Source organism: Bradyrhizobium sp. USDA 4474, from assembly GCF_054057515.1.
On sequence record NZ_JBSRZJ010000002.1, the window covers coordinates 4,703,489 to 4,934,174 of the forward strand.

Annotated in this window: 146 protein-coding genes, 44 pseudogenes and 3 riboswitches (1 of these 193 only partly in view); of the genes and pseudogenes, 110 read left to right on the top strand and 80 right to left on the bottom strand. The window is 58.4% G+C overall.

The window, feature by feature from the left end:
• Nucleotides 1-207 carry the 5' portion of a Nif11-like leader peptide family natural product precursor gene (locus ACVW16_RS24035; protein ID WP_456701562.1) on the bottom strand. Its footprint begins 168 nt before the window's first position, so only the first 207 of its 375 coding nucleotides appear in the window; its start codon is at nt 205-207; the stop codon falls past the left edge of the window.
• Nucleotides 208-868: 661 nt separating this feature from the next.
• On the opposite strand from ACVW16_RS24035, the gene ACVW16_RS24040 reads away from it, so the two are divergent.
• Nucleotides 869-2,083: an EAL domain-containing protein gene (locus tag ACVW16_RS24040; RefSeq protein WP_456705163.1), complete on the top strand. Its 1,215-nt coding sequence runs from the start codon at nt 869-871 to the stop codon at nt 2,081-2,083.
• Nucleotides 2,084-3,757: 1,674 nt separating this feature from the next.
• Entirely contained in the window at nt 3,758-4,633 is an 876-nt protein-coding gene (locus tag ACVW16_RS24045) for a TauD/TfdA dioxygenase family protein (RefSeq protein WP_456701563.1), read from the top strand.
• Between the two features lie 882 nt (nt 4,634-5,515).
• Here the strand turns inward: ACVW16_RS24045 and ACVW16_RS24050 are convergent.
• The gene (locus ACVW16_RS24050) at nt 5,516-5,797 is read right to left on the bottom strand and encodes a helix-turn-helix domain-containing protein (RefSeq protein ID WP_456701564.1); all 282 of its coding nucleotides are present in this window, start codon (nt 5,795-5,797) and stop codon (nt 5,516-5,518) included.
• 645 nt (nt 5,798-6,442) lie between these two features.
• Here ACVW16_RS24050 and ACVW16_RS24055 point away from each other — a divergent pair.
• The 3 genes and pseudogenes from ACVW16_RS24055 (at nt 6,443) to ACVW16_RS24065 (ending at nt 7,619) form a co-directional block, all read left to right on the top strand.
• Complete coding sequence (locus tag ACVW16_RS24055; RefSeq protein ID WP_456701565.1) at nt 6,443-6,676, top strand: DNA -binding domain-containing protein; 234 nt, start codon at nt 6,443-6,445, stop codon at nt 6,674-6,676.
• 164 nt (nt 6,677-6,840) lie between these two features.
• Nucleotides 6,841-6,924, top strand: a pseudogene (locus tag ACVW16_RS24060) (transcriptional regulator domain-containing protein); the annotation flags it as partial.
• 158 nt (nt 6,925-7,082) lie between these two features.
• On the top strand, nt 7,083-7,619 hold the full coding sequence (locus ACVW16_RS24065; protein ID WP_456739946.1) for a DUF2285 domain-containing protein: 537 nt from the start codon (nt 7,083-7,085) through the stop codon (nt 7,617-7,619).
• 265 nt (nt 7,620-7,884) lie between these two features.
• Here the strand turns inward: ACVW16_RS24065 and ACVW16_RS24070 are convergent, their stop codons facing one another.
• Nucleotides 7,885-8,793 carry a LysR family transcriptional regulator gene (locus ACVW16_RS24070; RefSeq protein ID WP_456701567.1) on the bottom strand — a complete coding sequence of 303 codons (909 nt, stop codon included), beginning with the start codon at nt 8,791-8,793 and terminating at the stop codon, nt 7,885-7,887.
• A 161-nt stretch (nt 8,794-8,954) separates the two neighbouring features.
• Nucleotides 8,955-9,236, bottom strand: coding sequence for a helix-turn-helix domain-containing protein (locus tag ACVW16_RS24075; RefSeq protein ID WP_456701568.1), 282 nt, complete (start codon nt 9,234-9,236; stop codon nt 8,955-8,957).
• Between ACVW16_RS24075 and ACVW16_RS24080 the strand changes: the two genes are divergently transcribed.
• Nucleotides 9,235-9,501, top strand: a complete 267-nt coding sequence (locus ACVW16_RS24080; protein ID WP_456701569.1) for a hypothetical protein — start codon at nt 9,235-9,237, stop codon at nt 9,499-9,501. The genes ACVW16_RS24075 and ACVW16_RS24080 overlap by 2 nt on opposite strands.
• Before the next feature lie 2,537 nt (nt 9,502-12,038).
• Nucleotides 12,039-12,323, top strand: a complete 285-nt coding sequence (locus ACVW16_RS24085) for a hypothetical protein (RefSeq protein WP_456701570.1) — start codon at nt 12,039-12,041, stop codon at nt 12,321-12,323.
• Nucleotides 12,324-13,796: 1,473 nt separating this feature from the next.
• Here the strand turns inward: ACVW16_RS24085 and ACVW16_RS24090 are convergent.
• A complete protein-coding gene (locus ACVW16_RS24090) occupies nt 13,797-14,666 on the bottom strand; it encodes an outer membrane protein (protein WP_456701571.1) in 870 nt (289 codons plus the stop codon).
• A 236-nt stretch (nt 14,667-14,902) separates the two neighbouring features.
• Between ACVW16_RS24090 and ACVW16_RS24095 the strand changes: the two are divergent.
• The 4 pseudogenes from ACVW16_RS24095 to ACVW16_RS24110 form a co-directional block, all read left to right on the top strand.
• Nucleotides 14,903-15,201: pseudogene (locus ACVW16_RS24095) on the top strand (transposase); the annotation flags it as partial.
• A 224-nt stretch (nt 15,202-15,425) separates the two neighbouring features.
• Nucleotides 15,426-15,730, top strand: a pseudogene (locus ACVW16_RS24100) (transposase); the annotation flags it as partial.
• Between the two features lie 94 nt (nt 15,731-15,824).
• Nucleotides 15,825-16,916: pseudogene (locus tag ACVW16_RS24105) on the top strand (IS3 family transposase); the annotation flags it as partial.
• A gap of 238 nt (nt 16,917-17,154) precedes the next feature.
• Nucleotides 17,155-17,560: pseudogene (locus ACVW16_RS24110) on the top strand (transposase); the annotation flags it as partial.
• A gap of 654 nt (nt 17,561-18,214) precedes the next feature.
• Here the strand turns inward: ACVW16_RS24110 and ACVW16_RS24115 are convergent.
• A pseudogene (locus ACVW16_RS24115) lies at nt 18,215-18,385 on the bottom strand (IS630 family transposase); the annotation flags it as partial.
• Here ACVW16_RS24115 and ACVW16_RS24120 point away from each other — a divergent pair.
• Complete coding sequence (locus ACVW16_RS24120; protein ID WP_456705165.1) at nt 18,320-18,982, top strand: transposase; 663 nt, start codon at nt 18,320-18,322, stop codon at nt 18,980-18,982. The pseudogene ACVW16_RS24115 and the gene ACVW16_RS24120 overlap by 66 nt on opposite strands.
• Nucleotides 18,983-19,082: 100 nt before the next feature.
• Here ACVW16_RS24120 and ACVW16_RS24125 read toward each other — a convergent pair whose 3' ends face one another.
• The 3 genes and pseudogenes from ACVW16_RS24125 to ACVW16_RS24135 all read right to left on the bottom strand — a co-directional run bounded on the left by ACVW16_RS24125 (nt 19,083) and on the right by ACVW16_RS24135 (nt 21,410).
• Nucleotides 19,083-19,451 carry a tetratricopeptide repeat protein gene (locus ACVW16_RS24125; RefSeq protein ID WP_456701572.1) on the bottom strand — a complete coding sequence of 123 codons (369 nt, stop codon included), beginning with the start codon at nt 19,449-19,451 and terminating at the stop codon, nt 19,083-19,085.
• Nucleotides 19,452-19,939: 488 nt separating this feature from the next.
• A pseudogene (locus ACVW16_RS24130) lies at nt 19,940-20,720 on the bottom strand (type II and III secretion system protein family protein); the annotation flags it as partial.
• A 501-nt stretch (nt 20,721-21,221) separates the two neighbouring features.
• A complete protein-coding gene (locus ACVW16_RS24135) occupies nt 21,222-21,410 on the bottom strand; it encodes a hypothetical protein (protein ID WP_456701573.1) in 189 nt (62 codons plus the stop codon).
• 617 nt (nt 21,411-22,027) lie between these two features.
• Nucleotides 22,028-22,223, top strand: a riboswitch (cobalamin riboswitch).
• On the opposite strand from ACVW16_RS24135, the gene ACVW16_RS24140 reads away from it, so the two are divergent.
• A complete protein-coding gene (locus tag ACVW16_RS24140) occupies nt 22,202-22,534 on the top strand; it encodes a hypothetical protein (RefSeq protein WP_456701574.1) in 333 nt (110 codons plus the stop codon). It overlaps the preceding riboswitch by 22 nt.
• Nucleotides 22,535-23,372: 838 nt before the next feature.
• Here the strand turns inward: ACVW16_RS24140 and ACVW16_RS24145 are convergent.
• Both ACVW16_RS24145 and ACVW16_RS24150 read right to left on the bottom strand, forming a co-directional pair.
• On the bottom strand, nt 23,373-23,657 hold the full coding sequence (locus tag ACVW16_RS24145) for a DUF3892 domain-containing protein (protein ID WP_456701575.1): 285 nt from the start codon (nt 23,655-23,657) through the stop codon (nt 23,373-23,375).
• A 1,128-nt stretch (nt 23,658-24,785) separates the two neighbouring features.
• Nucleotides 24,786-25,217: a hypothetical protein gene (locus ACVW16_RS24150; protein ID WP_456701576.1), complete on the bottom strand. Its 432-nt coding sequence runs from the start codon at nt 25,215-25,217 to the stop codon at nt 24,786-24,788.
• 748 nt (nt 25,218-25,965) lie between these two features.
• On the opposite strand from ACVW16_RS24150, the gene ACVW16_RS24155 reads away from it, so the two are divergent.
• Together ACVW16_RS24155 and ACVW16_RS24160 are read left to right on the top strand one after the other, a co-directional pair.
• On the top strand, nt 25,966-26,433 hold the full coding sequence (locus ACVW16_RS24155) for a hypothetical protein (protein WP_456763502.1): 468 nt from the start codon (nt 25,966-25,968) through the stop codon (nt 26,431-26,433).
• A 230-nt stretch (nt 26,434-26,663) separates the two neighbouring features.
• A pseudogene (locus ACVW16_RS24160) lies at nt 26,664-27,620 on the top strand (IS481 family transposase).
• A 180-nt stretch (nt 27,621-27,800) separates the two neighbouring features.
• On the opposite strand, the gene ACVW16_RS24165 reads toward ACVW16_RS24160, so the two are convergent.
• The 3 genes and pseudogenes from ACVW16_RS24165 to ACVW16_RS24175 all read right to left on the bottom strand — a co-directional run.
• A complete protein-coding gene (locus ACVW16_RS24165; protein WP_456701578.1) occupies nt 27,801-28,388 on the bottom strand; it encodes a GNAT family N-acetyltransferase in 588 nt (195 codons plus the stop codon).
• Between the two features lie 613 nt (nt 28,389-29,001).
• Entirely contained in the window at nt 29,002-29,451 is a 450-nt protein-coding gene (locus ACVW16_RS24170; RefSeq protein ID WP_456701579.1) for a hypothetical protein, read from the bottom strand.
• Nucleotides 29,452-30,754: 1,303 nt separating this feature from the next.
• Nucleotides 30,755-31,846: pseudogene (locus tag ACVW16_RS24175) on the bottom strand (IS3 family transposase); the annotation flags it as partial.
• Between the two features lie 674 nt (nt 31,847-32,520).
• On the opposite strand from ACVW16_RS24175, the gene ACVW16_RS24180 reads away from it, so the two are divergent.
• Both ACVW16_RS24180 and ACVW16_RS24185 read left to right on the top strand, forming a co-directional pair.
• Nucleotides 32,521-35,208, top strand: a complete 2,688-nt coding sequence (locus ACVW16_RS24180) for a Ulp1 family isopeptidase (RefSeq protein WP_456763503.1) — start codon at nt 32,521-32,523, stop codon at nt 35,206-35,208.
• Nucleotides 35,209-35,681: 473 nt separating this feature from the next.
• On the top strand, nt 35,682-36,701 hold the full coding sequence (locus tag ACVW16_RS24185; RefSeq protein ID WP_456701581.1) for a DDE-type integrase/transposase/recombinase: 1,020 nt from the start codon (nt 35,682-35,684) through the stop codon (nt 36,699-36,701).
• Here the strand turns inward: ACVW16_RS24185 and ACVW16_RS24190 are convergent.
• The 3 genes and pseudogenes from ACVW16_RS24190 to ACVW16_RS24200 form a co-directional block, all read right to left on the bottom strand.
• Nucleotides 36,699-37,256, bottom strand: a pseudogene (locus ACVW16_RS24190) (Mom family adenine methylcarbamoylation protein); the annotation flags it as partial. The gene ACVW16_RS24185 and the pseudogene ACVW16_RS24190 sit on opposite strands and share 3 nt — an antisense overlap.
• Nucleotides 37,201-37,707, bottom strand: coding sequence for a hypothetical protein (locus ACVW16_RS24195; protein ID WP_456701582.1), 507 nt, complete (start codon nt 37,705-37,707; stop codon nt 37,201-37,203). The gene ACVW16_RS24195 and the pseudogene ACVW16_RS24190, both read right to left, overlap by 56 nt.
• A gap of 453 nt (nt 37,708-38,160) precedes the next feature.
• Complete coding sequence (locus ACVW16_RS24200; protein WP_456701583.1) at nt 38,161-40,887, bottom strand: Ulp1 family isopeptidase; 2,727 nt, start codon at nt 40,885-40,887, stop codon at nt 38,161-38,163.
• Between the two features lie 322 nt (nt 40,888-41,209).
• Here ACVW16_RS24200 and ACVW16_RS24205 point away from each other — a divergent pair, with 322 nt between their 5' ends.
• The 3 genes from ACVW16_RS24205 (at nt 41,210) to ACVW16_RS24215 (ending at nt 43,974) form a co-directional block, all read left to right on the top strand.
• Nucleotides 41,210-41,350 carry a hypothetical protein gene (locus ACVW16_RS24205; protein WP_456701584.1) on the top strand — a complete coding sequence of 47 codons (141 nt, stop codon included), beginning with the start codon at nt 41,210-41,212 and terminating at the stop codon, nt 41,348-41,350.
• A gap of 53 nt (nt 41,351-41,403) precedes the next feature.
• Nucleotides 41,404-42,918 (top strand): ISNCY family transposase, encoded by a 1,515-nt coding sequence (locus ACVW16_RS24210; protein ID WP_456701585.1) that lies wholly within the window; start codon nt 41,404-41,406, stop codon nt 42,916-42,918.
• Nucleotides 42,919-43,047: 129 nt separating this feature from the next.
• A complete protein-coding gene (locus tag ACVW16_RS24215) occupies nt 43,048-43,974 on the top strand; it encodes a hypothetical protein (protein ID WP_456802437.1) in 927 nt (308 codons plus the stop codon).
• Nucleotides 43,975-44,137: 163 nt separating this feature from the next.
• Here ACVW16_RS24215 and ACVW16_RS24220 read toward each other — a convergent pair whose 3' ends face one another.
• The 4 genes from ACVW16_RS24220 to ACVW16_RS24235 form a co-directional block, all read right to left on the bottom strand.
• The gene (locus ACVW16_RS24220) at nt 44,138-44,359 is read right to left on the bottom strand and encodes a hypothetical protein (protein ID WP_456701587.1); all 222 of its coding nucleotides are present in this window, start codon (nt 44,357-44,359) and stop codon (nt 44,138-44,140) included.
• Nucleotides 44,360-44,362: 3 nt separating this feature from the next.
• Nucleotides 44,363-44,512 (bottom strand): hypothetical protein, encoded by a 150-nt coding sequence (locus ACVW16_RS24225; protein WP_456701588.1) that lies wholly within the window; start codon nt 44,510-44,512, stop codon nt 44,363-44,365.
• Between the two features lie 281 nt (nt 44,513-44,793).
• Complete coding sequence (locus ACVW16_RS24230) at nt 44,794-45,093, bottom strand: hypothetical protein (RefSeq protein ID WP_456701589.1); 300 nt, start codon at nt 45,091-45,093, stop codon at nt 44,794-44,796.
• Nucleotides 45,090-45,809 (bottom strand): hypothetical protein, encoded by a 720-nt coding sequence (locus tag ACVW16_RS24235; RefSeq protein ID WP_456701590.1) that lies wholly within the window; start codon nt 45,807-45,809, stop codon nt 45,090-45,092. The genes ACVW16_RS24230 and ACVW16_RS24235 overlap by 4 nt, the downstream gene beginning before the upstream one ends.
• Nucleotides 45,810-45,964: 155 nt before the next feature.
• Between ACVW16_RS24235 and ACVW16_RS24240 the strand changes: the two are divergent.
• Together ACVW16_RS24240 and ACVW16_RS24245 are read left to right on the top strand one after the other, a co-directional pair.
• Nucleotides 45,965-46,682: pseudogene (locus ACVW16_RS24240) on the top strand (IS3 family transposase); the annotation flags it as partial.
• 296 nt (nt 46,683-46,978) lie between these two features.
• Nucleotides 46,979-47,365 (top strand): hypothetical protein, encoded by a 387-nt coding sequence (locus tag ACVW16_RS24245; protein ID WP_456701591.1) that lies wholly within the window; start codon nt 46,979-46,981, stop codon nt 47,363-47,365.
• A 488-nt stretch (nt 47,366-47,853) separates the two neighbouring features.
• Here ACVW16_RS24245 and ACVW16_RS24250 read toward each other — a convergent pair whose 3' ends face one another.
• The 5 genes from ACVW16_RS24250 to ACVW16_RS24270 all read right to left on the bottom strand — a co-directional run bounded on the left by ACVW16_RS24250 (nt 47,854) and on the right by ACVW16_RS24270 (nt 50,929).
• Nucleotides 47,854-48,093, bottom strand: a complete 240-nt coding sequence (locus ACVW16_RS24250) for a hypothetical protein (RefSeq protein WP_456701592.1) — start codon at nt 48,091-48,093, stop codon at nt 47,854-47,856.
• 11 nt (nt 48,094-48,104) lie between these two features.
• Nucleotides 48,105-48,449 (bottom strand): restriction endonuclease, encoded by a 345-nt coding sequence (locus ACVW16_RS24255; protein ID WP_456701593.1) that lies wholly within the window; start codon nt 48,447-48,449, stop codon nt 48,105-48,107.
• A 189-nt stretch (nt 48,450-48,638) separates the two neighbouring features.
• Nucleotides 48,639-49,238: a hypothetical protein gene (locus tag ACVW16_RS24260; RefSeq protein ID WP_456701594.1), complete on the bottom strand. Its 600-nt coding sequence runs from the start codon at nt 49,236-49,238 to the stop codon at nt 48,639-48,641.
• Nucleotides 49,213-49,923: a hypothetical protein gene (locus tag ACVW16_RS24265; RefSeq protein WP_456701595.1), complete on the bottom strand. Its 711-nt coding sequence runs from the start codon at nt 49,921-49,923 to the stop codon at nt 49,213-49,215. Before ACVW16_RS24265 ends, ACVW16_RS24260 begins: the two co-directional genes overlap by 26 nt.
• On the bottom strand, nt 49,883-50,929 hold the full coding sequence (locus ACVW16_RS24270; protein ID WP_456701596.1) for a nucleoid-associated protein: 1,047 nt from the start codon (nt 50,927-50,929) through the stop codon (nt 49,883-49,885). The genes ACVW16_RS24265 and ACVW16_RS24270 overlap by 41 nt, the downstream gene beginning before the upstream one ends.
• 334 nt (nt 50,930-51,263) lie before the next feature.
• On the opposite strand from ACVW16_RS24270, the gene ACVW16_RS24275 reads away from it, so the two are divergent.
• The 5 genes and pseudogenes from ACVW16_RS24275 to tnpC (ACVW16_RS24295) form a co-directional block, all read left to right on the top strand.
• Nucleotides 51,264-52,811 (top strand): Fic family protein, encoded by a 1,548-nt coding sequence (locus ACVW16_RS24275; protein ID WP_456705166.1) that lies wholly within the window; start codon nt 51,264-51,266, stop codon nt 52,809-52,811.
• 154 nt (nt 52,812-52,965) lie between these two features.
• The gene (locus ACVW16_RS24280; protein ID WP_456701597.1) at nt 52,966-54,165 is read left to right on the top strand and encodes a metallo-hydrolase/oxidoreductase; all 1,200 of its coding nucleotides are present in this window, start codon (nt 52,966-52,968) and stop codon (nt 54,163-54,165) included.
• Between the two features lie 31 nt (nt 54,166-54,196).
• Nucleotides 54,197-55,327: a PLP-dependent transferase gene (locus ACVW16_RS24285; RefSeq protein ID WP_456701598.1), complete on the top strand. Its 1,131-nt coding sequence runs from the start codon at nt 54,197-54,199 to the stop codon at nt 55,325-55,327.
• A 489-nt stretch (nt 55,328-55,816) separates the two neighbouring features.
• Nucleotides 55,817-56,695, top strand: a complete 879-nt coding sequence (locus tag ACVW16_RS24290) for a S1/P1 nuclease (protein ID WP_456701599.1) — start codon at nt 55,817-55,819, stop codon at nt 56,693-56,695.
• 95 nt (nt 56,696-56,790) lie between these two features.
• Nucleotides 56,791-57,417, top strand: a pseudogene (gene tnpC, locus ACVW16_RS24295) (IS66 family transposase); the annotation flags it as partial.
• Here tnpC (ACVW16_RS24295) and ACVW16_RS24300 read toward each other — a convergent pair.
• On the bottom strand, nt 57,414-57,614 hold the full coding sequence (locus ACVW16_RS24300) for a pyocin activator PrtN family protein (RefSeq protein ID WP_456701600.1): 201 nt from the start codon (nt 57,612-57,614) through the stop codon (nt 57,414-57,416). The pseudogene tnpC (ACVW16_RS24295) and the gene ACVW16_RS24300 overlap by 4 nt on opposite strands.
• A 910-nt stretch (nt 57,615-58,524) precedes the next feature.
• Between ACVW16_RS24300 and ACVW16_RS24305 the strand changes: the two genes are divergently transcribed.
• Nucleotides 58,525-64,983, top strand: coding sequence for an amino acid adenylation domain-containing protein (locus tag ACVW16_RS24305; protein WP_456802438.1), 6,459 nt, complete (start codon nt 58,525-58,527; stop codon nt 64,981-64,983).
• 3 nt (nt 64,984-64,986) lie between these two features.
• Nucleotides 64,987-66,411: an MATE family efflux transporter gene (locus tag ACVW16_RS24310; RefSeq protein WP_456701603.1), complete on the top strand. Its 1,425-nt coding sequence runs from the start codon at nt 64,987-64,989 to the stop codon at nt 66,409-66,411.
• Nucleotides 66,412-66,890: 479 nt separating this feature from the next.
• Here ACVW16_RS24310 and ACVW16_RS24315 read toward each other — a convergent pair whose 3' ends face one another.
• Both ACVW16_RS24315 and ACVW16_RS24320 read right to left on the bottom strand, forming a co-directional pair.
• Nucleotides 66,891-68,120 (bottom strand): diaminopropionate ammonia-lyase, encoded by a 1,230-nt coding sequence (locus ACVW16_RS24315; protein WP_456701604.1) that lies wholly within the window; start codon nt 68,118-68,120, stop codon nt 66,891-66,893.
• A 173-nt stretch (nt 68,121-68,293) separates the two neighbouring features.
• Entirely contained in the window at nt 68,294-69,973 is a 1,680-nt protein-coding gene (locus tag ACVW16_RS24320; protein ID WP_456701605.1) for an MFS transporter, read from the bottom strand.
• Between the two features lie 712 nt (nt 69,974-70,685).
• Between ACVW16_RS24320 and ACVW16_RS24325 the strand changes: the two genes are divergently transcribed.
• From ACVW16_RS24325 to ACVW16_RS24345, 5 genes and pseudogenes are all read left to right on the top strand, one after another.
• The gene (locus tag ACVW16_RS24325) at nt 70,686-70,973 is read left to right on the top strand and encodes a transposase (RefSeq protein WP_456705167.1); all 288 of its coding nucleotides are present in this window, start codon (nt 70,686-70,688) and stop codon (nt 70,971-70,973) included.
• Nucleotides 70,919-71,134: an IS66 family insertion sequence element accessory protein TnpB gene (tnpB, locus tag ACVW16_RS24330; RefSeq protein WP_456705168.1), complete on the top strand. Its 216-nt coding sequence runs from the start codon at nt 70,919-70,921 to the stop codon at nt 71,132-71,134. The genes ACVW16_RS24325 and tnpB (ACVW16_RS24330) overlap by 55 nt, the downstream gene beginning before the upstream one ends.
• A gap of 67 nt (nt 71,135-71,201) precedes the next feature.
• Nucleotides 71,202-72,506, top strand: a pseudogene (gene tnpC / locus ACVW16_RS24335) (IS66 family transposase); the annotation flags it as partial.
• Between the two features lie 65 nt (nt 72,507-72,571).
• A complete protein-coding gene (locus ACVW16_RS24340) occupies nt 72,572-72,721 on the top strand; it encodes a hypothetical protein (protein WP_456701606.1) in 150 nt (49 codons plus the stop codon).
• Nucleotides 72,722-72,813: 92 nt separating this feature from the next.
• Nucleotides 72,814-73,074 (top strand): annotated as a pseudogene (locus tag ACVW16_RS24345) (IS110 family transposase); the annotation flags it as partial.
• Here ACVW16_RS24345 and ACVW16_RS24350 read toward each other — a convergent pair.
• Nucleotides 73,063-73,340 (bottom strand): annotated as a pseudogene (locus ACVW16_RS24350) (ISNCY family transposase); the annotation flags it as partial. The pseudogenes ACVW16_RS24345 and ACVW16_RS24350 overlap by 12 nt on opposite strands.
• Before the next feature lie 83 nt (nt 73,341-73,423).
• On the opposite strand from ACVW16_RS24350, the gene ACVW16_RS24355 reads away from it, so the two are divergent.
• From ACVW16_RS24355 to ACVW16_RS24380, 6 genes and pseudogenes are all read left to right on the top strand, one after another.
• Nucleotides 73,424-74,077 (top strand): Mu transposase domain-containing protein, encoded by a 654-nt coding sequence (locus ACVW16_RS24355; protein ID WP_456802439.1) that lies wholly within the window; start codon nt 73,424-73,426, stop codon nt 74,075-74,077.
• A 173-nt stretch (nt 74,078-74,250) separates the two neighbouring features.
• Nucleotides 74,251-75,437, top strand: a pseudogene (locus ACVW16_RS24360) (IS110 family RNA-guided transposase).
• Nucleotides 75,438-75,659: 222 nt separating this feature from the next.
• Nucleotides 75,660-76,403: an IS21-like element helper ATPase IstB gene (gene istB, locus ACVW16_RS24365; RefSeq protein WP_456705169.1), complete on the top strand. Its 744-nt coding sequence runs from the start codon at nt 75,660-75,662 to the stop codon at nt 76,401-76,403.
• 113 nt (nt 76,404-76,516) lie between these two features.
• The gene (locus ACVW16_RS24370) at nt 76,517-77,473 is read left to right on the top strand and encodes an IS481 family transposase (RefSeq protein ID WP_456701608.1); all 957 of its coding nucleotides are present in this window, start codon (nt 76,517-76,519) and stop codon (nt 77,471-77,473) included.
• 541 nt (nt 77,474-78,014) lie between these two features.
• A complete protein-coding gene (locus tag ACVW16_RS24375) occupies nt 78,015-78,554 on the top strand; it encodes a GNAT family N-acetyltransferase (protein ID WP_456701609.1) in 540 nt (179 codons plus the stop codon).
• 232 nt (nt 78,555-78,786) lie between these two features.
• Nucleotides 78,787-80,172, top strand: a complete 1,386-nt coding sequence (locus tag ACVW16_RS24380) for an MATE family efflux transporter (RefSeq protein WP_456701610.1) — start codon at nt 78,787-78,789, stop codon at nt 80,170-80,172.
• A 91-nt stretch (nt 80,173-80,263) separates the two neighbouring features.
• Here ACVW16_RS24380 and ACVW16_RS24385 read toward each other — a convergent pair whose 3' ends face one another.
• The 3 genes and pseudogenes from ACVW16_RS24385 to ACVW16_RS24395 form a co-directional block, all read right to left on the bottom strand.
• A complete protein-coding gene (locus tag ACVW16_RS24385) occupies nt 80,264-80,554 on the bottom strand; it encodes a hypothetical protein (RefSeq protein WP_456701611.1) in 291 nt (96 codons plus the stop codon).
• Nucleotides 80,554-80,754 (bottom strand): annotated as a pseudogene (locus tag ACVW16_RS24390) (transposase domain-containing protein); the annotation flags it as partial. The gene ACVW16_RS24385 and the pseudogene ACVW16_RS24390, both read right to left, overlap by 1 nt.
• Nucleotides 80,755-80,843: 89 nt before the next feature.
• A pseudogene (locus ACVW16_RS24395) lies at nt 80,844-81,026 on the bottom strand (IS66 family transposase); the annotation flags it as partial.
• A gap of 771 nt (nt 81,027-81,797) precedes the next feature.
• Here ACVW16_RS24395 and ACVW16_RS24400 point away from each other — a divergent pair.
• The 8 genes from ACVW16_RS24400 to ACVW16_RS24435 all read left to right on the top strand — a co-directional run bounded on the left by ACVW16_RS24400 (nt 81,798) and on the right by ACVW16_RS24435 (nt 91,979).
• Nucleotides 81,798-83,399, top strand: a complete 1,602-nt coding sequence (locus ACVW16_RS24400) for an ABC transporter substrate-binding protein (protein ID WP_456701612.1) — start codon at nt 81,798-81,800, stop codon at nt 83,397-83,399.
• Between the two features lie 7 nt (nt 83,400-83,406).
• Nucleotides 83,407-84,348, top strand: a complete 942-nt coding sequence (locus ACVW16_RS24405; protein WP_456701613.1) for an ABC transporter permease — start codon at nt 83,407-83,409, stop codon at nt 84,346-84,348.
• 1 nt (nt 84,349) lies between these two features.
• The gene (locus ACVW16_RS24410) at nt 84,350-85,231 is read left to right on the top strand and encodes an ABC transporter permease (RefSeq protein WP_456701614.1); all 882 of its coding nucleotides are present in this window, start codon (nt 84,350-84,352) and stop codon (nt 85,229-85,231) included.
• Nucleotide 85,232: 1 nt separating this feature from the next.
• Nucleotides 85,233-86,240, top strand: coding sequence for an ABC transporter ATP-binding protein (locus tag ACVW16_RS24415; protein ID WP_456701615.1), 1,008 nt, complete (start codon nt 85,233-85,235; stop codon nt 86,238-86,240).
• Complete coding sequence (locus ACVW16_RS24420; RefSeq protein ID WP_456701616.1) at nt 86,237-87,280, top strand: ABC transporter ATP-binding protein; 1,044 nt, start codon at nt 86,237-86,239, stop codon at nt 87,278-87,280. The genes ACVW16_RS24415 and ACVW16_RS24420 overlap by 4 nt, the downstream gene beginning before the upstream one ends.
• A gap of 350 nt (nt 87,281-87,630) precedes the next feature.
• Nucleotides 87,631-88,878: a serine hydrolase domain-containing protein gene (locus ACVW16_RS24425; RefSeq protein ID WP_456701617.1), complete on the top strand. Its 1,248-nt coding sequence runs from the start codon at nt 87,631-87,633 to the stop codon at nt 88,876-88,878.
• A 245-nt stretch (nt 88,879-89,123) separates the two neighbouring features.
• Nucleotides 89,124-90,494: a CapA family protein gene (locus tag ACVW16_RS24430; RefSeq protein WP_456701618.1), complete on the top strand. Its 1,371-nt coding sequence runs from the start codon at nt 89,124-89,126 to the stop codon at nt 90,492-90,494.
• Between the two features lie 303 nt (nt 90,495-90,797).
• Entirely contained in the window at nt 90,798-91,979 is a 1,182-nt protein-coding gene (locus ACVW16_RS24435; RefSeq protein WP_456701619.1) for a M20 metallopeptidase family protein, read from the top strand.
• 10 nt (nt 91,980-91,989) lie between these two features.
• Here the strand turns inward: ACVW16_RS24435 and ACVW16_RS24440 are convergent.
• A pseudogene (locus ACVW16_RS24440) lies at nt 91,990-93,066 on the bottom strand (IS630 family transposase).
• A gap of 917 nt (nt 93,067-93,983) precedes the next feature.
• Nucleotides 93,984-95,273 (bottom strand): diaminobutyrate--2-oxoglutarate transaminase, encoded by a 1,290-nt coding sequence (gene ectB, locus ACVW16_RS24445; protein WP_456701620.1) that lies wholly within the window; start codon nt 95,271-95,273, stop codon nt 93,984-93,986.
• 798 nt (nt 95,274-96,071) lie between these two features.
• Here ectB and ACVW16_RS24450 point away from each other — a divergent pair.
• Nucleotides 96,072-96,200, top strand: coding sequence for a hypothetical protein (locus ACVW16_RS24450; RefSeq protein ID WP_456701621.1), 129 nt, complete (start codon nt 96,072-96,074; stop codon nt 96,198-96,200).
• A 390-nt stretch (nt 96,201-96,590) separates the two neighbouring features.
• Complete coding sequence (locus tag ACVW16_RS24455) at nt 96,591-97,625, top strand: ATP-grasp domain-containing protein (RefSeq protein ID WP_456701622.1); 1,035 nt, start codon at nt 96,591-96,593, stop codon at nt 97,623-97,625.
• 307 nt (nt 97,626-97,932) lie between these two features.
• Here the strand turns inward: ACVW16_RS24455 and ACVW16_RS24460 are convergent.
• Nucleotides 97,933-98,120, bottom strand: a pseudogene (locus ACVW16_RS24460) (helix-turn-helix domain-containing protein); the annotation flags it as partial.
• A 7-nt stretch (nt 98,121-98,127) separates the two neighbouring features.
• Between ACVW16_RS24460 and ACVW16_RS24465 the strand changes: the two are divergent.
• The 3 genes and pseudogenes from ACVW16_RS24465 to ACVW16_RS24475 all read left to right on the top strand — a co-directional run.
• Nucleotides 98,128-98,234: pseudogene (locus ACVW16_RS24465) on the top strand (IS30 family transposase); the annotation flags it as partial.
• Nucleotides 98,235-99,673: 1,439 nt separating this feature from the next.
• The gene (locus ACVW16_RS24470) at nt 99,674-101,188 is read left to right on the top strand and encodes an NAD-dependent succinate-semialdehyde dehydrogenase (RefSeq protein ID WP_456701623.1); all 1,515 of its coding nucleotides are present in this window, start codon (nt 99,674-99,676) and stop codon (nt 101,186-101,188) included.
• Nucleotides 101,189-101,197: 9 nt separating this feature from the next.
• Complete coding sequence (locus ACVW16_RS24475; RefSeq protein ID WP_456701624.1) at nt 101,198-102,586, top strand: aminotransferase; 1,389 nt, start codon at nt 101,198-101,200, stop codon at nt 102,584-102,586.
• A gap of 266 nt (nt 102,587-102,852) precedes the next feature.
• Here ACVW16_RS24475 and ACVW16_RS24480 read toward each other — a convergent pair whose 3' ends face one another.
• The 3 genes from ACVW16_RS24480 to ACVW16_RS24490 form a co-directional block, all read right to left on the bottom strand.
• The gene (locus tag ACVW16_RS24480; protein ID WP_456701625.1) at nt 102,853-104,532 is read right to left on the bottom strand and encodes an MFS transporter; all 1,680 of its coding nucleotides are present in this window, start codon (nt 104,530-104,532) and stop codon (nt 102,853-102,855) included.
• A gap of 797 nt (nt 104,533-105,329) precedes the next feature.
• On the bottom strand, nt 105,330-105,806 hold the full coding sequence (locus tag ACVW16_RS24485; RefSeq protein ID WP_283046457.1) for an Lrp/AsnC family transcriptional regulator: 477 nt from the start codon (nt 105,804-105,806) through the stop codon (nt 105,330-105,332).
• 720 nt (nt 105,807-106,526) lie between these two features.
• Nucleotides 106,527-107,774 carry a D-amino acid dehydrogenase gene (locus tag ACVW16_RS24490; protein WP_456701626.1) on the bottom strand — a complete coding sequence of 416 codons (1,248 nt, stop codon included), beginning with the start codon at nt 107,772-107,774 and terminating at the stop codon, nt 106,527-106,529.
• Nucleotides 107,775-107,837: 63 nt separating this feature from the next.
• A riboswitch (glycine riboswitch) is annotated at nt 107,838-107,925 on the bottom strand.
• Between the two features lie 3 nt (nt 107,926-107,928).
• A riboswitch (glycine riboswitch) is annotated at nt 107,929-108,028 on the bottom strand.
• 753 nt (nt 108,029-108,781) lie between these two features.
• Here ACVW16_RS24490 and ACVW16_RS24495 point away from each other — a divergent pair.
• The 3 genes from ACVW16_RS24495 (at nt 108,782) to ACVW16_RS24505 (ending at nt 112,591) form a co-directional block, all read left to right on the top strand.
• Entirely contained in the window at nt 108,782-109,720 is a 939-nt protein-coding gene (locus ACVW16_RS24495) for a D-aminoacyl-tRNA deacylase (RefSeq protein WP_456701627.1), read from the top strand.
• 85 nt (nt 109,721-109,805) lie between these two features.
• Nucleotides 109,806-111,029, top strand: a complete 1,224-nt coding sequence (locus ACVW16_RS24500) for a M24 family metallopeptidase (protein WP_456701628.1) — start codon at nt 109,806-109,808, stop codon at nt 111,027-111,029.
• 392 nt (nt 111,030-111,421) lie between these two features.
• Nucleotides 111,422-112,591, top strand: a complete 1,170-nt coding sequence (locus ACVW16_RS24505) for a M20 aminoacylase family protein (protein WP_456701629.1) — start codon at nt 111,422-111,424, stop codon at nt 112,589-112,591.
• A gap of 254 nt (nt 112,592-112,845) precedes the next feature.
• Here the strand turns inward: ACVW16_RS24505 and ACVW16_RS24510 are convergent, their stop codons facing one another.
• Together ACVW16_RS24510 and ACVW16_RS24515 are read right to left on the bottom strand one after the other, a co-directional pair.
• Complete coding sequence (locus tag ACVW16_RS24510) at nt 112,846-114,057, bottom strand: glycine C-acetyltransferase (RefSeq protein WP_456701630.1); 1,212 nt, start codon at nt 114,055-114,057, stop codon at nt 112,846-112,848.
• A gap of 13 nt (nt 114,058-114,070) precedes the next feature.
• Nucleotides 114,071-115,028 (bottom strand): annotated as a pseudogene (locus ACVW16_RS24515) (aminotransferase class IV).
• 1,095 nt (nt 115,029-116,123) lie between these two features.
• Between ACVW16_RS24515 and ACVW16_RS24520 the strand changes: the two are divergent.
• From ACVW16_RS24520 to ACVW16_RS24535, 4 genes are all read left to right on the top strand, one after another.
• Complete coding sequence (locus ACVW16_RS24520; protein WP_456701632.1) at nt 116,124-117,320, top strand: acyl-CoA dehydrogenase family protein; 1,197 nt, start codon at nt 116,124-116,126, stop codon at nt 117,318-117,320.
• Nucleotides 117,321-117,365: 45 nt separating this feature from the next.
• Nucleotides 117,366-118,511 carry an acyl-CoA dehydrogenase family protein gene (locus ACVW16_RS24525; protein WP_456802623.1) on the top strand — a complete coding sequence of 382 codons (1,146 nt, stop codon included), beginning with the start codon at nt 117,366-117,368 and terminating at the stop codon, nt 118,509-118,511.
• Nucleotides 118,512-118,770: 259 nt separating this feature from the next.
• Nucleotides 118,771-120,918, top strand: coding sequence for an acetate--CoA ligase family protein (locus ACVW16_RS24530; protein ID WP_456701634.1), 2,148 nt, complete (start codon nt 118,771-118,773; stop codon nt 120,916-120,918).
• Nucleotides 120,876-121,661 carry a carnitinyl-CoA dehydratase gene (locus ACVW16_RS24535; RefSeq protein ID WP_456701635.1) on the top strand — a complete coding sequence of 262 codons (786 nt, stop codon included), beginning with the start codon at nt 120,876-120,878 and terminating at the stop codon, nt 121,659-121,661. The genes ACVW16_RS24530 and ACVW16_RS24535 overlap by 43 nt, the downstream gene beginning before the upstream one ends.
• Nucleotides 121,662-122,026: 365 nt before the next feature.
• Here ACVW16_RS24535 and ACVW16_RS24540 read toward each other — a convergent pair.
• A pseudogene (locus tag ACVW16_RS24540) lies at nt 122,027-122,981 on the bottom strand (IS481 family transposase).
• A gap of 127 nt (nt 122,982-123,108) precedes the next feature.
• Here ACVW16_RS24540 and ACVW16_RS24545 point away from each other — a divergent pair.
• Nucleotides 123,109-124,303 (top strand): annotated as a pseudogene (locus ACVW16_RS24545) (IS3 family transposase).
• A 229-nt stretch (nt 124,304-124,532) separates the two neighbouring features.
• On the opposite strand, the gene ACVW16_RS24550 reads toward ACVW16_RS24545, so the two are convergent.
• Together ACVW16_RS24550 and ACVW16_RS24555 are read right to left on the bottom strand one after the other, a co-directional pair.
• Nucleotides 124,533-125,414 carry a 3-keto-5-aminohexanoate cleavage protein gene (locus tag ACVW16_RS24550; RefSeq protein WP_456701636.1) on the bottom strand — a complete coding sequence of 294 codons (882 nt, stop codon included), beginning with the start codon at nt 125,412-125,414 and terminating at the stop codon, nt 124,533-124,535.
• 1,044 nt (nt 125,415-126,458) lie between these two features.
• Nucleotides 126,459-128,963 (bottom strand): CoA transferase, encoded by a 2,505-nt coding sequence (locus ACVW16_RS24555; protein WP_456763508.1) that lies wholly within the window; start codon nt 128,961-128,963, stop codon nt 126,459-126,461.
• A 1,638-nt stretch (nt 128,964-130,601) separates the two neighbouring features.
• Here ACVW16_RS24555 and ACVW16_RS24560 point away from each other — a divergent pair.
• The 3 genes and pseudogenes from ACVW16_RS24560 to ACVW16_RS24570 form a co-directional block, all read left to right on the top strand.
• Nucleotides 130,602-131,585 carry a 3-hydroxyacyl-CoA dehydrogenase NAD-binding domain-containing protein gene (locus ACVW16_RS24560; RefSeq protein ID WP_456701638.1) on the top strand — a complete coding sequence of 328 codons (984 nt, stop codon included), beginning with the start codon at nt 130,602-130,604 and terminating at the stop codon, nt 131,583-131,585.
• Nucleotides 131,572-132,027, top strand: coding sequence for a thioesterase family protein (locus ACVW16_RS24565; protein WP_456701639.1), 456 nt, complete (start codon nt 131,572-131,574; stop codon nt 132,025-132,027). The genes ACVW16_RS24560 and ACVW16_RS24565 overlap by 14 nt, the downstream gene beginning before the upstream one ends.
• Nucleotides 132,028-132,205: 178 nt before the next feature.
• Nucleotides 132,206-132,863: pseudogene (locus tag ACVW16_RS24570) on the top strand (transposase); the annotation flags it as partial.
• Nucleotides 132,864-132,877: 14 nt separating this feature from the next.
• On the opposite strand, the pseudogene ACVW16_RS24575 reads toward ACVW16_RS24570, so the two are convergent.
• The 9 genes and pseudogenes from ACVW16_RS24575 to ACVW16_RS24615 all read right to left on the bottom strand — a co-directional run.
• A pseudogene (locus tag ACVW16_RS24575) lies at nt 132,878-133,108 on the bottom strand (integrase core domain-containing protein); the annotation flags it as partial.
• A 268-nt stretch (nt 133,109-133,376) separates the two neighbouring features.
• A complete protein-coding gene (gene istB / locus ACVW16_RS24580; RefSeq protein WP_456705170.1) occupies nt 133,377-134,120 on the bottom strand; it encodes an IS21-like element helper ATPase IstB in 744 nt (247 codons plus the stop codon).
• Nucleotides 134,121-134,342: 222 nt separating this feature from the next.
• A complete protein-coding gene (locus tag ACVW16_RS24585) occupies nt 134,343-135,530 on the bottom strand; it encodes an IS110 family RNA-guided transposase (protein ID WP_456705171.1) in 1,188 nt (395 codons plus the stop codon).
• A 173-nt stretch (nt 135,531-135,703) separates the two neighbouring features.
• Nucleotides 135,704-136,711, bottom strand: a complete 1,008-nt coding sequence (istA, locus tag ACVW16_RS24590; protein WP_456701640.1) for an IS21 family transposase — start codon at nt 136,709-136,711, stop codon at nt 135,704-135,706.
• Nucleotides 136,656-137,105, bottom strand: a complete 450-nt coding sequence (locus ACVW16_RS24595; RefSeq protein WP_456701641.1) for a sigma factor-like helix-turn-helix DNA-binding protein — start codon at nt 137,103-137,105, stop codon at nt 136,656-136,658. Before ACVW16_RS24595 ends, istA begins: the two co-directional genes overlap by 56 nt.
• Nucleotides 137,106-137,289: 184 nt before the next feature.
• Nucleotides 137,290-137,547, bottom strand: coding sequence for a hypothetical protein (locus ACVW16_RS24600; RefSeq protein ID WP_456701642.1), 258 nt, complete (start codon nt 137,545-137,547; stop codon nt 137,290-137,292).
• 22 nt (nt 137,548-137,569) lie between these two features.
• Nucleotides 137,570-137,884 (bottom strand): IS3 family transposase, encoded by a 315-nt coding sequence (locus ACVW16_RS24605; protein WP_456701643.1) that lies wholly within the window; start codon nt 137,882-137,884, stop codon nt 137,570-137,572.
• 46 nt (nt 137,885-137,930) lie between these two features.
• Entirely contained in the window at nt 137,931-138,248 is a 318-nt protein-coding gene (locus ACVW16_RS24610) for a transposase (RefSeq protein ID WP_456770590.1), read from the bottom strand.
• 107 nt (nt 138,249-138,355) lie between these two features.
• Nucleotides 138,356-139,669: pseudogene (locus ACVW16_RS24615) on the bottom strand (transposase).
• A 155-nt stretch (nt 139,670-139,824) separates the two neighbouring features.
• On the opposite strand from ACVW16_RS24615, the gene ACVW16_RS24620 reads away from it, so the two are divergent.
• On the top strand, nt 139,825-140,781 hold the full coding sequence (locus ACVW16_RS24620; protein ID WP_456701645.1) for an IS481 family transposase: 957 nt from the start codon (nt 139,825-139,827) through the stop codon (nt 140,779-140,781).
• Between the two features lie 1,073 nt (nt 140,782-141,854).
• Here the strand turns inward: ACVW16_RS24620 and ACVW16_RS24625 are convergent.
• On the bottom strand, nt 141,855-142,253 hold the full coding sequence (locus ACVW16_RS24625; RefSeq protein ID WP_456705363.1) for a hypothetical protein: 399 nt from the start codon (nt 142,251-142,253) through the stop codon (nt 141,855-141,857).
• 681 nt (nt 142,254-142,934) lie between these two features.
• A complete protein-coding gene (locus ACVW16_RS24630; RefSeq protein WP_456701585.1) occupies nt 142,935-144,449 on the bottom strand; it encodes an ISNCY family transposase in 1,515 nt (504 codons plus the stop codon).
• Between the two features lie 523 nt (nt 144,450-144,972).
• Between ACVW16_RS24630 and ACVW16_RS24635 the strand changes: the two genes are divergently transcribed.
• From ACVW16_RS24635 to ACVW16_RS24695, 13 genes and pseudogenes are all read left to right on the top strand, one after another.
• Nucleotides 144,973-145,437, top strand: a complete 465-nt coding sequence (locus tag ACVW16_RS24635; RefSeq protein WP_456701646.1) for a hypothetical protein — start codon at nt 144,973-144,975, stop codon at nt 145,435-145,437.
• Complete coding sequence (locus ACVW16_RS24640; protein WP_456701647.1) at nt 145,430-146,929, top strand: 3-hydroxyacyl-CoA dehydrogenase NAD-binding domain-containing protein; 1,500 nt, start codon at nt 145,430-145,432, stop codon at nt 146,927-146,929. The genes ACVW16_RS24635 and ACVW16_RS24640 overlap by 8 nt, the downstream gene beginning before the upstream one ends.
• 79 nt (nt 146,930-147,008) lie before the next feature.
• Nucleotides 147,009-148,277 carry a Coenzyme F420 hydrogenase/dehydrogenase, beta subunit C-terminal domain gene (locus tag ACVW16_RS24645; RefSeq protein ID WP_456701648.1) on the top strand — a complete coding sequence of 423 codons (1,269 nt, stop codon included), beginning with the start codon at nt 147,009-147,011 and terminating at the stop codon, nt 148,275-148,277.
• 1,096 nt (nt 148,278-149,373) lie between these two features.
• The gene (locus ACVW16_RS24650) at nt 149,374-150,999 is read left to right on the top strand and encodes an ABC transporter substrate-binding protein (RefSeq protein WP_456701649.1); all 1,626 of its coding nucleotides are present in this window, start codon (nt 149,374-149,376) and stop codon (nt 150,997-150,999) included.
• A 67-nt stretch (nt 151,000-151,066) separates the two neighbouring features.
• Nucleotides 151,067-152,023, top strand: a complete 957-nt coding sequence (locus ACVW16_RS24655; RefSeq protein ID WP_456701650.1) for an ABC transporter permease — start codon at nt 151,067-151,069, stop codon at nt 152,021-152,023.
• Between the two features lie 110 nt (nt 152,024-152,133).
• Nucleotides 152,134-152,886 carry an ABC transporter permease gene (locus ACVW16_RS24660; protein ID WP_456701651.1) on the top strand — a complete coding sequence of 251 codons (753 nt, stop codon included), beginning with the start codon at nt 152,134-152,136 and terminating at the stop codon, nt 152,884-152,886.
• A gap of 1 nt (nt 152,887) precedes the next feature.
• Entirely contained in the window at nt 152,888-154,708 is a 1,821-nt protein-coding gene (locus tag ACVW16_RS24665; protein ID WP_456701652.1) for an ABC transporter ATP-binding protein, read from the top strand.
• 829 nt (nt 154,709-155,537) lie between these two features.
• Complete coding sequence (locus tag ACVW16_RS24670; protein ID WP_456701653.1) at nt 155,538-156,494, top strand: IS481 family transposase; 957 nt, start codon at nt 155,538-155,540, stop codon at nt 156,492-156,494.
• A 6-nt stretch (nt 156,495-156,500) separates the two neighbouring features.
• Nucleotides 156,501-156,671, top strand: a pseudogene (locus ACVW16_RS24675) (IS630 family transposase); the annotation flags it as partial.
• A 694-nt stretch (nt 156,672-157,365) separates the two neighbouring features.
• Nucleotides 157,366-157,560 (top strand): hypothetical protein, encoded by a 195-nt coding sequence (locus ACVW16_RS24680; protein ID WP_456802624.1) that lies wholly within the window; start codon nt 157,366-157,368, stop codon nt 157,558-157,560.
• Complete coding sequence (locus tag ACVW16_RS24685) at nt 157,511-158,050, top strand: SDR family NAD(P)-dependent oxidoreductase (RefSeq protein ID WP_456802440.1); 540 nt, start codon at nt 157,511-157,513, stop codon at nt 158,048-158,050. The genes ACVW16_RS24680 and ACVW16_RS24685 overlap by 50 nt, the downstream gene beginning before the upstream one ends.
• Before the next feature lie 1,905 nt (nt 158,051-159,955).
• Nucleotides 159,956-160,747, top strand: a complete 792-nt coding sequence (locus ACVW16_RS24690) for an SDR family NAD(P)-dependent oxidoreductase (RefSeq protein ID WP_456701655.1) — start codon at nt 159,956-159,958, stop codon at nt 160,745-160,747.
• A 912-nt stretch (nt 160,748-161,659) separates the two neighbouring features.
• Nucleotides 161,660-162,520, top strand: a complete 861-nt coding sequence (locus tag ACVW16_RS24695; RefSeq protein WP_456701656.1) for a Crp/Fnr family transcriptional regulator — start codon at nt 161,660-161,662, stop codon at nt 162,518-162,520.
• Between the two features lie 557 nt (nt 162,521-163,077).
• On the opposite strand, the gene ACVW16_RS24700 is transcribed toward ACVW16_RS24695, so the two are convergent.
• The 3 genes and pseudogenes from ACVW16_RS24700 to ACVW16_RS24710 all read right to left on the bottom strand — a co-directional run.
• Nucleotides 163,078-163,245 carry a hypothetical protein gene (locus ACVW16_RS24700; RefSeq protein WP_456701657.1) on the bottom strand — a complete coding sequence of 56 codons (168 nt, stop codon included), beginning with the start codon at nt 163,243-163,245 and terminating at the stop codon, nt 163,078-163,080.
• Between the two features lie 67 nt (nt 163,246-163,312).
• Nucleotides 163,313-163,451: pseudogene (locus ACVW16_RS24705) on the bottom strand (transposase domain-containing protein); the annotation flags it as partial.
• 75 nt (nt 163,452-163,526) lie between these two features.
• Nucleotides 163,527-163,748 (bottom strand): annotated as a pseudogene (locus ACVW16_RS24710) (transposase domain-containing protein); the annotation flags it as partial.
• A gap of 56 nt (nt 163,749-163,804) precedes the next feature.
• On the opposite strand from ACVW16_RS24710, the gene tnpA (ACVW16_RS24715) reads away from it, so the two are divergent.
• The 7 genes and pseudogenes from tnpA (ACVW16_RS24715) to ACVW16_RS24745 all read left to right on the top strand — a co-directional run bounded on the left by tnpA (ACVW16_RS24715) (nt 163,805) and on the right by ACVW16_RS24745 (nt 172,132).
• On the top strand, nt 163,805-164,215 hold the full coding sequence (gene tnpA, locus ACVW16_RS24715) for an IS66-like element accessory protein TnpA (RefSeq protein ID WP_456701658.1): 411 nt from the start codon (nt 163,805-163,807) through the stop codon (nt 164,213-164,215).
• Nucleotides 164,212-164,559: an IS66 family insertion sequence element accessory protein TnpB gene (gene tnpB, locus ACVW16_RS24720; RefSeq protein ID WP_456701659.1), complete on the top strand. Its 348-nt coding sequence runs from the start codon at nt 164,212-164,214 to the stop codon at nt 164,557-164,559. Before tnpA (ACVW16_RS24715) ends, tnpB (ACVW16_RS24720) begins: the two co-directional genes overlap by 4 nt.
• A gap of 73 nt (nt 164,560-164,632) precedes the next feature.
• Nucleotides 164,633-166,204: an IS66 family transposase gene (tnpC, locus tag ACVW16_RS24725; protein WP_456701660.1), complete on the top strand. Its 1,572-nt coding sequence runs from the start codon at nt 164,633-164,635 to the stop codon at nt 166,202-166,204.
• A gap of 316 nt (nt 166,205-166,520) precedes the next feature.
• Nucleotides 166,521-167,709 (top strand): annotated as a pseudogene (locus ACVW16_RS24730) (IS110 family RNA-guided transposase).
• A gap of 229 nt (nt 167,710-167,938) precedes the next feature.
• Nucleotides 167,939-168,681: pseudogene (gene istB, locus ACVW16_RS24735) on the top strand (IS21-like element helper ATPase IstB).
• 1,222 nt (nt 168,682-169,903) lie between these two features.
• Nucleotides 169,904-171,442: a porin gene (locus ACVW16_RS24740; protein ID WP_456701661.1), complete on the top strand. Its 1,539-nt coding sequence runs from the start codon at nt 169,904-169,906 to the stop codon at nt 171,440-171,442.
• A gap of 354 nt (nt 171,443-171,796) precedes the next feature.
• The gene (locus ACVW16_RS24745) at nt 171,797-172,132 is read left to right on the top strand and encodes a helix-turn-helix domain-containing protein (protein WP_456701662.1); all 336 of its coding nucleotides are present in this window, start codon (nt 171,797-171,799) and stop codon (nt 172,130-172,132) included.
• Nucleotides 172,133-172,281: 149 nt separating this feature from the next.
• Here the strand turns inward: ACVW16_RS24745 and ACVW16_RS24750 are convergent, their stop codons facing one another.
• Nucleotides 172,282-172,524 carry a hypothetical protein gene (locus ACVW16_RS24750; protein ID WP_456701663.1) on the bottom strand — a complete coding sequence of 81 codons (243 nt, stop codon included), beginning with the start codon at nt 172,522-172,524 and terminating at the stop codon, nt 172,282-172,284.
• A gap of 25 nt (nt 172,525-172,549) precedes the next feature.
• Nucleotides 172,550-172,786, bottom strand: a pseudogene (locus tag ACVW16_RS24755) (transposase domain-containing protein); the annotation flags it as partial.
• A 251-nt stretch (nt 172,787-173,037) separates the two neighbouring features.
• Between ACVW16_RS24755 and ACVW16_RS24760 the strand changes: the two are divergent.
• Nucleotides 173,038-174,219, top strand: a complete 1,182-nt coding sequence (locus tag ACVW16_RS24760; protein WP_456802625.1) for an IS110 family RNA-guided transposase — start codon at nt 173,038-173,040, stop codon at nt 174,217-174,219.
• 4 nt (nt 174,220-174,223) lie between these two features.
• Here the strand turns inward: ACVW16_RS24760 and tnpC (ACVW16_RS24765) are convergent.
• From tnpC (ACVW16_RS24765) to tnpA (ACVW16_RS24775), 3 genes and pseudogenes are all read right to left on the bottom strand, one after another.
• Nucleotides 174,224-175,642, bottom strand: a pseudogene (gene tnpC / locus ACVW16_RS24765) (IS66 family transposase); the annotation flags it as partial.
• A gap of 42 nt (nt 175,643-175,684) precedes the next feature.
• Nucleotides 175,685-176,005, bottom strand: coding sequence for an IS66 family insertion sequence element accessory protein TnpB (gene tnpB, locus ACVW16_RS24770; RefSeq protein ID WP_456701664.1), 321 nt, complete (start codon nt 176,003-176,005; stop codon nt 175,685-175,687).
• 23 nt (nt 176,006-176,028) lie between these two features.
• Complete coding sequence (gene tnpA / locus ACVW16_RS24775; RefSeq protein ID WP_456701665.1) at nt 176,029-176,436, bottom strand: IS66-like element accessory protein TnpA; 408 nt, start codon at nt 176,434-176,436, stop codon at nt 176,029-176,031.
• Nucleotides 176,437-176,498: 62 nt separating this feature from the next.
• Between tnpA (ACVW16_RS24775) and ACVW16_RS24780 the strand changes: the two are divergent.
• The 5 genes and pseudogenes from ACVW16_RS24780 to ACVW16_RS24800 form a co-directional block, all read left to right on the top strand.
• Nucleotides 176,499-176,983 (top strand): annotated as a pseudogene (locus tag ACVW16_RS24780) (IS630 family transposase); the annotation flags it as partial.
• Nucleotides 176,984-177,730: 747 nt separating this feature from the next.
• A complete protein-coding gene (locus ACVW16_RS24785) occupies nt 177,731-177,874 on the top strand; it encodes a hypothetical protein (protein WP_456701666.1) in 144 nt (47 codons plus the stop codon).
• Nucleotides 177,875-177,909: 35 nt separating this feature from the next.
• Nucleotides 177,910-179,562 (top strand): class I adenylate-forming enzyme family protein, encoded by a 1,653-nt coding sequence (locus ACVW16_RS24790; RefSeq protein WP_456701667.1) that lies wholly within the window; start codon nt 177,910-177,912, stop codon nt 179,560-179,562.
• Between the two features lie 174 nt (nt 179,563-179,736).
• Nucleotides 179,737-180,717, top strand: a pseudogene (locus tag ACVW16_RS24795) (IS110 family transposase); the annotation flags it as partial.
• Nucleotides 180,662-180,922 (top strand): annotated as a pseudogene (locus ACVW16_RS24800) (IS3 family transposase); the annotation flags it as partial. The pseudogenes ACVW16_RS24795 and ACVW16_RS24800, both read left to right, overlap by 56 nt.
• Before the next feature lie 68 nt (nt 180,923-180,990).
• On the opposite strand, the pseudogene ACVW16_RS24805 reads toward ACVW16_RS24800, so the two are convergent.
• The 5 genes and pseudogenes from ACVW16_RS24805 to ACVW16_RS24825 form a co-directional block, all read right to left on the bottom strand.
• A pseudogene (locus tag ACVW16_RS24805) lies at nt 180,991-181,203 on the bottom strand (transposase); the annotation flags it as partial.
• Nucleotides 181,204-181,785: 582 nt separating this feature from the next.
• Nucleotides 181,786-183,327, bottom strand: coding sequence for a lyase family protein (locus tag ACVW16_RS24810; protein WP_456701668.1), 1,542 nt, complete (start codon nt 183,325-183,327; stop codon nt 181,786-181,788).
• Entirely contained in the window at nt 183,260-184,495 is a 1,236-nt protein-coding gene (locus ACVW16_RS24815; protein WP_456701669.1) for an ATP-grasp domain-containing protein, read from the bottom strand. The genes ACVW16_RS24810 and ACVW16_RS24815 overlap by 68 nt, the downstream gene beginning before the upstream one ends.
• Entirely contained in the window at nt 184,483-185,520 is a 1,038-nt protein-coding gene (locus ACVW16_RS24820; RefSeq protein WP_456701670.1) for a pyridoxal-phosphate dependent enzyme, read from the bottom strand. The genes ACVW16_RS24815 and ACVW16_RS24820 overlap by 13 nt, the downstream gene beginning before the upstream one ends.
• Before the next feature lie 9 nt (nt 185,521-185,529).
• Entirely contained in the window at nt 185,530-186,561 is a 1,032-nt protein-coding gene (locus ACVW16_RS24825; RefSeq protein ID WP_456701671.1) for a GHMP family kinase ATP-binding protein, read from the bottom strand.
• Nucleotides 186,562-187,598: 1,037 nt separating this feature from the next.
• On the opposite strand from ACVW16_RS24825, the gene ACVW16_RS24830 reads away from it, so the two are divergent.
• The 3 genes from ACVW16_RS24830 (at nt 187,599) to ACVW16_RS24840 (ending at nt 191,721) form a co-directional block, all read left to right on the top strand.
• Complete coding sequence (locus tag ACVW16_RS24830; protein WP_456701672.1) at nt 187,599-188,795, top strand: KamA family radical SAM protein; 1,197 nt, start codon at nt 187,599-187,601, stop codon at nt 188,793-188,795.
• 283 nt (nt 188,796-189,078) lie between these two features.
• A complete protein-coding gene (locus ACVW16_RS24835) occupies nt 189,079-190,359 on the top strand; it encodes an aminotransferase class III-fold pyridoxal phosphate-dependent enzyme (RefSeq protein ID WP_456701673.1) in 1,281 nt (426 codons plus the stop codon).
• Nucleotides 190,360-190,965: 606 nt separating this feature from the next.
• Nucleotides 190,966-191,721 (top strand): hypothetical protein, encoded by a 756-nt coding sequence (locus ACVW16_RS24840; protein WP_456701674.1) that lies wholly within the window; start codon nt 190,966-190,968, stop codon nt 191,719-191,721.
• 490 nt (nt 191,722-192,211) lie between these two features.
• Here ACVW16_RS24840 and ACVW16_RS24845 read toward each other — a convergent pair.
• Nucleotides 192,212-193,725: pseudogene (locus tag ACVW16_RS24845) on the bottom strand (ISNCY family transposase).
• Between the two features lie 785 nt (nt 193,726-194,510).
• Nucleotides 194,511-195,310 (bottom strand): annotated as a pseudogene (locus ACVW16_RS24850) (isocitrate lyase/phosphoenolpyruvate mutase family protein); the annotation flags it as partial.
• Between the two features lie 555 nt (nt 195,311-195,865).
• On the opposite strand from ACVW16_RS24850, the gene ACVW16_RS24855 reads away from it, so the two are divergent.
• Nucleotides 195,866-196,102 (top strand): helix-turn-helix domain-containing protein, encoded by a 237-nt coding sequence (locus tag ACVW16_RS24855; protein WP_456763512.1) that lies wholly within the window; start codon nt 195,866-195,868, stop codon nt 196,100-196,102.
• Between the two features lie 734 nt (nt 196,103-196,836).
• On the top strand, nt 196,837-197,043 hold the full coding sequence (locus tag ACVW16_RS24860) for a cold-shock protein (RefSeq protein WP_456701676.1): 207 nt from the start codon (nt 196,837-196,839) through the stop codon (nt 197,041-197,043).
• A gap of 1,142 nt (nt 197,044-198,185) precedes the next feature.
• Here the strand turns inward: ACVW16_RS24860 and rpoN are convergent.
• The 7 genes and pseudogenes from rpoN to ACVW16_RS24895 form a co-directional block, all read right to left on the bottom strand.
• A pseudogene (rpoN, locus tag ACVW16_RS24865) lies at nt 198,186-199,638 on the bottom strand (RNA polymerase factor sigma-54).
• A gap of 397 nt (nt 199,639-200,035) precedes the next feature.
• Nucleotides 200,036-200,218 (bottom strand): aldehyde dehydrogenase family protein, encoded by a 183-nt coding sequence (locus ACVW16_RS24870; RefSeq protein ID WP_456705173.1) that lies wholly within the window; start codon nt 200,216-200,218, stop codon nt 200,036-200,038.
• 23 nt (nt 200,219-200,241) lie between these two features.
• Nucleotides 200,242-200,937: pseudogene (locus ACVW16_RS24875) on the bottom strand (aldehyde dehydrogenase family protein).
• Complete coding sequence (locus ACVW16_RS24880) at nt 200,825-201,373, bottom strand: aldehyde dehydrogenase family protein (protein WP_456701678.1); 549 nt, start codon at nt 201,371-201,373, stop codon at nt 200,825-200,827. Before ACVW16_RS24880 ends, ACVW16_RS24875 begins: the two are co-directional and overlap by 113 nt.
• Nucleotides 201,374-201,704: 331 nt before the next feature.
• Nucleotides 201,705-202,847: a phosphonopyruvate decarboxylase gene (gene aepY / locus ACVW16_RS24885; RefSeq protein WP_456701679.1), complete on the bottom strand. Its 1,143-nt coding sequence runs from the start codon at nt 202,845-202,847 to the stop codon at nt 201,705-201,707.
• Nucleotides 202,848-202,912: 65 nt separating this feature from the next.
• Complete coding sequence (locus tag ACVW16_RS24890; protein WP_456701680.1) at nt 202,913-203,128, bottom strand: hypothetical protein; 216 nt, start codon at nt 203,126-203,128, stop codon at nt 202,913-202,915.
• Between the two features lie 35 nt (nt 203,129-203,163).
• The gene (locus ACVW16_RS24895; protein WP_456701681.1) at nt 203,164-203,532 is read right to left on the bottom strand and encodes a methyltransferase; all 369 of its coding nucleotides are present in this window, start codon (nt 203,530-203,532) and stop codon (nt 203,164-203,166) included.
• Nucleotides 203,533-204,906: 1,374 nt separating this feature from the next.
• Between ACVW16_RS24895 and ACVW16_RS24900 the strand changes: the two genes are divergently transcribed.
• Nucleotides 204,907-207,291: a CoA transferase gene (locus ACVW16_RS24900; protein WP_456701682.1), complete on the top strand. Its 2,385-nt coding sequence runs from the start codon at nt 204,907-204,909 to the stop codon at nt 207,289-207,291.
• Nucleotides 207,292-207,633: 342 nt separating this feature from the next.
• On the top strand, nt 207,634-209,100 hold the full coding sequence (locus ACVW16_RS24905) for an alkaline phosphatase family protein (RefSeq protein ID WP_456705174.1): 1,467 nt from the start codon (nt 207,634-207,636) through the stop codon (nt 209,098-209,100).
• A 959-nt stretch (nt 209,101-210,059) separates the two neighbouring features.
• On the opposite strand, the gene ACVW16_RS24910 is transcribed toward ACVW16_RS24905, so the two are convergent.
• Nucleotides 210,060-211,016 carry an IS481 family transposase gene (locus ACVW16_RS24910; RefSeq protein WP_456701683.1) on the bottom strand — a complete coding sequence of 319 codons (957 nt, stop codon included), beginning with the start codon at nt 211,014-211,016 and terminating at the stop codon, nt 210,060-210,062.
• A 215-nt stretch (nt 211,017-211,231) separates the two neighbouring features.
• Here ACVW16_RS24910 and ACVW16_RS24915 point away from each other — a divergent pair, with 215 nt between their 5' ends.
• The 6 genes from ACVW16_RS24915 (at nt 211,232) to ACVW16_RS24940 (ending at nt 218,494) form a co-directional block, all read left to right on the top strand.
• Nucleotides 211,232-212,647, top strand: a complete 1,416-nt coding sequence (locus ACVW16_RS24915) for a Wadjet anti-phage system protein JetA family protein (RefSeq protein ID WP_456701684.1) — start codon at nt 211,232-211,234, stop codon at nt 212,645-212,647.
• Nucleotides 212,637-213,278: a DUF4194 domain-containing protein gene (locus ACVW16_RS24920; RefSeq protein WP_456701685.1), complete on the top strand. Its 642-nt coding sequence runs from the start codon at nt 212,637-212,639 to the stop codon at nt 213,276-213,278. The genes ACVW16_RS24915 and ACVW16_RS24920 overlap by 11 nt, the downstream gene beginning before the upstream one ends.
• Nucleotides 213,275-215,140, top strand: a complete 1,866-nt coding sequence (locus tag ACVW16_RS24925; RefSeq protein WP_456802441.1) for an ATP-binding protein — start codon at nt 213,275-213,277, stop codon at nt 215,138-215,140. Before ACVW16_RS24920 ends, ACVW16_RS24925 begins: the two co-directional genes overlap by 4 nt.
• The gene (locus ACVW16_RS24930; protein ID WP_456701687.1) at nt 215,079-216,776 is read left to right on the top strand and encodes an SbcC/MukB-like Walker B domain-containing protein; all 1,698 of its coding nucleotides are present in this window, start codon (nt 215,079-215,081) and stop codon (nt 216,774-216,776) included. Before ACVW16_RS24925 ends, ACVW16_RS24930 begins: the two co-directional genes overlap by 62 nt.
• A complete protein-coding gene (locus ACVW16_RS24935; protein WP_456701688.1) occupies nt 216,773-217,969 on the top strand; it encodes a Wadjet anti-phage system protein JetD domain-containing protein in 1,197 nt (398 codons plus the stop codon). The genes ACVW16_RS24930 and ACVW16_RS24935 overlap by 4 nt, the downstream gene beginning before the upstream one ends.
• Before the next feature lie 306 nt (nt 217,970-218,275).
• A complete protein-coding gene (locus ACVW16_RS24940) occupies nt 218,276-218,494 on the top strand; it encodes a hypothetical protein (RefSeq protein WP_456701689.1) in 219 nt (72 codons plus the stop codon).
• Between the two features lie 148 nt (nt 218,495-218,642).
• Here ACVW16_RS24940 and ACVW16_RS24945 read toward each other — a convergent pair whose 3' ends face one another.
• Nucleotides 218,643-220,670, bottom strand: a complete 2,028-nt coding sequence (locus tag ACVW16_RS24945) for an alpha,alpha-trehalose-phosphate synthase (UDP-forming) (protein WP_456701690.1) — start codon at nt 220,668-220,670, stop codon at nt 218,643-218,645.
• 11 nt (nt 220,671-220,681) lie between these two features.
• On the opposite strand from ACVW16_RS24945, the gene ACVW16_RS24950 reads away from it, so the two are divergent.
• The 6 genes and pseudogenes from ACVW16_RS24950 (at nt 220,682) to ACVW16_RS24975 (ending at nt 227,963) form a co-directional block, all read left to right on the top strand.
• Nucleotides 220,682-220,969: a hypothetical protein gene (locus ACVW16_RS24950; protein ID WP_456701691.1), complete on the top strand. Its 288-nt coding sequence runs from the start codon at nt 220,682-220,684 to the stop codon at nt 220,967-220,969.
• Nucleotides 220,970-222,872: 1,903 nt separating this feature from the next.
• Entirely contained in the window at nt 222,873-223,922 is a 1,050-nt protein-coding gene (locus tag ACVW16_RS24955) for an aromatic ring-hydroxylating dioxygenase subunit alpha (RefSeq protein ID WP_456701692.1), read from the top strand.
• 76 nt (nt 223,923-223,998) lie between these two features.
• Nucleotides 223,999-224,151 (top strand): annotated as a pseudogene (locus tag ACVW16_RS24960) (GntR family transcriptional regulator); the annotation flags it as partial.
• 7 nt (nt 224,152-224,158) lie between these two features.
• Nucleotides 224,159-225,138 (top strand): annotated as a pseudogene (locus tag ACVW16_RS24965) (PDR/VanB family oxidoreductase).
• 267 nt (nt 225,139-225,405) lie between these two features.
• Nucleotides 225,406-226,704 (top strand): glycoside hydrolase family 28 protein, encoded by a 1,299-nt coding sequence (locus tag ACVW16_RS24970; protein WP_456701693.1) that lies wholly within the window; start codon nt 225,406-225,408, stop codon nt 226,702-226,704.
• Between the two features lie 254 nt (nt 226,705-226,958).
• Nucleotides 226,959-227,963, top strand: coding sequence for a pectinesterase family protein (locus ACVW16_RS24975; RefSeq protein WP_456701694.1), 1,005 nt, complete (start codon nt 226,959-226,961; stop codon nt 227,961-227,963).
• A gap of 703 nt (nt 227,964-228,666) precedes the next feature.
• On the opposite strand, the gene ACVW16_RS24980 is transcribed toward ACVW16_RS24975, so the two are convergent.
• Complete coding sequence (locus ACVW16_RS24980) at nt 228,667-229,290, bottom strand: J domain-containing protein (protein ID WP_456701695.1); 624 nt, start codon at nt 229,288-229,290, stop codon at nt 228,667-228,669.
• Nucleotides 229,291-230,686: the final 1,396 nt, after the last annotated feature.

Genomic DNA, 230,686 nt, shown 5'->3' on the forward strand with positions numbered 1-230,686 from the left:
GCCGACTAGCGCGCCGCGGTGCATCGATTCGAGTCGGCGTGGCGATCGGATGCAGCTTCTAACCTCGTCAAGCGTGAAATCGTAGCCGCGGCTCCTTCCGGCCGCTACAATCGGTGCAAGACCTGTAGCACTCTGTTTAAGGCTTTCAAGCAGACTACCTTCCTTGGCGAGATTGTTGACAAACCGTTCTACCTCAACCTGCGACATCGTCGAGCCTCCGCCAAATGTTGTCACTATGTGTCACCTGCAAGTAATCGGTGACGATGCTGCAACAGAGCAATCGGCGTGCCAAACTGAAATTGCTTCTTTTGGCCTTTTCTGACCGTGCGTATCGTCAACAAGCCGACATTCGTCTTGAACCTAACGAAGGCTCAGCAGAGCGGAATGATATGTCGTTGTCGGTGGTTAGCCCGGACCAGCACAGAGCGACAGACCAGCGCGGCATTCAGCGGAAACCACAGCGCGTCGGGGATGACCCTCGCACACCATTGAGCAATCTGGCCTCTGGTATGCTCGCTAGCTGGTGCACTTGGCTCTGGAGCGAGTGAATAAGCCGGGTATTTGCGTCGGGCTGATCGCCAATCTAGTTCGGTTCTCAAGCAACGATGGATTACGCAGCAAACCTCACTATCGCCAGTCGAATTCCGACTTGCGATGCTTGGCAATGAGTTCCCACATTTGTGGTTGCTATTCCGAATTTTCTAGCGGAAGGCGGCAAGGGTAAAAGTTACCGAACGCATTCCAGACAATTTTACGAATAATGGGCGCTTTAAGCTTACCTGAACTATTCAACCATTGTGCTGAAGCTCTCCATATTTTAGCCAGCCGTACCGCTGACACACCGCGGTCAAACGGGGAGTGGTTTGCGATGGACAATGTGAGCGGTGAGATTGCCGGACCGGGGATGAAGACTTTCGGACGGCGCAAAATGACGCCGCGCGTATGCGTGGTGGATAGCAAGCCCCATCTGCGCGCTTTCATGAGCGAGGTGCTCGAGGATCTCGGCTTCATCACCAGCGAATGCAGCAGTGCGGGCGAGTTGCAATCTATACTCGCTATCGATCTGCCCGACCTGGTCCTGCTTGGCATTGCCGCCGATCGCGTCGAGCCAGGCCAATTTCTGGAGGTCCTCGTACGCGAGGCCTTCGAGGGCAAGGTTCTCGCTGTCGGCGTGCGAGAGTCGATTATCTTGAAGGCGGTGCAGCAGGTCGGCGATGAATATGGGCTTGGGATGCTGCCGCCGCTTACGACGCCCTTTGCGGCCGACACACTCCGCGAGCGCGTGGCAATGCTGCTGCCCGAGGAGCCGGCCCCGAGCCCGGCGGTGCATGTCGGCGAGGCGCTGCATGGGGGCTGGCTCGAGCTCTGGTACCAGTCGAAAATTGACGCGCGCTCGCTGGTTCGCCGCGGTGCCGAGGCGAAGGTGCGCATGCGACACCCAACCTGGGGCGTGGTCCGGCCAGCCTTTTTCATTCCGGAGAGTCACGATCCATATTTCAGCGGCTTGTCCGAGTTCGTGATCGAGCGCGCCCTGCAGGACTGGCATTACCTTTTGGAACGGCAGAGCGCGGTCGATCTATCGATCAACCTGCCGGCGCCGTATCTGAAAAAGCCCCATGCCGTCAGCGATCTCTGCCGCCGCATGCCGATGCATCCGGCCTTTGCTGGGCTTACGATTGAGATCGCCAGCGATGAGGCGATCCACAACCTCGATTTTTTGGCCGAGATCGCTCGCGAAATGAGCTTCCACAATATCGGCCTGTCGATCGACAATCTCGGCGCCAATTGGCCGGAGCTGATGGGGCTGGACAGAATTCCCTTCATCAAGCTGAAAGCCGACCGGCAATTCGTCGCCGGCTGCGGCAATGACCGGCTAAAACGCACGGTGTGCCGTCACATCGTTGAGCTCGCACAGGACTACGGCGCGCGCGCCGTAGCTGAAGGAATCGAGAGCGGGGCTGACCTGGCGGCCGTGAGCGAGCTCGGGTTCGACCTCGTCCAGGGCTATCTGTTCGGCAAACCGATGCCACTGAAGAAGTTTGCTAGAAGCGCTTTGAGACCGACCGCGATGAAGCAGGAGTGAGGCGCGAAAGCTTACACATAGCGCCGCGCGAAGAACACGCAAACGATCAACAGCGCCGCCGCGGCGACTATGCTCCAGGCAACTGGCCCGTGCTGTCCGCCGACTGCATAACACACGCAGGTTGCCTGATGCTCGCACGCATTTGCGACAAAGGCATGTAAGCATCAGATCTAGTCTATCGCCCGCAATTGAGGAGGTTCCACGTATTTTCATACGAGTATTGAGGATACGTCACGTCGTGTAGCTCTCGCGTACTGAGATCATGCGTCCATACGAAACTGGGCGGTCCGCCGATGAAAAACCTCTGTTGGCGCAACGGCCTTGAATCTGGGCCGGTGATGACCTACGGCGGTATCGAGCTAGTCTGAATCGGTTTTGGGAATTCAACCAGCGCGTTTCTGATTCAGCATGCCGGCTGGATAGGAGGCCGGCATTGATGGGCAAGGCATGTTATTTGGATATTCGGAAGCGTGTTGTAGCGGCAGTTGAGGACTGGATGCCCCGAAATTGGGCTGCCGCAGCGCTTTGAACTGGCCATCAGCACGCGATGAGCTGGATGAACCGGGTCGACGAGACCGGCAACGTTGAGTCAATCGGGATCGTGGCCACAAGCCAAAGGCGATCTCGGGCAAGTATACGGAAATTGGCGGTAGGCAGTCGATTAAAGGAAAAGCCTTTTCCCCATCGTACGCCTCGCGCCGGCTTTCCCTTTAATCCGCTGCGGCAGTTAGACCCACAGGGAAAGAAAGCTTCGTTTAGGATCTGAACTCCGAAGTGTCGTCGGTGTCGTGCACTCATGGCAGGGCAAAATAACCATCCGGAATTTGCGGCTTGCAGTCTGAAAGCGCAGAGACGCATGGTTGTCTGGCCGGCGCTCTGTGCCACGAAGCCAAACAGCATGCAGTCCGTAAGGAGCATTACGTCTCCTGGCAGACCAAACGCAGGCCATCGCCGCAAGAGCCTGAATTGGTGCCGAGTGCAAGCTTTCGAAAATTGGGGGATTAAGTCCGTTGTTTAAGCCGCCTCACAAGTTGCAGTCTTCTTGCTTTACGCTTGTGCCGCTAGTGGGCGCGGAAGCGAGTGATCAGCTGATGAAACAGCTCGCGCATTGAACAACTCCAAGTCGCAAAAAAAATGATTGGCATTCATTTAAGTAGTTGAGTATCTATCATACATCTTCAGGTAGACATGGATAGGCGGTGGTTTGGTCCGCTTCGCGAGTGCATGCCGCGAACCAGTTCCCATCTTCGTCTGCACATGTGCGGTGTGGTTGAATGAGGACGGCGCGGTCGTTGTTCGAGGATTTTCCAAGCATCAGTTCTGAGGCGAGGCGAACGTTGCGCGAGCTCAAAAAGAAAGCTGGTTTCGTTTCATGGACTGGACATGGATTGCGTCTATGATCTCCACTGTTCGATCAGGCTGCAAATCGATGTGGTGGCCTCATGTGGAGCGATCTTTGAGAGAGGCACTCGCCTTGTCGACACGCAGAGGGAGTTGGATTCTAAAAAACTGGTGGTGTGTATCAGAATGCGGCCGCTTGATTGAGCAGTAGTGAGCGCGCTGAGACAAATCGGAGATGCGTGTCATGAAGACTGTCTTGCCGGTTTGTCGCCTGGCACGACCACCACGGAGCGTGTTTAGACATCCAGAGAGAGGCACGTCATGAGTGGAACTATGGCTGTTGATAACATCATTCTGCAAGCAAACATCGTCAAACACTCGGACCGGCTTGGTGCCGAAATCAAGAACGTCAAGCTGTCAGACGATTTGCCTGACGATGTCATCGTAGCGTTCCGCCAGCTGCTATTAGAGCATAAAGTCATTTTCTTCCGTGATCAGGGACATCTCGACGATGCCCAACAACAGCGTTTCGTGCTGCGGCTCGGCTCGCTGACACCGGATTTGACAATGGAAGACACAATGGGCGGTTTAGCGATTCGGCAGGAGCTGCCTGATCGGGCCTGGAATCATCTCAATCAGATGAACGATGAGCGCACCCGCACAGCCATCTCGGTGCTGCGGCTCGCAGCAGGTTCGCCTTTTGGCGGCGACATTGCTTGGTCGAACAGGGCGGCCGCTTATCTTGATCTTCCCGATTCCCTGCGGATGCTTGCAGATAATCTCTGGGCTGTGAGCTTCGGCGTATCTGATCTCTCTGCGCCAGAGAAGAACACCGAACCCAATAAGCGGCCTTGGTGCGGCGTATCGACCGGAACGATATACGAAACTACACATCCAATTGTTCGTGTTCATCCCGAGACCAGCGATCGCATGCTCTCGCTCGGTCGTTCCGTAAAGAACTTCGTCGGCCTGCAGCGCTATCCCAGCCAAAGACTGTTTGAACGGCTGCAATCCTATCTCATCGCGCCCCGGAATACCCTGTGCTGGAACTGGAAATCAGGCGACGTCGTAATCTGGGACAATCGGGCGACTGAGCCGTATCCCGTGAGCAAATCAAGTCCCCCTCACTGGATGATGGACCAGTTTGCGATCGACGCCCGCGTACCGCACGTGAAGAGGCCGAAATCAAGGGCGGCAAAGGCAGCCTGACACTGTCCACATCTTCCGGATCACGTCAGACGGCTGGAAACCCAGGTACAGTTGCGGCCCTGCACTGTCGCGGAGCCGCCCGTCCTATGCGAGCAACGGCTAACCGGCGCAGCTGCCACCTGGTAGGCTTCTTCCAGGCGCAACAGCATCCACCTTCAGGCATGCTCTCTGCTCCCCGGTCAAACCGATGACGCTGCATTTTTTGATGATCCGCATCCGTTGGCTCTCGCTACGCGGGTCACTCGGTTTCATCGTCTCGGGATAGTAAGGACCGACGTCGCTCACACCCAATTCACGTCTCAAACTGGCGAGGCGTCAGATCGCCGTGATTCACATCGCGCCCGCGCCCCCGACAGAAACTATCCCGCTGGCGATCGTGCCGGCCGTGTCCATGGACAGGCCGCAATCGAGCCTTCCAGGAGCCCTAAATTGCGCCCCCGCAAGAGCATCGCTACTCCCCGATCTTCGGCCGGCCGAGAGCTCCCATCCTCTAGCCGTCGACAGCTCTGGAGGACCGATCTGCTCCCATGCTCTTGCGCACTACGTTAGGAGGTCCCTCGATGCCGTTGCGGAAGTCTTTCGGTTGGGCCATTGGGATCCCCGACCTTATAGACGACAAACCGACCAAAGCTCTAAACGGACTCCCCGAGAACTTCGGTTTCTACCGACGGCGGCGGTAGGATACGCGAGCGGCGCAAACCCTTCTTTCGAAGATGCTCCGCCTTATAACAGGCCGCTCCGACGGAGCACTAAGCGAAACCTTGTTGGGAGTACATCGGCTGGAGCAGGAGATTGGAAGGGTCGGCCGCAGATCGATGAAGCACGTGGGGGGCACCGGCTCGATTCCGCACAAGCGTTAGCAGAAAACTGGCTCGCTCAATATTACATCTTGTTTCGGCCAAGCCGTCCTGGCTTGCGCCCTCTCGACATTGGCTTGGGGGGCGTTGCACCTTTAGCCGGCTGCGTGAATAATTCGGACAAGTGAATACCCAAAGTCGAGGCGATGCGTTCCAAGAGATCAATAGTCGGGTTCTCTTTCTTCTGCTCAATGCGCCCCATGTATGAGCGGTCGATTCCGGCATCATAGGCCAATTGGTCTTGCGGAATGCCGCGTTCTACGCGGATCCGGCGCACATTCCAGGCCACAAGCGCACGAGCGTTCATGCGCAGAGGCAGCCATTCCGACGATTATGAAACCACTGGTTATAGCCCGACTATTACGATAAGCTCGTAGCCAGCTGTGGTTGTCCTCTCTAATTGCTTCGAGAAATCAGGCAATGGTGAGGTGCTGACCCAGTGCCGTCTTCTCGTTGACCACGGCAAGCGATTCTGGCGAGGGCAATAACTTGCGACCAACAACAGATAACGGACCGCGGTCAGCGTTGTTTTCGGCGCACCGCAACTAGATAGGACGAATATTCAAGCCAGAGCTCAAATGGAAACGAATATTCTCCAGTTGGCTGGTTCTGGTGGTTGCCTTTCACGAGTGCCGTCGGCCTGGTCCCCACGAACCATCATGCTCTTCCGCCAGGAACAGCAAGGACACCTCGTTGCGGCGCGCATGTGCGATCGCTTCCGGTCTGACCTGCGATGAAAAAGAGAAGGCGCAGCACGGAGCGGACGGGCCAATGTGAGCCGATATGCGATTGCCGCCTTTGGCGCGAAAAGGAGATTAGCGTGCGACCATTGGGTAGGTATCAAAGCGACCAAGAATTCGTTATCGTTGCTCTGATTTCGGCCGATTTTTCAGCTGGGTAGGAGTTTTAAGCAGTGCCAGCAGGGCCGAAGATCGCAGAATTGGCGCCCAGCGTGGACGAGCTCACGCCCTATGACAGGGAGCACGCTGTTGCCTACATGCGACTTCTTGATGCCGACGCTGCGAAGGCAGATTGGCGTGAAATTGCGCGCATCGTGCTTGGGCTTGACCCGACCGTTGAACCGGATCGAGCCCGACGCACATTCGAAAGTCATCTGACGCGGGCCAAGTGGCTAGCGGGCAAGGGCTATCGTGATCTGTTACATCGGGGTTGGCCAAAACAATGATCGGCGCGAATGCCGAAGGTCATCGCAATCATCGCAATCGCAAAAGTTGATTGTTCCATCGATTAGTTGCATCGAAGACGCGCACACGGCAAGCAAGCAGCCGGAAACCGCCACAATCATCGGGTGCATTTCCCCGCATCTGAAGATTGTGCGGGAAAGGTGTGATGGCGAATACTGATTGGAAATCTGAGGAAGCGTACAGCGGCTTGAAGACGGCAGATGCTGCCGACCTGGCTTGGGAGTGGCTACGCCGGGATCAAGACTACCAAGAGGATTATAAGCGGTTATCTCGCCGCGAACATTCAAGCGCGGCCGGCGGGCGAGTTCCGACGCAAGTGGGGGCTCTCGTTTTCCGGCTGATCCGCAAAAGACTTTCGACAAGCAAGCAATCTTTTGGGCACCTGAGGTGCTGCCGACCGTACTGGCTGTGCGGGCGGCCAACCGCATTGCGCCCGAAAGTTATCCGCTCGATTTCGACAATCTGCCGGGCGGCGCGCTTCGCCGTGCGCCGGATGGATGGCATGCGATCGTGCCGCTCGGAGGCACGCAGCATCGCCTTTGGCTCGGGAAGCTTCCGGCGAGCGGAAATGCTCTGCTCGTTGATCTGCCGCTCGATGCCGGTTTCGAGCTTCGCCTAGGGGCTGCCCGTCAATTTTGGCTTGCCCTTGAGCGTCGAGCGCTCGGAGATTCGCCACTTGCCTTACCTGCTTTGAAGCGGCGTCGGGTGATCCTGGCGTTGCGCGCAGTGGATGGATGGCAGGAAGGAAATAGCTATCGCCAAATCGCGCAAGGGCTGTTTGGAAGTCATCGTATTGCCGAGCGCGCCTGGAAAACAGACGATTTGCGCAGCCGAACCATTCGACTTGTTAAGCTGGGGCAGCGCCTCATGCGCCTGCGCTGGCGAGCATTGCTCGACAAGCGCAGGGGCAGTGATGACAAGTAGTGGGTTGCGGCACGATCAATGGCTAACTTCCGTGCTGCCAGCCAACTCTTCTGCTGCCGGGTCCGATGGTGGATAGGATAAAGTCTTTGCGCTCCGATACCTCGCTATGCCGTCTTGATTGCTGCAACAGAGGGGGCGCTATCTCCGTAGGCTTTAGCTACTGGCGGCCGCGAATTCGGCAAATCCTTCAACAGTCGCGCAACTCGATTATGCCGCGCTCGACATGAACATGGGTCTCCTCCTGCCGCGGAGGGACCGCTAGACCTCAGGCAGCCTGCGCAGGTGCTACCTTCTTGCAAAGACGAGCCAGCCATCGGCAAAAAGAACGTGCGATCTCGGGGTGCGCGCTGCGATCTACGGCATAGGCGCGATATCGCATGCCGCTTGGAGTGCGGGTGCCAGGGATGATTTGCAAAGCGCCCCCTTTGACCAGATCTCCGACGATGATTTCCGGCGCGACAAGAAGGCATTTTCCCGTCATGACAGCAGCCAGAGCAAGATAGTTGTGATCATACCGGGCGCCTACTCGTATATCGCTCGAAGACAGATTCATGGCTCTCAGCCATGTCGGCAGGATGTCGGGGCGGGATGTGATGTTCAGTATCGGGGTCGTGCGAACAACCGAGAGCTCTCTGCCTCCGACCAGATTTGGTGGGCCGACGCACACGAGCTCCTCTTTGTAAATCTCCCAACTGTCGGCGGGTTCGATGAGCGAAAGATCCCGTGTAATCAAAATATCGAAATCATCCGAAGATGTCGGGTGCGCCAGCGAGCTGATGATGTCCACGATAACGCCACCCGCTTCAGAAGAGAAAGCCTGCAGATTTGGAATAAGGAGAGAGAAAGCAAAGGTCGATAATGACGTGCGGACCACGATCCGATTCGTTCCTGCGCCTGCACGGCGTCGCATTCTCTTCGCCGTGAAACTGACGGTTTCGAGCGGTTCAGACACTGCGTTCGCGAATAGCCTTCCGAACTCGGTCAGATCGCTGCGCCGTCCACGCCGCTCGATGAGGTCAGCCCCCAGATAATCCCGCAGTACAGCCAAATAACGGCTGACCGAACTTTGCGTTGTTCCCAAAGTGGTGGCCGCGCGCGTGACGCTGCCTTCGCGGGCAACGGTCACAAACGCGCGGATGGCATTTAAAGGAACTTCATCGTCTTGAGCCGCCATTGTCTGCTCCGGCGCCAGAATCAAAGTCCATCACAATATTCGATGCCCATAGCCGGATCGCTGCATATCAGTGTCCGCCACGCATAAAATCCTCGTGTGAGCGCAACACCTGCGCCGGGAGCGCACGACATCAGTGTCGCAGATCGTGTTTGTCGGGGGACTTAAATCTTTTTGCCGCGTTTGGGCTTCGGCTTGCGGCCTTTAGGTAAGGTTGCAGGTGGCGGGGCGCCCTTGGATGGCCGAAGAAACAGTTCGGAGACAGGTACGCCGAGCGTCTCGGCAAGGCGATCAAGAAGATCGACTGTCGGGTTCGCTTCTTGGCGTTCAAGTCCGCTCATGTAGGAGCGATCAACTCCTGCATCGTAAGCCAGTTGCTCCTGCGGAATACCGCGCTGGACGCGGATCCGGCGCAGATTGTAAGCCACAAGCGCACGAGCTCTCATGCGCGAAGGCAGCCATTTCGACGGTCATCAAACCACTGGCTATAACCTACATAAAAAGATCAGCGGACTGGAAGGCCTGGGTGCCACCCGTATCGTTTTCCCGAACGCTACTGGCGCGGCCTGCAAAAAGGGTATGTCGATTCAATTCACGGCGGCACAGGCCTTTTGGGCGCCGACCGAATCTCACTCGAGCTGGCGGCTCGGCAACGGTTCGATTCCGCTGCCCAACTCGCACGAACGGCCTCGAGGCAAACAAAGAAGCTGACTGAGCGAGGCGATGCTCCTCCATTCATCGAAATGGAGCTGCAGCTCCGATGAAATGAGCTGGCGCAGACGATCGCGAACGCAGCGATAGCCGTCCAGCCGTCTTTGTAGTGGTCTTAATCCCTGGATCAGCGCAGACTGCGTGTGCAGGGACCCTAATCGCGTTCACTCTCTGGACTCCGCGAATTTCGTCTAGCGGTACAACATCTTTGTGGACGTTCCGCACTCTACGTTCAGCCTGATACGGAATTTTAGGCTCTCCCGATCGCTGAAGAGGCACGACGGCGAACTCTCTTGGCTGAGGCTCAAGTCGCGCCGGTCAGGTTATCAAGTACAAGGACCAGTTCAAATCAAACGCGGTACGGCAAATCGTAACCTATTTTGGCAGCAGCCATTGGCTGCAGAAGAGTGGAGTCCAGAGAGCAAAGTCTCGCAGCGTCGACTTGGAACGCGCACGCGATTCTGCGAGGGCAAGCGGCAAGCGCCGCGAATTGGATCCGCCAATGTTTAGTCAAACAGATGGCCACGCGTATCGCTACCCACCCATGAGCCCGAGCGAATTGGGATTCAGCGCGCGCGCGAGACTTGCTGAGAGGCTTCGGCTTGGGCGTTGTCTTGACCATTCGAGCACCGGGGGCCGGCTTACCTTTAGGTCACTCAGCTGGGAGACTTCGATGTTGCCGAGCGGTGCCAACAGCGACGAGGGTGTCAGGAAAGAGTTGTTGCAGAACACGGAGAGCAGCGCAGGCGAGACTGGCGCCATGGAAAGAATCCGATGCTGCTCCTGGTATCCGGTATGATACGAAACTAGCGGGTGGTTCGGCGATTGGGCAGTGAAACCCTGAAAGCGCTATTCCTGGCCGATGTCGCAAGCCTGTTTGTCGCCGGGCACGTTTGCTCCCGTGAGGGGCAAGCCCTTGCGGTGCTACCAAGTGGTATTGCCGAGCGGTGCCGCCGGGCACCTACCTGTCCTCGTGGGCAAACCTTCAAAGACGCTGTCCCAACCTGCGCCAGCGACGTCAATAGTTAACGGCGACGTGACTCGGCGCTCAATCCCTGGAAAAGCGCTGTCCCTGCCACGCCGCCGCTAACCCTGGCGCCAGCCTTGCCCCATTCGGCATCAACGCTGGCACTTAGCCACCTAGGGTGCCGCCAGGTTGTAGGCTTAGTACGACTGCCAATCACCTACCTCAATGGGTTGGTTGGTCTGCTACTTTCTACGCTGGTCCGCTACCTCCGCGGAGAAATTGCAGATGCCCAGATACCAAACCGCCCCGCTGCATGAAAAAAGGCTTACACGCTGCCATTCATGAGAGCCCAAGAATGTTGGCGGAGTAAGACGGGAGGCATGGAAGCGATCGCTTGAAAGACCACACGCGCCGCAAAATCTAACGTCGCCAATCTCCCTTGGCACAAGCAGGCCGGGTGTCCGTGCTGAAAAAGCATGACAGTACGGCTACCAGGGTCGTTTCTCCGACACCGGAAAGCAGCGCGGGCGCGACTCGGCGCCGGTCGGTTTGGGACTAGATCGGCGCTGTCCCTGCCGCGCCTGCGCTGCAGATTGAGGTTAGCAGGAGCGTGACTCGGCGCTGTCCCCTTCTGGTTATGGCGCTGTCTCTACCACGCCTCGCGAACCCCAACGGCTCTGTATCCACCCTAGCTTTCCAAAAGCTGACAGAACCTGTGCGGCAATTCACAAACAAACAGCAACTGTTGTGACGCACGCGGACCATGCTCACTGCCGGCCGCTGACCGCCCCATCAGCCCGTGCAGCCAAAAATGAAACCGATCGCTCCCGAGCCTCGCGCAAAGTATTTCTCTACGGTATAGGCTCGGGCCGAGCACAGACTTCAACGAACCCAGTCATCGCGACCAGAAAATTGGTCTTTGAGCATGCGTGTGCGCACAGCATGATATGCTTTGGTAGTCTGTTCAGTTGAAGGACTGTCCTCAGAGAGGGGGTGGTGCGCGCCAATTCGTATTCGCTTGGCCTCAATACTCGCGAAGGCCGCATCGGGCTGCGCAACGTAGTGCCGACCGTTACCGACCAGTGTTGTGGGCCGGCAGCTTTGCCGTATAGCCCGGCTATATCGCGTGTCTAATCGGTTAAGTGGTTGGCCGGCAAGTTTTTCAAATGACGAAACACATTCGTTAGCCGCATCACCACAGCGGCAGGAAGTCGCAGTCGATCACCGTCTCCGAATAACCAGTCGCCAGGGGCGGGTTCATCAGCCGCGAATAGAGCTCAGGATCAATGGCCATCGATGAGTTGAGGCGATATCACATGGCGCTTAGCCCGCGCCGCCTGAGCTTAGGCCGTTTTCCGAGGTGCAGCCAACGCCATCGGCTCCGATCGGTTCGATGCGCCAGCATCGGGTCTGCCAACTAATGCGTGCCGCCGCGGTTACTATCGCATAGAGCGCTGTCAATTGTCACTACCAGATCTGAGTGTTTGGGGAAGCAACACTTGTATCGTAAGGTTACGGAAAGGTCGGATGCACATATGCGTCTTTCCATCAAGCTTCGAGACGCAATGCCATGGCAAACCTGAACCTCAGCTCCCAATCTTTCGCCGATGCATGCGCGCGACAGCGGACCGCCACCGACCAAAAACTCACTAAATTTGAAGCACTGATCCCGAGACGTTCAGGTTTCCAGACGAGACGTGTCATGAAGCCAATAGCGCGGGTCGCAGCAGCAACAAGGCGGGCTCGGGCACTCTCCGATTTCGACCGGTGCTGCGCAATCTGGTGGCTCTATCGCCTCCATTTCGGCATCAACCGCAACGTGATTTTGGGACTTGCCGCCGTCACGGTCGCCTAGGAGAGATCCCGCTGCGGCATAAGCGACTCGTTCACATCGTTCAACATTGCCGTTTGCATCAATCACGCGAGAATGATGATTGTCAAAGGATGATGTTGTGGCACTGTTGGTTGTCTAAACGCGGTTCTTTTTGATAGTGCGAGCAGGATAAGGCATACTACAGGAAAACACGAGAGTGTGCTTTGCCGGGGCTGGATACGCGACGGAAGACGCGGACGACTTCTACAGAACTGTATGCAAGAATGAGTCCGATAAATTTTATGGTGGCAAAGCCAGATACGCTGAGGGGGCCGCCTCGTAGGCGACTGTCGAAGAATCGAAGCATTCGGCGACGCACGTCTTGGTGAAATAGACTCCAAAAAGCGGATCGGTTGGCTAGCTCGGCTTGAGCGTTCCATCGCAAGGGACGCGGAAGATCAAGGTGGCGCACAAGGCGAAGATAGCGCTGGAGGCTCTGCGGGAGCATGCGACGGTGGGGCCGATCCTGGGGTGCTGTCCAGAAATTCGCACTTTGATCAGACGACGGCTCCGGTTTCAGAGAGTTGTGGGTTATAGAGCGGTCGCATGTTCATGTAGCATTTGGTCGGCCACGCCGTTCCGGCAATGTGCCGCAGCCGGGCCGCCGCCAAGTTGGGGCAGGATTGACTGTCGGAGAAGATGCCGACAATACGGGTTCGACGCCGAATCGATGCGCTTGAGCGGATTTTTCGTTTGAGTCTTCCACCTATGGATGTCCGGCAACGTAAAGTAGGCGAGCGTCTCGTAGGTGCCGGCGGCCTGCTGCTCGCGCCGCTGATGTTCGATTCAGCTCTTGCATCAACGGCGGCGACAAAACTGTCTTGAGCTTCGGCAGATCCGCCAACCATCACGGGTGCCTTGGCCGGCGTTTTCCGTGGCCGTTGCCGGCGGCATGCTGATCTTCGGTGGCGAGCTCAACGATTTCGCTAGGTGCCTCATGTATGTTGTGCTCGTCGCCGGCATTCTCGCGCCACATCTATTCCGATACCGAGAGCCGCTCAGCTTCCAACGCTGATACGGCGAGCGAGAGCTTGCGCACCCCGGTCCGCGAAGTCGAGCAGTACCTCGCGAGCGTCCTGTCAACCCGGCCCATGGAGACGCGCGATGTATTTCGACCGTGGCGACGGCCGAGCTCAATCAGGTCGACCAAGCTCACCGATGATGCGCAGGTTGTTGCTAATGGAGGGGCGCTGTCCTCTTGAGGCTCAGCGCGCGTCTGCTCCACGAAAAATATGATGATTGGCCGGGTCCGTCCGCGCCACCAGCTTCGTGGGTGTGAATCCCCGAGAAGGCGGTCCTGCCCGGCCCATCAATGCCTCTCATCATCCATCTCCTGCAGATATCCAAGCGGTTTCGGCCGCATTGGACGGGGAGCGCATGGAGACGAGCTCGCTGCATCGAGCGTGAGTTGCCGTAGGAGAGGCAGAGCGTCGCCAGATCAAAGCTCCTGCCGAGTCAGAAGTGGTAGTTCACGCCAACCCGGATCGTATGAATCTGCTGCTTGAAGGAGATAGGCGTCCTGACCCCAACAGCGATGGCACCAGGCGCACCATCTCCCGTCTGCACACGGCCTGCTGCCGAGACCGGAAGCGCCACGTCTTGCCTGCCGAAATCGAAGTAGTCATACTCAACTTTCGCTGACCAGCCGGGCAGGAAGGCATACTCGATGCCCGCACCCAATGTGCCGCCAAAGATGTTCTTGCTCGCTCGTCCATCGACGGCACCGTTAGCAGCAAAGCCCGTCCCCAAATTCGACGTAACGGCGAAGGACTGGTTGATGCCAATGCTGGAATCGGCCCAAGCCGCCCCGCCCTTGATGTAGACCAAGCCGCGGTCGCCCACCGTGACGCCAATCCGTCCGGTGATATCCGCAATCCATTTGGCCTCGTGCGTGCAGTTCAAGAGGACAAAGCAGCCAGTGCGCCCCTTGATACCACTCCATAAAAAATCGCCTTCCAGGCCGTACACGATCACGCCAGACTGCAAGTTGTAACCGGCTTGTACACCGCCGAGGAAGCCGTTCATCTGTACCTGCGGCATTGGCACATTCAAATCGACAGTGCCTCCGATGAGCTGGTTTACAGACTGGTTGACGGGAGCGCCAATGAATGTATTGCCCACACCGAGGTCGGTCTGGCTGTTCCCCCAACCCGAGCCTAGACTGCCTCCGATGTAACCTCCAGTCCAGCTGAAGAGAGGAGCAACGGGAGTTGGCGCTTTGATAACAGCTGCCGCAGGCAAGTCAGCAGCCAAGCTTCCGCTCCCAAAAGCAATCGCCCCGAATGCAATGATGCCCGCGAGCGACAATTGCTTGTTGCACTTCATCCTAGAGTCCTCCTGCTGGACACAGAAAAATATTGCGTAGTTTGGTCCCAAGTTGTGGTTATCTCGATATTTCGAGCTGGCAGGCAGATCACCTCTCAAATCCGGTAGGGGGCGCCAAAGCTTCGGTCGTGTCTCTGATGGTGGTGTAGCTCGGTAGAGCAAAGCTTTGCCGAAGTTACCGGCACTTCTCCGGTAGGATCAGGGCGCGACACGCCCACGCAACCGAGGAACCACCGATGACCGATGCCATGACGAACCTGCGCACGCTCGTGGAGAAAACCCCTGATGCCGATCTGTTGCGCGAGACGATCGGCTTTGCGGCCAAGCGCCTGATGGGGCTTGAAAGCCAAAACTAGTCTCGGCTATGGCGAGAAGACCCTCGAGCGACTGGCCCAGCGCAATGGCTACCGCGACGGGATCTGGGGGGCCGCGCTGGCGCAGTCGAACTACGCATCTCAAGCTGCGAAAGGGCTCCTACTTCCCTGGCTTCTCGGAGCCGTGCCCGATGCAAGTTAAGAGCTGCCGGCGCGTGGTCTCCGCCTTCGTCGCCTCCGCGTTCGCCCAGGACGATTGAGGCCGCTCTCGACTGTTGAACCTCACGGGGCCGTAGCAGCATTTACGAGTCGTCCAGAAACGATGGTCCCGGTCAACAACTGGCCCAAACTTCGGCGTCGTCGCATGATCTGAGGCCGGCAAACTGGACCATTTCTGGCTAGAGTTGGCGCTGCATAAATCCCTCGACTGGCAGGAGCGACGACGATGAAGGCCTCGAAGTTTTCGGACGCCCAGAAGGCGTTCATTCTCAAGCAGGGCAGCGACGGGGGCGCGGTGGCGGAGATTTGCCGCAAGGCCGGGATCAGCCAGGCAACCTACTTCAATTGGAAGAAGAAGTATGACGGGCTGCTGCCGACCGAGATGCGCCGGCTGAAGCAGCTCGAGGACGAGAACGCCAAGCTGAAGAAGCTGGTCGTCGATCCGTCGCTCGACAAGGAGATGCTGCAGGACGTGATCCGCCGAAAGCCATGAAGCCTGGTCGGAAGCGCAAGCTGGTCGATGAGGTTTGTGGTGAAGTGGACCCCCGGATTGTGGACCCCCGGATTGTGGACCGGCGGCTTAGGTGGTGCGGATGCCGTTCCGCTTTGATAAACGGAGCGGACCATGAAGAAGATGAGACGGAAAATCGATGCGGCGCTGAAGGCAAAGATCGCCTTGGAGGCGCTACGAGAACAATCAACGGTGACGGATCTGGCGGCGCTACCAGGTGCATGTGAACCAGATTTATGCGTGGAAGAAGCAGCTTCAGGATCAAGCGGTTCGGGCGTTCGACGCGGGCGCCGGTCGGGATGGCGAGGCGACCCACGAACTGGAGGTCGAGAAGCTCCACGCCAAGATCGGACAATTGATGGTCGAGCGAGATTTCTTAGCCAGGAGGTCCGGAAGATGAGCGCGCCGGATCGCCGAGGATTGCTTCAGCGCGATCATGAGAGTCTATCGATCCGCCGGCAATGCCAACTGCTGAGCGTTGCGCGATCGAGCGTATATCGGCCGCCGCGGCCGGCCAATGACAACGACCTTGAGCTGATGCGACGGATCGACCAGCTGTTCATGGCCTGGCCGTTCCTGGGCTCGCGGCGGATGACGGCGATGCTCAATGGCGAAGGCTGTCGCATCAATCGCAAGCACGTGCAGCGGTTGATGCGCAAGATGGGCATCGCGGCGCTGGGACCAAAGCCCAGAACCACAAAGCCGGTGCCGGGACACAAAATCTTCCCGTATCTCTTGCGCCTTATGGTGATCGACCGGCCAAATCAAGTGTGGGCGGCCGATATCACCTATGTGCCGATCGGCCAGGGCTTTCTATATCTGGTGGCGATCATCGATTGGGCGAGCCATGCGGTGCTGGCTTGGCGCCTGTCGAACACGATGGACACATCGTTCTGTGTGTCTGCGCTCGAAGAGGCCTTGGCGCGCTTCGGCCGGCCTGAGATATTCAATACCGACCAGGGCAGCCAGTTCACCAGCGCCCCCTTCATCGGCACGCTGGCCGCAACCGGCGTCAGGATCTCGATGGACGGTCGCGGCCGCTGGATGGACAACGTGTTCATCGAGCGGCTGTGGCGCTCGCTCAAATAGGAGGACATCTATCTCAAGGGTTATTCGGATGGCCACGAGGCCAAAGCCGGAATCGCCCGATGGATCGAGTTTTACAATTTCCAGCGCCCCCATCAGGCGCTGGAAAACCGCGCGCCGATGGCGGGCAGGTGTCACCGGCGCATTCGGCGAAGAGGCTGTGGATATGACCTTCTCGCAAGCGAGAAGCTTGGACAACGCTGCGCGTTGCCCACATCCCCACAGCCACGACAGCAGCAAGCAACAGTGGCGTAAAGTATCGGGAAGAACGAACGGTAGCAAGCTGCACTTAAGAAACCAGACCCGGTGGTCCTCAACATAGGGTCCACTTCAGTATCCCGCCTCCGAGAAGGCCGAGATCATCCATTTGGTCGAGCAATCGCACCTTCCGGCCAAGCGCACACTGCACAAGCTCGGGATCCCGCGCGCCACATTCTATCGCTGGTATGATCGCTACGGGGTGGGAGGCGTTGAAGCGCTGGCGGCATCAGTCTCGACCAGACCGTGTCTGGAACCGCATCCCGGACGATGTGCAGGAGCTGCTCAACCAGGCGGACCGACTTGTCGGCGGCAGGGATGCTATGGTGGTTATCGATGACACCTCACTGCCGAAGAAGGGTGAGCGATCGGTTGGTGTTGCGGCTCAATCCGCGTCGGCTCTCGATAAAACCGCAAATTGCCAAACGCTGGTGTCTTTACGTTTGCGCGCGGCGAAGTGCCAGTGATGGTCGCGTCTTTTTCTGCCTGACAGCTGGACAAGCGACACGTATCAAGAGCGCGCGTGGATCTCACAACCAAATCAAGCGTAGACGCCAGAGTTCAGGCCGAGTGAGCGTCGTTGCGCAGGATCCCCATCATTACTGGTAGGTGCCCGACCGTTGGGATGTCGCATACTGGGCTACAGTGTTTACGCAGACGAGCCGACGGTCAGAGCTGCGCTAGGCGACACGAAGCTGCTACATTGAGATAGCATACTCATTGACCGGAACAGGAGCACCGTCCTTCAACGGAGGCGGCTCATGACCTACACAATCACATGTCATCGAACGGAGTACGGCCGAAAGTATTTCTCCGTTCAAAGGCCGAGCGCGAGAGAAGCTCTGTCCAAGGCAGAGTTTCTTGAGATGTCCGACATCCAAATTGATTACATTGATACGCCTACGGACGGACGGGTTGACATGCGAACGCTTCGGACGTTGGCCGAAAAAGAGCGCGCCTAAAGCTCATCTCGATGGCTGAGGCGTCCAAGGATATCGTCACACAAGGATATCGTCACATCGGGCAGACGAACCTAGCGCGGTCGGGACCTGCAGCGACGTACGTAAGATCCAGCTCGGCCTCCAACGCCAGTTGCTCTTGAGTAACGTGCTTTTACGCACGAGCCGGCCGTCGTTTCTGCCGTTCGCCCGATCGCCTCAGGGCGCGATGATACCGCGCGTGGTTAGAGCAGCCACGTAGGTTGTTGTTTTCCAATGGCCGCGCGGAACGGCGGCTTGCAGACGTTCGCCGCGTTGGCAGCGGCCATGTGTTCGCGCCATGTTGGTCGATGCCCAGGTCTCATCGATGAAGACGAGGCGGTCACGATCGAGCTTGCGCGCCTGGTGGGCATCGATCCGGTGGGACTTGCGATCTCCGCCCTTCTTGCGCAGGCTGTCGAGATGGAAGCCGAGGCGTTTAGCGCCGGGATGAAGCACTTGAAGCTTCCCGACGGCCGCGACCGCCTCGTGCGGGACGGCCATGGTCCCGTGCGGACGATCCAGACGGGGATCGGCGCCGTCGAAGTCGCCCGGGTAAACATTCGGGATCGCGCGGTGGCCCGCGATGGCGAGCGGATTCGCTTCACCTCGGCGATCTTGCCGTTGTGGGCACGGCGCACGAAGAGCTTGGATGCACTTTTGCCGGTGCTGTACCTGCGAGGCATCTCGACGGGCGACTTCCAGGAGGCGCTGGCGACGCTCTTGGGCAAGGATGCGCCGAATTATTTCTCCGGCGGTCGTTTCCAGACTGACGACGGGGTGGCAGAACGACTACAGCATTGGCAGAAGCGCGATTTGTCGGCGCGCCGGTACGTATACGTGTGGGCGGACGGCGTCTTCCTGCAGGCTCGCATGGAAGACCACAGCACATGCATGCTGGTGCTGATCGGCGAGACGGCGGAAGGCAAGAAGGAACTCATCGGCTTCTAGGTCGGCGTGCACGAGAGCGCGCAGAGCGGGCACGAACTGCTCGTCGAGGCGAGAAGCTGATGGAAAGTAGATTGCGCTGAATCGCTCGTTAAGGCGCGCGTCAGGATTGGTTGTTCGGCGGCCGTTCGATGAACCTGCGGCTGCCGTCGAGCAGTTCGAGGTTATTGGCGATGACCGGGTTGCCGGGGTCGAGCGAATAGGCCTTTTCGAACTTTCGTCGTGCGCCGGCGAGATTGCCGCGCAGCATGTATGAATAGCCCCGATTGTTCAGGATCCGAACGGTCTCGCCGCCAAGCCGGATCGCCTGCGCATAAGCCTGATCGGCCAGATCGGCGGTCGGTTCCTGCACAGGGTCCCCGCCCGGCGGCTCTATGAGAACCACGACTGCGGCGTCCCTCAGTGTCTGTTTACACCCGCCAAGGACTATTCCCAACCAGCAACAAGTTAGAACTAAGATGATGCGCCGCATAAGCGTTGTCCCCCGGCTCAGCGGCCTTATGGAAATATCGTCGCTAAATTACTCAACCCAACGCCCCATCGTCCTTTACCTGCCAGCTGGTGTTCCGCCGACCGGCATCGACACGCCGGTTGACGAACCTGCCCCCAATCCCTCGATGTTAAGGTTCTGCGTCGGCGTTGTCCGCACACCCATTTGCCTGGTCGCATCGCTAATGTCGGGAAGCTGATCCACCGGCTGTTGCGTTTTGCCATAGCGTGTGACCGCGGCACCAACGCACGAGCGTCGTAAGCGATCCTGCGGTCGCCGACGTATCGCGGCCAGGGATGGATCGTGTGCATGACGGCATTGACCTGCTTGGCATCGCCCGCGGTCATCGTGATGGTGTTCGAACGCTGGAAGTAGCGATCCACCTCGTCATGACCGGCGAGGCCATAACATCCGCCGAGCAGGAGCGGCGCGAGCAGAGCCAGATACCTGATGGTCATCTCTCGCTTGCTTTAGTTGAGGGTTTTCACGACCGGCTGGTCGGCAACAGTAGCGGCCGGCGCCGGAAGGGGCGCCCTGACCTCGGGAGCGATGATGTGCCCGTACGGACCCTTCACTTCACCACCGGAATTGACGTAATCGTTGTAGCGCTTGCGGACTTCCATCTGACCAATTGAGGAAGAAATCGACGTCGTTTGCCGGAAGTCGGGAGTCGAGCGGCGATGCCTATTGCTGGCCGGGTGCCGCCGGCGCAACCAGGCGCGGCGTGACGATGATGACCAGATCGGTTTCCTCCTGCTGGTACGATTTGCTGCTGAACAAGGTCCCGATCACGGGCACCGAGCCGATCCAGGGAAGTTGCGAAACGTCCTGGCGATTGCGAGTCTGCAGCAGGCCGGCGATGGCGAAACTCTGGCCGTCGCGCCGTTCGACCGTCGTGCGTGCATCGCGGCGGGTAGGGGTGGAACGGTCGTCCCCTGGATCGTCACTGCATTGGCGAAATCAAGTTCACTGACCGACGGCTCGATCCGAAGGTTGATCACGCTGCGCGAGAGCACGGTGGCGACGAAGCACAACTCGACACCGAACTTCTTGAAGTCGATTGTGAGGGCTGGAAAGCCGTTCGTCGTTTGGGTCGGGATCGGGACGGGAAACTCGCCGCCGGCAAGGAAGCGGGCGGCATCGCCGGAAAGCGTGGTCAAGTTCGGTTTCGCCAAGCTGCGAGCCAATCTTTTGGTTCCCAAATGCAGAGATCAGCACGTCCACCGAGCCGCCGCCGGCGGTCCTAATAAGGCGACCTCACGTTGCGCAACATCGCTGGCGCGCTGGGGGTCGAGTGTTTCCACGCGCGAGGTTTTCTGCGACAAGGGCGAATGCCTGACGCGCGTCGGCAAATCCCTTGTTGCGAGCGACATGCTGCATCTAACGAGATCGGGTTCGGAATTCCCGGTTTCGTCGATCGTCTCAAAGCTGGGTGTCGAATAGGATGACGCTGCGGTCCAATTGACGGGGTCGGCGCAAATCAGCTGTCAATCGGGCTATGCCGACCGCGTCGAGCTTCTCGCGGATCATTTGATTAGATGCGCCGGCATTGCGGCAGTCTGCCCTGACAGGGCGGGCACATTGCCGCGGACGACCGCTTCGGGCTGTTCCCGAATTGCCGTTTGCTGGCCCGCCCGGCAACCGGGCGAAGGTCGCGGCGCTGCGGGTGTGCTCGGTCGTCCCTCGGACTGCCGCCATACTGAGAGCCGGGTTCAGGAAGAACTGCCTATTGCTGAGCGCCGCCTCACAGCGTCAGATGTTGGCTGTTCGCTTGAACCACTTCCTTGGTAGGCCAATGTAGTAGCCGCGCCTGCGAAGCTCTAGCCCGGATCTATTGAGCGTATCGCAAATGGATTTCACAGGCGTGCCGGCATCAACAAGCTTGCGCAGCAGTTCGTCTTCTCGTTTGGTCCAGCGAGGAGAGCCGAGAGTCAATTTCAATCCAACCTCTTAGCCCACACTTCGTCACACTCTAATCTGTTCACATGAATTTCGCCATCCTAAAATTTCGCATTCCAGAACACGACCTAAAATCGTAGAAAAAGCTTGGGCCTCCGGCGCCTTGTCTGTCCCAGTTATCGCGTCGGCCTCAAGAAAGGAATGGCAGGCGAGGCGCTCCTTCGAAAGCTATACGTTGGCATAGACGAAGCTCCCGGATCCTCTGCCAACGAGATTTCGGAGCCACTAGGATTCAGCCAGACTTGTAGGACAACCTGTGAGATGGCCGTGCGGCCGAGGAGTTAACCCCGCTAGACCGGATACTTGACCCGCGATGAGCGGCCCCAGCCGCAACTATGTCGGCAGCTACATCAGGACGTCGAAGTGGGGAGCTATCGGCTATCGCCGCGATGGGCTAACGCTAGAATTAGTCCGCCGCGCGGCCACCACGCGCCCAGCCGAGAAGAACTCCGCCATTCTCAAGGGGGGACAAATTCGCAAGCAAGTTTGCACATTGCCCGCATCACGTGCGAAGAAAGCAAGACGTCCGTTCCCCGGCCCAACAGCGTTGGATGTGGGGAGCAATCAAACGCTCCCAGCATAGCAGCACACGTGCTCTGTTTTGGCCTTGCAGTTCCATTCCCGCATCTCGTAGGATGGAAGCTAAGAGGGAACCCGGTGCGCCGGCGACGGCTATTCCGAGGCTGCCCCCGCAACTGTAAGCGGCGAGCGGTTGTCATCGTGGCGCGGTGACGCGCACTGTCCGTGACGACATCGTCGACGTCGCCAAGACCATGGTGAAGCTGGAGGAGAACTTCGTCGACCTCGCCTTCGGCCTCGGCAAGATCGAGGGCATGCGAGCTGAGCAGATCCACGCCTACGTCCGCTATGTCGCCGACTGGCGACTGACCCAGCTGCGGATTGCCCCGGTCTTCGGCTTCTTCGAGGCCAAGGAGGGCGGATTCACCCAGCTCAAGGCGCATCCATTGCCGTGGCTTGTCGAGATTCTCAATGGTGTCGAGCACGCCTATTTCTTCGAGCAGCGCGCCACGGAGTACTCCAAGGCGGCAAGCCGCGGCAGCTGGGACGGCGAAAACGGGGTGTGGGCGGCTTTCGGCCGTATCTAGCCCATCTTTATTGATGAAGGGCCTGTGGGTGGCTGGCGAGGCGAGTGTGGTTTGACCCGCTGATGGGACGTGAGATTCGGTTGCTGAGACCAATTCTGCGCTGACATCATCGAGGCAACCACACCGGCCATGGGCGACGATACGATTCTGCCCTTCCTGTTTCCAGCGGTCGGGCGCAAGACGATCACAGCCGCCTTTGATGGTGGGCGGCTGTTTTCAGCGGCTATGATGTGGAGGGCTCCACGACCCGAACCCGCTCGAATGCGACAGGCGACTAAAGGACTCCTCGTTCTGTGGATTCATAGCACCCGAAGGATCATTGAAATCCCTTGGCTGCCTTCAAAAGCGCCCCGAGCTTATCCGGCGGCGTCCCGACCATCGACCGCGCCTCCGGCCGGTCGAACATAAGGCGATCAGGCCAGCCTAGCTGTCCTCTCACCGATGACTTTTCTAGTGAGCGCCTCGTGGCCAACCGAATAACCCTTGAGATAGATGTCCTCAGTAATTGTCAACACGAAGCTATTGCCCGAGCAGTCGTGTGCTTGACGCTCGCAGCCATCATAGGCTCGTCTGTATTGTTCTCGACGGCAAGCGGCTCACACGGGCCGCTTTTCGTTTTATGGATGGCCGCGCAGTCTCGTCAGCTTTTGGTCAGCCAGCGCGGATACGGAGCCCCGGAGTTAGCGGGACGTGGCAGGGACAGCGCGATGGCACCAGAACGGTCAGCGCCGAGTCACGTGCCGCTAGCTTCTATGGTAGTGCGGGCGGGGCAGGGACAGCGTCCTGTCATGCCCCAAGCCAACAGGCGCCGAGTCTCGCCCGCACTGCCTGCGATCCCTCACGGACACTCAGGGAGCGAGAGGAGATTGTCCGGTTGAATTCCATCCACTGTTGTCTTGATGTACTTGTGTCGGCCGTCGGTCGCGACGATGACCTCGACAGTGATGCCTGATTCTTCGACGTAGAACTCCCACTCGCGGCTTTCGATATCTCCAATAGTCTTCGCGACGGATAGCCTCCATCGCGTTCCGTCTGAATTCAGCCCGCCGACAAATTTGATTCTCTCATGTGCGTTTCGCCTGTCAGACGTGTTTATGCAACGAATGCGCACGCGTTTTGCCATGCGGGGTCTCCCGTCTCTGCAGGCTGTCGGACCAGCTTAGAGATTGCCTGACGACGTGGGGCCGACCGGTTCTGGTAGTTGTGCCAGGGCTTTTCCTGATGAATGTATCGTACCGTCGGCTTCTTCCGCTGCTGTGAGGCTGGCTGTGTCGAAGTTGGCGGTGCGTTGCAGGGACAGCGCTCTGCCTCCAACGGCTCGGGCGCCGAGTCACGTTGCCGCTAACTTCGACTGCGGATGATCCAAGCAGGCGGTGATCACCAGGGGCGAGGACCCTCGGGAGCGTAAGTCAACGCACCCGCTGCCACTGGCTGATTTTGTCCGGTATGCCCAGGTTTGATGGGTCTCCGGCCGAAGGCCAAGAGCATGTCTCGTTCGCCAAGTCTTCGGCCGCGGAGGCTGGCGAAGCATACCGCCCCAATGTCTCATCACCGAGCGTGACCGTAAAATCCTCCCCAGTGGGAACGATCTGAGCCACCCCAGCGTGAGTTTTGTAGAACCATTTCACCATCTGCGACCCTTCCATGAACGTGCTGTGGTTTCACGTCCGAATGTACCTCGACGGCGCTGAGCATGCTCGCACCACCTTACATTCTCGTCCCCACCAATTCTGATAGGCGCCCCGGTTACTTGTCCGCGCTATTATCTGGTGGCGCCAGGGAGAACGTGACCCTCTCAGGAGCAAGGTGGCCGGCCTTGCCGTTCCAAGGGGGAGGGCTGGCCACCGATGTTAGGGGTGCGTGGCAGGGACACCACGGGGCCAACGGATGCACTCATTCGAGCAGCACATCACCCCACTGCGGTCGCAAGCGCTTGCGGTGCTTGCAGCCAGTCAGGCCCGTGCGGCCGATCAGTCTCTGAGCCAAGCAGATCGCCAAGTCGCGACGTTTAATGCCAGGGAGGCTGAGGCAATGGTAGACATACTCGATTGCGTGAAGCCCAATCTCGGGCCGAAGGAGGCACGGAAGATCGCTGCACGCATACGCGATCTTCTAGGGGGCGCGCGTGAGCACCAACCGGTTCGGGTGGGACCCCTGTGAGACTTTCGCCAGCGTCGCGCCCGCGCTGCTTGCCGGTGCTGGCGCAACATGCGGGCGTCCGAGCCGCCGGCGCGAGTAGGAAAGTGACCAGCTATCCTCTGTAGCCAATTAGATGAGCGACCTCCACTAAAAGGTGGCCGACCATCATGCAGGCGCTTTCGGCCTTATAGACGTCGGCAGTTGTGGCGCGCTCAGGGTATCGAAACCAATACTCTTTGTGATAGCGGCTGAGGTGTTCCGCGTCCTTTGCAGCGCCGGGGCAAAGGCGCTCACGAAGTCCATCGGCTTTTGCTAACAAATCCGCTAGGTCGTGGGACCGCTGCAGCGCAGGTTGATGCTGCCCCTGAAATTGCAGCAATGCTTTTAAGCCATTCTCGATGCTGAAGCCGATGAGAAGGTAGAAGGGAATTCCTATTCGGGAAATATCTTCGCCGGGTGCAGAGGAATGAATGCGTTTGGCACCATCTAGCAATGCAACCGCATATGCCAGCTTGTCGATATGAAACTCCGCGTCTTCTGTCATGAGCGCCCCTGCAGCAAAGTTCCAAGCATGATCAGGCAGTGCTCGCTGAACCTTTTCGCCGCACGAGGCGATTATGATCCCCGTCTCAGCCCAATCGTTCTATTGCTCGTCCCGTCGCCTTTCGTCGTCAGATAGTTTGAGACTGGTCAGGCTTTTTTGTGAAGGGAAGCTCTGGCTCATCAGGGAATGGGTCTTCCTCCAATCTTGCGCAGTGTAGTCGATCAGCTCCGCGGCCCCTTTGGCGCGGGCGAATGCTCGTGGATGGCTGCGGCTATGATGTGGGCTCCGAGCATCCTACCGATCTTGATGGCCGGAGTGCCTGTATGAGCAGATTCTGTCCAGAGCGTAGTGCCGCTAGTTCCATGAGGCCGTAAGCCGCGGTAGTGGAGGCGCCTTGCTCATATTGGTGCCGGCGGTGGTGACCGCCACGATCTACACGGCCTTGCTACAGCAAGGGGTAGAAAAGCTGCAGTGCGACGCGTTAAGAATTCGCGGCGAAATGAGTTCCGCGCTGTTGGCCCGCCGGCTCTAATGGATGTAGCGCGGTCCGCTTAGGTCATTGACCTAACAGATCTTAAGAATGCGCGAGTACACATCGACTTCTTGAGCCGCCTTGATCGACGCTACACTTGGCTCGGCGTCGCGGGCCTCGAACTCGCGGCGAAAGACGGCATGCTCGAAGGAGTAAGTGTCGCACAGCGACCTTGGTTCAGACGGGGCCTTGTCTCGCCGGCGGCTATCGATGTGCATGCCGCTCAACTACTGGCCACCCAGTTGCCTGCATCTCGTGAGCCCTATCGGTATCGACCTGGCAGCGCCGTTGCGCCACGCCGGCTCCGTTGCCGGGGTCATCGGTGCCCACCTTGACTGGAAATGGGTCGCAGAAGGCATGGACTCGTTACAAGTAACCGGCATTGACGTGCTGCTGCTTTCGGGGGATCGAACCGTCATGTTTGGTCCGCCCGATCTTATCAACAAGCCGCTCAACATCGGCTCCGCGCTTGCGGCTAGTCGCGTCACGACTGCGTCTCTGCGCGAACGTTGGCCTGACGGCAGGGACTACTTCACCGTGATCGTTCCGACGGTCGGCTTCGCGAACCTTCCAAGCTTCGGTTGGTCTCTTCTGGTTCGGCAGAGTGCCGACGAGTCGCTTGCGTCCACCCGTAATCTAATCCATTCTGGAGCAGTTTCGGTGCTTGTGCCATTGCCACACTAGCACTGCTCTTTTGTGCGGCGCAGTGGCTGAGGACGCCCCTTCGCCGGCTCTCGAATACAGCGGAGGCCCTCTTGCACGATCCATCCGCGCACCCGCCATATTCGGAGACACGCTTCATTGAAGCGGCGAGGCTCAGTGACGCGCTAGCTCGCATCCAGTCGAAGCTGATGGGCATGTTTAGTCCCACACTTTGATGGTGCATCCTTGTCGCACGATTCGAAGGAAGCGCTATGGGACATATTTTACACGGCTGCGCCACCACGACGGAGGCAGTCCGTCGAGCCATACAAAATAGTCAAGAGAGCCTGAGAGGTCTCCCCAAGCGCTACGGGATCAACCAGAAGACTGTCGTGAATGGAAGCAGCGCGAGACTGTCACCAATCGTTCGACTAGGCCCAAGGAAGCCAAGTCGACTGTCCTTTCCATCGAGGAGGAGGCGATCATCGTTGCTTTCCGGCAGCATACGCTGTTGCCACTCGACGATTGCCTTTATGCGCTGCAGCCGACCATCCCGCATCTGACGCGGTCTTCCCTGCATCGCTGGCTCCAGCGTCACGGCATCAGCCGATTGCCGGAAGTCGGCGGTAGCAAGCCCTCGAAGAAGAAGTTCAAGGCTTATCCGATCGGCTACTTCCACATCGACATCGCCGAGCTTCAGACCGCCGAAGAGCAAGCTCTACCTCAACGTCGCAATCGATCGCACCAGTAAGTTCGCGTTCGTGCAACTGGCTAGGAACACGGGAAGGACTTCGGCCGCGGCCTTCTTCGAAGCTCTTATTGCGGCCGTCCCCTACAAGATCCACACGGTTCTCACCGACAATGGGATCCAGTTCACCTTCCCACCGCGGGATGCGGACGGCCCGACAGCAAGATACGCGACGCATATGTTCGACATGCGCTGCCGGGAGAGCGGGATCGAACATCGGCTGACTAAGATCAAGTATCCCTGGACCAATGGTCAGGTCGAACGCATGAACCGCATGATCAAGGGCGCGACCGTCCAACGCTATTACTACGGTCGACACGATCAGCTCGAAGCTCACCTTGCCAACTTCATCAACGCCTACAACTATGCTCGGCGGCTGAAGACCCTGAAGGGCCTCACACCCGACGAATACATTTGCAAATGCTGGACTTCCCAGCCCGAACGATTCAAACTCAACCGCTCCAGCAAATGCCGTGACTAAACACCTAGTGCAGCTCACTGGGCTGTGCGCCTTAGAGGCAGCAGCCGCACGCGCCACGTTGTTGGGAAGTACTCAAAGCGGGCATCGGCCTTTATTGGTGGCGCACTCTGGCCAGACCAGTTCGCCATCTCCGCAGCGAAGCCCCGGCATCTGGAGCATGCGAAGCGTCTCCGATCTTGGTCAATAAGCCGTTCGCAACATTGGCGTGAGTGGGGGCGAAGAACCGTGCTGTATCTCTCCAATAACCTTGAAGCCGTGACGTTGGTAAAAGGGAATGTTTTCCGGGTTCGAACTTTCGAGGTAGGCAGCGATGCCCTGCTCATCACATCGTTGAAGAGCGTATTTCATCAGCAATGTGCCAAGCCCTTGTCCGGCCCAGTTCGGATCGACGGCAATGAGAGGCAGATACCAATGTGGCTCCGGCGGATGATGTTCGGCCATTCCCTGCCGGAGGTGTGCCATATCTTCGGTGACCTCCGGGCGCAGGGACAGCGCCATGATTGCGTCCAGCGCATCTTCATCTTGCTGCACGTCGGAAGGCAGCCACAGGGCCGCGGCGCAACTCTCTCCGATGACGTATGCTGTGCCATGCTCGAATGCTCGTCCGCCACAGGCGTTAACGAATTGAGGCATTCTCCTAAGATATTGCCCTGGGTCAGGCCAACTCCAACGCATCAACGGATCGGCGGCAAAGCCGAGCACAATTGTCCAGACGGTGCTTGCCCGAATGCTTGCGTTCGCAGAGGTGACTTCCATCTCCGTTGTCATGATGTCGTTCTTGGGGGGCAGAGTTGTAAGGGGGACACGGGGCCGATACCTCGGAACGGGAGCGGAATGAAATGCAGCATGGAGGTTTCGTCGGGCGCATTTGGTTTCTGTTCGGGCTCTCCTCCTGCCTCAGAAGGCCGCCTTCGACGGTCGCTTCGGACGAACGCGCCTCGGTGGCTGACCCTTGGATCTGGATCTTCGTGGCGAGCACCAGTGCTTCCGGGCCTGGGAGCGTCATCTGGATCCTGCCCTTCCTAAAGGGAGCGTCAACTTTCTTGGCCTCGACAACGTTCGGCAGGCCGCTCGAAAGAAACCAGGACGCTTTGAGATTGCAAGTACGAAGAAGTCACGGCACGCAACCGATACGAACATCGTGCGATGGCTGCGATTGAACCGGGCTCCCGGCACGGCCAAGCAGGTTAGCAAACGTCGCGCGTCGACGTCGAGATTGGCAACGATTTTTATGAGGCATCACCTTGTCTCCCATTGAGCTGTTCTGCGTAAGGTCTCCTGTTCAAAACACGTGCCAACTGCCAACTGGTGGCAGGCAAATCTCCAGTTGTGGAGAGTGAAGAGCGGCAGGCGGCATTGTTGACCCTTCCTTTTCGCACGGTCACGAGGAGGTCGATTTGGCGAGAGCCGTGTTGCTGACGTTGTCGGGTTGACCAGCCAACGCATTGCGCAAATTGCTTCGGTGTCTGCGCGCGAACGTCGACTCATCACCAGGTTCCGTCATAGCTCTCCACTCTGGCGGCTGCGGATTGTTGGCGGGATTGGTATTGTGCTTGATCATCCGCGCAATCAGTCCGCAGCCGACCAGTGACTGCAGGGCTGTCTCCAATGCATCGGCAGTTGCCTCGGCAAAAACCTCGCAATCGTCAACGTAGGCTGCGAAGTTCTTCAAATACTCCTCTTGCTTCGTCGGAATCTCGATCATCGCCTTTGTCCATTCGTAGAGCGGATACCGCTCGATGCCGTATCTTTCGGCGGTGGCCAAGTATGCGGTAAAGGTATCGAACAGACATTTTGGGGCGGCGCGATGGGATATGAGAGTATCGAACAATGGCCCCAACTTCGGCTCTTGGAGTCTTAGTCGTATCGCCTCCGCCACAGCCGAATCGCTCATACCAAATCTAAGCTGGTATTCCCACTGAGACGTCACGGTTTTCCTCCAGTCGCACCCGACGTGTCTTCACCAGCTACTCCAGGCAGTCCTTCCGGGGCGGTCGTTCGGCGAGTTTTGGGGCGTCAACAAGCATTCACCGCTGGGCAGACCGGGATCTTGCAAGAACGAACAAATTCTGCGCTGCAAGTATTCGGCTGTAGACCAGTTCCGCCTCCAGTTGGGTTATGCATCGGCGAAGACGACGGCAACCTCTGCGACGTTTCCAGTCCCGACACCGTCAGGTTGAGCTTGCCGCGCGCACATGAGGGAACTGCAATCGAACAAGGCGTCTCGAAAGCAAGCTGCGGCATCAATTCGGTGATAGAATTCCAAAAGCGGATTGTTACGTCAACGTTTGAACCTCCTGCCAGAGCGGACCTCGAAAGGCCTGCTTGTGGGGCCATTCGGCAACTCCACAAAACTTCCGCATTTCTGGTCCGCGAAAGGTTCTTCCTTCCAGACCATTTAACATCCTCCGTACAGTTCGGCCTGCCGCTGCATAGTCAGTGAGAACTCATCTCCCTTGGCGATCACAATCAACTCTTCCAAATTTCACTCCCGAAGGTCGTGCTGCCGACCAACAAAACGCAAGCCTGATGTGCCCAAGGCATCGCATTCAGCGATCTTATTGCCGTGGCCACTTATGGCCAGGCACGTCCTCTTTGCGGCCAGTTAGTCAGCGATGCAGCTGCGATTAGGCGAGGCCGTGTCACTAAATTACAATTGAAAGCAACCTTGCGCTCCTCCAAGAAATGGTAGGGAGTGTGCGCTCCACTTTCGGATATCGTCCGCTGCCTACGCTCAGAGCAAGAGCGGGCGCGAGCCAGAGTGAAGGGCTTTGACCTTGACGGGGTTGCAGCCAAGCTTGACCCGGGGCTGAAGTTGCTCCTGAGCAGCGCCCCGGGGATGGATGTTGTGCTCTATGGAGCTGCAGTACGCGCCTGGGATACTGAGCGACTCAGGATCAAGGCAGCCAAAAAGATGGTAGTGGAAGTGGACCTATGCTGAGGACCACCGGGTCTGGTTTCTTAAGTGCAGCTTGCTACCGTTCGTTCTTCCCGATACTTTACGCCACTGTTGCTTGCTGCTGTCGTGGCTGTGGGGATGTGGGCAACGCGCAGCGTTGTCCAAGCTTCTCGCTTGCGAGAAGGTCATATCCACAGCCTCTTCGCCGAATGCGCCGGTGACACCTGCCCGCCATCGGCGCGCGGTTTTCCAGCGCCTGATGGGGGCGCTGGAAATTGTAAAACTCGATCCATCGGGCGATTCCGGCTTTGGCCTCGTGGCCATCCGAATAACCCTTGAGATAGATGTCCTCCTATTTGAGCGAGCGCCACAGCCGCTCGATGAACACGTTGTCCATCCAGCGGCCGCGACCGTCCATCGAGATCCTGACGCCGGTTGCGGCCAGCGTGCCGATGAAGGGGGCGCTGGTGAACTGGCTGCCCTGGTCGGTATTGAATATCTCAGGCCGGCCGAAGCGCGCCAAGGCCTCTTCGAGCGCAGACACACAGAACGATGTGTCCATCGTGTTCGACAGGCGCCAAGCCAGCACCGCATGGCTCGCCCAATCGATGATCGCCACCAGATATAGAAAGCCCTGGCCGATCGGCACATAGGTGATATCGGCCGCCCACACTTGATTTGGCCGGTCGATCACCATAAGGCGCAAGAGATACGGGAAGATTTTGTGTCCCGGCACCGGCTTTGTGGTTCTGGGCTTTGGTCCCAGCGCCGCGATGCCCATCTTGCGCATCAACCGCTGCACGTGCTTGCGATTGATGCGACAGCCTTCGCCATTGAGCATCGCCGTCATCCGCCGCGAGCCCAGGAACGGCCAGGCCATGAACAGCTGGTCGATCCGTCGCATCAGCTCAAGGTCGTTGTCATTGGCCGGCCGCGGCGGCCGATATACGCTCGATCGCGCAACGCTCAGCAGTTGGCATTGCCGGCGGATCGATAGACTCTCATGATCGCGCTGAAGCAATCCTCGGCGATCCGGCGCGCTCATCTTCCGGACCTCCTGGCTAAGAAATCTCGCTCGACCATCAATTGTCCGATCTTGGCGTGGAGCTTCTCGACCTCCAGTTCGTGGGTCGCCTCGCCATCCCGACCGGCGCCCGCGTCGAACGTCCGAACCGCTTGATCCTGAAGCTGCTTCTTCCACGCATAAATCTGGTTCACATGCACCTGGTAGCGCCGCCAGATCCGTCACCGTTGATTGTTCTCGTAGCGCCTCCAAGGCGATCTTTGCCTTCAGCGCCGCATCGATTTTCCGTCTCATCTTCTTCATGGTCCGCTCCGTTTATCAAAGCGGAACGGCATCCGCACCACCTAAGCCGCCGGTCCACAATCCGGGGGTCCACTTCAAGCCGAGGCGGCGCGGGATCGCGGGACCGCGCACCTTGCGCATATCTCGCGCTTTCCCTTTCGGCCTTTGATTGCGCTGCGAACCAGCTAGAGATCGGCCAAAAAAGGCGAGGAAAATTGGCGCGGAAATGGACGCACAAAGCCGCCGTCGAGCTGTGGCTCATCGGGCGAATGCTGCCTTAATGAGCGCAATTTGCGCCAGCAGTCGCCAAGGCTTGTTTCCAAACCCCATAAGAATACTGAGTGTCTTTTGTCCGTGTTGTGTAGCACCAGTGTTCGTTCCTCCAGCGGAAGACGCGCGTACGATATAAACATGGCGTAGCATTGCTGCGATGGCGGATTCTGCCGGGCGCATCGAACAAGATGGAGCAACGGACCGTTACGAACTCTGCCTCGTCAGCTTCTCGAAAGGCTGCCCGCGTACTGGTCTGTTGAAGTGATCTCGGACGTGAGGTTAGCTCGGCCCCGCACAATTTTGACCCATCCAATGTAACAGCTTGGTCGCAGGTGCAGCACGCCGTCTCGGGTGAGCCGCAGGCGGGGGAGGGCCTGCAAGAGGTCTTTGAGCAGCATTTGCGTGGGGCGGGCGAGGCCAACGTGGGAATTCGCGCCCGCGGGAGCCTATCGCCTTTCGATTATCCCTTTCTGTCTGACGTAGAGCGCAACCTCATCCACGCGGTGTTCCAGGATCCCGTTGCGAGCGGGAGGTTGGGACCGATCACCGCTGCATGTTACACCCAGGCTCTTGGTAGATTGGGGAATGATCTGGGGCAGCAGGGCAAGACGATTAACGAGCTCAATCACTCGTCGTTGGCCGCTCACGCTGAACAGTCATTCCCGAGTGACGCGAAAATGCGTCAGGCGTTGAAGGATCTTCATGAGCATCGCAGCGGCACGAATCATCTGGTCAAGGCGGCGATGCAGGAGGCCATCAGGAACCGGGGAGTGAAACCGGGCACCGCGAAAAATCACGCTACGGCTCTTCGCCAATTGGCAATAAGTCTTGCGTCTAGGGGTGAAACGCTTGCTGGACTCGATCACGAGACCTTGCTTGATCGAGCTAAAGCGGCATTCCCGGGTGACATGAGATTCCATCCCGCGTTGGTTTCGCTTTCTAAGTATTTTGCTGCCGGCGATTCAGCTGGCCGAAGCGGCGCCGGAGAGGACGCTTCCGGGACGGACGGCTCTCGGCAGGCCGCCTCCTCACCAATGCTGGCTCTCGTTCCAGAGGAGCTCCGGCGGCTGTTGGATGATCGACCCGACGAGTCGTCGATCATGGCTCCCCCGTCGCCCAGGTCAGGTGGGGTTCCGGCCGAAGTCTGGGACCTGTTCGATGATGCGGTCGAGGAGCCGCCGACGAATCCAGTGGAGCTTCAGCGGCTGGAACAGGGCTTCCGCGAAGAGCTTCACGGACGGCGAGACGATCAAGGCGTCCGCTCAGGTCTGGCTTTCGATGCAGAGCAGTTTCCTCCGGCGAAACTTCGGCGAGTGCTCAATCACCTGGATGATCAATCCATGCCTTCGCAAGCCTCGGTAGATCCAACGGAGCTTCTGCGACTGCAAGAGCAGCTTCACAACGAAATTCAGCGGCAGCCGGATGAACAACCCAGCCGGTCATTCTCCGTCGATCAAGAGTTCAATCTAGAGCAGTTCTCTCCAGGGGCGCTTCGGCGACTGCTGGACGCTGAGCTCGAGCAGCCGCAAGTCCCCGTCAATCCAACGCACCTCAATGCAGGCGCTGGCGTGCTGATGCAGGTTCCCCTCCACGAATTGGAGAGGCTGCCTACAATGCAGCACAGCGGGCACGAACAACCTGCTGCACTGAGCAGGAGCAGCGTCCTGTCGAGCGACGACAACCGACCGACCAACTTCGTGATCAACACTGACCGTTACACGGTGCTGTTCGTACCCCCCGGCATGACGAGGCAGAGCACCCCACTCCATCCGCCTAGCGCCGCCATTGGTTTCGGATCTCGATCGGAAAGCGCTCCGCAGCCCAACGCTCCGTCGGGCAATCAAGCCTCGCCAGCACTGCCTTCCCGCAGGATGGAGCAAGCCGCGCCGGCGTCCGATAGGGCTGAGGCGGTATCCAGAGCGCTCGGCGAGACTTTTGATGTGTCTTTGTCTGTCCCCGAGGATTTCTCCCACGGCACCCAGCCCGCGCCGGGTATGATGCGCTTCAGGCTGGGCCACTGGGGTCTGTTGCCGGATGTAGCACAGCGGGTAAAGACCTACGACATTCGCGGTGAACGCTACACGGCTGTATTGGGACCGGGAGGGCCCAATGATGTTCAGCTCATTCACCTGCGTTCTCCCGCTATCGGCGATACATTTGATGTTTCGTTCGCGGTCCCCAAGGATTTTTCTCATCGCACCCAGCCGGCCCCCGACATGATGCTGTCGACGCTGGGCAAGTGGGACTTCTTACCTGTCGCGGAACATCCAATGATGAACTACGAGATTGGCGGCGAACGCTACACGGCCGTTTTGGGACCGAAAGGACCCGACGACGTTCAACTCATCCATCATTCTCGAATTGCTGATAAGTCTGCGCCAGCGGCTCCGTCCGACGTCTACGACGTCCTTGATTTGCCGACCACACCGGAGGAGCTGACTGATTACGCGAACTATCTGTCGGCGTTCCCGCGCATACTCTCCGGTCCCGAGCTCGGGGCATCGGGTCCGGCGGCCTCATCCCACGACCGTAGCGGGCGGGCTCTCGGCGCCACGGAATGGCTGGGCGACGAGCATATCCAGAGGGACTACGAGCTCCTGACGCAGGAGTTGCAAATGAATTATCCAAATCTTGCAGCCCGAACGCGGTTCGTCGATCCTCTCATAGCCTTTCAGTTGAGTTGGGGCGCCGAGAGCGACGCGCTCAGCGCATTGCAGCGCATCGTCGATGATCCGAATGGCAATGATGGAGCCGACTTCCTATTCCTGCCAGTGAACGATGGCAGTGTGACCGATCCTAACGGCACCCATTGGTCGCTGCTACTCGTAGATCGCCGCACGCGAGGAGAGCCGGTCGCCTATCATTACGATTCCGTTCAGGGACACAATGACGAGCCTGCAGAGCGGCTCGCAGAACGGCTGGGCCTGACTCTGCAGCGAGCCGGCATGGCCCCGCAGCAGAACAGCTATGATTGCGGTGTGTTCGTGGTGGACGGCACACGGGAGCTGGTTCGACGATTGGCGCAAGGAGAGCGGCCACAAGGCGAGCCGCTGCACCTCAACAACCTCGTCGCCAATCGGCAGGCACTCCGGGACCGGCTTAGGGGTTGATCGCGAGTGCGCGTGTCGATTGTTCGCCGTCAGGGCTTGTGAGACAAGCATTGGGATTTTGCGGAGGGAGGATTTCTGGTTCATCGTAGCCACCAGGAGCGAAGATGAGACAGAAAGCCGGACCGGGCAAAGCGTCGGCAGACCAAGTGCTAAAGGACATTCGGCGCCAGACCCGCCGGCAGTATTCGGCGGAAGAGAAGATCCGCCTCGTGCTGGGAGGATTGCGCGGCGAGGAGAACATCTCCGAGTTTGTCGCCGAGAAGGCATTGCCGCCTCGATGTATTACGGCTGGTCGAAGGAGTTTCTCGAGGCCGGCAAGCGCCGCCTGGCCGGCGACACGGCACGAGCTGCGACCTCCGGCGAGGTGAAAGACCTCCGCCGGGACGCCGCCGCCTTGAAGGAGGCCGTCGCCGATCTGACCCTGCAGAACCGTCTGCTCAAAAAAAGTATAAACGGAGATGGGAGGACGAGGCATGAGGTATCCCGCCTCAGAGAAGGCCGAGATCATCCATTTGGTCGAGCAATGGCACCTTCCGGCCAAGCGCACACTGGACAAGCTCGGGATCCCGCGCGCCACATTCTATCGCTGGTATGATCGCTACCGCGAGGGAGGCGTTGAGGCGCTGGCCGATCATCGGTCTCGACCAGACCGGGTCTGGAACCGCATCCCGGACGATGTGCGGGGCCAGATCATCGACCTGGCGCTGGAGTTACCTGAGCTGTCGCCACGCGAGCTGGCCGTGCGGTTCACCGACGAACGAAAGTACTTTGTCTCCGAGGCGTCGGTCTATCGGCTGCTGAAGGCGCATGACCTCATCACCAGCCCGGCCTATGGTGATCAAGGCCGCGAACGAGTTCAAGGACAAGACGACGGCCGTCAACCAGCTCTGGCAGACCGACTTCACCTAGCTCAAGATCACCGGACGGGGTGGTACTATCTCTCGACCGTGCTTGACGACTTCTCGCGCTACATCGTCGCCTGGCGACTTGGTCCCACCATGTGCGCCTCCAATGTCACAGCCACCCTCGACCGGGCACTCGCCGCATCTGGCCTTGACCACATCGCCGTCGCGCACCGGCCAAGGCTTCTCAGCGACAATGGTTCGAGTTACGTGGCGGATGATCTGGCCGAGTGGCTCGACCAGAAGGGCATGCAGCACGTGCGCGGCGCGCCGTACCATCCTCAGACCAAGGGAAAGATCGAGCGCTGGCATCAGACGCTGAAGAACCGCATCCTGCTCGACAATTATTACCTACCCGGTGATCTCGAGCGTCAAGTGGGAGCCTTCGTCGAACACTATAATCACGTCCGCTATCATGAGAGTATCGACAACCTCACGCCAGCCGATGTCTACTTCGGCAGGGCTGAGGCGATGCTCGCAGAACGAAACCGCATCAAGCGCGACACCATCGCAAACCGCCGCTTGCAGCATCAATTGATAGATGTACCGCATCTGGTAGCCGTCGAGCGGCGTGCCCTGACCGGACCATGATCCGCCAGTCCTGGCGAAGTGGGCCGCGCGGTTCTTGCCGGTCACTTGCGTCATCTTGTGCGTGACCGGACCGTCGGGCAGTCGCAGAAGGCTCTTGTTCACCTTGATCCCGGTCAGGACGAAGCCCGACGCGCGATAGATCGTGCCGTCGCCGCACTGGCACCCATCGGCGAACGAGATCACCCAGCCGATGTGCGGATAGTTCTTCCTGATCATCCGCATCGCGATTGCCAGCGCTCGGCTTTCGCTATTGCGCGGCAGCGCCTCCGAGAAGGCGAGCCGGTTTAACTCGAGAAAACCGTTCCACGGCGTCTCGCGGACCAGCCCTTGAATGTTGCTCTTGTCCGTCGACGGGCCGAATGTCATCGCGCCTTCAAGGCGCCCGTTGAGGAAGACGCCGAGCGCGAGGGACGCGTTGTTGACCGTCTTGTGGCTGTAGTGGAGCCGGATGATCAGCGCGTCGGCGTCGCGCTTGGCGATCGGCGCGACGCGGATGTCCTTAGCCGTCGGTGACATGGCGCGCCAGGTATTCCTCGCAGATGCGCGCGAGCGCATTGCCCTGCGGCGACCGGTTCGGGTTCGCGTCGCCCGGCTTGCGCGGCAGGATCGCGAGCTTGATTGCGCGATCGACCGTCTCCCACTGATCGCCGTACAGAATGAACGTCATGTCGCGATATGGGGAGCGGTCGCCATCGGGCAATTCCGGCATCGCTTCCAGCTCGCCGACGCCGACCGAGAGCCGGGACAACTCGCTTTCGGTGATGCCGGTCAGCGATAGCTCAAAGCCGCCTTCGAGAAGGTCGTTCAATTCGAGTCGCAGCATCTCATCATCCCAATCGGACGCATCGGTCAGCCGATTGTCCGCGATGACATAGGCGCGCTTCTGCTGATCGCTCCACCCGCGCGCCACGATGACTGGCACCTCGGCGATGGCGAGCAGTGTGCCCGCCGCCAGTCGGCCGTGACCGGCCAGAACCATGCCGTCATCCGCCGCGAGGATCGGCATCGTCCAGCCCCACTGGCGGATCGATGCCGCGATCTGCTCGATTTGCTCGGCCGAGTGGCGCCGCGAATTCCGCTCATAGGGCCGCAAACGATCGATGGGCCATATTTCCATGGCCCGCCTGCCGACTAAGATATCCATGATTTGCCGTCTTCTGTAGCAGGCAGCACCTGCTGGTGATCGCAATAATTCGTCACGATTCGCGCCGAATCAATTCTGGCAGAATGGTCTCTTCAGGAAGCCACCCGCCTGGTCTTGATGCACAGCACGATTCGCTTTTCTAACCGCTTAGCGGCAGTTGTGACCTTCTCACTGCGTTCTTAACGGCGTCGCCCCCTACTGGTCCTCCTGCATTCAGCTGATTTCGTGCGCTTGCTCGCGGCGACAGGGGCCGATCCTGAAACGCCGCCGAAAACCCTAGAGGTCGACACGACTACCGGACGGGCGCACTCGCGATCAACCCCTAAGCCGGTCCCGGAGTGCCTGCCGATTGGCGACGAGGTTGTTGAGGTGCAGCGGCTCGCCTTGTGGCCGCTCTCCTTGCGCCAATCGTCGAACCAGCTCCCGTGTGCCGTCCACCACGAACACACCGCAATCATAGCTGTTCTGCTGCGGGGCCATGCCGGCTCGCTGCAGAGTCAGGCCCAGCCGTTCTGCGAGCCGCTCTGCAGGCTCGTCATTGTGTCCCTGAACGGAATCGTAATGATAGGCGACCGGCTCTCCTCGCGTGCGGCGATCTACGAGTAGCAGCGACCAATGGGTGCCGTTAGGATCGGTCACACTGCCATCGTTCACTGGCAGGAATAGGAAGTCGGCTCCATCATTGCCATTCGGATCATCGACGATGCGCTGCAATGCGCTGAGCGCGTCGCTCTCGGCGCCCCAACTCAACTGAAAGGCTATGAGAGGATCGACGAACCGCGTTCGGGCTGCAAGATTTGGATAATTCATTTGCAACTCCTGCGTCAGGAGCTCGTAGTCCCTCTGGATATGCTCGTCGCCCAGCCATTCCGTGGCGCCGAGAGCCCGCCCGCTACGGTCGTGGGATGAGGCCGCCGGACCCGATGCCCCGAGCTCGGGACCGGAGAGTATGCGCGGGAACGCCGACAGATAGTTCGCGTAATCAGTCAGCTCCTCCGGTGTGGTCGGCAAATCAAGGACGTCGTAGACGTCGGACGGAGCCGCTGGCGCAGACTTATCAGCAATTCGAGAATGATGGATGAGTTGAACGTCGTCGGGTCCTTTCGGTCCCAAAACGGCCGTGTAGCGTTCGCCGCCAATCTCGTAGTTCATCATTGGATGTTCCGCGACAGGTAAGAAGTCCCACTTGCCCAGCGTCGACAGCATCATGTCGGGGGCCGGCTGGGTGCGATGAGAAAAATCCTTGGGGACCGCGAACGAAACATCAAATGTATCGCCGATAGCGGGAGAACGCAGGTGAATGAGCTGAACATCATTGGGCCCTCCCGGTCCCAATACAGCCGTGTAGCGTTCACCGCGAATGTCGTAGGTCTTTACCCGCTGTGCTACATCCGGCAACAGACCCCAGTGGCCCAGCCTGAAGCGCATCATACCCGGCGCGGGCTGGGTGCCGTGGGAGAAATCCTCGGGGACAGACAAAGACACATCAAAAGTCTCGCCGAGCGCTCTGGATACCGCCTCAGCCCTATCGGACGCCGGCGCGGCTTGCTCCATCCTGCGGGAAGGCAGTGCTGGCGAGGCTTGATTGCCCGACGGAGCGTTGGGCTGCGGAGCGCTTTCCGATCGAGATCCGAAACCAATGGCGGCGCTAGGCGGATGGAGTGGGGTGCTCTGCCTCGTCATGCCGGGGGGTACGAACAGCACCGTGTAACGGTCAGTGTTGATCACGAAGTTGGTCGGTCGGTTGTCGTCGCTCGACAGGACGCTGCTCCTGCTCAGTGCAGCAGGTTGTTCGTGCCCGCTGTGCTGCATTGTAGGCAGCCTCTCCAATTCGTGGAGGGGAACCTGCATCAGCACGCCAGCGCCTGCATTGAGGTGCGTTGGATTGACGGGGACTTGCGGCTGCTCGAGCTCAGCGTCCAGCAGTCGCCGAAGCGCCCCTGGAGAGAACTGCTCTAGATTGAACTCTTGATCGACGGAGAATGACCGGCTGGGTTGTTCATCCGGCTGCCGCTGAATTTCGTTGTGAAGCTGCTCTTGCAGTCGCAGAAGCTCCGTTGGATCTACCGAGGCTTGCGAAGGCATGGATTGATCATCCAGGTGATTGAGCACTCGCCGAAGTTTCGCCGGAGGAAACTGCTCTGCATCGAAAGCCAGACCTGAGCGGACGCCTTGATCGTCTCGCCGTCCGTGAAGCTCTTCGCGGAAGCCCTGTTCCAGCCGCTGAAGCTCCACTGGATTCGTCGGCGGCTCCTCGACCGCATCATCGAACAGGTCCCAGACTTCGGCCGGAACCCCACCTGACCTGGGCGACGGAACACCATCCCCCCCGGTTCCCCGAGAACCGCTCGGACCTGATACTTGTTTCGCATCAAGCTGGTCACGAAACTTCCGCAACGCGGAGATGAGATTTTTGTTCTTCGGAAGCAACTCATGAGCGAATTTGACTCGCGAGTCGTGATCCAACTTAGATATGCTCTGGCCCACGCCCTTAAGCGCCTTAGAAAATCGGCGAAGAGCATCCCGATAAGAAGAAAAGGAGTCGTCTTTGAGTTTGCCGGGATTGGTCAGCTGCTCTATGAAAGGGGCGTCTTCCGCTGAGGGGGCCGCGCGTCGCGCACCACCAGCAACATAGCGGATGTTCAACCCCGTTATAATAAAATTGTCTGGAATGTGAGCTTTGGCGTGCTTGGCCAGCGACTGGTGATCCGTTAGATCGGTCGATAGGCCACGAGCGCGGATATCATTTATCAATCGGCGGAGTCTTGCAGCATATTGATAGACCGGTGCCTCTTTCCGCGAACTTGCATATTGGGCAATCGCCTTGTCGATAATGTCCCGATCTTCCGTAGAGAGATGGGGAAGTTGGTTCCGGCGACGGCCACGGCTGGAGACAGGAGCCGGATCGGGTGGCCGCGCCTCGGGCAAGTGCTGCTCAAAGCCCTCTTGCCTAGCCTGGCCCACCTGCGTCTCTTCCGAGACGTCGTGCTGCACCTGCGACCAAGCTGTTGCGTTGGATGGGTCAAAGTTCTGCCGGTCCACGCTAGCCTCACGTCCAAGATCCCCTGAGCAAACCCTAGTCGCGCGAGCTTTCGAGAAGCTGACTAGGCCGTAGAGCCGCGGCAGGATATTGCTCGGCTTGCCCGAGGTGCGTCTGAGAGCCGATTCCCGGTTTATTGGCCGCTTCCCGCCCGTCCGGGGCTCAATCAAAGCCCAAAACGGAAAGCCCCTGATATGCGCAAGGTGCGCGGTCCCGCGATCCCGCGCCGCTCCGGGCGAACGGTAGGACCCGGTGCAAAACGGATAGGCGCGCCCCGACTCGTGTTAAAGCAAGGGCCGGTCAACCCCGGATTGTTGGTCCACCATGTTGCAGTCTACGCCTGACGAGAAACAGGCCATCATCGACTATATGAACTGGCAGGCGCCCGACCTGATCGTCGAGTTGCGGCGCGGCAATCAGGATGGAAGAGCGCATTGCCTCGCCCTAATTGTTACCGGATGCTGAGCCGTTGCCTCACGTAAATTGCTCCCTTGGATCGGGAGCGAGCGGGGGCGAAGATGGGGTGGCTAAGCATGGCAACGCGGAAGGAACTGACGGCGGCAGCAGGCGCGCGCTATCGGCGTTCGGATCGCGCGAAGAAGACGCGGATATTGGACGAGTTCGTCGACATCACCGGATTCCATCGCAAGCATGCGATGCGACTACTTCGAGGTCAGGAAGACGCGCGCCCAAGCCGAAGGGCGCGACGTCGAATGTATAATGAGGTAGAACACAACGCGCTCGTGCTCCTTTGGGAGGCGTCAGACCGGATCTGCGGGAAGCGGCTGAAGGCGTTAATGCCTGCGTTGATTGAGGCGATGGAACGGCATGGCCACCTCGACCTTGCCCCCGAGATCCGCGACAAACTTTTGGCAATGAGCGCTGCGACGATCGACCGCGCATTGGTGCGGGTCCGAGAAGGATTAGGTCGCAAGCGTCGGCGGCACGCGACGCACTCGTTGCGTCGCAGTGTTCCAATAAGGACGTCGGCAGATTGGAATGATCCGGCGCCTGGATTCGTCGAGGCCGACCTTGTCGCGCATAGCGGTCCATCTGCGCGCGGCAGCTTCATCCAGACCCTCGTGCTCACCGACATTGCTACCGGCTGGACGGAGTGCGCTCCTCTGATCGTGCGCGAACAGACGCTGTTGAGCACGGTCCTGACGGAATTGCGCAAACAATTGCCTTTTGCGCTGCTCGGCTTCGATACTGACAATGATACGGTGTTCATAAACGAGACGCTGAAAGCCTACTGCGAGGCGGCCAACATCGTCTTCACGCGCTGCCGGCCCTACCGAAAAAATGACCAGGCGTTCGTCGAGCAGAAGAACGGCGCCGTCGTGCGCAGGATAGTCGGCTATCGTCGGTTCGAGGGCCTGGAAGCGGCCAAGCTGCTGGCTGAACTCTATCGATCGGCGCGGCTGTTCGTGAACTTCTTCCAACCCTCGTTCAAATTGATAGCCAAGCAGCGCGAAGGTGCCCGTGTACGCAAGACATACAGCGCGCCGGCTACACCACACCAGCGCCTGGCAGCGGACGCCCGCACGCCTGACGCTGTCCGCCATCATCTCCAAGAAATCTATGCCGCTCTCGATCCAGTCGCGTTGTTGCGCGACATCCGCGACGTGCAGGAGCGCCTCGCGGCCCTCGCTGATACCCAACCAATCGGCCATCCTGCTGTGGCATCGCAACCGATCGATCGCTTCCTGGCAAGCTTGCGCACGGCCTGGAAGGACGGAGCCATGCGACCGACGGATCGGCCACTCGTGAAGACGAAAAGAGGCCGACGTCGTCCCGACCCGCTGATCCGGGCAACGCCAGATTTGCGAAAATGGTTTGACGCTGAGCCTTGGCGGACTGGCAGCGAACTGCTCTCGCGCTTGCAGATGGAATATCCTGGAGCCTATCCGAAGAAGCTTCTTCGAACCCTTCAACGTCGGCTGAAATCCTGGCGCAGCGAGCAAGCGAATGCGCTGCTGTTCGCTCCTAGCGAGAAAACGCCGCCAGGGTACGAGGTCACAACACCCCAATGACGTGCGAGGTACCAGCGGAGGAGGCCGGGCGCTCCGAAACCCCGGCCATCTCCGCACCCGGCCTCCTCCTCAACTCAGGCCAGGAGCAAAATAAATGAGGCAACCGATCGCACCCGGGAGCATCAGTACATGAGGCAATACGGCTTCCCATCCAGATTGTCGCGCTATATCGAGTTCTTGCAAAAGGTCTATGCCGAGAACGTGCTGAGCCATCAGCATGTGGCTTGGGATGTTCACACCAACGTCGATCGGTGGTGGGTCATCACCAATCCGACCAACCTGTACTCCCAAGAGCAGTTCCCGAACATGGACTTGGCCGTGACGTTTCATGTCCGGCTCTGCTTGCGCATGCCCCGCAGCCAACAGCCAAAGCTGTCAGAACTCCCGGTCGAGCCGCTTGCGGCTTGCTTTCGCCACTTGACCGAGGCGTCCGACGCCCTCGCGAACGCACAAGAGGTCAGCGACTTCCAAGCCGTCGGCGTACGCTGCCGCGAGGCATTGCTTGCGTTCACGAGCGCTGCGCAAGTGATCGTGCCTTGGGAGGGCGATGAAGGCAGCAAACCTAAGCAGGCGGACTTCAAGGCGTGGGCGGACCACATCTGTTCGACTTGCCTCGGTGGTCAGAAGCACGAGCAGCGGCGCCACCTTTTCAAGACGCTGCTGGACGAGTCGTGGCGCTTTTCCAACTGGCTCACCCACGCCAAGGCTTCCACTTGGCACGACGAAGAGGCCGCGACGACCACGGTGGAACATGCTCTTGGCCTGGCGGCGTCTCTCGTGATCCGCCATCTCCGTGGCGTGCCCGACGCATGTCCCGCGTGCGGCTCGAACCGGCTATCTCCTCAACGCGGGTTTCACTCAAGCGTGCCCGATGTCGAGTGGGAACGGCCGACATGCGAGAAGTGCGGGTGGACTGGCGAGCCGGTGCCGATCCTTGGCGATCCCGATGCCTACGTTGCGGAGGACGAAGATCGTCCGCCGCCCGAGGGCGAGTGCGTTACACCCACCGTGCCGCTCCGGGAACTTCGGAAGCCGTCCGGAAGGCGTAGCGAGTAGTTTTAGTCGTGCCATGTCGCCCGCCAACCCTTGCGGTCGACACAGGCAAGCACGCGCTGTCGATCCCAGCCGATCATGTAGCGGAGGATGGGCGCCGTCCGTACCACTAGCCGGGTCCGATCGAAGACCACGGCTGCAAAGAAGTGGGGTGCGTCGATCACGATCAAGGGCGCCGGGCGCGAGCCTTGTCGAGTTCGAGCAGTTCGACCTTGAGGGCATGGTCGCGGAAGCCGAGGGACATCAGCGCATTGTGGGCATCCGTCCACGACAGCGTGCCCGCGACATAACGCTCGACGATGTTCCGATAGTAGGCGCGCCATTGCGCGAGGTATGCGGGATCGAGCCGGTTGATCGACCTGTCTCGCGCCACGCGCTGGATCAGCATGGGTCAGTCCTTATAGGGCGGCACGCCCTGCGGGGGATCTTCCGGCTGGGGCTGCTGCTGTTCGGATTGATCCGCCGGCGACTGCTCGCGTGCGGCATGGTCCGCCTGCGTCTTGTCCTTGTGCTTGTCGTCGTCGCTCGGTTTGGTCGCCATGGCTCTCTCCCTGTTAGCGGCGCCGCGTGGACATGGCGCGGATGACCGCAAGCGCGAGGTTGAGCGACATCTCCTGCCGCATCACCTCGGCAAAGTCCTTGTAGAACGGCACGTCTTACCGGATCGGCACCGAGGGCCGCAGCGAATACATCAGCTTGATGCGCCCCTTCGCCGCGCGGGATCGTGGCGATATAGATCGCCGCCACGCCGAAAGCGATCAGATACTCGCGCTCCGCACCACGCGGGATTTCAAAGTCCATTACGCGACCTTCTCGTGCATCCTAAAAAACCTTGACAAGCTCGGCGCGGAGACCTTCCGCGATGACATCGCAGCCGCGATCATGGTTCGCCCGCCATGTGTCGGCATACCGATAGCTCCCATGGAATTCGTCGCAGTGGAAACAGCGGAAGAAAAAGCCGTCCGCATCGCAGCGGATGGACAGGCACTTGTGGGTCTTCTTGCGCCGCAGATGTGAGCAAGCCGGGCACCGGATTTCGTGCGTCCCGCTGTGCGAGCGCGGATTGAATCCGATCCGGGCGAACATCCGCAGCACTTCGTCGAGGGGCAGATGCCGGGTCATGGCTGCACCACCCTCGGCGGCTCATGCTCGGGTGGGGCCCGGATGATCGCTCCGATGTACTCGCGCGGATCATGCTTGGTGGACGCCTGCTCGATCGCAGCACGCGCCAATGGGACTTTGCCGCCCTTGGCATTGAGCAATCGCGAGACGAGACCTCCGGCAGCACTGCCGAGGACTTCCTTGCCGCGTCGGAACAGTTCCGTTTCCGCGTCAGACGGCGGTGGCCGAGGCGGGCCGAGCTCACCGCCCAAATCCAGTTCGCTCGAACCCGAGCGCGCGCCGACAGGCGCGGCATGGTCCACGGTCCTAGGTCCATGGTCCACGGTCCTAGGTCCAAGGTCCGTCGATGAAGCCTCGCGAGGGCTCGGGAGTAATCGCGTGCCTTCGCTGACAACCGGCAAACGCGACGGCGTCGGGCGATCAGTTTTCTGATGTTTCAGCCAGTTATCGACCTGCAGATAGGTCGAGCCCTCAACCTCATAACGGGTGATGCAACCATGACGCTCAAGCTCGGCGAGCCAGCCATCGATCGGGCTCGGCGCATCGTCGTCGTATGGGTAGAGAAGGCTCGCGAGCATTCGCGAGGCCGCGCGAGCCCTCCCTTCGTCGTCGGCGAGGGTCCATAGCTGGATGAAAAGCAGGCGCGCGTCCCGGGACAGTTTGCCGATGGTCTCTGATTGCGGAAACTCGGGCTTGATCGTCCTGATGCGCGCCATCAGACCTCCCGGCGTTGGCACGAAAGATGGCGGTCGCGAAACCTGGCGGCGTTATGCTGCGGGTGAAGGAGGCGTCCGCGTTCATGCAATCCTCCGCTGGAACAGGGGTGAGGTTTGCAGCGCGAGCTTCGGGTCGAACACCGAGGCTTGATAGTGCCAGAGCGCAAACGCAGGCTGCCCTCGAACAGAAGATCAGGGAGATCTGCCATGTTCGTATCCGCTACGGCTATCGCCGTGTTCACGTCTTGCTCCGCCGCGAAGGCTGGCGTCACGGCCAGAACAAGACCCGACGCATCTATCGTGAATTGGGCCCGCAATTGCGCAACAAAACGCCCAAGCGCCAGGTCAAGGCCAAGCTGCGCGACGACAGCCGGCCAGCGACGCGGGTCAACGAGACCTGGGCGATGGATTTTGTCCACGATCAGCTGGCGACGGGGCATAAGCTGCGCGTGCTCACGATCGTCGATATCTTCTCCCGCTTCTCACCGGTGCTGCAGCCACAGTTCAGCTTCCGCGGCAGCCACGTCGTGGCGATCCTGGAAAGGGCCTGCAAGGAAGTGGGATTCCCGGCGACGATCCGAGTCGATCAAGGCAGCGAGTTCGTGAACTTGACCTATGGGCCTACCAACGCGGTGTCACGCTGGACTTCTCCAGGCCCGGCAAGCCAACCGACAACGCGTTCATCGAGGCCTTCAACGGCCGCTTCCGGGTCGAATGTCTCAACGCCCACTGGTTCCTGTCCCTTGCGGACGCCCAGGAAAAGTGGAGACTTGGCCAGATACTATAACGAAGAACGGCGCCTACGGCGCGATCGGCAATCGACCGCCGATTTTGCTGCACAACCACGTCGGCGCAACCAGCCCGCCAATGTGACAGAGGCGCAAAACTCTAGTTCTGGGTTGTCCAAAGTTCGGTCTCGCTACAGCAAAAAAGAGGCTCTAGCCGCTGCTGGATGAAAACTCAGTGGCAGGCAGGTACCTAACGGAGCCTGCCGGGCTAAAACTCCGCCGCTAGCATGCTCACATTGTGTGTCGTCTGAAGTCAGTCCGTGGACCTAACCTACCAAGAGAGGTAACTATCCCATATTGGAGATCGTGTTACCCTCTGAGGATCGGAGGGAATTGAGCCGCCGAACCAATTACAACCTATGGTCAGAAATGAGAGATCCAATGGCAGCGAGCATAGCCGAAGACGAGAAACGCCGTACACAACAAGTGCCGCAAGCGGCCCAAGCATCGGCCGCTGGGCCAGGTGGCGCGACCGAGCACACTAGAGAGTCGACGGCCGCCACGCGCGCTTCATTCGTCTTTCCAGAATGGCAGAAGTCGATCGAAGCAACGACAAGTTTCTTCACGGCGATTTTGCAGGACGGATTGAGATTGACTGCTTCCTCTTTGCACGATCACGCCAATTTTCTAAAAGGCGTTGCCGAGGTCAAAAGTGCCTCCGATTTGCTGAAAAGCTATCTAGACTTGGCGGAGCGATCCTGGTCGAGGTCCTTTAGTGAAGGATCGAAGCTGTTGGATAATCTCAAGATACAACAAAATCAGCGGTGAGCAGTCGAATCGATCTATAAATGACATAAGTGACGAGCTTGGGCGGTTGCCTAATACTTGCCCAAGATCGACTGATCGGCCGGTCTGATTGCGATGCGAGCAGCAAGCCCGGCCAAGTATTATGTCCACACTTTGCATTAGCCGCGATCGCAGCAGCGAACCGCATCGCTGAGTGCCGGCGTGCCGCAGTCCAGGCGCACCTTGAAGCCGCGAGCTAAAGCCCACTGGCAGCAGGATTCTATGCCAGGAGCGCGTCGGTTTCTGTCTTGGACAAGCCGTGAGTACACGGAGCGTCGTGGTGATCATGCGAATGATCGACGTTGTGCTGGGCGACGATCGCATCGCGGAAATAGTAGGCGATCCAGACGGCTGAGATTGGCCAGGCCGCGGCTTTCACGACCTCAACTAACAGCTTTAGGTATTCCACAATCTTATCTCTCTACGGCAGCGGCGTTGGACCGCCGAAGTTGAAGTGAGTTTCGACTGCGTCAGATCTTCTGGCCGACTTTATCGACCAGCGCGGAATCTCTACTCCGCCTGGACTTGTCGGCAGGACTTCGCCAGAGGCGACGTTCACGCCAAAACGCTTCTTTACGACGAACAACGTGCAGAAATATGCCGCAGGTTGAGATAGTCAGAGAGCCGCGACCGTCCTCATGCTCCGATGCAAAATGTAGCCCGGCCAGCGATACCTCGGGTGCGAGAAAGGCATCGGGCAGCTCCACCAAGCTCGCACCTCTTAGACCGTGGATGGATTCGCGACCTTTTGCTCGCTTCCATCACGCGAACGCGACCCTCGATCGCGGTGAAGTTGTGGAACAAGCCAACGATTGTGACAAGTGCGAATCCAATCAAAGGATTCCGCCTCAGCCAACTCCATGCACGTCAGGTTCAGTGCCTTGGCCTTGGTGCGGGCCGTGCTCGTAAAACCGTTGGCGGCAACTACGATTCCGTGGTGAATTCCAGTCTTTTCGCACTTTTTGGCGAAGGCCTCGCTCTGAGGAACTCCTACCTTTCGCCCTTGCTCCCTGCTCTCAATGGTGGTCAGATTCGGCCCGTGATGGGCACGACGGATAATCACCACGTCATGTCACGAAGCCGACCGGTGTCCTTGTCAACCTTAAAGAGGAAGCGACGGTAACTCCGTCCTGGTGCGCGAACATGCGCTCCAAGATGGCGACGAGATTATGGAATCGCTGACCAGGTCGTTCAAGAGAGACGATTTCTTTCGCGGCGTAGATCGTACCCCTCAAATTACAGAAGTTTCTCGAAATTACGGCCGCTTTGCCGGAAGTGGCGCAACTGGTACTGGGCTTGGCGCGACGCCTGCGGCGGGGCTCGAAGGTGGGGGCGTTGCATCGTATAAGGTGTGCACGCCGGCGACAACGAGAGCGATGACCAACACCGCATACACAACAAGCAGGACGCCGCGGGTCTCACGATAGTTTTTCATCGCTTGTTCGATCGGCGTTTCCGCGATTTCTTCCCGCTCGCGAACCGAGATGTAGCTATAAAGGCTCTGCATCCAGCTCCGCCGGGAAGAAGCCTGGCATTCGAAAAACGCCCCATTGATCCGCCACTGTAACGCGAATGACAAACCGACGAATATTGCGGCAGCAAAATAGAACAGGGAAGAGATGAGAGGACCAGGCGTCTTGGCCGCGTCACCCACGATCTTCAATATGAAAGGCGCCGCCGAGACGGCCAAGTCGCGCCAGAGTGTCGCCGCAAGATCCTGCGCTCGTTGTGCGACCTTTTGTGTTTCATCAACAACCGTTTTGCGGAGATCGGCCAGCGCCTTCAGAGTCTCGCGGCTCGACGATTGGACGTGAGCTTCATAGGCTGCCTTAGCCGCCTCGAGCGCTTGGTCCAATGTCGTGACAAGATCCTGCTGAGGACGGCTCGCCCGAGCCAACTCGCCGGAAAAGAGCAGGTGGCGTGCCTCGACATCCGTCCCCGCCTAACAATCTGCGCGCAGCCACCGTTTCCCATGATTGATACCCTGGCGATGAAGCTGCCGGTGCGGCCACCAGCATCCAGGGATTGAGATCGGTGACGACCTCACGATCCGGAACAAAGTCGCGTACATAGCGAGTGGGGTCGATGCGACCAAGCAGGGATTCCGGAGGCGGAACCGGCTGCGCCAAATCCCATGAAGCGACTTCCAGTCCTCGCGCGCGAAATGCCTGTGTGGAATTGAAATCGACGATCGCGAGACGGGGCAGGACAGACCGTTGCGTCAAATAATGTGGAATACTCGATTGGAAAATAAAGAAGGCGCAAGCTGGGGCGGCTGGCTTTCCAAGCGTGATCACGACCTCGCGTGTCGCATCGAAGACATCCGCCGTGACGAGATCGCCACCCAAGGCCGGATTATAAACTTGCAATGATGAGAACGGCGATGGGACTTCGTCGGCGAAGGCGAGCCAGGCCACCTGCGCACCGGCGGACGGCAGCCGCCCTCGCAACACAAGGGCGTCAACACGTTCGTCCGCCGAGGTGCCGTTCGCGACTAGCTCACGAACGCGTTCGAGCAGATGTGTTGAGCTCGAAGTCATCGAGTGTGATCTTGTCCTTGATGATGATCTCGCCCCTGTCGGGATTCACCGAAATTACGGACGGCGTCAAACCGACGGGGAAGGTAAGTTTGACCCCGCTTGCCGTCTCGACGCGGCGGTTTCTGGGCGCCTGAATCGCGTTCTTTTGGAGGACGAACGATTCTCCTGCCATTCCTTCACGTTTCAGCCTTGCCTTGAAGTCGGTCACGACCGGGCTGTCGTCGGGCAGCGGTCCGAAAATGCTTTTCAGCCAATTTTGAGCGCTTTCGCCGTCGACTGAACCACCTGACTGGCTGGCATCGAATAGGCGTTGCGCCAGATTTTTCATGGTGCCCTGCGGAAGGATGTCTTTGTGCTTGTAGGCAATGTTGCGCGTGACATCGACGATTGCCTTGGTCAGTTCCTCCTCCGTTCGCTGGCGCCGCACCAGCAAGAATCGCTCAAAATAAGCCGCAGGCCGCTGCGGATTCTGACGATCGACAACGCAGATTTCGTCGCCGTCTTTGCGCAGCTTGATGAGCGCGGCTTTCTGCAAAGCGTTGCGATTTTGAACAAAGGTCCGCTCGATTTCGCCGAAGGTCGGCCGGGGCTTTCCCGAACGTCCGCGGCTGATATCGTAGTCGTAGGTAAGAACCTTCTCGTCCTCGAATTTCAAAAGGGCAAACAGCCGGCCGCTCGAGCAGGATAGCGAGAAGATCAGGAAGGCGCCGACAGCCGTGCTGTCGTGAGCTTCATTGAACGCCGTTGCGAGCTTCTCGCTTTCCTCCTGGAAAGTTGCTTTATCCCGGCCGATCCGTGCGAGTTGCGCCCGCACCGGTGAGTCCGCCATGAATTCGTATCGATTTCCACTGTTGACCGATCCGGCACGGCCCAGGAAAAAGGGCGCGTGTTGGCCGGCATCGAAAGCCGTGAGCAGCTGCAAGTGTTCCTCTCCGGGGCCGACGATATGAAATACGCTCTGGTCAATGCGCAGGCTTTCGAACTCCTGCTCAGTAAGGGAGGCCATAAATCACCCTAGAACAAATGGAGAACGTTGGCAATCTGCGATTCTCTTCCAATTATGTCGCATCCCGTTAAGAATCCTGCACTTTTGTCAGAAATTCTACTTTTAATTGTGACAACGATGCAATTAGCGTATTGCGCGGTCGAGCGCGGCGGCTCTTCGATTTGTTGAGGGTCTTCACTCGCCCAAGTCCGATGCCGCAATTCGGGTGACGTGAATATTTTTCGTAAAATTTAGCTTGCGGGAAGCTTTTTCATGGTGTGAGATCTAATTTCGGCCGGAAGGCGAGATGGCAAACGAAATTCACGGCCGAGAACGTTTTTCATGGATTGAGCCAATGCCGCTACAATTTTCAGGCCCTGTGAGCGTTTTTCATGATCGAAGGCTGCCAGAGTCCGCGACCCCCGCCGGCTACGCAGCACTAATTGACGCCTACCGGCTGTCCGTCCCGATACCACGCTTGCTTTCCGCCACCGGCACAAAGCACCGCATCCTCGAGCAAAGTGGATGGCGCATCTACACGCCACGTCATGCGCCGGACGTCAGCCTCGAGGGACATCTCACCTTCGCACTCAAGAACGAAGGACTAGACCTTGCCATCCTGAAGCGACTCTTCCTCACCGTGAAGGAGGACGAGATTGCAGACCTTGTGAAGCAGAAGCCGACCGGACTCTACACGCGCCGCATCTGGTTTCTCTATGAATGGTTGTTGGGGCGTGAGCTTAATCTGCCCACAGCAGACAAGGTCTCCTATGTCGACGCCGTCGATACCGAACTCCAGTATGCGAGTTCTGGGCAGAATTCGGTACGGCATCGCGTCCGTAATAATCTGCCAGGCACATCGGACTTCTGCCCGCTCGTTTTCAAGACCCAAGTGCTGACGGAATTTGTTGCACAGGACCTCAAGGAGCGCGCCCGCGTCGTGGTGAGCCAGGTCCCGAAGGATCTGCTCGCGCGAACCGCCGCCTTCCTTCTCCTCAAGGACTCGAAGTCGAGTTACGTCATCGAAGGAGAAAGACCGCCACAGGATCGCATCCAGCGGTGGGGCAAGGTCATCGGCGAAGCAGGACGGGCGCCGCTCGACGAGGCGGAGTTTCTGCGCCTGCAGCGGATCGTCATCGGTGATGAGCGCTTCGTAAAGCTCGGCTTCCGCAACGAAGGTGGCTTTGTCGGCGAGCATGACCGCGAGACGCAAAGACCCATTCCGGATCATATCAGCGCACGCCACGAAGATATTGCCCCCCTCGTGCGCGGATTGATCGCCTTCGATCAGGCGGCGGAAAATGAGCTTGATCCTGTCATCGCCGCCGCCGTGCTGGCTTTCGGATTTGTCTACGTTCACCCATTCGAGGATGGCAATGGCCGCATTCACCGATACCTGATGCACCATGTTCTGGGACGGCGCGGCTTCAATCCTGCCGGCATCCATTTTCCGGTTTCGGCAGCCATTCTCGACAAGATCGGCGAATACAAGGACGTGTTGGAAAGCTATTCGAGTAGATTGCTTACGTGCATAGAATGGGAGCCGACTCCGCAAGGCAACGTCAAGGTCCTGAACGATACCGCTGACTTTTACCGCTTCTTCGATGCAACGCCGCATGCGGAGTTCCTGTACGAATGCGTGCAGAGGACCATCGAACAGGATCTTCCGAGGGAAACCCGGTTCTTACGGAGTTTCGATACGTTCCGGGCGGGCGTCGAAAACATGGTCGATATGCCGGAGCGGACCCTCAACAACCTCCTTGGATTCTTGCAGCAGAATGAAGGGCGGCTTTCAAAGCGCGCTCGTGAAAATGAATTCTCCCAGCTGATGCCAGACGAAGTCACGAAGATCGAGGGCCTCTATCTCGAGGCCTTCTCGGACGAGCCTGGAACGGAGAGCTGACCGTCTGCCCGCTATGAAAATATGACCAGGGTCGTCTGGGGCGTGCGCTTGATATTAGGAGGCCATCTTCGATTTCTTCTTTTTCGATATCCCGCCAGATCCTCCGGAGTTTCCCAATAGGAGACTATACGCCCGCGTGTCGCGGGTGGATTCATTGAGCACGCGCCCGCATCGCCGCGTATCCTTCGAATTTGATTGCATCGATGCCGATTATGTCGACGCGAGCGGACCAGAGCTCCTGAACGGCTTTCGTGCTGGACAGACCAAGCCGTTTGCACTCCTGCGTGTGGTGACGACGCCGGCTCGGTTTGATCGCTTTGCGGGCGCAACGCCAGAGCCAGGCGATTGGTTTCATCTCGAGCTCAGGCCCAAGGGCCATGGTCTGCCGGCATGGCATGCTCAACTCGAGGGTAATGGTTATTCGATGCATGCCCGGGGAGTTCTGATGTTCGCGCGGCTGCTCAACACTCCCGGCGAGGCGCCACCGCACCCCTTAAGGCCCCAACCCCTAGGTGCCGCAGCGGCCCCGCGGCTGGTATTGCCGGAGCCGCTCGCTACGGCCTGTGCGGCACTTCCGCCCCCGGCGACGCCCGCCGAAGTCTCAGCCATCCTCAAAGACCTGCCACAAGCGACATCCATCCGGGTCAGGGATGTTGGCCAGGCAAATTTCATTTCTCTGTGCGACGATGGCGGTAATGCAATTCTGCACTTCGATGTCGGATTTCCGATCTCTTTCAATCGCCACACTTTTCCATCCAGATTCGTTGTCGATCGAGCCGAGAAGCTTCCGATCGTGCTCTCGCATTGGGATTGGGATCATCTCCATGGCGCGCTCCTTCTCCCGCATCTGCTCGGCTGCCGCTGGATTGTCCCGGACCAGCGGCTGGGACCTGGTGCCGCGCGCCTGGCACATATACTGGACCAGAGGGGTAATCTGGTCGTACGCCCTGCCAACGCAAGGATCCGTTTTCCTTTTGGCGAATTGGTAAGAAGCGGCGGCCGCCCCTCCGATCTCAACGACAGCGGATTGACCATCCTTGCGACCCTCACGAGCGGACGATCAGCTTTGCTGACCGGCGACGCAGACTATTCGCACCTCAAGCATGCCAATGCCAAGCAGGTAGATCACTTAGTCGCAACTCATCATGGCGCGCGCTTTAATGCAGGCGCGCCGTTGGTGCCAAAGCCAAATAGCGGGCAGGGCCAACTGGTGATTTCGTGTGGATATCGCAACGTCTATGGGCATCCGCACCCGGATGGGCTATCCAAGCATGCAAGGTCAGGTTGGACGACCTATGTCACCACCGCCGGGCGAAGAGGTGTCGCCAGTCGAGGCGACCGCATCGTGAATTGACGGTAAAGCGCCGAGGTCTTCTGGCTTCCTTGTGCTCGAACTCGGCGCGCGGATTGCGGATCTCGAAGGAGCGCGACACAGTTTTGTCGTTCCGGGCGGACAGGCAGCCATCGTCCTCGCCTATCTCGGGTTCTGCACCGCTGGATCGCATGTCCTCATGCCCGATAGCGCCTATGGGCCGAACAAGGAATTGGGAGCCTGGCTTCTAAAGGGCTTAGGCATCTCCGTCGAGGCCTACCCGCCAATGATCGGCGCCGGTTTGGCTCGTCTGATCCGCGCGGAGACTCGTCTTATCTGGTGCGAGAGCCCAGGCTGCATCGCAATGGAAGTCCAAGACGTGCCGGCCATCGTTGCAGCGGCTCATGCTCGCGGCGTACCGGTAGCGCTCGACAACACTTACGCAGCGGGAGTTCTATTCGACGCATTTGCGGCCGGCGTCGATGTGTCAATCCAAGCGCTGACCAAGTATGTCGGCGGCCATAGCGACCTGCTGCTAGGCACGGTCTCGGTTCGAGACGATGCTGCCTACGAACGAAGAGGTCCAGTGCACCGATTGCTCGGGCTTGCAGTTTCCCTCGACCATTGTGCTCTGGCGTTGCGCGGCCTGGAAACGCTGGCCGTGCGGCTCGACGCCCTCCAGCGCTCTACCCTCGCGGTCGCCACCTGGCTGAAGGAACAGTCCGAGGTCGCGCGCGTTCTGCATCCGTCACTTCCGGACTGCCCCGGACACGAGATCTGGATGCGTCAATTTACCGGCTCGGCGAGCGTCTTCTCGATTGTGCTCGCAGAAACGTGGGATGCCGCACGTGTCGCGCGGTTCGTCGACGCACTCCGACTCTTTCGTATCGGCCACAGTTGGGGCGGGACGACCAGTTTGGTCATGACCTATCCCGCAGCCGGGTCGAATGCGCGGTCCTATGGAGCCCGATTGGTGCGGCTGAATATCGGGTTTGGAGGCGACGGCCGATTTGATCGGCGATCTCAAGCAGGTACTCGCGGCAGGCTAAGATATCGGCAAAGTCGCCCCGCAGCAGTCCTCAATGGGCGTAATATTCAGCACGACCGCGCCGACAGTGCCCGAACCAGTGAACGATGTCTGGTTCATCGCGTGCTAACGGGCGCTGCCCTCTCAGCAATGTCGCAACGACGTTTACTTCGCTGATCTGCTTTCCGATTCATCTCGTTGTTCGCATACAGGAGGCTGTCTTGTACGCTGCAATGCTCCGCCTCGAGGTGCCTATCCCTTCCGAATCTAAATTGGTCGCCGCCGCAATCGCACAAGACCGTTCTACCGCAGACAGCCGACACCGCTGCCCCAATTTGCGTTTGCTTCAGGGGACAGCAGACCTCTAGACGACAGTCGTTTGATCAGAAGTGCCGCATTGCATCCCGCGGACCTGCTGGAGCAATCTGCTGAATTGCAGCTCACTATTTTCTTAACTTTAGATTGCGCTTACCAAAGAAGTGCCTTAGGAAATCAATTTGCGACCGTCAAAGCAGCTTTCCTTTGGCGACATATCACAGATTGATTTTTGAGATAGTTCATTGCCAGCCGTTGCTGTGCGGAAGAGGAGCCGAGCCATGCGCGTTCTCGCCGTCTTATCCTTCGTCCTCATGGGGGTTAGTCAGTCCCGCCCACGCGTGGTGGGATATGGGTCACATGGAAGTTGCCGCAATCGCTTACGGACGGCTCGATGACACGTTGCGGCCAAAGGTCGATACCCTCGTCAAGCAGCATCCGGCCTATCCGCTGTGGATCAAGGGCCTTGAGGGCCTGCCGGACAGCGACAAAGCTCAGGCGGCTTTCGTGCATGCCGCCACTTGGGCCGACGACATAAAGGGAATCCTGTCCTGCAAAGTGTCGCACGCACCAGGCTGCTATGACTACGACAAGGTCACGGACGGCACCGCCGCACAGAACGTTGGTACATCCGATCACATCGTTCATGACTACTGGCATTACTACGATATCCCGTTCTCGCCTGACGGCGAACAGACCGATCCTGCACCGGCGGTTAATGCGCTCACCCAGATCCACCTGCTCAAAGCGGCCCTTTCGGACCACAACAGCACGGACGATCTGAAGCGCTACGATCTCGTGTGGTTGCTGCACCTTGTTGGGGATGCCCACCAGCCGCTGCATGCCGTCTCGCGGTTCACACATCAGCTCAAGGGGGATCAAGGCGGCAATCTCGAGCTGGTCAACGTCGGAGGCGTGCAAGCTTCGAAGCTTCATTTCGTCTGGGACGGTATCCTAGGTGATCGCGGCACCGCCGCCGCAGCTATCGGCGCGGCTTCTCTTCTCCCTGCCGCAGACCCGACCCTGGCAAAGATTGACGACCCGGAAATTTGGTTCAAGGAATCGGCCGCGCTGGCGCAGCAATACGCCTACGGGACGGCGGTTGGTCCGGACAAGGGGCCTTATGATCTTGACGCGGCATACCTCTCGAAAGCGAAGTCCGTCGCGGAAGCCCAAGTCGCACTAGCTGGGCAGAGGCTCGCCAATCTGATCAACGCGGCGCTAAAGTAGTGGCTGGGAGGCAGGGATGACACCGACCTTCCAGTTCGAGCCGTTCCCGAAGTCCCTCCGCATCCATCTGCCAAGTGAACCCATAGACCCTCGATGGGTATAACCAGCTCTACAAGGCACAAAGGAAGCCGGCTCCGCTCCTTGAAGCTGCCTGTTGGAGCCACGGCCGCAGAAAGTTCTTCGACCTGGAGAAATCTGGAGAGGCGCCGATTGCCAGCGAAGCCGTGCGACGCATCGATATCTTGTTTGAGATCGACCGCACTATCAACGGCAAAACGCCGGAATAACGGCTTGCGGTACGTCGTGATAAGTCGAGGCCGATCGTCGCCGATCTCGAAATCTGGATGCGCCAGCAGAGAACGCTGCTCTCCTCGGCAACGATACTGCAAAGGCTATTAACTACCTGCTCAACCGCTGGGCTTCGTTTATTCGCTTCCTGGACGACGGCCGCATCTGCCTCTTGAACAGCGCTGCCGAACGGGCGTTACGCGGTGTGGCTGTCGGAAGATGAAATTGGACCTTCGCCGGTTCAGATGCAGGCGGCAATCGTGCCGCCGCCGTCTATACCCTGATCGAGACCTGCAAGATGAAGGACGTTGATCCGCAAAGCCTGGCTCACTGACGTGCTGGCCAGGCTTCCCGATCATCCCGCTAACAGAGTCGCCGACCTGCTCCCGTGGAATTGGAAGGCGACCCGACAGTCCAAAGCGGCTGCCGCCTAAGCCTCACTGCGCCTGTCCTCGGTGCTGGCCGAATGCGTGCTCTCCAGGCGCACCAGTGGCAGACGGATCTCTCCGGCGCGAACCTTCTCGATGAATTTCGTCGGAGCTAGGTGCGTGAAGAAATCCGAGCAAACGGATTCGACCGGTATGACGGCGCGACCGTTGCATTGGGCCATCAGGAGAAAGGTCGCCTGCATCGGGTGTTCCATCTTTGACAGGGGCGTGCCGATCAGAACGGTATGTCATGATCCATCTCGTTCGATGCATGGCGGTGAGCTGTGGGCCTTTTCTCCGGCACTCATGGTCGAGGCGGAGCGATTGACTTAAGCTGTTCCGCGGGAATAAGCCTTTTGCGGGCCCTTTCATCGGCGTTCTTTGCCTCGCCAACGATCTTAAAGATGCTCACAACCAGCCTTTGAGCGGCTTCCCCGGTGGTCCAGAGTCGCCCAGGTGCGCTAACCAAAGCGATGGCAACGATTTGTTACGGTCATCAAACTGAGCCGTCTCTTTTCTAATTCGGCTTCGAATGCAGCTAACGGCCAAATAAGCTGAGCGATTCGCATGAAGGTGACGAGGCGATCGGGCGCATTGCTGCCGGTGCCAGCACTTGGATGACCTCAAGGCTGTCTTTGGGACTGCTGCTGCGAGCTTCGATGACTCGTTGTAATGTTGAGGCGCCGACAGGGCCCTGTTGCGGCGACCACCGGCTTGAACACTATCGGTCTGGCGGTGGTTACGGAAAAAAGTCTTTCGTTCGTACAAGCTGTGTCGCCGGGTGGCCAGCCCGCCCTCGATCGGTTGGTGGTGCCGGCTCAGGGGCTGAGAAATCGGACAATTACGCTAATCACAAGCCATAACGAGCCTGTGGGCGCGTTGATTGCGGGTGCCATGCAGACGATGGCAGGTCTAGTCCAAGATCAGGTAGGTGCCAAAGTGCACGCGCCGTCCTAGCGTCCTGCCGTTCCTCTGCCGATCACCGAGCCAGAAGCGAACACCGAGAAGCTCATACGGACAAAACCTTGTGACGTGCGGAATCAGGGTGGCTGCGCATGCACACCTTGATGACGAGCTCCGGCGCTCGAATTTGAGCACCGAAGAAGGCGACGAATGGCGGGGCGCGTGCCTACAGAAAATCAATCAGCCAAGAAGCAGTCCATCGAATGTCAACCGGTTGACGCGATCACGGCGATCAATCGGTTTGCCGGTTCGGATCCGGAGAGAGTTGCGCTGAGGTACGGCGCAGACGAACTCACATATGAGGCGCTACGATCAAGATCAGATGCTCTTGCAATGGCCTTGGGAGAGCAGGGTGCTCGCGGCGCGGTTGTCGGCTATTGGGGGGAGCGAGACCTCGACTGGGCGACGGCGGTCATCGCAATTTTGAAGGCTGGTTCAACGTACCTACCGCTTGATCCATCGCAGCCGGCGTCCCGTACATCATTCATGATCGAGCAGAGCCGCTGCGCTTGGTTGATGGGCCGAGACCGTCCGGACTCGCTCAGCCTATTCCAGGGGAGCAGCAAGACAGCTCCGCAATTCGTAGCTATAGAGGCGGCACTGGGCCGGTTGCAGACCCCGTCCGTTATGCCATCGCCGAACGTGGATGGGCTTGCCTATATTCTGTTTACGTCTGGTTCGACCGGACAGCCTAAGGGCGCAATGATCGAACGCGCCGGACTAAACAATCATTTGGCGGCAAAGATCGATGCTCTAAATCTCACTCGGTCGGATTGCGTCGCGCAAACGGCATCGCACTGCTTTGACATCTCGCTTTGGCAGCTCCTTTCTGGGCTTTGCGTCGGAGCCTCTACATCAATCATCGATGATGCGACACTGAGATCGCCGCCATCGCTCCTCCGAGCAATTCAACGATGCGCCGCTACGGTCGTCCAATTCGTGCCGTCGATGCTGGCAGTGTATGTTGAATATCTGCAATCGCTTACCGAGGCAGAGCGAGGCATGGACGGCTTGCGGATTATTTCTACGGTCGGAGAACCTCTAACGCCCGGATTGGCGCGTGCGTGGCTTGCCTTGTATCCCCACGTTCCCATTCTCAATCATTACGGGCCGACCGAGTGCGCCGACGGCGTGACCCATCATCTGGTTTCCGTGCCGCCTGCGCTGGCTGATACTTATGTGCCGATCGGCAGGCCAATTCAAAACTGTGAGGTTTATGTCGCGGACGGACCGCGGCTCTGCAATGTAGGAGAAGTGGGCGAAATCTGTGTCAGCGGCGTCGGTGTTGCTGCCGGCTACGTCAATGACCAGGTCCGCACCAAGGATGCGTTTGAGCCAAATCCATTCTCAAACCACCTGTCCTTCCGGCGTCTATATCGGACAGGTGATCTTGGGCGCCTCCGTTCCGACGGCCTTTTGCAATGTCTCGGTCGACGGGATCGTCAGGTCAAAATTCGCGGGCACAGAATCGAGCTGGGAGAAATCGAAGCTCGTTTGTCCGCTCATCCCTTGGTGCATGGCGCGGTCGCAGTCGCCTCTTCTTGCGCAGGTGTAAAGCTTACGGCGCGAGATATAGCTGGGGCGGAGGCGCAAGCCGACTCGCGGCGGCTGGTTGCGTATGTGACGGCTCCAGCTGAGCTGGAGGAAAGCGACCTTCGGAAGTTTCTTGCCGAGGCACTCCCCGGTTACATGCTTCCGGAAAGAATCATCCACGCCAGTGGTATTCCACTGACCAGGAACGGAAAGGTCGACTTTTCAGCATTGCCTGACCCGGGGAGTGTTCGGCCGGTATTGTCAACGCCCTTTGAGGAGCCGCAATCAGATCTGGAAGTCCGGCTACGTCAAATCTGGTCCGGCATTTTGCGTATCGAGAACATAGGTGTGAATGACCAATTCATGAGCCTCGGCGGAGACTCGCTCCGGGCAATGCTCATCTTGGGACAGTTGCAGACCTTGCTCGGGGTGAGAGTGGATTTCAGGCTGGTCCTGAATGGGACGATTCGATCTCTTGCCGCTTCGATCGAGGCTCGCGTCGAGCCCCACCCATGCACAGCCTTGACATACCGAAAGCTTGACCGATCACCTCTGACGCGACTCCAGGAGCATCTTTGGTTTCTGGCGCAGCTCGATCCATCTGCCCGGAACTACATCATTCAAGGCGGGCTGCGGATTAAGGGCAATATCGATTTAGCTCGGTTCAATCGCGCCTGGACCGAGGTCATTCATTCCCACCAGGCACTTTCGGCGCGCTTTATCGACGAAGACGGTCCGGTTCAATGCTTTGATGGTCCGCCATGCACCAATCTTGAATTGATCGATGCATCTCATCTCACCTCCTCCGAAGCTGAGGAGCTCGTCGCGCAGCTTCGGCGAACGGAGCTGAAAGACAATTTCGATCTCGCACAAGGCCGCTTGTTTCGTGCGCGCATGGTCCGGTTTGGTGCTGGCAATCATCTCATATTGATCACCGCTCACGAAATCATCCTCGATGCCTGGTCGATTTCTGTTCTGCTCAGAGATCTTCAGCAGAGATATTTAGATGCCGCGGCGCCTTGGCCAGGGAACCGTGCGTCACTCTCGGGCTACGCCGCGTGGGAAAAACAGCACATTTCTCCAGGGGCCCTGGAGAACCAACGTCACTATTGGCGTCGTCAGATTGGTGATGATCCGCCGGTGCTTTCGCTTGGAAGGGCGCACCCCCAAACAGTTTCATTCCGCGGCGCCTCGCATCCAGTGCTGCTTGGCAGCGATCTTTCCAGTCGGGTAAGAGAATTCGCGTGCCAAAATAGCTGCACCACCTCGACAACACTACTGGCGTGCTTCCAGCTGCTGCTACGAATGTATAGCGGTCAGGACGATATTGTCGTCGGCATGCCACACGCTGCACGAGATCAACCAGGCAGCGCCGACATCATCGGCTTTTTCCTGAATATGCTGCCGATCCGTGCGGCGATCGATGCCAGTCAATCCTTTGCTGCTCATGCCAGGCGCATCCAGGGTCTGGTCAGCGATGCCATCGCAAATGCGGCCTATCCATTCGGATGGATGGTCAGGGATACAAGGTTATGTCGCGAACCGGGTCGATCACCGATCTTCCAGGTCATGTTCAACATGTATTCCGAAGCCGCTGAACCGGTTGGTCGGGATGAGATGGCTCTGACATTCCGCGAATATGACACCGGCTATGTCAAATTCGATTTAACGCTGTACGCGCAAGATCACGGCGATGAAATTGCGCTCCAGTTGGCGTATGCGGAAGACATCATCTCGAGTGATCTCGCTGCCCGCATGGCCAACAATCTGCGGTGTCTGATTGCCGCCTGCGTTGATGAAGCGCTTGCGCCCATTGAGGAACTGAGCTGCCTTAGCGCCTCAGACCTCTCTATACTGGGTTCGCTGGATGGGTCGATCCAGCGATATGAATCCGAATGTCCGCTTGCCGAAGCCTTCGAGCAGATCAGCGTCTCTAACCACGGCAAAGTAGCATATTTTGGCGAGTTCGGGGAGGTCACGTTTGACCAGCTGCGCGCGCGCGTAGCGGCAATCCGCTCGCTCCTGCAGGAGATGAAAGTGGGGGCCGGCGATCTGGTTGCCGTGCTTGTTGACCGGTCGTCGGACGTTGCCGCTGTCATGCTTGCGGCGCGAGGCTTGGATGCTGTTGTAGTGCCGATTGCGCCGGATTATCCGCGTGACCGGATCCAACATATGCTGCGAGATAGTCAGGCAAAGCTCTTGATTCACGCGAATATCACGGAGCCTGGCTTTGAGATACCTTCGATTTCTCTGTTGGCCTTAGAAACGTGCAAATTGCGGAGGGATGATTCCGTCCCCCGCGACAAACCGACAGATCACCAAATTGCGAGCCTCATATACACGTCCTCCTCCACAGGTCGGGCGAAGGGGGTTCTTATACCGGAAGCGGCCATTCTCAACCGGCTGAACTGGATGTGGCGGTGCTTTCCGTTCGATGACACTGACGTCATGGTTGTCCAGAAGTCCGCCTGCCTTGTTGCCTCCGCTTGGGAGTATTTTGGTGGGCTTCTGAGAGGAGTGCCTACGCTGATCCTCACCCAAGGGCAGGTGCTAGATCCGGATCTGTTGTTGTGCAGTTTGGCAAAACATCGCGTGACACGCTTTTTTGCCTCTCCGCCACTTCTGTCCGGTCTCATCAGGTCCCAGGAGCGGCAACCGCAAAGGACCGCCTTGCGACTGGTCACAAGCAGTGCCGAACCAATGCCTTCCTCGCTGCCCGCTCGCTGGCGTGAGGCTTTTCCGGGCGTGCCGTTGTGGAACTTCTATGGTGCGACGGAATGTGCGTCCAATGCAGCCGTGCACGAAACATCGGATGCGGATGACAGCTCGGCGCTTGTCCCAGTGGGGCGGCCAATCGACAACGTCAAACTCTACGTGCTCGATTCACGATTGAAGAGAGTGCCTGTCGGAGCTCCCGGCGAACTGTGCATCGCAGGCCGCTGTCTGAGCGCTGGGTATTGGCGGGATCAAGATCGGACTGGCCGCTGTTTCGTGCCGAATCCGTATGATGGCGAACAATACAACGTGCTTTATCGAAGTGGGGACATCGCACGCATCTCAACCAGCGGCCTTCTTGAGATATGTGGCCGATCGGACAACCAGATCAAGGTGAGGGGCTTCCGCATCGAGCCGGAGGAGGTCGAAGTTGCCCTTGAGTCTCATCCCGCAATCGCAAAGGCCGCGGTCTTCGCAGAAGGCACCGATGACGATCGCCGCTTGACGGCGAGCGTGGTGCCCGCTCGCAAGAATCTCAGCTCTGGAGAGATTCTCGCCCATCTGCGCAACAAGCTGCCATCTGCGATGGTTCCCGCGGCCTTCAGGTTGGTTGACAGTGTTCCCATGACGACGAGCGGAAAGATAGACCGTACTCGCCTATCCTCCGTTCCGTACCGCGAGATCGAAACCCGTCCATCTGCTGAGCCCCGCACCAGGAACGAGCGAGTTCTTGCTCGGATCTGGGAGGATCTACTAGGGGTCAGGGGGGTGGGAATCGACAGCAGTTTCTTTGATCTCGGCGGCGATTCTCTTCTGAGCGTGCGTTGCGTCACGCTGGCGTGCAAAGCCGGGCTGAATCTCACCGTCAACCAACTCTATCGAACGCCGACCATCAGGGAGTTGGCGGCCGGGGAAGCGGGGGCAGCCCCCCACAACATAGCTTCCGCGGACAGTTTGCTGCCTGTGCCCCCCATCATATCGTTTTGGAATTCTCTTCTCGGTTTTGACGAGCATTTTAACATCGGCGATCTGTTCTTTTTGCGGGGCGGCATCCTGAACGTCAAGATCCTGGACCGCGCTCTCGCCCATGTCATCGAGAAGCACGAAAGCCTCAGGCTGCGCGTTGCTCGAACCCAAGATGGACTACGGCTGGGGATTGGGACTTGTCCGACTGAGCGCATCGTGGAGGAGATCAATCTGGTCCAAATGACCGGCCCAGACCAGCGCAGGACGATCGAGATCGTCTCGGCAAAACGTCAACACATGTTCAGGTTTGACGGTCACACGCCTCTTGTTCACGTCGCGGCGTTCCGTACTTCGGAAAGCGGCGATTACTATCTGCTGGTGCTGATGCATCATTTCGTAGCGGATGGGATGGGCTATCGGCTATTCCTGGAAGCGTTGGAGGGCGCATACAACACTCTTGCTGCAGGCCATGATATGAATGGCCCTGAGACCGTACAAAGGCTCTCTTCCTGGTTGAAGCGCCTCGAGAATTACGCGGACAGCGAAGCACCAAACGAGCTCAAGTACTGGGAGGGTATTGACTACGATCAATTCAATCTGCGTGTCAGCGATGCGTCATCGCGCGGCACGAGTATTGACGAAGCAAGGTCGAGAGAGCTTCACGATGCGAATCTCGCAGGTCGTCGGGAGGATGTGAACGGCCGTTCGCGGGTAGATCGAGCCAAGTACCATCTTGAGATCGACGGGGAAGCGACAGCGGGTCTCCTTAGTATTGGAGCAAGATCAGCGCATTGTCAGGACTTTGATGTGTTTCTTGCTGCCCTGTCCGGTGCGTGTGGAGCCCTGTTCGGCAACTATTCGCTCTGGATTGATAGCCTGAGCTCGACACGAGGTCGGCTGTTTGACGATTTTGATCCATCTCAGGTCATTGGCCTTATCAGCGAGCTCGTTCCGCTTCCATTGAAGGTCACCGGAAGAGAGACGCGTTCCGACCGCGCTCGTCTCATATACCGGCAGCGCAATGCGCTGCCGCGTGGAGGAATAGGCTTTCGGGCCCTGAAATTCCTAAACCGAGATCCAGCCTTGCGGTGTCGGCTCGATCGCCTGCCACTTCCCAGAATTGGGGTGAATTATCGCGCCGGTCTGCAGCGTCATTTCGCGCGCCGCTTTCTGGACACAGACCCTTCTCCACTCTGCATCGGCGAACACATGCATCAAGCAGCGGCGATCCACCTCTTCTGGTTCGAGGTCGGATTTCAATCGGGCCGTCTACAGATCGACACCACGTATGATCCGAGCATGGTCGATTATGATGCGACCCGGCGTCTTTGCACGGTCTTGCAACAGGAGTTGATGCAGACGATCGATGAATTCGTAGAGCTGAAGACGGCGTGAATCATGGATAAGCGTAGTCCGGAGCTCGTCGTCAAAAGCAATCGCGATGCGATGCGGAAGAAAAGCCGGCACATCGATCTATCGGATCATAATCTCACGAGCCTTCTCCTGCGGCTCGCTATTCCATCTGTTATCGGCTTGTCGATCAACGCATTGCAGCAGCTCCTTAACGCGATCTTTGTTGGCTCACTCGGCGCGCAGGCGATTGCAGCTGTCAGCATGACGATGCCGCTCATTGTCGTGCTCGCGGCCGTGGGAGAGGGGATCGGTGTGGGTACCGCCTCCTTCATATCTCGTCATCTTGGTGCTGGTAATGCGTTGGAGGCTGGCCGAGGTGCGAGTACGGCGCTCGCCCTCGCCGCTCCCATCGGTGTGATCATGACCATCGTCCTGCTTGTAACCCTACGAGGCATCTTCGTCGCGCTTGGGGCAAGTCCAACCATCCTGCCCATCGCGCTCGACTACGCCGCGATCCTCTTGCCGGGCTCTACTTTGATGCTCCTAAACATCGTCAGCGGCTTCATCGCAAGAGCTGAAGGCAACACGCGATTCAGTATGTGGACGATGCTGACGGCTTTCATATTGAACGCCTTGCTTGATCCTATTTTCATTTTCTTGCTAGGCTTGGGTGTGCGAGGCGCAGCGTTAGCGACGCTGATATCACAGATCGCCGCTATAAGCTTCTACATCGTGTATTTTACCAAGAGGCTCGGCACGGTGCTCGTCAGGATATCTCAGGTCTCGTTACGAGTAGATCGCATCAGGCAGCTCGCGCTCATTGGGGCGCCGGCGACGACGACAAGTATCTTAGCCGCTCTTGCTGGTATGTTCTTGTACGGAGCTGCTGCGCGGTTCGGTGACGATTTCGTCGCGGCGGTGGGAATAGCTGTAAGAATCTTGACAATCGGCGCGCTGCCTATCACCGGATTCTGTATCGGCTCTCAAGCTGTCCTGGGGTTCGGTTGGGGCGCGCGCGACTTTGCTCGTGTAATGAAGGTTGCGAAGTTTATGCTGTCTATCACCGTTGCGCTTTCCTTTGCGTATTCCGCAGCCGTTATCGTTTTCGCCCGGCCGTTGGTCAGGTTGTTCAGCAATAGCGATGATGTCACAGAAATTGCCGTCTTGAGCTGCATCGTCTTTCACCTGTTTTTTGGATTTTACGGTATTGAGAGTTTCGTGATGACGATGCTTCAGTCGCTGGGGAGAGCACGCCTTAGCGCGGTGGTCTCTTTCGCCAGGCAGGGGTATCTCTTCATACCAGCGGTACTTCTATTTCCTGTCATATCAGGCTTCAGTGGGGTTTTGGCCAGCCAAGCCATCGCTGAGCTGGGCGCCGGAATGATCGCTCTGTTCGTCATCTTGCGCCAGTTCGCCGAGCTCAGGCGAGGTGGACCGGCCATTCAGCCAGGAATCGAGAGGGCTCCTTGACTTGATTGGGCATCTCCGGGCAATTGATGCATTCCTCGCGGGCAGCCAGCCGTCATCCGTTCCGAGCTGGTTGCCGAAGTTGTCGCCCTCGTAGGCGGGACCGAGGGTGGCTAATTCCGCGGGACGATTGAGCATAGAGTTCACGTCGAGTGAGCCGGATCGTCGAAACATTGCTCGGTATAGGGGTTCGACTTGGGCACTGCGCCTATCACTGTCCAGGTACGGCGTCGCCTACCTGCACAATCAGAGCGCCGAGCGCCCGTTCCCAAAAGGCCGGGCTTGGTGGCCCGAAAACACGCCCCTCTTGCGGGAATGAATGCGCTGCATCGTGGACGGGTAGGATAGTCTTCTCCCGGCCGACATCTTCGGAAGACCTTGAACAGGTCAAAAGGAGCAGGCTGCGGGCTGCAATTCGAGACGTAAGAGCAGGCCGCCTTTATCGCGAGAAACCGGTCCGGGCCTGAAAGCGCCCCGGAGGCTCACGACACCGACGTTTTCTCGTCCCAAGTTGGTACAATATTTTTCCCAGTCACTTGCGCCGGCGTTACACCAACAAGTTCTTCATACAGACGAGGATCAGTCGCGCCCTCGGTGTTGATCAGGAAGACCCGAGCATTCTGTCCAAGTCCGGTCATGGACCGCGATGTCTGGTTGGAGGCAACTTTCAGCAGTCCTGCCAGACCTGCGCCGCCGCTTTCCCCAGCAACGACAGCGGGATCGCCATCCACAGGGTTTGCCAAGAGCTTCATGACGCTGATGGCGTCCTCGTCGTCGACCGTCATAAAGGCATCGGCTGCGCGCGAAAGGATGCGCCATGCGACGAGGGACGGATCGTAGCATTCAAGCATCGCCATCACTGTTGGCGCCCCATGCTCCACCTTGACGGGATGGCCAGCTCGAGCGCTTTCAAACAGGCACGCCGCTCGCGAAGGTTCGACAACGGTAAAGAATGGCCTGTTGTCAGCAGCCAGAACCCGGAAATGTCCTGCAATTGCAGCAGCGACCCCACCCACGCCGGCTTGAACGAACACGTGGGTCGGAGGCTCGGATAACTGACGCAGCGCTTCGCTCACGAGAGCGGTGTATCCCTGCATCACTATGCCGGGGATCCGCTCGTAACCCGGCCAGGACGTGTCAGATACTGTGATCCACCCCTTATCTGCGGCAACTCGGGAGGCTTCGGCGACGGAGTCATCATAGTTGCCGCTGACGCCGATCGTTCGCGCGCCAAAGCGAGCGATAGCCGCGATCCGCTCGTCGCTGACGCCCGAGTGAACGAATATGACGCACTTCGCACCAACCAGCTGGGCACCATGCGCGACTGATCTGCCGTGATTGCCATCGGTGGCGCACGATACCGTCATCCCCCGCGCTACTGCAATTACTTCGGGCAATCGGAGCTCGGACGCGTCAAGGACTCGGCCGAGCCTCCGACCTGCTTCCTCCAGCACAAGGCGGATCACGGCATAGGAACCCCCCAAACCTTTGAAGCTACCAAGCCCGAGCCGATGGCCTTCGTCCTTCAGGTGGATCGAGGCAACCCCGATCTCACGAGCAAGGCCCGGCAGCGAGACGAGCGGCGTTGCCTTGTAATCGTCTCGATGCGCAAGGAAGCGCTCTACTCCGCGCGCTCCTTCGACACTGAGCATCTCGGCATCGGAAGCTTCCAGTGGCGCGCGGTAATCGGTGTGCCGGTTGAGAAGCAACATGGTTCGACTCTCTTGCGTCTCTGCTGACGCTTTATCACAAACCTCATTTGCGAGAATAACATCCATGCATTCTGCGGCCACTTATGCAAGAGTGGATCGCTCCGGCTTCCGCTGTCGGAGAGCCTGCGCGACGCTCTATCCGCGACATCAAGCTGGGCTATTCCTGACAGTTACTACGTTCGATTCCGGTTATAGTCACCGAGCAAGGCCTCGTTGGCGGTATGATCGGGTACATCGTCCTTCCACCGGACGGAGCCAAACGGACGCTCTAGCATGCGCCGGATACGCACGGGCTCCGGTCCCACGTGAAAGGACGCAGCTTGTCGATCTAGCGCGCGTTCTGAATGCGTCGAGCGATTGCGTTGACGCAGATAATCAAGCCACGTGGGGCAATGGTAGCGTTCTGTCCACAGTTCAGGATCAGCGATATCGCGAGCGATCGACCAGCCATACGCGCCATTCCGCTTTCGGAACAGCTGCACATCTTGCATGACGTTATGAAAGGCCCGCGCATTCTCTTGTGCCACGCGGTATTCGATTTCAATCACAACCGGTCCGCTGCGATGGGTGAGCGTTAGCCGAACCTCAGGATGCGCAAGCGCTTCAGCATCCTCGCTTCGCGGGTTTATGCGAGGCATACGGAGCCAAAGCCCCAATAGTGGAGAAATTAACATCAGCACTGCTGATATCAAAAGCGCTGTGTCGACACCTGCGGCATCGGTCAAATGACCCCAGCCCCAGCTACCGACAGCAATGCCTCCTGAGCTTGCTGCTTGGTAGGCTGCAAGCGAGCGTCCTGCGACCCAGCGCGGGGCCGACAGCTGCACGCCAATGTTGAAGAGGGCCCAGGAGATCATCCACACGGCACCGGCAAGGACAAGAGCGGCCGATGTGAGAACCAGCTCGTGGCTCAACGCCACGGCGAGAAGCGCCCCACTCATGGACAGTGCGCAGGCGCGAATTGCGGCTTCACCGCTCAAGCGCTTTCGTACTTCAGGTACATATAGCGCTCCAATTACCGCGCCAAGTCCGAACGCGCTGAGAGCTATCCCATAGATCCGTGCACCACCTCCAAGGAGATCACGGGCGACCAGCGGCATTAGCGCGATGATGGCGCCTCCGATCACGCCGGTGATCATGGAACGAATCAGCACGATTTTGATCGGGGGCGAGTTAGCGATGTAGCGGAGCCCCGAAACGATGGCGCGGTTTAGTTTTTCTGGCGGAAGATATGACGGTTCGGAAATTCGCTTCCACAAGAACAGCGCAAGAAGTAAGGGTAGATATAGCAATGCATTTAGGGCAAACGAAGCGACTGCGCCGGCTGCCGCTACCACTATCCCGCCGATCGCCGGTCCCACGCTGCGCGCGATGTTATAGCTAATGCTGTTCAGCGCGACCGCAGCTGGGAGTGCTTCCGCCGGCACTTGCTCGCTAACTGAGGATTGCCAGGCAGGATCCATCAGAGCCACGCCGCTGCCGATTACAAAACACAGGATTAGCAACGAGTCTGGCGTGACCATCCCTAGCCAGGTAAGTGCCGTCAGCGCGGTCGCACCAGCTAGCGACATGCTGAGCGCGAAAAGCATCACGATCCGCCGGTCATACATATCCGCAATTGCGCCTGCGGGCATCGAAATCAGCATGACCGGTAGCAAAAATGCTGTCTGCACAAGCGCAACTTTGTCCGCCGACGTTGTCATCTGCGTCATCGCCCACGCTGCGCCGACGCTCCGGATCAGCGCGCCCAGGTTCGTAAGGAGGCTCGCAAGCCAGATACGCCGAAAGGTGAGGTGGCGGAAGGGCGCTGTGATACCTTCAGTGCTAATTGGTCGAGGCTTGAGAGGAGTCATCTAGCTTGCTGCCCTACCCCGGATGGTGCGACGAATGAGGACAAAGAGGGGCTGATGGCAAACGGGAAGTCCGCCGTCATTCGACTTGCGCTGCTTAGATGCAAGAGAGACCTCAAAATAGTCAGGTTCGCGCCAAGGGTTCCGCCTCGCACGATCCCGACCTGACGAGTAAACTTTGCTCTTGCCCTGCAAGTGCGCGCTTTCTCGACACGGCTCATTCCGTAGTCACTCCCTGCAAGATGCCACCAGCAAAGGCCAGATGCCACTCAACTGACCCAGAGGCCTTATCCTTTCGCCGCTTGTATTGATTCAAAAAGTTGATTTCCTCGTGACAGGTGCCGCCGAGCGAGCCGCGGCGGCCTTGCCCAACTGAAAGCCGATCTTCTCAGATCTGTCCAATGGCCAGCAGCGACGTGAACGCATATAGGTGAGGCCATACTCTGAAGCGCTCTGAATATTTAAATCGCGCGTAGCCGCTTAGAGCACAAAATCGAAGGAAACTTGCAGCGTTTTACTCGCACTGCGCGACGAAAAAGGGCGCTAGCGATGCGTACTGGCCAAGCCGACATCTCTCGTTGGTGAGCGTTTGCAAGACCATACGCCTATTTCGAAGGTCTCCCGATTGGAAGTAGTTTCGACTGGCGCCCGCCGTCGTTGAACAGTGGACGAGAAGCATCGGATCGTTGCTGAGAGTTATGATGGTTCCCGGTTGGTGTCGGCGACGGCGCGGCGCAACGGGTTGTCCACGAGCCAGTTGTTCACGTGGCGACGGTTGGCGCGGGAGGGTCGGCTGGGCGGGGATGCAGCGCCATTGCTTGTTCCTGTGGAGATCACTTCGACACCAACTCCGGCATCGGCCGTGGTCGCGCAGACAAGGCCATTGCGCGCGAAGGTAGGCATAATCGAGATCGAGCTTAGCGGCTGTCGGGTCCGGGGGGTCTCTACATCTTCCGCGGTCGCCGCGGTGATCTGCTCAAGATTCTTTGGCATGACGGGTTAGGCATGTCGCTGTATGCCAAACGCTTGGACCGCGGCAAGTTTATCTGGCCTGCGACGTCGGGAGATGCGGTATCGATCTCAGCGGCTCAGATGGCTTATATGCTGGAAGGGATCGACTGGAGGAATCCGCAACTAACATGGCGACCGCAGAGCGCCGGCTGAGCGAAATAAAATATGAGATCATGCGCATTTTGGGGGACCACAAAGCACTGAATTTGTGATTCTCTGGTTGCATGAACACGCCTCGCGAGCTCTTCCCGAAGACATAGCCGCTCTGAAAGAGGCGTTGGCGAGCGAACGCGCGAAGGCTCTGGATATTGCAGCGGAGCTTGCGGTCGCCCGTGCCAAGGCGTCGGAAGACAGTGCGCTGATTGCCCGCCAGAAGCTGCGGATCGCTAAGCTTGAGCGCCAGGTCCACGGGCAAAGATCAGAACGCTCGTCTCGTCTGATCGACCAGTTAGCGCTTACGTTTGAAGAGCTGGAATCCAGCGCCACCGAAGACGAGCTTGCGGCCGAGAGAGCTGTCGCCAGGACAACGACTGTGCGCGGATTTACGCGCACGCGTCCCGAACGCAATACCTTCCCTGATCATCTTCCCCGCGAGCGTGTGGTGATCGATTCGCCAACGACGTGTGAATGCTGCGGCGGCAATCGCCTGCGCCATGCTCCTCTATGAGAAGTTCGGCCAGCATCAGCCTCTGAACCGGCAGACTGAGCGTTACGCGCTGGAGGCGTGCCCGTCAGTCTGTCGACCGCAGCCGACGCTGTTGGGGCTTGCTGCACGGTATTGGAGCCGCTATCGCGCCTGTTGGAAGCCCACGTCATGGCAGCTGAACGCCTCCACGGCGACGACACCACCGTGCCCGTGTTGGCCTTGGGCAAGTGCGATGTCGCTCGATGCTGGGTCTATGTGAAGGACGACCGCCCCTTCGGCGGCTCAGATCCGCCGGCAGCAATGTTTTATTACTCGCGCGATCGAAGGGGCGAGCATCCGCAGGCGCATCTGACCAACTATAGCGGCATCCTGCAGGCCGACGCCTTCGGTGGATACACCAAACTCTACGAGCCCCAGCGAAGTCCTGGGCCTATCAGGGAAGCGGCCTGTTGGGTCCATGCCCGGCGGCCGTTCTTCGCCATGGCGGATCTTGAGGAGAACGCGCGGCGCAAAGCGGCCGGAAAGCAGGAGATCGTCATCTCGCCCGTCGCCATGGAGATCGTGCGCCGCATCGACGCTCTGTTCGAGATAGAGCGCTCCATCAACGGCCAAAGCGCCGATCACCGAAGAGCTGTTCGCCAGGCGCAGAGCGCGCCGCTGGTCGCCGATCTGGAAGCCTATATGCGCGAGCAATGCGCCAAGCTCGCCCGCGGTCACGATCTGGCCAAGGCCATGAACTACATGTTCAAGCGCTGGACCTCCTTCACCCGCTTCCTCGACGATGGCCGCGTCTGCCTCTCGAACAATGCAGCCGAAAGAGCGCTGCGCGGCATCGCATTGGGCAGACAGTCGTGGTTATTCATACCGCCCTACAAGGGCCATCTCTTCGGCAAGTCGGGGCAGCGTTGGCTCACAGTCTGCCTCTTCCTCCTGAGGAATGTGAGATGCTCCAGCGTCTGATCACGGAACTCGAACGCGTGACCAAGCAACTATCGAAGATCGACAAAGCCGTGGCGCGACAGGTTCTGGACGATCCGCGGGCTCTCAAGCTGATGACAATACCTGGCGTGAGTTCGGTCGTCGATCGGGCTTGATATCTCGAAGAGCTGGTTCAAATCCACTAGACTACAGCGGATGGAGAGATTATCCGTAACAAGCTCGCTCAGGGAAGGGTTCTCGATTCCTTCTCGTTGGTCTTGAGGCTTGCGGCGGCGCCCATCATTGGTCTCGTGAACTAATAAGGCTGGGACACAAAGCACGTCTCATGCCAGCCCGCTACGTACGAGCTTACGTGAAGACAAATAAGCACGATGCTGCTGATGCAGAGGCTTGCTGGGAAGCCGTCCAACGGCTAGGCATGCGGTTTGTCCCTGTAAAGACCGTCGAACAGCAGGGAATCTTAATGCTACATCGCACGCGAGATTTGCTTATTCGACAACGCCTTCAGCCGCTTCCCGCAGATCCGGTCTGAAGCTTCCCAAAAGAGCACGAGCGCGTTGTGTTCGACCTCATTATACATTCGACGTCGCGCCCTTCGGCTTGGGCGCGCGTCTTCCTGACATCGAAGTAGTCGCATCGCATGTTTGCGATGGAACCCGGTGATGTCGACGAACTCGTCCAATATCCGCGTCTTCTTCGCGTGATCCGAACGCCGATAGCGCGTCCTGCTGCCGCCGTCAGTTCCTTCCGCGTTGCCATGCTTAGCCACCCCATCTTCGCCCCCGCTCGCTCCCGATCCAAATGAGCAATTTACGTGAGGCAACGGCTCAGCATCCGGTAACAATTAGGGCGAGGCAATGCGGTCGGGGTCCAAATCGTCGGGCGATGGATTCTGGCGCGCCTGCGCAACCGCCGTTTTCTTCTCGCTCGCCGCCCTCAACGAGGCGATCCACGCGCTGCTCGTCGATCTCAACAATCGACCGTTGCGGAGCTGGGGGCGAAGTCGGCGCGAACTGTTCGAGGAGCTCGATCGTCCGGCGCTCACGCCCTTGCCAGATGAACCGTACGAGTATGCCGAGTGGAAGCGCTGCCGGGTCAAGCTCGATTATCACGTCGAGATCGCCAAGCATTACTACAGCGTCCCTCACAACCTCGTGCATCAGGAGGTTGAGGCTCGCGTCACCCAAAAGACCGTCGAGATCTTCCTCCGCGGCAAGCGGGTGGCCTCGCATCTGCGCAGCACCTTGCCGCATCGCCCGACCACGGTTCCCGAGCATATGCCGAGCTCGCATCGCCGCTATCGCGACTGGACCCATGAGCGCATTCGTTCCGAAGCCGCCAAGGTCGGCCCCGACGCCGACACGCTGATCGACGTCATCCTGCGGTCGCGGCCGCATCCGGAACAGGGCTTCCGTTCGGCCATCGGCATTCTTAAAGGGCATGATGTTTTCAGCGCTCAAACCCGGTGGAGAGGACCGGTCGTCCGGATTAGTCTGTCCAAGCCGGGATAGGGGCGCTGGAGCACGAAACGGTGGCAGGCCGCCATGACCATGAGCTGTGAGCTCGCTTTGTTACTTGGCCGCCCCTACGACTTGCCCGGCTGCGCTGCGAGCGCGGATCCGTAGATGTCGTGCAAGCCACTGGCTCCTGAGACAAAGGAGAAGCAAGCATGCAAATCGTCGGCATGGACATCCACCGATCCTTCGCCGAAGTGGCGATCCTGGAGGACGGAACAATAATCCGACAGCTCCGCGTTGATCTCGTCCACGATCGGCTTGTCGCCTTTGCCAAGACACTCAGCCTCGAGGATGAGGTGGTCATCGAGGTAACGGGCAACAGCGCGGCGGTCGAACGTATTCTGCGCCCGCACGTTAAGCGCGTCGCGGTCGCCAATCCGAGGCTCGTTCGGGCGATCGCCTATGCGCGAGTCAAAACGGACAAGGTCGATGCTGGGACCCTGGCAAAGTTGCATGCTGCTGGCTTCTTGCCGGAGGTCTGGGTGGCTGACGAGGACACCTACAGCCGCCGGCGCAGATGGCCGAGCGCGCTGGCGTCTTGGCGCAGATCATCCGGATTAAAGGACGAATGAAGGCTATCCTGCATGCCAACCTCATCCCGCCCTACAAAGGCTATCTCTTCGGCAAGCACGGACAGCATTGGCTGGACAGTCTGCCTCTTCCATCGGAGAAGCGTGCGATGCTCCAGCGTCTTATCACGGAACTCGAACGCGTGACGAAGCAACTATCGGAAATCGACAAAGTCGTGGCCCAACAGGCTTTGGACGATCCACGGGCTCTCAAGCTGATGACGATCCCCGGCGTGAGTTCGGTCGCCGCATCGAGTGTACTGGCCTCCATCGGCGACATCGCACGCTTCCAATCACCGGATAAGCTCAGCAGCTACTTCGGTTTGACCCCTCGAGTTCGGCAATCGGGAGAGCATCCGCCAAGGCATGGTCGTATCTCGAAACAGGGCAATCGTGACGCCCGCAAGATGCTGGTTGAAGCGGCCTGGTCGGCCAAGACGGCGCCCGGGCCGCTGCGGGCCTTCTTCAATCGCATGCAAAAGAAGCATGGGGCTGGAGTCGCGGCCGTCGCCACGGCACGTAAGCTCGCAGTGATGATCTGGCACGTCCTGAGGACCGGGAAAGATTATGCTTACGCACGACCGGCGTTCACAGCGATGAAACTCCGGAAGGTGGCACTCAAGGCTGGAGCGCCTCGTGCCTATGGCAAGGCTGGCCCGGGTCGGGACTACTGGATCAAGGAACTGCGTGAGCGGGAAGCTGGCTATGTCGCACGCGTCGAGCAGGCGTACGAGCGGATGGTGGCGGCCTGGAAGGAGAAGCCAAAAAAAGTGGCCTTGAACTGACGATAGGGCTTCTCAACACCATCGGTGGTCAAGCGCTACGGCCAGGAACGCGTCGACGCCGCCTGCGCCCGTGCCCTTCTGCTCAACGCCCGTTCCTACAAATCGGTCGCCGCCATCCTCAAGAACGGCACCGACAGAACCGCTCCTCCCACCGAGGGGCGCCCATCCTCTTCCACGCCAACATCCGTGGCCGCAGCTACTACAACTGATCAGGAGATCATCGTGCTCATTCACCCCACTGTCGATCGCTTGCGCGCCCTCGGTCTCGCCGCCATGGCCGATACCCTCGTCGAACTGCAGAACAATCCCGAGGCGGCCGAGATGCCGCACGCCGAGTGGCTCGGCCTCCTCGTGGATCGCGAGGTCACCGCCCGCGACAACCGCCGCCTCACGCGCCGCTTGAGCAGTGCCAAACTCCGTCAAGCTGCCGCCATCGAGAACGTCGACTATCGCACCGCTCGCGGCCTCGACCGTTCGCTCTTCCAGAACCTCGCCACCAGCCAATGGATCCGTGAGGCCAACCACCTGGTCATTGTCGGCCCAACCGGCACCGGCAAGTCCTGGCTTGCCTGTGCGCTCGGCAACAAAGCCTGCCGCGACGGCTTCTCCGTCCTCTACAAGCGGGCATCCCGCCTGTTCGCCGATCTCGCTCAGGCGCGCGGCGAAGGCCGTCTGGCGCGCCTGATCGCCGCGCTTGAGCGTGTCAATCTCCTCATCCTCGACGACTGGGGACCTGAACCGCTCACCGCCGACCAGCGTCGTGATCTGCTTGAGATCGTCGACGATCGCTACGACAAGGGATCCTTATTGATCACAAGTCAGGTCCCCGTGTCGCAATGGCATGACGTCATTGCCGATCCCACTCTCGGTGACGCGATATTGGATCGCATCATTCACAATGCGCACCGCCTCGAGCGCAAAGGCGACAGCCTGCGCCGGCAGGCCAGCGAAAGGAAAAAGACGTGACTACCTCACGCGCGATCGTCCCGCCGGCCCACAGGCCCCTCCCGCGCGCGTCGCTCCGTCGCTCGTGGGGGCACTCCGGGTTGCGAAGCTTCAGTGTTCCAAGGAGAGACCAGATGAACGTCCACAAGAATGCGCCTTTGACGCCCAAAGGTCGAGAGGCGATGGTGCGAAGCGTGGTCGAGGGTGGGTTGAGCCAGGCCGGCGCGGCTGACCTTTTCAACACGACGCCGAAGACGGTCGCCAAATGGGTCAAGCGCTTCCGCGAGAACGGTGTGGCTGGCTTGCTCGACCGCTCGTCTCGACCTCATTCATCGCCGAGCCAAACCCTGCCGGCCACGTGCACCGCCATCGAGGCCTTGCGCCGGCAGCGCCACACCGGCCAGCAAATCGCAATCGAGGTCAAGGTGTCGCCAGCCACGGTCAGCCGAGTGCTTCGTCGTTTGGGCTTGAACCGGATCCGCGATCTTGAACCGGCCGAGCCGGAGCGCCGTTATGAGCGTGAGTCTCCAGGCGAGATCATTCACATCGACATCAAAAAGCTCGGGCGTTTCGAGCGGGTTGGTCATCGCATCACCGGCGATTCAAGTGGTCCAAACAGGAGCCGAGGCGTCGGCTGGGAGTTCGTCCACGTCTGCATTGACGACCATTCTCGCGTCGCTTTCTCGGAGATCAAACCGGACGAGACGGTGGACAGCGCGGTGTCTTTTCTCAAGGCGGCTGTGGCTTATTATGGAGGCCTTGGGGTCACCGTCACGCGCGTCATGACCGACAATGGCGGTTGCTACCGATCTCACGCCTTCGGCGAGGCGTGCCGCGACCTGGGCATCAAGCACATCCGCACCAAACCCTACACGCCGAGAACGAATGGCAAGGCAGAGCGCTTCATCCAAACCGCACTACGGGAATGGGCTTATGCCAAAGCCTATCCAACCTCCAATCGCCGCGCCCAAGAGCTGCCGATCTGGCTGCATCGATACAACTGGCACCGGCCTCATGGTGGTATAAAGTCACAAACCCCGATCAGCCGCCTCGGTCTGACTGAGGACAACCTCTTGAGGCTCCACAGTTAGGGGCACTCCCAACCTTGGTAGGTCCACGCCACTGGATGAGTGCTAGTATGTGGCCGATATCGGACCAATTGCAATCCGCGTCTACCGGAATGATACCTAACTCGTGGTCATTCACTCCAATTCGCCAATAGCAACGCCATGTACTCACGAAGAAAGCGACACTGGAGGGCTCCTAAATTGGTCAGGTCGCCCCCTATTCTGTTGTTGCCGGGACAGAGCGCGACGTTAGCTCGCGTCATGCTTTGACAGCATCCCGCAATCGGCCAAAATACGACAACAGCGTGCTCGTATCGTGCCCGAGAGCAACGCGGGTTGGATCACCGGAACTACTTTCTCCCCATTTGGAGCTGAGCCAAGGCCGATGAAGTGCTCTCGGCACGTACTCGAAACGGAGACATTCTAGCAGTCATGTACGACTCGTGCCTCTGCGGAGCCGAATACGACTCAGGGGGCCAAAGAGATGACAAGCGTCTACTTGATGAGGATTGCATCAGCTTTACGTCCGACTCACACAGCCGCCGCTAACGGGAGAATAGAAACTATGGTCAGACGCGAGACCGAACGTTTGATTCTTACTTCACCCGGCCCCGAACACGAGGCTGAGCTGTTTCAGCTGCACAACGACCGACTGGTCCAGGAGTTTGTTTTCGACAACGTTCCGCAAACCACTCAAGATGTGCGCCAGTGGCTCGACTGGTTTTTAGTCCAATGGCGGAAGAACGGTTTCGGCGACTGGATGGTCTATGAAAAGACCATCGCTAACCCCATTTTTATTGGCCGCTGTGGTCTGCGCGATTATCAGGGGACCAATGATCTAGAAATCGCGACTTCGTTTTCCGAACGCGGGAGAGGACGAGGCTTGGCTCTTGAGGCAATGCGTTTTACGGTCACACATGCCTTGAGAAACTCGATCGCGGACAATGTCGTTGGCCTCGTTAAGCACGGGAATACGCGGTCAGAACGTGCGGCCAAGAAGCTAGGGCTATGCTATGTCCACGACTGTTGGCGATATGGCAAGTTCTGGCAGTACTACAAAATGACTCGCGAGGCATACTGCTCAGCTGCAGAACAGATCGCCTAATCAGCACAGATGGCGTCAGTTTGAAAATAATATTCGATGCGAGGGTGATAAGATCCGATTGGTGTTATTGCTCGCCAATCGGGGACTCCACAGGACTGAGATCTGGAAGGTGCACGCAAAAAGGACGATGGCTCGATCAAAGCGGGTGCGATGCGGGTGTGGCGGGAGCTGTACGATATCATCTCCGCCGACAGAGTCTCTACACCCAAGCCATCTTGAGGGGTCTTCGAAGATGGGCAAACCGTTAGCTCGTAATCACCGGGTGTCAGAATTCGGGGAAACTGCCAAGCTCGCCTTTCCGGTAGTGCTAACGCAAGTCGCGCAACTGACGATGATGACGACCGATCTGCTTTTCATTTCTCGAATAGGGGAGAATTCGTTGGCGGCCGCAGGGCTGGCCAGCAGACTCTATCTAGTTTTTTTCACGTTCGGCCTCGGCCTGCTCGGGGCCATTGCGCCGATCGCGGGGCAGGCATTCGGATCACGCAACATAGTTGAACTTCGGCTCTTACTGCGCATCGGGCTTTGGGAGGCAGTGCTGCTATCACTTCCGATTATGGCGCTTGTCCTACATGGAGGACAAATACTGTCCGCTCTTGGGCAAGGGCCGGATGTGACGCGGCTTGCTCAGGAATATCTGACCGGATTGGCCTGGGGGGTGGCGCCGGCGCTGGGCTTTCAGGTCATTCGTAGTGTCATGGTCGCGATCAACTGCCCGGGTGCGGTCTTGTGGATCATGGTTGGAGCAACGCCAATCAATGCCTTGCTGGTATATCTACTCATCTATGGGAAGTTCGGACTACCGCGGCTAGAGCTGTTCGGGGCAGGTGTTGCAACTAGTATAGTGAACTGCGGGACGTTCTTGGCTGCCGCGTGCTTCGCTAAATCGCATGTTCCTTTCCGCGGCAGTCCCATGGTAACATGTATTTGGCGCGTCGATTGGCGCTTTTTGCGCCAACTAATCGTGATCGGGACACCGATCTCGATTGCCACATTGGTCGGATACGGCTTCTCGTTGATTGCCGCGTTTCTAGTGGGCCGGATCAGTACGAGCGCACTCGCCGCTCATCAGATTGCGGGTCAGGTCGGCGCGGTTCTCTTCATGATCTCTTACGGCATCAGCACGGCGGCGGCTGTGCGGGTTAGCAATGCAGTCGGGCGCAACGACAGTTCGGCTGTCAAAAGGGCGGGTCTGATCGCGATCCAGCTCGGTGTCGTGATCGCCGCGATAGTAACCAGCGTGGTCATCGCGGCACGCTTTGACATTGCCGGGCTCTTTCTGGGCGCGGTGATCGGCGATGCCGAAGCGACGGCGTGGCTAGCTGCGGATCTCCTCTTCATCGCTTCGACCTTTTACATAACTGATGCAGTTGCTACTGTTGCTACCGGCGCCCTTCGAGGACTGAAGGACGTGAAAGTACCCCTTCTCTTCGCGTGCATAGCTTATTGGCTGGTCGGCATCTCCCTCAGCTACGCTCTAAGTTTGAACATATACCCTGGCGTTGTTGGTGTCTGGCTCGGCATGTCATTCGCATCCACTATTTACGCCGGACTCCTCACGTTGCGCTTCTGCTTGCTGGCCAACAGATTTGGGGGGTCGTCATCCTGCGTTCCCTGACCGCACTCCACCCCTGGAGCTACAGACGATTTGGGCCGCAGGCGCGGTCGTCGGCGTAGGCCGCGGGCGGGCTGGTTTGTCCGGTTAGCGGCTAAACCTCGGGCTTTTCGGCCTTCGGCTTAACGATCGCCGCGAGTACCTGGCGGCGTTCTTCAATAATCCAAGGAGCGTCCTTGTGGATTGCGATCAGCTCTTTGAGGTTCTCGATCCGGTCATCGGTGAACGCCATCACCCCGTCTTCACCGACGCTGACGACCCATAGCTGGTCATCCTCGGTGTCCATTTCTTCGGCGGCCTCGAACAGCCATTCCGCGTCTTCGCCGAGCATCTCAGCGACATGGCTGAGAGTGAACACGTGGCTGCCCTTGTTGACGTGTCCCATCAAGCCGCCTGTGCCGCAAGGCCTTGCTGTTGCGCTGTCTTCCAGTTCCAGGGCAGCAGCTCATCGAGCCTGTGAGCGGAGTGGGTGGCGATGCGAGCTAGTACATCGGCCAGCCAGGCCTGAGGATCGACGTCGTTCATCTTGGCAGAGACGATGAGGCTATACATGGCGGCGGCTCGGCGCCCTCCGCGGTCGGACCCACAGAGATTGGCATGTAGGAGGCCTTCATGCGTCTTCGGACGATCGGCGCCAAAACGCCAGCACGCTCCGCCATCTGGCGCCGGCGGTGGATCGACTCGCCTTCCTTGCCATAGCGTTCGGCCTGCCGGTTCAGCGGCTGGTGCTGGCCGAACTTCTCGAACAGCACCATCGCCAGTAAGCTGGGCCCGGCCCAACCTCGGGCGATGACGCGCAACGGCGCCGTGGCCTGGCTGATCTTTTCGCAATCACGGCAGCTGAACTTCTCCCGGACGTGCCTTTTTGCAATCTCACGGGACTATTGTGAAGGCGTGTCTAGACCAAAAGCACGCGCGACTAGCCGAATGCGACTTCGCTTTCGTAGATCCCGATCAGCCTTGCTCCCCAGGGGATCAGCGACCCTCAAAGATGGGGCTGGGTCACGCCGCGGCTCGATGGAAGCCGCCAACCAACTAGACTAAGAAAAAAGTGTCAGAGATTCCCGGCGTCTACGCGAGGGCTCGAGTGTAGCAGAGGGCGTCGCTTGACGAGCACGGCTACGTAATCCTGGATTCAGCCGCGATGCTCAAGCCGATTGTCGGCAACCCGCAGAGCTGGCTCGCTTCGGCGAACCAGCTCGGCGCGACAAGAGTAAGGCGGCACAAGCCTCCCATGATTGCGACGACTGCCAAACAGGGGTAGGGGCCGTAGCGCTCCCAAGGCAATCGACAGCGGCGACGGACGACATCGCGGCGCGATTGAGTGCAGGGTAATAACGCATGAAACGCAGGCTGAGGAGATGGTCGCGCTCGCGTGTGCAATAATAAGCCCCTGCCTGAGCCGGTTGCCCCCCACACGCCTACGACAAGCGATGACACCAATCCCGCAAGCTGCGAACGCAGAAATTCAGCTAAATTGACATCAACAAGACGACGATCCTCAGACTCGCCCTAGAAATTGACGATAAGCTGCAATGGACCTCTGTATCGTTCGCCTTGAAACTAGGCGCTCGGCTGACCGGAGTTTTCTCCGGCAAGAACGTGCTGCAACTTCAAAGGGGTGGAACATGACATTTTCACGGCGCGACATTATGAAGACGGGCTTGGCCGCCGGAGCAGCCATGTCGATGCCATCGGTTATGCGAGCACAAACGGCGCCTAGCGTTGCGCGGACGGTCCGCATGGTGAAGTCCGGCGACCTCCGCATCTTCGATCCGATTTCCTCAACGGCCACCATCACCGGCGATCATGGGCTTGCGATCTACGATACACTATTCGCGCCCGACTCCAAGCTTATGCCGCAGCCGCAGATGGTGGGGAAATGGACCGTTTCTGACGACCAGAAGACGTACACGTTCCAGCTCCGGGATGGCCTTGGGTGGCACGACGGTACTCCAGTCAGTGCGGCGGACTGTGTAGCTTCCATTCGTCGTTGGGCGCAAATCGCCCCTGGTGGAAAACTCATAATGGCTCGCGCCAAGGATATCTCAAAGAGGGACGACAAGACCTTCGTGCTTGAGATGAAGGAGCCGCTGGGGCCTCTTATTGACATCCTGGCGAGTTTGGGGGCACCTCTGTACATTATGCGGGAGAAGGACGCGAGTCGCGCCGCAACAGAGCAGGTAACTGCGAACGTCGGATCGGGGCCATTTAGATTCAACGAAGCTCTTGCCAAACCGGGCGCAAGCTTCACCTATGATCGCAACGAAAAATACGTACCGCGCAGCGAACCGCCAGACGGGTTCGCTGGCGGGAAAGTCGCTAATGTTGATAGATTGATTTGGCAAATTATCTCCAATCCTCAGACTGCTCTGGCGGCATTACAGGCAGATGAGGTCGATTTCCTCGAAGGTCCCCCCGCGGACCTATACCCGCTGATCGAAGGTGATCCTAACCTTGCGCTCCAAGTCTTAGACAAATTGGGTTGGGTCAATCTTCTCCGCCTGAACTGTCTTCAGAAGCCGTTCGATAACGTGAAAGCGCGCCAGGCGATGCTTCACCTGGTCGATCAAGAGGCGTTCTTGCGCATTCTTTCACCAAGCCCAAAATACTGCCGATCGGTTACTTCGATCTTTGGAAATGACACACTTTATTCCACTGATGAAAATACGGGATGGTACAAGAAGGGCGGAGATCCCGAAAAAGCTAAGCAACTGTTCGCAGAGGCCAATTACGCCGGCGAGAAGGTCGTCATTCTTCAACCAACGAACATGATGGGATACAGCAATGCGTCGCAGCTTCTGGCAGCCTCGCTGCGGAAGATAGGGATCAATGCCGAACTTGCGGCGAGTGATTGGGGCGGACTTGTTACGCGCAGAGCGAACAAGGGCCCCGTCGAAGATGGAGGTTGGAGCGTCTTTATCTCGGCTTGGCCCGATATTAGTCTTAGCGATCCGATCGGCACGCCCTTGCTAGTCGCGGATGGCGAGAAGGGGTGGTTTGGCTGGCCGAAGAATAACGACTACGAGGCGCTCAGGGCAAAATGGGCTGATACGCCAACAGTTGGCGAGCGCCAAGCGCTGGCGCGCAAGATGCAGGGACTTTGGTGGGAGTTCGGCGGCACGGTTCTGCTAGGTCAAACATTTACGCCAATTGCGCGCCGCAAGACGCTGACTGGACTTATCCAAATGCCAGCGCAAGTCGCAATGTGGAACATGCGGACGGCATGAGAGCGCAATGGCAGCTTACATAATTGGCAGAATACTGTCGACTATTGCCGTCATGACAATGGTCGGGATTTTCATCTTTTTGCTTCTCCGGCTGTCGTCCGGCGACCCGGCGGCAATCATTGCCGGTGACGCGGCGACGCCACAGATCATCGCGGGCATTCGTGAACAGCTGGGACTTAGTGACCCCCTCCCAGTCCAGTTCCAGCGTTGGGCGCTAGGGATTCTCGGTGGTGACTTCGGGAGCTCAATTTTCACCGGGCGACCGGTTCTTCTACTCATCTCGCAGCGCCTGGAGCCGACCATTTCTCTGTCTATCTTGACGATGATCCTTTCGGTCCTGACTGGAGTCACTTTCGGCATGCTTGCCGCATGGCGCGTCGGTGGCTTTATCGACCGTATCCTCGCGGGCTTTGCGGCGCTTGGGTTTTCGGTCCCGGTCTTTGTCGTTGGCTATTTTCTCGTTTATTGGTTCGCCATCAGGGAGCGCTTGCTGCCAGTCCAAGGATACCAGCCTATCAACCAGGGCCTTCGGCCGTGGTTTGTGCACCTGATCCTCCCCACGGTGACGTTGAGTTTTCCCTATATTGCCTATATCGCAAGGATCACGCGCGCGAGCATGCTCGAAGTGTTGTCTGAAGATTATATGCGGACGGCAGCTGCGAAAGGTGCGTCTTCATATTCCATGCTTTTCCGTCATGCGCTTAAGAATGCGGGTGTCCCGATCATCACAGTGATTGGCATTAGTTTCGCATACTTGATTGCTGGCGTCGTCATCACGGAAACGGTGTTCAGTATCCCTGGTGTTGGTCGTTTGACAGTCGATGCGATCAGCAATCGTGACTATCCGATCATACAGGCCGTTCTGATTCTCGCTTCGGGCCTGTACGTCCTAATTAACCTAGTGGTCGATCTAGCCTATACCCTGATCGATCCGCGCATCCGGTACTGATATGGCACTTCTCGCCGCATCAGATGAATCGCTGTCATTGGGCCGGCCACGGCTATCCGGCATTTCGTTGGTGGCAGGGCGGCATCCCCTGGTGTTTGTTGGTGGAGGCTTGTTGGCGCTGCTGATTATCCTGGCGCTAGCCGCGCCACTTTACGCCGGCGATCCCCTGAACATGGATCCGTTCCATCGGCTGCAACCGCCTTCGGCTCAGATGTGGATGGGGAGTGACAATCTCGGCCGTGATGTGTTCGCGCGAACGATCTTCGGAGCTCGCATCTCGCTCCTAGTCGGGTTGACGTCGGCCGCAAGCGCTGCTCTGGGAGGGCTTTTGATCGGTGTCATCGCGGGCTACAATCGCACCTTCGACAATATCGTCATGCGGGTTATGGACGGCCTAATGGCGATCCCGACGATCCTGCTGGCCATCGCTCTCATTTCGCTGACCGGCGCCGGGATCGGTATCCTCATCTTCGCCATTGCAGTCCCCGCGATTCCAAGTGTTACCCGGTTGGTTCGTTCCGTGGTTCTGAGCGTTCGCACTCGTCCCTATGTGGAGGCCGCCCTCTGCGGTGGCGCGCGCCTGCCGAAGGTGCTGTGGCGGCATATCCTTCCTAGCACTGTCCCGCCGCTCATGGTGCAGAGCGCCAATGTCTGCGCGGCTGCGATAATGACCGAAGCCGGGCTGAGCTTTCTCGGCGCAGGTGTGCCGACCGAGATCCCCACTTGGGGCAACATGATCTCAAGTTCTAGCCTGTATCTCGCCGTAGCCCCATTGACGATTTTCGCACCTGGCATCTGCCTTGTCATCACGGTCCTTGCCGTCAACTTGCTCGGAGACGGCTTGCGTGACTTGTTCGACCCGCGCTCAAAAGGCAGACCCTGACATGCAAACTCAGAAAGCTACCGGGGATAAGTTGCTTCTCGATGTTCAAGGGCTGAAGACACATTTCTTTGGCGAGCAAAGCGTCACCCGTGCGTTGGACGGCATCAGCTTCCACGTCGAGCGAGGCGAAACGCTCGGCATTGTCGGCGAGTCCGGATGCGGTAAGAGCGTTACGGCCCTTTCAATTCTTCGCCTACTTCCCAAGCGAGGCACCAAAATCGTAAGTGGTGAGATCCGCTTTAGCGGACGTGATTTGCTGACACTTTCAGAACGAGAGATGCGACAGATCCGCGGTGACCGGATCGCCATGATCTTCCAGGATCCAATGACGAGCCTGAATCCGGTTTACACTGTGGGTCGCCAAATCGCCGAGGCGGTGCAGATCCACACGGGGGCGTCCCGGGCAGATGCCATGGCAAAGGCACAAGAGATGCTCCGTCTCGTCCGCATCGCGGATCCAGAGCGTCGCATCAACAACTACCCCCACGAGATGTCCGGCGGCATGCGCCAGCGCGCCATGATTGCCATGGCCCTCGCATGCTCACCGGAATTATTGATCGCGGATGAGCCAACGACCGCACTTGACGTCACGATACAGGCGCAAATCCTGCGGCTGATCGTTGACCTCAAAGAGCGGATCGGAACTGCCGTGGTGTTCATCACGCACGATTTGGGCGTTGTCGCCGAGACGTGCCAACGGGTGATTGTTATGTATGCTGGCTGTATCGTCGAGCAAGCGTCCGTCACGGATCTGTTCGCGCGCCCCGCGCACCCCTACACTCAGGCACTCATGCGCTCGGTGCCTGATGCGCGGCACGGACGGCGGCAGCGCCTTCCTGAAATACCTGGAATTGTTCCAAGCCTGCGCGAGCCTATCGTCGGGTGCAGCTTCGCTCCGCGGTGCCCGTTCGCGATAGGTATTTGCCGCGAGAAAGTGCCAGGTATGCGTGATGTCGCGCCGGGGCACACGGCGGCTTGCTGGCGCGCCGAAGAGGTGGTGGTCGCATGAGCGGTCCTCTGCTGAAAGTCGAGAACCTGACCAAGCATTATCCGCTGGGCATGGGATTCTTGAAGAGGGCCGTTCCGATGATCCGGGCGGTCGAGGATGTATCCTTCTCGGTCGAGGCCGGCGAGACGCTCTGCATTGTCGGCGAATCCGGCTGCGGCAAGTCTACTGTCGCGCGTCTCTTGATGCGGCTCGTGGAGCCGACCGCCGGACGTGTGCTGATCGAAGGAACTGATATTGCCGATCTTAACAGGCATGAGCTTCGACATTGGCGCCGTCGGATGCAAATGATCTTTCAGGATCCTTACTCTTCGTTGAACCCCCGCCTTACGGCTGGACAGATTATTACCGAACCTGCAGAGAATTTCGAGCGCCTTAACCGGCAGCAGCGCGAAGCGCTTGCGGCGGATCTTCTCCAAAAGGTTGGGATGTCGTCCGAGATGATGCACAGGCTTCCGTCCGAATTGTCGGGCGGTCAGCGGCAGCGTCTCGGAATCGCGCGGGCGCTGGCGCTCAAGCCATCGCTCATCGTAGCCGACGAGGCGGTCTCGGCCCTTGACGTCTCCGTAAAGGCACAGATCCTGAACGTGCTTCTTGATCTCCAGCAACAGTTGGGTATTGCCTTCCTCTTCATCTCACATGACCTGAGTGTCGTCGAGCATATCGCTCATCACGTCGCCGTCATGTATTTAGGGCGGATCGTGGAGCGCGCCCCCTGCGATGTTCTCTTTGCAAAGCCCGTTCACCCGTACACGGAGATCTTGATCGCGGCTGCCCCGGTGCCGGACCCCGCCAGAGCCCGCCGGGACGTCACTGTGCATGGCGAGGTGCCAAGTCCCATTAGTCCGCCGAGCGGGTGCGCATTTCACCCGCGCTGCCCGCTCGCGGTCGAGCGTTGCCGTATCGAAGTGCCGGCTCCGGTGCCTATGGCGGACGGACGCATCGTAGCCTGCCATGTGCGCGCCCCAACCAGCCCTGCCCAGTCCTTGGGGGCAGCCGAGTGTTCGCTGAGCCCTGTGGAACGGCCTTTGAGGTGTCCGTGATATTGTCCGCTGCGCTCGCATCTCTATCCTGCTTCCGCAACATTAGCTCGGGATTGGCTCGCAGGCGACGGACTGCTGTGGCCGTTGGGCCCGATCTTTCGCTGCCAAGTGCCGTGCTACGTTGCTGGTGCAATCTGGAGAGGACTATGGCCGAGAGAACGGGGCGGGTCCTCCTCAGAAGGCGCACTGCCGTGACGTTGACCAACTCCACATGTGCGAGGGCTTGACCTCGCGAACTAGTTAAACTTCCAAACAGAAATGCATGAACCGGCCAGGACGACGTAAAAAGGAAGATCATGACAGAGCCAGACTTGCGTGCACGCATTGAAAAAGAGACGGAGACGTCTACGATGAGCATGCTCGAATTCGACGGTCAGCATTACCTCGATGGTCGCGCATCTGATCCGCGCGAGCTCTGTTGGATGCGCGGTTTTCCACCACCTGCTGACAAGCGTATCTCGTTCGAGAGCGACACCTTTTTTGAATTTCCGAAGATACGTTGGTCGCTGTCACACATGCGCGAATTGACTCCTTCCGTCAATATTTGGCGGGGACCTGGCGCTCCGTCGCATCTGGATGTGCGTGACCAAACAGTGGAAATCGATTCTCTGATGTTCACTGATGCGGCCGGATGCACTCGCCGGTTCGATCAGGCTCTGTTCGATACCTACACTGACGGAATCGTAGTGCTGCATCGCGGACGCGTTGTATACGAGCGGTACTTCGGCGCGCTTACGCGCTACCTGCCTCATGCGTGCAATTCGATAACGAAGTCATACGCAGGCACGCTTGCTGCCGCTCTCGTGCATGAAGGCGTGCTCGACGACTCGAAGACGATCCCGCACTACGTCCCCGAGCTGCGGGGCACCGCTTGGCAGGACGCCACGCTGCGCCAGGTAATGGACATGCAGACGGCCTTAGACTACACCGAAGTATATGCCGATCAAAATTCGAGCATATGGGATTATGCTCGCGCGGTCGGTTGGCGCCCACAAACTGTCGGCTACCGCGGGGAGAAGACCTGCAGCGATTACCTACGCTCGGTCGAGAAGGACGGCTTTCATGGCAAGGAGTTTGCATACAAAACCGTAAATACCGAAGTTATGGCTTGGGCCGCGGCGCGAGCCACAGGGCTCTCTTTCGCGCAGCTGCTCAGCGAACGCCTTTGGGCGCCCCTGGGCTGCGAACAGGACGGATACGTCGTGGTAGACTCCGTCGGCATGCCTATGGCGGGTGGAGGATTATCGGCAACGCTTCGCGATCTGGCTCGTTTTGGAGAGTTGATGCGGCGTGAAGGTGCGTGGAAAGGAAAGCAGCTTATCCCCTCTTCAGTTGTGGGCGATTTGCAACAGGGTGAGCACCGCCTGAAGTTTCCTATGATGGGATCAAACTACTCTTATAGAAGTCAATGGTGGGTGACACACAACGAGCTGGAAGCCATTGAGGCTCGGGGGATACACGGACAGCGCCTGTATATCGCGCCGAAGGCAGAGATGGTGATCGCTCGGTTCGCGTCGCATCCGATAGCGTCCGCCGCGCTAAGCGATCCAATCACGATGCCGCAGATGTTAGCATTGGGGCAGATGCTGCGTGCATAGCCTGATCGGTGAGCGGTGTGTCTCTGCTCGCGGTACCTGGACCGGATCGTGCGCATGAACTAAATACGCTTCGTCGCGATTCAAGATGACTGGACAGCTCGCGCGACTCGACTCCACCTTGACGATCGCGGCTCACTACAGTGGTCGCAGGAGAGCGCCACTGCATAGCAGTGCATGTGGTGTCGACTTGTAGGGAAGACGTTCTGATCAGATATGATTTTAAACGATGGAGCTTAGAGGAGACTATGGAGAGACAGTCAGGTGACAACTCGCAGCAGCAAGCTGACCGGTATGATCAGGTAGCGTCGATAGCAACGAACGTGGAAGATGGGTTCACGATGGTAGCCGTCGGTGACCTTATTGTCACGAGGCCTCTCACCAAAGGTCAAGGCCTCGGCGCGATTGTCGAGATACTGCGCGATGCCGATGTCACGTTTGGCAACATGGAAACCAACATCTTCGATGCGCGCACGTTCAAGGGTAGTCCGCAGGCTGAATACGGTGGTGCTTATCACGTTAGCCTGCCGGAACTCGGACCTGACTTGAAGGCTATGGGTTTCAACCTGGTCAGCTATGCGAACAACCACACGTTTGACTGGGGTATCGAAGGTATGCGGGAGACCAGCCGTGTGCTGGATCAAAACGGGATCGTCCATGCGGGTGTTGGCGAAAACCTGGCTCAAGCCGGAGCCCCTCGCTTTCTCGAGACATCGCGCGGTCGCGTGGCATTAGTTTCCTTGGCTGCAACGTTCACGCCGATGTCACGAGCATGCGACGCGGCTGCCGGGGCGCCTGGCAGACCCGGAGTGAATGGCTTGCGTTTGTCGAGAACCGTCGTCATTCCAGCGGAGATGCTGGAGGATGTGAGGCGGGTGCGCGGTGCATTGCCCGACTACAACCCTGAAAGCGACGATCTAGGCGCCGTGTTGCTGGCTGGCGCGACGTACAGAGCGGGCGTCAAAGCCGGCTACAGTTACGAGCCTGATCCTCGAGATGTCGGGGCCATTCTCCGAAACGTTCGGCAAGGCAAGCAATTCGCCGATTTCTGCATCGTCAGCAACCATGGTCACGAACCCGGCAATTGGAGCCAGGAGCCTGCCGACTACGAAAGATCGTTTGCTCATCGTTTGATAGACGCTGGAGCAGATGCATATGTTGGCCACGGACCGCACCGGTTGCGAGGAATCGAAATCTACAAGGGGCGCCCTATACTTTACAGTCTAGGAAACTTCATCATGGACGATCTGCGAACACCCATTGGTGCTGATATGTTTGACGCTTACGGCAAAGATCCCCGCTCCCATACCGATGCCGAGGTAACAGTTAGCGAAATGTCAAATGGATACCGGACTGATCCTGGTTTTTCAGACCCGGTCTTTTACGATAGCATCATCACGATCTGCCGATTCCAGAAGAACCAGCTTGCAGAACTACGGCTTTACCCGATTGAACTCGGTCACTCGAAGAGATTCGCCAACCGCGGCATTCCTTGCTTGGCTTCTCCGCCTCAAGCAAGAGTCATCTTGGAGCGCCTAAGGACACTGTCCAGGCCATTCGGGACTCATATCGACATCAAGAATAATACTGGGATCATCAATTTGCAGCCTGAGTTATGATGAAGCGGCCCGACATTTACAAGATCTGGCGCTGACCAGAAAGAAGAGTGTGAAAGGCGAAGAGTGTGCTCGGGCGCTACCGCCTGATTGCATGTTCGTCGGGCTCTCGCGGCGGCGTGGGTAAGGATTGAGTGGATCAGCAATGCCGCCGCTGGAACATGCCTGTGGTTTATTCGCAGGAAGAACTTAGGCGCGAACCGACTAAAGTTGCCCGAATAATGCGTGGCACACCGAATATGATCGCAGCTCCATCTTGCTATTGCGCTCAAAGTATAGATCAGAATATTGAAGGGGTAAGAAAATATGAGCGAGCGCAGCAATAGCTTTTTGTCAGAGGCCGAATGCGAGGCCATCATGGAACTGCGCCACGCTATGCAGCGAGAGCCTGAGCTTTCGAACGCCGAATGGAAGACGCAGCAGCGGATTCGGGATCTGTTGCAGCGCTTTGGGCTCAACGATGTTAAAGCTTTCCACAAAACCGGCCTGTATGTCGACATCGAAGGTAGCTCTTCTGGTCCGAAACGATCAATTGCGGTGCGAGGCGATATCGACGCTCTGCCAATCCAAGAGGCGCGCCGAGATCTGCCCTATTGCTCGCAGATCGACGGTGTCATGCATGCTTGTGGCCATGACATCCATGGCTCGATTGCGCTGGGCACAGCACTGGCCTTTCACCGCATGCGCAGCAGTTTCGCCGGCAAGGTGCGCGTATTTTTCCAACCAGCGGAGGAGGCCGAGCCGCTCGGCGGGCGTACAGTGATGGAGCAAAAATTGCTGGACGGATTCGACAGAGCTGTCGGCTTCCACGTGAGCCCGAGCATTCCCGCGGGCAAGTTTAGCGCCCGGGAGGGCGCGGTGAGCCAATCCGCCGACCAGTTCAAGCTGACGATCAACGGCAAGATGGCGCATGGCGCGTCGCCGCAAGAAGGAGTCGATGCGATTGCTATTGCCGGCGCCTTTATCAATGAGACGCAAAAGCTGATTTCGCGGGAAATGCCGGCCGATGACGCCGCCATTATCACGATCGGCACTATACGGGGGGGGACAGCAACCAACATCATATGCCCGTCGGTGGTGATGGAAGGGACGATCAGGACACGTAGTTCGGAACGTCGAGAGCTCCTTTCCCGACGCGTGTGTGAAGTGGCGGAGGGCGTTGCTGCGATGCACCGCGGCCGTGCCGAGTGCATCATCCGCAGAGGGGAACCTCCTGTAATCAACGATGCTGAACTGGTAAGGCGCTTCCGGCACATCGTACAGGATCTTGCAGGAGACGACGCTTTCCTTGAAATGAGGCTGGGAACGGGCAGTGATGATTTTGGCTTCTACTCGGCATGTGTGCCGTCAATCTATTTCTTGTTTGGTAGTTGCGCACCGGGCAGTGAATCGCCACTGCACACGCCGACATTCAGAGCATCGGATAGCGTTGTCATGCCTACGACGGAGCTCGCCGTCAAATACGTTTTCGATCTGCTCAGTTCCTAGTCACGTGATTCTAAAGTTCGCCACATAAAGTCTGCTGGGCCTTGTGGCAGAAGCGTTTGAGAGAAGCCAAGATCTGGTCTGCGGACTTGGTTCATTTGAAGGGCTTCAGGTTATCATTGTGCCTTTCGATGAAGGTACGGATATCGGCCTCGAGTTGCCTGACGGAGGTGTGAACACCTCGCTGGATCTGCTTTCTGGTGAGTTCAGCGAACCAGCGCTCGATCTGATTGATCCATGACGCGGAAGTCGGCGTGAGGTGGACATGATAGTGCGGCCGGCGAGCGAGCCACGCTTTGTCTTGGGTGTCTTGTGGGTGGCGTAGTTGTCGATGACGATATGGACAGCGAGCCCCTCAGGGATTTGAGCGTCGATCTCTTTGAGGAACTTCGAGAACTCGACCGCCCGATGGCGCTTGTAGCATTTGCCAATGACGAAGCCGGAAGCGACATCGAGCGCGGCAAACAGCGTGGTCGTACCATGCCTCACATAGCTGTGCATACGCCGTTCCGGCACCCCAGGCATCATCGGCAAGACCCGCTGCTCGCGATCGAGCGCCTGAATCTGGCTTTTCTCATCGATGCTGAGGACGAGCGCACGGTTCGGTGGGGATAGATAAAGGCCGACGATATCGCGCACCTTGTCGACGAACAGCGGATCGCTCGACAACTTGAATGTCTGGCTACGGTGCGGCTGCAAGCCGAACGCCGACCACATTCGGCCCGCCATCGACCGGATCGACCAGTGCGTCGCGTCGACCGGCGTCGTCCGCAGCGTCCGCTCGATCACTGCGGCAACCTGATCGTCGTTGATGGTGCGAGGGCGGCCAGGTCGCGCTTCGTCAAGCAGGCCATCACAGCGATCCTTCAAAAACCGGCGACGCCACTTACCAATGGTATGTTCGTGAAGGCCGAGTTCGGCAGCTACGGACTTGCTTGCCAAGCCATCCGCAAACCGCAGGATCGCACGGCATCGATCAGATAGCGAGCGGGCTACCCGATCACGACGAACTTGCCTTTCCAAGTACGACCGCTCCTGCGGACTCAGCAGCAACGGCGCGATCGGCCGGCCTCACACCTGCATTCACCACCAGCGCTCTCCTCTCTAGAGATTCGAGCGATCAACTAAGGTCACGAACTTGCGTTCCAGATGACTACAATCACCAGGCATTTGGGTCCTGCTTGGCTGTTGAGCACCTCCTCCAGAATTGGTCGAGCCCGCCCCAAACAGAGCTGTCGGAATTGCCATCGGTTTGTGTGCTGCATAGTCCGAGTCAAAATGACGGGCTGTGGGTTCCAGATGGCTTTTGAAAGAAGTTGGGGATGGAGCATTGCAAGACACGTACTGCCATTGTGAATTGTTTCGATGAAAATAACGCTTTGCCGAACAAGACCACGTCAGAAGTTATCTTTCCAGCATCACCATATGGTCTCGGCGAACATCGAGTTGTTTCTTCCCAGAGCGATGCCGCGCGACGCTCTCCAGCGGGTGTTGTTGCTGACTCTCTGCCATCCTCGACAAGCGGACAAAGTCAGGCCGGTGCCAGAGCATATAGTTCATTGCCTCAGGAGCTCGGAGAAGCGCGAAAGGGATTCTAGCTCGGGGTGCAGCAATCGGGAATGTCGTCGGGGCAGCGGTCTGCTTTAAGGTGGTTACATCGACATCGCGCTTTATTTCACACGATCGTCGTTGAATATCTGCAAGCGCTTGCCGCCGCAGAGCGAGCCATGGGCGGCTTGCGGATAATTTCCCACAGTCGGAGAACCTCTAACGCCGGGATTGGCGCGTGCCTGGCTTGCATGTATCTCCGCGCTTCCATTCTCAACCCATTACGGCCGGCCGGGTGCGCCGACGACGAGACGCGTCATTAGGTTTCCGCGCCGCCTGCGCTGACTGAGGCCTATGTGCCGATCGGTGATTGTCACCCTTCAATTCAGGTTCTTGTGATGATCACTTCCGCTTGTCCGGCAGATACCTGGGCCACATCTGAACAAACGCAGCTGGAACTCAAGACTGCCTGAGACGCATGGTTTCGGCCACAGCGTCTTCGAAGATTTCGAGACCTTCATTCAAAGTTGCGCGGTCAATCGTGAGTGCCGGCAAAAACTTTATAACCTGATCATTCGGCCCGCAGCGTTCGATCATTAATCCTTTTTCGAACGCAATGCGCGCGATCGTCTCCGCTGTTTGCGCCACAAGGCAATCAAAACCAAAGACCATGCCACGCCCTCGAACCGCAAAAGCATTTCCATATTTAGTAGCAATAGCCGAAAGTTGGCGATGTAGAAAAGTTCCAGTGCACTTGACCTGTTGTGCGAAGAGTGGTTCGCGCCAGTACACGTTGATTGCGGCGGTTCCAGCGACAAGCGCGAGATTATTGCCTCGGAACGTCCCGTTGTGCTCTCCCGGTGCCCATCCATCGAGTTCGTCCTTGATCAACAGCATTGACAAGGGAAGACCGTATCCACTTAATGATTTCGATAGCACGACTACATCGGGCGATAAGGCTGCAATCTCGAAACTAAAAAAGTCACCCGTGCGACCACAACCCATCTGAATGTCATCTACTATCAAGAAAGCGCCAACTTCTTTCGCAATCGTCTGCACGGATCTTAGCCATTGCTCGGACGCGACATTAATTCCACCTTCTCCCTGCACCGTTTCTAGTAGAATTGCAGCTGGGAGATCTACCCCACTGCTCTCGTCCATCAATGCAGTTCTGAGGTGCTGTGCGGTATTCACCGTTGGCCCTAAATAGCCTTCATATGGCATGAAAGTCACGCCGGAGAGAGCGACGCCACTCGGTTTGCGATAGAAGCGGTTGGCGGTTGCTGCAGCGGCCCCTAAACTCACTCCATGATATCCGCGAGTAAAAGAGATAACGTTGTGACGTCCGGTAACTTTGCGCGAGAGCTTTAGCGACGCTTCTACAGCATTCGCTCCCGTCGGACCGGTGAACTGAAGCCGGTATCTCAAGCCGCGTCTTTGCAGGATCGTTGAGTCGAAGGTCTCCATAAAGTCAATCTTCGCGGGGGTGGCCATATCGAGTGCATGGACGAGCGCATCTGATCCGAGATAGTCAGTAATAATGGCTCGTATAGCAGGATTGTTGTGTCCGTAATTCAGCGCCCCCGCGCCAGAGAAGAAGTCAATGATTTTTCGCCCGTCGTTCGTTAAGATAATCGATCCTCGGGCGTTGCTGAAGATCGCGGGAAACGCGCGAGAATATGATCGAACGTTAGATTCTAGAGCTTCGATTGTCTTAAGGTGTTGCTGCATTCTGTCGGCGGTATTCATGATGGCTTTCCTGGGGCGAGTGAGTGCATCAACGATTAGGCACGACGGCTCGAAAAGACGCGGCGTTTCCATCTAAGAGTAACGGGCCTCATTTACTCCGAGAGACTGCATTCACGCACCTACCAATGCTGGCGGCCTCGGCCTGGGTTCGCGGTGGACTGCTTTTGGAGCACTACCTCATGGACTGTCGGCGGCATTGCACTTCGTTGGGTGCGCCATAGTACAGGTACCTGCACAGTAATCTTTGCGTCCAGCCTGAGGCGAGGTGAGGAGCCGGCGAAAGCCGCCGGCACAATCGAATTACGGCTCTCTTCAGTATTCGGACGGCGGAAACAAAGTTGCGAGATGCTATTGCGGGCTCATGGGAGCAATTGGAAGAGCAGTTCGCATTTTCGACTGCTGCATTTTGATCCCGTACCGGCCTTGGCGGACCCTAGACGCGCCCCTACGCCGCTGATGAAGAAGTGCGATTTGTTTCTCGCTCCTCGTACGGCCGCATCCTACCGATTCCCGACAGAACGAAAATGCCAGACTGGGGAGAGTTCGAGAGTTCGTGGTTTGAACGCGCTAGAGTTAACCAACTGGAATGGCGACATCCTGCCGAGTTCGTGAGCGGCGGCCGCAAGAGCCCGCATCCTCAGCGAGATGATCAATCAGGTGGTACATTGTCTCCCAGCGGTTCGCCGCGTGCGGGCTCAACGGAAAAGTTGGAATGGCCGACGACTAATAGATCGATTTTGCGGCCTGCCCCACTCTTGAGATTGCCGCCGCCCAGAATCGCGACCCCAGAGCAAGCCCATGGCAGAGGCACTCAAAGCCCGATTGTGGTCGGGTGAACAGATGCATGATGCGATCGCCGCGCTGTGGCGGGTTGACCACACCACCGCACTGCTGCTCAACCCGGGAGTCATTGCGTCACCAAACTAAGCCGAGTGTCAGAGACGCAAACTGCCGTTTCCGACTCACTCGGAGTCGCCAAGGCGACATTCTCAGCGCGTCCCTTAGCACAAGGTGCGGCTCCGTCTGGTTTATGACACTGGCACGCGAGTCGTCAGCTTCCGATCAGCGTGTCCTACGGGATGCCTCTTCAGGCAAGCAATGGCGAGCTCAGATAGAGAAAATTAACGCTGGCACGAGGATTGCTGTTTAGAGGAGCAATCGCAAAGGGGCGGCGGCAAGATCATCGCCTTAGCATTGATTGGTATCTGCGGGATGTTTGCCTGCTCTCAGGCGACAGGCGAACGGTCACCTCAAGCACCTTCAATGTTCCGATTGTGCCGTGATGTCATTTCTTTGGAGCCGAGTAGGAGAAACCCGATGAGACTTCTCATACTTACAGGTAGTCCAGATTGCTTAGGTGAAAATGATGTACCGATCGGAAACGCGTTCCGTCGGTTCGGCTGGGAGGTGATTTTCGGCGAGATCACTGGGGTCGGGTCAGAAGATTATCGTTATTTTACACGGGGAGTATTGGTGCCACCAAGCGGAGAGGCGTACCAGCTTGGCTCCGCAGCGCAGGGGGCGAGGGGTGTATATTTCATCGACGAATGCCAGCTCGTCCTGCTCAACCACGCGGGGCCGTCTAGCATCTCGGGTGATATTTGGCAAATGCTGTGGCTGGCCTCTCAACATACCCCCTTCGTTAATAGCATTGAGGGTACGTTCTTTCTGGAAACAAAGCATGCATTGGGTCTCGTCGTGCCGAAAGAGCATCGAGCAATTGCATATACATCGAATGAGTTCTCTCTACTTTGGGAGAGATATCGGCAGAACCCCGATCTCTGTTGGGTCGTGAAACCGGCAAACGCGTATGGCGGACAAAACGTATTCTTGCTTCCTCCCAATGGGCCAAATGCTCGCGCGATCCTACAATGCCTGACAGGAAATGCAGACGCGCAGAGCCGATTCGGTGGTCTTACCGAACGCGAATCTCTTGTGAAGCGGCACCAATACGAATACGGACTGGATGGCTTTAAGGCTCAGTACGCTCTTCTTGAGCATTTCATCTCCGAAGTGCAGCGAGGCGAAAAGCGGATCATCGTTGCCTGCGGGCAGGCAGTTGCCTGGCACGGGCGGAAAGCGTCGCTAGATGATCATAGATCTAATATCACGCAAGGAGGAACGCCAATTCCGGTCGACTTGCATTGCAACGAGATTGAACTCGCCGAGTTGATCGGTCGGAAGCTGATGGATTATGGCGTCAATTTCGTTGGGCTTGATATGGCTTACCCTTACATAATAGACCTTAATCTGACGAATCCGGGAGGGCTATACGATGCGAAACTGGCCTCGGGCGTAGATCAATCGGATCAGGTAGCAAAACTCATGGTGTCGCACTTCCGGAAGCCATAGAAGCCTATAACTGAGGGCGCTGCATCGAATCCGCCGTTTACAGATAGCTGTAGAAGCATATCTTCAGGTGCGACCAACGGTGGTGCAGCTGCGTCGACTGAGTGACGATTGAGCAATTCGAGTCCGATTCGAGGAGAAAGCTCTACAGCATTTGGAATCGAATGAGCTCTGGCGCTTACCTCCCTGTAGCCAAAGGAATCTCCTAGAAAGAAGTAAATCCTTTGGACATGAACAGCAGGACCAGCAACGGGAGTGCCGCTCGGAGCCACGGTGACATTCGGCAAGTCGCTCTTTCACCATCAGTGCACAAGGTGGTGTTGAGCGCAAGCTTAGTCAGCTTCGGACGACGGGCGATGGATCTGCACGCCACTGGGCAGTCGTCGCCCGGTACTCCAACCAGCCGCTGCGGGTGGCCGCATTGCGCCGCAGTTCGCGGGAGATTGTCGAGGCAGACCGCCCGAGGCGGCCTCCAATCTCCTGTATGGAATGGCCCTGCACCTAGCCTGAGCAGATTGGCCGACACTTGCCGATCGACTTCCGGACGACAAGACGATGCGCGTCAGCCACGAAGCTATCTATCAAGCCCTCTTCGTTCACGGTCGGGGCGCGACACTCGCAATAACTCGATCTCCTGTTTGGGCTGTAGTGTTTTTGAAGCTATAAGTCTCAGATAGGCGAGCGCGTTACGTATCGCATTGTACGCGAGTTCTGGAGCAAGATGATCTGCGTGTTGACCTCATTCTATTGTCAAAGCATAGCGGCCAACGGACCGCATATAATCGGTGGTTCCCTTGCAGTATTGAATTGAGCCCCCGCGCCTGTGAGCCGGCGCATGTTGGTGGCTAGCCATTCATATAGTGCTCGGTTGATTCCCAGATGTGCAGCCAACACGTCCTCATGGCATGCGAATGCGAAGGGCTCTGAATCGCGTGTGCTGCTATCCGGACCGAGAAGCACCATTGAACTAGATTGCCAATCGAACGAGTGTATTCGATCAAGACAGCGTGTTCGCGAGCAGCACACACAACTCACTTGCTATGAAGTCTTCATTATCTCCTGGACTCGATGTCGATCCGAGGTTGCGATTCAGATCGCCGCGGCCGTTGCGAGTGCCGCGTTCACATGCGAGTCGATTGGCGACTGGTACGAGCGTGAGCTGGCCGGCAATGATTTCCAGCTCTCCGCATGCGAGTTCTTGGAAGATCCGCTCTATGGCAATTGAACCTTAGGGTTCGTTTCCATGCACCGCGCCGAGAACAAGTAGTCGGGCGCCCGGGAGCGGAGCTTTGAACTTGCGCGGCAACGAACGTAGAAGTGCATCCGGTTGATCAGCCATCATAGATTGCTCCCGACAAAGCTGACAGGGCCAGGTTCGTCGCCGGCCAGTTTGGCTAACTGAGCGGCTATCGAGCATCCTGTTGGTCTTGCTGCCGCACAGGACAGTCTACCTATCGCAACTAGCGGAAGATTGGTTATACTCGAGACAACAGCCACTAGTGGTTGAGCGCGGAGCCATGCATGAGGGGCGGGCGGATTAACGCGTACCCGCTCGCGCGGTCGCTCGGACATAGTCCGCGCGCTAGGCTTAATGGAGCACGATCGGCTGCTCCCCAAGACCTTAGAAAACTTGCGGCGAGATCTCGGGAGGTTGAGGTTGTTAGCTACAGCGCGATGTTTGACCAGGGCGTAGTCATCCGTGTTGCCTTTTTAAGTCTTCCCACCGCTCTAGCAGAAAAGATCGGAACATCGGCTTCAAGTATTCCGCCCGACCGCAGGCGCTTCACCGGCGCTGACATGCCGTACCAAAAGCCCAGTCATTTCACCGACGACCTCGGAGCCAGCTGGTTGTTCTGGACGATCTCCAGGACGCGGGCGTCATCCGGTCTGATTCATGATTGAGCTCCAGACTCAGGTGCATTCCATCGCGAAGTGCGTAGGGTTTGCAGGAAATCGTCCCAGCCGCGGGGAAATGCGACGCAAATTTCTATACACCATCAGTATTCTGATCGCATGGGCAATTTCAACAAAATGACCGTGTGGGGCCCCAAATGACGTTTCAAAAAATTCTCCACAAACGTCCGCAGTGGGTCGCTTTGACGAGCAGGCATCTGCAAAATCTGACCCGTCGTGATTTTCTGTCGGGGGCGGCGCTCGTCGACGGGCAGTGGTTACGCGGTGGCGAGCGGGACCATGTGATTGATCCCGCGACGGGCGATGAGATAGCGGATATTGCTCGTTGCGGGGCCGTAGAGATGGAGGTGGCAATAGCTGCGGCCGAGCGATCTTTTCCTATGTGGCGAGAATTGCTGCCGGTAAGGAGAGGTGCGCTTCTGCGAAGCTGGGCCTCGTTGATGATCGAGCACGAGGAGGAACTCGCGATCCTAGTGACCTGCGAGCAAGGTAAGCCGCTTGCTGAGGCGCGTCAGGAAATAGCGTACGGTGCTGGCTTTCTTGAGTGGTTCGCCGCGGAGGGGGAGCGGGCATACGGTGAGACGATCCCAAGCCATAAGCCTGGAAGCCTGCTCCACGTGCGAATGCAGCCAGCAGGTGTCGCGGCGGCGATAACCCCATGGAATTTTCCCATAGCGATGATTACACGGAAGGCGGGGGCCGCCCTAGCCGCCGGATGTCCGATCATTGTGAAGCCTGCCCCCGAGACCCCGTTATCCGCGCTGGCGCTGGCCAGGCTAGGCGAGCAAGCTGGGCTCCCGCGGGGTGTGTTTCAGGTGCTCGTCGGCAATCCGATCGAACTTTCGAAACCACTGTTGAGCGACACCAGAATACGCGCTCTTTCGTTTACGGGTTCTACGGAAGTGGGCCGTTTGCTTCTTGAGGGAGCAGCCGAGAGCGTCAAGAAAGTATCGCTAGAGCTGGGCGGCCATGCTCCTTTTCTGGTGTTCGACGATGTCGATCTTAAGAAGGCCGTCAAGGGTGCGATGGCGGCAAAATTTGCTACGTCTGGCCAGGACTGTTTGGCTGCTAACCGCATTTACGTGCAAAGAAACATTTACGGCGCCTTCGTTGAACAATTTGCCGCCGGGATAGCTCAGCTCAGAATGGGCCATGGTCTGGAGCCTACAACAGCTATCGGGCCAATGACTAAGTTATCAGTCGCCGAGAAGTGCAGGTCTCATGTTGACGATGCGCTGAAGAACGGTGCGCGTGTTGTCTCGCCACAGCAGGACGCGAGCTTAGGCCCCCATTTCGTTCCTCCGACCTTACTTGGCGAGGTCACTGAAAACATGCTCATCGCTCGCGAGGAAACATTCGGGCCGGTGGCTGCAGTGCTCCCTTTCGATTCGGAAGAAGAGGTTATCGCCCGAGCAAACGCTACCGAAATGGGGCTCGCTGGCTATGTCTACACAGACAATCTACGTCGAGCGATGCGACTGTCAGAGCGGATCGAGTGCGGCATGTTCGGTATCAATACAGCTTCATTTACTGGGTCACCCATTCCTTTCGGGGGATGGAAACAGTCCGGGCTCGGCCGCGAAGGATCGCGACACGGGTTGGCGGAATTTATGGAACTGAAATACGTCTGCTTCGGCGACCTGGCGGCATAGGAGAGTGACATGATTGACATCAAGACCATTGCTGAAAGGGATCGCTCAAATGTTTTGCATCCTTTCACCCAGCTCAAGGACTTCGCCACCGGTAAAATTGGTGACCCGACAATCGTCACTGGCGGAAAGGGGATTCATATCAAAGACGCAAAGGGGCGCAGTTATATCGACGGCTTTGCTGGCCTCTACTGTGTAAACATTGGCTACGGTCGCACCGAAGTGGCCGAAGCCATTGCACGTCAAGCCTACAGCTTAGCATACTACCACACTTATGCAGCGCACACGACCGAAGAGCTGGCCACGCTGTCGGACCGACTCGTGCGCACGGCTCCAGGCAAGGCAAGCAAAGTGTTCTACGGGCTCTCTGGATCGGATGCCAACGAGACACAAGCAAAGCTCGTCTGGTACTACAACAATCTGCGCGGCCAGCCAAAGAAGAAGAAGATCATTTCGCGCGAGCGCGGGTATCATGGTTGCTCGGTATTCTCCGGTTCAATGACCGGCATGTCATTCTATCACGATTACATGGACCTGCCTTTCGCAGGCGTTCTCCATACAGGCACGCCACATCACTATTGGGGCGCCGAACCGGGTGAGACGGAAGAAGACTTTTCTCGCCGGCGAGCGGCCGAGCTCGAGCAGTTAATCGTGCGCGAAGGGCCAGAAACGGTTGGTGCTTTCATTGCCGAGCCGGTGCTCGGGACCGGTGGCATCACGCCGCCGCCCGCGGGTTACTGGCGTGAAATCCAGGCGGTGCTGAGGCGGTACGAGGTCCTTTTGATTGCCGATGAGGTCATCTGTGGATTTGGTCGAACTGGCGCGGACTTCGGGAGCACCCTGTACGGGATCGAACCAGATCTTGTCACAGTCGCAAAAGGGCTGACATCCGGGTACATGCCACTCTCGGGAGCTATCGTCGGCGAGAGAGTTTACAACGTTATGGAGGAAGCCGCCGATCGCGTCGGAGCGTTCTCCCATGGCTATACTTACTCCGGACACCCCATCGCAGCAGCGGCCGCCAATGCCGTGCTCGACATCGTCGAGAAGGAGCGACTAAGCGATCGCGCCCGAACTGTCGGCGCTCACTTTCAAAAGCGGCTCAAGGAGCGGTTTGCGCAGCTGGAAATCGTCGGGGAGGTTCGAGGCGTTGGCCTTCTAGGCGCAATCGAGTATGTCGCGGATCGGCAGACAAAACAGAGGTTTGATCCGGCGCTGAAAGTTGGTGCCCGCATCTCAAAGGCGGCTCGCGATCGGGGGCTTATTGCACGAGCGATGCCGCATGGAGACATTCTTGGCTTCGCGCCGCCTCTCGTGGTTTCCGAGGCTGAGATCGACGAAATCGTTGAGCTTGCCTATCAAGCAACCAGACAGGTGATGGACGAGCTGGCAAATAAGTAGACAGTTCGTGAGCGCGGATGGCTTTTATGCTGGGTCAACGATCCGGGATCGACAACGGTCTCCCTCGATGAAGGGAACCCAAGCCTGGGGACTTCAAGGGATGTCTCAGACTCGCTGTGCTGTTCCTTACCGCAAGATCAACAGATCAAGCCCAATCGATCTGCTGAGCCTCTCACTAGGAACGAGCATTCTCGCTTGGAGCAGTGCTGGCACTTCTCATTTGGCTGTTCGAGGAATGATCGCCTCAAATTGGCAGAGGCTATGTTTTACGTTCGATTCCGGTTATAGTCACCGAGAAAGGACTCGTTGGCGGTACGGTCGGATACATCGTCCTTCCACCGAACGGAGCCAAATGGGCGCTCTAGCATACGCCGGATACGCGCGGGTTCTGGACCCACGTGAAAGGACGCAGCTTGTCGATCTAGCGCGCGTTCTGAATGCGTCGAGCGATTGCGTTGACGCAGATAATCAAGCCACGTGGGGCAATGGTAGCGTTCTGTCCACAGTTCAGGATCAGCGATATCGCGAGCGATCGACCAGCCATACGCGCCATTCCGCTTTCGGAACAGCTGCACATCTTGCATGACGTTATGAAAGGCCCGCGCATTCTCTTGTGCCACGCGGTATTCGATTTCAATCACAACGGGTCCGCTGCGATGGGTGAGCGTTAGCCGAACCTCAGGATGCGCAAGCGCTTCAGCATCCTCGCTTCGCGGGTTTATGCGAGGCATACGGAGCCAAAGCCCCAATAGTGGAGAAATTAACATCAGCACTGCTGATATCAAAAGCGCTGTGTCGACACCTGCGGCATCGGTCAAATGACCCCAGCCCCAGCTACCGACAGCAATGCCTCCTGAGCTTGCTGCTTGGTAGGCTGCAAGCGAGCGTCCTGCGACCCAGCGCGGGGCCGACAGCTGCACGCCAATGTTGAAGAGGGCCCAGGAGATCATCCACACGGCACCGGCAAGGACAAGAGCGGCCGATGTGAGAACCAGCTCGTGGCTCAACGCCACGGCGAGAAGCGCCCCACTCATGGACAGTGCGCAGGCGCGAATTGCGGCTTCACCGCTCAAGCGCTTTCGTACTTCAGGTACATATAGCGCTCCAATTACCGCGCCAAGTCCGAACGCGCTGAGAGCTATCCCATAGATCCGTGCACCACCTCCAAGGAGATCACGGGCGACCAGCGGCATTAGCGCGATGATGGCGCCTCCGATCACGCCGGTGATCATGGAACGAATCAGCACGATTTTGATCGGGGGCGAGTTAGCGATGTAGCGGAGCCCCGAAACGATGGCGCGGTTTAGTTTTTCTGGCGGAAGATATGACGGTTCGGAAATTCGCTTCCACAAGAACAGCGCAAGAAGTAAGGGTAGATATAGCAATGCATTTAGGGCAAACGAAGCGACTGCGCCGGCTGCCGCTACCACTATCCCGCCGATCGCCGGTCCCACGCTGCGCGCGATGTTATAGCTAATGCTGTTCAGCGCGACCGCAGCTGGGAGTGCTTCCGCCGGCACTTGCTCGCTAACTGAGGATTGCCAGGCAGGATCCATCAGAGCCACGCCGCTGCCGATTACAAAACACAGGATTAGCAACGAGTCTGGCGTGACCATCCCTAGCCAGGTAAGTGCCGTCAGCGCGGTCGCACCAGCTAGCGACATGCTGAGCGCGAAAAGCATCACGATCCGCCGGTCATACATATCCGCAATTGCGCCTGCGGGCATCGAAATCAGCATGACCGGTAGCAAAAATGCTGTCTGCACAAGCGCAACTTTGTCCGCCGACGTTGTCATCTGCGTCATCGCCCACGCTGCGCCGACGCTCCGGATCAGCGCGCCCAGGTTCGTAAGGAGGCTCGCAAGCCAGATACGCCGAAAGGTGAGGTGGCGGAAGGGCGCTGTGATACCTTCAGTGCTAATTGGTCGAGGCTTGAGAGGAGTCATCTAGCTTGCTGCCCTACCCCGGATGGTGCGACGAATGAGGACAAAGAGGGGCTGATGGCAAACGGGAAGTCCGCCGTCATTCGACTTGCGCTGCTTAGATGCAAGAGAGACCTCAAAATAGTCAGGTTCGCGCCAAGGGTTCCGCCTCGCACGATCCCGACCTGACGAGTAAACTTTGCTCTTGCCCTGCAAGTGCGCGCTTTCTCGACACGGCTCATTCCGTAGTCACTCCCTGCAAGATGCCACCAGCAAAGGCCAGATGCCACTCAACTGACCCAGAGGCCTTATCCTTTCGCCGCTTGTATTGATTCAAAAAGTTGATTTCCTCGTGACAGGTGCCGCCGAGCGAGCCGCGGCGGCCTTGCCCAACTGAAAGCCGATCTTCTCAGATCTGTCCAATGGCCAGAAGCGACGTGAACGCATATAGGTGAGGCCATACTCTGAAGCGCTCTGAATATTTAAATCGCGCGTAGCCGCTTAGAGCACAAAATCGAAGGAAACTTGCAGCGTTTTACTCGCACTGCGCGACGAAAAAGGGCGCTAGCGATGCGTACTGGCCAAGCCGACATCTCTCGTTGGTGAGCGTTTGCAAGTTCATCGGACTGAGTCATCCAGCTCGCTCGCGCCACGAAGCGCCCACAATGAGCGGTTGGTGTTGGTAGCCTGGAGGTGACGCCACTCAGTTCAAAGTTATGCGCGCCAATGCGCGAAGACCTGCGCTCGTTTCATAATGGGTACCGCGACGCCTTGCACGGCTTGGTGATGGAGCAGGTAGGCGGGGTCCATTGGTGAGACACTCAATCCTCAGACGGTGCCTCAATTGGAATAGCAAATCCGGCTTTTACCCGGTCCATGACCACCATGGTCTTGAAGCCCTTGATATCGGGGTTCTCACGGAAAAATCGCCGCGTGAACTGCTCATAATCGTCCATGGTGCGTGCGGTTATGTATAGGACAAAGTCAGCATCGCCTGTGACGTAAAACCCATTGACGACTTCAGCGGATGATTTGATCGCCTTTTTGAACCTGTCGATTATGTCCGAGCGTTCCCGCTCCAATGTCACCAGCACGAGCATCTGAATAGGTCTTCCGACCGCCTTGGCCGAAACGATCGAAACGTCCGCCTCGATAATGCCGTCCGACCGAAGCCTCTTTAGCCTGCGTTGACAGGCGGTAGCGGAAAGCCCGGCCAGTTCGCCAATCGTCTCGGATGTGAGACGGTTATTTTTTTGCACGATCTCCAGGATGTGAGCGTCGATTCGGTCGTACCTCATAACAGGCTCCAGGCTAAAGAGGAAATTCTGCAAGAGATCGTGTGTTTCCGCAGAAAAAAATCTCAGATCCGTCAAATGTCGTCGAAAAACACTCTTTGTGACATCAGTATCGTCGATCTAACGGCAATTACAAGAAATATGCTGCAGGGCTTGCAAAATGCCCTTCGAAAGGGCCTTCGTCCCGTAATGCAAACTTCTCTAAGAAGAGCGTCAGCTGAGCGCACAGCAGTTGGTGTCGCTCCGCAGCAGTTGGGGCTTCGACGAGGACTTGAGCTTGGGGATGCATCGATGCATCTCGGCGTCTCGGGAGGAGGTGTCGTTGGATCGGGTTGGTTTTACGCTCGGGTGAGCTGCGCGGAACGGCTTTGGTACCCTGAATTCGCTCCGCACAAAGCTGCGTCCCGTCCTTAAATGCCACGGCACTTCGCGGTGTGTACTGCGTGCGCCCTGCTAAGAAACGACGTCTTTCATGCGGCCCCATCTGGTCGGCGTCAATTCGGGAGCGGTCGCAACAACTGCGTCATAGGAAGGCTTTCGGAAGCAACGTGCCAAGTGGTCACAGGGCTTACCTAGACAATAAATTGCGGGAACCGAGTTGCCCGGCACTGAGGGGCGCATCACCTTTCGAAGGCGACTGCAAATTCGCTTCGGCTCTGTCACAACCGACGTGCTCCCGCCCCGATATCGGCGGGAGTATGGACTAGGATCCACTGAACAGGATCAGGGCAGCGATGCGCTCAGCCGAGTGTTGCTGCGGTCTGTCATAATGACATCAGCGATCATTTCAGCTGTAACAGCGGATAATGTCCAGCCGAGATGGCCATGGCCAGTATTGTAGAAAACATTCGGGCGTTTGCCTCGGCCAACCCTCGGCATCATGCTAGGTGTCATAGGACGCAAGCCCGCCCATGGCACCACCTGCGCGGTGGACACATCCGGAAACGATCGCTCTACCCATCCTATCAGGGGCTTAATTCGATCCCAGCGGATATCGCGGTTTTCGCCATTAAACTCGGCGGTCCCCGCGACCCGGAAGCGATCTTCTCCTAACCGGCTGGTCACGATCTTGGTGGCCTCGTCCAGCAGGCTGACACGAGGCGCGGCCTTTTGGCTCGTCTCGTCTCCCAGCTCTACCGTGATCGAGTACCCCTTCACGGGATAAATGTTGATGTTGTCCCCCAGCATTGAAGCAATGCGGCGGCTGCCGACCCCTGCGCAAACCACTACGCGTTCGGCATTGAGTTCTTCCTTCGACGAACCTGGTTTCCAGTGTACGACCACACCGTCTCGGTCGGACCGCATGCCGCAGATCTCCGCATCAAAGACGAAGCGTACGCCCCCTCGCTCGCAAGCCGCAGCGAGGCCGCGCGTAAACTTGTGAATGTCGCCGGTTGAGTCAGACGGGGTAAAGAAGCCGCCATAATACTGATCGCGCAGAGCTGGCTCTATTGCAAGCATTTCAGAGGGCGTCACGGGACGGCGATCCAATCCGCCCTTGAGCAGCAACTGATTCACGCGAGAGGCCGCATCGAACTCGAGCTTGCTCGAATAAACGTGCAAAATTCCTCGCCGCTCCAAGTCGAAATCGATGCTCTCCCGATCGGCTAGCTCAAAAAGATGCTCGCGAGCGGCTATCGCTAGCTTCGTCGTTTCGATCGTATTTTGGCGATAGTTTCGAATCTGGCTTACGAACTCTGCCAGCCAAGTATATTTGTGAAAACTGGGCCTTGGGTTCAGCAACAATGGTGCGTCTTTGCGCAGCATCCACCTCAAGCCTCTTACGATCGTTGCGACGTTATTCCAGACCTCGGCATTGCTTGCCGATAATTGGCCCCCGTTCGCAAACGAAGTGTCCATCGCCGGATAGCGCTGGCGATCCAAGACTGTAACCGAATAGCCGCGGCGGGCCAGGGCATAGGCAGTTGTAACTCCGGTGATACCGGATCCAATAATGACGACCGTGCTCATCGTGTGCTCCAGGACAGGGTTGAACGAACGGTGAAATGGCTTTCGCCCTCCCTCCGTCCCCAAATCTGTCCGTGCACCTGAGAGCTTTATCCGCAATCCACGTGGATCGCGGTCCCCTTCGGTGGGTGCTGACTGGCACCTCTCTCCAGATCGTCCTCGGTGTGCGGTCCTGGGCCTGAGAGTTTCCTTGGGGGGTTGCTCCGTCGGCGGTGATAGGCCTTTGCAGGCTTATCGCGCTCTCCCGCACACCATCATCAGACATGATAACACTCTCAGACGTACTCACGACCTGTCAAGCCGCGATGAGTCGTCGGACCAAAAAATCGGCGGCGTAAGCGACGGCTTGATGTTTTGCCCTAGCTCCCCCACCCAGATTAGCAGGTGGTTTCTTGCCGAGTACTATGCTGATCTCGCTTTTGATCATTGCATTGCTCGATGCCCAGTGGTTTCCGGCGAGCTATCCCCGGCTAGCGCAGAAATTCTGCGAGATCATCTAAAGAACGCACAATGTTGGCGCGGCGACGCTCTAATAAGTATGCGGTGGGTGTATGAACCTAGAAAGCTGTCGCTGGCATGCATCTCTTTCGAAGTCGAGCCAAAATGGAGGCTTGCACGCCTGACGCGGTTGCCCTGCTCGATGAGCGGCTCTTCAAACCGCTTGCGTCGACGTCTCTGGCCCATGACGGCAAGATTCGCCCGTGTTCGTCGCGCGGGCAGGTTAAGTTCGCTGCTGGTCCGGCGATCCGCTGCCGCCACTATCAATCCGCGCGAGTCCAGGTCGCTGCTTCACCAGGCAGGCCAGCGGACAAGGGGACTCAGAGCGCGAGCAGCGCCGTTGTGGCTCTGTCCCAGTTGATCGCCTCCCGCGCGCCCGCTCTCGCCGTGCAAGCTCGGATTTTGGTTCAAAGAGCATGGTGGTTTCCGAGAAGTCCGAAAAGACGACCGCGCCAAGTTGAAGATAGACCTCTCACGCTCTCGATCTGCTTTGAACTCGGCGGAGGACCTCGATGAGGCACGCCGTCTTTGTCTTCTGCGTCAATCAAGAAAAGGACCCGGTCGCTGGGCACGTTCTCGACGCTCTCAAAACCGCATGCGCTCCTGTTACAACGAGTTTCGAACTCGATGGGCACTCGGTGCTCGAAGTTGCTGGCTTGCATGACGCCAGGATTTCGATCGTGGCCACGAACGAGGTCGTAAGTAACGACTATGCGCGCTACGCGCCAATGTTTAATGATCGCTTCGGTGATGCCAACGTTATTGGCATCGTGAACTGGCACGAGGGCGCTAATGCGCCAAACGCGATCTTCTCGGTTCAAACGACGGGCGATCTGGGCACCGGGACCTTCAGCGCGGTCGATCCCCGGATTACCCGGGGGCTTCTTCTAGCGATCGAAGCCGAGCGGCTCACTTCCGGTCTTGACTCTTATCGCACTTACCTGGAAGCGACTCATTGGTCCGGCGTCAAGGCTGGTGATGCTGGTACCCGTCTCGCTGACCTGCGACCTTCGGCTGTCGATGTCGAGATCGGAAGCTCACCCGAAGATTGGGGAAATCCTATTGCAGCTCGAGTGCTGGCGCGATCGCTACTGGGAATTTTCGATCGTATTGAGGAACCGGTGCACTCCGTGCTCTGCATCGGAGGTGTTCACTTCGAGCCAAGCTTCACGAACGCGGTATTGCAGTCGCGCGATCGCCTCCCGATCGCGGCTAGTCACGTGCTACCAAACCATTGGCTCGTGTCGGATGGCTATGACCAGGAAAGTCGTTTGATCGACCTGCGAGCTTGCGTGCACTCGATTGTCGGCGGGATCCAAAGCATCGTGTACCACGATAAGCTGAAAGCGCCTTACAAAGGTGTTGCTCGCCTGCTCGCGGAAGAGCTCGGTGTTCCCATGCTTTCGCATAAAAAATTACGCGCGGCTTTCCCGAAGGATATTGTCGAATGAGCGCGCGAAGGTGGCCATCTGCTGTCGGATCGGCATCTAAATTGTCGGTCGTCCTGCGATTGACGTGTTTCTCTGGAGAAGAGCGATGAACGGTATGGGGATTGGTTCGATAAGGACCATTCAGTATGATCCGTTTCCCCGGATCGAATACGAGGACCGCGTCGAGCGCGCGCGGCGTCTGATGAAAGAGCATGCCATTGACGCGCTTTTGGCGACGTCCGAACACAATTTGCGATATTTCACTGGCGAGCCTAGCACGACCCCGTACCAGACGACCCGGCCACGATTTCTTCTCATTCGTTCGTCGGGTGACCCCGTTGCCGTCGTTCCGGAGGGAATGGACCAGTTTTATAGAGACACGACGTGGGTAAAAAACTGCCGAAGCTGGCCGAGTCCAAATCCGAAAAATGAGGGTGTGTCCGCACTTGCCGAAGCGTTGCGCGAGTTACTGCCAGAGGACGCCAGAATCGGCGTAGAGCTTGGTGCGGAGAGTAGGCTTGGCTTCCCCGCAGGTGATTTCTTGCGTGTTGCGGATGCGATCAAGCCTCGAAGGTTCGTCGACGCATCGGATCCGATTTTCACGCCACTGCGAATGATCAAGTCTCCGCTAGAGATTGGCAGAATTCGAACTGTATGTAGGCTTGTTTCGGAAGCATTCGAAAATTTAGCATCTAAACTGCGTCTGGGTATGACGGAACGCGAGGCCTGTCGCCAGTTCGAATTCGAATGTTTCAGTCGCGGTGTCGAGAAGACAAGCAAAATAGTGGGTGTTTCTGGGCGCGGGGGATATACGCGTCCTTACGGTGTTCCGACCGACAAAATTCTGTCGGACGGAGACGTGCTGTTTATTGATGCCGGCTGCCTGTTCGACTTTTATTGGAGCGATTTCGATCGACACTTTGCTTTCGGTGCACCTGATCCGCACACCCAGGATGCTTATCAGGTCGTTTGGGATGCCACTGAAGCGGGAATTGCCGCCGCTAGACCTGGCATTCCGATCTGTGATGTCTGGGGCGCAATGTCGGCCGTACTAAATGGCTCAAACAATCGCGGTAAAGCTACCAACATCGGCCGAATGGGACACTCCATGGGCTTATGGATGCCAGAGCTACCGTCTGTCCAACCGGATGACAAGACAATACTAAAGCCAGGCATGATCATTAACATTGAACCGAGCACCTCATATCCCTCATATTTCGACGGATCACCTAAGCTGATGCTGCATGAAGAGGTGGTCGTCGTGACCGAAACTGGCTCGCAGTTGCTCACTTCTCGTGCTTCGCGAAAAATGCCAGTGGTGGCCATATAACAAATAAGAAGACGGAACGTAGCAGAAAGGAAGGGCATGCCGAGCTCTCGCCGTAAGCCTGAAGCGGCCATGATGTCTCATTGGCGTTTTAAGCGTGCGTCTCAATGGCCGCACGAAAGTGTGCGATATCAGCGAGCCGGCCTAAGAGACTGTGGCAAATTGGAGTTCACGAGTAGAGTGCAGAAGCCGACACGGTCTGCGCCAAATAGTTGCGGCGCTCCTGCCATGACGTCTCTACATTTTGCTTATGGCTTACTCCATTGCGAAAAGGTCAGAATGCGAGCGACAGCAGCAAAAAGTGCGTGGGGCCGCTTCACGCGTGCGCACCGAGAGCCCGCCGCACGCTCAGGCGGTGCTGTATCCTTTAATGGATTCGGATTTTAAGGTCTGGCATGCATAGTGTTGATCAGTTTCGTGATTTGCAGGATGAGGTAACCGCTTGGCGCCGATATCTCCACGAAAATCCCGAGCTCGACTTTCAGGTACACAATACGGCGCGGTTTGTCGCCGAGAAGCTCGCCTCGTTCGGTATCAATCACATCGAAACGGGAATAGCTGAAACCGGCATCGTTGCATTGATTCAAGGGAAGGGTGGAGATGGTCCCACCATCGGGCTGAGGGCCGACATGGATGCGCTGCCCATCCTCGAGGCCTCAAACAAGCCGTGGTCCTCGAAAGTGCCCGGTAAAATGCACGCTTGCGGGCATGATGGTCATACGGCCATGTTGCTGGGCGCTGCGAAATATCTCGCCAAGACACGCAATTTCAAAGGCTGCGTCGCCTTGATTTTTCAGCCGGCAGAAGAAGTGGAGCTTCCCTCCGGCGGCCTGAAAATGGTCCGGGAAGGAATCATGGACCGTTTCAGCATCTCGAAAGTCTTTGGGATGCACAACGCGCCGGGCACCGAGATCGGCAAGTTCAGCATTTGCGATGGACCGATCATGGCCTCACAAGACGATTTCGACATTGTCGTGAAGGGGCGGGGCGGCCATGCGGCCAAGCCGCATGAGACCATCGATCCAGTCGTAATTGCTGCACAGATCATCGTCGGCGCGCAAACTCTGGTGTCGCGCACCACGAATCCGATCAACTCGCTTGTCATTTCAGTGACTAAGTTGAACGCCGCCAACGCCTACAACGTCATTGCCGATGAAGTCGAAATGGCCGGCACTGTTAGAACTCATGTTCCGGAGCTGCGAGACTTTGCCGAACGCCAGATCATGGCGGCAGCCCAGGGTATCGCGCGCGGATTCGGAGCGGATATCGAGTTTAAATACCGTCGATCAGTCCCGGTGACCTTCAACCACACCGAAGAGACTAATCTGGCGATCAGGGCGGCACGCAGCCTGGTCGGAGCCGCTTCTGTGCACGAGAATATCAAACCAGGTATGGGGGCCGAGGACTTTGCCTACATGCTGGAGGCCCGGCCGGGCGCAATGATATTCATCGGAAACGGGCCGACTGCCGGTGTGCACAACCCGGCATATGATTTCAACGATGAAGCGTTACCTTATGGCATAGGCTATTGGGTGAATTTGGTCGAGACATTGCTGTCTATCTGAATCACCCGGTCTGTCTCGATTGATCTCGTCAACCAAAGGCTCGGCGAGCGGCAAAACTACAGCAGATAAAATGCGGCTAGCTTAGATTAGTGAACCAACTGCGCTTTAATTACAGAGTGCAATCACGTGGCTCGCTCGATTTTACCCGTAGCTGACTTTACGGCCCTGCTTCGATGTATTTGGGCCATGCCGGAGAGGCGGTTTGCGTCCCCCGACGTGAATTGATTTCTTGGGGTTGCCTGATGTTGGAGAGCTTAGAGCTCGTGTGTGATAGTTGGCTTATTAAGGTCCGACCTTGCCGATCGGAATACTGCAATTACTCTTTCGATGTCGCCCGCACTGTGGGCGGCACTTACCTGCATGCGGATCCGCGCAGCGCCTTCCGGGACAACAGGATACGAGAACGGAACGACGAGAATGCCATGCGTACGCAAGAACTCAGCAATCTGGACCGCCACTGCCGCGTCCCCGGTCATCACGGGCACAATTGGGTGCTCGTTGCCCAAAACTTGAAATCCCAGACCGATCAACCCTTGTCGTAGCTGACCAGTGCGAGCAGAGAGATTTTGCCTGAGATCGTCTGCGCTTTCTGCCAAGTCGATTGCGGCCAATGAACCCTCGCAGATTGCAGGCATCAGTGAGTTTGAAAAGAGGTATGGGCGCGCACGCTGTCGCAACCAAGAAATGATCTCGCTACGGCCCGAGACGTACCCTCCAGATGCTCCGCCAAGCGCTTTGCCGAGCGTGCCGGTAAGAATGTCAATCTGATCTTCGAGCCCGTACAGCGCTGGCGTTCCACGCCCTTCTGGGCCGATAAACCCCACAGCATGAGAGTCGTCGACCATGACCAGGGCGCCGTAGCGTTTTGCTAGCTCGCAGATGCCTGGAAGATTCGCGGCAGCGCCATCCATGGAAAATACGCCATCGGTCACAACGAGCACTGTTCGGCAGTGACTTGCCTCGCGTAGAGCGTGCTCTAGTTCATTCATATCATTGTTGGCATAGCGAAGTCGCTTCGCTTTGCAGAGCCGAATTCCATCTATGATGCTTGCATGATTCAGGCTATCGCTGATTACCGCATCGTCAGTGTCGAGTATGGCCTCAAACAGACCGGTGTTCGCATCGAAGCACGAACCGAATAGGATCGTGTCTTCAGTGCGAAGATAGCTGGAAATCCTGCATTCAAGCGCTCGATGAACCGAGTGCGTTCCACAAATGAACCGCACGGACGACATTCCAAAGCCATGCCGTTCGAGACCCGCATGCGCGGCGCACACCAGTGCTGGGTGACTGGCTAGACCAAGATAGTTGTTCGCGCACATGTTCAGGAGCTGGCGCTCGCCAAGTGCGCGCAGGTGTATATGCGTCGACTGAGGCGAGGCGATCTCTCGCTCGACTTTCAGGAGGTTTCGCGATGATAGCTCATCGAGATTGTCGCGTAGTCGCTGACCAAAGAGCGAGCGCATGGTTCATTTCCGATCAAGGATAAATGATAGCAGTCGACCATGCGGGATCCGCGTGCTTTTGCCAATAGAGATCCATAAGCCGGCGGGTGATAGATCCGACCTGCCCCTTGGAAATCTTAGTGTCGTCGATGCGGGTCACGGGCATGATACCGCCGGCTGTGGAGGTAATGAACACCTCATCAGCCTCTTTGATAGCGTCACGGCTGATTTCGCAAGCGGTGGCGCGGAGCCCAATTTCCGTGCAAAGATCGAGGACCGTTCGACGCGTGATACCGGGCAGTACGCCAAAAGCGGGTGTCCTCAACGATCCATCGTTTACCAGGAACACATTGAAGCCTGGTCCTTCCGCAATATGCCCGTTCGCATCTAAGATCAGCGCCGTTTCGGCGCCCTTGTCGTAGGCGTCGAAAAGACCCTGCACGAGATCCAAGCCAATGGTAGTTCTTGATCGTGGGATCGACTGAACTTGGCGGGATGCGGACGGTCTCGCTGATCGCGACGTGCAAGCCTCTTTCCAATTGCTGCTTGTTGGCAACGGAGCCATAAGGCACAGCAAACGCGATGAAACGGTTCTCTGCTTGGCGAGGATCACGGCTGAATGTCGGAGATGAACCCCGCGTGCAGATCATCTCAACGTAAGCCGATTTATGGCCGGACAAGGCTACACAATGCACGAGGATAGATGCAATTTTTTCGCGACCGAAAGGCAGCTTCATGCGAAGACGTTCAACCCCTGCCAGAAATCGGTCAAGGTGCAGATCCAATCGGAAAAACCGTCCGTTCCAGACGTGTACTGTGTCGTAGGTTGCGTCCGAATGCAGCAGACCCCAATCGAGCACCGAGATCTTGGCCTCGGACATCGGCAAGTATTGCCCATCCATAAAAGCGACTCCATGGGGGTAGCGCCGATGGTCGATGTGATGCTGATCGATTGCTGAAATCACGGGTGAGAGCTCTGTCATCGGACTCATTGGCAATAGCAGGGGGTGGGACGACGAACGAATTCTTGCTTCGGGGAAACGAAGATCTCGGCCATGGTGCTCCATCAGGCTGAGGATCGGAACGATGGACCTAGTCACGTTGAATGCTAGCAGCCTTGCGAGCCGTATTCCCTCGATGTGGTGCCTCGTCTGGCCTAAATTATGCGTCTGGACGGAATACGTGGAGCTTTCGTACAATAAGAACGTGGCTAGGGCGCCGAGCTCTTCCGGTTTCGGCTCTTGGGTCCTGAGCATAGAAGTAAAGTCGCGGCTCCAAATCTTTTGATACCAGGCAATTTCGCACGTCAGTGTCGGGTGCATTTGAGCTGACCGCAGGCACTCTGACGTCGGATCTTTCGATGATACAGTGACGCTGCACTGCTTCGAGCGTCGTCTTCGATATGCTCCGTATTCGATCAGGAAGTGACCTCGTGGACCGCATGAGTTAGGCCGCGCGAAACACGTCGCATAGAGCCAGCTATCCTCTCCGACTCAGAATGATTGCGAGGACATGCTTGTATTTTCCTTGCGCAGAGCTGGTCCGCGCTCCGGATTCGGCACCGCGTTGCCTTGCGCGCTCGTGCGCTCATCGGCCACCTTGAGCTGAACGACAGCCGAGTTGTGAAACCAACATGCAATAGAGCTGGAACGAAGATGAGAGGCTTTGGCGGCTTCTTCGATCGCCGTCAGATGGGAAGAAGTAATACTTCAACGGACAACTAGGAGGCGCAGGATTTCTGCTTATCAGTCGCCATATTCTTTAATTTCTGCATGACGGACGGATACTATTTATTCAATCGTATCGTCGGCGTGGCGTTGCGGTGAAATTGTTCAAATGTGTCGATTGCCTGCGCAGTCATAGGCGCTGTCCTCGCGGTCGAGCGAGGGTCGCACATGATGCAGTCCGGCCCGGTCGGCGGTTGAGGCCCGCGCGGCGAGCGTTCTGATGAAAGTCACGATGGGCGTAGTGCTGAAGGTGATCTCGATGCATCTTCTCCAATCGAGGCTCGGCTTCCTCAAGATTTCGAAGTGCTCCGCAATCACCACTGTGGCAGTCTGAATTAGAATTTAGATACGGGAAGAGCAATGGATCTTGAATTCACAGAAGTAGAACGGCGCTTTCGCGAAGAAGTGCGGCACGTCTTGCGTGAAAACATGTTGCCGGAGATACCGCGAAAATTGTCCGAAGGCCGTCAGCTCTCGAAAGAGGAGAAAGCTGCGGGAGCGCGTATCCTCAATCGCGGGGGCGTCCCGACTTGGCCTAAGGAGCATGGCGGAGCGGGGTGGACTCCGCTGCAACAGTACATTTTTGCGGAAGAGGTGAGGGCGCTTCCCGCGCGGTTCAAGTTCGGATACGGCGAGTCTCTGGTGGGCCCGGTCATCTATACCTTCGGGAACGAGGCGCAGAAGAAACACTACCTGCCGCGTATCGCTAATGCAGAGGACTGGTGGTGCCAAGGTTTCTCTGAGCCGGGCGCGGGGTCCGATCTCGCTTCACTCAGGACCAGAGCGGTACGTGATGGCGGGCACTATGTCGTCAATGGCCAGAAGATCTGGACCACCTGGGCGCAATACGCTGATTGGATCTTTTGCTTGGTCAGGACGAATCCGGATGTGAAAAGACAGCAGGGGATCTCTTTTCTTTTGATCGACATGAAGACGCCAGGCGTCAGTGTGCGTCCGATACAGTTAATCGACGGCGGTCACGAAGTAAACGAGGTCTTCTTCGATAACGTCCGTGTTCCGGCCGAGAATCTCGTCGGCGAGGAGAACAAGGGGTGGGACTATGCCAAATTTCTACTCGGCAATGAACGCTTCGCAGACGCCGGAGTAGCCATTTCCGAGGAGCGTATCCGGCACGCCAAGAGACTTGCCGCGCAGTGTTGCCTCGGCGATGAGCGACTAGTCGACCAAGCCGCGTTCCGCGAGAGGGTCGCCGCAGTCGAGGTCCAACTGAAGGCCTTCGAACTGACGCAGCTTCGCGTCGTCACTAATGCATCAAAGCAGCAGAAGAGCTCGCACGACCCTGCAAGCTCCATCCTTAAGCTCAGAGGCTCGGAAATTGAGCAGATGACAGCCGAACTGCTAATGGATGTAGCCGGCCCTTACGCGCTTCCCTATTTCTCGGAAGAGGAATTCGAGAGCGGCAGTGAGCCATCAATCGGCATTGATTGGGTCACGAGGGCCGCGCCTACATATTTCGGAAGCCGAGCCGCCTCGATCTATTCGGGCTCCAACGAGATCCAGAAGAACATTATTGCAAAGGCGATCCTCGGCCTCTGAGGTTCAATGGCCGCTGGCGCGACCCAGGTTCAGGAGAATATTACGTTGGACTTTGATCTTTCCGAGGAGCAGCGGCTTCTCAAAGAAAGCGTCGAGCGGCTGCTGTTCGACAGCTACAGCTTCGACGACCGCCGCAGGTATCAGGCGGAGGAGCGGGGATATAGTGAAGCGATGTGGTCACGCTATGCCGAACTCGGTCTTCTCGCGTTGCCCTTTGCTCCAGAATATGGCGGCTTCGGCGGCAGTGCGATCGATACCATGATCATCTTGGAGGCCTTCGGCGAGGCGCTGATCCTCGAACCCTATTTCGCGACCATCGTCCTTGCCGGCGGTATCCTCAGGCACGGGGCGAGCGAGGCGCAGAAGACAAAGATTATCCCCGCGATCGCGGAGGGCCGGATGAAATTGGCTTTCGCCTATGCTGAGCCGCAGTCGCGCTTTGACCTTTTCGACATTAAGACGCAGGCTAAGAACAATGGCGATGGATGGATCCTGAATGGCGCGAAGGGCCTTGTTCTCCACGGCGACTCGGTCGACGAGTATATCATATCGGCACGAACAGCCGGAGAGACGCGGGACAAGGATGGGATCGGCTTGTTCCTGGTCGATGCCCATGCGTCAGGTCTTACATGCCGCGGCTATCCGACCCAAGACGGCCTGCGTGCGGCCGAGATCACGCTCGAGAACGTGCACGTCGAAGCCGCCAATGTCATTGGTGACCCGGCAGGAGCGTTCCCAGTTATTTCGCGAGTGGCTGACGAGGCGATTGCAGCAATTTGCGCAGAAGCCGTCGGCTGCTTTGCCAAAATGAACGCCATTACTCTCGAATATCTCAAGACGCGCGAGCAATTTGGCAGGAAAATTGGCGACTTTCAGGTCTTGCAGCATCGGGCAGTCGACATGCTCGTCGAACTAGAGCAATCCCGGTCGATGGCCATGTATGCCGCAATGATGATAGGCGAAGCCAAGACGACCGAGCGCGAGCGCGCAGTTTCGGCGGCAAAGGCCCAGATTAGTCGCGCGGCGAAGGCGATCGGGCACCAGTCGATCCAACTCCACGGTGGCATCGGAATGACGATGGAGTACAGCGTCGGTCACTACTTCAAACATGTCACCATGCTAGGTGCCTCGTTTGGCGATACAGACTTTCATCTAAGGCGACTTAGCGGCTCTCGGAGGACTCCTCAGTGAAGCGATGAATTGAAGGGCAAAATTGAGGCGCTGGCGTGAGTAAACTTGTCAAGCCGGCACTCGTGTTCCAGTTGAGGCTTCACTGGGCAACCGTGCGGGTGTGAGCAGCTTGGGTATGAATCCGGTGATCAATTTGACCGCAGGATCCCTGTGACCTCCCCTATCTGGGGAGTTGCTGTTTGACGCAATTCCCCGCAGGAGTGGGCGATGGATCGCCGTTGGAGTCCCCAGCGCGATCTTGGTTTTTAGGACCTGATCGATGCATAAGTTAGAGCGCCTCCTACGTCCGAAATCTATCGCTGTCTTCGGAGGTCGACAGGCCGCATCTGTTGTTACGCAATCCATTAAGATAGGGTTTGCGGGCGAGATCTGGCCGGTGCACCCAACCAAAGATGAGATTGCCGGCCGAAGGGCCTACCATTCTGTGGCCGATCTGCCCGGTGCGCCTGACGCCGCTTTCGTCGGCGTGAACCGGCATCTCACTATAGGCGTGATCTCATGCCTCGCCTTGCGCGGCGCGGGGGGCGCCGTTTGCTATGCTTCCGGCTTTCTCGAAGTCGGAGCCTACGACCACGACGGCGAACGGCTGCAGAGTGAGCTGGTTAAGGCTGCCAAAGGCATGCCGATGCTTGGTCCGAACTGCTATGGTCTGATCAACTATGCCGATGGGGCACTCTTGTGGCCTGACCAGCATGGCGGCGTTAGACTGGCCGAAGGAAGCCGTGGCGTCGCTATTATCACGCAGTCTTCAAGCATCGCCATCAGCATGACGATGCAGAAGCGTGGCTTACCAATCGCTTTTCTGATGACCGCCGGCAATCAGGCGCAGATCGGTCTCTCCGAGATCGCCCTTGGTTTGATTGAGGACGATCGCGTCAGCACACTCGGGCTCCACATTGAAGCGTTCGATTCCGTAGCCGGTTTCGAAAGGCTTGCCGCGCGTGCGCGAGAGTTGAAGAAGCCGATCATCGCTATGAAAGTCGGCCGTTCCGAGCAAGCGCGTCACGCAACCTTATCGCATACCGCTTCGCTTGCTGGCTCGGACGCCGCTTCCGACGCATTCCTGAAGCGGCTTGGTGTCGCCCGCGTCGAATCGATTCCCGCCTTCGTCGAGGCGCTGAAGCTTTTGCACGTAACCGGACCGTTGCCTGGCCCACGCCTCTCCTCGGTCAGTTGCTCGGGTGGCGAAGCTTCGGTCTTGGCGGACAGTGCGGAAGGGCGTCTCGTACATTTTCCTCGCCTCACCGACGAGCACCGCGCCAGTGTTAAATCGACGCTTGGGCCGCTGGTTGCGGTGGCCAACCCGCTCGACTACCACACCTTCATCTGGAACAACGAGCCGGCGCTGACCGACACCTTCACGGCAATGGTTGCGGGTGGCCTTGATCTCAACATGATGGTGCTTGACTTCCCGCGTCCCGACCGCTGCTCGAACACCACTTATTGGCCGAGTATACGCGCATTCGAAGCGGCGCTGAAGGCCAACAAGGCGCGGGGCGCGATTGTCTCGTCGCTACCCGAGAACATGCCTGAAGAGTACATTCCCGGAATCATAGAGCGTGGCATAGCGCCTTTACAAGGGATTTCAGAAGCGATGCAAGCTGCAGAGGCGGGAGCTTTTATTGGCACGGCGTGGTCGGGGCCGCGGGCCGAGCCAATCGACACCGCGGCTGCAGGTAGGCTTGCCGGCGATCGTCTAGTAATTGAGGAGGCCGAAGCCAAGGAAATGCTGCTCAAAGCTGGGCTGCCCGTGCCAAAGGGCGAGCGCGCCGGCAATGCGGAAGAGGCAGTGACCGTATCCAGGGCGCTCGGAGTTCCTGTAGCACTGAAGGCGCTAGGCGTCGCGCACAAATCGGAAGTTGGTGCGGTGCGGCTGAATCTGTGCGACGCCGAGTCGGTTAGTGCCGCAGCGCATGATCTGCTCGCGCTCGGGTCAGGGCTCTACGTCGAACGTATGGTACGCGACGGCGTCGCCGAACTAATCGTCGGCTTCGTCCGCGACCCCATGTTTGGCACAGTAATGAGGCTCGGCACCGGCGGCGTACTGGTTGAGTTGTTGCGCGACACGGTAACCCTGATGCTGCCGACAACGCACAAGGATATAATAGCAGCGCTGCGCGGACTGAAACTCTACCCGTTGCTGGAAGGCTACCGCGGGCGGCCCAAGGCGGATGTCGCGGCAGCTATCGAGGCCATTTCAGGCCTCGCAACCTTTGTTCAGAAAAATTCCCGCGAGATCGAAGAGGTAGACATTAACCCGCTGATTGTCTGTACAGAAGGCAAAGGCGCCTGGATTGCAGACGCGCTGCTGGTGCTTCGAAGAAGTAAAACTCTGATGCTTGGGAAAACTGGAGAAAATCAGAAATGGTTGGCGTCATCACCACCCGCCGCGAAGGCGCAATCGTAGAGGTCACGCTGGATCGGCCGAAGGCCAATGCCATAGATAACAAAACCTCCCAGCTGATGGGTGATACATTCAAGGCGTTTCGAGACGATCCCGAGTTGCGCGTCGCAATTGTCAAGACGGCCGGTGATAAATTCTTCAGCGCAGGCTGGGATCTTAAATCGGCAGCAGCTGCGGACGAACTCGGCAACAACGACTACGGCGTCGGCGGATTCGGTGGATTGCAGGAACTACGCGGCCTCAACAAACCGGTGATTGCCTGCGTCAATGGCATGGCAGTAGGTGGTGGCTTCGAACTGGCACTCTCCTGTGACCTGATTTACGCCGCCGATCATTCTTCATTCGCGCTGCCGGAAATTCGCGCAGGCGTGCTGGCCGACGCGGCAAGTATCAAGTTACCAAAACGCATTCCTTACCATATCGCCATGGAATTACTGCTTACGGGTCGCTGGATGGATGCCGCAGAGGCGCATCGCTGGGGTATCGTCAATGAGGTGCTGCCCAAGGAAACGCTCGAGGAACGCGTCTGGGAGATTGCACGACTACTCGCCAGCGGGCCGCCGCTCGTATTTGCCGCGATCAAGGAGACGGTACGCGTAGCGGAGGTCCTCACGTTCCAAGACGCCATAAATAGGATTTCGCGTCGCCAACTCGCGAGTGTAGAAGCCCTCCATTGTTCGGAGGATAGGCTGGAGGGACCACGGGCTTTCGCCGAAAAGCGCAATCCGGTTTGGAAGGGGAGATAGCGCAGTTTGCCTAGAGTGATTCGATCAGTGGGCGGCGTATGCCGCTGTCAGTAAGCACGTGTTTCGTAAGATCCAACCCAATTGTATCAGCTCCTGGCTTGGGAACCTCCGTTTCGAATGATGCACGCCGCCCACCTTGCCACAGCGAAGCTGTGAGGGGTGGCCCAACCCCATCAGTGATGGCAGGCGAACTCGGTGCCATCGTCAGACACGATCATTCCTGGCTTGCGGCGTCGGTCGACGATTGCCGTGACTTCGCGGGCACGAGCCGCCCCGAGATCGACGTGTCCGGAATGCGCCCAGGCATTCCTGCTGAACTGCCCCCCGTTTCGACCGGACACCGGCGTTAGCCGGAGGAGCTAGGCCTAGTTGTGGAGCCTCAAGAGGTTGTCCTCGGTCAGCCCGAGGCGGCTGATCGGTGTTTGTGAGTCTAAACCACCATGGGCCCGATGCCAGTTGTATTGATGCAGCCAGATCGGCAACTCTTGAGCGCGGCGATCGGAGGTTGGATAGGCTTTGGCATAAGCCCATTCGCGTAGTGCGGTTTGGATGAAGCGCTCTGCCTTGCCATTTGTTCTCGGCGTGTAGGGTTTGGTGCGGATGTGCTTGATGCCCAGGTCGCCGCACGCCTCGCCGAAGGCGTGAGATCGGTAGCAACCGCCATTGTCGGTCATGACGCGCGTGACGGTGACCCCAAGGCCTCTATAATAGGCCACAGCCGCCTTGAGAAAAGACACCGCGCTGTCCACCGTCTCGTCCGGTTTGATCTCCGAGAAAGCGACGCGGGAATGGTCGTCAATGCAGACGTGGACGAACTCCCAGCCGACGCCTCGGCTCCTGTTTGGACCACTTGAATCGCCGGTGATGCGATGACCAACCCGCTCGAAACGCCCGAACTTTTTGATGTCGATGTGAATGATCTCGCCTGGAGACTCACGCTCATAACGGCGCTCCGGCTCGGCCGGTTCAAGATCGCGGATCCGGTTCAAGCCCAAACGACGAAGCACTCGGCTGACCGTGGCTGGCGACACCTTGACCTCGATTGCGATTTGGGCCGGTGTGGCGCTGCCGGCGCAAGGCCTCGATGGCGGTGCACGTGGCCGGCAGGGTTTGGCTCGGCGATGAATGAGGTCGAGACGAGCGGTCGAGCAAGCCAGCCACACCGTTCTCGCGGAAGCGCTTGACCCATTTGGCGACCGTCTTCGGCGTCGTGTTGAAAAGGTCAGCCGCGCCGGCCTGGCTCAACCCACCCTCGACTACGCTTCGCACCATCGCCTCTCGACCTTTGGGCGTCAAAGGCGCATTCTTGTGGACGTTCATCTGGTCTTTCCTTGGAACACTGAAGCTTCGCAACCTCAGCTTCCTCGGTTCAGACCAGATGGACAACCTCCTGAAAGACCACACCTAGTCCTAGGCATACGCCTATGTCTGACACAAGGTGGAAGTCATGACCGGCGTTGCCCGGCGGCGGCGATTTACGACGGAGCAGAAGCTCTTGGTCGTCAACGAGACGCTGCAACCGGGCATGTCGATCAGCTATGTTGCTCGTCGCCATGGGCTCTCCCCGAGCCTGGTCTTCCGATGGAGACGGCTGATGAGTGAAGGGGGCGAGGAAGCGGTGCGGGCCGACGAGAATGTGGTCGCCGCGTCCGAGGTCCGGCGGCTGGAGGAACGGGTTCGAGACCTCGAACGCCTGCTGGGCCGCAAGACCATGGAGATCGAGATCCTCAAGGAGGCTCTTGATCTTGCACGGGTAAAAAAACCGACCTTGCTGTCGCGATCGCAGGCACCGGAGGATACCCCGTGAAACGGATCGCAGAGACCCTCGGGGTGGCCCGTTCCAACCTGATTGAGCGAGCGGGTGGCAAGCGCCCGAAGCGCGGTCCCCAGACCCGCGCTGGGGATGCGGAGCTCACGTCTGATATCCGTCGCCTGGTGGATAGCCGCCCAAGCTATGGATACCGGCGGATCGCCGCGCTCCTCAAGCGCGAGCGGCGATCCGCCGGCCACGACCCTGTCAACGCCAAGCGCGTCTACCGACTGATGAAGAAGAGCGGCTTGTTGCTGGCCCGGCATACAGGGCGCCGCACCCGCGGGCCCATGACGGAACGATCATGACAAGCCGCTCCAACGAGCGTTGGTGTTCGGACGCGCTGGAATTCACCTGCTGGAATGGCGAGATCGTGCGGGTTGCCTTTGCCCTGGACACCCACGACCGCGAGGTCATCAGCTGGGTGGCCACAACGGCTGGGATCTCCGGCGAGATGATCCGGGACATGATGGTCCACTGTGTCGAACAGCGGTTCGCCGACATCCGCGCTCCGCGCGAGGTGCAATGGCTGACCGACAATGGATCCATCTTCGCCGCCTATCGCACCCTTGAGATTGCCGCCGCCCTGAACCTGGAGCCCTGCTTCACGCCGGTCGAAAGCCCCGAGAGCAACGGCATGGCCGAGGCGTTCGTCAAGAGCTTCGAGCGTGACTATGTTCGTGTGAACCCGATCCCTGACGCGAGCACCGCCCTGCAGCGGATCGACCAATGGATGGAGGATTACAACTCAGAACACCCGCACTCCCGGGTGGGCTACCGCTTAACGCGGGAGTACATTGCATCACTCAATCGAGCCGAGTGTCCGGTCTGACGGGGGCAACTCCACACTCCCATTAGCGGGGAGGTCTTCCGCGTCAATGGCATTAGCCTTCGTGCAATCGAGCGTGAGGCGAGGATCGCCCCTTCACTGCGCGTGGTTACAAGTTCAGCCATTCGTTCTCTTCTCCATTGTCAGCGCGTTGAGACCAAGCTATCGCTTGATTGCAGAGGACGTGAGCCCACCGTCAAGACGCCCGGCTGTTTCCGACAAAAAGCGGTTCTTAGCCGCGCTTCATCAAGCCGAGCATTTGTCGCGCTTCGGCCGGTGTGGCGATGCTGGCGCCCATCCTCTCAATAATCCCAACCGCGTTGTCGACGAGTTCGGCGTTGGATGCCAGCACGCCGCGCCGCAGATAGATATTGTCCTCCAGCCCGACGCGAATATGTCCTCCTAGTCTCACAATTGCCGCAACCGTCGGCATTTCGTCCGGACCACAGCCAAATCCAGCCCAAATCGCACCGGGAGGCAGGATTTCTTTCATGGCCTGGATCACGATCGGCTCAGCAGGAGCGCCAGTACCGGTGCTAAGGCAGAATTGGAACAGCGGCGGGCCCTTGAGGGTACCTTCTTCGATGAGCTTCTTGGCATTTTCGATGTGGCCGAGGTCGAAGCATTCGAGCTCGGGCTTGACGCCGGCATCCTGCATGAGCTTCGTCATTTCTCGCAAGTCGGACATTCGCGCCACATAGATCGATTCGCCGAACGCCAACAAACCACAATCAAGTGTGGCGATCTCCGGCTTGAGCGTAGTCGCTTGGAGGACACGATCCCTCGGGCACTTGAGCGCAGTGGCCTTGCCAAGCGTTGGCGGGTCGAGGGAATCGAGCACAATCGTACCATCCATTCCGCATGTCAGATTGATGATGACGTCGGTGGACGAGTCGCGCAGCTTCTTTACGACTTGTTCATAAAGCTCCAAGCGATTCGAAGGCGTCCCGTCCTCCTCACGAACGTGGATGTGAACGACGGCAGCCCCTGCTTTCGCCGCATCAATGGCCGCTGTAGCGATTTGCGAAGGCGTCTTGGGGATGTTCGGATGCTTTGCAACGACTGCCGCATTCCCGCCGGTGATTGCGCACGTGAGAACGACTTTTCGGGACATCAAGGACTCCTCTATTGATATGTCGGGACTATCGCGAGACGGAATTGAGCAGTAAGTATTTGGACCTCTCAAGGAGCCGGTGCTCCGGTCTGGAGATTCGCGGTGCGACCCACATTCCGCGCCGGACTTTCGCATTGGCTTTGCCGCGCGATCCGCAGCTTTTCGAGAAACTCCGGGCGAAGTGGCTCTCTTTGGGGCTTACGACCCCGACATTGAGCTGCAAGTGCTCCGCTGTCGTCGACATCATAACAGGGACGTCCGCGGCAGCAGCAACTTCAACCTGATAGCCGATGGCAAAACCGCAGCTCGAACAATCGCCACGGCGCCTTGCGCGACTAGCCTACGCGGAGCGGCAATGTAGGGTCGGACGAGCGCTGGATCGCCGCTCATCGTGCGGTCCACCGTAGATTTTGGCACCTTGATCACGACGGCAAACCCGTAAGTGTCCCGACCGACTCATCAGCAAGCCGAGAGGCGGCGCGCGCGGACCCAACCGGGCTCACGATCAAAGTCCAGGATTCCAACACAGCTTTTGTTTTCAATGCCATTGAGACGTCCAGATCGCAAACGTGTGACGGATCGACTATAGACGCCCGAAGGCGCCGGATTTCCACGAACTTGGCATGGAAACAGTCGGAAATGTGTGTCCCATAGGTAAATTGCGGAGGTTCGCGCCCCCGACATGACTCGGCCGTTCCTCGTGAGCGCATCGTGGACTCGCCACAGATCTACAGGGAAATCGCGTTCCTTCCGTTCGGCCTGTGTGTGATCCAAGCAACAAGATCCTCTGCTGCATTGCCGATCAAACTCGGCTGGCCGTGCCATTGTCCCACCGAGCTATTCGCCTCCATTGCCCTGCGCTAGACTCGGACACTGCAAATCGATCTCACGGTACGAATTTTCCCAGCTCAAACATGTGACGCTCTAGACTCGCGAGCTCTACCTTGCGGTGGGCGCGGTGTCAGGCCATCCTGCGCACTCATTTAATCCCATTCGTATTGGATGCACAACGAGCGCTAAGCGCTTTAGTCCTGGCTCTCCTCCTCAGCTGGGCAAATATTCGCGACTCCAGCTTTCGCTTATGGCTCCCCTGGCCAGCAACCCGTCTATCTCCGCTTCAGCATATTGCAGTGACCGCAGAACTTGCCGTGTCGAGGCGCCGTATTTTTCTGCGGGCGGCAGTGGATGTATCTTTCCAACGGCCAAGCGTATTGCATACGGATCAACCTGCGTTACCGCGTGGCCGCTGGGATGGTCACCAAATATTGAGAAGGAGTAACTGCCCTGTCCGCTAGTCGAAGCACGATCCGCCGGCTTGGAATTTGCAGATCGAATTGCCTCTATGTCCTCGCAAATTGCAGCGCCGATGTCGGCTGCCTTGAATCGTGACAACCATTCTTCAGCGGAAGTCTTGCCGATCGCGTCTGTGAGATAGGAGGCGCGACCATCTTTCGGTACATCAGGTAGTCGTTCTAGCCCTTCGATCGACGCAAAGCGCGGCACGTCGCCCTCTAAGGCGCTGAGCAGAAGGCTGCGGCCGGAGGCCGTCGCATAGAGGCGGGTCAATGCATCATAGCCCCTTACGTCAGGACCGGCAGGTTCGTCGAAGGGTCCACGCCGTTCATAGTCGTAACAGAATGGCAGCTGCGCGAGGCCGGAGACTGCGGAGAGCGAAGTCCGGGCTCGCCCTGCGTGGCCGGTCCTAAGTTTTTGGTACAGTGCGGCAGCAATGCCAAGACCTGCCCCAAACCCGGACATCACGTCAATCGTGCCGTCGTGCGCGTGGTCCTCAGGCTTGTCTGCGGAACCACCGAACCTCAGCATAATGCCCGTTGTCGCCTGGACGAGGTTGTCATAACCCCGGTAGTCGCTGCGGGGGCCGCGACGGACGCCGCCGAAGCAATCGAGCTGACAGAAGACTGCGGCCGGATTGAGCGCTTGCAGGCCCTCCATATCGAGCCCCATGCGCTTGACCTGTTGGTCAGTCGCATTCCAGACGATGACATGAACAGACTTTATCAGCCTGTCGAAAACCTCCCGGCCACCTGATGACCGGAGATCTACCAGAACCGAACGTTTGCCCCGCATATGAGTCATGCCAACGATGACCGTGTTCGAGCAATCGTAAAGAGGGCGCGCAGGGTCGACCTTGATAACCTCCGCTCCGAAACGGCCGAGGTAGTACGTGGAGTGCGGACCAGCGATCACGTTGGCTAAATCGAGGATCCGTACGCCGTCGAGCCATGCTGCGTGGGTCTCCGCAAGCGGGGCCATCGGCGTGCGAGATGGGGTCGCCGAGACCGCGGCGAGTGCCTGATCGAAGTCGCACCACTTCCTGGATTTCGGGGTTAGCATCACTTCCCCGCTTTCCTCCAACCACGCTATCGGCCCGGGCTGGATCATCCGCCCATATACGGGATCGTCGACCTCGATCATGAGGCCGGCGCATTCAGCGTGATCGTCGCTGATCCACTCCTGCAGCCAGCGCTGAGGCGCACCGGGTAATTGCGCTTTCCCGAAGATGCGCTCCCATTCCTTTGCGGTTCGGGTCAGGAAGATGGTTTTCATACGGCCGGCGATCTTGTCGGCCCAGATCTTCGGTAATGGAGACACGCTGACCGAGTGATCGGATCTCCATTCCCGGATCGGAAGATAGGAATCGACCTCCTCTGCCAGACCCTCGGCAACGAGCTCGTTGTATAGTCCGAGAACTTGCAAGCAGCGCTTCGCATGATGCTTGTGGCCTAGGCAAACGACATAGAACATGCGCCCGTCCTTGCATTTGTAGTTGCGGCAAAATGGATCGAGCAACTCCTGTGAAGACTCGTAAGAAAGATCCATCGGCATGCCTGCATCGCGCCGGCGGTCGATCTCGCGCTCGCGTCGTTTCTTATAGCGGAGCGGAAGGTCTTTGATGTGGATGGAATTGTAGGCGAGGCCCTCCAGGAGGGCGCAGGCAAGAGGTACCTCGATGTGGTCGCCAGTCCCGCTGCGCTCCCGCGCTTGAAGTGCTAGAACCGTGGCAGATGCCGCGAGCATCGTACCGTAGGCTGAAGCCAGAGGCAGCGGCGAGAAAGACGGATTGACACCCATCAGCACGCGGTTGACACCCATATTGGTGAACACTCCTGAGGATGCCGCGATTACCCCTTCAAAAGCGCGCCACTCGCGACGAAGTTGGTCGTTCGAAGCAAATCCCGGAACTGACACGGTGATCAGGTCGGGCCGGACGCTCCGCAGGGCCGCGAAGTCAATGCCAAGACGCCTTAGTACCCCCGGGCGGAAGTTCTCGACCACGATATCAGCCTCTCGGATGAGGGTCTGCGCCTGGGATACGCCTTGCTTACTCTTCAGGTCGATCTGGACGATCAGTTTGTTTCGATTAAGGGTCGCATTAGCCGGGCTATGCCAGAGGGGACCTGTTGGCGGGTCGATATGCACGACAGTGGCGCCAAAGTCCGCAAGGATCATCGCAACTGCTGGGCCGGCAATGTACTGGCCGAAATCGACGACCTTGACACCGAAGAGAGGAAGGGTTGAACTTCGCATTGCTATCACTTTATTACTTGTCCGCGAGCGGCTTTTGGTATGCTAGATACTTCGTAGTGATGCTCGGAACGTCCACAACGCGTAGTCCGCGCAAATGGACAATCGGCCTCGAGCGCACGGCCCCACTTTACGGGTATCGGCGAGGCTGGCTGGCAGATCGTGTTTTCTCCCGGCCAGCTTCGACAAACAGGAATCGCTCTGTTGGGTCCGCTATGATCCTGCGGATCCGACCTACTTGGCATGCCCTGGTCTTGCGGTGTCCTGGGCTCAGCGGAACATGCGGACTAGACTCCACACCATATCCTTCTCCTTTGCCCCTGCAGGTCATTAACATCTCGGAAATCATCTTGAGCTTTCCCCTCACTAGAATCTGGTGCTTGCGAGCTCTGGAGAGCTGACTTTAACGCCAGCGCCTCTGCTCAGTGCCATCAATAGATACCCCGCGGACAGACGATCGCCAGCGCCTGTGGCGGAAGCCAGCGTGGCCGGCATCTCAGACCAACGCCTGCCCGTCCAGCATGCGCGCGAAATTTACGATCATCGATTGGGCGCACCGTCAATACAGGTATGCACATGCTGAGGCGCAGTTTCCGCGTTCGATTGATGACAACGGGCGCGGCCCTAAGAGGATGCGTTGTCCTTCCTTGTTGGCTCCATCATAGGCTATCCGACGAGTAGTAATTTCATAGTACAGGGCGAAAGAGGCTCAAGACACTACCAGCCCTGATGGGTAAAGCTGGATGGCTGCTGGATAATGTGACGCAGGCGGTTACTAGTTGGAGAGCTTGTGGAGTGACGGCGGTGTCGATGAGAGCTGCGGCTAGCGCTTGCTCCAGACCTTGGCCGCCATCAAGCGGCCCGCTCAATGCCAACTGCGCGTACAGGTGCGAGGCAAAACCGCCACAGAGAGAACGAGAGGTTCTCGTGGACGGCGAGTCGTGCGCATACCAGCCCGCATCCATCTTCGTCCGCCTGATAAGTATACTTAGGCGATGTTTAGTCCCCGCACTTGCTGAAGTCGAATCTCTCGGGAAATTTCACAGATCAACCTCGGTTTCTACGCACCGTGACGCATCAGTTCAAATTCGCACAAGCCGCTCCGCGTGATCTCAAGTCTCAACCACGACGGTTGTATCTTAACGGTTGGACCAAAAGCACTTGAAGCGCGAGTACCTGGGCCAGTGATTTAGCTCCAATCGTACGCTAGTGATCCTTGGGTTTGCCAGCGTCGCAGCCAGCGTCGAACCCCAGTGGGCCTTGGCCTGCAGTTGCGACTTCATTCAAAAGAATGAATGGCTCCGGCCGTTGCGGCGCCCCGTTGCTTGCAACGGTTGCAGTGAAATGGTTCCGCGGCAAGACCGAGCCGGATGGATCGCGCCGCCGCTTTTTGAGTCACTTCACCCAGGATCGAGATGTTTTGATATGAATCCCTTCATATTCTTTCAAGCGCATGAAGAATTTCAGCCGGTTATCCGCCCGGATTAAAGGAAATAGGCGTCAAACTCGATTATGATTCCCTGACTGCGCAAGCTTCATGGCTCTGTCCAGTGCTGCCAACGAAGGTCCGCCTCAGCACTAAAGCAGCTGGGCTAGCGACTCCTCGCCAGCTTGCCGCGGTTTCAAACTGGAGTAAATTGAATGTCGGAATCTAAAGTGTCGCGCGCGCGCAAGATCACCAGGGTCACTTGTATTGGCGGCGGCGTGATCGGAGCTGGTTGGGCGGCGCACTTCATGCGGGCAGGGCTTGATGTCGTGGTGTACGACCAAGCCGCGGACCGAGAGAACTATCTCAAAGAAAGTCTTGCGACGGCTATGCCTGCGCTCACGGAGTTGGGCATGTCCCCCGGCGCCTCGACTTCTCGGGTTTCCTTTACTGCTAATTTCGAAGAGGCATTGAAAGGTACCGATTTTGTGCAGGAAAGCGCTCCCGAAAACATCGACGCGAAAATACACTTGCTTTCAGAAATTGATGCGCTTGTGCCGTCTGATGTTGTCATCGCGTCAAGTTCTTCCGGCTTTCTTGCCTCACAGTTGAGAAAGCGCGCGCGGCATCCGGAGCGCATTCTTGTCGGCCACCCGTTCAATCCGCCTTTTCTGATTCCACTTGTTGAGATTGCCGGAGGCGATGCAGCTAGACAGGCAGCGGATAGCGCGACTGCATTTTACGAATCGACCGGCAGCGAAGTGGTCGAGCTAGACCGGGAGATTGAGGGTTACATCGGCAATCGTGTCCAATATGCCGTTCTCAAAGAAATTCTCTTCATGATGTCGCAAGGGGTGGCCGATCTTGAAGGGATAGATAAGGCCATTGCGGCAGGTCCAGCTATCCGCTGGGCAGCAATGGGCGTCTCTTCTTCTTTGTATCTCGGGAAGAGCGATCCGTCTCAATGGAAGAAGCTCGTGGAGAGCATCGGTCGTGACTTAGACAGCTATACTGCGCCTTCGGACTTCAAGCCAGGCGAGGCGCTGCTGCAGGCATATGCCGAAGAGGTCTCCAACGGGATCGGTGCGAAAGGGCAGGCGGGGCTCATGGCCTTGCGCAATGCTGGCGTGGTGAGCATCCGCTCCGCCTTGGAGCGTGTGCGGGCTAGCCTTGCAGGAGCGAAGCATGGCATGGATTAAGGCGTGGGACGGGATTGTCAAGAAAGACTGGTTGGACCAGCTCGAGCACGTCAATTTTCTGACCTACCAACGCATAGCCGATCTCGCCAGTGGTGAAATCTGGCGCCGGGCAAAGGACAACAGCGGCCTGGCACTGGGTGTTCAGTTCGTCCTGACAGAAACGCATGTTTGTTATATTCGCGAACTGCGGTTGGGCGCGCCCGTCGAAATCTTTACATGCCTCATCGCTTACGACAGCAAGCGGTTCCATCTGTTTCATCGCCTCGAAAGCACCGGCAATCTTGTTTGCACGGTCGAGACAATGAACTTATGCTTCGATCCCGTAACCCGCAGGGTGGCTCCACTCCCAGCCGTAGTTAGCAGCCATTTCGCGTCTTGGGGGAGTTCGCCGCATACCGTCCAGGCGCAATTGTCAATCGGGCGTAGACCATCCTACAATTGAAGCCATCATGCATGTTACAGCGGGTAGATGCTAAACTATGGAGCTGGGGCAGAAGGCAAGCTAGACCTCGATCCGCTGGTGCATCCCGACCCGCAATCGTCGTGATACGCTGGGGGTGACCTGCCACTGAGTATTCCTTCCAAAGGAGTTAGAGTCCGGCCCGAAGAAGGACGGACAGATGAAGCGAGCACGGTCCACGGAAGAGGAGATTATCAGGGTGCTGAAGGAGCATGAGGCCGGGGCGAAGACGACCGATCTGGCTCGCAAGCACGGGATCTCCGAGGCGACAATCCACAACTGGAATGGCCAAATTCGGCAGCATGACGTCTCCAAAACGAAGCGGTTGAGCGCCCCGGAGGAGGAGAACGGGGAAGCTGAAGAAGCTTTTGGCCGAGCAGGTGCTCGATGCAGTCGCACTTCGCGTGCTCCTTTCAAAAATAGCAGGGCCCGCCGGCAAGCGCGCAGCGGTCGCGCATCTGCAGTCCGTCATGAGCCTGTCGGAACGGCGGGCCTGCTCGATTGTGGTGGCCGTCAGAAAATGATTCGCTATTGCTCCGGCCGCCCGCCAGAGGCAGTTCTGCGTGGCCGATTGCGCGATCTCGCCAACGAGAGGCGTTTCGGCTATCGCCGCCTGTTCGTCCTGCTGCGGCGCGAGGGCGGGATCTACTGGGCTTTATCGCGAGGAAGGGCTCACCGTCCGCAAGCGGCGGGCTCGCCGCAAGGCCGTGGGCCGGTCGTGATCGAAGCCAAGCCAAATGCCCGCTGGACTTCGTCCACGACCAGTTCGCCAATGGCGACGCTTCCGCATCCTCAACATCGTCGAGGACGTCACCAAGTGGAGTTGCCCCCGTCAGATCGGACACTCGGCTGGTTTGAGTGATGCAATGTACTCCCGCGGTGAGCAGTAGCCCAGCCGGGAGTGCGGGTGTTCTGAGTTGTAATCCTCCATCCATTGGTCGATCCGCTGCAGGGCGGTGCTCGCGTCAGGGATCGGGTTCACACGAACATAGTCACGCTCGAAGCTCTTGACGAACGCCTCGGCCATGCCGTTGCTCTCGGGGCTTTCGAGCGGCGTGAAGCAGGCTGCGCATTCCAGGGATGGTGATCAGGTGTTCCATGCGATGGTGATCACGGATTCCAGTGATCGTGATCAGGACGGAGGCGAACACGGCTGACGGATTTATGTGTGCTGGAAATGTCCTCCTCGTCAAGGCTGGCGGGTTGGTTCGAAGATCGTTCCGGCGGTCCATGGGAGGGCCCCGTGCGCGGCGCGGAGTGCCCCCACGAGCGACGTAGCGACGCGCGCGGGAGGGGCCTGTGGGCCGGCGGGGCGATCGTGCGCGAGGTGCTCACGGTTTTTTCTTTTCGCCAGCCTGACGCCGTAGACTGTCGCCTTTGCGCTCGAGGCGGTGCGCATTGTGAATGATGCGATCCAATATCGCGTCACCGAGAGTGGGATCGGCAATGACGTCATGCCATTGCGACACGGGGACCTGACTTGTGATCAATAAGGATCCCTTGTCGTAGCGATCGTCGACGATCTCAAGCAGATCACGACGCTGGTCGGCGGTGAGCGGTTCAGGTCCCCAGTCGTCGAGGATGAGGAGATTGACACGCTCAAGCGCGGCGATCAGGCGCGCCAGACGGCCTTCGCCGCGCGCCTGAGCGAGATCGGCGAACAGGCGGGATGCCCGCTTGTAGAGGACGGAGAAGCCGTCGCGGCAGGCTTTGTTGCCGAGCGCACAGGCAAGCCAGGACTTGCCGGTGCCGGTTGGGCCGACAATGACCAGGTGGTTGGCCTCACGGATCCATTGGCTGGTGGCGAGGTTCTGGAAGAGCGAACGGTCGAGGCCGCGAGCGGTGCGATAGTCGACGTTCTCGATGGCGGCAGCTTGACGGAGTTTGGCACTGCTCAAGCGGCGCGTGAGGCGGCGGTTGTCGCGGGCGGTGACCTCGCGATCCACGAGGAGGCCGAGCCACTCGGCGTGCGGCATCTCGGCCGCCTCGGGATTGTTCTGCAGTTCGACGAGGGTATCGGCCATGGCGGCGAGACCGAGGGCGCGCAAGCGATCGACAGTGGGGTGAATGAGCACGATGATCTCCTGATCAGTTGTAGTAGCTGCGGCCACGGATGTTGGCGTGGAAGAGGATGGGCGCCCCTCGGTGGGAGGAGCGGTTCTGTCGGTGCCGTTCTTGAGGATGGCGGCGACCGATTTGTAGGAACGGGCGTTGAGCAGAAGGGCACGGGCGCAGGCGGCGTCGACGCGTTCCTGGCCGTAGCGCTTGACCACCGATGGTGTTGAGAAGCCCTATCGTCAGTTCAAGGCCACTTTTTTTGGCTTCTCCTTCCAGGCCGCCACCATCCGCTCGTACGCCTGCTCGACGCGTGCGACATAGCCAGCTTCCCGCTCACGCAGTTCCTTGATCCAGTAGTCCCGACCCGGGCCAGCCTTGCCATAGGCACGAGGCGCTCCAGCCTTGAGTGCCACCTTCCGGAGTTTCATCGCTGTGAACGCCGGTCGTGCGTAAGCATAATCTTTCCCGGTCCTCAGGACGTGCCAGATCATCACTGCGAGCTTACGTGCCGTGGCGACGGCCGCGACTCCAGCCCCATGCTTCTTTTGCATGCGATTGAAGAAGGCCCGCAGCGGCCCGGGCGCCGTCTTGGCCGACCAGGCCGCTTCAACCAGCATCTTGCGGGCGTCACGATTGCCCTGTTTCGAGATACGACCATGCCTTGGCGGATGCTCTCCCGATTGCCGAACTCGAGGGGTCAAACCGAAGTAGCTGCTGAGCTTATCCGGTGATTGGAAGCGTGCGATGTCGCCGATGGAGGCCAGTACACTCGATGCGGCGACCGAACTCACGCCGGGGATCGTCATCAGCTTGAGAGCCCGTGGATCGTCCAAAGCCTGTTGGGCCACGACTTTGTCGATTTCCGATAGTTGCTTCGTCACGCGTTCGAGTTCCGTGATAAGACGCTGGAGCATCGCACGCTTCTCCGATGGAAGAGGCAGACTGTCCAGCCAATGCTGTCCGTGCTTGCCGAAGAGATAGCCTTTGTAGGGCGGGATGAGGTTGGCATGCAGGATAGCCTTCATTCGTCCTTTAATCCGGATGATCTGCGCCAAGACGCCAGCGCGCTCGGCCATCTGGCGCCGGCGGCTGTAGGTGTCCTCGTCAGCCACCCAGACCTCCGGCAAGAAGCCAGCAGCATGCAACTTTGCCAGGGTCCCAGCATCGACCTTGTCCGTTTTGACTCGCGCATAGGCGATCGCCCGAACGAGCCTCGGATTGGCGACCGCGACGCGCTTAACGTGCGGGCGCAGAATACGTTCGACCGCCGCGCTGTTGCCCGTTACCTCGATGACCACCTCATCCTCGAGGCTGAGTGTCTTGGCAAAGGCGACAAGCCGATCGTGGACGAGATCAACGCGGAGCTGTCGGATTATTGTTCCGTCCTCCAGGATCGCCACTTCGGCGAAGGATCGGTGGATGTCCATGCCGACGATTTGCATGCTTGCTTCTCCTTTGTCTCAGGAGCCAGTGGCTTGCACGACATCTACGGATCCGCGCTCGCAGCGCAGCCGGGCAAGTCGTAGGGGCGGCCAAGTAACAAAGCGAGCTCACAGCTCATGGTCATGGCGGCCTGCCACCGTTTCGTGCTCCAGCGCCCCTATCCCGGCTTGGACAGACTAATCCGGACGACCGGTCCTCTCCACCGGGTTTGAGCGCTGAAAACATCATGCCCTTTAAGAATGCCGATGGCCGAACGGAAGCCCTGTTCCGGATGCGGCCGCGACCGCAGGATGACGTCGATCAGCGTGTCGGCGTCGGGGCCGACCTTGGCGGCTTCGGAACGAATGCGCTCATGGGTCCAGTCGCGATAGCGGCGATGCGAGCTCGGCATATGCTCGGGAACCGTGGTCGGGCGATGCGGCAAGGTGCTGCGCAGATGCGAGGCCACCCGCTTGCCGCGGAGGAAGATCTCGACGGTCTTTTGGGTGACGCGAGCCTCAACCTCCTGATGCACGAGGTTGTGAGGGACGCTGTAGTAATGCTTGGCGATCTCGACGTGATAATCGAGCTTGACCCGGCAGCGCTTCCACTCGGCATACTCGTACGGTTCATCTGGCAAGGGCGTGAGCGCCGGACGATCGAGCTCCTCGAACAGTTCGCGCCGACTTCGCCCCCAGCTCCGCAACGGTCGATTGTTGAGATCGACGAGCAGCGCGTGGATCGCCTCGTTGAGGGCGGCGAGCGAGAAGAAACGGCGGTTGCGCAGGCGCGCCAGAATCCATCGCCCGACGATTTGGACCCCGACTTCGACCTTGGCTTTGTCGCGCGGCCGATACGGCCGTGCCGGCATGATGGCGGTACGGTAATGGCGGGCGAGATCGGCATAGGTCCGGTTGACCATCGGCTCGTGAAAGCAGGCCCGGGTGATGCCGGCCTTCAGATTGTCGCTCACCGTCTGCCGGGCCACACCGCCGAAAAAGCAAAAAGCCCTATGGGAGCCGATCCAGTCCGGCAGGCTCTGGCTGAGGCTGGCCTCAGCGTAGGTGTAGTTCGAGGCGCCGAGCACAGCGACGAAGATCTGCGCGCTGCGCACCTCACCGCTGAGCCCGTCAACTACCTCCATGGTGTGGCCGGAATAGTCGACGCAGCTTCTCGCCGGCGACATGAACCTGGCGCAGGGTCGGCTTGAGGCGGCCGGCCCATTCCTTGTAGCGTTCGCAGAACCACGAATAGCTGAAGCTGTCGGAGTTTGCGTCGCAATACTCCTCCCACAACAGCATCAGCGTGACGTTCGGACGCCGCAACTCGCGATGCACGAGCGTCCAATCCGACTGCGGTCGCTCGTCGCTGGGCCGATCGGAGGGTGGCGGATACAAGCGGTTCTCGAGCTGGACGTCGTCATCCAGCTCGGGCGGCAACGGCCAGGTCAGGCCGGCGCGGCGGGTTCGATTGAGGTACTTGCTGACCGTGCCCTGGGCCAGACCGAGGCTGCGGGCAACGGCGCGCTGCGACATGCCGACGCTGTAGTGCAGGCGTAGAACTTCGCGAACGTGGCGCATGGACAGTCTCTCTGTAGGCATCTCGATCCTCTGCGGTTGGGCAAAAGACCGAGCTACCCCGGTTACAGACTGTCAGCGGTGGACGCCTCCTGGTTGTCCCCCATCATGATCGCTGGAAATAGCGATCACGATCGGCTGGAAACGGTGATCACGATCGGCTGGAACACGCAGCAGGGCTCGAGGTTCAGGGCGGCGGCAATCTCAAGGGTAGGATAGGCGGCGAAGATGGATCCATGTCGGTCAGCCATTGCACCTTGCGCGGAGCCCGGATGTCGGCGAACCGCTGTTCGACACAGTGGACCATCATGTCCTGGATGATCTCGCCGGAGATCCCAGCCGTTGTGGCCACCCAGCTCATGACCTCGCGGTCGTGGCTGTCCAGGGCAAAGGCAACCCGCACGATCTCCCCATTCCAGCGGGTGAACTCCAGGCCTCCGAACACCAACGCTCGTTGGAGCGGCTTGTCATGATCGTTCCGTCATGGGCCCGCGGGTGCGGCGCCCTGTATGCCGGGCCAGCAACAAGCCGCTCTTCTTCATCAGTCGGTAGCCGCGCTTGGCGTTGACAGGATCGTTACCGGCGGATCGCCGCTCGCGCTTGAGGAGCGCGGCGATCCGCCGGTATCCATAGCTTGGGCGGCTATCCACCAGGCGACGGATATCAGACGTGAGCTCCGCATCCCCGGCGCGCGTCTGGGGACCACGCTTCGGGCGCTTGCCACCCGCTCGCTCAATCAGGTTGGAACGGGCCACCCCGAGGGTCTTTGTGATCCGTTTCACGGGTATCCTCCCGTGCCTGCGATCGCGACAGCAAGGTCGGTTTTTTTTACCGGTGCAAGATCAAGAGCCTCCTTGAGGATCTCGATCTCATGGTCTTGCGGCCCAGCAGGCGTTCGAGGTCTCGAACCCGTTCCTCCAGCCGCCGGACCTCGGACGCGGCGACCACATTCTCGTCGGTCCGCACCGCTTCCTCGCCCCCTTCACTCATCAGCCGTCTCCATCGGAAGACCAGGCTCGGAGAGAGCCCATGGCGACGATCAACATAGCTGATCGACATGCCCGGTTGCAGCGTCTCGTTGACGACCAAAAGCTTCTGCTCCGCCGTAAACCGCCGCCGCCGGGCAACGCCGGTGATGACTTCCACCTTCGAAAACGTGTCGGACATAGGATGCCTATAGGAGCCCGTCTGAGTAATGCCTTAGCGTACGCGGAGGAGAGAGGTCGTATTTTTTGCATCGCGCCCGTTTGAGATTAGCGGGCGCCAGCCAGTTTAAGAAGATTGTGGGCAGTGCAAACCAACGCCCACTCACACCGCACTTTGTCGAGCCCTCGCAGCAAGAATTGACGAAAACCTCTCGCCTGTTTGATTTGTCCAAACACTGGCTCGACCACTTGCTTTCTCAGCCGATATCGACTCCGATAGCCACCGCGTTTAAGCTTGGCTGCCATTGCCATCATCCGCGACTGCTTCTTGAGCCGCCTCCATGTTGTTTTCGGCACATCCCGGCGCCGACCTCGTCGGCAGGCCAAATAGGCGCTGATACCTCGCTCAGCCAGAGCCTTAGCTTCGCTCGCAAACCCATTGTCCGCCGAAATCTCGATTGGCTTCCGTCCGAATGCTGCCCTCGTAGCGTCAATCAGTGGGATCAGTCCATCAACTTCGCCGCTGTTCGTTATCAGCGGTGCGAGACAATGATTTGTCTTTCCGCATCAACCTCGAGTTGACCATTGTACCCCGCAATAAATCCATCTCTCGTGGGCAATATACGACTGTCTGGATCGGTGAAGTTGCGCTGCGCTCTCTCGGGTGGTTTTCAGTCAAGCGAGCGATTGGGTCGCCCATAAGTCCGCATTCCAGAAGATGGTCCAGGCCCGTTAGGGTCGACCATCCCTGCGTCGCGCCTCGCCTCCTCTTCGAGTACCGTCTTCGCCATTCGAATGCGATCAAGACGCTCTTGTTTTGTTTTGATCCACGCAGGCATCTCATCGCCTCGACATGATCCATGTTCGGCGTCGTCTACGCCATCATGGCGCTCTGCCGTTTCGAACCAGCTGGCGATCTGGGATGCCAGCTCGCTCTCACTTTGCCGCATGCGGGCATAGCTCATCGCCTTTGTGACGGGAGGCATTCGCCTTCAACTTCGTGCCATCGACAGCGACGTGGCCGAGGCTCACCAAGCCCGCTGCGCGGCACAGTCGGAGAACTTGCAGAAACAGATCCGCAAGTGGAGAGATGACGCTTCCGAAAATCACTAATGGTACGGAAGTCCGGTCTGTTCATAGCGGTTAACGCCATGAAATCCAGACGCTCCTCACAGCACCGGGAGATCCGTCGCGACGAATAAACGCTCTGTGTATAGGCATATAGGAGCAGAGCGACCATCACACCCGGGTGGTACGGCGCGTATCCACGATCGTCGTCGTAACTCGAAAGGGGGTTAGGTCAAGTTGGTGCCGAACCAGATCGCGGACGAAATGAGCGATATGATCGGCCGGCACAAACTCGCCTAGCGAGGGTGGGAGCAGCCAGTCTTGGTCAACATCCCTAGGGCGAAATGTCTTCATTCAAAAATTGAATCGCGATCAGATCGATACGGCAACGAAATACTCAGACAGGCTCCTAGGACTAGGCCTAGCTGTGGTCTCTCAAGAGGTTGTCCATCTGGTCTGAACCGAGGAAGCTGAGGTTGCGAAGCTTCAGTGTTCCAAGGAAAGACCAGATGAACGTCCACAAGAATGCGCCTTTGACGCCCAAAGGTCGAGAGGCGATGGTGCGAAGCGTAGTCGAGGGTGGGTTGAGCCAGGCCGGCGCGGCTGACCTTTTCAACACGACGCCGAAGACGGTCGCCAAATGGGTCAAGCGCTTCCGCGAGAACGGTGTGGCTGGCTTGCTCGACCGCTCGTCTCGACCTCATTCATCGCCGAGCCAAACCCTGCCGGCCACGTGCACCGCCATCGAGGCCTTGCGCCGGCAGCGCCACACCGGCCAGCAAATCGCAATCGAGGTCAAGGTGTCGCCAGCCACGGTCAGCCGAGTGCTTCGTCGTTTGGGCTTGAACCGGATCCGCGATCTTGAACCGGCCGAGCCGGAGCGCCGTTATGAGCGTGAGTCTCCAGGCGAGATCATTCACATCGACATCAAAAAGCTCGGGCGTTTCGAGCGGGTTGGTCATCGCATCACCGGCGATTCAAGTGGTCCAAACAGGAGCCGAGGCGTCGGCTGGGAGTTCGTCCACGTCTGCATTGACGACCATTCCCGCGTCGCTTTCTCGGAGATCAAACCGGACGAGACGGTGGACAGCGCGGTGTCTTTTCTCAAGGCGGCTGTGGCTTATTATGGAGGCCTTGGGGTCACCGTCACGCGCGTCATGACCGACAATGGCGGTTGCTACCGATCTCACGCCTTCGGCGAGGCGTGCCGCGACCTGGGCATCAAGCACATCCGCACCAAACCCTACACGCCGAGAACGAATGGCAAGGCAGAGCGCTTCATCCAAACCGCACTACGGGAATGGGCTTATGCCAAAGCCTATCCAACCTCCAATCGCCGCGCCCAAGAGCTGCCGATCTGGCTGCATCGATACAACTGGCACCGGCCTCATGGTGGTATAAAGTCACAAACCCCGATCAGCCGCCTCGGTCTGACTGAGGTCAACCTCTTGAGGCTCCACACCTAGCTCCTCCGGCTAACGCCGGTGTCCGGTTCGAAACGGGGGGGCAGTTGCGAGTGGCCTTCGAGACGCTTCCGGATGATCTGCAGCTAGTGCGGCATCTGTCAAGCTGCCGAAGCCATTCGCTTTGACATCGCGTCCACGCGCGATGCTTCCAGGCGGTCGGCAGGTCATGACGGCGGTCGGTAGTGCGCACACTGCGCGGCGCCGCCATGATGGCGCGGATACCCATGATGGAGCTGCAGATTAACTCGACTGCGCTCGCAAGCTCGAGTCCTGATCGCTACACTGAACAGTAAGGGCGCAAAAGCTGGCCGGGAAGCGACCCAAGCTACGCACAAGGCTAAGCAAGTCAACACGCCCACCTTCAGTTCGGACGCACCATCTGCTCGATCGGCCAAGGCTGAGTTCATCCATCGAGACGATCCGCGCGGCACTGGTAGGCAACAATCGACACGAACATGTCCTCGCGTGACCCAATCGCTGGAACTTTACGACGTCTACTAAGCGAAGATTGCTTTCGTCGCGGACACGGAGATCCTAGTGGGGCAGCCGCACTGTTGCGGTTGGCAGCAACGACCGTCGGACGTAGCGACGCATTCTATCGCCGACTATCGTCACATGGGGGTAAGTCAAAAGCGGTGACAGCGACCGCTGGGACGATCACAGTTCTATTTTTAAACACTCTTCGGCACGGCATGAGCTACAGGGATCCAGGTGCCAACCGGCTATGAGCAACAATACCGCAGCCGCATTTTTGCGAACCTTCGACGCGGTGCCAAGTCGCTAGGTTTTGAATTCCAGACCATTCCGGGAACCTTGCCGCGGAGATTTTGTTGCCGGGTGCAAGGCAGAGGCAGGAAGTGAAGTGCTTAGCACTCGGCCAGGCCCTCAGATCGGTGCCACACTCGCCGACAAGCTTACAAAGTTCAATGCCAGCTGTGGTAGAAATCCATGGATCCCGGTCAGATCGACGCCGGCACTCCGTAGAGTGCAGTTCGGAGGTTGAGACGCGAAACTGGCTGTTTCTTAGGAAGTCGATCGCGATCTTCGCCGGAACCCGGACATGAGCTTCCGCTTCATCGAAGGATCGGAAGCTGCCACGTAAGAGGCCAGAGGAATGAAGCTCGCGCAGCCACGCAGCGTCGCTGACGTCGGTCTTGCGTCCAGGAACGTTCTTGGCGTAGCGCGCATTGACCAAAAATCACATCAAACCCGCGCTGCTCCAGAATCTCGTAGACGGGGATCCCAATTGATCCGGTAGAGTCCATCGCGACACTCGTCACGCCGCAGGCTTTGAACCAATCTGCCAGATCATGCAGGTTTTGGGTGAATGTGCCAAAAGAGCGCACAGCTGCGTCGTTAGAATCGGTGGGGTTAACCGCAGCCCTATGCAGCCTTGATCCGATGTCGATGGCCGCGGCCCCGACGTCGATCAGCTTCAGTTCCGGTCGGGCTTCGGTCGTCCTCTTGGGCATGGCAATCCTCCAATCAATGAGTGAGTAGGAGCGTCTGGGCTATGCCAATCGTCATCTTCCTAATCGGGATCGCTGTCGAAGCAGCGTCACCACTCTCAAGTCCGCATGCACCCATGGACCATCTTTTTAACGGGGGGGGTGAGCCTCCAATAATCAACCGGCCGCTACCCTCCCAGCCGGGAGGGTATACAAGGCTGTTTCTAAGCCGCACAGGCGCGCCGCTGTGCTAGACGGTTTTTTAAAATGTCGCGCTCCATGCGGACCCGTTCGTTCTCCTGGCCCAGCCGTGCGATCTCCGAAGCCTGGTCCGCCGCCATCGGCGTCGCCTGCGTGGGGGGGCGCCACGCCGCCGATGCCGGCTCCTGCCGGAGCTTATCCACCCAGCGTCGCAGCACCGATTCGCGAAGACTGATCTTCCCCCAAATGAGCGGATAGGGTTCGCAGTCTTTAGCTCGATCTCGATCGGGGCGGTATATCCGATGGCGGAGTGAAGCCGGGTTCGATTGAACAAGTATAGCGCGACAATCTGGATGGGAAGCCGTATTGCCTCATGTACTGATGCTCCCGGGTGCGATCGGTTGCCTCATTTATTTTGCTCCTGGCCTGAGTTGAGGAGGAGGCCGGGTGCGGAGATGGCCGGGGTTTCGGAGCGCCCGGCCTCCTCCGCTGGTACCTCGCACGTCATTGGGGTGTTGTGACCTCGTACCCTGGCGGCGTTTTCTCGCTAGGAGCGAACAGCAGCGCATTCGCTTGCTCGCTGCGCCAGGATTTCAGCCGACGTTGAAGGGTTCGAAGAAGCTTCTTCGGATAGGCTCCAGGATATTCCATCTGCAAGCGCGAGAGCAGTTCGCTGCCAGTCCGCCAAGGCTCAGCGTCAAACCATTTTCGCAAATCTGGCGTTGCCCGGATCAGCGGGTCGGGACGACGTCGGCCTCTTTTCGTCTTCACGAGTGGCCGATCCGTCGGTCGCATGGCTCCGTCCTTCCAGGCCGTGCGCAAGCTTGCCAGGAAGCGATCGATCGGTTGCGATGCCACAGCAGGATGGCCGATTGGTTGGGTATCAGCGAGGGCCGCGAGGCGCTCCTGCACGTCGCGGATGTCGCGCAACAACGCGACTGGATCGAGAGCGGCATAGATTTCTTGGAGATGATGGCGGACAGCGTCAGGCGTGCGGGCGTCCGCTGCCAGGCGCTGGTGTGGTGTAGCCGGCGCGCTGTATGTCTTGCGTACACGGGCACCTTCGCGCTGCTTGGCTATCAATTTGAACGAGGGTTGGAAGAAGTTCACGAACAGCCGCGCCGATCGATAGAGTTCAGCCAGCAGCTTGGCCGCTTCCAGGCCCTCGAACCGACGATAGCCGACTATCCTGCGCACGACGGCGCCGTTCTTCTGCTCGACGAACGCCTGGTCATTTTTTCGGTAGGGCCGGCAGCGCGTGAAGACGATGTTGGCCGCCTCGCAGTAGGCTTTCAGCGTCTCGTTTATGAACACCGTATCATTGTCAGTATCGAAGCCGAGCAGCGCAAAAGGCAATTGTTTGCGCAATTCCGTCAGGACCGTGCTCAACAGCGTCTGTTCGCGCACGATCAGAGGAGCGCACTCCGTCCAGCCGGTAGCAATGTCGGTGAGCACGAGGGTCTGGATGAAGCTGCCGCGCGCAGATGGACCGCTATGCGCGACAAGGTCGGCCTCGACGAATCCAGGCGCCGGATCATTCCAATCTGCCGACGTCCTTATTGGAACACTGCGACGCAACGAGTGCGTCGCGTGCCGCCGACGCTTGCGACCTAATCCTTCTCGGACCCGCACCAATGCGCGGTCGATCGTCGCAGCGCTCATTGCCAAAAGTTTGTCGCGGATCTCGGGGGCAAGGTCGAGGTGGCCATGCCGTTCCATCGCCTCAATCAACGCAGGCATTAACGCCTTCAGCCGCTTCCCGCAGATCCGGTCTGACGCCTCCCAAAGGAGCACGAGCGCGTTGTGTTCTACCTCATTATACATTCGACGTCGCGCCCTTCGGCTTGGGCGCGCGTCTTCCTGACCTCGAAGTAGTCGCATCGCATGCTTGCGATGGAATCCGGTGATGTCGACGAACTCGTCCAATATCCGCGTCTTCTTCGCGCGATCCGAACGCCGATAGCGCGCGCCTGCTGCCGCCGTCAGTTCCTTCCGCGTTGCCATGCTTAGCCACCCCATCTTCGCCCCCGCTCGCTCCCGATCCAAGGGAGCAATTTACGTGAGGCAACGGCTCAGCATCCGGTAACAATTAGGGCGAGGCAATGCGCTCTTCCATCCTGATTGCCGCGCCGCAAACAAGCCTTCGATGAAGGCGAAGAGCTGTTGCCGGTTTGATGGACACCGAGATTAGGTGTTTCATGAAGCCCGAGGAACGCGGTTTGTCATGACAGCTTGTCCAGTTGACTACGGCAATGTGGGAAGTCCAACTACCATCAACGTCGATGAGAGAGTAGCCCGGCAGGTCGACGTCCTTCCTGGTCTCAAATAGGCCGCCGCACGAAGTTCGCGGGTGGTACGCAGATTGCTAGATGAGGACTGCGGCACGGGTTCGCGGCGACCTGTTGCAAGGCGCGCGCCCGATGATATCCGCTCGGTGCTCGTCATCAATTTGCTAACTCTGCTTGCGGTTTGAGCCAACGCAAAGAAGAGCATGTCGGATTTAGAGGGTTCGGCAAAAGAGAGTAATCACAGGAGCAAGAGAATGATTCCCGAAGTTTTTAACACCTGTGCGGTAACAAGAGCTGGTCCGAATACGGAGCATAACTCTCATCTGCCGGTGCCTCGGGAGCAACTCGTGCGCTCGGCGGCGCGGGCGGCCCGCAGGGGTTGGCCCATCAACGTGTGTGATCCCGAACCCGAGCGGGGCTCGTCGGCTGACGGAGTGCCCGACGATTTGACGACCTTTTGGTTCACCGGCATCCCTGGCGCGCTGTCCAGTCCGGCCGTCTCGGCCGGACAGATGCAATTCCAAACGTTATCGCTGCGCTCCGGTGAGTGCGAACGTGTGCGTTCGGTTGAAAGACAAGGTATTTCTCATTGGGCAGGCGAGCGACTGATGCAGAACTCGCGCAAGGGACTCCACGCATGCGATTGGGTGATGAGCCGGATGAAGGGCCAGAAGCGCCCGCTGAAGAGTCATACCGAGGAGTCCAAAGTACATGGCTGAGAGTTCAAAGTTCACATCGAAGAGGCGGCCACGAGCGGTCGGACTGCTGGGAGGAGGGGTCATCGGCGGCGGGTGGGCTGCGCGGTTTATCCTCAACGGGGTAGATGTGCGGCTGTATGGCCCGTCGATTGGTGCGGTCAAGCGAGTCGAGGAGATGCTGGTTAATGCGCGGCGGGCATATGGGCGCCTGACGGAAGTCCCGCTCCCGACTGAGGGAACCTTGACGGTAGTGGAATCGGTAGTGGACGCGGTTCACGGGGTTGAGCTCGTGCAGGAGTCGGCACCGGAAAATCTAGAACTCAAACAACAATTGCTTGCGGCGGCCAGCCGGGCGGCAGCTCCTGAGACCCTGATTTGCTCCTCGACCTCGACGCTTCGACCGTCGTTGCTGCAGGCGGAGATGGATCATCCCGAGCGCCTGCTGGTCGCGCATCCATTCCACCCAGTGCACCTGCTGCCATTGGTAGAACTGTGCGCTGGACAGTGCACCGCACCCGAGATGCTGCTGCGGGCCACGGAGATGTACCGGTCCGTGGGGATGCACCCCCTTATAGTACGCAAAGAGGTTGACGGGTTCATCGCAAACCGTCTGCAGGAGGCAGTCTGGCGCGAGGCCCTATGGCTGGTGCACGACGATGTAGCGACGGTGCAAGAGGTCGATGAGGCGGTCCGCTACTCTTTCGGACTGCGTCGGCCAATCTTGGGCCCCATCGAGACGTACCGTTTGGCGATCCCTAAGATGGGGGGACGCCGCGCCATGGAAGCAATGGGACCCTCGCTGAAATCGCGTGTGTCCAAGCTCACCGAGGTGCCCGAGCTCACCGACGCGCTCCTGGACAAATTGGCCGAGCAGTTGGATGCCGAGGCTGGGAACATGACCGTCTCTGATCTCGAACACAAGCGCGACGACTGCCTCGTGGCCGTGATGCAGGCCCTGCGTGCTCAGGGCTGTGGTGCTGGCGAGACGCTCATGCGCTGGGAACACGAGCTGCGCGACTACGTTCCACAACCCATTCACGGGCCCGGTCCGTTGCGAATGCCGTCGCAGCAAATACCGTCTGACTGGCTTGATTACAACGGCCGCGTCAATGAGAGCCGGTTCCTGCAGCTCATCGGCAACGCCACGGATGAATTGCTCCGTTACATCGGGGTCGACGACGAGTACCTCTCAAACACCGGCAGCTATCACACGCTTGACACGCACTTGTCTCGCATCTTGAAACTGCACGCCGGCGACCGCATCCAAGTGGTCACACAGGTACTTGGCGCTGATGACAAGAGCCTTCATGTCTTCCACGTGATCACTCGTGAGGCCGATCAGAGACCGGCGGCCACAGGCGAGCAGATGCTGATTCACGTCGGTGTTAACAGCGGGGGCAGCAAACCCACACCCGTAAAGGGAAGCATGCGAGAGCGCGTTCTGGATTTGGCTGGGCTACACGCGCAGTTACCCCGTCCGGAGCGCGCCGGTTCAGGCATCAGCCTGGGCTGAGTGTGAACTCACCGGCGGCATGCGATTGTACCAATCCCGCTCGGGCTCAGGCAGCCTTCGCAACACTTCAGAGGACCCAATGACCCGCAAACACTTGCTCGGCAGGAAAACCTTCGTCGCACCAGCCCGAGATGTTGAGGATGTGGTGGGCGCTGGCCTGTGCGCAGGCTGTGGTCTGTGCGCGAGTATCGCTGGCGGTGCGATATCAATGGGCATCAACGTGGAAGGCAATATGCGGCCGCTTGTCCGAGGTGACCTTGCGGCCCATAAAAAGCAGGAGATTATGGCTGTCTGTCCGGGAGTATCAGTCTATGGACCTGGCACACCAAAAGGCATCACCACTCATCCCATTTGGGGACCCGTTCGCGAGATATACAGGTCCTGGTCGAGCGAGCCGATCGTCCGTCACAAAGGTGCCGCGGGCGGCACACTGACGGCTCTGGGCCGATATCTACTTACTAGCGGCGACGTACAAGCGGTTCTGCATGTACGGGCCGACAGTCGAAAGCCGTGGCTGACGACATCTACGATCTCCAGGACGCCGGATGAAGTCCTGCGCGGTGCTCAGTCTCGTTATGGCCCATCGTCGCCTCTCGTCAATGTGCACCGGCTGCTTGAGGAAGGTAAGCGGTTCGCCGTGATTGGCAAACCCTGCGACATCTCGGCCGTTCGTGCTCTCGCGCGGATCGACCCTCGGATCGAGCGGCTGATCCCCTACAAGTTGAGCAACTTCTGTGGGGGTGTCCACTCCGTCCACATCGCGAAGGCCGTAATTCGCCACCACGGCCTCGACGAGTCGGAAGTCGCCGTATTTCGATATCGTGGGGAAGGATGGCCTGGGCCGCTGCGTGTGCAGACCCGCGATGGAACCGCTTACGACTTGCCGTATCCAGACGCTTGGCACATGGGTAAATTCGGCTACGAACTCCCGTTTCGCTGCAAAATCTGCCCGGATGGAGTGGGTGAAGTCGCGGACATTTCCGTTCCCGATGGTTGGATCCTTCAGAACGGGAAGCCTGTTTACGCTGAAGCGCCGGGAATAAACGTCTCTATTGTTCGCACGCTGGTCGGCGAAGAGTTGCTCAATGGAGCGGTTAGCGCTGGCTATCTCGAGATTTCACCGGTCTCAGTAGAGGAGATCGAGCAAATGCATACCAACCATCACAGAAAAGCTGCAGCTCCCGCTGCTTTGTTCGCACTGCGGCTCATGCGCCAAAGGACGATCAAGGCCGTCGACTATCGCACCAGAGAGGGGCTAAGGCGTGCCGGCTTGCGCGCGATCATCGAGCAATTCTCAGGGACGGTGAAGCGCGTGCTTGCCGGAGAGAACCGAGAGCACTTGATCTAGATGTCTGGCCCAGAAGTGTTGCAGAAAAGCTCATGTCTTGCTGCGCCGTCCAAAAACGTAAACTGTTTAGATGCGCAAAGGCAATTCATTGCTTTGAGACTCAATCACTGCAGCTCGCGAACATACATCGAGCTACCAGTCACCGATGAGCGAGATAGTACGAGACACTTTCCAGTTTGGTCTTTTCCAACGATAACGATCCTCGAGGGCTACCCGTAAGCTTGGAGATGTCAAGTTCACAGCAGCAACGAGTACGAGGTCAATTGAATCGCGTATTTTTGCCGACCAAGGGAGGCTGCGCGCCAGTCAGACCCGTGGTCGGCGGAAAACCGCAACTCACGAAGCGGGCGTACTCGACTGATTGATTTTCTGCTATAGTTCATGCGCTTGTTCGCTGCGAGTTCTGTCTCGCCCTTGAACTCACCGTATTCGACTACGACGATGTGGTTGCCGGGTTCGTCGCTCTTACGGTTGAAAGCAACCTCGAGCCTGTGTGCATGAGGAATTGCGGCAAGGAGCGATAGGCCTTCGATTATCCGTTCGATGTGGTCTTTTTCTCGGCGGAGAATAAGCGATGTGACGAATCACAGACGACCCGAGCTGATTTCCGGAGCAGGTCAACTAACTAGCTTGGCATGAAGCTCAGAGCGGCGGCTTCAACTGCATGCCGGTGTGATCGGTACGTATCGCGCCTTTGGTTTGCCCCGTGCTCTCTTGAGTTGCCGATCTTCACCGATCCGCTCGGCGATGACGCGCGCCTCCGCGTCTAAACCTAGCCCGGGTACCCGGAGCTAATGGCCTACTTGGCGGAGTGAGAATATCAGCAGCGCGATCGGGCCGCCGCGGTCCTCTATTCCAGCCGAGGGATTGGACAATCCTGTAGCGGGAGGAGCGTCGCAATTAACGGTTCTTCGGACTTAGCGCATTATTTCGTCGCCCCACCATGTCCTATTGATGAAATTCAGCTCTACGGGCTGATAATATTTTGGAAACAAAAAGCCTTCTGTCGACCTAGGTCGCGGAGTCAGAATAGGCCGCAACCCAGAATTCGGCGAGCTGAACGAGCCTGCCTTGCAATCGCCAGGAGGAGTGATCGATGTCCGATCTACAAGAACTGAGGAAAGACGAAATGGTCACCGGCGATGTGCTGCGCCTAGGCGAGGCGGTTCGGCGCGGAGCGTCGCGGCGGGACGTGGTGAACCTCCTCGTTTCGGCCGGTATGTCAGTCGCCGCCGCTGGCACGTTCGCGATGTTCGCCCAGACGGCGCATGCGGAAGCCCCGCGGCGTGGAGGTAGGATTAAGGTCGGCACCAATGGGAGCTCGGCCACGGAGACGCTGGACCCGGCTAAGGCGTTGACTCAAACTGACTTTTCGCGCGCTTTCATGTTCTACAACGGGCTCACTACGCTGGATGAGACTCTGACCCCGCAACTCGACCTCGCCGAGGAAATAGCGCCCAGCGAACGAGCCACGGTGTGGAATATCAAGCTGCGTCGCGATGTGCGCTTCCATGATGGGTCTCCATTGACCTCCGCCGACGTGGTCTATTCCTTGCGACGCCACAAGGATCCAGCAGTCGGCTCCGCGATGCGTACCCTCGTTGCGCCTATGGAGGAGATTGTGGCTACCGGGCCGAATGAGGTACGCATCCGACTGAGCGGTCCCAACGCCGACTTGCCGACCATCTTCGGCAACTGGCAATGCGTGATCGTCAAGGACGGCGCCACTGATTTCCGAACGGCGAATGGCACCGGCCCGTACAAGTGCCAGGAATTTCAGCCGGGCGTGCGCTCGCTCGCGGTGCGAAACGCGGAGTACTTCAAGCCCGGCAAGCCCTATCTCGACGAGATCGAGCTTTTCGGCCTTCCGGACGACCAGGCGCGTGTCAACGCGCTACTCGCGGGAGACATGCAGTTCGTCGGCACAATTAGTCCGCGCCTGGTGCCGCGCGTAATCTCAGCCTCTAACCTTGCACTCTTCGAGACTAAGGGCGGAGCATACCATGATCTCGTCCTCCGCCTCGCCGAAGAGCCCGGATCAAATCCTGACTTCGTGCTGGCCTTAAAGCACATGTTCAACCGCGAGCAAATTCGCCGAACAGTCTACCGGGGGTACGCGGTGATCGCCAACGACCAGCCGATTGACCCAACCAACCGCTTCTACGATGCGAGGCTGCCCCAGCGCGCCTTCGACCTCGACAAGGCGCGCTTCCATCTGCAGCGCTCCGGCTTCGCCAACCAAGCCTTCCCAATAGTGGTATCCCCCGCGGCGCCAAACTCAGAGGAGCTGGGGCAGGTCTTGCAGCAGGTCGGCCAGCAGATTGGAATTAAGTTCCAATTGCAGCGCGTACCGGCCGATGGGTATTGGTCGATCCACTGGGCGAAGCACCCAATCTTCTTCAGTAGCATCCCGCCGAAAGCGAGCGTGGATCTTACATTCACTCAGTACTTCTATTCGCAAGGGCCATTTAACGAAAGCGCTTGGCGCAATGAGCGTTTCGACGCGCTTCTGCTCGAGGCTCGTGCGGAGACCGACAACGAAAGGCGTCGCGAGAAATATTCCGAGATGCAGCGTCTCGTGCACGAAGGTTCCGGTGTTTGCATTCCAGTGTTTGCGAGCTATCTCGACGCCCATGTCAGCAACCTGAAGGGACTGCGGCCAATTCCGACCGGCGGCATGATGGGATACAATTTCGCCGACAATATTTGGCTCGACCAATGACCTTGGTTACGGCATGTTCTGAGCGGGCGCCGAGCACTCAGAGCTTGGCACTGGGACGACGGCAAATATGAAGAATACGTTGGTTGGCCTCTTGGCAAGCAGGATCGTGATCGCGATCCTGACGCTCGGTTTCGTCTCCGTTGCCGTATTCGCTGGTACGGAGATCCTGCCGGGCGACGTAGCAGAGGCGGTGCTCGGGCAAAACGCGACACCGGAAGCCGTGGCAGGCCTACGCCACGCTCTGCACCTCGATCAGCCCGCCTATGTGCGCTATTTCCTTTGGCTTGGCGGGCTGCTCTCGGGCGACCCCGGCCGATCGCTGGCAAACAAGCTGCCGGTGGCTGGATTGATCGCAAGCCGTCTTCCGAACTCGCTGATGCTCGCCGGTGTGACGGCGATCGTGTGCGTGCCCATCGCGCTCGCCCTCGGCATTGCCTCGGCAATCTGGCGCGGCAGCGCTTTGGACCGCGTCGCAAATTTGCTCACAATGTCCATCGTAGCGGTGCCCGAATTCTTGATCGCAACACTGAGCGTCATCGTATTCGCCGTGCATCTGCGCTGGTTTCCGGCGTTGTCCTACGCGGACGGGATCGTCTCCTTCGGCCAGTTCTTTCGCCTGTTCGCGCTACCGGTGTTCACACTAAGTTGCGTGATGATTGCGCAGATGATGCGCCTGACGCGCGCGGCTGTCGTCGACACACTGCGCTCGCCCTATATCGAGATGGCGGTGCTCAAGGGGGCGCGGCCAATGCGGGTCGTGCTGATGCACGCTCTACCGAACACCATCGGTCCGATCGCGAATGCAGTCGCGCTTAGTCTTTCCTATCTTCTCGGCGGTACCATCATCGTCGAAATAATCTTTAATTATCCGGGTCTCGCGCGCCTTCTCGTCGATGCTGTCTCGACTCGGGACATGCCGCTCGTTCAGGCCTGCGTAATGATATTTTGCTCCGCCTATCTTTTCCTCGTGATGCTCGCCGATATCGCCGGCATCTTATCCAACCCGAGGCTTCGTTACCGATGAGCGCTGATCAAACAATCATAGCCGTCGAATCACGAAGCCAGCTTCGACGCCGCCCCCGATTGCCACTCGCCGGTATCGTTGGCGGGGGCTTCGTCGTCTTCTGGGTCATCATGACTATCATCGGACCCTATGTCGCGCCCCATGATGCCGGCGCGCTAGTCGATGACGACGTGTTCGGTCACATGCGCTGGGCGGTCCCGCTCGGCAGCGACTTTCTTGGGCGGGACGTGATGAGCCGCGTCCTGGTTGGCGCGCCCTACACGGTCGGTGTCTCCGCGACGGCGACTATTCTCGCCGTTCTCTTAGGCGGCACGCTCGGCATGCTGGCCGCTGTTTCGCGCGGGCCCGTCGATACGGCCCTCAGCCGCTTCTTCGATGCGCTGATTTCGATCCCGAGCAAGATGGCTGCCCTCGTGATTATCGCCGCACTCGGCTCGTCGATCCCGGTGCTAATTGGGACGGCCGCCATGATCTATACGCCCGGCGCCTTCCGCATCTGGCGCGCGCTCGCCATCAACGTGAACACGCTCGATTTCGTCGAGGTGGCGCGCGCCCGGGGAGAGGGAACGGGCTACCTTATCCGCCAAGAGATCCTGCCGAACATCGCCGGTCCGGTACTGACTGATTTTGGCCTGAGGTTCGTCTTCACGGTGCTAATTCTTTCTAGTCTTTCCTTTCTCGGTCTCGGCGTGCAGCCGCCGAATGCCGATTGGGGCTCGCTTGTCCGCGAGAACATCACCGGACTGGCCGATGGCGCGCTCGCGGTAGTCGTGCCGGCGGTTGCCATCGCGACCTTGACGATCGGTGTTAATCTGCTGATCGACAATTTGCCGAGCCGCTGGTCCTTGAGCGGCGAGAACTGAGATGGCGCCGCTCTTAAAAGTCGAGAACCTGCGGGTGATGGCGCGTGACGACTATGGGCGTAATCTCGCTATCGTCGAGGATGTCAGTTTCGCGGTTGAGCCGGGCGAGGTCGTCGCCTTCATTGGCGAATCCGGCTCCGGCAAGACGACCATCGCACTCTCGCTGATGGGCTATACCCGCCCGGGGTCGCGCATCGTCGGCGGGAACATCACTTTCAACGGGCGCGAAGTGCTTGCCATGAGCCAAAGCGAGCTAGCGTCCCTACGCGGCCGGGATATCGCCTATGTGCCACAGAGCGCGGCGGCCTCCTTCAACCCGGCGCGCCCGCTCCTCAAGCAGGTCATTGAGAGCTCGCAAATACACCGCGTGATGCCGGTGGCCGCTGCCGAGGCGAAGGCGCTCGCGTTGTTTCGCGAGCTCGTCCTGTCCAATCCGGAGCAGGTCGGCGAGCGCTATCCGCACCAGGTCTCGGGTGGGCAGCTACAGCGATTGCTGGCAGCGATGGCGCTTGTCACCGAGCCGAAGCTCGTCATATTCGACGAACCGACCACGGCCCTTGATGTCACGACGCAGATCGAGGTGCTGCGCGTCTTCAAGAAGACGATCAAGGAGCGCGGTACGACCGCAGTCTACGTCTCCCACGACCTCGCAGTAGTTGCGCAAATAGCCGATCGCATTATTGTGCTGCGCGAGGGCACTATCCGCGAGGTCGATGCGACTGGGCTCATCCTTTCGTCTCCGAATGACGATTACACCAAGAGCCTCCTCGCCGCTGCCGAACCTCAGGTTCGGGCCGCGGCCTCCACTGCCGCGCTGCCGACGGCTCCGCCCGTCATTAAGGTGAGGAGCGTCATTGCCGGCTATGGCATAGCCGACCGCGACGGCATCCCCGCGGCGCCGGTGCTGCGGGACGTTAGCCTCTCGATTAAAGCAGGGAGCACGCTTGGCGTCATCGGCGAGTCCGGCTGCGGCAAGAGTACGCTCGCCCGTGTCATTGCCGGCCTTTTGCCCGCTGCGCGAGGCGAGGTGGAGCTGCATGGCATACCGCTTCCGCGCAGCGCGGCCGAGCGCACGCGCGAACAGCTGCGGCGCATCCAGATCGTCTTCCAGATGGCGGATACTGCGCTCAACCCGGCGCACCCGATCGGCCGCATCCTCGGCCGGCCGCTGGAGTTCTATTATGGCCTTTTTGGCGACAAGCAACGGCGGCGAGTCGCTCAACTCCTCGATATGGTACGCCTACCTGCAGGGATAGCCGAGCGCTACCCGAGTGAGATATCGGGCGGTCAGAAGCAGCGCGTCAACCTCGCAAGGGCGCTCGCAGCCGAGCCCTCGTTGATCCTGTGCGACGAGGTGACGTCTGCGCTCGACACGGTGGTCGGCGCCGCGATCCTCGGTCTTCTTGCTGAGCTGCAGCGCGAACTCGGGGTTGCCTACCTGTTCATCAGCCATGACCTGTCGACGGTGAAAGCCGTGTGCGATGAGGTGATGATCCTCTACGCCGGGCAAATGATGGAGTATGGTAGCCGCGGAGCGCTGCACCAGCGTCCTCTCCATCCGTATTCCGATCTCCTCATTTCGTCCGTGCCCGAGCTGCGGCAAGGTTGGCTGGAGCGCATTGGTGACAAATATCTCAAGGAAGCCGCGGCCGGAGTTGCGCGTTCCGGGCGGGGAGAGGCCTGCAGCTTCTTCGAGCGCTGCTCGGTGCGCATTCCCGGTCGCTGCGACGTTGAGGCCCCCCCCCTGCGCCATCTATCGAAAGGCGCCGACATTCGCTGTCAGCGTACAGAAGAGGAACTCGTCAATCTGAGTGCGCGGTAAGCGACCCGTCGCTGCACAATATTGAATTCAGGAGCGTTCCTGGCTCGATAGGAGGCCAGCATGGATGGGCAAGCCTTATTCTCTGGATCTACGTCAACGTGTCGTAGCCGCGATCGAGGGCGGATGTCCTGCAATCGAGTCGCCAAGCAGTTTGGGGGGCGATCAGCACCGCCGTCGGCTGGATGCATCGTGTCGATGAGACCGGCAGCGTTGACCCTGGGCAGGGGCGGTCACCCAGCCGAAGGCGGTTTCGGGAGACCACGCCGTTTGGCTATCGCAGCGGATCAAGCACGGCGATTTCTTCATTCGTGGTCTCTTTGCCGAGCTCGCCCGTCGCGACCACTCGGTGTGGGACTTCGTGCATGCCGAGAAGCTCAGCCTCAGCGGTGGTGGCTGGCGAACGCGATCGACCCGAGGTCGCGAGGCGGCGAGCGCAGTGGACAAAGTACCAAGATCACGCCAAAGCTGAGCGTTCGACGAGACCTCGACCAGGACCTATATGGCGGACTTGCGATGATGGGCGCCGCGCGGGAGCAGTCTTCACGCCAAGGTTCCGAACGGCGGCTGGAAGACCATGACTTTCCTAGCTGCCCTGCCGGATCGATGCGACATGTTTCATCGAGGGGCGATCGATGGCGTGAGCTTTCGCACCTCTGTTGAGAAAGTCCTTCTGCCCGCCCTTCGACTCGGCGACGTCGTCGTCTTGGACAACCTCGGCAGCCATAGGAGTAAAACAGTTCCCTAGCTGTGGTCTCTCAAGAGGTTGTCCATCTGGTCTGAACCGAGGAAGCTGAGGTTGCGAAGCTTCAGTGTTCCAAGGAGAGACCAGATGAACGTCCACAAGAATGCGCCTTTGACGCCCAAAGGTCGAGAGGCGATGGTGCGAAGCGTGGTCGAGGGTGGGTTGAGCCAGGCCGGCGCGGCTGACCTTTTCAACACGACGCCGAAGACGGTCGCCAAATGGGTCAAGCGCTTCCGCGAGAACGGTGTGGCTGGCTTGCTCGACCGCTCGTCTCGACCTCATTCATCGCCGAGCCAAACCCTGCCGGCCACGTGCACCGCCATCGAGGCCTTGCGCCGGCAGCGCCACACCGGCCAGCAAATCGCAATCGAGGTCAAGGTGTCGCCAGCCACGGTCAGCCGAGTGCTTCGTCGTTTGGGCTTGAACCGGATCCGCGATCTTGAACCGGCCGAGCCGGAGCGCCGTTATGAGCGTGAGTCTCCAGGCGAGATCATTCACATCGACATCAAAAAGCTCGGGCGTTTCGAGCGGGTTGGTCATCGCATCACCGGCGATTCAAGTGGTCCAAACAGGAGCCGAGGCGTCGGCTGGGAGTTCGTCCACGTCTGCATTGACGACCATTCCCGCGTCGCTTTCTCGGAGATCAAACCGGACGAGACGGTGGACAGCGCGGTGTCTTTTCTCAAGGCGGCTGTGGCTTATTATGGAGGCCTTGGGGTCACCGTCACGCGCGTCATAACCGACAATGGCGGTTGCTACCGATCTCACGCCTTCGGCGAGGCGTGCCGCGACCTGGGCATCAAGCACATCCGCACCAAACCCTACACGCCGAGAACGAATGGCAAGGCAGAGCGCTTCATCCAAACCACACTACGGGAATGGGCTTATGCCAAAGCCTATCCAACCTCCAATCGCCGCGCCCAAGAGCTGCCGATCTGGCTGCATCGATACAACTGGCACCGGCCTCATGGTGGTATAAAGTCACAAACCCCGATCAGCCGCCTCGGTCTGACTGAGGACAACCTCTTGAGGCTCCACACCTAGCTCACCCGCTCCGTCTCCGCCAAACTCTTCTACTCGCCCGACCTGAACCCGACCGAACAGGTCGCTGCCAAGCTCAAGCATCTGCTCCGCAAAGCTGCTGCGCGAACCGTCGACGCGATCTGCGCCGCAATCGGCCATGCACTCTATGCCTTCACTCCTGAGGAATGCACTAACTATCAAAAATCCAGGCTATCGAACTTAATGCCATCACGTTCAGGCACTGAAACAATGAGCTTCTTGGTGACCGCAGGCGCCTCATGCGGGCGAGCTCGTCAGTATTATTGTTTGGTCTGCTAGACTCCGCTGTTGCTCGCGTTTTGGCGCAGCCGCACGATTTGGTACCGCCGCGCCACCAGTCTGCGCTTGCGTTCGGTCTCCGCGTCAGGTGTCCAGATCTGCGGGAGGTATCCTCCCTCTGCAGACTGGCGAGCGTGCCGGCATCGATCTCGTCGGTCTTGACGTGAGCCTGGGGTTTGCCTTCACCCGCAACAAATTGCCGATGATCACCCGCGCCACGAATGGCGCCGGCATTCGTGACACTGACCATGCTGTGCCGGTACCTTCTAACACAACCTCATCGCGGGCCAGCAGGGTCATGCCAAATCGCTCCGGCGCAGTTCGCGTCATATCAACGCGGCCGGGCCCCGACCTGGATCGATGTGGATATGAGCGACGATTGAAATCCTCACGTCCCCCGGCTTTTCGCCGAATTTCTGCTGTGCAGGGCGCGCCTTCGCAGCGATTCCACCCGAAACCGAGATAGCCTCGCGGTTGCTTGAAAAGGGAGGAGTCGATGATTTCCTATGACTTGAGGGGAAAGGCAGCACTTGTGACAGGCGCGGCAAGTGGAGTTGGATTTGCTACTGCGAGAATGCTTCTCGAGAGCGGTGCAGTCGTCGCCCTCAACTTTCTTCCCGATGATGCCCGGGGCCCACAAGCCATTGCTGAACTGCGGGAGGTAGGCAAAGTGATCGCCGCTCCGGGGGACGTCCGGCGATCCGGCATCCGCCGAACGGATGGTCTCGAACGCTTTGACTGCGCTAGAGAGGATAGATTTGCTCGTTAATAATGCGGGCGCTCCTGGAGTACGGGAATCTATACCGCCTGCACGTCTAGACCTCATGACGGAAGAGCTTTGGAAGCTTCTCCTTGAGGTCAACCTGCTAAGCGTATTTCGATGCTCAAAGACCGCAGCTTCAGCATTGAAAGCGTCAAAGGGGGCAATCGTGAACGTTGCAACAGTCGCTGCTTTTGATCTGAAGGGCAGCAGCATGGGCTATGCTGCTGCAAAGGCGGGAGTAGTAAGTCTCACCAAAAATCTCGCCCGGGCACTTTCCCCTGAGGTACGTGTCAATGCGGTCGCGCCCGGGTACATTAACAGCCCCTGGATGCCTTGGCCGGCAGAGACACTGCGTGCGGGAGTTGAAAAGCCTCTGCTGAGACGCATGGCCGAACCACAAGATATCGCCGACCTCATTGTCTATCTCGGTTTCGGTGCCAACATGGTAACAGGCGTAACCGTTCCCGTCGACGGAGGTCTAACAATTGCTTCGTAAGTCAGGCTTCGAAATCGACCGTCAATTCCGAACATGGTCGTCGTACCAAGCTGAAGCCTTTTTCAGGGGACGAGAATCATTGTCGGATCGTTCTCCGACATAGTTGGTTCACGCGCCGCCGCGTAGTTACTTGATCCCTAGCCATATGATGGGTTTTTTTGTCTAGAAGTCTAAAGCAAGCTGTTTTAGATGGAAACGTGGCCTGAGCTTTTGAAACAGTTGGCGCACTCTTTGGCAGAGAAGTCGATGCACCGCGCCGCAAGATCACGCTGTGTAAGCCTGGGATGTTCCGGAAGAATCTAGGTGTAATGCACAAGTCAGAGCTCGCGCCGACCATGTAATATCCCAAGCTGCTCGCCGGCTCCATTCGGTCGAAACGGCGACGATCTACTTTGAGGACGGGTTGGTGCCTGTGTCCCAGGTCACACGCATTGTAGAGCCCGAGTCGTGCTGGCCGGTGCGGAAGTCGGTCGCAACAAGTAGCGGCCAAGCTGGCTGGAGCGGGGGACGTAGGTAAATGGCGGCGGCGCTTTGTAGAGCAGCGGGTGGTCGGCTGCACGATGAGCCGCGCTCGGGGGCACCGCGCACCAGTGACGTTGCTCGCATCGAAGCCAATCGTAAGGACGATGGCAAGCTGCCCCGAAACACCACTCATAGAGTTCTCGCGGTATTGCAAAAGCCAGCGGCTTGTCAGCATCGACGGTGCAACGTATCTCGCCGGCCTTGGGCTCACGCCGCCCCCGGCTGCAGACACCAAAGCTCTCGACCGATCCGAACTTTGTGGCCAAAGTGCGCGGCGTTATTACGTGTCGTTGCCGGCACTCGCCACCGATGTGTGTTGAGGAAAAGTCTCAAATACAACCGCTGGACTGCAGTCAACCGATGTTGCCGATGCGTCTCGGCCAGGTCGCCCGAAGGAGCCACGATTATAAAAGACACGGCACCACATCGCTGTTCGCCGCCCTCGACGGCGATCCGGCCGGTTATCGGTAAGTCGCCGCCCACCGCGGAGTTCAGCAAGTTCCTTGAGACTTCGAGGCTGCCCTGCCGCGCGAACGCGAGGCCCATCTCGTCATGACAATTAAGCCACGAAGACCCAATGATCGTGAGATGCGTGGCCAAAAGACCGCGCTGGCACGTGCACCTGACCCCGACCAGTTCGTCATGGCTCAACCAGGTCGAGCACTTCTTCGCGCTCCTCACCGGTAAGAAGATCAGGCACGATCACGCTGCGAGGGCTTTCCCGGCATCGTCGAGCAGATCGCATATCATGGGTACTTGGACAATCGGGATTTTTCATTTCAATCCCTCCGCAAACTACACCGCGCTGTACGTGCCGTAAGCCTCGTCGTTAAGTTGACGTTCTATGTGGCAGGCGATCTTCGTTAAGGAGTAGAGGCGGATTGTCAGGTAATTCAGATAAGACGAGCATTTCGCAGAACGTGCCTGGCCGTCTCTGAGCCTCATAAATGCCGGTTGGACTACGGGACCGAAGCACGATTAATGCCAATCCGGCAAAGCCTCGTTCGCGAAAGCTGCTGAGTTCTTTGACAAGCTGGCTACGGGATACGAAAGTAAGCGCCCCTGGGTCTCAACTACCAGCCTTAGTGATTGATCCAAATCTGAAACTTGTTTTTGATTAGCACCTCTGCCAGGAGTTCGCCATGCAACACCAACCGCAATCTCTTCTCGTTAACCGCGCTGGCCAAGCGGCGACTTGCGACCAAGAGAAATCTTCACGATCGAATCATATTAAACGTGAGCGGGAGCGCCGAGGTGGTACCCGCACGTGCAGTCTTCAATGACTCTGGCCGTCGACTTCGCGACAAGGTCGAGCAGTGGCATTCGGCACAGTCTGCGGAGCGCGTGCCGCTGACTCTATCTGCGTTGAAAGAGGAGGAGAGCATGGCCAAGGTGGCAATCGTGACCGGATCGGCTACGGGGCTTGGTGCAGCGTGTGCGGTCGATCTAGCAAGCCAGGGCTGGAACGTTGCGATCAACTACAGTAGGAGCAAGAAGGAGGCCGCAGAGACCTTCGCCAAGGTCAAGGCGCGGGGCGTCGATGCCATCATGGTGCAGGCCGACATGGGACAGGATGCCGATTGTCGGAAGTTAGTCGCCGAGACTTTGAAGAAGTGGGGGCGCATCGACGGCCTGATCAACAATGCCGCTACGACCAAGTTCCAAAGGGAGGGTGACCTCGAGGGGGTCACGGTCGAGGACTTCGACCGTATTCTGCGGGTCAATGTCACCGGTCCCTACATGATGAGTCGTGCGGTGTGGCCGACGATGAAGAGGCAGTGGGAGGAGAGTCGCGAACGCGCTTCGATCGTCAACGTTTCTTCGAATGCCGGCGCGACGGGCTTGGGCAGTTCGCTTCCTTACGTCGCCTCCAAGGGAGCACTAAACACGCTCACGTTGTCGTTGGCGCGTTGGTTTGGTCCGGCGGTCAGGGTGAACACAATATGCCCCGGCTTCATGCAGACGCGCTGGCTTTTGGAGGGGCTGGGCGAGCCCGAGTACGAAAAGATGAAAGAGGTGATGGAGCAAACCACGCCCTTGCGCCAAGCTGGCACGCCCGAGCAGATGGCCGAAGCCGCGCTGTTCTTTCTCGTGAGCGCCTCCCACATCACCGGCGAGTTCTTGCTCGTTGATGCTGGCAGCCATCTTGGAACTTTGCCCATGAAAGGACGCTAGTGCATTCCACTTCTTCGGGGTACCGTTTTGCGAAAATGGTTAGACCATTTGCAATGTTGAAACGGTGTGACGAGATCAGGAAGTATCGCCAATTTCCGGCGAAGGTACGCTTCAACATGAAAGCGCCTAAAATCAGAGACAGCGTTCCGTCAGGATCTCATGCGGAGCTTCACGCAAGCTGGCCGCCGTAGGCGGCGCCCTTCCCTCGCGCCTGCATGTCCAATTGCTCGAAGATATTTGAAGCGCCGGTTGACAAGGAGTGTCCTCCCGGAGAGTGGTGCAACTGCTGTCTATTTTCCAGCATCGAGCGATGCTGCTGTCTCTCGGCCACGCGTTGCATTCAGTAAAGGCCCGTTGTCCTCCGAAGCAGGGCGACGATTGCCGGCCGCCAAAGGCTTTCTCCGTCGTTGTAGCTTTTGCTAAGTCGCGACCTGACTCCTGCTCGTCCGCTCTGGCAGAGCTCTTAGCATGCACGCCTATGACGGTTATGTTTGTGCGACGTACCGAGGAGAGGCACTTACAGCGCTTTCAGATGGAGCCACCTGGTTTCTCTCCCCGACTTGACGTGCAGGCATGTGCCCCGAGGACTTCGCGCTGCTCAGTTATAGACGGCAAATTCAGAGCTGGTGCGCAGAGTTGACTGGGCTTTCGATCTTGAAGTCGCGTATCGCTCGAACACGTGCGGGCTGCCGGCCACCGAGTTGGCCGGAGGCAGCAAACCTACAACTCAGATATGCGGGAAAGACATCGTGCGCTGAAATACGTCATTTCAGCCAAGCTTATCGCAGAAATTGATCGCCACTCGGCGACTGATTGCACGAATTTCATGCGATCGCCTGCTAGATTTCCAATTGTGGTTTGGCAAAGGGTTGACCAGCAAAAATTTAACCCACTAAATAGATGGATCGCAGTATGAACGATCATCTTCTTTCCGCTGTCGGAGGGCGAGATAGCTCCGAAGCGACACGGGTAAATCAGTCATCGCATATAACACGAATACTTCAACGCCCCGAGGCGGCGCGTTCCGGCACGCGGACTTTTGTAAAAAATGGAATACTTGCGAGGATTTCTCTCCAAGAGCTCGCGGCAATAGGGAAGTACCTTGAGCCAGTCGTTCTAAAAGACCGCATGGTGCTGCAAGAACCTAAGAAGCAGCTTGAACACGTCTATTTCATAGAGTCTGGTCTCGTCTCGCTTAGGATCGTGGCGGCGGAAAGCGTGCTGGAAACAGCGGTGATCGGATATCAGGGTGCGGTGGGCGCTTCGCTATTGGCCGGAGGACATCTTGTCACGCGTCAATCTGTTGTACTTGTTCCTGGGAGTGCCCACAGAATTCTTGTCGAGGATTTGCGACGCGTCCTGTCCAAATGCGCCGAAGTCCGAGCGCATATCGCACGGCATGCCCAAGTGCTAAACTTGCATTGCGCTCAGAGCGGATTGTGCGGTGTTCGGCATGATCGGGAGAAGCGCCTTGCTTGCTGGCTTTGCTTGGCGCGCGACGCGCTCGATTCTGATGTGCTGCCAATTACACATGACTATCTCTCTTCGATGTTGGGATTACGCCGGCCCGGCGTGACGGAAACACTGATCCGCTTCGAACAGCAAGGATTGATACAAAAAACGCGTGGCGTATTGCAAGTTCGGGATCGACGCTGCCTTGAGCAGAAGGCTTGCAGTTGTTACAAGCTCATTGCAAGCGCTTATTTCGCGACCGAAACCGTTGATTCAGTCATCGATGTCGCGCACGGTAGCGTCGACTTTTACTTCAGCTAACTTTAGTGTCGGCTGTTCTACGGACCAGGCGAGGCGCGGCCGGGCGAGGGTGACGGCACTAGAGTAGACGCACACCACGGCTCGGGTAAGCATCATCATCTGGAGTGAGGTTCGGAGAATTGGACAAGCAGGGTCCGTGATGACGGCCGCAGCGAAGGGTTGTACGAGACACGCACGCTGATAGTGGCATCGTCATCGAACGGCGCGGGTCGCACCGAAACGCACCCGGGGAACCCACTCCGAGGTCCTGTACCCCCGCTTTGGACTAGTCCGTCTAGCGACGCGCAGCGTCCCATTGTCGGATCTTTCGGCGGGTAGCCATTGCACTTCGCGCTGAAGAGATTGGAAAAAGCGGCACCACTTCCCCCGGCGGGGGCAGCTATAGTTACTTTAAGAAAGCGTTAATTCGGGCATTGAGCACGTCAGCGTCCGATTTGTCGTTCCCCTCCTCACTTTTGTTAAGAAGTGCGTTGCTACTGCATTCTACTGTACCCCTTTCGGAGCGGCCTCCCTATCGGCCAAGGTAAGCATCAGGCGTCGGCCGCGGGCTGAGCAGATTATTCGGTCGACCAGCGTTTGAGCAACTTCGGATTGTCTTTGTAGACTTGGGTGAGCTCGATGAGGCGTTCGATGCCGAAGTCAGTGATCGCCTGAACGCCGTCTTCGCCGACGCCAAAGACCCAGACGGCTCCCTCCTCGATTCGTAACCTACGTCTCGCACCCAATCTTCGTCTTCGCCGAGGTCTCTCGCGACCTTGTGATGGTGGTGTGTGGCTTTATCTACGTGGGCGGTCATGCCGCTCGAGCGGAGATCGCTGACGCTGGCGTCCAATTCCAGAACTTAGTCCAGCCGATGAGCCGCAAGGGTGGCCATCCGGACAAGGACGTCCGCAAGCCACGCCTGCGGATCGATGCCGCTTATCTTTGCCGTACGCATACGACGAAGACCGCCTGATTGACGCATGCGCGCGGGCGCGGCGGGCTCTATGATGGCGTTGCGTGAAGGTCAGGCGGCCTGCTGACCGGCGGCCTGGCGCAGGAGCTTCCATCCCCAGGGCAGCAGTTCGTGCAGACGCGAAGCGGGAAGATCGGCGATACGGGCGGGGACGTCGGCAAGCCAGGCCTTGGGATCGACGTCGTTGAGGCGACAGGTCGTGATGCCGGCGAAGGTCCAGTTGCGCCTTCCCAAGGCGATGCCTCTCAATGCGCGCTCGGCACAATTGTTAGTATCCGTCCGGTGAAGGCCGCCTTGCCGAATGAGGCGTGTTGTTGAGTACTGTCCTTATGGACAGTGATAGGCGCAGTGCCCAAGTCGAACGGCTTGAGGTGGTGGACACGGGCCGGCGACGGCGCTGGTCCGAGGATGAGAAGCTCAAGATCGTCCTTGAGAGCTTACAGTCGCCGCGTCAGGTCGCGGCAACAGCGCGGCGGTATGGCGTTTCGCGCTCATTGCTGCTGCGATGGCGACGCTCGTTTCGGCCTGAGCCGAAGGATGCCGCCGATCCACCTGGCTTCGTACCTGCGATGGTGGTCGCGGAAGCAGGACCGACGCCCTGTCCAGTCGCGCCGGCCAGCAGCGGCGGGTCGATCGAGATCGAGTTTGCGGCCGGGGCTCGGATGCGGATCACGGGCGCGGTCGACGCGGCGACGCTGAAGGCCGCCGTGGCGGCACTGGCAGATGGACGGCCGCGGTGATCCCGATTGCGTCGAGCGTGCGGGTGTGGATTGCGACCGGCCACACCGATATGCGCCGCGGCATGAACTCGCTGGGCTTGCTGGTGCAGGAAGCCTTCAAGCGAGACCCGCACGGCGGCGACCTCTATGTGTTCCGTGGCAGGAGCGGCAAGCTAATCAAGATCCTTTGGCACGATGGACTGGGCATGTCGCTCTACGCCAAGCGGCTGGAGCGCGGCCGCTTCCTGTGGCCGTCGTCGGCTGATGGCGTGGTGACAATCACCCCAGCCCAGCTTGGCTACCTGCTGGAGGGCATCGACTGGCGGATGCCGCAACAGACCTGGCGACCACAGGCGGCTGGTTGATCGCTGGGATTTGAATCGGTGACAGGATCAGCGGTTCGGACAGAGATCGCGTCTTGTGATTCTCTGGTCGTCGATGAGTGCCGATGATTCTCTTCCCGACGATGTGACCACGCTGCAGGCGATGCTGCGCGCCGAGCGAGCGGCCCGGTTGGCCGCGCAAGCCGAAGCCCAGGCGGGAACATTGCTGATCGAGAAGCTCAAGCTCACGATCAAGAAGCTGCGGCACGAGCAGTTCGGACAGTCCTCCGAGCGAGGCGCATTGCTGGACCAGCTCGAGCTACAACTCGCCGACCTGGAGGAGAACGCGGCTCAAGCTGAGACCGCGGCGCAGATGGCAGCCGAGAAGATTGCGGTGCCATCGTTCGAGCGCCGCAAGCCAGCCCGCCGGCCGCTGCCGGAGCATTTGCCGCGGGAGCGCATTGTCTATCCCGTGCCGACCACCTGCCCATGCTGCGGCGACAGCCGATTGCGCAAGATTGGCGAGGACGTGACCGAGACGCTGGAGCTCGTTCCGCGACAGTGGAAGGTGATCCAGCACGTGCGCGAGAAGCTCGTCTGCCGGGCCTGCGAAGCGATCACCCAGCCGCCGGCTCCTTCGCATCCGATTGCGCGCGGGCGTGCAGGGCCAAAGCTGCTGGCCCATGTCCTGTTCGCCAAGTACGGCCTGCACCTACCGCTTCATCGTCAGAGCGACGTCTACAAGCGTGAAGGCATCGACCTTGACTTATCGACGCTCGCGGACTGGGTAGGTGCCTCCGCGGCAACCCTGATGCCTCTGGTCGATGCGATCCGGAGCCACGTCTTCGCAGCCGAGCGCATCCATGCGGATGACACCACGGTGCCGGTCCTGGCCAAGGGCAAGACCCGGACCGGCCGGCTATGGACCTACGTTCGCGACGACCGTCCGTTTGCCGGCCCAGATCCGCCGGCGGCCGTGTTCTTCTACTCGCCCGATCGTGGCGGTGCACATCCGGAGCAGCATCTGGCGGGCTATGCCGGACTGATGCAGGCTGACGCCTACGCCGGCTTTGGCAGGCTCTACGAGACCAATCGCAAGGGCGGCCCGATTATCGAGGCCGCGTGCTGGGCGCACGGCAGGCGCAAGTTCTTTGACCTCGCGCGGCTTACCAAGGCGCCGATCGCGGCCGAGGCGGTCAAGCGCATTGATGTTCTGTTCGCCATTGAACGCGAGATCAAGGGTCTTGCGCCGCAGGAGCGTTTGCGTGTGCGCCAGGAGCGTAGCCGCCCTCTGATCGTCGAGCTGGAGTCGTGGATGCGCGAGCAGCGCGTCAAGCTCTCCAGGAGCAACGACACGACCAAGGCGATCAATTACTGTCTCAGCCGCTGGGATGCATTTACCCGCTTCCTCGATGATGGCCGCCTGTGCATGTCCAACAACGCCGCCGAACGCGAACTGCGGGCGGTCGCCGTGGGACGAAAGAATTGGACCTTCGCCGGCTCCGATGAGGGCGGCCGGCGTGCGGCTGCCATCTACAGCCTTATCGCCACCGCCAAGCTCAATGATATCGACCCGCAGGCTTGGCTTGCCGACGTGCTGGCGCGCTTACCAGATCACCCTGCCAAGTACATCAATGCACTGCTGCCTTGGAACTGGCAGCCTCAAAGCGTCGCCCACGCCGCTTAAGCACCATCAGCCTTCCATCCAAGAACGGTCCTAGCCGGGGCCTTAGCCGGATGCGTACAATTGTTAAAGGGCATGATGTTTTCAGCGCTCAAACCCGGTGGAGAGGACCGGTCGTCCGGATTAGTCTGTCCAAGCCGGGATAGGGGCGCTGGAGCACGAAACGGTGGCAGGCCGCCATGACCATGAGCTGTGAGCTCGCTTTGTTACTTGGCCGCCCCTACGACTTGCCCGGCTGCGCTGCGAGCGCGGATCCGTAGATGTCGTGCAAGCCACTGGCTCCTGAGACAAAGGAGAAGCAAGCATGCAAATCGTCGGCATGGACATCCACCGATCCTTCGCCGAAGTGGCGATCCTGGAGGACGGAACAATAATCCGACAGCTCCGCGTTGATCTCGTCCACGATCGGCTTGTCGCCTTTGCCAAGACACTCAGCCTCGAGGATGAGGTGGTCATCGAGGTAACGGGCAACAGCGCGGCGGTCGAACGTATTCTGCGCCCGCACGTTAAGCGCGTCGCGGTCGCCAATCCGAGGCTCGTTCGGGCGATCGCCTATGCGCGAGTCAAAACGGACAAGGTCGATGCTGGGACCCTGGCAAAGTTGCATGCTGCTGGCTTCTTGCCGGAGGTCTGGGTGGCTGACGAGGACACCTACAGCCGCCGGCGCCAGATGGCCGAGCGCGCTGGCGTCTTGGCGCAGATCATCCGGATTAAAGGACGCATGAAAGCTATCCTGCATGCCAACCTCATCCCGCCCTACAAAGGCTATCTCTTCGGCAAGCACGGGACAGCATTGGCTGGACAGTCTGCCTCTTCCATCGGAGGAGCGTGCGATGCTCCAGCGTCTTATCACGGAACTCGAACGCGTGACGAAGCAACTATCGGAAATCGACAAAGTCGTGGCCCAACAGGCTTTGGACGATCCACGGGCTCTCAAGCTGATGACGATCCCCGGCGTGAGTTCGGTCGCCGCATCGAGTGTACTGGCCTCCATCGGCGACATCGCACGCTTCCAATCACCGGATAAGCTCAGCAGCTACTTCGGTTTGACCCCTCGAGTTCGGCAATCGGGAGAGCATCCGCCAAGGCATGGTCGTATCTCGAAACAGGGCAATCGTGACGCCCGCAAGATGCTGGTTGAAGCGGCCTGGTCGGCCAAGACGGCGCCCGGGCCGCTGCGGGCCTTCTTCAATCGCATGCAAAAGAAGCATGGGGCTGGAGTCGCGGCCGTCGCCACGGCACGTAAGCTCGCAGTGATGATCTGGCACGTCCTGAGGACCGGGAAAGATTATGCTTACGCACGACCGGCGTTCACAGCGATGAAACTCCGGAAGGTGGCACTCAAGGCTGGAGCGCCTCGTGCCTATGGCAAGGCTGGCCCGGGTCGGGACTACTGGATCAAGGAACTGCGTGAGCGGGAAGCTGGCTATGTCGCACGCGTCGAGCAGGCGTACGAGCGGATGGTGGCGGCCTGGAAGGAGAAGCCAAAAAAAGTGGCCTTGAACTGACGATAGGGCTTCTCAACACCATCGGTGGTCAAGCGCTAGGGCCAGGAACGCGTCGATGCCGCCTGCGCCCGGGCCCTCCTGCTCAACGCCCGTTCGTACAAATCGGTCGCCGCCATCCTCAAGAACGGCACCGACAGAACCGCGCCTCCCACCGAGGAGGCGCCCATCCATCCTCTTCCACGCCAACATCCGCGGCCGCAGTTACTACAATTGATCAGGAGAGATCATCGTGCTCATTCACCCCACTGTCGATCGCTTGCGCGCCCTCGGTCTCGCCGCCATGGCCGATACCCTCGTCGAACTGCAGAACAATCCCGAGGCGGCCGAGATGCCGCACGCCGATTGGCTCGGCCTCCTCGTCGATCGCGAGGTCACCGCCCGCGACAACCGCCGCCTCACGCGCCGCTTGAGCAGTGCCAAACTCCGTCAAGCTGCCGCCATCGAGAACGTCGACTATCGCACCGCTCGCGGCCTCGACCGTTCGCTCTTCCAGAACCTCGCCACCAGCCAATGGATCCGTGAGGCCAATCACCTGGTCATCGTCGGCCCAACCGGCACCGGCAAGTCCTGGCTTGCCTGCGCGCTCGGCAACAAGGCCTGCCGCGACGGCTTCTCCGTCCTCTACAAGCGAACATCCCGCCTGTTCGCCGATCTCGCCCAGGCGCGCGGCGAAGGCCATCTGGCGCGCCTGATCGCCGCTCTGGAACGCGTCAATCTCCTCATCCTTGACGACTGGGGACCCGAACCGCTCACCGCCGACCAGCGCCGCGATCTGCTCGAGATCGTCGATGATCGCTACGACAAGGGGTCCTTGTGATCACAAGTCAGGTCCCCGTGTCGCAATGGCATGACGTCATTGCCGATCCCACCCTTGGCGATGCGATATTGGACCGCATCATTCACAATGCGCACCGCCTCGAGCTCAAAGGCGACAGTCTACGGCGTCAGGCTGGCGAAAAGAAAAAACCGTGAGCACCTCGCGCACGATCGCCCCGCCGGCCCACAGGCCCCTCCCGCGCGCGTCGCTACGTCGCTCGTGGGGGCACTCCGCGCCGCGCACGGGGCCCTCCCATGGACCGCCGGAACGATCTTCGAACCAACCCGCCAGCCTTGACGAGGAGGACATTTCCAGCACACATAAATCCGTCAGCCGTGTTCGCCTCCGTCCTGATCACGATCACTGGAATCCGTGATCACCATCGCATGGAACACCTGATCACCATCCCTGGAATGCGCAGCCGGTCGCGATCTAGACGCTGACGCCGCTCGCAATAGGGATCGTCGCCGTCTCAGAAGCTCAAGAACCCGGCGAAGCGCCTCCGTGTCCACGTTCCGGTCAAACACGCATGCGACAGGCGCCGCGGCGCCGCCAAGCTCGATGTCGATAATGCCGGCCCCCGCACGTTGTGCAGGCGGTGAAGATACCGATTCTGGCGCGCTACTCGAGATGGGAGCCGCCGCAGGCCGCAGGCGTGATCTCAACCGGAACAAGTACTTGCGCGGCACTTGCCTGCGCGCGCCAACCGGCGCCAAGTGAACAATTGGCTCGTCGATAGTCCGTTACGTCGTGTGTCACCGACACTAGAGGTGGCCCGCTATAACTCTGGGCAAGACCCGCTGTCTTCCGATGTCCAACGGCGCGCGCCCGTCGAGACGACTTCAAGACAGGAGACCTTCGGCATTGGCATGTCACTCATACGCCGATGTCTTCACTCTCCATCAAACGGCGCAAGGCGGTCCTCGCCTCGCCGGAGCGATACGCTCCTAGGGCAAGAGTCGCTCTTGGCGATCTTGCAACCTTCGCATCCGCATGCGCGTCAATAGACGCGACCATTGGACACCGCGCCTAAGCACGATGCGCAATTTGTTTCGCTCGATAGTCGAAGATACACGAAGCGTACGCTTACTTGTCGTAACGGTACTAATCGTACGCTTGTGCAGCGCTTAGGACACGCTGTCCTGGAGTGCGCATGCGTTCGTTCGTTTCGTACAAAATTTCCACGCCGTTTGCTAACGCAATCTGTCAACTTAATAACGCGAGCGGCGGAATGGTCCGCGCCGCGACGTCGCTGGTTCAAGTAGTCACCAGTGATGTTCGAGGAACGCCCTGTAGGTCGAGAATGATTGGGGGCGGAGGCGGCTAATCTCCTAAGCGAGACTAGCTCGTCTGGAGTTAAACAACTGGAGGTTTTTTATGAAGATGGCGAAGAGCCTCTTTCTAGGTTCGGCGGCAGGTCTGATCGCTCTAGGCGGAGCGCAGGCTGCCGACCTTCCCATCAAGGCCAAGGCGATCGAATACGTGAAGATCTGTTCTCTGTATGGTGCTGGGTTCTACTACATTCCAGGCAGTGACACTTGTATCAAGCTCGGTGGCTACGTACGTGCCACAACGGTCCTGGGCTCAAACGGCATCTGGGGAGCCGCGACCAGCGGCGTCGCTGGGGCGCACAATCGTCTGAGCAACTACTACACAAGTCAATCCCGAGCTGACCTCGGCATCGATACTCGTACCGCGACGGAGTATGGTCTCCTTCGTACGTACGCTGAGCTCGCATTCACCTGGACGGCCGGTGGCTATAGCGGTGCTGGCACAACAGCTAACAATGGCTCAACGGCCTATAACGGAAGCAACCCGGCAGGAAGTGGTAGCGGTTCGATCTCCGGTGGTTCGCTCTCTGTGTACTACGCGTTCATCCAATTCGCAGGCTTCACCTTTGGTCGAGCGCAGTCGCAATTTTCTTCACCTTGGACGAACTATCCTGCAAACGGCTTCGACGGCTTGCCTGGCGGCGGCGGGTGGGAGGCTGTCAATCAGTTTGCCTATACGGCGGACTTTGGCCAAGGCATCACAGCCAGCTTCTCGGCTGAGGATCAGGTCGTTCGAAATACTACAAATATCTGGAACGTGAGCGGAGCGACGGCCACCGGCCTTGCGGCTGGTTCCTATGGTGCCGGCGACATCGGTGGTTCGCGGTCTCCCGATCTCGTCGCCATGCTGCGCGTGGACCAGGCATGGGGTCTTTTCCAAGCGTCAGTGGCCGCTCATGATAATCACACTGGCTATTACGGTGCCGATGAGACAACGGGCCATCCAAGCGACAAGTGGGGCTGGGCTGGCCAGCTTGCATTGTCGATAAAGAATATCCCGACCGGTGCGGGTGACACGATCAACATCCAAGGAGTGTATACAAACGGCGCAACCGGTTACAATTTCCAACCGTATGGTCCGTATACCTTCGCGATGTACAGCGGTACGGGGCTAACTGGTGCTTACCAGAGCGTCGGCATTGCTGGCCTCTCGGACTCGGTCTTCGTTACAGGCGCGAGCCAGCAGCTGACCACGAGCTACGGCTTTAACGGCGGCTATACCCACAACTGGAATCCGTATTGGAACTCGTCAATTTTCGGCGGGTGGGGTGCTGTACGGTACAACAACACGGCGAAGGGCTACATCTGTGGCGCGTTCGTCGCGACTCTTGCACTGTCGAGTGGCGTGGCTGGCTGTAACCCGGACTTCAACTATGCCGTGGTTGGTGTGGCCACGCGGTGGACGCCCGTCAAAAACCTGACCTTTTCGACCGAGGTTGTTTACGCGATGCTCGATCAGAAGTACGCGAGCGGAAGCACGGTAACCTTGCCGTTGCAGTCGGGGGTGGCCAAGCCGAGCGGGGTGTACGAACTGAAGGACCAGCAAAGCCTTCAGATGATGTTGCGCGTTCATCGTAACTGGTGAGCTTTCTATCCAACTAGCGGAAGGAGAAGAGGGAACAGCTCTAACTATCTAGTTTTACCTCCAAGAAGGCCTCCGGCATGCCCGCCGGGGGTCTTTTTAGTCCAGAGTCATCGGCGAAAGGTGAGCGGTAACATTCCGGGTGAGGCAATATGGGAACAATTTGGGACTCTCGCTCATTTTTGGTGAAGTTGTTGAAGCGGCGCCCATTACACTCGCCTCGAGCAGATCGATTTCTGCACGTCCATACATCTGACGCTTTAGTAGAGCAAAATCTGACCGACTTGAATCGGGAGGGATTCCCATGGGGGTCAAATTCTGATTCACCCTGTGTGCTGGACAAGGAGGCCGGCACACATGGCCAAACCTTTGTCGGAGGATTTGCGGATCCGGACAGTTCGGGCGGTTGAGGGCGGGATGTCGCGCCGCGCGGCGGCAGACCGGTTCGGCATCTCGGTTGCGAGTGCGGTGCGGTTTGTCCGAGAATGGCGCGAGAACGGGGCGACAAAAGCCAAACGACAGGGCGGCGACCAGCGCTCGCAGCGCATCGAAGAGTACCATAATGCGATCATGAGTGCGATCGAAGCCAAGCCCGATATGACTCTGGTTGAGATTCCGAGATGCTCAAATCGGAGTTTGGAGCCTCGTTTGCGCCGAGTTCGATTTGGCGCTTCCTTGACCGTCACGGCATAACCTTCAAAAGAACAGGATAGGCCCGATGTTGCGGCGGCGCGCCAGGCCTGGCGCGAACTCGCGCCGCAGCTCGATCCTGACAAGCTGGTCTTCATCGACGAGACCGGCGCCTCGACCGTATCCATCCGAGCTAGGCCGCGGACAGAAGCTCACCGATTCAAGCGCTTGAGGAGTTCAGGGTCTTCCTTGTGCATCATGATGAGCTCGGTCAGGTTCTCGATGCCGAAGTCGGTGAACGCCATTACCTGGTCGTCACCTATGCCGTAAACCCAGATGACGCCATCCTCTGTGTCCATTCCGTTGGCCACGTCCCAGAGCCACTCCTCGTCTTCTCCAAGGTCCTTGGCGACGCGACTGATGGTGAAGACGGCATAAACCTTGTTGACGTGCATGGCTACGCCGCCTCGGTGGAGGGTGTCAGAGCGGGAGGGTCCAGTTCCAGGGCAACAACTCATGCAGGCGGTTCTGCGGGATATCGGCGATGCGCGCGAAGACGTCGGCAAGCCAGGCTTTCGGGTCGATGTTGTTGAGACGCGCCGTCATGATAAGCGTGGCCATCACGGCAGCTCGCTCCGCGCCACGATCAGAACCGGCGAACAACCATGCCTTTCTTCCCAGAGCAAAACCGCGCAACGCTCGCTCCGCAGCATTGTTAAAGGGCATGATGTTTTCAACGCTCAAACCCGGTGGAGAGGACCGGTCGTCCGGATTAGTCTGTCCAAGCCGGGATAGGGGCGCTGGAGCACGAAACGGTGGCAGGCCGCCATGACCATGAGCTGTGAGCTCGCTTTGTTACTTGGCCGCCCCTACGACTTGCCCGGCTGCGCTGCGAGCGCGGATCCGTAGATGTCGTGCAAGCCACTGGCTCCTGAGACAAAGGAGAAGCAAGCATGCAAATCGTCGGCATGGACATCCACCGATCCTTCGCCGAAGTGGCGATCCTGGAGGACGGAACAATAATCCGACAGCTCCGCGTTGATCTCGTCCACGATCGGCTTGTCGCCTTTGCCAAGACACTCAGCCTCGAGGATGAGGTGGTCATCGAGGTAACGGGCAACAGCGCGGCGGTCGAACGTATTCTGCGCCCGCACGTTAAGCGCGTCGCGGTCGCCAATCCGAGGCTCGTTCGGGCGATCGCCTATGCGCGAGTCAAAACGGACAAGGTCGATGCTGGGACCCTGGCAAAGTTGCATGCTGCTGGCTTCTTGCCGGAGGTCTGGGTGGCTGACGAGGACACCTACAGCCGCCGGCGCCAGATGGCCGAGCGCGCTGGCGTCTTGGCGCAGATCATCCGGATTAAAGGACGAATGAAGGCTATCCTGCATGCCAACCTCATCCCGCCCTACAAAGGCTATCTCTTCGGCAAGCACGGACAGCATTGGCTGGACAGTCTGCCTCTTCCATCGGAGAAGCGTGCGATGCTCCAGCGTCTTATCACGGAACTCGAACGCGTGACGAAGCAACTATCGGAAATCGACAAAGTCGTGGCCCAACAGGCTTTGGACGATCCACGGGCTCTCAAGCTGATGACGATCCCCGGCGTGAGTTCGGTCGTCGCATCGAGTGTACTGGCCTCCATCGGCGACATCGCACGCTTCCAATCACCGGATAAGCTCAGCAGCTACTTCGGTTTGACCCCTCGAGTTCGGCAATCGGGAGAGCATCCGCCAAGGCATGGTCGTATCTCGAAACAGGGCAATCGTGACGCCCGCAAGATGCTGGTTGAAGCGGCCTGGTCGGCCAAGACGGCGCCCGGGCCGCTGCGGGCCTTCTTCAATCGCATGCAAAAGAAGCATGGGGCTGGAGTCGCGGCCGTCGCCACGGCACGTAAGCTCGCAGTGATGATCTGGCACGTCCTGAGGACCGGGAAAGATTATGCTTACGCACGACCGGCGTTCACAGCGATGAAACTCCGGAAGGTGGCACTCAAGGCTGGAGCGCCTCGTGCCTATGGCAAGGCTGGCCCGGGTCGGGACTACTGGATCAAGGAACTGCGTGAGCGGGAAGCTGGCTATGTCGCACGCGTCGAGCAGGCGTACGAGCGGATGGTGGCGGCCTGGAAGGAGAAGCCAAAAAAGTGGCCTTGAACTGACGATAGGGCTTCTCAACACCATCGGTGGTCATGCAGATCCTTCCGTCGTGGACAAGGCGGGCAAAGCCTTCCCAACGATTGAGCAGATAGTTGATCGGCTTAATCACGTTGGACGAACGCGAGAGCCGGGCAGATTCCGCCCGCAGCCAAGACTCAAGGTCGGTCAACAGTGGCACGCTTCTTTCCCGGCGGATCTGCAGCCGCTCCTCAGCGCTCAGCCTATAGATGTCGCGCTCGATCTCGAACAGCTGGTCAATCCGACGAACCGCTTCCAGCGCAACGGGCGAGATCGCCGTCGCCGATCGTCCGCGGCGCGCGTTCTGGGCGATATCGGCCAGTTCGAAGAACGCCCTCCGACCGTGTGCCCAGCAGAAGGCGGGCGTGGCCGGCGACGCCTTGCGTCCGGGATCGAACAGAGCGTTGAACCCGCTGTAGGCGTCGGCCTGCAGGATCCCAGCGAAGTTTCGAAGGTGCCGCGCGGGATGCTCGCCGCGCCGATCGCGTGAGGCGTAAAACAACGCCGCCGGCGGATCTCGCCCGCCAAATGGCCGATCGTCGCGGACATAGGTCCAAATCCGGCCGGTATCTGCTTTCCCTTTCGCCAGGATTGGGATCTTGGTGTCATCACCATGGAGCCTGTCGGCGGAGAGCACATAGGCTTCGATCAGTTCAAAGATCGGCCTGACCGCAAAGGCTCCGGCGCCCACCTGGTCCGCCAGCGTCGAGACCGACAGGTCGATCCCCTCGCATTTGAAGCGCTGGCTCTGTCGGTTCAGCGGCTGATGCAGACCAAATTTGTCGAACAGGATCGTCGCCAGGAGCTGGAGTCCGATATAGCCCCGCGGCGTGGCATGGAACGGCGCCGGCGGCTGCGTGATCGCCTCGCAGTCCCGGCAACTAAACTTCTCCCGCACCGTATCGATCACCTTGAACCGGCGTGGGATCTCCTCCAGCGTCGAGGTCACTCTTTCGCCGAGCTTCGATAGCCGGGCCGATCCGCAGCAGGGACATTGCGTCGGGGCCGGCAGGACCACGCGTTCTCGCTCGATGTCATCGGGAAAGGGCTGGCGCAGAGGCCGCTTGGGCTCAAACGAACGCACCGTCTGCGTCTTCCCCGCCGCCTTCTCGGCGGCAAGTTCATCCTCAGTTGCGGCCGCCTCGAGCTCCTCAAGCTCAAGCTCCAGCTGATCGAGCAATCGTGCCGCCCGTTCCGAGCGCGTGCCATAAAGCGTCCGCCGCAGCTTCTCGATCTCGAGCTTGAGGTGGGCGATCAGAGCTTCGGTACTCGATTGCTTCGCCTGGGCATTGGCCGCTTCAGCAAGCTTGGCCTCCGCCGCAAGCCTGGCTGCGCGCTCAGCCAGGATCATTGCATGCGCGGCGGCAAGATTAGGCGGCAGCTCGTCGGCGCTGGAGTCCATAACCAGATGGAATCACATTCGCTGCCAAACTCAAACAAACTCTCAGCCCACGCTCGTCGGACGCCAGGACTCTTGGGGATTGCGCCAGTCGATGCCGGACAATAGATAGCTCATCTGCGCCTGCGATATCGACACCATGCCATCGGCCAGCGACGGCCAGACAAAACGACCTCTCTCGAGTTTCTTCGTAAACAGGCATGCTCCCTGGCCGTCATGCCAGATCACCTTCAACAAATCGCCTCGGCGCCCGCGGAAGCAGAACAAATGACCGCTGAGGGGATCGCGGCGCAACACCTCTTGCACCTGCAACGACAATGAGGCGAAGCCTTTGCGCATGTCGGTGTGGCCCGTCGCCAACCACACCCGAACTCCTGTAGGAACCGGAATCATCGCGGATCCAGAGCCTCGATGATCCGGCGAAGCGCCTCAACGTCGACACCCGTATCGACAATGACGCGCCGTCCGCCAGCCAGCTCGATCTCAATCCGACGCTCTGTTGAATGTGCTGTCGCGCTCTCCGACGAGGCCGCCACCGACGCCACGGGCCCACCCTCGGCCACAACTGCCCTGACAAAGCCAGCCTCGGATTTGGTCCGGTTCTTCGCGAAGGCTCTTCGCCAAGTCACCAATAGAGAACGCGACAAGCCGTATCGCCGCGCTGTCGCCGCTACCAGGCGAGGCTCGGATAGGCTCTCCAAAACAATCCGCGCCTTCTCCTCCTCAGACCAACGCCGCCGCCGGCCTGTATCGACCACTTCAAGTCGATTCAGCGTACTGATCGTATGGCTGTCCATACGTACAGTTCTCAACCATCAGGCCAGCCCGCCGCAAGGCGTCTCTCGTCGGAGGCTTACCCTCGACCAAAATGGCCCGGCTTTACGGCCGCTCAAAACGCGGCCAACGTTGCCGCGCCGCGGTCCCGCATGGTCATTGGCTGACCACGACCTTTACCGCCGCCTTACGCTGCACCGCCCTGACTGCGCCTATGACGCTCGACGGACCAATGAACGCCGTCGCTTTCCTCGCCTATGTCGAACAGGTGTTGGCACCTACCCTCAATCCCGACGACGTCGTCGTGATGGACAACCTGCCGGCACATAAAGGTGCTGCCGTCCGGGCTGCAATCGAGATCCGCGGTGCCAGCCTTCTGCTGCTGCCGCCCTATTCGCCCGATTTCAATCCGATAGAGAACGCCTTTGCCAAATTCAAATCGAGCCTGCGCAAAGCCGCAGCCAGGACCGTCGATACCCTCGAAGCCGCAATCGCCGATGCCTACAGAGAGCATTTACCCCTACCGAATGCGCCAACTACTTCACGGCCGCAGGATACAGTTCAACTTGATCGGAATCTGCTCTAGCTTGAGCTTTGTGATTTGCCTTCTATCTACCGTTGGACCATGTTTGATGATCACGGCTTGAATGGCACCGCGATCTGCGATGATGCCTAGGCAAACGAAGTTAGAGGACTGTTGACCGCGCTGGCAATCCACGGATCAAGGTAGGCAGCCTTTGTTGGTTTCGTGGAAACAATCGACCAAGCCGCAGGCCTCGAGCAACGGTGGGACATCGTGGGGCATCTTGGCTGTGACCGATGCCGAATCCTCGGTACTAGGCGGGCTCTTTGTTCGGCACAAGCAAGTCGATCTGAGGAGAGTCTCGGGTCATGTAGGGGAATGCTTAGCTGCTCCGACAGCACAGGGTCACCCTGCGTGAGGACTCCTGCGGAGAACCGGAGAGATGTTTGGAGCAAACCTGTTAGTGAAGATGCGATCTCCTACTATCACCCTCACACGTTTAGAGGCGCGCCACGGCGGATGGAGTCGAGGCGAACACAAAGCGCACGAGCATGCATCTCCACATCACTTTCAGAACTTGAGAGCCTACCTATCTTAATAGCCAATACTAGTTGCCACCGGAACTGGTAGTGTCGCCATCCTGGTCGACAAGGTAAGTGGCTTATCGAAGTTGGTTCATAAAAGACGCGACGAGCAGTGTTACCCTTTGTTCTTGGATCGGATCCAGCATTTGCAGTGTAAAGAGAGGCGCAATCGAGCGTTCTCGCGGCAGCGAAGAGGTGAGGAGTGTGGATTTGCTGGCTGAACTTAAGGTGCCGGTAACCAGTAGTCATCTGGCTCAGGCGTATGCTGAAGCGGTGACCAGCCTCGGATATCCGCGCGAAGGCAGCGACTATAGAAGTCTGATCAAAATTTCCAGCAAGCTGCCAAACGGATGATCTGGTTCGTATACCTCCCTATGAAGTACAGGCACATGACTTCCCCAAGAGTAAGCCCACCCGAGCTGCAAAAGCGCGTCACGGATGTGATGCGCAGGATCGAGAAGCTGGAAGCTGCATACGAGACGACCACTATTGGTCAGCTAATTTCAAGGAGGGCAAGAACACATGGCTCAATCATCGCTCTTGACGTTTTTCACCTCAACCAACGCGCGACCTACGGTGAGATGGACGAAATATCTAACCAATATGCACATTCGTTGCGTGCATTTGGTGTACGCAAGGGCGAGCGCATCGGAGTGATGCTGCCCAATCGCATCGAGTTCCCGATCCTCTGGTTCGCAATTGCGAAGCTCGGGGCGGTGATGGTCCCGATCAACATGCGCTATACGCCAAGAGAGATTGAATATGTTCTGAGCGATGCACGGGCGAAGTTTGTCGTGGTCGATGAATCTGCATGGTCAAACTGCGCGGCGATGAAGGCGTGGCCGAAAGATCTCGCGATCGAACAAGCAATCGTAGTAGGGCAGCCTATCAGTGGAGGCCCAACTACCCTCGAAAAATTGCTCAAAGGTGCGCCAAAAAGCTTGTTGCAGGCGGATATCCGGCCCGATGACCTGTTAAACATTCAGTATACCTCCGGGACCACGGGGTTTCCGAAGGGCTGTATGTTGACCCACGATTACTGGGGGGTGTTCTCATACCAAGCCGCAAATTGGGACGAGCAGTCGTATGACCGATTTCTCTCTGCCCAGCCATTCTTTTATGTGGATGGACCATGGCATCTTCTACAGTCCTATCGACATGGTGGCACTCACTACCTGGCTCCGCAGATCAGCTCGTCTCGCTTCATCGGGTGGCTCAAGCACCACCGCATCGAGTGGTGCCAATTTCCTGAGTTGATTGCACGTCACGCCGAGGCCATCAACGAAGAAGGGGTGACGTGCCTAAAGCAGATACTGAATTGGGGCTGGGGACCTGCCACGGTACGACAGTTTCGGAAGCGGTTCGGAGTGCGCACACAGGAAGCCTATGGAATGACTGAAATCGGCTTCGGTACGCGAATGGCGAATGACTTTGACGAACTGGCCGAATCGGGGTCTATCGGTATTTCTGCGCCGTTCCGGTCACTGAAACTGATTAGTGAGGATGGTAGCCCAACGCCGTTAGGGGAGGTCGGTGAGCTGTGGGTGAGCGGGCGCGGACTTTTTGACGGATACTGGGAAAAGCCGGACGCAAATGCTGCTTCATTTGAAGGCGAATGGTTCAAGACGGGCGATCTGATGCGCTGCGACGAACTCGGGTTCCATTGGCTGGTGGGCCGCACGAAAGATATGATCCGTCGTTCGAGTGAGAATATCGCTGCGCGAGAGGTGGAGGCTGTCATCCGGGAGATTCCTGAGATTGCCGACGTTGCAGCAGTGCCAGTTCGCGATGTGAAACGTGGTGAGGAGGTGAAGATTTACGTCGAGCTACAGAAGGGTATTGCGCCCAACGATCTGCTTGTCGACCGCATTCTCAAGCATGCTCGTACCCATCTTGCCGTGTTCAAGGTGCCGCGGTACATTGGGTTCGTATCAACGCTGCCTAGGACCACCTCCAGCAACAAGGTTCTCAAACGCCATTTGATCGCGGAGACCGATCCTTTTAAGGGAGCTTACGACGCTAACGAAAAGCGATGGCTGTAAGGGCAACTTCTCTCCGCAACGTGCTACTTACTTGTTTACGACGCGTTGGCGGCTTAAGGGACTAAAGTACTCTATCGGCGATAATCCGCGGGAAATGGGCAGCGGCGCGCTTTGAAGCGAGACTTGAAAGCTGCCACGTTCCCGAATTAGACTTATTCGAGTAGTGTCAATGCTATGAGTGTCGCTGTGGAGCGTCCATACGCGGTCGCTATCGATATCGGATCAAAGATACTGATGCACTTGGCCGCCGTGAACTTGGCCTGCACCGACACGCCAGTGCGTGCATTCGGCACATTCAGGCAAGACCTGCATGAAATTGCGGACTGGTTCAAGGCATGCGGCGTGACCATTGTCGGATAGAATCCACCGCGGTCTATCTACGAGATCCTGGAGCAGCGCGGGTCTGAGGTCATTCTGGTCAACGCGCGGTACGCCAAGAATGTACCTCGGCGCAAAACGGATGTCAGCAACGCCGCATGGCTACGTCAGCTTCATTTCTATGGCCTGTTACGGCTTCCGACCTGATGTCGAGATCGCGGCCTTGAGAGCCTATCTAGGCTAGCGCGAGCGGCTCGTGTATGCAGAAGGCCCTGATGGAGATGAACCGGCAGCTCCATCATGTTGTGTCGGATATCACCGGCGCGACCGGCATGCGGATTATCCGAGCCGTCGTTGCAGGCGAACGCAATCCCGACGTCTTGGCAGCCTATCGGACGTGCGATTCCATCCATCGATCGAGACGATCCGCGCAGCAATCGTACGCAATGACATCACGAACACGTCTTCGCGTTGACGCGTCACTGGAGATCTACGACTTTTATCTGGCAAAGATGCTCGACTGTGATCGCAAGCTCGAAGTCCTGATCAGTGCATTGAACAGCAAGGGGCAAGATCTGTGGGAAAGTTAGCCAAGCCGTGCGTAAGACCACGCGGGTCAACCCGCCCAGGTGAGGACCGCACTGTAATGCGTGCTCGGCCTCGATTTGACTGAGATCCTTGGGCCGGTCGCTCACTCTCATTGAAGCTCATCGGCGAGTGCGTACGGATCTAAGGGCATGCCCAAGCACTAAAAACTTCACTTCCTGGCTAGCACCCCGCAAGAAGATCTCCGGCGAGAAGGTGCTGTCCTCGCCGACAAGGAGATCCCCAAGCCGCGAACCTGTTGGACCGGCAGTTCGCTGCCGAGCGGCCAAACTAGAAGTGGATAGCCGACTTTATCAATCTCTGGACCGCCGAGGGCTGGCTATATGTCGCAGCGGTGTTTGATTTGTTCTCACGCCGTAGTGGCTGACCGATGAGCGCCTCCATGACGACACAGCTCGTCACAGACGCACTTCTGTTGACAGTCTGGCGGCGGGGATCATGACCGGTGGCGTGGTGTAGCTTGCGCCGGGTCACCGCGTTCGCCGGCCAGGGCCGGGCAGACCAGCTGGCGATAGCCGGAAGGCTGACGGTTGGATCATCGCTCATTGGTGCGATGGTTTCCAGCGTCATGTAACGGGCACGCTGGGCGGCCCATTCATCGTTCTGCTCAAGCAGGATCGCTCCGATGAGGCGGACGATGGCGTCTTCATTGGGGAAGATGCCGACCACCTCGGTGCGCCGTTTGATCTCGCCGTTGAGGCGCTCGATCGGGTTGGTAACCAGTATGAGATTTCTCGGTCCCTACGTTCCGCTGCGGTTTTCTACATCGTGGCGTATGGTGCGACCATCGGGCCAGGGGCGGGCTGATGCCCGATGAGCCGAGAGCTCGAGTTAGTAGCTGGCCGCCTCTGCGACTCGCCCAGTTGCGCCGCCGAGAGCGCGAATCCGTAGTTGTCATTTTGCCCGCAGCTCCGAACGCAGCATCTTCCCTGCTAAGCCCCGCGGCAATCGCCCGTCAAAATTTATTCTGTTCATTGCGTCCTGCAACAGACGGCCGTGCTGACGATGGCAATGGGGCTCGTTCTGACCGCGCCGATCGGTGCCTTGCAACGTTCATCGCAACTGCCAACCTCCGAATGTTTCGACGACCGTTTGAATCCGCCCAGTACACGAGCGAGCAGTTCCAGCGTTTGATGGCCGATCACGGCATCATCTGGTGCAGCATGAACCATTGCGGCAACGTAAGGCACAATGCACCGCCTCGTCTCTGCTCTTGTAACTTTTGCTCTCCGTTCGTTCGGCCTTGAGCGACGAGAAGAAGCTCTCCATGGTTGGTGTATCGATCGACTTCCTTCTCCATCATCCGGTCGGCGTGTTGGTCCGTCCGAGATTAGCTATGGCGGAGCGGAGTTCTCCTCGAGCACGGCTCCAACCAGCATCGAGATCGCGCAAAACTGCGGATCGTTGGTCGACGGCCATATCGAGCGCATCAAGCGCCTCTTTAACCGCCTCCGGAGCGGGCCCTCCGCCGTTCCGAGCCTCTCGCATGATGGCAGCCGGAGCTGGCCAGAGTTCGGGATTGAGCACCCCACCATCTTGTATAATCCCAAACAGATTTGGTGAGCCTCGTTCAATAAGTTTGGTAACTACCTGGCCGATCTGATTGTGAGCGGAGCGGAAATCCAGATCGCCACCGAGCGTGAGGCGCGTCGCCGTCTCCATGGCATTCACGAACGACGCTTGGAGCATTGCGGATGCTGTGTCTTCCGCGATAATCAAGCCCGAGAGACACAGGCGGATGAGGCGCGCCGCCCCAATGGAATGGTCGAGCCCAGGCCAGACATTGCGCGTAGCTTCCGTTCCGACCGCCACACAGTTCGTGAACGGCGTGCTATGCATCGCGGTGATTGCGGCCACGAAACTTCCAAGGATCGCGCCTGCTTTTCCTTGGGCTTGCTCGAGAAGGAAAGGGTTGCGCTTATGAGGCATCGCGGAGCTAGATCCGACTAGTTCGTCAGGTAGAGTGGCCAATCCATGATTGCCGACCCACAGCAGCAACGTCTCGGCGATGCGGCCTAGAGATGATCCTAGAATCGCACAAGCAGCCAGGACACGAAGAACCAGGTCCCGAGAGGCCACGCTGTCAATCGAGTTAAGCGGCGGGCTCGAGAAGCCAAGCAGCCTGGCCGTCAACTCCGGGAGGATGGGCAAGGTTGTGCCGCCGCCGGCGCCCGCCCCGAGGCATGAAAGGTTGAGAATTGGATGCACGGCCAGAAGCGCATCTAGATCGCGCGCGAGCGCGCTGGCGAAGGCAGTCAGATGGTGCGCCAAACTGGATGGCAATGCTGGTTGACGGTGGGTGTGCAGCGGGAAGACGGTCTCAAGGTGTTTGCGAGCCAGACTGGACAGCAGTCGCAATAGCCTTAGTAGTTCGTCTGACAGTGCCTGATACGGCGTTCTCAGCTTTAGTTTCAACAGGGTCGCGTTGATATCGTTTCGGCTCCGGCCAAGATGTAGATTGCTGGCTTCGTTGCCAATTACTGAACGGAGATGATCCTCATAAGCGAGATAGGAGCCACGGGGGGCGGCGCGACTTGCAATGCTCTGAAAGGATTCATCTTGGAGTTTGTCAAGCTCGCTCAGCACGTTTACGGCGAGAACGCGGTCAATCAATCCTACTCGCTCAAGCATGATGGCCTGGGCGCGATCGATATCGGCGTAGAAGGGTAGCTCGTCCTTCGCCGCGCGCTGTAGATCACTGTCGAAAACGATGGCGCTGGCTTCAGGATGAAGAGTCGATTTGATCCGGCCTGTGCTCTGCAAGAATATCTCCTCATGCGCCAACGATGAAAGCGGCGGCGGCTTCGGCGCGCCGTGCAACAGCAGCAGGGTCGTCGCCAACTGCAATGACGTGACCGACCCGGTCGCGGAAATCGTTTTGACGCCTGAACTGGATTGGCAGAGTTTGGTACAGTACGAACTCCGTCACTCCGAAGCGGTCGACGAGCTGCTCGCAATTCGGAGGTAGGTCGAAGAAGCCGTCACGCTCCGGAACAATGAATCGTATCGAGCCGTGTGCGTCTCCGGCCAAGGCGGGCGAGGACAATCCGAGCAGGCTACGGAGGACCGCGAGGACCGGGTCAAAACCCGTTGTGTAACGAAAAAGGGTGGGGATCGAACCGCCAGCAAGACGTGGATTGACCTCAATTATCGTGACACGATCCTCGCCGAGCCGGAGTTCGACATGAGCTGGTCCTTTCACGTGCCCGAGAACTTGGATGGCGTGCAGCGCCTCATTTTCGATTTTCATGCGCAAGCTGGATGAGATCGGCGCTGGTATATCATGTCCGATTTCAACGAAATGCGGCAAAGGTCCAAGGTGTTTCCGCGTTACGCCGATGATCTTGCTATCGAGAACCTCGACTGAATACTCCTCGCCGGCGACATACGACATAAGAAGAGCACCAGGCTCGATAGGTCGGCCACGCACGTCATTCGTCGTTTGCAGTAGGTTGCGCAAAGCATCACTTGCAACTGTTTCGGTGTCGACGAGGGTGACCCCGATACTGCCGCTCCCGCTGATCGGCTTGGCTACCGCAGGTAACCCGATTGTTTTGATCGCGTTGCCGATATCGCACTCCGCTCGCACTGTCGCGCTATCGGGCACGCCGATACCTGCCATCCGCAGGGCGGCGGCCTGGCGATCCTTATCTTGACAAAGCGCGATTGCGTTCGGATCCGGACCACTAAGCCCTAGCCGCCTGGCTTCCAGCGCTGCTGCATAAAGGTAGAAATCGCTGGAAGACGTGAGCAGCGCAATCGGCATGTTCGTTGCCACGCTTTCGATTACAGCTCTAACATCGGCCTCTGAGGACGTGTCGCAAGTGCGTAGCTCGAGGCCCGACATGCGACTCAGAAAGGAATACCGTTCGGGTGACGCTGTAACAAAGATCGGAACAAGCCCAAGCTCTTGTGCCCGCCGAATAAAGTCGCCGCCCGAGCCAGTGGTGTTGGACTCGATGAAGATCGCAGCTGAGTTGGTCATATGTGTATACTTCAATTGTAGCAAGGGTGATCACCCATTACCTCGGTCAACGAGCGACGATCCCAATTGAAACGGCACCACCCGCTATCGGCATGAAGCGGATGATGGACAAGGACAGGCTCGGTCGCGGCGAGTGCGGTCTGATAGCCGTTGGCGTACATCCACGCGGGATCGTAAACGTTGTGCTCGTAGCGATTGCTGTCGTCGGGGAAGACGGCGAGAACCTTGCTTTTGGTGAAGCGCTCGGCGTACCACTTAGCCACTAGATAGGCCGCCCCGCTCGTCGGCCCACGCCTTAGCGTTGTCTCGCGGTGGAGTCGGTGCGCAGCTTGATATGCTTCGTTAGCGCCGAGCCAATGGATTTCATCAAAGGCTTCGTGGAACAAGTTGCCTGGTAGAATACTGTTGCCGAGCCCCCGCAAATCACGCTGGCCCGGCGGCTGCCCGAACAAGACGCTACCGAAGGTGTCGATTCCGATGAGTTTCATTTCGGGAAAGAATGCTCGACAATAGTGGGCAAGGCCACAGGATGACCCCCCTGAGCCTACCGTTGCGACTAGAATGTCGATCTTCCCAAAGTGCCTTATGGCTTGCTTGGCTGGGCGCGCATACGAAAGATAGTTGCCGACGTTGTCGTACTGTCGAGACCAGGTGGCTCCGGTTTGATCCATAAAGTCGAGGAGCGCCTTTTTTCGGAGCTGCTGGACGTTCGCGTCGGACGCTGTCGCCTCGACGAGGTGAACTTCAGCGCCTAACTCCTCGATCGTGCGTTTAAGGGGGGGCTCGATGGCGCGGTCGCCGAAGATGTGTAACTTGAGCGAGAACTGCATGCAAACGATGGCGAGACCGAGAGCCATTGTTCCGCTCGAGGTTTCGACAATCGTGGTGTTAGGGCCGATTGAGCCATCGCGAAGGCCTGATTCAATGATGTTGAAGGCAGGAAATACCTTCATGACCCTGAAATCGATCGCTGCCAGGTTTTCAGGCCGCAGAGAAACTATTTTCAGAGGCGCATGGGCGTCGATGGTGTCGGAAAGCGTCTGCGCCATCGTCGATCCTCAATAAGGAGTCGAGAAACCGCGGAGGATATCGAAGCCAAGGCAACTGACCGCGGATTTAGCCTCATCCAGTCGGTTGCGAAGGTCGGCTAAGTGCGGGTCGAAGATCAGGCCGGCGACCGTGCCGCTATGGGCAACAACAATACCGGCCGATCCCGTGTCGTCCTTGATGCGGAGGAGTTCGTCGAACTTCGGCTTCTTGAGCGGGTTCTGCAGGGCGGTCTCGCTCTGTATCGCGGAGAAAGTCGCGACCCGGCCGGCGAGTGCGACGCTCTGCTCAGCTATTGCACGCTCCAGAACGGCCAATGCGCAGCCGAAGGCGGCGATCTGATCACGTGAGTAGCGCGCTCGCGGCAGGCAGTCCGTTCCAATGCCTCCCTTGGCCGCGCCGGTGTCGAACCCCAAAACGTACATTTGTGGGAGAGGCCCATTGAATAGCTGGACACCTTTGCCCATTCGTTGAGCGAAAAGAATGGTGCTGCTTGTGGAGTCAAACATCAGCGAATCGCACGCATGCTCAGCCGCCACCGCAAGTTCCGCCTGAAGATGGGGCGCCAGAAGCACGCGTGATCCACGATAGGCTGCGACGCACTTAGCGATCGCACGGATGGAGGCCACTACACCGCTCGTCGACGAGCCCATGCCGGCGCCTTCTGGAACAAAAGTCCTGACTTCAAGAGTGGCTGCCATATTCCTCAATCCAAAGGCATCGAGGGCAAGTCGAGCGGCGAGCTCACATTTGTAGAAATGACTTGGTGTGACTTGGATGCCGGTGCGGCCGGCATGCGGCACAAACTTTCCGATGCGGCTCGGCTCCAACGTCGCACGGGCTTCCGACCCATCGGCGTGGGGCATGTGAACTGAAACGAGCGCGCGCACCGTGCGGCGGTCCGCCCCTTTCTCAACAGCGAAAGCTCCCTGGAGCAGCTCGCCGAAGTGAGGGTGGCAGGTGGCCACCCCGCATAGCTTCGCGGGTGAGTGGGAGCTAGCAATCTTGCCCTCATCTGGAGTTCTCGTCAGCATCTCCATCATATCATTCCTCTACCGCGGCCGCGCGGCTGAAGAGCAAGGGACTTGCGTTGAAGATGCCATAGAACCCGATGAAAACGGCGTTCATCCCGGGATGGCTGTTTACGAAGAGTGTCATGGGAACCAACCTGGAGCTTCATCTGCATCACTGCCGGCTCATTACTAGAGACCTCAATTCATCATGCTCCGTAGTTTGTGGTCGTGACAGCGTCGGGCCATTTGATGACGGCATGCGTCGCGTCTTCGCATGCCTGACTCTGTTACTGGATTAGCAGCCGCACATTTAGCGAGGCGTACAGATGCGCGCACCTACCAAGAGAGGGAGTTCGCGCGTCAAAATCGCGTTCAGCGGCCATGGGAGCTGCTCGACGTTCGATAGGCGACGCCAGTGTTGGCCGGACATGTTCGTATCTGCAGCCATACAGTAGTGGCGAGAAAGCTAAACTACGCAGATCTTCAAAGAGCGGAGTTCGTGAGCCAGCGCGGATCTTTTCATATTGCTTCAGACGCGTTGGAAGTAGTGCTCTCATTCCAATGCGTGTAGACCGAATGCCCGTTTCGAATCCTCCTTTGGCCTGAGTTCAGGAATCTCAGATCACTTTTCTGACTTGGTCGCCGCGGAGAAGTGCACGTCTAAGCTGCGTCTAGTTCTATCGGAGCAAGCTATCCGTTCTCGGTCGCCGGTCTCATGGGACGAGTACACCTACAGTCTGAGTCCGTCGTAGCAGGAAGACCTCATTCTTGTGGTCTCCGAAACATTGCGGCGGTTGTGTCTGGTTCGGTCGGACCGTCCAAACTTGTCAAGCGGCGAATGGTTGAAGCAGATGAGCCTTCTTGGCATTGGAGCTTTTGTCCAATCGAGGACATCCTGTTTGAAGCCCGACAAACGGGACGACCATTGTTTACTCGACAGCCGGGAGATCGGTTCGGCTCTGATGTGTTGCGCTGATGGAGCGCCAGATCTTGTTGGCACGCGGATTGCTGGAAGTTGACGAATCGCGTCACTGCGGAACGATCGCCCCCGTTCCGAAGGAGTTAAGATGAAACCATCTCCGTTGACTCAAATAGCTGACGCGGGCAGTGCGCCAGTCGAATTGACGGCCACTGGAGTTTTCTCACCTCGGTTGCCATCGGGCCAATCAGAAGAATCCCCCGGCACCGTGGTCATGAGATTTATAGAAGGCGATCGCAAGATTGAGGAGACAGAGCTGCAAGCGCGTAGCATTACGCGTCAGCATCATGTCACCAAATTCTACCGCGAGCAGATGGCGAACAGCGGTTACTACGAGCAGCTAAGACGGATTGTTGAGCCCTCGGTTAAGGAGCTCGACAGTCCGGGCGTTTTGGACACGAGTGGTGAGCACGACAATACCGTGGTGTGTGGACTTCAGCACAAGTACGCACAGACCGGCTTGCTGCTGGTGACTAACCGTTGTGCCTCATATTGTCGTTTTTGCTTCCGCAAGCGACTAGTCGGCCGAGAATCAGATGAGATCGTCCCGGATGTCGCGGAAGTTGGTCAGTACATTAGCTGCCATCCTGAGATGACAAACGTGCTGCTGTCGGGAGGCGACCCCTTTGTTCTTAGTACGGCGAAGCTCGACGAGATTCTTGCTCATCTCCTCTCGATTCCGCATCTAGCTTCTATTCGAATCGGCACCAAACTGTTCGCCTTTGAACCAAAGCGCTTCGAGGATCCCGCTCTACCTGCTCTCTTCCAACGAATACGTGATGCGGGCAAGACCGCAGTGCTTGTCACGCACTTCGATCACATTGGTGAGATCTCGGTAGATGCTGAGCGAAATATCCGGTCCTTGCGTGCACAAGGAGTTCAGTTCCTCAATCAATCTGTATTGCTTGCAGACGTAAATGACAACTCGGAGCTTCTGGCAGCGACTTTCTCTAAGTTCCACAAAATGGGCGTCCGCCCTTACTATCTCTTTCAAGCAAGGCCGGTAAAGGGTGCGTCCCATTTTCAGGTGCCGCTTCGTCGCGGAATAGAGATTGCCAACGGCGTCAATCAACGTTTGGCGGGCATCGAAAAGACCTTCAAATATATCATGTCGCATTACACCGGGAAGATCGAGATTCTTGGTCTGGGCGATGATGGACGCATCTATATGCGATATCATCAAAACAAGATTCCGGAAAAAATCGGAAGGATCTTTTCCAGGCAATACGTCGAGTCCGCTTGCTGGTTAGATGATTTGCCGGAGGATGATCGATTGAAGAACTAGGCCGCCGCGGGGCGACGTGATGAACTTCCTTGGGCGGAAAGGTGCAGAAGACGACCAAGCCAAGGGCGGCGGCTCCTAGACTGCGGCCTCATCTGCTCCGCGGCAACAATGTACCCAGTCGTCCAAGAACGGTCGCAGCGGGGCTACGATAAAGAGGGCTCCGGTACTAATTCGGGAACACATGTTGTCGTGCCGAGCAGGTTCCCGGGCTGATCGTGTGGAGGATCGCAGTGCACGAAGGCTGGGTAGGAGCCTGACAAAACGCACACATGAGGGCGCTAAATTGAACCGCCATCTTGATATGAAGACATCTGCGGTCAGTTTAAGTCGAGCACGCGGTTCCATTGCTTTGACGGCGGATGGCCGGAGGATCATCGACTTTTACTCAGGAGCCGGGTCGCTAAACTACGGCCACAACAATCATCAGATCAGGCAGGCCGTTCTCGAGTATCTAACGTCAGATGCGGTGGTCAGCGGGTTTGACATGGCGACTTCTGCTGAACTTAAGTTTGTAGATACGTTCGGATCTGCCGTGCTTCGCGAACGGCGTTTGCTGCCATATCATTTCAAATTCACTGGACCAAGTGACGCCATCGCTATCGACGCAGCTCTGGAGCTCGCGCGCCAAGTCACGGGACGTCAGAATATCGTCTTGTTCACCAGTGGAGAGAGCGGCGTGAGTCCTGGATCCATCGCTCTGCCCGGTTGCGGGCTTCGACGTACTGGCTTTGACGTATCTCCACGCGGACTAGGTCTTGTCCCGTTCGACGGCTATGTAGGGCCCGTCGTTGGCACAACCGACCATTTGCGAACGTTGTTGCGTGACCAGTACAGCGGCATTAATAGTCCAGCTGCCATTCTGGTTGAAGCTGTACAGCGAAATATAGGCATGAACGTAGCTGGCAAAGAGTGGTTAAGGGCGGTCCAGGCAATTGCGAAAGAGACTGACGCCGTTTTGATACTAGACGAAACGGAAATGGGCTGTGGCCGGACAGGCCAATTTTTTAGTTTCGAGTTCGCAGGCTTATCGCCGGACATCATTGTGATGTCGAGGTCTCTGAGCGGCTGTGGTTTGCCGTTGTCAATGCTGCTGATTAAAGATGAGGTCGACCATACTTGGCCTGTGCAGCACGCCGGTACGGAAAAGACTGACATTGCGTTTGCGGCTGCGGCCGCTGCCATCGACATCTATTGGCGCGATTGCCTCCTCTCGGAGGAGGTTCAGCGCTTGGGAGAGCTTGCGCGAAGCCGGCTCAACGCCATTGCGTGCCACCACGGGACCAGCTTTTCTGTTCGGGGGAGGGGGCTGGCGTTGGGATTTGATTGCCAGTCATCGGAAATTGCAGAAGCGACCAGACGCAAGGCCTTCGCGAGAGGTCTATTTATTGAACGATGCGCCTCGGCTGGTCAGGTCATACAATTCTTGCCGGCACTCACGATTGACACCGAGACTCTCAATAGCGGCCTTGAAATATTCGAAGAGGCCTTGGCAGAGGCCCTGGATCAAAGAGGGACTTCGAGATGTAAATCCCGGCGGGGTAGAGACAAAGATGATGTGACTTGACCTGGCACTAAACTGCGTGTCGGCATTTTGTCCGGCCAGTAGGGGTAAGCAATGGACGACCAGATCACGAAGCCAATGCCTTTGCGGTGAGATGGGCACCACCGGAAGTAGAGTGGTGGTGCTGAAAAAGGGGTCTGCAAGCAGGCGAAAGGTTGCGCACATGTGGCATAAGGGCAGAACTCTTTCGAGTGAAGAGCAGTTTGGCCGAAAAATACATGAGACCCCAGCCGCTACTGGAGGCAAACTCAATGGGAAGTCAAAGTATCGAAACGTCGTGAGCCGTTGTAGAGGCGCAGGACGATTAAAATAATTGTGCTGCGTGCGGCGGCTCGGGAAACGTTTGGTGAACGACTCCTGCGTTCCTCGAGAACTGCAAGCTGAAGTGAAATAAGTTCGCGTTCGGCTTGTGGTTTGCCAAACAAGAGTTGCGAGTTTTGATTTCGATCAGGTCAATGTGAATGACATCAGTCTCGTTTCATCTCGCGCGCACATGCGTACGAGCGGCATCCCACCACTTAGCCTGTAGAGCGCCCACAGGAAAAGGTAGTACGGCATTCAGTTTCCAGAGCGTAGCTTGTTTGATTGTTATAACGTGCGAGGTAACTCATGACGGTCGACGAACCTGCGGCAGCAGTGTGCGCACGCATTCCGGTGCATGTCTCACGGTCCATTCCAATATACGACACCATGGCCGCCCAGAAAGATATCAACCTGTTCATGGGGTTCGATTTTCATGAATATGTCTCAGTTACCCAAGCAATTCCGACGAAAGGGCGAACATTTCCAAACTTTCGGCCTGATCGATCGACTATTCGCCCCGGCGAGGGATATTGGGTGGTTGGCCTCGACAAGAACAGCGAGGTCGTACTTACAAATGCTACACGGCTGTATGACCTTTCTCACAGTAACTTTGCGGAGCATCTTCGGTCGCTGAAAGCATTTTACAGTGACCCGATCGTCCAGGCCCATATTAATGACTATTGTGCTTGCATGGCCCCTACCGCAGAGGAAATGACTGGAAGAATAGCCTATAATGGAGATCTTTGGGTGCGCGGGGATTTCAGGGAGCAGGGTGTCGCGAGGATGATAGCCCGAGTTACACACCGGTTATCGTATGCTATTTGGGCCCCCGATTTCTTATGCGCGCTTGTGGCTCGCTGGCGAGTGGATAAAGGACTTCCGCACTACCCTCATCATGAATCCGGCGGGTCGATCTTGCGGCTTGCTGAAGAGGATATTGCTGAGGATAATTCGCTAGTGTGGGTAACAGGCGACGAGCTAAAAAGTGAAGTTTACCAGTGCTCTAAGGATCTTTTTGCCGCGCCATCAAATGGTTCGTGGTTCGAGACAGCGGGCGGTTGATTCCGTGGTGTCCGCTACCGTAATTGGATGCCGATCGTGAATTTGGCGAGGTGGCGCACCAATCAGGTTCAGAGTCGACTGCGAGACCTTTGTTCAGCGGAGCAGTCGCTTGCAGGAGAGCTCGACCGTAAGAGCGCAAGCGAGCAAATCGAAGTCATCTACCTCCTTCAAAGTGTAGATATCGGCATTCCGTGGCCAAAGCAGCCGCCGGCCTAAAAACTGGGCCTGAGATGTGTGTTTCACACTCCGTGCCGGGACGAACCGGTCACGTTCCGCTGATACAACAACCGGCGTTGGTTACGGCCCCGTCAAGCTTGCGAGTGCGGCGCGGCAATCTGGGTAGGAAGTCGTATTGCCTCATGTACTGATGCTTCCGGGTGCGATCGGTTGCCTCATTTAATTTGCTCCTGGCTTGAGTTGAGGAGGAGGCCGGGTGCGGAGATGGCCGGGGTTTCGGAGCGCCCGGCCTCCTCCGCTGGTACCTCGCACGTCATTGGGGTGTTGTGACCTCGTACCCCGGCGGCATTTTCTCGCTACGAGCGAACAGCAGCGCATTCGCTTGCTCGCTGCGCCAGGATTGCAGCCGACGTTGAAGGGTTCGAAGAAGCTTGTTCGGATAGGCTCCAGGATATTCCATCTGCAAGCGCGAGAGCAGTTCGCTACCAGTCCGCCAAGGCTCAGCTTCAAACCATTTTCGCAAATCTGGCGTTGCTCGGATGAGCGGGGCGGGACGACGTCGGCCTCTTTTCGCCTTCACGAGTGGCCGATCCGTCGGTCGCATGGCTCCGTCCTTCCAGGCCGTGCGCAAGCTTGCCAGGAAGCGATCGATCGGTTGCGATGCCACAGCAGGATGGCCGATTGGTTGGGTATCAGCGAGGGCCGCGAGGCGCTCCTGCACGTCGCGGATGTCGCGCAACAACGCGACTGGATCGAGAGCGGCATAGATTTCTTGGAGGTGATGGCGGACAGCGTCAGGCGTGCGGGCGTCCGCCGCCAGGCGCTGGTGTGGTGTAGCCGGCGCGCTGTATGTCTTCGGTACACGGGCACCTTCGCGCTGCTTGGCTATCAATTTGAACGAGGGTTGGAAGAAGTTCACGAACAGCCGCGCCGATCGATAGAGTTCAGCCAGCAGCTTGGCCGCTTCCAGGCCCTCGAACCGACGATAGCCGACTATCCTGCGCACGACGGCGCCGTTCTTCTGCTCGACGAACGCCTGGTCATTTTTTCGGTAGGGCCGGCAACGCGTGAAGACGATGTTGGCCGCCTCGAGTAGGCTTTCAGCGTCTCGTTTATAAACACCGTATCATTGTCAGTATCGAAGCCGAGCAGCGCAAAAGGCGATTGTTTGCGCAATTCCGTCAGCACCGTGCTCAACAGCGTCCGTTCGCGCACGATCAGAGGAGCGCACTCCGTCCAGCCGGTAGCAATGTCGGTGAGCACGAGGGCCTGGATGAAGCTGCCGCGCGCAGATGGACCGCTATGCGCGACAAGGTCGGCCTCGACGAATCCGGGCGCCGGATCATTCCAATCTGCCGACGTCCTTATTGGAACACTGCGACGCAACGAGTGCGTCGCGTGCCGCCGACGCTTGCGACCTAATCCTTCTCGGACCCGCACCAATGCGCGGTCGATCGTCGCAGCGCTCATTGCCAAAAGTTTGTCGCGGATCTCGGGGGCAAGGTCGAGGTGGCCATGCCGTTCCATCGCCTCAATCAACGCAGGCATTAACGCCTTCAGCCGCTTCCCGCAGATCCGGTCTGACGCCTCCCAAAGGAGCACGAGCGCGTTGTGTTCTACCTCATTATACATTCGACGTCGCGCCCTTCGGCTTGGGCGCGCGTCTTCCTGACCTCGAAGTAGTCGCATCGCATGCTTGCGATGGAATCCGGTGATGTCGACGAACTCGTCCAATATCCGCGTCTTCTTCGCGCGATCCGAACGCCGATAGCGCGCGCCTGCTGCCGCCGTCAGTTCCTTCCGCGTTGCCATGCTTAGCCACCCCATCTTCGCCCCCGCTCGCTCCCGATCCAAGGGAGCAATTTACGTGAGGCAACGGCTCAGCATCCGGTAACAATTAGGGCGAGGCAATGCGCTCTTCCATCCAGATGGTCGCGCTATATGCGAGGCTTAAGCGTTTTTACGCGCCGATAAAAAACGCAGCCGCGAAAGTGATAAAACACGTGGTGCGGCAAACTTCCGTGACCATCATGAACCTCAGCCCCGGCCTGTTGGATCACGTGTCTGGGCTTTCGCGAAGATGCGCTCGGCGGTACGAAGATGTTCCGCAGATAGTTTTGGTGCAGCCTGAGATTACCGCACCTTGCGGCAGCAAGCTGTGGGCCCTGTGTTTCGCGAGTTAGGAGAGAAGCATGTCAGTGCCGGCCTGGGTAGCTCCGGCCCTGATCATACCACGTAGCGCCGGAATGGCTTTCGTTCGCCGAATAGAAGCGGACAGCCGTAACAGGTTCATCGTCGGCAGGGCCATTAGCAATGAGATTTCCCCTGGTTGGTTCAAACCAAATTGTGAAAATGGAGACAAGATCCGACAGCAGGACCGCTGATCCATGCGTCAGCTCATGGAAGGGGAGCGACAGCAGCCGTATCGGGCGCTTCACGGAGACTCCTCTAACAAGGCGCCGCCCTCAAGAAGGTCTCCGGAAAGGAGTGCGTCACGCGCCCACCAGAGCGAATAGGCGCTCCTGGTACGGTCTTAACAGGGGCCGGGCGCACGGGAACATTTTGAGGAAGAAGACCCATGGCCAACCTGCCCTCGTGGGTTTTTCGGACTGCAAATATCGCCTTTCGGCCTTTGCGAGTTCGTCATACCTCAGGAGTTCGAAAATCTCGCTGAGCGGTGCAATGTGAGGTTCAATTCTGGCAACGCTCTCCTCAGCTGCGATACTATCGCAGACGCGTCGCATTGCAGCTGCCGCAGCCCGCATGGAGTGATTGGCCTAAACGACCGTGGAGATGCGCGCATCGCGATAGGCGGAGACTGGCGTTCGGTAGTATGTCGTCGGAACGATCACGACAGGAAGCCGGTTCTCCCACTTGTTGGCGAACGAAAGCACCTCGTCCGCGACACTCTTTCGCGAGTGAATCAGGATAGCATCCGCTCCCGCGTCGGCATAAGCGTGGGAACGTACGATGGCTTCGTTCAGTCCGTGCTCGGCGATCAGCGCTTCAATCCTGGCGACGAGAATAAGAGTTTCGCCGACTGCATCCTTTACAGCCCGCAGACGACCAGAGAACTCATCGACATCGGCGAGTGGATGCCGCTCTCCAATGAGGGAGTTGAGCTTCGGCAAGCAGCTGTCCTCAAGCGAGAGCCCCGCCGCGCCAGCCTGACGCAGTTTGCGTGCGAGAAGGCGCGCATTATTGAAATTGCCGAAGCTCCATCCCCGTCCACGAGCACCGGTATCTCGGTCGTATCCACGATGCGTTCGACGCTCTCGACGAGCTGGCTTCATGAAGCTTCGTTGGCATCGCGAAAGCCCAACGAGCTGGCGATCGACAAACCAGACGCCCAGAGCCCCTTGAAGCCCAAGCGCTTGGCGATTTTAGCCGAAAGGCCATCATGCGCCTCCATCAGAAACGAGAGCTTACCAGTGGAACAGATCTCTGCCCGACGCCCTTCGACAGCCGGTCGCCGCGTGTATTCATCATCTGCGGTTGGCTGGATGGCTTGTGGTTGACATTGCATGCACAAATCCTGGAAGCCGAGCTTCGATCGGCGCAAAGTCGTTGATCATATCCTTTTGGATTGACAGCGATCAATGACTAGCTTTGGTAGTTTATTTTGACGTAAAGAGCTTTCATGATGCAAAGAATTGACGTGATACGTAAAGTCGTCGTTATGAGTTCATGGGCGTTGATCCCGCTCTCTGGCGCAACGCCTTAGTGACGGGTGATATCCGGTTCACAGAGTTTGATATCGATCGGTGCGATTGTCGCAATGCAGTTTGTAGCGTTTATGACATATGGTGAGAGCTTCTCGATATGGCCGGCTTGAGACCGCCGCCGCGCGAGAGCGGAGCCGCTATCTCCGAAGAACTTGCTCTGATTCGGCGATAGTTTGCCTGCGCGGATGAATGGTACGGCATTTGCTGATGCATTCCTGTTCTCTTAAGCCCAGGAAAAAGTCATGGCCGATGTCCAAGAGAAACTGGTTGTACTATCGGAACGCGAAAAACAATGTTTGCGGTGGGTCGAGAAAGGGAAGTCATCCTGGGCGATCGGGGTCATCCTGAACGTCAGCGATAACACCGTTAACTTTCATATCAAGAATGCGATGCGAAAGCTCGAGACGAGCACCCGGACCCAGTGTGTCGTCAAAGCGCGGCGTCTGGGTCTTTTAGACCACGGTTCGCGGTGGGGCTAATGAGCCCGTAGATTGATGGGGCGAAAAGCGAGGCAAATTGCGCCCCGCGAACTAAACTGGGGATCGAAGAGGCGCTGATACCATAAACATGGCGTGCCTCCATGTCCTAGCCTTTAATGGTGAAGCGCAACGCGGACGAGCGAGCCGACGTAGTGCCGCCGGCCCGTCATGCTCTTGAAAGATCGAGACGGTGAGCCCGACCCGAATCGTCTATCTCCCTGTGCGAGCCCCTTGGCCATATGCCTGTCACAGGTTGAAGTCCGGTGGCTAGCCAGACGGCTTGGACGGCGTCGGCGGGACTTTGGGGTGGCAGTGGAAGTCGGAAGACGCATTTCCAAAACGTGCTTCTGGTAGACGTTGCTCGAACTCTAGGGGTGTACAAGCCTCACCAATCGGGTGATGCTCACGGAGCTTTGCCGGTTTGGTGAACGATCTTCGGGGCACCAATCACCAGCTGGTCTTTTGGGTGATTAGAGCGGCGTGTGCTGCACGCACAATCCTCCTGTGAACCGTTAGCCGAAGCAACCGAAGCGGAGGCTAAAGCGTCATCAGGATCCTGCGGCCTGGAATTCGCGCCAGATACGTTTCTAACGTTCGCGTATTGAGCATAGCTAGGCAATTCGACAAAAAAAGCGCAAGCCCTTCGCATCGAGCTCGCGGCCTTAGTTGTCATCACTCTTGATGATCGGAAGACTCTTCGCTAGATCACCAGCGTTCAGTAAGGAGGTGCCGCCGTGGCAATGGGTATTGTGAAGTGGTTCAATCCGAGCAAGGGTTATGGGTTCATCAGACCCGAGGATGGAAGTCCCGATGTGTTCGTGCACCTCAGTGCCGTTGAAAAAGCTGGTTTCACCACCCTCGAAGAGGGAGCCCGCGTAAGTTATGAGCTCAAGACGGGGCGTACGGGCAAGATGTCGGCCGAAGATCTCCGCGTTGGCTGAATTGACCCAGCCGATGCGTCCAAAATGAGAGTACGGCTTGTCTCGAGCTGATGAGGGTATTTGTCTGGGGGGATGTCTCGCTGACGTGCCCCCTTTTACGCAAGATAGATTCGGCTTACCCGCGGAGCATGAAATTGTGATGGAGGTGAAGCGCTGGTCACCCAGGAGCCATCAGCTTGTCGTGCGACAAAAAGGGTCTCTCTCCGCCGCCCAGCAGGCCATCCTGGCGCCGGTGCGGGGATCTTTTCACCACGAGATCTGAGTAAGATGAACGCGTCAGTATAGCTCCGCGCGGTGCTCTGGCTGTGGGTCCGGCGCGTTTTCTCGGGCTGAATTGCGTGCTGAAGAGTCTGCGTCAGTCTGTGTGTTGGTAAGCACCACCTGAGACGAGACGTCGCGTGAGTTTCGCAAGCATTCGCGAATTGCTGATCAAGGGGCTCTTGAGACTTCTAGCGAGTCACGATCATCTCACGGGGGCCTGGACATTCATCAAAGCCGCCTTGCTAAGTAGGAACGATTGTTCCGCATCACCATGCTCCGTAAACAAGGACGGCATCGCTACAATGGCAAACTTGCGAGAAGCTGATGGGCTTCGCCGCTGGCCGCAAAAAAGCGGCGCTCCAGTTGCTGCATTCGGCCTTTCCGTCACGGGCTACGATCATACTAACGAGGTGTTCAGACCTACACCGGCAGCTTTGCCAATCTTCTGGCGGGGGGGCGGGACGCGTAAGAGCACAAAGCAATGCGTTCTGCTTTGCTTGTTATCGAGCTGCGGCGCAAAGTTCCTGAGGCGAAGAAGCCGTGTCTGATCCCGATCGGCGGTGTTACCTCGAGCAACGTCACTCAGATCGAATCCGAAGCCGCGCGTCGATAGGACGGCCGGCCGAGATCATGATGTAACCCTTGTTAATTCACGACTCCAGGGAATCCTCTACCCCTCGGCCCTGCGCCACCAACGACTTGAGTCGGTGATGTGATCGAGTCGAGCGGCAACGTGTTGTTCTCAGTCGTCGCTTCTCGCTCCTCGCCAAGCAGTCCGAGGTGAGTAATAACGCCCGACGAAGTCCAAGGCTTCTTTTCGTTAGATCCAGTTACGACAAAACGTCGCTTTCGGGCTTCCCGGATAACGGCTTGTGAGTTCTTCACGGACTGCGAGCTCCGTCCGATGCTCGGTTACTGATTGTTACCCACTGCTTTTCGCGGCGGCGTTGCACTGAGGAGGGAATTCGCATGGCCTCCCGGTACTTCGCGACCGTGCGGCGGGCAATATCAATTCCAGACGCGCGCAAGCGTTCCATGATGGTATCATCTGACAGGGGCGCAGACGGTTCTTCCGAATCGATTAGCTGCTTGATGTGGTGACGCACGGCCTCGGCCGAATGCGCCTCGCCGCCGTCGGCCGAGGCGATCGATGCCGTGAAGAAATATTTTAACGCGAATGTGCCGCGAGTTGTCGCGATGTATTTGTTCGCGGTGACGCGCGACACCGTGGATTCATGCATCTGGATGGCCTCCGCGATGTCCTTCAGATTTAGCGGCCTTAAGTGCGCCACACCATGGGTGAAGAAGCCGTCCTGCTGGCGCACGATCTCGGTCGCGACTTTCAGGATGGTGCGGGCGCGCTGGTCGAGCGCGCGCACCAGCCAGGTGGCGTTCTGCAGCGCCTCGGTGAAATACGACTTGTCGCCTTCCTTGCCGATTTTCTTCGACAGCTCGGAATAATATGTCTGGTTCACCAGGACACGGGGCAAAGTGTCGCTGTTGAGCTCCACATGCCACCCGTCATCAGGTCCCGGTCGGACATAGACATCAGGCATTATGGTCTGAAGCCGCGCCGAGCCGAACTTCAGACCCGGCTTGGGATTGAGGCGCCTGATCTCGCCGATCATGTCGGCAATGTCTTCGTCATCGACGCCACAAAGTGTGCGCAGGCTCTCCATGTTGCCGCTCGGCGAGGAGATCGAGATGCTCGACGAGGGCCTGCATCGCGGGATCGTAGCGGTCGAGCTCGCGGAGCTGGATCGCCAGGCACTCGCTGAGAGACCGCGCACAGACGCCGGGCGGATCGAATTTCTGCAGCACGGCAAGAACGCCCTCGACGTCCTCTTGCGTTGCGCCAAGCCGCTCGGCTGCCCGGCCGAGATCGGACGGCAGGTAGCCGGCCTCGTCCACGAGGTCAATCAAATACTGCCCAATCATCCGCTGCGTGGGCGAAGTGAGGGCGACCGAGAGCTGCTCGGCGAGAGAGCCCAACAATGTTGTCTCGGCAGCAACAAAAGCTTCAAGATTGTAGTCTTCGTCACCGTAGGAGCCGCCGCCCCATTCGGTATAAGTGGTCGGCGCGGCATCCTGAGCGTCGCGTGGGCCCGCCTCGGCCGTCTGTTCGGCGCTGACCTCACCCACCCCACTTGGGGATTCGACGCCAGCTCCCTCGCCACTGGTGCGCTCGAGCAGAGGGTTGCGCTCGAGCTCCTCCTCCACGAAGGCCGTGAGATCGAGGTTGGACAATTGCAGCAGTTTGATGGCCTGCATCAACTGCGGCGACATGACCAATGATTGCGAATGCCGGTACTCTATTCTCTGCGCAAGCGCCATGGAGCAAGAACCAATACTGAACTTAGCCGAGGTTCCTTCATCTAGTCAGGAGCTGATCGACGCGCTTTGATGTCGCGCAAAAGCAGAGGCGAGGTTGGACTTCTGTGCAAGCGGGTTGGAGGACGGCAGCTATGCCGTAGGACTCTAGAGTAATTGAAAGCCGCTGCGAATGCTTGCGTCGTTCCAGCAAAACGCGATTTTCGCTTCTACGAGCACTGCCGGCGCGTCTGATTCTGAATGTCTTTTTAGCACTGGGTCCACCGGTGCTTTACCTGGCCTGACTTCCGCTTAATCGTGCTCTAAATGGCTATGAGGAACCAGAAGTCACCGCTCTGTGAGGGTCCTCAGCTCGCCCGCGAGTGCCAATGGGCAAACAGGGTGTTGCCTTTCCCACGAATCAAATTTGAGAATGCCTTAGCCCATTGGAAGGCAAGACCGGCCAAGGGAGCGAGTACGTCTTCAGCTGCGTGAAGCCGCGCATCGCCTCGGGAACACCCTCCTTATAGCCGAGCCCAGATTGCTTGATCCCGCCGAAGGGCGTCATTTCCGTCCGATAACCGGAGACTTCCCATACGTTCACGCTTCCTACGTCGAGACCATTGATCAATCTCGTGACATGCCCCGGTTAGAGCAAACACCCGCGGAAAGTCCAAACTTGGTCGCGTTCGCAATTGATATAATTTGATCGATATCGTTTGGGCAACGGATGATTGGCAGCACGGGCCCGAATGTCTCTTCAACAACAAGTTCGGAGGTTTCCCGAACATGATTCAGGAGCGTAGGTGGATGAAATGCGCCGTGAGGCCGACTGCCCAGTAGCCGGACCGCACCATCATCAATCGCGCCGGCGAGACGTCGAGCGATAAGTCGAGCGGCCTCTTGGCTGATCACGGTCCCGACGTCCACAAATAGATCGCTGGGGTCGCCGGTCATAAGCTGCCGCATGTAATGGAGCGCGCGATCTGCAAAATCCATAGCGATAGTTCCGGTCACCAGCGCCCGCTTGACGGCTGTGCATCGTTGACCCTAATTCTTGATTGCACCTTGGACTGCTAAATACGCTGCGCGTTCGGGATCAGCATCCTCAAGAACGATGATTGGGTCGTTCCCTCCGAGCTCAAGTATGAGCTTCCGGCCCGCTCGGCGACGTGGCGATGTATCGCTCCGCGCAAACGGACCGTAAATGTCACCAGCTCCGCATCTGGGTCGGTGAACATAGCACCTTCCAACGACTTGGGGTTCCCGTGAGGATTGAAAGCATTTCCTCTGGCAGTCCCTGCTCAAACAGTATCCTGCCAAGTGCCAGGGCGGTCAGTGGAGCTCGCTCGGATGGCTTTAGGACGACGCGATTGTTTGTCGCTATGGCGGGAGCAAGTTTATGGCTGACAAGATTGAGACGATGATTGAATGGGTTGATTGCGGAGATCACGCCGACAAGAGGCCTGCGGCGCATGGCAAAGATGCGTCGTTCGTGAGGAGTTGTGATGTCACATGGATAGATCTCGCGTTCGCTCTGGATCATGGCATGGGCGGCAAATGACCAGACGTCGCAGGCGCGTTTGGTCTCATGCAGGTCGTCTTTCAGGCAGAGACCGGTCTCCGACGTAATTAGCCGAGCAAACTGATCCTGATCTCGTCTGACCGCGCTTTCGGTTCCAAGGAGAATATCCGTCCGTTCGCGTCGGGTCAGCTTAGGACGAGTTCGCGCCGCCCACCTGAAACGCTTTCCGTACATGTTCCGGTCGTGCCTGTGGCACTTTGCCTACAAGCATTCCCGTGAAAGGATTCCTGGCTTCGATCGTCAGGTCCGAATGGGAAGGCGAACCTGCTATGATCATCGGCTGATAGTCTTCATCGAATTCAGGCGTGCGATAGCTTAACCAGGATGTGACTCTGAGATTATCGGAATGTGACGCGTCTTTGTGGGGAATAAATGCCCTGGCGGCGAGCGGCGTCGCCGGAGCGATTGTTTGAGGGCAGGTCGCTTTTGAAGGGGTTGCCGTGTAAGCCAGGCGCGGGATGGCCAGATTCGAACATGGAGGCTTCCGGTGCATCAACACTTTCTTTTACCATGCTGGTGCTGGCTCGCTGCCCCGGTTGTGAAGCGCTCGCTGGAATGTGGTTTTGTTCTGAAGAGGCGAATATCGGGAGGTAACGCGCGGGAGCCGCGACGGATGCTGCCGATTGACCTTACAAACTATGAAGTGAGGGCCGGTCGTCCTTAGGCATTGCTGCGTGACACCTATGAGATTATCTGATCCCTTACAAAGGGTGGAGGTGCGATACCCGCAAGCGGAGGCGACGGCCTCGAGTGAAGATGTTCGTGAAGTCGAGAGCTGGCCGCCAGTTGAAACATAGCCTTCGTTGTCCAGCACCACGTGGATCAGATTGTGTGGGCTTGCATAGCCAATGGTGGACAGAGCCCCCATGTGCATCAGTACGCTGCCATCTCCATCCAGTGCCAGGACCGTTCTGGCAGGCGAAGTAAGCGCGAGTCCTGCCGCTATCGCGCCACAATGTCCCATCGAGCCCTGGACATATAAATTCAGCGCACGATCCCGGACCCGGAACAGCTCACGAGAGATAAATCCGGACGTAGAAACAATGAGGGTATCTGAGTCGATCTGCTTGCAAATCGACTCGACGACTTGCCCGACACTGAGGCTACAGTCGATCGTGTCAGGCGAACGTTTTGCTGTGCTGCAGCTGGATAGCTGGCCACTTCGAAATAGCAGCGCAAACGGCGCGCCTTTGCGAAATAATGCGCCGCTACGCGCGAGGGCGCGATCCACGCCTACATCAGTCCCATCGAAGTCGCACCACTCGATAGAGAGCAAGTCTAGGAGGGCTGTTGTTTTGGCCCCCATAATCGTGTGTTGTGGCTCATCCACGGGCTCATCGGGGTGACCGCGGACGGATAATAGGAGCAGGACCGGTATTTCGCTGACCATCAATAATGACGTCAGCGGATTAATGATATTTCCGAAACCGGAGTTCTGAAGCGCCACGACTGCTCGTCGACCTGTCAGCACCGCGCCGGCCGCCAAGGCAATCGCACTGCCTTCATTGGCTGCAGGAATTGCCAAGAGTCCAGGCTCACGAGCCGCTTCCTCAAACAGGTCCGCAAAGTTTGAGCAGGGGACGCCGGAGAAGAGACTGTACCCAGCCGTCCGGAGCTTGGATAATAGAACGGTCGTCTCAATCGGCATATCGCACTCAGCAATTAAGGAAGAGCAGCGGCAGGATCAATGCCGCTTTAAAGCCCACTTGAATCTCAGGCGGCCTTTCGGGCGACAACCAAGCTGCGGTTGCAGATGGATTTGTGGTACTCAAAATGCTGGAAGCCCGTGTCCTCAAGCATCGTGCGCATGTCTTCGAAGCTGTAACAGCAGCCCTCATATCCTGTCCTGAGCAGCACCGAATATTCTGCTTCAGCAGCCGGAGACGGATAGCCTCCACGGTCGTCGGGGTGGCAGCTGAAAATCGCCACGCGCCTGCTGGCACGAGGAGCCTCGTGAGACTTGTTCAAGAGAAGGCGGACCTTGTCTGATCCCAATTGTGAAGAACGTGCGAATAAAGATGAAGGGGCGCGTCCCTTGGCAGCGGGTAAACGAACATATCTCGAGCTTTGACTTGAGCGCGATCTGGGTAAAGAGTCCGATCCGTGAAACATGTCCGCCCAAGCTGATCAACGGGCGGCCGTCCCAAAGCCGTTGCTGTGAGTGGGGGACAGCGCATCAGCAAATAAGAAGAATACACGCCCGATCCGCCGCCCACATCGAGGACGGAAGTGTCATCCGTGCAATCAAGAAGAGTTGCGAGGTGTGGAGCAAAAATCCGCCCTCGCTCCTCCATCCCGCGTGTATTCAGATTGGCGAAATCGTCGGTCTGCATCAGGGCGTCTCAGCTCTTTGTCACCCCGCGCTCAACGTGCCAGGTGTCGGCGCCTCCATCTCGCAACATTTCGTAAAGCTCCCGAACAGAAGGCTTGTACTTCATCGTTGCAATATACGATGCGACGCTATCCGGGGATTTGTCGCTTAGATAGCGAACGGACGCCGGGGTTGCGTGTACCCGGCCGGCTTCGCTTGTGATGAGACCCCATGATTGAAAGAGGCGAAGCATGGTCCGCGTCGGACGCTCCCGAAGGGAGAAATGGACCCGAAGCTCATCCTCTCACCGCGTGACCATCGAGATAAGTGAAAAGATAAAGCCACGACACAGCCGCAATATAGAGATTCGCCGCGTAGGAGCTGTCGCGCCACTTGATTATCTGCGCAATGTCGGGGGCGAAAACAGGGCCATCGGGCCGGCCTCGAAAAGATGACAGGGCGCTAGATGATAGTACAGGAGGTTGCATGGTCGAATGTCCCTCTCAGAATAAATTGCATTCAGGGCAGACGATGTCGCGCGTCAGGCCGGCAAACCTCACGCCTTGAGGAAGTGGGGCAGCACTGAAAGAGGCTGAAGAGGCGGGGAGGTGGAGCGGGCCGATCGGCAGCCCGAGTCCCGGAGATATCTTCAGTCACGTCTGAGGCGGCGTGCTGGGCGAATGCGCGTCCTAGTCATTATACGCTTCCATGAGGTAGAGAGCTCCTGTTGCATCCGACAGCTGACGGCACGCAAGCGCTCGCCGCGATCTGCAGTAACACACGTCTTTCCACTGGATCAATTGCGAGCGTTGGTAGTTGACTAGGCAGAACAGAGCGACGCGTTGCCTCCATCGCAGAGTCTAGCCGCATTCGCCTAGTTGAATCTTGTTCGGCAGGTAGCCGAGCGGGCAAGCGGACGCTTTGTCTCATTCCGCACATTTTCTGGTCGGTGCTTCAATGCGCTTAATGCGTCGAACGAGACGCAAAGTCTATCTGGTCCTTGTCTCGCGTTATGAATTTCTCGCCGGACGCGATTGGTACGATTGTTGCTGCGCTGAGCTCAGTTCCTCTACGAGAGCGAAAGAGCGCATACGACCTTGTCTTCATCTAGCTGTTCCTACATCGTGCTCAAAATCGCCAGTTCACCCCGCCGTGGACAGGCAAGCGCCGGCCACTTAATGGCATTTTGCCTCTTCGAGCCAGATGTTGCGTGTCCTAGTCATTGTCGCTCAGGTCCACGGGATTTCCGCCTTGCTCAGGCTCGATTCCGAGTACCGGCTACAGAACGGACCCTTGATCGCTATACCGTGGCCGATGGAGTACCCACGGCCTGCTAGGCAGCGGCTCGCTCGCTCGTCGAGATGCGAATTCGGCACGTGATATTTGGCGCACCGATATGGATAGCAAAAGGAAACAATCCCGGAGGGTATTATCACATCTGAGGGTCGTCGACATCGGCAGCTCGGACGCCAGCAGCTATTGCGCTCGATTGTTCGCAGGCTTCGGTGCAGACGTTCAGAAAATTGAGCCGCCGGGGGGAGATCGAATGCGCTGTACTGCACCACCCGCTCCCAAGGGCCACAGGGCGTGGTTCGCATTTCTCAATTTCAACAAATCAAGCACTGTTATCGATCCTGCCGGGGCTGGTGCGATTGCCCGACTAACTGCACTCATCGAGGATGGCGATGTCTTGATCGATGGTCGGGATGTTGATTCCGCGAATTGCCCGCCCATTGATGTCGCTGCGGTCCGTGACCGCCACTGCGTCCTGATGCACATTGAGGCGAGCTGGTTCGGGCGTGAAGGGCCCTGTGCAGACTTCGCGGCGACGGATTCGACTGTCCGTGCGCTTGCTGGCCTCATCAAGCTGGTTGGGCCGGTAGAGGGACCGCCTTCGCACGCTCCCGATTGCCAGACCGGTATTCTTGCCGGCCCTTGGGGATTTATTGCGGCAGCTTCTTCGGTGATTGCTCGAATGCGGGACGAGCAGGGCCGCAGGTGGTCACTCAGTATCTTCGAATCGAGCCTCGCTGTCAGCGAAAGCCACATCTTTGAGGCATCGGCGCGCGGCGAAGTCGTACGCCGTATTGGCATCAATCGATTCTGGCCGATCTTTCCAGCGGGTATCTACGAAACAAAAGAAGGATGGCTAGGCGTTACGACCTTCACACCCGCTCAGTGGACAGCGTTTTGCGATATGCTCGACCTTTCCGAACTTGGAGATAATCCGGATCGCCTCCTCGGCAGCGATCGTCTGCAGAACGTCGAACAGGTTGAACAAGAGTTTGTACCGAGATTGAACGCGCGTACAGCGGAGCAGTGGTTCTCCGAGGGGCGTAAACGTAAGAGTCCTGTCGTGCCAGTCCCCGAAATGTCTGATCTTATCCAAGACACTGAGAGGAAAGAGCGCGGCGCGATCTTGCCTGTTCTCCTTGGCAACGAGGAAGGACTAACCGCCGGCTCGATGCAACGCTTCACGCAAACTCCGCCACGGCGAGGTGGCAGGGTTCCGCTTCCCGGCGAGCAGCAACCTACTGCCAACGTCCAAAGGCATCTGCCTCTACCTTCAGGGGCCTGCGCTGATGCCGGACGGCCGCCGTTGGATGGGGTCCGCGTGATTGACTTATCGATGGGCTGGTCAGGACCCTTGTGCACGCGCATCCTGGCGGATCTTGGTGCGGACGTCATCAAAATCGAGGCGATCCAATATCGGGATTGGTGGCGTGGCGTAGACAGACGCCCAGCTTTCATCGAAGACAAAATGTACGAGCGGGCGCCATGCTTCTGCATCGTGAACCGGAACAAGCGCTGCATGACACTCGACCTCACGCGGCCACGAGGTCTTGCTCTTGTTAAGCGGCTTTTGGCGGAAACGGATATTGTCGTCGATAATTATTCAGTGGATGTCCTGCCGAAGCTCGGACTAGGCCTGGATGTGCTGCTAGCGCTCAACGCTCGACTGGTTAAGCTGTCGATGTCCGCTTTTGGCGTGAATAGCAATCAACGCGATTGTCGGGCTTACGGCTCGACTCTCGAACAAGGGTCAGGCCTGCCGGGTCTCGTCGGAGAGTGCGATATGCCGCCCGTGATGCGCCATGTTGCTTTGGGAGATGCTATCCGGGGCTTGAACGGCTACGCCGCGGTTCTGATTGCGTTGATTTATGCTCGTGATTCCGGACAAGGCCAGCATATTGACCTTTCGCAGACCGAATGCATGCGGTCATTTGCTGCGCCATGGCTCACTATCCACTCGATCGACCGTAAGCCGCCGAAAAGGTACCGCAACCGACATCCGCAGTTCGTGCCTCATGGCTGCTTTCGGTCCGCGGGCGAGGATAACTGGCTCATAGTAGCCGCCACCGACAACGACATGTGGCAGAGACTTGCAATTCTTATTGGTCGACTGGACTGGGCGATGGACGCATCGCTTAATTCTGCGGAAGCACGCCGTAGCATTGAGGACGACATCGAGAACGCTATCGAGGCCTGGACGCGTACCCGTGACGCAGATCAGACGATGTTCGAATTGCAGACGGTAAGGGTTGCGTCCGGCGTAACTCGGCATCCAATCGATCTGCTCCAGGATCCCCGCCTAACGTCGCGTGGATTTCTGCAAAAAGTCGAGCGCCCCTTCATAGGCGCGCATCTACAGCCATCAATGCCGATTTGCGAAGGGGACAAACCCTACGATTCGTGCGGCGGCGCCTACGTTGGGGCGACACAACAACGAGATCGTGAGCGAGCTTCTCTAAGCTCTCCGATAGCGATGTTGCTGAGTTAGCGAGAGAAGGCGTCATCGAGACGGAAATACTCTGCAAGGGGCGTTAAAGGCAAAGGATCGGTCTTCAGGATTACCGGCCAGGTACTGGGTCGGAATGCGGCTGTTGTATGTGATGATCCCGCCGCAATCTCGCGCCCTAAGCGAAAGGCGTGACGGGATCACGAGAGGGTTCACATGGACAGCGCAAAGAGTATCGATTGGCATGTTCTAACCCAGCCCATGCCGATCTCTCATCGACCTCCGTCGCGGCGCTTCAAGAGAGCAGCCGTAGGGGATCCTAGAAACACATAACTGAGTGAGCGTGCCATTATGTTAGATCGATCAGGTCCAAACCGCGTGGTCATGGTGCTGTTTGGCGGGCTCCGACCCGATCTTATTAGTCCATCGCGGACGCCGAACTTGGATAGACTAAGGCTCCGCGGTACCATGCTAGCGCGGCAGCGCACCGTCTATCCCAGCGAGACCCGGGTTTCACTGACGAGCCTGATCACAGGCGCGACCCCGGATCGTCATGGCATTATCGGTAACAGGTTTCTTGATCGCGTGGCAGCAGCGCCGCGCTTGATCGATACGGGCGACGACCGCCTGATTGAGGACCTCGATGCCTCGAGCGGCGGGCATTTGGTCGGCGCGCCGTCGCTAGGCGAAATTCTCGCGGCGAACGGCAAGACGTTTGCGGTTCTCGCCTCGAATCCAGCTGGAGCAACTCGCATCCTAAACCACAAGGCGCGACCGCTGAGCCAAGTAACGCTCTCGGGTCATTTCGCTCGCCACGCCACGCCAGCGGCAATGCTCGAAAGGGTGGAGGCGCGGCTTGGGCCGACACCGGCGCCGACGCCTCACGGTACCCCGGATCTTGCCGCTCAAGCCTTTCTAACGTCGGCATTGCTTGATGAGGTCTGGCCCCAAATTCAGCCCGATGTCACAATTCTCTCCTTCGGCGAGCCTCACACCTCGTCGCATTATTGTGGAATCGGCGCGACGCGGACTCTGGAGGTGATCGGCTTTCTCGACCGCCAGTTTGGCCGCGTGCTTGAATGGTGGGAATCTGAAGGGGCGCCGAAAGGCGTGCATCTTATCGTAGCATCCGATCATGGCCATGTAACAGTGCACGCGCAGGCTGATCTCTTGGAGACGTTGAACGCGACTGGGATGCGTTGTGCCCAAGTACCAGGACCGGGGATCGAGGCGGTCGTCATGTCAGGTCAGGTTGGCGCCATATACCTGTCGGAGCCATCCGACCGAGCCATCCGCCGCGCGGTTGCGGCAGTGATGGAACGGCCTTGGTGCGGTCCGGTTTTTACGGCCGCTAAGAGCGGGGACGATGGGATCGCCCCAGGTAGCCTCGCCCGTCATCTGGTCTTCGCCGATCATCCCCGGTCGGCTGACATTTCGTTTTGTTTTCGGGGGGATGATGCTCTCGATTCCTTTGGCCTTCCCGGCCGCTGCTGGGGCCCGGATTCGCCGGTTGGGCTCGGTGTGCACGGCGGGCTGCACGCCAGGGAAATGTCGTCGCTCGGCATCCTAGCGGGCCCATTGATCAGAAGCGGCGTGGAATCGCACGTGCCTTCCGGTATCTGCGACTATGCGCCGACCGTGCTCAGCCTGCTTGGCATTTCGCGGCCGTCCATGATGACAGGTCGCGTGCTCGCGGAGGCCCTTATTTTCGGTGCATACGATCCTCCAGCCATCGAGACGCTTCATAAAGCGGGAGCCGGTGGATACCGGCAGGAGCTGCGTCGCGTGCAGGTCGGCTCGACAATCTACGTCGATTCGGCGGATGCTTTAGCTTCGCCCGGTGTTTGGTAAGGCGCTCGTCAGGGCGGCGCCGTCCGCCTTTTCGATGAAGGATGAGACACTCGGTCGCCTTTTTGTCACGACCGTGCTCGCGACAACCTGTTCACCAAGGCTATCATCGAAGCGATCAATAGGGGGCCTCGAAGTTCAGATACTCGTTGAGCCGGTGAACCGATTTATGGCGCGAGCCCGCCATCCCTCATAGACCAAATCCGTAACAGCCGGACTAAAATCAAAGGTGAGATTTCTTTCGAGCGGCTCGTTGCTGCGGACCACCCGGGCCGGCTCGCGACTAGCGCCCCCACTGCGACCTGTTCTTCAACGGGACTTTCGGGGCCTATTGTGGTAAGCTCTTTTCCAGTGCGGACAGAAGCACGCCAACTGCGCTAGCGCCCATCGCATCAGCGTCGGTCAGACGCAGCAACATAACGATGTGCGGCCATTCTGGCCGTGGGCGACGGCCCTATGACTTCGGTCCGCTTCGCACGTACAAGATTGTCATTTGGGCCTAAAACGCGTGTTGAAAGAGGTTTTGGGACATAAAAGAGTGTATCGGATGGAGCCCATCAACCCACTCTGGTTGCGTTTGGTCAGCTAGCCCTGCGACGCTGCCCCCTAAAGCGGGTGCGCCGGCCTTGGACTTTTTCAGCCAGACACCGTCAGCATCCCGTATGGTTAACCAACTGCTTCGCACGGCGCGGAAAGGCCAGGGTGGGGAAGAAAAAGGCATCGAAGCGGGCATGCGCACGCCGATCGGAAAGCGTGTCACGGTCCTAATAATGATCGATCCCCAGATCGCCGCCGGCATGCGGCGGCCCTCGAAGAGAAGCGGGCCGCCTGGTCGGTTATGGAGGATGCCGCTCGGGAGTACCTCAAGTGACGCAAGGAAAGCGGGGAAGCAATAGCGTCATCGGCGTCTCGCAGCGACCTTTCTGCCGACGGCAGCCCCCTCGGCGTGAGGGCGCCCCGGCCTAGCTGTGGAGCCTCAAGAGGTTGACCTCAGTCAGACCGAGGCGGCTGATCGGGGTTTGTGACTTTATACCACCATGAGGCCGGTGCCAGTTGTATCGATGCAGCCAGATCGGCAGCTCTTGGGCGCGGCGATTGGAGGTTGGATAGGCTTTGGCATAAGCCCATTCCCGTAGTGCGGTTTGGATGAAGCGCTCTGCCTTGCCATTCGTTCTCGGCGTGTAGGGTTTGGTGCGGATGTGCTTGATGCCCAGGTCGCGGCACGCCTCGCCGAAGGCGTGAGATCGGTAGCAACCGCCATTGTCGGTCATGACGCGCGTGACGGTGACCCCAAGGCCTCCATAATAAGCCACAGCCGCCTTGAGAAAAGACACCGCGCTGTCCACCGTCTCGTCCGGTTTGATCTCCGAGAAAGCGACGCGGGAATGGTCGTCAATGCAGACGTGGACGAACTCCCAGCCGACGCCTCGGCTCCTGTTTGGACCACTTGAATCGCCGGTGATGCGATGACCAACCCGCTCGAAACGCCCGAGCTTTTTGATGTCGATGTGAATGATCTCGCCTGGAGACTCACGCTCATAACGGCGCTCCGGCTCGGCCGGTTCAAGATCGCGGATCCGGTTCAAGCCCAAACGACGAAGCACTCGGCTGACCGTGGCTGGCGACACCTTGACCTCGATTGCGATTTGCTGGCCGGTGTGGCGCTGCCGGCGCAAGGCCTCGATAGCCGTGCATGTGGCCGCAGGAGTTTGGCTCGGCGATGAGTGCGGCCTTGAGGGGCGGTCACGCAACCCCTCCACACCGTCCTCACGGAACCGCTGGACCCATTTGGCAACGGTCTTGGGCGTCGTGTTGAACTGGAAGGCCGCGTCAGCCTGGCTCAGCCCACCCTCGACTACGCTTCGCACCATCGCCTCTCGACCTTTGGGCGTCAAAGGCGCATTCTTGTGGACGTTCATCTGGTCTCTCCTTGGAACACTGAAGCTTCGCAACCTCAGCTTCCTCGGTTCAGACCAGATGGACAACCTCTTGAGAGACCACACCTAGCTCACCACGACGCTCGATACATAACGCTGAGCGGGGGGGGGGCGACGTTAGAACGCCCTGAAACTTCTCAGTTTTTTCTTGCGGTTGAGTCAATATGACGGTTCAATCGGTAGGCTGAGGACCCGCTATGAAGCTGTTTGGCTATCTCCCAGAGACCCTCTTCCGCCCTCTCTCGGGCCCGAAAAAGCACGTCTACGCTCGTCTCCTCATGCGGCTCTACGAGCGCGTGTACTCTGCCCGCATCCTCGAGACCCCGCTGCGAGAAGAGGTCGTCAAGCAGATCGAGATCGGACTTTCGGAGTTCAGCATCGACACAATGGGTGATCTTTCCGAGGGGGATCCGGACGAAGACCAGACGACGAGCCAGGCCCACTATCTCGCCTACTACCGTTTACGCGATTCCGGTTGGCTCACCGAAGACACCGAAAAGTGGCGGACCTACGTCGACATGAATCCGGACGCCTTCATGGTCCTGGGGGCGATTACCGATTTCGGCAACAGTCGCATACGCGTTGCCGGCGCCGTGGTCGACGTCAAGAACAACCTGGAGGCCGCATTTCGTGAGCCGGAGACGATGGCCCAAGGCCTGGCCAACGCACACGACACGGCTCTGCGTTTCGCGCGCAGCATGCGCCGCATCCTCGCCGGCATGCGTGAGATTGAGGACCGCATTCTCGGCAATCCGAACGCGGCCGCCATCCTTCGCACGTTCTTCCAGGATTTCGTCGACGGGCTGCTGATCGCCGACTACAAGCAGCTCAAGACGTCCAACAACCCCTACCGTCATCGTCGCATGATCGCATCTCTCGCGGGCGACATGCTCGCGGACGCCGAGCGCCTCGGCAAGATCGCACGCGCCTACATCGAGCAAGGTGTTATGGCCGCAGGCGCCACTATTGCCACGGCCGAGGCACGCGTCATCGCGGAGCTCGAGAAGATCAAGAGCGTGTTCGAGGATGTCGGGCCGTTCATGGATAAGATCGAGGACTTCCGGGATCGGCTCGAACGCCGCATCCGCACCGCCGTACACTACATGGATGTCATCGGAGAGGGATCCGCGGAGCGCATCGTCCGGTTAATCGAGCAGCTCTCGAAGATAGGCAACGACGAGGTCGAGATCCGGCTGAGGTCGCCGGATGTCGGTCTGCCGGTCACGTCGCTCGCGTTGTACACCCCCCCGCCACCTAAAGCTCCGCCCGAGCGGACGCGGTTCAAGGTTCCGAAGCAGGACCCCTATCTTCGCGCCTATGTACAAGCCACAACCGAGTTTGATCGGATGGTGCGGGTGACCGATCAGAGGCTGCTCGAGTTCGCTCGTCGGAAGATGCAAGATCGCGACGTCGTCTCGTCTGCGGAGGTCGAGATCGAAAGCATTGCCGATCTGTTCGCCTACCGGGCGTTCCCGAACCTGGCTGCCGTCGGTCGCTCCGTGCGACTAGGCGAATTTACGGTCACGCTGGAAGAGGGGCGCACCTCCAACGACTGGATCGACGTGACCGCCTTCCGCATCGCGAGAACGAGGACCTCGGCCGATGCTGCGTGATCTTTCCAAAATCATCGACGACGCGGACTCCGAAGGCCATGACGGCGACCATCTCCAGAAAGAGTTGCGTCAGGCCGCCCAGGTGCTTTGGCGTGCGCAGTTCATCTATGAGAACGATTGGGGCATAAAGACCTCGTACGAAGTGCTGCGCCACTACGCGAGCTATTTCGAGAACCTGTTTGACGCGCTCGGATATCGGGTCGTCGGCAGGCCGAACGACGGATACCTCGGCCTGGTCGCGAACGAACTGCCTCCGCGCCAGAGCATGAAGCTCGACGAGAGCCTGCTGCTGCTGGTGCTGCGACTCCACTATGAGGAAGCGTTCACCCGGTACGAAGCGAAGGAATTCGGCGAGGTGGAGGTCGAGAGCGAGCACATCCTGCAGATCTACGAAGATCGGACCCATCGGGAGCGGCCCAACTTCGGGCGGGTGAAGGAAATCCTCGCCGGCTTCCGGCAGAGGGGACTCGTCAGGATCGAGGATCGGGACGACAGGAACTTCACCTTGTTCCTGCGGCCTGCATTGCCGATCGTTGTCTCCAGGGACACACTTGGCTCGCTGGAGGAGTTCGTGTCGCGTTCCACCGCGGCGGCGGAAAAGCCCGACGTCACGAGCGAGGGGCAGGCGTGATCGAACTCCGTCGCATCATTCTGGTCGACTGGTACCTGTTCCGCGCTCAGCAGGTCGATATGCGCGGCATGACCGCCATCATCGGACCGAACGGCGCGGGAAAATCGGCGATCATCGACGCCGTGCAGACCGTTCTGTCCGGCGCGAGTATGGCCAGCATCCGATTCAATCCGAGTGCCCAGAGCAACGTCAGGAGCAAGCGGACGCTGCGCGACTACTGTCTCGGCGTTGTCTCGCTCGACGAAAAGGGCGAGAGGTCGGAGCCGACGCGACAGCATGCCTACACTTACGTCATCCTTGTCTTTCAGGACGTGACCGGCGGACCGGCCGTGAGCTTGGGCGTAGCCTTCGCGGCATCGGCATCGAGGAGCGACGAAACCTGCGAAGCGCGTTTCATCATAAAGGGGGCCGTGACCAAGGATGACGTCCTCGCCGCGCTCGACGACGACGAGGTCGAGACGCTACAGTGGCACGCCGTGCGCACCGCGATGCGTGCCCGGAAAATCGACGTCGACGATGCATTTTCGAGCGCAACCGACTTCGTGGCGGAATCGCTCAGGGCCTTGTCACCGGCGGGCTTCCCGCTCGACCCGCGGCGTTTCCAGAGGGCGTTCAGGAACGCCCTGCTGCTGAAGCCGGTGGACAATCCGACGGAGTTCGTCCGGAATTACGTTCTCGATGTCCAGCCAATCGAGGTCGACAGACTGCGCCGGGGGATCGAGCATTGGCGCTCGCTGACCCACCGTATCGAGGAGTTGAAGGCCCAAAGCGCGAGCCTCGCTGTAGTTCTCCGCATCGTCAGTCGGGCTATCGAAAACGAACGGGTCATCGCAACCACCAGCTGGCAGATTGCCCGCCTGGAATGGGAGAAATTCCGCCGCGAGGCCAGGCGGCAGGAAGAGGCACTCGCGCAGCTGCGGACCGCCGCGCGCAACGCGGAAGTCGAAGCGACCACCGCCGCGGCCCGGCACGGCACGCTCGAAGCCGAGCACAAGAGCATTGAGCTTTCGATTAGGACCAGCGACGCCGAGCAGCTTGCCCAGATGTACGAGTCAGACAAGACCGCGGCTCTGAGCAAGCGCGCCAACGCCATGGCACCACTGAAGGATCTCGAGAGCCTCATCGCTTCGATCAAGAAGGCCGTCGAGCTCAATCTGTTGGTTCGTCGCGACGACCTGCTGCATGCGCTGCTGAGCGCAGTTGTCATCGCCCGGAGTAGGGCACCCCTTTCCGAGTGGGACAAGACGCTCCCGGACGATTGGAAGGACAGCACCTCACATCTTGATGCGGCCCTTGCCGCAGTCGACCAGGAGCGTCTGGCGGCGGTCCGCAAGACGTTCTCGGACGTCCATTTCAACGCCCGCGTGGCGACAAGAGATCTGCAGGATCGTATCGATCAGATCGACAGTAATCTAAAGCGCATGGACCAGGGACTGAGCCCGATCGAGCGAGGCACCCGGGATCTGATTGACCAGCTTCGTTCGCACGGGATCGAAGCCGAACCTTTGTGCGATGTAGTGGAAATCCGCGAAGACAAGTGGCGGATGGCCCGCCGAAGCCGTCTTGGGACGGTCGCGGGAGGCGCTCATCGTCGAACCCAGTCGAGCCGTCCGGGCCCTCGAGATCTACCGGGAGGGCGGAGAATTTTCATTCCAGCACGCCGAGGTGATCAACACGACCAAGACCGAAAGCACCAGACCGTCAGAAAAAGGGTCGCTGGCACAGATCATCAGCACGGAAAACCGGCATGCGCGGGCCTTCCTGAACTATCGCCTTGGCCGGCTCATGATGGTGGAGACCATGGACAAGATGGCCGCCGCCGAGAACGCCATCACGCCGGACCGCATGATGCAGGGCGGTAGGACGGTCCGGCGACTTCCTAAACCCGAGCACCTTAAGCTCGGACGGTCTACGCAGGCCCAGATGCGTCAACAGCTTCAAGCCGAGCGGCAGGAGCTCGCGCTGCAGCTTGCCGAGCGGGCGCGCGAGGTTGGCCGCCTAGAAGAAGAGGCACGGCTTTTCGAGGACATGTTCGCCCGCTTCCAGAAGATGCTCGAAGCTGGCCTGACATGCTTCGACTGCGGCGCAGACCTGGCCGCTTTCGACCGCAAGATCGCGGAGATCGAGAAGAACATCGAGGACGCGAAGCGTAATCGCGATCCCAAGCTCGTCGCCGACCTGAAGCGCCTCGCGACGGGAGTCGAGACGGCGGGCCGTAGAAAGTCAGAGACACAGAAGGCCTTTGATTATGCAAAGAGTGCTCGCGATAAGGCCGAAGGTGCCTACGATGACTACATGCAAAAGAACCGCGACTCCGCCCGTGTAGCTCGACGCGACCGCGCGCGTCAGTTGCGGCAGGACTTTCCGCAATCGACAACTATGCGTGGCTATCGACAGGAAGTTGCCGCGCTGGCGACGGAGACCATTGCGAACCATATCGTGGGGATGATCGCGGACAGGGAGACACGTTCTACGACACGGCGCTCCAGCCTCATGCGCGAAATGACCAATGCGGTGAACAAGCATGGTCAAGAATTCCATGTCGTGCCGTCCTTCACCGCTGAGGAGGCGACACCGGCGGCCGTCGAGCAATGGGCCGCGGCTGAAAAGAAGCGCCTCGACGCCCATGAACTGGTTCAATATGAGGAGCAGTGCCGCAACGCCGCGATCGAGATGACCTCGGCATTCCGCGATGATCTCCTACATCGCCTCGACGACGCCTTCACCGGCATCAAGTCGACTTTGAGTGAGCTCAATCGGCACCTCAAGGACCGTCAGTTTCACGGACGGGACTACTACTCCTTCAAGGCGCTTGAGGCCCCGACCCACGTCGAGATGATCGAGCTCGTCGAAGAATCTAGGAAGCCGGAGTTCAACCTGCCTCTCTTCGGGGATCGAAGCGGCGACGCAGCCTCTCCCCTGATCCGGGCGGTGCGCCAGATTGAGGAAATATTGGCCAATCCGGAGGAACGGACGGAGGACATCGAGGACCCGCGCAAGTATTTTAACTTCGAGCTCTACATCCAGGATGCCGAGGGCAAGATCCGCTCCTCGTTGACCAGCCGCGCCGGCACGGGGTCCGGCGGCGAGGGGCAACTGCCGTTCTACATCGCCATCGGCGCTTCTCTAGCCGCCACGTACCAGAACCGTCGCACCGGAGAAAGCGGGCTGTCGCTCGCGATTTTCGACGAGGCCTTTAACCGGCTGGACACGAAGGCCATCGGTCAGTGCTCTCAGTTCATGCGGGATCTCGGGCTCCAGGTCATGCTAGCCACCCCGGACGAAAAGCGCCATGTGTTTATGGAGGTGGTCGACACGGTCGTGAACGTGAACCGACTCGGCAACCTGGTGGTGATCGACACCGAATTCCTGACGGAGAAAATGCGCGACGCTATCGTTGCGATCGATCCCTACCGGAAGGGCTTCGACGTGTTCAAGTCGGAGCTGATCGCGACCGAGCAGACTCAGGCTGCCCCGCAAGACCAGGCTGCGGAATGACCAACGTTAGGACAGCCGACGTCGGCATCGAATTCCTCGAACGCCTGCTCGAGAGAAGCGAACGGAACCCCGATCGGTCTCGCCCGGCTTCCGCGGCTCTGGAATACGACAGGCTGCCGACGGCACAGCAAGTCATCCGTTTCCACGACCAAATGGCATCAGCGACAAGGTTCGGCGCTGTCGAGGTGCAATGGGGCAGAAGAGACCGGAGTCACCTGATCGAGCGAGTCCGCGTCCGCGACCCTGAGCTGCTCGCCAGGCATCTCGGTCGTCCGACAGCGCCGGCTACAGCGCAGCGCCTCAGGGACGAGTTGCTCCCGATCGCCGCGAACGGCGAGCCGTGGGTCGTCGGCTTGTTGGAAGAGATGACAGCTAAGTGGGCCCGCAGCGAGGCAGCGTACCGCCTCACGGCCAGCCAGCCCGACGCCGCCAAGGAGTTCTTCACGCTGTTGGCGTCCATCTCGCGGCAGGAGGCCAGAGGACTGGACGCGCGAACCTTCTCCCAAAAGGCGACGAAAGACACAAAGGCCTTCGATCGGCACGCTTCGCGGATTGCCGGCGTTCTCGCCGTCCGGATCGGGCAGCCGGGCGCAGCGCCGGATGTGGTTTGGGCGAAGATCGGGCTGGAGCGCTTCGGTCACCCTGTCTACCTGAAAGGACCTCTTGCCGTGGAAGGGGCTTGTGGCCGCCTGATCGATGGCCGGGCAAAGCCTTTCGTATCCATTCATCCGGAAATGCTTCCGCAATTGTCGATCCTGGAAAGACCGACGGCGGTGCTGACGATCGAGAACTACGCAAGCTTCAATCGTCAGGTTCGTGAGATCGAGGATGGCGGTCTAGTCGTTTACATCGGCGGCTTTCCCGCGGCAGGGGTCATCGAACTTCTGACCAACGTCCTGAATGCCCTTCCGGCCGATGTGCCGTTTCTTCATTGGGGGGACGTGGACGCCGGAGGCGTGCGCATTTTTAGGTATCTGGAGGAAAGTCTCCCCCGGGGACCACTGCCGCATCTAATGACGAGGGAATTGGCCGAGCAATGCGGCCACTCGACCACTGTCGATCCGAGCCTGGCGTCCATCGCGTCATCAGACAGTAAGATCCGTGGTCTCGCTGAGTGGCTGTGTTCCGGACCTGACGTGCATCACCTGGAGCAGGAGGCTCTCGATCCACTCTCTCCTCTTGCAGCCGGATAGCAGCCGTTTTTGCGGCGGCCGCGCCCCGGGGTCCGGGCGACTTCTTTTCAGGCCCTCACCGGCGCTCTGCACGATGAAAGAGACCGAGCAGCCCTCGACGATCGCAGGCTCGATGTTCATCCGAAGGGGCTGTCCCGGAGCGCCATGTAGAGCCAGGGCATCGGGCAGGAGAGGTCCAAACTTTTAGCTCCGACGGAGCACCGACCAGCGCCTGCGCCATCTGATGGGACACCACCACGACATTCGCGCCCTTAGCCATGAACTGGTCACCTTCAAGGCGGAAACGCACTCGGGCTTCATACAGACATGAAGAAGAGCGGATCTGGGAGCAGCTTTGTTCCGGCTGAATCCTCTCACCAGCTCTTTGTGAACGTCTTTGAACTCGTGCCCGGCTCCGGCGTGACCCAGCGCCATGTCGGCTCGCGCAAAGTGCGCGAGCGCGAGGATCGCTGGACGCTTGTTGTGCTCGGCAGGCCAGCGGACGGGTGCAGATCTTCGATTTTCATGTCGAACCTCTTCTGTTGAGGCGCGATTTTGTAAGATTTGGGGCTGAAGAGCCCGACAGACTTATGTGTCCTTTGACCCATTTATATGGCCCCGCACATCCGTTCACCATGCGGACGCGACACGCCCGCATGCCTCAACGAGAAAGCCGCAGATTGCTCTTTTGTTGCTAAGGACCGGTCACCCGCCATGTCATGCGGTTTGCCCGGTCAATCCTCATGAGGTCGAGCCGTTTCTCACGAGCACCGTCGCGTGGAGCTGTCTGCGCCGGCAAATCCCAGAGGCTGTCCTGTGTGTGCGTCAGCGGGACCGCTAAAGCCTCAAAGGCCGATTTCACGTCTGCATAGGCGGCCTCCTTCAAGGCGGTAGCCGTGGGCTCGACCTCATTATAGACGGCCAGCGCCGCTGCATAAGTTTGATAGAGCGGCATTTGGGCCTCGTTGGTCCAGCCGAGACCGAGATGGTGGAACTGATCAGCCGGAACAGTGATGCGGCTTTTGTCCAGCTCCCGGAGGTAGTCCGCCGACCAGTCGTGGATGGTATAGGATTCAATCTTATCCATCATCGACCGCCAGCGCCTGACACGCTCCTCCAGCGGCATGTTGGTCGCTTTCGAAATAGCGTCTGCAATCTCTTCGGGATTATTTGGATCGATCAGCAGCGCCTCGTCTTCGTTCAAATCTTCAGCCGCCCCGGCAAACTTCGATAAGACCAGAACACCGGGATCATTTGGGTCTTGGGCCGCGACATATTCTTTCGCCACGAGATTCATGCCGTCGCGCAGCGGCGTGACGAGACCTATATTTGCGGCGCGGTAAAGACGGGCGAGTGCAGCCTGGCTGAACGAGTCGCTCGTGTAGTGGATCGCCTTCCACTCGTCCGTGCCATGCTCAGCATTGACTTGGCTGATCGCATTCTCCACGTCCTCCTTGTACTTCTGATATTCGCCAACGTCCGCACGAGAGGACGGCGCGATCTGCAGCAACGAGATGCTGCCAGGCTCCGCGGCTAAAAGGTGGTTGAACGCTTCGACCCTCTTATCGATACCCTTCGTGTAGTCGAGCCGGTCGACGCCGATCGCAAACTTTGCGGCCTCGAATTTCTGCAATAATGACGAGAGTTTTTCTTCCTCTGAGGCCGAAAGCTCTGCCGCAAGATACTTTGCGAACTGGTTGGGATCGATGCCGATCGGGAATTTTTGCAACCGGGTCTGGCCACGGTCCGTTGTCACGGTGCCACCCTTGCTCTCCAGCCCGAAATAGACCCGAAGGCAGGCGAGGAAATTGTTGAGATCCCGGTTTGTCTGAAAGCCGAGCAGATCGTACTCGAGCATCGACTTCATAAGCTCGCGATGGTGAGGTACGTGCTCGATCAAGTCGGGCGCCGGCCAAGGCGTGTGCAGGAAAAAGCCGGTCGGCCGATCAATGCCGAGCCTATGCAGCTCAGCCGCGAGCGGAAGCAAATGATAGTCATGTACCCAGAATACGTCTCGATCCCGGACGTCAAAGGCGGCTCGCGCTATGAAGGCGTTAACGTTTCGATAGCTGTCATAATCGCCTTCGGAGCCCGACATCCGTTCGGACAGGGAATGCATTGCAGGCCACAGTGTCGAATTGGAAAAACCTCGATAATAGCCGGGATAGTCTGCCTCTGGCAGGTTTAGCCTCGCCACGTCGCCTGCACCGGTCTTCACCAGCGGCAAGGGCTGGTCGGTCCCATCTCCGCGGGTATCCGAGGAGCCCACCCAGAGTGCACCGGAACGTTCAACGACCGGTTCCAGGCCGGCCGCAAGCCCGCCGGTCTGAGGCTTATTGGGGTCGAAGGGGGCAACCCGGTTCGAGATGACGACGAGCTTCATATCGCGCCGCTGGTCTACCGGGGCGAGGCCGTCCTTCGGGTCGCTTGAGGCAACGGCAGTGGAAGGTCCAGCTTCTACGTGTTTCCCTTGCTCCAGCGGCACGCTGTCCAGGTGCATGTCGAAGGCAGTCTCGCCTCCAGCTTCATCTTGCTGCGAAGCGCCTGAAGTTCCGGTGTCGAGCGCGTCATGGATTCGAACCATTTCGTATCTCCGTTTGACGATGTTTCCGCTTGACGCTGCGCGGATCGGCCGAGATATCTTCACGATCAGGTTGGCAGGCCCAGCTTTCTGGAAGCTGACCAATCGGCGGGACAGATAGCCGGGCAGGCGCGGCTCCATCGGCGAGGCAAGTGCAACAGGCGGTCAACCATATTGTTGACGAGGAAATGCGCGGTTCGGCTGACGCCGGAATCGATTGGCTGGAAGCAAAACGCTGGCCTATGATCGTTACGACAAGGCGGGGTGTTTTCGTGTTCCTCAATGAGGAGATCACGCTCGGATGGAGCGCGCATTCACCGGTTAAGCTGACGAGAGCGGCACGCAAAAATGTTCAGGACAGTTTTTTACGCCAGACGGACGCGTGTGCCCGTGGCAGAGCGCAAGCAAAACACGCTCGCGCGGCAGCGATAAGACTATGATCCGCGACCCCCAGGACACATGAACCCAGCGCCTCGTCGTCCAGGCGTGTCCCTCATGGCGATCTGTCCAAGCGACGTGAGTGCGATCGGAGTTGCGGTCTGTGCAAATGCGTCCGGTTCGTCGGTACCTTGATGGCCAACTACCCTTTCTCACCGGTCCACGAAGGCTGCGATGCCGTGCGTTATCTGCTATCCAGCTCATTTAACAAGCTGCTCAGATTACACGCGCTTCAGCTATCCACTCCGATGCGATCTTGTCGTCGCAGCCGCGTTCACTAGATCTCGTACCGTGACGCGCTGCGCAAAATGGTGAGATGATGCTGGCCTAAATCGGCAAAGTGTTCGTCCTTTTGATTGGGGGCCGTCGTAGGGAGTGCTGTTAGGTTGTCGCGGTTGGCACCGTCACTGTCTTGCTCAAGACATTAGTTGTTTCAGGCGCAACAAATGGGGCGCCGGTGACGAGATGGTGCGGGAATGCTGAGCTTTGTACCGTATGAAAATGCTCGAATGCATGGCATGCCGGTTGCTTGAATCGGTGACGACACCACTTGTGTTCATGATGCTCATCCAGCACGCGACCCGAGTCTTGAAATGAACTGTTACGACTTCATCAGGCGCCGGTCTCTTGATGCAACTCAGCGCGAACTCAATCATCTTGAGATCGCGCGTTGCTTTGGCGGCCAAAATTCCGGGCCTCTAACAGAGTCGCGGCGAATGTCGGTCCAGATAATATGACGTTATGCTTTGGAACAATCGTTTGTGTCACTTTTAAGCTGCGCCTCAGGCGCTGGAAGCGGTGAGATGCCGAGCGGGGTCTTGCAGCTAGGCCACCGGGCTAGCATCGGTGTTTGCAGATGGTGATGAGCTGATGCAGGACGACTGGGATCCTGAGAAAATAACCAGGCAAATGGACGAGCTCAAGGTCGAGCTGCTTCGTGCCCAATCGGTTGTCGCCGAATGTAAGGCAGGATTGGAGGAGTTGGAACGGAGGCTTGAGCGTCGAGCAATCCCATCGTCGCTTGATGAACGCCGCCGGGACCCTGCGGCAACCGATCCAACACGTAGAGCGCGATCGCCCGAATCGCGAACCGTCGATAATCCCATCGACGAGGAGGGTCCCGTGGCGTTTTCCAGTCGATTATGGGACCGTTAAAAGCGGGACACACGTTTACGGCAGCAGGTTTCGCCACCGACAAACTGAGACGCATCGCTTTCGATCCGGGCGCTCGCAATGGCGGCCTCCCAACATTATGGGCGTTTTGGCGATTGTGGTGCGTTGGCCTGCGGATGGGTGCGGAGTAACATCACATCAGGGAGCCCACACTGCAGTTTTGAGCCTAGCTTCCCGTCTGGCGGCTGTTGGCGCAGATGTCCTGAATGAATGTCAACAACTCTTTAGGTTTGGCTCAGGGCCAGCTCGGTTGTTTAGTACGTCATCTACGCGTCAAAACTGCCTGGCAGACCTTTCTGGGCGCGCGTCAACATCGTGACACTCCACAATAGCCTCGGCGCTAGGCCTGCGACGGCTCTGGTACTTGTGACTGCGGATAAAGGGCCAGATCCGGAAATTCGCATCGACGATAACGCGAACTGGCTGACTATGTCCCGCAAAATGTGGTTCGGAAGAAGCCGGAAAACGGCAGTCACTTACGCTACATTCGCCCCGGGCAATGCTCTGCCTGATGCCTTACGGTAGGCCCCGGCTGTAACCTCGTCAGCTTCTCGAAAGCTGGACCGAATACCGAATAATCAACTGCCCCCCGGACGAGAGGTTGCCGTGGACTCGCACAATTTCGACGTATCCAAATGCAGCGGCTCCGCCATTGGTACAGGGCGCTTCTTAGTCGATCAGCAGCCGAACCTGGCTGAACATAAGGTGTCCCTAAGCCTTGGGAGATCGCCCATGACGAAACCCTTCCCCATGAACGCCTGGTACGCCGCCGCGTGGGATGCCGAGGTGAAGCCGGCGCTGTTGCCCCGGACGATCTGTGGCAAGCATGTCGTGATGTATCGGAAGGCCGATGGCTCGGTGACTGCGCTGGAGGATGCCTGCTGGCATCGCCTGGTGCCGTTGTCGAAGGGCCGGCTCGAAGGCGACACCGTCGTCTGCGGCTATCACGGCCTGAAATACAATGCGCAGGGGCGCTGCACCTTCATGCCATCGCAGGAGACCATCAACCCGTCGGCCTGCGTCCGCGCCTATCCCGTGGTCGAGCGTCACCGCTACATCTGGCTCTGGATGGGCGATCCTGCGCTGGCTGATCCCGCGCTGGTGCCCGACATGCACTGGAATCACGATCCAGCCTGGGCCGGCGACGGCAAGACCATCCGCGTGAACTGCGACTACCGTCTCGTGCTCGACAATCTCATGGACCTCACCCACGAGACCTTCGTGCACGGCTCCTCGATTGGAAACGACGCCGTGGCCGAAGCGCCGTTCGACGTCACCCATGGCGAGAAGACGGTCACCGTGACGCGCTGGATGCGCGGCATCGAGGCGCCGCCGTTCTGGGCCAAGCAGCTCGGCAAGCCTGGTCTGGTCGACCGCTGGCAGATCATCCGTTTCGAGGCGCCCTGTACCATCGCCATCGACGTCGGCGTCGCGCCGGCAGGTACCGGCGCGCCCGAGGGCGACCGCTCGCAGGGCGTCAACGGCTTCGTGCTGAACACCATCACGCCCGAGACAGAGAAGACCTGCCATTATTTCTGGGCCTTCGTCCGCAATTACCGGCTCGGCGAACAGCGCCTCACCACCGAGCTCCGCGAAGGCGTCTCCAGCATCTTCCGCGAGGACGAGCTGATCCTCGAGGCGCAGCAGCGCGCCATGGACGAGAACCCGGATCGCATCTTCTACAATCTCAACATCGATGCCGGCGCGATGTGGATGCGCAAGCTGATCGACAAGATGGTGGCGAAGGAAAACGGACCGCAGCATCTGCAGGCCGCGGAGTAGGGCATGGCCGAGGTCGACCGCTCCGTCTCGCAGACCGTGAAGGCGCAGCTCGCGCTGCGCGACCAGATGTTGTCCGGATCGCTCTGAGAACCGTGAGGGTGCGCGGGCCGAAGCGATCATGCGCGAGCACGCCCGGCTTGCGGTGCGCAATCTCCGCCTCGCACTGCGCAATCGCACCCATCTCGACCTCTTGCCGGCGCTCGCGCTGATCAAGACCACAACCGATTGAGGGCACCATGCGCTTCATCGAAACCTGGATTCCCGCAACGCTGGTCTCGACGCGCGATCTGTCGCCCGGCATCCGCGAATTCCTGATCAGGCCCGACCAGTTTGATGGCGCCGCCTATCCGGTCGGCAGCCACATCAGTGTCAGCGTCACCATCCACGGCCAGCCGGAGACGCGGTCCTATTCACTGGTCGGTGAAGCGAGCCCGCAAGGCTACAGGATCGCGGTGCGCCGCGCCGAGGATTCCCGTGGCGGCTCGCGCTACATGTGGCAGCTGGCGCCGGGCGCGCGGCTCGACATCACGCGGCCGGCGTCGCTCGTCGCGGTCGACTGGGAGCGCGAAAACTATTGCCTGATCGCCGGCGGCATCGGCATCACCCCGATCCTCGGCGCTGCGCAGGCGCTGGCGCGCCGTGGATCGAAGGTCGCGCTGCACTATGCCGTGCGCGGGCGTGCGGATGGCGCCTATCTCGATGACCTCGCAAGCCTGCTGGGTGATCGGCTGGTCGTCCATGCCAGCGACGAAGGCAAGCGGCTCGATCTCGAGGCGCTGTTCGCCTCGCTGCCGAAGGGCACGCTTGCGCTGTTCTGCGGCCCGATGCGCATGCTCGATGCCGCCCGCCACGCCTGGATCGGCGCCGGCCATCCGCTGTCAGATCTGCGCTACGAGACCTTCGGCTCCAGCGGCTCGCTGCCGACCGAGGCCTTTCGCGTGCGCCTGAAGGACACCGATGTAGAGCTCGAGATTCCGCGCGAGCGTTCGATGCTCGACGTTCTCAACGCCAGCGGCTTTGAGGTGATATCCGACTGCAAGCGCGGCGAATGCGGCCTATGCGCATCGACGTCGTCGCCTTCGACGGCGAGATCGACCATCGCGACGTCTTTTTCAGCGATCACCAGAAGCAAAGCAACGCGAAGATCTGCACCTGCGTCTCGCGGGCGAGGGGCACGATCACGGTGGATACGCTGCTGCGGGCCGATGCGGTTTGAGTTGAAGCGTCATGCCCGGGCTTGTCCCCGGCATCCAGGTTCTGCTGACTGTTTAACGAAGCGGTTGAGAGCACGAGGCATCTCACAAAACCACGTTATTGCGTCAATGCAGAGTGATACCGTTTGGCATTCGCCGCCCGGCCAATGCTGCGTCTTATAAACGTCATCTTGCACGGGCCAGTAGCGCGCGGCGCGGCTCGATCAAGCTAGCGCTCGGCAATTGACAGCAACGGGCAGAGATGCGCGTGACAAAACACGAGGAGATTGATGACGAAGCGTTTTTGCAATTTGGCCCTATTGTCCGTACTCACCTCGTTACTTGGCTTCCCAGCCGCGAAAGCGCAAGACCGGCGGATTATCAGTGAACCTGTTGCACCTCTTACGGTGTGCGACCGCCCCGTGCCGTCTGGCAAGCAAGATACGGCCATGTTGCAAGATGCTATCGATCAATGCCCCTCCGGAGCCGCCGTGTATTTAGCGCGTGGCGAATTCCGCTCGGGCCCACTCGAGATGAAGTCGGGCGTGACCTTATGGGTCGGACGTGGTGCGAGGCTGATCGCCATCGCAGAGCCTGCTGCTTACGACAAGGGTTTCGGACAATGTGGGCGCATTGCGGAGAAGGGCGATGGCTGCCGGCCATTCATCAGCTTTTCTAAGACGCGAGGCGGCGGCATCTACGGAGAGGGCATCATCGATGGTCAGGGCGGCGCATTGATTGCTGGCAGCGCGGAAACATGGTGGCAGCTTGCCCGGCGCGCCCAAGCCGAAGGCGGCAACCAGAACGCCCCGCGCTTGATCCAGATCGATCATGCGCAGAACATCACGTTCTCTGGTGTCACCTTGCGCAACGCTCCCAATTTTCATATCGCGATGAACCGGGGCGAAGGTGCCACATTTTGGGGCCTCACGATCGATACGCCCGCGGATGCCCGCAACACCGACGGCATCGACGTTGGCGCGAGTCAGGATGTGACCATCACCCACAGCTTGATCCGCACGGGAGACGACAACGTCGCAATCAAGGCCGGCGACAGTGGTTCAAGCAGCCATATCTCGATAATCGATAATTATTTCGGCTCGGGGCACGGCATGTCGATTGGCAGTGAGGTGAATTCCGGTGCCAGAGACATATTGGTGCGTAATCTGACGTTGGATGGCACGACGTCGGGTCTGCGCATCAAGAGCGATGTTAGTCGAGGCGGTCTGGTCGAAGGTGTGACGTATGAGTACGTGTGCCTGCGGGGCAACCGGTGGCCCTTGTCTTTCGACGCAAAATATGATCCGCGCGCTCAAGGCACTAAGATTCCGGTCTATCGGCAAATCGTTCTCCGTCATGTGCATGGTGACTCTGGTGTGTTGCTGATGCGCGGCCTAGACGAGGCGCACGCATTTGACGTGACACTCGAAGATGTCCGATTTTCCAGGACCGCGACTTGGCAAATCGAGCACGCGAAAGTCACCGCAGATCATTCCGACGTATCGCCGCCGCTGCCGGGGCGAGCCGCAGGACCACTGCTGCGCGGGTCGGAGGTTTGTTCCGGGGCATTCCGCGATGGCAAACGGTAAGCACGACATCCGCCGGCGATCTCGGGTGGTGAGTTACGCATGGTCCAAAGCGGCCGGTGTTGACGCAAGTGAGCCCGTTGTCCTGACTTCGTTACGATCGTCCGGCGGCTTGCCAACCTCGGAATGCGAAGCTGACGTTGGCGGGGCTGATTTCGCGCGAAAATGTGTGGGGCTTGGCGCGGCGGCTGTCCCGCTGAGACACGCTCTACCAACTGCGCCCAAGGTGCCGCTGATTGAACGAAGTGTAAGATCACATGGGAATTTTCGTTCGCCGCGCTGTAGTTCTGGCGGGATGTTTGTGCATCCCTCCGGCGTACGCTCAGCCACTGTTGGTGTCGCATGCCGAAAATGCAGATTATCATTCCGTACAGCAAGCCATCGATGCTTTGCCGGCGGAAGGCGGAGATGTCCTGATCAGGCCGGGCATCTATCGTGAGAAGGTCAAAATCTCCAAATCCGGCGTTCATCTCTCAGGGACTGGTAGCAATCCGGGGGATACCGTCATTGTGTATGGGGACGGTGCCATCAATGTAGGAGGAACCCTCCTCTCGGCGACGTTGAGTGCCACTGGCGATGACTTCCGGCTCGACAATCTGTCCATCCAGAACGACTACGCCCTCAATCCGGCCAATCCACCTTCGCAAGCGGTTGCACTATCCCTTACCGGAGACAAGGACGTCGTTACGCGCGTCCGCCTGCTCGGCGCCCAGGACACGCTGTTTGCTGGCAAGGGTCCAAACGGCAGAATGTCACGCCAATACTTCTCGAACTGCTACATCGAAGGGCATGTTGATTTCGTGTTTGGCAACGCCAAGGCTTGGTTCCGGCAATGTGAGTTGCGCGGCATCGCCAATCAAGCGGTCGTCTTTACGGCCCAGAGCAAGGCAGCTCCCGATGAGGACAGCGGCTATGTTTTTGATCATTGCAGCCTAAGTGCCGATCCTGGCGCGCGCAATATCGCGCTTGGTCGCCCTTGGCGGGCCTACGCTACAGTGGTTCTCCTGTCGACCAAGATAGATGCGCAGGTCGTTGCGGAAGGCTGGCGGGAATGGGCTCCCGGCAAGACCAACTCTTTGAGCACGAGCTATTATGCCGAATATAGATCTTTCGGGGTCGGGGCTAACCCCTCAGGCCGCGAACCTCACTCCCATCAACTGACCGATAGCGAAGCCGCGAGATGGTCGCTGGGAGTGTTCTTCGGAGGTGCCACAGATTGGCTGCCAACGGAACGACGTGGAGGGAACACAAAGCAGCACTGACGGTGAGGAAATGACGATGCTCCTTGGATAAACAGCGGGGCGGGGAGGGCAGATAGGCGCTGCCGCGGGCTCACGCCTCACCGGCATCGCTAGGCGCCGTGTCGGAAGACAGTTTTTAGGAAATCGGAGCCGTTCAGACACCTACTCACGAAAGGGGAAGCCCCTCTAGCAGCCTGCGATAGCCGAGTGCTTGATCGACGCCATGCACGTTGAAGCGCTCAAGTTCACCTGCCTTGCCTGTCTCGCAGCGATCTGCAGGAGATAGGTGAGTGGCGCAGTCCGGGGGACTACGTCAGAAGCCGGTCCTCGACGCTGCGATGCATGGGCTCTCATGATTGATCGTTGACCCGTCAGCACGGTGCGAATAGGTCCGGACGGGTCGCCGCAGCGCGCTAACCCTTTCCATACAGCCAACGGGTATCGGGGAAAGGTTTGTACTTTCGTGTTCCCCCTAGAAGAACGGAGGGATCGATCCTGCGCAAGTCCTCTTGAAGCTTCAAAGATGGACCGCCGCCGGTGGTCGCGACTCAATCTTCCCAATCGCTGCCGGAACGACACGAACCGTCCATCATGTTGATGGTCACCATGTATGGCGGAAAGCGCGTCGGCCAAGAAAGTCAAACTACCAGCCTAGCCAGAGCAACGCTCTGGTGGTTCCGGCCTTCACTTCCGAAGCGCCGTGAAGCAAAGAGAGATGTTCGAGCTAACTCTCGCGCACCACGGTCTTCAGGTACTGGTAGGCCTTGATTATCTCGACCAGGCGAGTTTCCCTGGAGTGATCGCCGCCATTGACATCGGGATGGTGCTGCTTAACCAGCACCTTGTACTTCGCCTTGATATCGCCGAGCGTCGCATTGGCATTAAGGCCCATCACCTGCAACGCTTTGCCCTCGGCATTCAAAATCTTGCGCGCCTCGGGCTTGGGCTTCGCGCGCGGGCGGGCCCCGGCACGTCCGTTCAGCTCGGCGAGCGTGCAGAGGGCATGCCAGTCGTCCTCGAAAGCGGCAGTGCTGCCAGTCGTTCTGCGAGCGCTGATGTTCTCGCCTATCTTCCAGGTCGGACGATGGCCAGTCAGCGCATCCTTCCGGTAGCGCTCGACCGCTTCGGCGTCCATCCCCGAGAAAAAATTATAGGACTGATTGTATTTGCGAACATGCCCGATGCAGAAGTGCCAATAGTCGCGCGCATTGCCGCGGCCCTTAGGCGCGGGGTGGGTAGCCTTGTTCTGGCAACCAGGCCATTCGCATCGCGCCGCGGTCTGCGGTTCCTGCGCTCCCTGCTTGTTGATGCGAATGGAGGCGAAGATTTCGGATGTGTCGATCAGCATAACCTTGCTCCGTTGGCGGAGCGGCAGTTAAACAGCGCCGCTTCTATGCTAGAGACTTGACTTGGACGGCAAGTTGGGTCTGGCTCGGCCTTTGCGTCTGGTCAGTCGCCTGGTGTAGCAGGCACGTCCTAGCAATCGATATGCCAGGCCTCGCGAGCTTGGTTCGGACCATCATCTCTTTGCGAATTCAGCTCAGCTAATCGCAATTTGCTGTCGGATTCTGCACACGGACGTCTTGAACGGGACCGGGGAAATACTCCCAAAGGTAATGTGCAGTAATCCGTCGCAACGACGAATGCGAGCGGCGTCTTCTCAATCTTGTTAAAAAGCTCGAAAAAGATTCCGTCTTGCGCAGCGAAACAGAAAGCGCACTGTTCGCGAGGGGCATTCGCAAACTGCTCGTTCACGGATCAACGGAAGTCACAGCGGCGGCGGGCAGCCGACCAATCCCCTCTATTCACCAGCCTACTCATCAAAGCCGAAAACCATTCGCTCTGTTGGAACGGGTGTATACTGGCTCTGATCGACAACCGGATTGGATTGACGGCCGAACGGTAGCTGTCGTGGAGGCGTTTTCGCCGAGGACTACGACGGTATAAGATGCCTTAGTAGGAATACGAGCGGATCATGAGGTTCGCATCTTACCCGCTTGGGCACATGAGCGTCCTGGGTGGAAAATCGATGCCGCACCGAAGTTCAAAATTTCTGGATTCAAAGAGGACCTCGCTGAGTCAGTACGTTGTCGAGCTCGATAGCACTTTCAATGAGCTCTGGGACAAATACAGGAACTGGACGAAGGCGATTTTGTTTATGCGCAGCTTAGCCTCAAATAGACCCGAAAGTCTGTGAGGTCGAATTCCTCTATGTCGGCGTCCCTTGCGCTCGTTTCTGTTCCCGTTGTTCGTCTGTATTGTTGCAATAAGTTCTACATCCAGAAGTCGGTGACCGTAAGGAAATGATGCCAGTTCGTTAGCCTTTGCGCGTCGTCGGAGTCCTCCAGCAACCAAGTACCAGCAATACCGCTGAGAAGTCGCGACATGCTGTTACTCTTCGATCCATGGTAGAAGCAGGTATCATTCGCGAGCAGGCTCATATCGGGTCGGGAAAAACACGGGTGGCGGTGCTGTACTAACGATAATCGTCAAGGCGTTATCCGGTATTGCCTCAAGACAGTTGTAAGGATGCTGCTCCAATTTGTCCTCGCTGTGCCGGCTCGCCGCATATGTCTGTCGCCCGTCCATCTCAGTCCGAGGCAGTCCTGACTAAGCTGAAGTTTCTTCCTCAGGCAGCCCGAAATCGAATGACGGTTGTTCCACGTGCCAGCCCACCAGATCATCCATCGCAATTGCACGATCCGGTCTGTCAGAGCGGCTGACTGTATGGCGTTCTCCTTGAA

Coding starts and splice junctions, on each gene's coding strand:
- ACVW16_RS24040 (WP_456705163.1), top strand. CDS start 869: ATGGACAATGTGAGCGGTGAGATTGCCGGACCGGGGATGAAGACTTTC.
- ACVW16_RS24045 (WP_456701563.1), top strand. CDS start 3,758: ATGGCTGTTGATAACATCATTCTGCAAGCAAACATCGTCAAACACTCG.
- ACVW16_RS24050 (WP_456701564.1), bottom strand. CDS start 5,797: ATGAACGCTCGTGCGCTTGTGGCCTGGAATGTGCGCCGGATCCGCGTA.
- ACVW16_RS24070 (WP_456701567.1), bottom strand. CDS start 8,793: ATGGCGGCTCAAGACGATGAAGTTCCTTTAAATGCCATCCGCGCGTTT.
- ACVW16_RS24080 (WP_456701569.1), top strand. CDS start 9,235: ATGCGCGAAGGCAGCCATTTCGACGGTCATCAAACCACTGGCTATAAC.
- ACVW16_RS24075 (WP_456701568.1), bottom strand. CDS start 9,236: ATGAGAGCTCGTGCGCTTGTGGCTTACAATCTGCGCCGGATCCGCGTC.
- ACVW16_RS24085 (WP_456701570.1), top strand. CDS start 12,039: ATGGCAAACCTGAACCTCAGCTCCCAATCTTTCGCCGATGCATGCGCG.
- ACVW16_RS24090 (WP_456701571.1), bottom strand. CDS start 14,666: ATGAAGTGCAACAAGCAATTGTCGCTCGCGGGCATCATTGCATTCGGG.
- ACVW16_RS24120 (WP_456705165.1), top strand. CDS start 18,320: ATGTGTTCGCGCCATGTTGGTCGATGCCCAGGTCTCATCGATGAAGAC.
- ACVW16_RS24125 (WP_456701572.1), bottom strand. CDS start 19,451: ATGCGGCGCATCATCTTAGTTCTAACTTGTTGCTGGTTGGGAATAGTC.
- ACVW16_RS24140 (WP_456701574.1), top strand. CDS start 22,202: ATGGTGAAGCTGGAGGAGAACTTCGTCGACCTCGCCTTCGGCCTCGGC.
- ACVW16_RS24145 (WP_456701575.1), bottom strand. CDS start 23,657: ATGGCAAAACGCGTGCGCATTCGTTGCATAAACACGTCTGACAGGCGA.
- ACVW16_RS24150 (WP_456701576.1), bottom strand. CDS start 25,217: ATGACAGAAGACGCGGAGTTTCATATCGACAAGCTGGCATATGCGGTT.
- ACVW16_RS24155 (WP_456763502.1), top strand. CDS start 25,966: ATGCCGCTCAACTACTGGCCACCCAGTTGCCTGCATCTCGTGAGCCCT.
- ACVW16_RS24165 (WP_456701578.1), bottom strand. CDS start 28,388: ATGACAACGGAGATGGAAGTCACCTCTGCGAACGCAAGCATTCGGGCA.
- ACVW16_RS24185 (WP_456701581.1), top strand. CDS start 35,682: ATGAGGTATCCCGCCTCAGAGAAGGCCGAGATCATCCATTTGGTCGAG.
- ACVW16_RS24195 (WP_456701582.1), bottom strand. CDS start 37,707: ATGCCGATCCTCGCGGCGGATGACGGCATGGTTCTGGCCGGTCACGGC.
- ACVW16_RS24205 (WP_456701584.1), top strand. CDS start 41,210: ATGTTGCAGTCTACGCCTGACGAGAAACAGGCCATCATCGACTATATG.
- ACVW16_RS24210 (WP_456701585.1), top strand. CDS start 41,404: ATGGGGTGGCTAAGCATGGCAACGCGGAAGGAACTGACGGCGGCAGCA.
- ACVW16_RS24215 (WP_456802437.1), top strand. CDS start 43,048: ATGAGGCAATACGGCTTCCCATCCAGATTGTCGCGCTATATCGAGTTC.
- ACVW16_RS24220 (WP_456701587.1), bottom strand. CDS start 44,359: ATGCTGATCCAGCGCGTGGCGCGAGACAGGTCGATCAACCGGCTCGAT.
- ACVW16_RS24225 (WP_456701588.1), bottom strand. CDS start 44,512: ATGGCGACCAAACCGAGCGACGACGACAAGCACAAGGACAAGACGCAG.
- ACVW16_RS24230 (WP_456701589.1), bottom strand. CDS start 45,093: ATGACCCGGCATCTGCCCCTCGACGAAGTGCTGCGGATGTTCGCCCGG.
- ACVW16_RS24235 (WP_456701590.1), bottom strand. CDS start 45,809: ATGGCGCGCATCAGGACGATCAAGCCCGAGTTTCCGCAATCAGAGACC.
- ACVW16_RS24245 (WP_456701591.1), top strand. CDS start 46,979: ATGGCAGCGAGCATAGCCGAAGACGAGAAACGCCGTACACAACAAGTG.
- ACVW16_RS24265 (WP_456701595.1), bottom strand. CDS start 49,923: ATGACTTCGAGCTCAACACATCTGCTCGAACGCGTTCGTGAGCTAGTC.
- ACVW16_RS24270 (WP_456701596.1), bottom strand. CDS start 50,929: ATGGCCTCCCTTACTGAGCAGGAGTTCGAAAGCCTGCGCATTGACCAG.
- ACVW16_RS24275 (WP_456705166.1), top strand. CDS start 51,264: ATGCCGCTACAATTTTCAGGCCCTGTGAGCGTTTTTCATGATCGAAGG.
- ACVW16_RS24290 (WP_456701599.1), top strand. CDS start 55,817: ATGGGTCACATGGAAGTTGCCGCAATCGCTTACGGACGGCTCGATGAC.
- ACVW16_RS24300 (WP_456701600.1), bottom strand. CDS start 57,614: ATGCAGGCGACCTTTCTCCTGATGGCCCAATGCAACGGTCGCGCCGTC.
- ACVW16_RS24305 (WP_456802438.1), top strand. CDS start 58,525: ATGGCGGGGCGCGTGCCTACAGAAAATCAATCAGCCAAGAAGCAGTCC.
- ACVW16_RS24310 (WP_456701603.1), top strand. CDS start 64,987: ATGGATAAGCGTAGTCCGGAGCTCGTCGTCAAAAGCAATCGCGATGCG.
- ACVW16_RS24315 (WP_456701604.1), bottom strand. CDS start 68,120: ATGTTGCTTCTCAACCGGCACACCGATTACCGCGCGCCACTGGAAGCT.
- ACVW16_RS24320 (WP_456701605.1), bottom strand. CDS start 69,973: ATGACTCCTCTCAAGCCTCGACCAATTAGCACTGAAGGTATCACAGCG.
- ACVW16_RS24340 (WP_456701606.1), top strand. CDS start 72,572: ATGCTCCAGCGTCTGATCACGGAACTCGAACGCGTGACCAAGCAACTA.
- ACVW16_RS24355 (WP_456802439.1), top strand. CDS start 73,424: ATGCGGTCGGGGTCCAAATCGTCGGGCGATGGATTCTGGCGCGCCTGC.
- ACVW16_RS24370 (WP_456701608.1), top strand. CDS start 76,517: ATGAACGTCCACAAGAATGCGCCTTTGACGCCCAAAGGTCGAGAGGCG.
- ACVW16_RS24375 (WP_456701609.1), top strand. CDS start 78,015: ATGGTCAGACGCGAGACCGAACGTTTGATTCTTACTTCACCCGGCCCC.
- ACVW16_RS24380 (WP_456701610.1), top strand. CDS start 78,787: ATGGGCAAACCGTTAGCTCGTAATCACCGGGTGTCAGAATTCGGGGAA.
- ACVW16_RS24385 (WP_456701611.1), bottom strand. CDS start 80,554: ATGGGACACGTCAACAAGGGCAGCCACGTGTTCACTCTCAGCCATGTC.
- ACVW16_RS24400 (WP_456701612.1), top strand. CDS start 81,798: ATGACATTTTCACGGCGCGACATTATGAAGACGGGCTTGGCCGCCGGA.
- ACVW16_RS24405 (WP_456701613.1), top strand. CDS start 83,407: ATGGCAGCTTACATAATTGGCAGAATACTGTCGACTATTGCCGTCATG.
- ACVW16_RS24410 (WP_456701614.1), top strand. CDS start 84,350: ATGGCACTTCTCGCCGCATCAGATGAATCGCTGTCATTGGGCCGGCCA.
- ACVW16_RS24415 (WP_456701615.1), top strand. CDS start 85,233: ATGCAAACTCAGAAAGCTACCGGGGATAAGTTGCTTCTCGATGTTCAA.
- ACVW16_RS24420 (WP_456701616.1), top strand. CDS start 86,237: ATGAGCGGTCCTCTGCTGAAAGTCGAGAACCTGACCAAGCATTATCCG.
- ACVW16_RS24425 (WP_456701617.1), top strand. CDS start 87,631: ATGAGCATGCTCGAATTCGACGGTCAGCATTACCTCGATGGTCGCGCA.
- ACVW16_RS24430 (WP_456701618.1), top strand. CDS start 89,124: ATGGAGAGACAGTCAGGTGACAACTCGCAGCAGCAAGCTGACCGGTAT.
- ACVW16_RS24435 (WP_456701619.1), top strand. CDS start 90,798: ATGAGCGAGCGCAGCAATAGCTTTTTGTCAGAGGCCGAATGCGAGGCC.
- ectB (WP_456701620.1), bottom strand. CDS start 95,273: ATGAATACCGCCGACAGAATGCAGCAACACCTTAAGACAATCGAAGCT.
- ACVW16_RS24450 (WP_456701621.1), top strand. CDS start 96,072: ATGGCAGAGGCACTCAAAGCCCGATTGTGGTCGGGTGAACAGATGCAT.
- ACVW16_RS24455 (WP_456701622.1), top strand. CDS start 96,591: ATGAGACTTCTCATACTTACAGGTAGTCCAGATTGCTTAGGTGAAAAT.
- ACVW16_RS24470 (WP_456701623.1), top strand. CDS start 99,674: ATGACGTTTCAAAAAATTCTCCACAAACGTCCGCAGTGGGTCGCTTTG.
- ACVW16_RS24475 (WP_456701624.1), top strand. CDS start 101,198: ATGATTGACATCAAGACCATTGCTGAAAGGGATCGCTCAAATGTTTTG.
- ACVW16_RS24480 (WP_456701625.1), bottom strand. CDS start 104,532: ATGACTCCTCTCAAGCCTCGACCAATTAGCACTGAAGGTATCACAGCG.
- ACVW16_RS24485 (WP_283046457.1), bottom strand. CDS start 105,806: ATGAGGTACGACCGAATCGACGCTCACATCCTGGAGATCGTGCAAAAA.
- ACVW16_RS24490 (WP_456701626.1), bottom strand. CDS start 107,774: ATGAGCACGGTCGTCATTATTGGATCCGGTATCACCGGAGTTACAACT.
- ACVW16_RS24495 (WP_456701627.1), top strand. CDS start 108,782: ATGAGGCACGCCGTCTTTGTCTTCTGCGTCAATCAAGAAAAGGACCCG.
- ACVW16_RS24500 (WP_456701628.1), top strand. CDS start 109,806: ATGAACGGTATGGGGATTGGTTCGATAAGGACCATTCAGTATGATCCG.
- ACVW16_RS24505 (WP_456701629.1), top strand. CDS start 111,422: ATGCATAGTGTTGATCAGTTTCGTGATTTGCAGGATGAGGTAACCGCT.
- ACVW16_RS24510 (WP_456701630.1), bottom strand. CDS start 114,057: ATGCGCTCGCTCTTTGGTCAGCGACTACGCGACAATCTCGATGAGCTA.
- ACVW16_RS24520 (WP_456701632.1), top strand. CDS start 116,124: ATGGATCTTGAATTCACAGAAGTAGAACGGCGCTTTCGCGAAGAAGTG.
- ACVW16_RS24530 (WP_456701634.1), top strand. CDS start 118,771: ATGCATAAGTTAGAGCGCCTCCTACGTCCGAAATCTATCGCTGTCTTC.
- ACVW16_RS24535 (WP_456701635.1), top strand. CDS start 120,876: ATGGTTGGCGTCATCACCACCCGCCGCGAAGGCGCAATCGTAGAGGTC.
- ACVW16_RS24550 (WP_456701636.1), bottom strand. CDS start 125,414: ATGTCCCGAAAAGTCGTTCTCACGTGCGCAATCACCGGCGGGAATGCG.
- ACVW16_RS24555 (WP_456763508.1), bottom strand. CDS start 128,963: ATGCGAAGTTCAACCCTTCCTCTCTTCGGTGTCAAGGTCGTCGATTTC.
- ACVW16_RS24560 (WP_456701638.1), top strand. CDS start 130,602: ATGTCGGAATCTAAAGTGTCGCGCGCGCGCAAGATCACCAGGGTCACT.
- ACVW16_RS24565 (WP_456701639.1), top strand. CDS start 131,572: ATGGCATGGATTAAGGCGTGGGACGGGATTGTCAAGAAAGACTGGTTG.
- ACVW16_RS24585 (WP_456705171.1), bottom strand. CDS start 135,530: ATGGACATCCACCGATCCTTCGCCGAAGTGGCGATCCTGGAGGACGGA.
- istA (WP_456701640.1), bottom strand. CDS start 136,711: ATGTCGCCGGCGAGAAGCTGCGTCGACTATTCCGGCCACACCATGGAG.
- ACVW16_RS24595 (WP_456701641.1), bottom strand. CDS start 137,105: ATGCGCCACGTTCGCGAAGTTCTACGCCTGCACTACAGCGTCGGCATG.
- ACVW16_RS24620 (WP_456701645.1), top strand. CDS start 139,825: ATGAACGTCCACAAGAATGCGCCTTTGACGCCCAAAGGTCGAGAGGCG.
- ACVW16_RS24625 (WP_456705363.1), bottom strand. CDS start 142,253: ATGCCCAAGAGGACGACCGAAGCCCGACCGGAACTGAAGCTGATCGAC.
- ACVW16_RS24630 (WP_456701585.1), bottom strand. CDS start 144,449: ATGGGGTGGCTAAGCATGGCAACGCGGAAGGAACTGACGGCGGCAGCA.
- ACVW16_RS24635 (WP_456701646.1), top strand. CDS start 144,973: ATGATTCCCGAAGTTTTTAACACCTGTGCGGTAACAAGAGCTGGTCCG.
- ACVW16_RS24640 (WP_456701647.1), top strand. CDS start 145,430: ATGGCTGAGAGTTCAAAGTTCACATCGAAGAGGCGGCCACGAGCGGTC.
- ACVW16_RS24645 (WP_456701648.1), top strand. CDS start 147,009: ATGACCCGCAAACACTTGCTCGGCAGGAAAACCTTCGTCGCACCAGCC.
- ACVW16_RS24650 (WP_456701649.1), top strand. CDS start 149,374: ATGTCCGATCTACAAGAACTGAGGAAAGACGAAATGGTCACCGGCGAT.
- ACVW16_RS24655 (WP_456701650.1), top strand. CDS start 151,067: ATGAAGAATACGTTGGTTGGCCTCTTGGCAAGCAGGATCGTGATCGCG.
- ACVW16_RS24660 (WP_456701651.1), top strand. CDS start 152,134: ATGACTATCATCGGACCCTATGTCGCGCCCCATGATGCCGGCGCGCTA.
- ACVW16_RS24665 (WP_456701652.1), top strand. CDS start 152,888: ATGGCGCCGCTCTTAAAAGTCGAGAACCTGCGGGTGATGGCGCGTGAC.
- ACVW16_RS24670 (WP_456701653.1), top strand. CDS start 155,538: ATGAACGTCCACAAGAATGCGCCTTTGACGCCCAAAGGTCGAGAGGCG.
- ACVW16_RS24680 (WP_456802624.1), top strand. CDS start 157,366: ATGCTTCTCGAGAGCGGTGCAGTCGTCGCCCTCAACTTTCTTCCCGAT.
- ACVW16_RS24685 (WP_456802440.1), top strand. CDS start 157,511: ATGGTCTCGAACGCTTTGACTGCGCTAGAGAGGATAGATTTGCTCGTT.
- ACVW16_RS24690 (WP_456701655.1), top strand. CDS start 159,956: ATGGCCAAGGTGGCAATCGTGACCGGATCGGCTACGGGGCTTGGTGCA.
- ACVW16_RS24695 (WP_456701656.1), top strand. CDS start 161,660: ATGAACGATCATCTTCTTTCCGCTGTCGGAGGGCGAGATAGCTCCGAA.
- tnpA (WP_456701658.1), top strand. CDS start 163,805: ATGGACAGTGATAGGCGCAGTGCCCAAGTCGAACGGCTTGAGGTGGTG.
- tnpC (WP_456701660.1), top strand. CDS start 164,633: ATGAGTGCCGATGATTCTCTTCCCGACGATGTGACCACGCTGCAGGCG.
- ACVW16_RS24740 (WP_456701661.1), top strand. CDS start 169,904: ATGAAGATGGCGAAGAGCCTCTTTCTAGGTTCGGCGGCAGGTCTGATC.
- ACVW16_RS24745 (WP_456701662.1), top strand. CDS start 171,797: ATGGCCAAACCTTTGTCGGAGGATTTGCGGATCCGGACAGTTCGGGCG.
- ACVW16_RS24750 (WP_456701663.1), bottom strand. CDS start 172,524: ATGCACGTCAACAAGGTTTATGCCGTCTTCACCATCAGTCGCGTCGCC.
- ACVW16_RS24760 (WP_456802625.1), top strand. CDS start 173,038: ATGGACATCCACCGATCCTTCGCCGAAGTGGCGATCCTGGAGGACGGA.
- tnpA (WP_456701665.1), bottom strand. CDS start 176,436: ATGGACAGCCATACGATCAGTACGCTGAATCGACTTGAAGTGGTCGAT.
- ACVW16_RS24790 (WP_456701667.1), top strand. CDS start 177,910: ATGACTTCCCCAAGAGTAAGCCCACCCGAGCTGCAAAAGCGCGTCACG.
- ACVW16_RS24820 (WP_456701670.1), bottom strand. CDS start 185,520: ATGGCGCAGACGCTTTCCGACACCATCGACGCCCATGCGCCTCTGAAA.
- ACVW16_RS24825 (WP_456701671.1), bottom strand. CDS start 186,561: ATGATGGAGATGCTGACGAGAACTCCAGATGAGGGCAAGATTGCTAGC.
- ACVW16_RS24830 (WP_456701672.1), top strand. CDS start 187,599: ATGAAACCATCTCCGTTGACTCAAATAGCTGACGCGGGCAGTGCGCCA.
- ACVW16_RS24840 (WP_456701674.1), top strand. CDS start 190,966: ATGACGGTCGACGAACCTGCGGCAGCAGTGTGCGCACGCATTCCGGTG.
- ACVW16_RS24855 (WP_456763512.1), top strand. CDS start 195,866: ATGGCCGATGTCCAAGAGAAACTGGTTGTACTATCGGAACGCGAAAAA.
- ACVW16_RS24880 (WP_456701678.1), bottom strand. CDS start 201,373: ATGTACGGAAAGCGTTTCAGGTGGGCGGCGCGAACTCGTCCTAAGCTG.
- aepY (WP_456701679.1), bottom strand. CDS start 202,847: ATGCCGATTGAGACGACCGTTCTATTATCCAAGCTCCGGACGGCTGGG.
- ACVW16_RS24895 (WP_456701681.1), bottom strand. CDS start 203,532: ATGCAGACCGACGATTTCGCCAATCTGAATACACGCGGGATGGAGGAG.
- ACVW16_RS24900 (WP_456701682.1), top strand. CDS start 204,907: ATGGATAGCAAAAGGAAACAATCCCGGAGGGTATTATCACATCTGAGG.
- ACVW16_RS24905 (WP_456705174.1), top strand. CDS start 207,634: ATGGTGCTGTTTGGCGGGCTCCGACCCGATCTTATTAGTCCATCGCGG.
- ACVW16_RS24910 (WP_456701683.1), bottom strand. CDS start 211,016: ATGAACGTCCACAAGAATGCGCCTTTGACGCCCAAAGGTCGAGAGGCG.
- ACVW16_RS24915 (WP_456701684.1), top strand. CDS start 211,232: ATGAAGCTGTTTGGCTATCTCCCAGAGACCCTCTTCCGCCCTCTCTCG.
- ACVW16_RS24920 (WP_456701685.1), top strand. CDS start 212,637: ATGCTGCGTGATCTTTCCAAAATCATCGACGACGCGGACTCCGAAGGC.
- ACVW16_RS24930 (WP_456701687.1), top strand. CDS start 215,079: ATGGACAAGATGGCCGCCGCCGAGAACGCCATCACGCCGGACCGCATG.
- ACVW16_RS24935 (WP_456701688.1), top strand. CDS start 216,773: ATGACCAACGTTAGGACAGCCGACGTCGGCATCGAATTCCTCGAACGC.
- ACVW16_RS24940 (WP_456701689.1), top strand. CDS start 218,276: ATGAAGAAGAGCGGATCTGGGAGCAGCTTTGTTCCGGCTGAATCCTCT.
- ACVW16_RS24945 (WP_456701690.1), bottom strand. CDS start 220,670: ATGGAGCCGCGCCTGCCCGGCTATCTGTCCCGCCGATTGGTCAGCTTC.
- ACVW16_RS24955 (WP_456701692.1), top strand. CDS start 222,873: ATGACGAAACCCTTCCCCATGAACGCCTGGTACGCCGCCGCGTGGGAT.
- ACVW16_RS24970 (WP_456701693.1), top strand. CDS start 225,406: ATGACGAAGCGTTTTTGCAATTTGGCCCTATTGTCCGTACTCACCTCG.
- ACVW16_RS24975 (WP_456701694.1), top strand. CDS start 226,959: ATGGGAATTTTCGTTCGCCGCGCTGTAGTTCTGGCGGGATGTTTGTGC.
- ACVW16_RS24980 (WP_456701695.1), bottom strand. CDS start 229,290: ATGCTGATCGACACATCCGAAATCTTCGCCTCCATTCGCATCAACAAG.